This is a genomic window from Halobaculum sp. P14 (assembly GCF_051195155.1).
Classification (GTDB): Archaea; Halobacteriota; Halobacteria; order Halobacteriales; family Haloferacaceae; genus JBNTKA01.
In genome coordinates this window covers 389,150-612,032 of the sequence record NZ_JBNTKB010000001.1, presented here as the reverse complement: position 1 = coordinate 612,032, position 222,883 = coordinate 389,150, and the positions used below count along the sequence as shown (strand labels likewise).

Here is a 222,883-nt window from a genome sequence, read left to right as displayed (position 1 = left end):
GGTCATGGGGACGGCGACCACGTTCGGGAAGGCGTACGAGAAGGCGCTCGACGCCGCCGGCCAGGGGCTCCCGGACGACGGCACCGTCGCGTACGTCTCCGTCGGCGACAGCCTCCCGGCGCCCGGCACCGACGACGCCGCCGACCTGCTCGACGGCTTCGCGGAGTACTACGACGTCGCCGAGCCGGACGACGTGACCGCCGCGCTCCGCGCCGGCGACATCGACCTGCTGCTCTCCGACGAGGTGGACGCGCTCCGCGCGGCCGTCACCGAGGAGGTGCCGTACCTGTCGACGGAGGCCGCCGCCTCCGCCGCGCTCGAAGCGCTCGACCACCGCGAAGACGACCTCGACGTGCTCGCCGTCTCCCGCCGGCCGCGCACCGACGCCGACTGGGGTCGCTGACGGGCTGACCGGCCGACCGGCTGACCGGCCGGTATCGCCGACGCTCCAAGCGACCCGAGTAGACAGCGAGAGGTTTCACCGTCGACACCGCGGCTCCGCTCTTGGGGCGTCGTAACCGGTAAAGAACACACTGCTACGGCGGATTACTCCAGTTTCTGAAGCGCGTCGAAGAAGTTGCCTGACGGGCCGGCGATGCGGACCGGCGGGCTCGTGGTTTCGACGACGACCTCGGTGGGGACGTCGACGGTGTGCGGTTCGCGTCCGTCGCTGATGACGACCGCCCGTTCGGCGTCGGTGAGCGTGACCGACACCGCGTCGTCGGCGTCGACGACGAGCGGCGGCATCCCGCCGCTGGCGCACATCTCGTTGACGACGACGCCGTCGACCGCCGGGTGGACGAGCGGGCCGCGTTCGCTGAGGTTGTAGGCGGTGGAGCCGGTCGGCGTCGCGACGAGGACGCCGTCGGCCCGGCCGCCGGAGTACAGCGAGCCGTCGACGCGGACCTCGAAGCCGACGCCGCCGCCGTGGCCGCGGCGGGCGCCCTGCACCACGATTTCGTTGGCGGCCGGGTTGCTCTCCCAGTCGCCACAGCGGGCGGCGAGCCGCGGCGCCTCCCGGACGGAGAGCGCGTCGGCGCGATACGCCTCCACTTCGTCGAGCACCGCCTCGACGGCGTCGTCCGGCGAGACGGCGTTCAAGAACCCGACTTCGCCGAGGTTCACGCCGAGAATCGGGGTGCCGCCGGCGTTGCGCGCCGTGAACAGGAAGGTGCCGTCGCCGCCGATGGAGACGACGAGGTCGCAGTCGTCGAAGGTCGACACCGGCGTCCCGTCGCCGTCGTCTCCGAGCGCCGAAGCGGTCTCCTCGTCGACGGAGACGGCGACGTCCACCGACTCCAGCCGGTCGCGGATGTCCGCGGCGAGGTACGCCGCCCGGTCGTTCCCCCGCTGTGCGACGATGCCGACGTTCATGCTCCGCGGTTCGCCCGCCCCCCGGAAAAGCCCGCCGACAGCGGCCGGCCGAAGCGACGCGGACCGCGAGCGTCGGCCGTCGCGGGGCGCCGACCGGACGCCGGGGGAACATTCATGGCTGCCGGGGCCCCACCGCCTCACATGAACGACCGCCCGGCCCGTCACCGGACGGCCACGCGGCGGGAGGGTCAGCCGTGAGTGACGACGACGAGGACTGGTTCGAGCGCGCACTCCGCGAGGAGGAATCCGCGGAGAGCGAGGCTGAAACCGAGGAGACGGAAGCCGAGGCCGAAGAGACGGAAGCCGAAACTGAGGGAACAGAAGCCGGAGCGGAAGCGGAGTCGGAAGCGGAACAGCCTGAGCCGACTGGCGAGTCCGGCGGCGGACCAACCGGCGAGTCCGGCGGCGGTTTCGGCGAGCCATCGGAGTCGGGCGAAGCGGAGCGGTCGGAGCAGCCCCCGGGTGACGCGGAGGAGTTCGGCGGCGAAGCCACGGAGTCCGACCCGTTCGGCGGGTCGTTCGCGGACGCGATGGACGAGGCGCCGTCGCCCGGCGGCGGCTTCGAGGAGTCGGGCGGCGGCGGATTCGGCGGCGACGAGTTCGGTAGCGGCAGCGGCGGCGACGAATTCGGCGGAGGCGGCGGAAGCGGTGGCTTCGGCGACTTCGGCGGTGGGTCGGGAGAATCAGGCGGGTTCGGTGAGTTCGGCGGCGGTGGTGGAGGCGGAGGCGGCGGATTCGGTGACTTCGGGGGCGGTGGAGACGAGTTCGGCGGATTCGGCGGCGGCGGTGGCGGCACCGACTTCGACGAGGAGGAGTTCGAGTCCGAAATCGACCGCATCGACGTCGGCATCGAAGGGCTCGACGAGATGATTCTCGGCGGCGTCCCGCAGCGCTCGCTGATGACCGTCATCGGGAGCGCCGGCACCGGGAAGACGACGTTCGGCCTCCAGTTCCTGAACCAGGCGCTGAAAAACGACGGGAAGGGCGTCTACATCACGCTGGAGGAGTCCCGCGACGCCATCATCTCGACCGCCGAGGAGAAGGGGTGGCCGTACCGGAAGTACCACGACGACGGCGACCTCGTCGTCGTCGCGATGGACCCCATCGAGATGGCGAACTCGCTCGACTCGCTGCGGGACGACATCTCGCGGCTCGTCGACGAGTTCGGCGCCGACAGGCTCGTGCTGGACTCCGTGTCGCTGCTGGAGATGATGTACGACAGGCCGTCGAAGCGCCGCTCGGAGGTGTTCGACTTCGCGCGGTCGCTGAAGCAGGCGGGGGTCACGACGATGCTCACCTCCGAGGCCAGCGAGGACAACGCCTACGCCTCCCGGCACGGCATCGTCGAGTACCTCACGGACGCCGTCTTCATCCTCCAGTACGTCCGGCCGTCGGACTTCCGGGAGACGCGGCTCGCCGTCGAAATCCAGAAGATTCGGGACGCGAACCACAGCCGCGAGACGAAGCCGTACGAAATCACGAACGACGGCATCTCCGTCTACCGGCAGGCCAACATCTTCTGAGGCGGCCGCGGCGATTCCGTCTCCGTTACTGCTGCCGCAGGACGACCGCGCCGAGCACCGCGAGCGCGCCGACGAGCGCTGCGAGCGCCAGCTCCGGCGTGTCGACCGGTCCGCCGAGCCGGCCGCCGCGCTCTTCGACGACCATCGTCAGCACCGCCGAGGTGTCGTAAGCGTGCGCGTAGCTGTCGCCGTACAGCACCGCCTGTAGCCCGTGCGTCCCGGGCGTGGAGGCGTCGAGCCGCTGGGTCACTGTGACGGATTCGCCGGGTTCGAGCCGCTCCTCCCGGAGATTGAACGTCTCAGTTTCGTTGTTCGGCGACGCGGTCTTCAGCACGACCGTCGCGTTCGCCGCGACGTCGCCGCGGTTCTCCACGGTGACGTTCAGCGTCGCCGACTCCCCGCTGACGAGCCGGTCGGTCGACAGCGACACGTCGGCGAAACACAGTTTCTTCGCGCCGTCGGCCGCACAGTCAGTCCCGGCCGCGCCGACCGCCGGGCCGACCGCCACCGCCGCGACGAGCAACACCACGAACACTCCCGCTGCACCGCTCCGAACTCCCATACGCCGGCGCGGCGTCCGCCGCCCGTAAACCCTCGGGTCCGGCTATCGCCGATGAAAAACAGGGGCGTCGGAGACGCGGCGAACCGGTGGGCGGCCGGCTCAGTCGTCGCTCGTCGCGGCCGCGTCGGCCGAACCGCCGGCGTCGGCGAGCGTCGTCTCCTCGACCGGGTCGAACTCGCCGAAGTGCGCGATTTCGTCGACCGGGCGACGGTACTTCCGGGGGTTCTCGAGGTCGTCGGCGTCCTCGGCCGGGTAGCCGAGCGTGACGACCAGCACCGGCTCGTAGCCGTCGGGGACGTCGAACTCGTCGACGAGCGCGTCCGCGTCGAAGCCGCCGACCGGGCAGGACGCCACCCCCTGGTTCCACGCGGCGTTCATCAGCGACATCGCGGCGAGCGCCGACGACCGGGTGGTCCAGACGCGGCGCTCCGCCTCGGGCAGGTCGGCCATGCCGTCGGCCGTGTCGACGAGGTACTCCTTCGTCTCCTCGTCCGGGATGTAGTCTTTCGCCAGCCAGTCACCGAAGACGGCGTCGGCGTGCGCGGACGGGTCGAGGTTCCCGAACACGACGACGGCCGCCGACGCGTCGGTGACGTGCTCCTGGTCGTTCGCCGCCTCGCGGAGCCGCTCGCGGTTCTCGTCGGACTGCACGACGAGGAACTCCCACGGCTGCAGATTGAAACTCGACGGCGCGTACCGCGCCTGCCCGATGATGTCTTCGAGCGTCTCGCGGTCGACCGCTTCGTCGCTGTACTGGTGAACGGAGCGTCGGGACGTGACGACTTCTTCGAAGTCCATGGACGGACTACCCGCTCCAGCGGTTTGAGGGGACAGAACCCGGCGGACGGTTCGCCCACCCGGTTGTTTAACCGGGGCCCCGGCACGAATACTTGGGCGTTCCGGGAGATGACGCCGACGTAACCCGGTTACTTCGACGTCCCGAGTCGGTGTGTCACGACGCCGGTGGTCGGCGGGGAGCGGGCCGCTGCGGGGCGAATCAGCGCGCGACCGTCACCGGGACGGGCGCCGACCGGACGATTTCCTCCGCGACGCTGCCGAGCACGATGCGAGAAATCCCCTTCCGGCCGTGGCTCCCGACGACGACGTGGTCGACGTCGTGCTCTTCTGCGTACTCGACGACCGCCTGCGCGGGCCGGCCGACCGTCGTGTCCGTCTCCACGTCGCGGTCGACCAGGTCGGCGGCGTCTTCGAGCAGCCCTTCCGCGCGGGCCTTCGCGCCCTCGAACCACTCCTCGGCGCCGCTGGGGACGCCGGTGGTCGTCGAGTAGCCCGCCTCGGCGGGGTTGATGACGTTCACGAGCACGAGCGTCGCCTCGGGCCACTCCTCGGCCGCGAACCGCAGCGCCGTCGCTGACTGGTCGGAGCCGTCGACGGCGACGAGGATTCGGTCCATGCGACGCCGTACAGTGCCGCCCGGCAAAAACCCCTGTCACGGACCGCCGGCTCAGTCGCCGTGCCGGGTGACGCACACCGGGAGGCCGGTGACTTCGACCGGCTCGGAGTTGTCCGGCGAGTACACCACCATCTGCCCCTTCTCCATGTACGGCACTTTCTCGGCGAGCGACGGCGGGATGTTGACGGAGCTGATGGCGTCCTCGTCGCCGAGGTTCAACACGAGCCGCGTGTTCACCTGCTTGAACACGGCGTCCGCGACGTCCTGCGGGTCCTGCGTGATCAAGAACAGCCCGAGCCGCTCCTTCCGGCCCTGCTTGGCCGCCTCCGTGAACGTCTGAATTACCTTCCGCGCCTGGACGTTGTCGGCCGCCGCCAGGAAGTTGTGCGCCTCGTCCATCCCGAGCACCAGCGGCGTCTCGTCGACGCGCGCGCTGTTCGGGTCGTTCGACAGCTTGTCGTCGACGAGCATCGCGGAGACGGCGAGCACGAACATCTCCTTCGCCCGCGACGACGACAGGTGGTACGTCGGAATCACGGTGAGGCCGCCGGGCCGGACCAGCGTCGTGTCGAGGTCCGTAATCGGCTTCGCGTCCTGGTCGAAGATGCCCGACGGGATGCTGCGGACGCGGCGCTTCACGGCGTCGAACGTCGCCTCGTGCACCCGGCCGGACTCGTCCAGTTCCTCTTTGAGCGCCGGGTCGTCGAGGAACGACAGGAACTGCTGGTAGGTGCCGCCGTCGTAGTTCCGGAAGAACCGGTTGAGCAGCCTGGTGAGCGCCGGGTACTGGTTCTCGTTCAGCGACGCGCCGGCGACGAGCCACGGCATGTCGTAGTCGTCGACGATGCTGAACGGCACGGTGAACGCCACCTGCTCGGCCCGGTGACCCGTCCCGGGGTAGCTGACGCCGGCCTCCTTCGGTACCAGCGCCACGGTGTCGTCGTGGCCGCCGTGGGAGATGCCTTCGCGTTCGAGGCGGCGCTGCCAGTCCGCGTCGACCGCGTCGTTGTCGTCGTGCATCTGCGCGTACTCGTCCTGCGGGTCGAACATGACGACGCCGGCGTTGGCGTCGCGGCCGTCGTCCATCTCGTACGTCCGGTCGAGGTACTGCCGCAGCACGTTCTTCGCGGCGTGCGTCTTCCCGGAGCCGGTGCCGCCGGCGACGAGCGTGTGCCGGAACACCAGCGGGTCACCGTCGGCGTAGTCGTCTTTCAGCCGGTAGTCCACCGTCGCCGGCTCCGCGGCGGTCCGCACCGTCTCCCCGCCGACCGACAGGTGCCCGAGGAAGACGCCGTCCTCCGGAATCGCGAGGCCGGTCTTGATCTGCTCGGCGTCGGTGGCCTGCTGGACGAGCGCGCCCGGCTTCGGCACCCGGTCGACCATCCGCCGCTTCAGTTCTGCCTCGTCTCCGTCGCCGTCGGAGAACAGCACCGCCACCGGGTCGAGTTCGGCGACGAACTTGTAGTCCGCCTCGGTGAAGCCGTCGCGGCCGCCCTGCATCCGCCGCCGCGCCGTCAACTCGGTCGCGTCGTCCGTCTGGAACTCCTGGGCGTACTCCAGCGCCGTGATGCGCGCGAACAGCGTCTCGCCGTCCGGATACGGCACCAGCAGGTACGTCCCGATGCGGACCTCCTCGCGGTTGCCGGCGGTGACGAACGCCTGCAGGCTCGTCTCGTCGCCGTCCTCGGAGACGCGGAGCCCCTGCGCCACCGAAATCGTCCCGAGCGCCTCCGCAGTCCCGGCGTCGGCGGCCGCCATCGCGAACTGCGCGAAGCCGCTGTCCGGGTCGCCGTCACCGCCGGCGACACTGTCGTCGCCGGCGGCGTCGACGCCCGCGGCGCGGTCGCCGCCCCCGCCGACCGAGCCGTCCGAGTCCGCGGCGCCGCCGCCGGAAGCGTCCCCCGCGCTCCCGGACCCGCCTGCGTTCCCGGAGTCGCCGGAGCCGGAGCCGCCGAACTCCTCGAAGTCGCCGAGGTCGGAGTCGCCGAAGTCGGTCATGTCCGCGTCCACGGCAGCAGCCCGTAAAAACGTCTTCCTCCGCCGGCGCCCTGTCGGTTTCGTCGACGCCGACCGGGCGCCGACTCGGCGCTCACCCCACCGCGACGATGCGCGACCGAGCGAATTAGGGGGCGGGGGCGGCGACGGTCTCGGTATGGCCCGAGCCCCGCCGGAGCCGTGGATGACGCTGCTGGCCGGCGCGGCGATACTGCTCGTCGGCTACCTCATCAAGTACCGCGGCTGGACGTCGCTCGTCGCCGGCGTCGGATTCGCGGACGGCGCGTCGTCGCCCGCCGTCGCGGCCTACGCCGGGAACGTCACGCTCGTCGCCGGCGGCTTCGTGATTCTCGTCGGCGCCGTGCAGGCGCTCGGGCTGCTCCACCTGGTCCCCGGCTGGCTGCAGGCCGTGGCGTTCGTCGCCGCCGTCGTCGTCGTGACGCCGCGACTCGGCGTGCGGCCGGCGACGGACTGACGGCGGACTGACGACGACTCCTCGACGCCCGGGACGGAAATCAGGACGGCCGGCGCCCTGTCAGTCGGCGCCAAGACCGAACTTGGTGGCGTCTTCGCCGAGCGACGCGGTCGTCACTGCGGAGACGCCGACGGTGGCGAACAGGCCGAGCAGCATGCACCACAGCCGGATGTCCCACGTCAGGTAGGTGCCGGCGACGACGCTCGGCAGGAACACGTGGACCAGGTAGACCGCCTGGCTGAGGAGGATGCCGGCGAGGACGCCGGCGCGGGTCGTTCCGGCCCAGTACAGCGACACGAGCACGGGGAGCGCGAGCTGGGCGTAGCCGCCGAAGGCGGTGCCGCCGAGCGTCACGAGGAAGCCGAGTCCGGTTCCCTGCCCGGCGACCAGCGAGGCGAGCAGCGTCAGCGTCGCGAACGCGGCGACGCCGACCCGCGCCACCCAGCCTTCGCGGCTGTCCGAGGCGTCCGGTGCGACGAACGGCCGGTAGAGGTCGCGGGTGAAGTACGACGACCCGGACAGCAGCATCGAGTCGGACGACGACATCATCGCGGCCATCGCGCCGGCGATGACGAGCGCCGCGAACCACGTCGGCGTGTACTGCGTGAGCAGCGCCGGCAGGACGTTGCTGCCGGACGCGACGTCGACGCCGAGGCCGGCGGCCCACGACCCGAGCAGGAACGCCGGGACGAACAGCAGCAGCACCAGCACCGGCCACAGCGCGAACGACCGCTTCAGCGTCGCCTCGTCGTTCGCGACGAAGAACCGCTGGTTCACCTGCGGGAACATGGCGACGCCGAACGCGATGGCGACCGCCTGCGCGATCATCCACTGCGGCGAGTAGAGGCCGCCGCCGAGCGCGAGGAACTCGGGGTTGTTGGCGGCGAGCGCGTCGGAGACGGCGCCGTAGCCGCCGGCGGCCGACAGCACCCACGCGACGGCGAGCCAGACGACGCCGAGCATGAACACGCCCTGCAGCGTGTCGGTCCACGCGACGCCGCGCATCCCGGAGAGGACGACGTACGCGACCATGAACACCGTGATGAACGCGGCGCCGCCCCAGTACGGGACCGCGCCGTCGGTGAGGCCGACGATGGCCTGCCCGGCGCCGACCTGCTGGAGCATCACGTACGGGAACAGCCACAGCAGGCTGACGCCGGCGACGGTGCCGCGCAGCAGCGTGGAGCCGAACCGGTCGCCGAGCATCTCGCCGAGCGTCACGTAGCCGTACTCCCGGCCGACGAGCCACTGCTTGTAGCCGATGACGTACCACAGCACCGCGAACAGCAGGCCGTCCATCGTCCCCATCACGAGAATCCACTCGGGGCCGGACTTGTACGCGAGGTTCGGGCCGCCGAAGAACGTGAACGCCGACAGCAGCGTCGCGAACGTCGTGAACAGCAGGACGCCGGTGCCGACCGAGCGGTTCGCGAGGTAGTAGTCCTCGGCGGTCCGGTCGGTGAGCCGGTAGGCGACGAGCCCGATGGCGAGCGCGACGACGAGGTAGCCGGCGATGATGCCGAGCGACAGCGCCGCGTCAGCCACGCCGGATCACCTCCGCGTCGATGCCGCGGTCCCACGCGCCCCTCGTGAAGCCGTAGAAGACGACTGAGGCGAGCGCGAGCCAGCCGACGTGCCACCACAGCCACACCGGGAGTCCGGCGACGGTCGTCGAGTCGCGCCACATGAACCACGGAATCGCGAACGCCACCAGCACCGCCATGGCGATAACCCACAGGAAGTCGGTTCGGTTTCGGGGCATGACCGAACTGTTGATACCAATATTACGTAAAGATTGTCCAATCGCCGAGAATCGCCACCGCTGAAGATATATTCTCTTCATAGGTGGTCGTGGGTGGCTCACGGCGAACAGTCCCTCGGCCGGGCAATCTTCGCCCAGCCGGCAGTTTCGACTCGACGGCGTCGCCCGCCCGGACTCGGCAGCGCCGGAGACGGCCGGACGATAGCCGCGTTTTTGTCGCGGCGCGCCGACAGTCCAGCCATGAGTCTGGAGGCCGCCGTGGCGGTCCCGTTCCGCGGGGCCGGCACAGACCGGATGGGTGAAGGCGAGTTCGTCGTGGCGCTGTCGCTCGACCGCGACTGGTTCTCGCCGGACCAGGCGAAGCGGCTCATCGACGTCGCCGCCGGCCGCGGCCTCATCGAGCAGCGCGACGGCGACCTCGTCGCCGACTTCGACCCGGCGGAGGTGCACGTCCCGGAGGACTTCCGGCCGAGCGAGGACGTGCTCCACGAGCAGTCCACGTTCGAGAAGGCCGTCGACGCGCTCGTCGCGTCCGGCGTGGAGAAGCGCGAGGCGGTCGCGGCCGCCAACGAGCGGCAGCGCGAGGCCGGCGTCACCCTCGAAGCCGCCGCGGTGCTGGTCGCCCGCGAACGCGGCGTCGACGTCGACGGCATCGCCGCCGAAGCGCGCGAGTCGCTGCTCGCGGAGGGCGAGTGATGGTCGACGACCGCACCACCGACGGCGTCCGCATCGCGCAACTGCTCGCCTCGGAGCTCTCCGGCGAAATCGGTCGGCTCGCCGGCGTCACCGTCACCGACGCGAACCCGGACGTCGAACCAACGACCGACGGCGCCCGGGCCTACAGCGTCCGCGACGGCGAGGTCGACGGCGACGAACGCCTCCTCGCCGAGGTGTTCGTCCACCCGGACCGCGTCCGCGTCGAGTTCGTCGCGGCGCCCGACGTCGCGGCGAACGCCGGCGAGGACGCCGGGCTCCGCGTCCGGCCGAAAGCCACCGAGCCGCCGCGGACCATCGTGTTCGTCGAAGACGGCGCCGAGGCGAAGCGCGTCGTCGACGTGTTCGACGCCGTCGTCCGCGAGTGACCGCCCGTCGCCCCGCGGACCGCACGGTTTTTGCGGCGCGGCCGCGGTGAGTCGACCGTGACGCTGGACCCGGTTCACGTCGACACCATCGCGTATCTCGCCTCCTCCATCGCGGACGGCGTCGACGACGCGGACCACGACGACCTGGCTGGGACGGTGTGGCGCGACTGGCTCGACCCGCTTCGCGAGGAGGGCCGCCCGGTCGTCGAGCCCGTCGGTGACCACGAGCTCCGCCGGGCCGCCGTCGAGGACGCGGCGCTGGCGGAGCGGCCGTTCGAGACGAGCCACGGCGTCGACTCCGGGACGCTCAATCCGACGTCGTTCAAGAACGGGCTCGTGCTGGACGTGGCCCACGCCGCGATGGGGTCGGAGCCGACCGATCTCGACTTACACCGCGGCCGCAGCGTCGTCGTCACGGTGCACGCCAACGACGCCACCGTCTACTTCCCGGACGTCACCGACGACTGGTCGCGGTACGACGACGGCCACAGCGAGCGCCGCGTCCTGAAGGTGCCGCGGACGCGGCGGTTCGCCGACGAGACGGTGCACGAACTGGCGCTGTCGCTCGCCGAGTCCCACCACGCGCTCCAGCACGTCCACCTCGTCGACGACCTGCTGGTGCTCGACGGGCCGCTGTACCCGAAGCGCCTGCTGAACTGGGCGACCCGCGACCAGGAACTCCGCGAGGTCGCCTACGGCGACACGGTCGCGGAGGCCGTCGAGAACTACGTCAGGCTGGTGGAGGCGTGCATCGACCGCGGCGTCCCGCTCGTCGGCTTCGTGAAGAACCCGACGACGGGCTACGTCACCCGGACGCTCGACGCGAAGGGCGTGGACGCGCCGTGGCCGGACGACACCGCGATGTTCACGCGGCTGCTCGAGCGCCGCGCGGACGGCGAGCGGGACACGGACGCGGTGACGTTCACGTCCTGGCTGTACAGCCGCGGCGGCTCCGACGAGCCGATGTCGGCCGACGGCGACGCGCTCGGCGTCGACCGCGACCGCGACCCGGCGCTGTACGAACTGACGTTCATGCTGGTGTACGAACCGCGCGAGGACGTCCTGTTCAAGGTGGAGGCGCCGGCCGCGTTCACCGAGGACGACGCGGTCCGCGACGCGCTCACCCAGCAGGTCGTCTCGGAGGTCGCCGCCGAGCAGGGGCCGCCCGCCGCGGTCCGGAAGGCCGACGAACTGGCCCGCATCGGCGTCGGCGAGAAGCAGTCGCTCCGCCGGAAGTTCGAAGACCGGTTCGGCGCCGAGCACCTCCGCACCTACGACGACGTCCGCTGGGCCGACGACGAGTAACGAGGTCGCCGCGGGCACCGACACGCCGAGGTCGGGGTCGACGCGCCACGTCGGCGAGGTGACGCTAGCTCTGTGACCGCGCCGCGCCGGCGACGTTGCTTCCGTCGGCCGCGTCGGCGACGCGGCGGCGACCCGTCTACGCCGGCTCCTCTTTCACGACGTCGACGTCGACGTCCGCTTCCGGGACGCCGACGCGCGCGAACTGCGTCCGGATGTGTTCTTTCGCGGCCGCGACGGCCTGGTCGCGCGTGTCGAAGCCGCGCGGCATCGGCGACTCGAACGCCACCCGAATCGTCTCGCCGTCCACGGTCAACTCGGACCCGCCGCTCTCCACCTGGTAGAACTCGTCGCAGACCCAGACGTACGGCGCGTCCTCGTCCGGCGCGCCCTTGAACGACGGCGCCTCCTCGCCGCGCTCGTACACCGTCCCGGTGAGCGCGGTTCCGCCCCCGCGCCCCCGAACCTGTAACATGCACCGGAGTACGCGGCCGACGCGGAAAAGTCGTCCCCCGCGACGCCATTCCGGTGGATTCGCGGTCGCGGCGTCGCGGTTGCCGTGCGCGGCTGGCCTCCGTGCTGCTGCACCGCCGCCGCGACGCGGCGGCCCGCTCTCACTGCTCCGTCTCCTCGCTCTTCTCCGTGGTTTCGAACGTCTCCGGCGGCGAGACGAGGCCCCAGGCGGCGCCCGCCGAGTGCGCCGCGGTGACGAACGGGTAGAGGAGGAACACCGGGAGGGTTCGGAGCGCCGGGCCGTCGTAGTACCGCCAGCCGCGCCACACCCAGACGAGCGAGAACACGAACAGCGCCTGCGCGAGCAGGTGAAACGCGAATCGGCCGGGGAGACCCTCGGGGACCGCTCTGCTGAACAGCAGGAGGAACGGCGTCACGGGGCTGAACGCCCACGAGACGTTCCGGAGCGTGTCGAGCGCGCGGTACCACCGCGTGAGGTACTGCTCCTCCCGGAGCGTCCCGACGAACCACCGCCGGCGCTGCGCCAGCATCGCCCGCACCGACGGCGGCGCCTGGTTCCGGAACTTCGTCTCCATGACTTCGAGGCTCGCGCCCCGCCGCGCGGCGTGCCACGCGAACACCGTGTCCTCGATGAGCGTGTCGTAGTTCCACGTCACCTCGTCCTCGACGGACCGCCGAATCGCGACGCCGCCGCCCCAGACGTACAGCGGGACGCCGAGCTTCTCGAAGCCGCGCTGCTCCGTCTGGTACCCCATCCGGAGCACCTCAGCCCAGTACGTCAGGTACGACCCGGTGTACATCGGCCACTCGCGGAACTGGACGATGTCCGCGTCGGGGAGCCCGTCGAACTCCGTCACCAGCGTGTCCTCGTCCAGGAACAGGACGTACTCCCTGTCGCACGGGACCGCTCTGCGCGCCCACTCCAGCGCCCGGCCCTTCCGGGTCGCCTCGCAGTCGAACTCGTCGGGGACGACGTGGACCTCCGCGCCGTCGACGTCCATCGGCTCCTCGGCGACGACGTGTCTGTCGTCGAGTCGCTCCGGGAGCGCGTCCACGGTGTTCTGCACGACGCTCTCGGCGGACACGGTGAGGATACGCACCTGCACCGCGTCCGCGTCGTGTTCGAGCGGCGCCGGGTCGGCCTGCCGTCCGCAGTACGCCTCGTACGCCCAGATACCGGTCGGGACGACGTAGACGGCGACGAACCCCCACAGCGACACGTAGACGTAGGTCAGCAGGTGCCCCCTGAACGGGACGCGGGCGAGATAGCCGAACACCGACAGCACCGCGACGGTGAACGCCGCGATAATCAGCGCCGCGACGATTCGCTCCGTCGAAAAGGCGTACTCCGTGTCCCACGACACCGGGCCGGGGAAGCGGTCCCGGTCGGGCGTCGGAACCGCCTCCCGCAGCCGGGCCGTCGAGAAGTCCCACCACCACTCCGGGGTGAGCCCGGACTCGCCTTCGGAGGCCGCCGCGGATTCTGACTCCGTGTCCATCGTGATTCAGCGGCTGAGCCGTCCGGTCACCGAGGCGGGTACGTGTGGCGGAGCACCGTCGTTCCGGCGTCGTCCTCGACGAGAACCGTGTCGCCGTCGTTGTTCCAGACCGGGGAGTCGACGCCCCAGTAGAGGTCGTTTTCGTCCCACTGGCCGTCGCCCGTGTGCAGCCGGAAGCGGTCGCCGGCGTTCAGCGTGAAGCCGTCCGGCAGGTGGAACTGCCAGCCCTCCGCGTCCGCGACCGTGTAGCCGGTCAGGTCGAGCGCGGCGTCCCCGTCGTTCGCGAACTCGACGTACTCCGCAGCGAGGTTCTTCCTGTCGCCGCCCGCCGGGTTCACGTTCAGGTCGGTGACGACGAGCGGGACGTCGGAGTCGGCGTTGTTGAATCCGCCCGGCTGGACCGCGTCCTTCCCGCGGAACCACGTGTACGAGCCGAGTTTCCCGGTGAGGAAGCCGTACGCGGAGTCGAGCGTGAAGTTCGCCGCCTTCGTCTTGTACTCCAGATACAGCGTCCCGTTCTGCCGGTAGTACTTCTGCGGGGTCGCGCCGTTCCCGCCGGCGAGGTGGCTTCGCGACCCGAAGTACACCGACTTGTTGCCGGGGTCGACGTCGCTCGGCGCCACCCACTCGGACGAGTCGGCGCCGCTCGGCGGGGACGTCACGGCGACCGTGATGCGCCGTTTCGCGTACGGGTCGAACTCGTTCGGGTCCGTCCCCGGCATGATTTCGACGTTCGCCCGCTTCACCGACCGCCTGTCTCCGGCCGGCCGAATCTTCACGGGCTTCCCCGGGTAGAGGTCGAAACTCGACGTGTTCCCGGGATCGCCGGCGACGAACCGCCACGAGTCCACGCCGCGCAGCGTCTTCGGCGTCACTTTGATTTTTCCGCCGTCCGCGACGCCCCAGAACGCGCCGCCGTCCGTCTCGCCGGCGCTCCACTCCCACTTCACTTTCGCGTTGCCGCCGTCCCACCTCTCGAAGTCGTCGTCGACGGCGGCGGCGTCGTCGCGGACCGCCCACTCGCCGCTCGACCGCGACAGCCCGGAGAACGTGAACAGCGCCGTGCCGCCCGTCTCGGCCGTCGGGGCGCCGTGCAGGAAGACGAGCGACGACCCGACCGGCCCGTCGTAGACGAACAGCCGCGAGGCCGCCGGGTCGTCGATGACGTCGACCGCGGGGCTCGCCGTCCCCGACGACTGCTGGTACCCGTAGAACTGCTCGACGGTCCGGTCCTGGTACGACAGCGGGTCGACTTCCCAGTGGAGTTTCCCCTGCTCGACGAGGTAGCGCCGCTCCGTCGACGACCCGGTGAGCGCCGAGTAGGCTGCGGTCCCACCGACCGCCGCCGTCGTGAGGCCGCCGGCACCCAGCAGGACTCCTCGCCGTGACAGCGACGAGTCCTCGGTCGACGCCGAATCAGACCCTTCGGACATTGAGATACCACAGTGTCGACGGAGAACACTGAAAAGAAACACGGCCGTTCGTGTCCGGACACTGACCGTGGCGAACGGGGCTCGTTCGCCGCCACGAGCCGTCTCGATTCGCTGCGGGTCGGGCGGATTGGTGCGGCTGCGTCGTCCGAACCCGGATAATGCAGACAAAACGTATTAGAAAACAAGAACGACTGGTCGGCGCTCCTCTCTACTGGCAGAAATGACCGGGTGTTCGTCTCCATCCCGCGCGCTGCAGGCGCGGTGAGGGCGCGGACGTCGCCGCCGAACGGCGGAATCGGGTGCGGCGGTGGCACGGCACCCTTTTCTCGCCCCGGCGGGAAGCGGGAGGCATGGAGACGCACGTCGTCCCGGTCGGCTTCGACTACGACCGGCTCATCGCGCCGCTGGTCCGCGACCAGTTCGACGTGGACCGCGTCGTGCTGCTGGAGGGCGCGGTGGGGAGCGAATCGAACGTCGAGTACTCGCGGACGCTCGCGAAGAAACTGGAGACGGACTTCCGGAACCTGCTCGGCGCCGAAACCGAGCGCGTCACGGTCGCCGACGTGTACGACTACGACGCCGCCTTCGAGCAGGCGTACGACCTCATCAACGCCGAACTCGACGCCGGCGCCGAGGTGTGGGTGAACGTCTCGGCGATGCCGCGGCCCGTGTCGTTCGCGTTCGCCACCGCCGCCCACTCCATCACGCTGGAGCGGCAGGAGGACCGCGACCGCATCCACACCTACTACACGGCGCCCGAGAAGTACCTCGAAACCGAACTCGCGGAGGAACTCCGCGCGTCCCGCGACCTGCTCGCGGACGTCCTCGCCGACGACGCCGTCGACGACGACCGCGTCGAACGCCGCCTCGACGCCGCCACCGGCCTGCTGGAGGAGTTCGACGAGCGCGGCGTCACCATCGGCGCGAAGGAGATCGACGGCAGCCACATCGTCGAACTCCCGGTCGCGTCCTTCTCGAACGTCAAGCCGTTCGAGGAGGTCATCCTGTTCAAGCTCGGCGAGGACGGCGAGTTCGAGTCCGTCTCGGAGCTCGCGAAGGCGCTCGCCGCCGAACTGAACGAGGAGTACACCGACTCGTTCCGCTCGAAGGTCATCTACAACGTCGACCGGCTCGGCCCCGGCGGCAAAGGGTACGTCGAACAGGAGTCACACGGCAAGTCCTACCGGACGCGGCTGTCGCGCATCGGCGAACTCTGGGTCCGCGCGCACGCCGACGGCGACGGGCAGCGGCCGGACTGACGCCGCGGCCGCTCGGCCCCCGGCCGGGGCGGGCGTCCGCCGGTCAGAAGTCGAGGCCGCGCGGCGCGGCGGACGGCGCGAGCGGCGGCTTCGGGAGCCGCGGCGGCACCGTCGGGTCGTTGTAGGCGGCGGGCGCGACGTCGTTCGGGCCGTCCGGGTAGAACAGCGACGCCAGCGTGTGCAGGTGGCTGCGGCCGACGCCGAGTTCGAACTGGCCGCCGCCGTACAGCGACACGTCGCGGTCCGCGGCCCACTCCAGCGTGTCGAACAGCGACTCCACGGACCCGAACCGCGACGGCTTCACGTTCAGCCACGACGGCTCGAACGGCAGGTCCTCGACGCTCTCGACGCCCGTAATCGGGTAGTCCCACGAGACGCGGTGCTCCTCGCCGTCGAACAGCGGCCGCGTCTCCTCGGTGAGCCCCGGGTCTTCGATGACGGCGTCGGGGAACGAGTCGAGCAGCGACCCGTAGTAGTCCGCGCCCGGCTCGACGGAGACGTCGCCGTCGTCGCGGTCGTACAGCGCCTTGAAATCCAGGATGCGGACGCGGTCGGCGGGCAGGGCCGCCACGACGTCGTCGGTCCACTCCCGCGTCGGGTCGAGCTTGAACTCCAGCCCCGGGACGCGGTCGGTCAGCGCCTCGACCCGGTCGGTCGACGGCGGCGTTCCGAGCCGCGTCGACGCCACGAACCGGACCGGGTCGCGGTCGCGGCCCAGCACGGCGCCGAGGTGCGTGTCGGACTGCCGGAGCGCCAAATCGAGCGCCGCCGACTCCACCGCCCAGCGCCGGTAGTGCCGCGCGGTCGGCCGCTCCGGCTGCTTCGTCGGGAACAGGTCGAGGTCGTCGAGCCGCGACGAGAACTCGCCGAACGTCCAGTCGCCGGCGAACGCGCCGCTGAAATCCACCGCCACCGTCGGCGCGCCGGCGTCGGGGTCGTCGAACAGCGCGTCGTGGTCCGCCGGCTCGTAACAGACGTCCTCGCCGCGGCCGAGTTCGCCGCCGCCCCGCAGCCGGAACGTCGTCGTCACGCGCTCGAACCCCGACGACGTGTCGCGGCAGCGACGCCGGAGCGACACCGAATCGATGGTCAGCGGCAGGTCGGCCACGGCCTCGAACAGGCTCATCGTTCGCCGTGACGGCCCCGACCGGCTTAGTAGTCAGGTCGAACCGGGCGGACGCGGAGTCGCACGACCGGCGGCGACGCCGGCGACGCCGACGGACGATCGCTCGCCGCCGTCCGAATCAGGGTCGATGCGGCGGCTGCGAGTCAGCCGTCGACGTGGCCGCGTTCGAGCAGTTTGACGCGCGTGGTGAGCGCGAGGAACGTCGCGAGCAGCGTCAGGACGACGGCGCCGACGGCGGCGTACTGGTGGGCGGGCCACGGGTGAGTGTACCAGCCGGTGACGGCGTCGACGACCTGCGGCGGCACCGTCGTGTGGTGCGGCGTCCCGACCACCGGGACGAAGTAGTCGACGACGTCGTTGACGCCGTACCACAGTACCGCGACGGCGACGGCGCGCACCGGGAAGTCGGTGATACGGTGGAGCACGAACGCCTCGACGACCATCGCGAGGTGCGAGCAGTACAGGAACAGGTACATCGGCCAGCCGACGCCGATGAAGCCGTCGAAGAACACCGACAGCGTGTACGGCGTCCACAGCCCGAGCTTCAGGCAGCCGAAGAACGCCAGCGCCGACCAGTACGGGCTCGGCCGGTCCAGGTACCACAGCCCGAAGGCGACGCCGATGAACAGCGTCGCGACCGGCGAGTCCGGGACGAACGCCCACATCGCCGGCGGCTCCGCGGCGAACTGCCAGACGACGGCCGGCTCGGAGAACGGGTGGAAGCCGTAGTACCAGAAGCCGAAGGCGGTGCCGACGAGGTTGACGAGCGCGACGACCGGCGCCAGCCGCAGCCCGAGGTCTTCGATGGCGGCGGGCAGCGGCGCGACGTACCGCGGCAGGTCGCGGCGGCTCGGCAGGTCCGGGTCCGTGAGGTGGTCGACGATGGCGGACATGCGCGGTTCGCGTGTCGGTTCGTCGCCGACGGTATAGCCGTGGCGGTGCCGGCCGCGCCGCCCGTACCGGCCGCGTCGACGCGGCTGTCCCGTCGACGCCCGCGGCGCCGTTCGCTCGCCGTCGACCGACGCACTCCCCGCGGCTCGCCCGGCTTCGCGGACCGGCACCGATTAAGCCGCGCCAGTGTGAACGCCGACGCAGACCCGCCGTGTCCCGCTCACCGCCGAACCCCGTCCCGGAGTCGCTCGCGGAGTTCTACCTGACGACGCCGTTCACGCTGGCGCTGCTGCTCGTCGGGAACGCGCTCGCGTTCCTCGTCGGCGTCCGCTACTACCTCGCGACGATGCCGGCGGTGCCGGCGCTGCTCTGGCCGCTGTACGGCGACTCGCCGACGGCGCTCGCGCTCGGCACGCTCGTCCTCGCCGCCGTGGTGCCGTTCGTCGGCTACCGGCTGGAGTCGGTGCCGACGAACCGGATTCTCGCCGCGCTGTCCACGCTCGCGGTCGTCTGGCTGGTGAAGATGGGCGTCTGGACGTTCGTCGCGCTGAACGTCCCGCTCGTCCGCCCGGACCTCCCGGTCGACCTCTACGTCGGCTTCGACCGCGATTCGCTGTGGGCGTACTGGGGGATTCTGGCGACCCACGCCGCGTTCGTCGCGGAGGCGCTGCTGCTCGCGCGCGTCGGCCGGACGAGCAGGCGGCTGCTCGTCGGCGCCGCCGCGCTCGCGCTCGCGAACGACCTGTTCGACTACGGCTTCCTCCTCGGCCTGCCGCTCTCCGGGCACCCGCCGGTCCGGTACGACCCGGGGCTGTTGCTCGGCGTCGCGTCCGTTGGAACGACCGTGCTCGCCGTCGCGGTCGCGGCCGCCGTCCTGCCGCGGAGCCGCCCGGATTCGGCCGACCAGTCGACGGACGGCGCCGCCGACCCCTGAGCCGCCCTGACGAACGCCTTTTGTCCTTCCGGCGCTCACTTCCGGTGTCCATGGATTCCGCGGTGCTCCTCGACCTCCTCGGCAACGAGAACCGCCGGCGCATCCTCCGGCTGCTCTCGCGCAAGCCCTGTTACGTCACGGAGATCTCGGAGTACCTCGGCGTCTCGCCGAAGGCCGTCATCGACCACCTCCGGAAACTGGAGGACGCCGGCCTCATCGAGAGCCACACCGACGACCGCCGACGGAAGTACTTCCACATCGCCCAGGACGTCCGGCTGGAAGTGAACGTCTCCCGGCACGGCTTCGGCACGAAGTCGGCCTACCCGGCGAACCCGAGCCTCGACATCTCGGGGCGGTGCCCGCACGTCCGCATCGACATCGACCTGCCGGACGCACACGTCGACGGCGCGGAACGAAACGGCGCAGCCGGCGCCGACGTCGAGGCCGACGCGGCCGCCGCCGACGTCGAGGCCGACGCGGTTGCCGGCGCCGACGCTGACGCAGACAGCGACGCGGCCCCGACCGACGACGCGGCTCCCGGTGGCGCCGCGGCCGACGGTACCGCAGCGGACGGTGCCGGAGCCGCGGACGCCGGGGCCGCGGACGCCGACGCGGCGGTGGAGGCCGGCGCCGCTCCGCCCGACGGCGCCGGCGGCGACCACGACGTCGGCGACCTCGCCGCTGAGTTCGAGCGGCTCCAGCAGCTCGAAAACGAGGTGTCGCTGGCGCAGCGCTGGGTGCACGGCCGCATGACGGCGCTGCTCGACCGGCTGAACGACCGGCTCGGCGTCGACGCCGACTCCCGGTTCTTCGCGCAACTGCTCAGCGCGGTGGATTCGACGGACGGGACGGTCCGCGCCATCGCCGGCGAGGTCAGCGCGGACCGCGGCACCATCGAAGAGGGGCTGCAGCAGCTCCGCGAGTCCGGCATGGTCGAACGCGACGGCGACCGCTGGGTCGTCGCGTAACCCGATTCGACGCTTCTCGCGGTTCGACGCCGCTCGTACCCGCCGGTCCGTCGCCGCGTCGCTCCGACTCAGACGTCGCGCGTGAGGCCGTCGCGGAGGTCGCGGCCGAAGTAGTAGCCCGCGACCGACAGGACCAGCCCGACGCCGACGCCGACGCCGGCGATGGGGACGCCGTAGTCCGCGAGGAGGTTCGTGCCGACGAGGACGCCGCCGACCGACAGCGTGCCGAGCAGGAACGCCGAGACGGCGGCGAGCGTCCCGGCGAACGCGGTTTCGAGGTAGGCGCGCCGACTCCTGACGAGCCCGAGCGCGAAACACGCCGCGAACAGCCCGACGTACCGGGTGAGTCCGCCGACGAGCGGCACGGCGCCGCCGACGAGCAGCCCCGCTGCGGCGACGACGAACGTCAGCAGCAGGCCGCGGAGCGTCACCGGCGACCGGCCCGACCCGACCGGCAGCCGACCGCGGAGCGACGGCACGCCGAACCGCGAGGAGCCGTCGGCACCGGCGTCGGGGCCGGCGTCGCCGGTCGCGTCCGCACCGCCGTCCGCGTCGTCGACGCGGTCCGCGTCGGCGTCCGCGTCCGGCTCCGCGCCGGCGACGTCGCGCTCGGCGAGCTCCTGCAGTTCGTCGACGCTCCGTGTCATGGCCGACGGTGCGGCGGCGACGCCAATGGGTCTTTCCCCGGCAGCGACGCCCGAGCGTGCTCGGACAAAGGCAGTTTCAAGTCCGGCGGCGCCGCTACCGTGAGGTAATGACACCGAGCCCCGGCGACCGCGTCCGCGTGGAGCGGAGCGGCGTCACGGACGAGGGCGTGCTGATGCCCTCGTCGGACGAAGCGCACCTGGTCGTGAAACTCGAAGGCGGCTACAACGTCGGCGTCGACCGCGAGGAGGCGACCGTCGAGGTGCTGGAGCGCGGCGCCCACGACGTCGACGAGGCGGGCGAGGAGGGCGGCGACGGCTCAGAAATCGAGTTCGACGAGGACCTGCCGACGGTGGCGCTCATCTCGACGGGCGGCACCATCGCGTCGACCGTCGACTACCGGACCGGCGCGGTGACGGCGCAGTTCGACGCCGAGGACGTGCTGCGGGCGGTGCCGGACCTCGCCGGCCGCGCGAACTACCGCGGTCGCGTCGTCGCGAACATGCTCTCGGAGAACATGGAGCCGTCGGTGTGGGTCGACCTCGCGGCGGCCGTCGCCGACGAGATCGAACGCGGCGCCGACGGCGTCGTCGTGATGCACGGCACCGACACGATGCAGTTCTCCGCGTCGGCGCTGTCGTTCATGCTGGACACGCCGGTTCCGGTCGTGTTCACCGGGAGCCAGCGCTCCGCCGACCGGCCGTCGTCGGACAACGTCATGAACGCGGTGTGCGCCGTCGAAGCCGCGAAGGCCGACTGCGCGGAGGTCATGGTCTGCATGCACGGGTCGCCGTCGGACGACTACTGCGCGCTCCACCGCGGGACGCGCGTCCGGAAGAACCACACGTCGCGCCGCGACGCCTTCGAGACCGTCGGCGCCGAGCCGCTCGGCCGCGTCGACTACGGCGTCGACGACACCGCGGTGTCGTTCGCGGACAAGCCCCGCCGGAGCCGCGGCGACGCCGACCTCGCCGTGGCCGCCGACCTGAACGAGGACGTGGAGCTGGTGAAGTTCACGCCCGGCATGGACCCGGCGGCGTGGGACTACCTCGACGGCGCCGACGGCGTCGTCATCGAAGGGACGGGGCTCGGCCACGTCCACACCGACCTGATTCCGCGCGTCGAGTCGCTCGTCGACGCCGGCACCACGGTGGCGATGACGAGCCAGTGCATCGAGGGCCGCGTCTGCGACCGCGTCTACGACACCGGCCGCGACCTGCTCGACGCCGGCGTCGTCGAGGCCGGCGACACGCTCCCCGGGACGGCGAAGGTGAAGCTGATGTGGGCGCTGGCGAACGCCGACGACCCGGCGGACGCGATGGGGCGCGACCTCGCCGGCGAACTCACCGAGGAGTCGCGTCCGTGGACATGACGGGCGGCGACCGGCTGCGGACGGACGGGGGCGCCGACCTGACGGTTCGGCAGGCGCGCGCCGCCGACGCCGACGCGGTCGCGGCGTTCACGCAGGACACGTGGAGCGAGCAGGGCGCCAGCGACTACCTCCCGGACGTGTTCCCGCACTGGGTGGAGTCGGACGGCCCGGACCAGCGGACGTTCGTCGTCGACGTGGACGACGGCGCGGACGTCGCCGGCGTCCTGCAGGGCGTCATGCTGAGCGACACGGAGGCGTGGGCGCAGGGGATGCGCGTCAACCCCGACTACCGCGGCCGCGGCCTCGGCACGAAACTCACCCGCGCCGTCTTCCGGTGGGCGCGCGACCGCGGCGCCGTCGTCTGCCGGAACATGGTGTTCTCGTGGAACGTCGCCGGCCTCGGCACCAGCCGCGCCGGCGGCTTCCGCCCCGGCGTCGAGTTCCGGTGGGCGACCCCGGAGCCGGACGGCGACGCGGAGCCGACGCTCACCGTCGAGGGCGACGCCGCCGCGGCGGACGCCGCGTGGGCGTTCTGGCAGCGAAGCGACGCCCGCACCGAACTCGACGGCCTCGTCATGGACGACGAGGAGACGTGGGCGTGCTCGGAGCTGCGCCGCGAACAGCTCCGCGAAGCGGCCGCCGCCGACCGGCTGTTCACGGTCGTCGACGGCGGCACCCGCGGCTTCACGTACCGCAGCTACACCACCGAGCGCGACACGGACGACGACGGCGGCACGGAAACCCTCGGCGTCTACGGCGTCGCCGCCTGGGACGACGTGGAGACCGCGCGGGCGCTGTACCGCGCCGTCGCCCGCGACGCCGCCGCCGAAGGCATCGACAGCGTCCGGGTGCTCATCCCGGAGTCCGTCCGCTGGGTGTCCGACACCGCCGCCACCCGCACCGGCGTCTCCGACGAACCCGACTTCCTGCTCACCGCCGACCTCACCGACGACGCCCTCTTCTGACCACGGCGTCGACTCCCGTCCTTCCGCCGCCGACCGCCCGTCCTTCCGCCGACGACGGCCGTCCGTCCAGCGTTCGGGCGGGACTGAAAGGGGCCGAGCGGTCGCGCGGCGAGACCCCGCAAGCACCGCAGCCGCCGAGCGAAGCGAGGCGGCGAGGCGCGCAGCGCGGGGCGCAGCCCGCGAGCGCGAGGGGGCTTTCGCGGTCGTCGCCGCGGTCGTTCCCGTAGCCGTCGGAGCAGTCGGCGGAGTAGTCATCAGGGCGGTCGTTCCAGCAGCCATCGCAGTTCCGCACTCCCCGACGCAATCCCAGTCGCGGCTTCCAGGTCTCGGAACGCCGCAGCGTTCGCCGGTTCGGCGGCGGGCCGCGAGGCGCCCGGTTTTTACGGTGGTTCGCCGTAGCGGTGGACGTGACCCGTTTCGACGCCGACACGCCGGCGGACCGCCGAAAGCTGTTCGCGGACGCCGTCACCGCCCACCGGAACCGCGGCAGCCAGTTCCTCACCGTGGAGGCCGAGCCGCCGCGGGAGACGCTCGAATTCGGCGAGTCGACCGAGGACGGAGCGGACGCCGAGAACGCCGACGGCGACGCCGACGAGGACGCGGACGAGGAGCCGGCGGTGCCGCCGTGGGTGCAGTTCGCGGAGAAGACGTTCAACCTCGACTGCACCGACGAGGAGCTCGACCGGCTGCACGCGCTGCTCGACGACTACCCGGAGTTCCGCGTCGACGCCCGGGAGTCGCCGGAGGAGGCGGAGGGGACGAACGTCCGGATTTCGGCGCGGTCGGACGCGAACCGGCTCGCCGACTTCCTCGACCACGTGTTCACCGACGTGTACGACCGCGACGAGGACTACCGGGCGTGGGTGACGCAGATTTAGGCGGCCGCGGCGCCGAGAGTCGGCGTCCGGAACCGAAACGGGAAACGGGGCCGGAACCGGTCTCGGCTCGGCCGTTTCAGTCGCGGCCGACGAGGACGTACAGCGCGATGGCGGCGGCGACGCCGACGAGCCACGCGAACAGGCCGCCGGCCAGCGTCACGATCGCCCAGAGCGTCGCGTCGTCGTTGCCGCGGGCCTGCGCGTCCTGATACACCCAGTAGGCGGCGCCGACCGGGATGAGCACACCGAGAATCCCGAACAGCAGGAAGATGATGATGAGCTCTGGGCCGCCGGGGATACCGCCGAACAGTGGGAGGGCTGGAATCACGAGCGGTCGGTCTCGCCCCGCCGACGTGTGCTTTTCGGTGCCGTGTTCTCGCCGGTGACCGGTCCATTCTCTCGGTTGTCTCCTTCCCTCTCGGTTCGCCACTCCCGATTCGCCGAGTCGGCGTCGCCGTTGCCGTCGCTGCCCCTGTCGGCGTCGCCGTCGTCGACTCCGGGGCCCGTCCGCCGCGTTCGGCTCGGAATCGCGCCGCTTTCAGCACGCCTTTATTCGTGGCTGCGGACGCTCCGCGTATGGCCGACTACCGAATTCTGCTGCTCGGGCCGCCGGGCGCCGGGAAGGGGACGCAGAGCAAGCGACTCGCCGACGAGTACGACCTCGACCACATCACGACCGGCGACGCGCTCCGCGAGAACAAGGAGATGGAGACGGAGTACGGGACGCCCGCCGAGTACATGGACGCCGGCGAACTCGTCCCGGACCCGGTCGTCAACGAAATCGTCGTCGCGGCGCTCGAAGACGCCGACGGCTTCGTGCTCGACGGCTACCCGCGCAACCTCGACCAGGCCGAGTTCCTCTCTGAGGAGACCGACCTGGACTACGTCGTCTTCCTGGACGTCCCGGAGGACGAACTGGTCGACCGGCTCACCGGCCGCCGCGTCTGCCCGGAGTGCGGCGCGAACTACCACGTCGAGTTCGACCAGCCGGCGGAGGAGGGCGTCTGCGACGAGTGCGGCGCCGACCTCGTTCAGCGCGACGACGACACCGAAGAGACCGTCCGCGAACGACTCCGCGTCTACCGGGAGAACACCGAGCCGGTCGTCGAGCACTACCGCGACGAGGGCGCGCTCGTCGAGGTGTCCGGCGAGGGCACCCCGGACGACGTCTTCGACCGGATTCAGGACGTCGTCGAGAACTGACCCGGCGGTTCCGAGAGTCGGGCGTCCCCGGCTGGCTGTGGGTCGGCGCTGCGACCGGCCGCGGCTCGGCGCCGGGCCGATTGCTAAACCTTCTTACGGGCCGACCGCCTAGCCCGCCGTAATGGCACGTATCGAAGCGCGCGTCCGGGATCTCGCGTCGGAGCCCGAGATGCGCGACGCGATCGAGACCGTCCTGGAGCGCGCCGAGGACGGCGAAGTCAAGTGGACGGACGTCCGCGAGGACGTCTCCAGCGGCGCGTGGGGCCGGCTCATCGAGCGCGGCATCCTCGAGGACGGCGAGGCCGGCTTCCGGCTCGCCGACCGGGACGCCATCGAGTCCGGGCTGGAGTCGCCGGACGACGACCTCGGCGGCAGCAACGTCGAAATCCCGGACAAGGAGGGCGCGTCGTGGAGCGTCTACGACAAGGCCGCCGCGGCCGTGACGGTGCTGTTCTTCATCGGCTACACCGTCACCGCCGTCCGGAACGTCATCGGCTCGGCGATGGACGTCGTTCTCGGGCCGCTCCAGGAGGCGCTGCCGTTCTACGCGGTCATCATGGTCATCGCGACCATCACGGGGCTGTACTCGACGCTGCTCCGCGGGAACCTCATGGACATGGAGCGGATGGGCGCCTACCAGGAGCGCATGCAGGACATCCAGGAGCGCCGGAAAGCCGCGAAGGAGCGCGGCGACGACGACGCGCTCGACCGCATCCAGGAGGAGCAGATGGAGGCGATGGGCGACCAGCTCGGCATGTTCAAAGAGCAGTTCCGGCCGATGGTGTGGATCATGGTCATCACCATCCCGGCGTTCCTCTGGATGTACTGGAAGATCGGGCTGCGCGGCGGCGAGGCGCACGGCGAGTTCTCGCAGGTGGTGCTGCCGCTCGCCGGCACCGTCAGCTGGACCGACGGCGTGTTCATCATGCCGGCGTGGATCATCTGGTACTTCCTCTGCTCGATGGCGTTCAACCAGATCATCCAGAAGGCGCTCGACATCCAGATGTCGCCGTCGACGTCGTAACCGCGGACGCGACGACGTATCCGCGGACGCGATTTTCGGGCGGTCCGCCCTCCGGCCGGGTTCGGCGCGCGCACGTCGCCCCCTGTTTTATGCGGAGCCGGCGCCTACGACGGTTCCATGCGAGAGCCTCGCGTCCCCGAGTCGCTCGCCGGCACCGACGTCGTCGTGGTCGGCGGCGGCTTCGGCGGGCTCGCGACGAGCTGTTACCTGGCAGACGCCGGCGCCGACGTCACCGTGCTTGAGAAGAACGAGCAGCTCGGCGGCCGCGCGTCGGTGCTGGAGGCCGACGGCTTCCGGTTCGACATGGGGCCGTCGTGGTACCTGATGCCGGACGTCTTCGAGACGTTCTTCGGGCACTTCGACCGCGCCGTCGACGACTACTACGCGCTGGAGCAGCTCGACCCGCACTACCGCGTCTTCTTCAAGGACGGCGACAGCGTCGAACTCGGCCCGGACCTGGCGGCGAACAAGGCGACGTTCGAGGGGTACGAGCCGGGCGCCGGCGCCGCGCTGGAGGAGTACCTCGCGAAGTCCCGGGAGAACTACGAGGTCGGGATGCGCCACTTCGTCTACGAGCGCCGCGACCGCTTCCGCGACTTCGTCGACCCGGCGGTGCTGCGGCACGCCCGCGGCCTGTCGCTGCTCGGGACGATGCAAGAGCACGTCGAGGAGTACTTCGACCACCCGAAGCTCCAGCAGCTGATGCAGTACACGCTGGTGTTCCTCGGCGGGTCGCCGCACAACACGCCGGCGCTGTACAACCTGATGAGCCACGTCGACTTCAACCTCGGCGTCCACTACCCGGAGGGCGGCATCGGCTCCGTCGTCGACGGCATCGCCGAACTCGGCCGCGAACTCGGCGTCGAGTTCGTCACCGACGCCGCCGTCACGGGCATCGAGGGGCGGCGCGGCGGCTTCGCGGTCGACGTCGCCGGCGGCGACCGCTACCTCGCCGACCGCGTCGTCAGCGACGCCGACTACGCCTACACGGAGCAGGAGCTGCTGCCGCCCGAAAAGCGGCAGTACGACGCGGACTACTGGGAGAGCCGGACGTACGCGCCGTCGGCGTTCCTGCTGTACCTCGGCGTCGAGGGCGACCTCTCGGAGCTCGCTCACCACACGCTGGTGCTGCCGACCGACTGGGACGACCACTTCGCCGAAATCTTCGACGACCCGGCGTGGCCCGACGACCCGGCGTACTACGTCTGCGCGCCGTCGAAAACGGACGACAGCGTCGCGCCCGACGGCCACAGCGCGCTGTTCGTGCTCGTCCCCATCGCCGCCGGGCTGGACGACACGCCCGAGCGCCGCGACGCCTACCGCGACCAGGTGCTCGACGACGTCGCCGCCAACACCGGCGTCGACCTCCGCGACCGCATCGTGTTCGAAGAGCGGTTCGCGGTCGACGACTTCGCCGACCGGTACAACGCGACGCGCGGGTCGGCGCTCGGACTGGCGCACACCCTCCGGCAGACCGCGCCGCTCCGGCCGAGCCACCGGTCGTCCGCGGTCGACGGGCTCTACTTCACCGGGTCGTACACGTCGCCCGGAATCGGCGTCCCGATGTGTCTCATCAGCGGCCTGCTCACAGCCGAACTGCTCGCCGAGGACTGACGACTCCCTGACTGACCAGCCCATGTCTCGACTCACCGCCGCGGGCGTCGCCGGCCGACTCGGCTACCTGCTTCGGCTGTCGCGGCCGCGGTTCTGGCTGTACCTCGCCGGCCCGGTGCTCGTCGGCGTCGCCTACGGCGCCCCGACGGTCCCGGCGCTCGTCGGCGCGCTGCCGGCCGCGCTGTTCGCCTACTTCCTGCTGCCGGCGAACCTGCTGCTGTACGGCGTCAACGACGTGTTCGACCGCGACGTCGACGCCGCGAACCCGGAGAAGAAAGGCGAGGACGCCCCGGAGGTGCGGTACGACGGCGGCGCGCTGGTACCGGCCGTCGTCGTCGCCGCGGCGGCGCTGTCGGCGCCGCTGCTCGTCGCGTCGCCGCCGGCGGCCCGGCCGTACCTCGTCGGCTTCCTCGCGCTCGGCGTCGCGTACTCGGCGCCGCCGCTGCGGCTGAAGACGTCGCCGCCGCTCGACTCCGTCTCGAACGGCCTGTACGTGCTGCCCGGCGCGGCCGCCTACGCCGCCGTCGCCGGTCACCATCCGCCGCTGGCAGCGCTCGCCGGCGGCTGGCTGTGGGCGATGGGGATGCACACGTTCTCGGCGGCGCCCGACATCGAACCGGACCGCGCGGCCGGCATCCGGACGACCGCGACCGTGCTCGGCGAGGCGTGGACGCTGCGGTACTGCGCGGCGTGCTGGCTGCTCGCAGCCGCCGCGTTCGCCGCGGTCCACCCGCTGCTCGCCGCGCCACTCGCCCTCTACCCGCTGCTCGTCGCCGCGATTCGGCTCGGCGGCGTCGCCGTCGACCGGGCGTACTGGTGGTTCCCCGCGGTCAACACCGCCGTCGGCGCCGCGCTCACCGTCGGCGGACTCGCCCGGCTCGTCCCGCCGGAGGCGGTGCTGCCGTGACCGACGCCGCGTCCCGACTCGGCCGGCTGCGCGGACTCGCGGACCGGCTCCCCGAGTCGCGGCGCGACGCGGAGGCGGCGCTCGACGACCTGGTGCGCGACAACCGGTTCACCATCGCCGTCGTGTTCCCGCTGGTCGGCGCCGCAATGCTGCTCGCGTCTGCGACCGTGCCGGCGGTGCCGGACTGGCTCGCGTTCAACGGCTGGCTCGTCCTGTTCGGCACCGCCGTGATGCGGCTCCCGCTCGTCGCCGGCGTCGCGCCGCTGACGGACCGCCGGGCCGCCGCCGGCGTCGCGCTGCTGTCGCTGTACGCGTACGGAATCGAGTACGTCGGCGTCCACACCGGCTGGCCGTACGGCGAGTTCGTCTACGGCGTCGCGCTCGGCCCGACCGTCGCCGGCGTCCCGCTCGGCCTCCCGGTGTTCTTCGTGCCACTCGTCGTCAACGCCTACCTGCTGTGCCTGCTGCTGCTCGGCGGGCGCGCCGCCCACGGCCCGACGCGGCTCGCCGCCGTCGTCGGCCTCGTCGTCCTGCTCGACGTCGTGCTCGACCCGGCGGCCGTCGCGCTCGAATTCTGGACGTACCCCGGGGTCGGAGCCGACGCCGCGGCGACGGAAGCAGCGGCCGGCGCAGGAGCGGCGGGCGCAGCGGGGCTCGTCGACCGGGTGTTCGGCGGCGCGCTCGGCGCGTTCAGCGGCGGCGGCTTCTACGGCGTCCCGGCGTCCAACTTCGCCGGCTGGGTGCTGTCCGCGACCGTCTCCGTCGGCATCCTCGACCGGTCGTTCGACCGCGCCGCGCTGACCGCGCGGCTCGCCGACTGCGAGTTCATGCTCGACGACATGGTGAGCTTCGTGCTGCTGTGGGGCGCCGTCAACGCCGTCTTCGCCAACTGGGTCGCCGTCGCGGTCGCGGCCGGCATCGGCGCCGGCCTCGTCGCCGCCGACCGGTTCGACGCCGCGCTGTTCACACAGCCGTTCCGCCGCGGGTAAGGGAAGTCGCGCGCCGCGTCGACCGCTCCGACGCCGACCGCTCCGTCACCGCGGACCGCTCCGACGCCGCGGATGCCGCCTCGGTCGCCGACGGTCGCGGTCAGCGCGCCGGCGACGTGTCGCTGTGCCGGGCGTCGGCCTGCGCGCGGTCGCCGTACGGCACGCAGCTCACCGACCGGAACACGGCCTCCGGGTCTTTCGTCCGAATCCACGCCCACCACGTCCGGGCGAGCAGCACCGTCTTCCGCATCGCGCCGAGCTGCGGCGTCGCCGTGAGCGTGTCGTAGCCGCGGCGCCGAACGAGCCGGTGGTGTTCGGCGTACAGGACGGCCGAGAGCAGCACCGCGAACCGGCAGTCGGCCGGCAGGTACTGGATGCCGGCGACGCCCTCCTTGTACAGCTCCTCGGCGCGCTGCGTCTCGTGACGAATCGCCGCGGCGACGTCGTCGTCGAACTCGAACCGACGCAGCTGGTCTGCGGTGACGCCGTAGCGGTCGAGCGTCTCTTCGGGCAGGTAGACGCGGTCGCGCTCGACGATGTCCTCGCGGACGTCGCGGACGAAGTTGGTGAGCTGGAACGCCTCGCCGAGCGCCGTCGCGTGCGTCCGCGCCTGCTCGGGCAGCTCCGGGTCCATCACGGCCGTCATCATCCGGCCGACCGCGGCGGCGGAGCCGTCCATGTACGCCTCCAGTTCGTCGTACGTCTCGTAGCGGTCCGTCTCGATGTCCGACAGCATCGCGTCCACGAAGACGTCGACGTCCTCGTCGGCGATGCCGTACTCCTCGCGGACCGCCGAGAACGCCGACACCACCGGGTCGACGTCGGTGCTGGTGGCGCCGGCGGCAGCGTCGACGCCGGCGACGTCGCCGCCGTCGTCGTCGTCGTCGGCAGCGGCGCTCGGGTCCTCCGGTGGCCCCGACGAATCGGCCGAATCTGCTGCGTCAGCCAGGTCCGCGGCGTCAGTCTCGGCCGATTCGTCGGCGTCGGTCCGGCCGAGCGCCACGTCGCGGAGGCGTTCCAGTCGGGCGCGCTGTTCGGCCGGCGGCGCCGGGTCGGGGTCGTCGACGACCTCGTCGGCGACCCGGAAGAACGCGTACAGGACGTACGTCGGGTGCCGGATTCGTTCGGGGAGGAGGCGGGTGGCGAAGTGGAAGGTCCTCCCGGTGCGCTGCTGGATTCGTTTGCTGCGGGCGAGCTGTTCGTCGGCTACCATGACCACGTCGAGGCGACCTCGAATCGGGCGGTCCGGTTCCCTCCACGCATTTGAGTAGAACCTGAGACGGCGTCCAGAACCATAACAGTTGGTGACGGCTCCGCGGCGCGCGCACCACCACGGCTCGCCTCGGCAGAACGGGCCGGCGGGTCAGTAGAACGTGTCGGCGCAGTCGAACACGACGCCGTGCTCCGGGCAGACGTACTTGCAGTGCCGGTGATTCATCGACGCGCCGCAGTACGGGCACGGCCGCGTCCGCTTCACCGTCTCGGCCGCCTCGGCGTCGCCGCCGGCGTCGGCACCGTCGGCGTCGCTGGCGTCGTCGACGCCGCGGTCAGCGTCACCGGCGTCCCCGCTGCGCTCCCGGTCGCTCATACCGGCGTTCGCGTCGCCGCCGCCAAAGCAGTTCGGGTCCGCCCGGACCGGCCGTCTCGGCGTCGACCCGGGATTCCACAAGCGACTTAGCGCCCGGTCGCCGACTCGGTGACATGATCGCTATCGTCGGTGGCGGCATCGCGGGGCTGTCCGCCGCCTACCGGCTCCGCCAGCGCGGCCACGACGTCCGCGTGTTCGAGGCCGGCGGCGACGACGCCCTCGGCGGCCTCGCGCGCACCTACGACACCGCCGGCGACGACGTCGAACAGTTCTACCACCACCTCTCGAAGTCCGAACAGACCATCGTCGACCTCGCCGAGGAACTCGGCGTCGGCGACGCCGTCGAGTGGCGCGTCGGCAAGAACGCCTACTACGTCGACGGTACCGTCTACCCGATGGACACGCCGTGGGAGATTCTGGCGTTCCCGCACTGGAGCCTCTACGACAAGTTCCGGCTCGCGATGCTGACGCTCGACGTCGACGTCCGCGGCGGCGTCCCGTCGTTCGACACCTACGAGCGGCTCGAGGACTTCGAACACCAGTCCGCCGTCGAGTTCGCGAAAGCGCACACCACCGAGAACGTCTACGACACCTTCTTCGACCCGCTGCTCGACGCGAAGTTCGGCGACCGGAAGCACGACGTGTCGGCGGCGTGGCTGCTCGGCCGCATCAAGTTCCGCGGCGAACGCGACCTGCTCCGCGGCGAAATCCTCGGCTACTTCGACGGCAGTTTCAGCGTCCTCGTGGACGCGCTCGTCGACGCCGTCGGCCGCGACAACGTCGAGACGAACGCCCCCGTCACCGACGTCGGCGTCGAGGACGGCGCCGTCGCGTCGGTCACGGTCGACGGCGACGACGGCCCGCGGACCGAACCGGTCGACGACGTCGTCGTCACGACGATGCCGAACGTCCTGGAGGACCTCACCGGCTACCCCTGCGACATCGACTTCCAGGCCGCCGTCTGCGCCGTCGTCACGCTGGACGACCAGCTCACCGACACGTACTGGCTGAACGTCGCCGACGACGCCCCGTTCGGCGCGCTCATCGAACACACGAACTTCGTGCCGCCGGAGCGCTACGGCGGCGACCACCTGCTGTACCTCGCGAGCTACGTCCAGAGCGACGACGAGTGGCTGTGGGCCGCTGACGACGACGAAATCCGGACCCGGTGGCTCGCCGGCGTCGAGGACCTGTTCCCGTCGTTCGACCGGGGCGACGTCACCGACTTCCGGCTGGCGCGCGCCCCGCGCGCCGCCCCGATTTACGAGCAGGGCTACCTCGACATGGTGGTGCCGTACGACCTCGGCGACGACGTCGCCGACGGCCTCTACTACGCCGGCATGGCGTCGGAGGCGCAGTACCCCGAACGCAGCCTCAACGGCGGCGTCCTCGCCGGCTACGAGTGCGCCGACCGCATCGCCGAGCGCCGCGAGTGACGGCTCGGCTCCGCCGGAGCCGGCCGCGCTGACGGACGCGAAACGCCCGGAAACAAGCCGCGGCTCCACTTCCGCCCGGCGCCGACCCGTGACACCGAGCGGTAGCGACCCGGAGCCGGCGGTTCGCCGCCGAAGCCGCGGTTTCACTTCCGCTCCGTGCGTGGCTCGCGGTTAAGCGCGTCCCGGCGGAAGCGTGTCGCATGCACGGCCCAGAGCCGATTCGGGACGACGGCGCCGACGGGGCACAGCTCGACCAGCCGACGCTCGACGACGGCGTGACGCTGCTCCGGCCGCCCGACGCGCGGTCGACCGCGCTGCACCGCCTCGTCGTCGACGCGCTCGCGGACGCCGACCGGGCGGGCGGCCCGGCGTACTGGGTCGACGCCCGCAACGCCGCCGTCTCGCACGCGCTGTACCGGCTGGCGCCCGCCGACCGGGCGCTCCGCGGGCTGCAGGTCGCGCGGGCGTTCACGGCGTACCAGCACCTCGAACTGGTCCGGACGCTCGCGCGGCGCGCCCGGCCCGGCACGCGGCTCGTCGTCGCGCCGAACGTCGCGTCGCTGTACCGCGACGGCGACGTCCCGGACGGCGAAGCCGACCGGCTGCTCCGCGCCGCGCTCGCGACGCTGTCCGAACTCGGGGACGCGCTGGACTGCCCGGTGGTGGTCTCCGCCACCGGCGACGACGACCACGCCGACCGCGTCGCCGACGCCGCCGACCGCGTCGTCGACTGCGAGCGGACCGCCCTCGGCCTGACGTACGACGCGCCCGGGTTCGACGTCGACGGCTACCACCGCGGCGACCACTGGCAGACCACCATCCCGTACTGGGTCGACCTGTGCGGTCGGCTTGAGCCGGTCGATCCGCGGCTCACCGCGGAGGTGCCGGCGTGACCCGCGTGACACGCGTCGCTCCCGCTCCCCAACTCGCTGTCGACGTCGCCGGCGTCGTCGCTGTCCTCGTCGGCGTCGTCGCCGCAGCCGGAGGTGGGCGCTGATGGGACGGACGAACCCGACGTACCGGCGGTTCCTCGAATCGTACGAGCAGGACTGGTCGACGTTCCGGCGGGCGCTGCGCGCACAGCACCGCGACGACTTCGACCGGCTGTTCGAGCGCGCGGCCGAGCACGCCGCGGCCGCCGGGATGCAGAACCCGACGGACCCGACTGAGGCGCTGCTCGTGTCGCTGCTCGTCGCGCACGAAACCGAGATTCGGCGGCTCCGCGCGCGGCTGGACAGCGTCGAGGGCGGCGACGCGGCGGCCGGTGCGGCGGCCGACGCGACTGACGCGGCGGCTGACGCGACGGCCGACCGGCCCGCGGACGAATGACCGTCTCGCTGGAGTTCGTCGACGGCGACGTCGTCGAGTGGCGCCGCGGCGACGCGGGCGTCGAGCGGCGGCGCGTCACGGACTACGAACCGGCGCTGTTCGTCGACGGCCCCGACGACACACTCGACCGGCTCGCGGACTGGCTCGCCGGCGACGACCGCGTCACGGAGACCGGGTTCGCGGAGCGGTTCCCGTCGCTGCACGACCGCGAGCCGAGCCGGATGCTCCGCGTCACGGCCGCGGACGCACGGGCGGTCCGACCGGTCGCGCGCCGCGTCCGCCGGGAGTTCGAGACGGCGACTGCGGCCCCCGGGACGCTCCGGCTGTTCGACGTCGACCTCGACCCGGGGTTCCGGTACTGCCTCGACACCGGCACCGACCCGGCGCCGACGCGCGACCCCCGGACGCTCCGCGTCGACCTGCCGACCGACGCGCTCGCCGGCGGCGACGTCTCCGCGCTCCGCGTCGACGGCGACGACGCGGGCGACACCGAAACCGAGGCGGTCGAGACGCTCGCCGCGCGGCTCGCCGCGGTCGACCCGGACGCGCTGGTGCTGTCGAGCGCGGACGTCGTCCCGACGGTTTCGGCGCGCGCGGACGCCGTCGACGTCCCGTTCCGGTGGGGCCGGGAAACCCCGGCGGACCGCGGCTGGCGGCGGCTCGCCGGCGAGAACACGTACCACAGCTACGGCCGCGTCGGGCACTCGCCGGCGCGGTACGCCGTCCCCGGCCGAGCGGTTCTCGACCGCTCGAACAGCTTCCTGTGGGGGAAAGCCGGGCTGGACGGCCTGCTGTACCTCGTGGCGCGCTCCGGGCGGCCGCTGCAGGAGGCGGGCCGCGCCAGCATCGGCGGCATCCTGACGTCGATGCAGATTCGGCACGCCCGCGCCCGCGACGTGCCGGCGCCGTGGCGGCCGTGGGAGGCCGAGCAGTTCAAGCCGCTGTCGACGCTGCACGACGCCGACCGCGGCGGCGCCACGCTCGCGCCGACCGTCGGCTACCACGAGAACGTCGTCGAACTCGACTTCGCGTCGCTGTACCCCGAACTCATCCGGCAGCACAACCTCAGCGCCGAGACCGTCCGCTGCGGCTGCTGTGACGGCGACGACGTCCCCGGGCTCGGCTACAGCGTCTGCGACCGCGAAGGGTTCCTGCCGGGCGTCCTCGCCCGCCTGCTCGACGACCGGGCGCGCTGCAAGCGCCGGGCCGCCGACGGCGACGACGCCGCCGGCCGCGTCGCCGACGCCATCAAGTGGGTGCTGGTGTCCTGCTTCGGCTACCAGGGCTACCGGAACGCGAAGTTCGGCGTCATCGAGTGCCACGAAGCCATCAACGCGTTCGCCCGCGAGGCGCTGCTCGACGCCAAGGACGCCTTCGAACGCGGCGGCTGGTCCGTGCTGCACGCCATCGTCGACAGCGTCTGGATTCGGGCCGACGGCGACGACCCCGCCGACCCCGCGTCGCTCGCGGCGGCCGCGACGGACGCCGCGTCGGTGCCGCTGGAGCACGAAGCCGACTACGACTGGGTGTGTTTCGTGCCGAAGCGCGGCTCGCAGACCGGCGCGCTCACACGCTACTTCGGTCGGCGCAGCGACGGCGGCTTCCGCGTCCGCGGCATCGAGTGCCGGCAGCGCAGCACGCCCGCGTTCGTCGCGGACGCCCAGCGCGACCTCCTCCGGGCGTTCGACGCCGACCGGACGCCGGAGGCGGTCTGCGACCGGCTCGCCGGGCAGCTCCGCCGGCTCCGCCGCGGCGACGTCGACCTGTCGCGGCTCGTCGTCGACGCCCGCGCGTCGAAGTCCGTCGACGAGTACAACCGCGAGACGCTCACCGCGGCGGCGCTGGAGCGGTACGCCGACGCCGGCGTCGACCGCGCCGCCGGCCAGTCGGTCGCGTACGTCGTCACCGACGACGACGCCCGCGGCCGCGGCCGCGTCCGACTCCCGTTCGAGGACCCGGACCGCTACGACGCCGACTACTACCGCCGCCGACTGCTCCGCGCCGCCGAGAGCGTCGTCTCGCCGGTCGGCTGGGACCGCGACCGCATCGAACGGTTCCTCGCCGGCAGCCGCGACGCGACGCTGTCGGCGTTCTGAACGCGGCGACCGGGAGAACCGAGAGAATCTGCGGCGGCGTCAGTCGGCGTTCGCTTCGTCCTCGTCGACGCCGGGGGCGTCCGTCACGGAGACGTCGTCCGGCTCCTCGGCGCCGCCGGTCGTCAGTTCGCCGTCGCCGTCGACGACGTAGGCGTCGTCCGCGAAGCCGGCGACGGCGTTCTCGAACTCCCCTTCGGCCATCGCGTCAGGCGTCGCCGGCGCGTCAGCGACGCCGCCGTCGGGGGCGAACTCGCCGAGCGGGTCGTCGATGGTGACGCCGTGGTCGGCGAAGAACTCCTCGTAGCGCCGGTAGTGCGCCTCCAGTTCGTCGGCCGGGAACTCCATCATCTCCGCCCAGCCGTGGTTGAAGAAGTCGAAGTTCGCCTGGATGTGCGTGATTTCGCGCGCCTCCGCCTCCGGGTACCCCTCGTCGAGCGCCGCGAGGTAGGCGTCCATGGTGGCGTCGAAGAAGTCGTCGAGGTGGTCGCGCCGCTCCTCGCGGTGCGCCTCGTCGGCGCGGCCGAGGAAGACGTCGGTGTGCAGCCCCACGAGTCGGTCGTGGACGACGTTGCCGACGACCGGCGTCGTCAGTGCCTGCTTCGCGGCCCAGTGACGGACGTTCTGCCGGAGCTTCATCGACGGAAACGTGTCGTTCCAGCGGCTTAAGCGGTGGCCATGCGGCGGCGACGCGGCGGCGACGAGGACAGCGACGCGCCGATCCGAGCGCGCCGGACGCCGGGCGTGTGACCGGGTGACGTGGCTCCTGCGTCGATAGCAACCCACATTAACCCCGAATCCTAACCGGTCGGGTATGAGCCAGTCGTTCGTCATCATCGGCGACGGAATCGCGGGGAGCTCCGCCGCCGAAACCCTCCGCGAGGAGGAACCGGACGCCGACATCACGGTCATCACGGACGAGGGCGAAGCCCTCTACAACCGCATCCTCATCAAGGAGTACGCGAAGGGGAAGCTCCCCGAAGCGCCCATCTCCATCCACCAGGAGGGCTGGTACGAGGAGCGCGACATCGACCTCGAACTGAACACGCTCGTCGTCGACATCCGGACGGACGACCACGAAGTCGAGACACACGAGGGCGACGTCTACGACTACGACAAGCTCCTGCTCGCCATCGGCGGCACCCCGCAGCAGCTCCCCGTCGACGGCTCCGACGCCGACGGCGTCCACCACTTCTGGACGTTCCAGGACGCCCGCCGCATCAAGGAGTCCGCCGACGACGCGGACGACGCGGTCATCGTCGGCGCCGGCCTGCTCGGCATCGACTTCGCCGCCATCTGCGGCGCGCAGGGCGTCTCCGGGAAGTACCTGATGCGCGGCAACAGCTGGTGGCGCTACGCGCTCTCGGAGGAGGGCGCCGAACTGATGCACGAGGCGATGCGCGAACGCGGCGTCGAGCCGGTGTTCGACTCCGGCGTCGACCACTTCGAAGTCGACGACGACGGCCACGTCGAAGCCGCCGTCGACCCGAACGGCGACCGCTACGAGGCCGACTTCGCCGGCGTCGCCATCGGCCTGAACCTCAACACGGAACTCGTCGAAGGAACCGACATCGAGACGGACGACGGCATCGTCGTCGACGAGTACATGCGGACGAACGACGAGGACGTGTTCGCCGCCGGCGACATCACCCGGTTTTACGACGTCATCCTCGGCGAACAGGCGCAGAACGGCGCGTGGGGCAGCGCGAAAGAGCAGGGCACCATCGCCGCCAAGAACATGCTCGACTACGGCTCCGAGCAGTTCGAGTGGGTGTCGTCGTACTCCATCACGCACTTCGACTTCCCGTTCCTGTCGTTCGGCCACCCGACGCTCGGCGACGACGAGGTCATGAAGAAGTTCGGCGACGACGAGTGGCGCCGCCTCGCGCTCAAGGACGGCAAAATCGTCGGCGGCGTCCTCATCGGGAACCTCGCGCCGCAGTCCGCGTACAAGTCGCTGATGCGCGAGCAGGTGGACGTCTCCGGGCAGAAGGACGTCCTGATGAAAGAGGGGTTCTCCGTCGACGACCTCGAAACCGAGGCCGCCGCGGAGTAACGCCGCACGTCGACGTTCGAACCCGAACCGTTCCGACCGCCGAACCCGAATCGCCTCGACCACCGAACCCGAACCGCTTTCTCGCCGTTTCTCGAATTTCGCTGAAGAGTACGGCCGTTTCACCGCGTCATCCCCTCGCCGCCGACCGGTTCACTGCGCGTCGTCAGAGCCGCACGCCGCCGAACTGCTCTGCCATTTGACTGTTCCCCACACTGCACCAACATTTAAGGCGTATCATGTTGTATGGTAACTCGTGGCACGACACGGTCCGACCCTGACGCTCCGACCCGCCGAGGCCGTCCCCGAGAAGGCGACCGTCCGGCACGTCGACCAGCTTTCCGAGGGCGAACTCGAAGCCGTCGCCGACATGGCGGACGGCGAGAAGCGACGCACACCGGGGCTTCAGCCGGGTGACGTCGTCGTGTTCACGTCGTACTATCGCGTGGTGGCCGCGGAGCGCGGCGGAGTCGACTCCACGGTCGCCGGGACGGCGGCGGACGGCGGCTCCCCCGTCCGCGGCCGGCGTTGAGTCGACCCGGCGCCGAGTCCGTCACGCGCTGCCGGTGTCCGTGGTCGCAGCCGCCGGCCCACCACGGCGGCGCCGCTCCGCGGTGATTCTCGCGCGGCCGCGCCGTCGGACCCGCTGACCCCCGGCGCCGCCTGCGCGTTCCAATCGACACCGTTTTCGGCGGCGTTCGCGGAACGGGTAGTATGGACGGCGGCGGTTCCACAGACATGACGCTCGCGTTCGAACTCGAGGCGCTGAAAGCGCTCGCCGACCCGAACGCGGTGTTCAACGACGCCCGCAGTTGGACCGAGTACGTCGGCGTCGTCTCCGAGAAGCCGACGTACGTCGTCACGAACTTCACCCGGAAGCACCGCGTCCGCCAGGACTTCTTCTCCGGGCCGCGCGGCGTCGCCGAGTCGCTGGAGAACGTCAAACAGCAGTTCGACACCGACCGGCACGTGTTCGTCGGCACCTCCGAGGAGGACCGCGCGGTCGCCGAGGAGACCGGCTGGGAGTACCTCCCGCTCGAGCAGGCCGCCGAGGCGGCCGGCTGGGAGCGCGCCGAACCGGAGCCGGAGTCGGACCCGTTCGAGGACGACGACGGCCGCGACGACTGGCCCTGACGGCTCGCCGGTCGCCGCGACTCACCTACCGCACCGCGTCGCCACCGCTGCCACCGCGTCGCCAGCGCGTCACTCCGCGTCGACGCCGCGTCGCCGCCACGCCCGAAGTCCGCCCGCGACAACCGGACGGTTCTGCCTGTACGGTCGAGCCGGCCTGACATCTTCGTGTTTCGAAAGCACTAATCGCCGGCTTCCCCTGTAGCGTTGTACGAAATGAGTCATCAGCTGCCGGACGTGCAGGCGAGCCGGCCGGACGTCACCGTCGGGCTGAGTCAGGTCGGCGTGACCGGCGTCGAGAAGCTCGTGAAAATCGACCGCGGCGACGACCGCCCGTGGGTGTTCATGGCCGAGTTCTCCGTGTTCGTCGACCTGCCCGGCGAACGCAAAGGCATCGACATGAGCCGGAACATGGAGGTCATCGACGAGGTGCTCGAAGCCGCCGTCGGCGAGGAGGCGTACCGCATCGAGGACGTCTGCGGCGACGCCGCCGACCGGCTCATCCGGAAGCACGACTACACGTCGACCGCCGAGGTCAGCATGACCGCGGAGTTCGTGACGAAGGAGAACACGCCGGCGTCCGACCGCGAAACCCAGAGCACCGCGACCGTCATCGCGTCGGCGGTCGCCACCGAGGACGGCACCCGCGAGGAGATCGGCGCCGAAGTCACCGGGATGACGGTGTGTCCGTGCTCGCAGGGCATGTCGGAGTCGCGGGCCCGCGACAAGCTCGAAGAACTCGGCGTCGACGACGACACCGTCGAGGAGTTCCTCGACGAGGTGCCCCAGCCCGGCCACAGCCAGCGCGGCCACGCGACGCTGACGTTCACGGCGGACGGGACGCCGGACGTCGACCTGCTCGACGTCATCGACGTCGCCCGCGACGCGATGAGCGCCCGCATCTACAACTACGCCAAGCGCCCCGACGAGGACCACATGACGTACCAGGCGCACATGGACGCGAAGTTCGTCGAGGACTGCGTCCGGTCGCTCGCCGAGGACGTCGTCGACGAGTTCGACCACCTCGACGACGACGTCGTCGTCCGCATGAAGCAGTCGAACGACGAGTCCATCCACCAGCACAACGCGCACGCCGAACGCGACATCCGGCTCGGCCAACTGCGGGACGAACTCGCTTGACTCGACAGCAGCCGCCCGACGGCGACCCCGCCGCCTGTTTCGCCGCCGGGCGAAGGTATATGTGAACACGCCGCATGGATCTTCTCGGATCGCCATGCAACCGTGCCAGAACTGTCAGACGGTCATCGACGAGTACACCCTGGACAAACAACTCGAGTCGCTGCGCGACCTGACGGTCGACGACTTCAACGTCTGTGCGGACTGCGTGACAATCGCCGCCGACGCGTGCGTGGAGTGCGGCGGTGCAGTGTACGTTCCTCGGAAGGCGTCCGCCACGCCGGACTACTGCCCGGCGTGCCGGTCTGACCTCATCGAGCGGACGGGCAACGACCCCGGCTGGCACTGCGACGCCATCTCGACTTGACCTCGGCGGCGGGGCCGGTGCAGTCGCCCGCGACGACTGCACACCGACCGCGACTGCGCTTCGTTACGGGAACGCCAGCGGAGACGCCTCCTCCCACCGAGCGCGGAACGTCTCGTGGGCGTCGGCGGCGAACTCCGGGTCCTTCAGGTCTATCATCGCGAACGACTCGTCCGGGTCGACCGGGCTCGGTACCTCCATGCAGACCTCGGCGTCGTCGACGAGCGTGAACGTCCCGCGGACGCCGGCGGCGGTCCGCGCCTCGAACGACGGGTGGTCCGCCATCCGCTCGGTGTACCGGCGGCCGACGCTCCGCGGCAGCGTCGACGGCAGGTCCTCCGAGAGCAGCACCGACACGTCGACGCCGCGTTCGAGCGCGACCTCCAGTTCCTCGACGATTCGGTCGCCGATTTCGCCGATGTCCAGCCCCGACGCCGGGACCGACGCGATCATGACGACGCGGTCGTCCGCCGCGGCGAGCCGTTCGAGCAGCAGGTCCGCGGTGTCCTCGGCGCCGACGGCGGCGGTCCAGAACTGCTCTTCGACCGGGGTCGCCGCGTCGAGTTCCCGGGTGAGTTCCGCGACGATCTCCTCGTACTGGTCGGCCTTCTCCGCGAGTTCGCGCTTCTTCTCGTCGAGCAGCCGGTCGAGCGCCGCGTCCGGTTCGACGCCGACGTAGCGCTTCGGGCGGCTGGCCGCCTGGCTCCGGGCGAGCCGGTGGCGTTCGAGGCTGTTGAGCACGTCGTAAATCCGGCCCATCGGGACGCCGCTCGCCTCCGACAACTCCTTCGCGGTTGCCGGGGCGACGTCCAGGAGCGCGCGGTACGTGCGAGCCTCGTACTCGGAGAGCCCGAGGTCACGGAGGTCTGCCATAGTTCTGCATGCGGACCGCGAAGTAAAAACGCTCCGCCAGTTTATCGGGTCGGCCGGTCGCCGACCGCGCCGGCTACTCGGTCGCCGCGGCGACCTGCCGCATCAGTTCGTCCGGAGAGTCCGCGGGGGCGGCGTCGCGGCCGCGGAGCGTCGCCGCACCGTCCGGCGCGCGGTCGCTCGCCGGCACCACGACCTTCTCGTGGTCGGCGACGCGGAGCGCCGCCCGGTGGAGGTCTGAGCCGGCGGGGGCGCCGACGTCGACGACGAGCGGCCGGCGGGTGAGCCGCGCCGCGACGGCGCCGAACCCGGCGACCTGCGCGCCCATCCGCTCGGTGGCGCCCGCGAACGCCCCGACGGCCTCCCGTGCGCGCTCCCGGTAGTCGTCGTCGCCGGTGAGCGCCGCCAGGTCGACGAGCGCGTCCGCGAACTCGACGGAGCCGTCGATGGGGCGGAGCGGCCGGTCGAGCAGGCCGGCGCCGGTCGCCGGGCCGTCGCGGAACGCCGCCTCGTCGCCGAGGACGTCGACTGCGCGGTCCGCGACGCGGCGCGCCGTCCCGAGCCCCTCACCGAGCGTCTGCTCGGCGGCGCAGAACGCCGTCGTGACGCGCGCCGCGTCCGCGAGCAGGTCGGATTCGGCGCCGTCCGCCTCACTCGCCGCGTCCGCGCTGCCCGTCGTCCCCGCTTCGCCTGCCGTCTCCGCGGCGTCGCGGTCGCCGTCGCGGTCCCGGAAGTGGACGACTCGGCCGTCGTCGACGAGGTCGTCGCGGAGGAACGACAGCGCGTCCTCGGCGGACGTCCGGGCGTCGTCGTCGTCGGTGTACGCGTACAGCGTGAGCAGCGCGTCGGCCGCGAGCGCGTTGCCGCCGGCGTAGCCCGTCAGGTCGACGCGGTCGCCGTCCGGCCCGACGCTGCCGCCGAACGCGAACCCGGACCACAGCGACTCGCGCAGGAAGCCGTGGATGCCGTCGGCGACGTCGCGGTACGTCTCGTCGCCGGTGTGGAGGTAGGCGTTCGCGAACGCCCGGAGCGCGCCGGCGTTGTCCGCGAGCAGTTTCTCGCGCGCCGGGTCCGACCAGTCGCGGGCGGCGGCGTACCGGAACACGCCGCCGTCGTCGTCGACGAGGTTCCGGTTCACCGCGTCGAGCGTCTGCGTCGCCATGTAGCGGTCGCGCTTCAGCGCGAACTCGACGGTGCGCGGCATCGGGAACTTCGCGTCGTCGCCCCACCCGGCGAACTCCGAGTCCCACTGCGACTCCAGTTGGCCGGCGAGGTGCTCTTCGATGTAGTCGCCGACCGGGCCGTCGGGGGTGTCGTTGCCGGCGAGCGCCCGCGGCACCCGGCCGGCCTCGGCGCCCTTCGCGTCCCACGTCTCCCGGACGCGGTCCAGAATCCTCCGGAAGCCGTCCGGCGCGAGATACGTCGCCCCGGAGATGAGGTCGCCGCTCGGCGTCGTGAACACGGTCGACGGGAAGCCGCCCATGTTGTACCGTTCGCGGACCCGCGGCCGCCGGTCGACGTCGACCCGGATCGGCAGGAAGCCGTCGTTGACGTTCGCCGCGATGCGCGGCTCACCGAACGTCTCGGCCGCCATCTCGTGGCAGTCGTCACACCACGTCGCCGTCAAGAACAGCAGGACGGGCTTCCCGTCGCGCTCCGCCTCGTCGAACGCGGCGGCGCCCCACTCGCGCCACTCGACGCGCGTCTCGTCGGTCATACGCCGAATCCGGGGTGGACGAGGGTAAAGTCGGCGTTTACGGCCGACCTCGCGGCAGCCCCGGGCCGCGGCCGCAGGCCGCCCGGGAGACGGCCTCCAAAAGGGCTATACGGCGGCCTCGGGTATCCCGACTATGCGCATCCGCGCCCGGTACGTCATCGCGGCGCTCCTGCTGATTCCGCTGGCCGACATCCTGCTGCTGCTCTGGCTCGCGACCACCGTCATCACGCCCGTCCAGACGGTCGCGGTCGTCGTGCTCACCGGACTCGTCGGGATGCTGCTCGTCCGTGCCGAAGGCAGACACACGCTCCGCAAACTGGAACGGAAACTCGCCACCGGCGACATCCCGACCCAGGAACTGCTCGACGGCGCACTCCTCATCGCCGCCGGCGCGTTCCTGCTGACCCCCGGCGTCGTCACCGACGCCATCGGCTTCCTGCTCGCGCTCCCGCCGACGCGCTACCCCGTCCGGCGCGTCCTCGAGACGTACGTGCTGAAACCGTACCTCGACCGGAAAACCGACGGCTTCGCCACCGGCGCCGTCTGGACGGCCGGCTTCCCGAACGACGGCTCCGACTCCGGCGGCGGTCCGGGCGGCTCCGGCGGTTTCGGCCCCGGCGGCTTCGGACCGAGCGACGACGGTGACTCCGGCGGCTTCGGCCCGGCCGACACCGGTGGTGCCTCCGGAGACGGCGACGACGTCGTCGACGTCGACCCCGAACACTACTCCGTCGACAGCGACGACTCAGACAGTGAGAACGCATGACGTGACGGTGGTGCCGAACGGAAACGCTTAAACAAGTCCCCCCGCAACTCATGATTGCGCTCACCTGGGCCAATAGCTCAGTCAGGTTGAGCGCTCGGCTGATAACCGGGAGGTCCGCGGTTCAAATCCGCGTTGGCCCATCCAAAAGTAATCCGGTGCTTTGCCGGATTGAATTGGGCCGTTGGCTCCCCAGCCACCCAATTTCGACGTTCTAACGATTCTGAGACGGTAGTCCGTCGTCTTGTCCGGGAATACTTCTTGGTACCCCCCGAAGCCGTCGGGTGGTTCGTCTTAGCCGAAACGGGGTGTTAGCCGAGGACGACGAACAGGACGAACAGCAGTCCGAGCGCCGCGAACAGCACGAGGACTCCCTTGATGGCGCCTGTGGCTCCGAAGTCGCTGCCGGGTCGTCGGCCGCCGCCGCGGAGTCCGCCCATATATCGGGGGCCGTCCGTGTCCGGCAAAACTGTGGCGGCTCGGCGCCGGCGCTGTCTCGGTCGGGGACGCAAAACGGGTTGGGTGGGCTCGGGCTGGGATGGGAGTCCGTCCGTCGGGCAAACGGACGGGGTGGCCCGAGCCGAAGCGACGCCCGACTCCGGGCGAGGGCCAGGCGTCGGCGGCGATATGGACGGCTGCTACAAATAACTGTGGTGAAAGTTCCGGGCGCGTCGGTGCGAACAGTTCCGTCTCCGGAACAGCGGCGGGCCCGCGAGGGCGAACGCGGCGGGGCGGTACGCTTCAGAACCCTTCGCGGAGGTGTGGCGGCGGGTCGGCTGCCGGGAACGCCTTGTCGAGCGCGGCGAGCGCGTCGTCGTCCGCGTCGAGGTCGCCGAGCGTCGCGAGGCGGTCGGCGGCGTGTGAGCCGACGACGAGCCGGGAGAGCGCTCCGATTCCGAGCGTGGCGTCCGGCGAGCCGTCGGTTCGGCCGCAGTCGGCGTCGCCGTCGGCGACGCTGAGGCGGAACGCGTCGTCGTTCCACGGGCAGCCGCCGTCGGTGACGTCGAGCGCGACGTCGACGTCGGCGCCGTCGGGGTAGTCGACGGCGGTCAGTGCGGCGGGGACGTCGACGACGCGGAGCATCGCGCCCGGCTTGACGGTGGTGTCCGCCGCGGCGGGGTCGTCGAGCAGGTCGAACAGCCAGTCGGTCGCGTTGCCGCCGAGCCGAACCCGGTCGACCTGCGAGTCGTGCGTCCAGCAGAACCGCAGCAGGTGGCCGCGCGCCGCCGCGTCGACCGCGGCGTGTTCGCGGACGGCGAGCGTCCGGTCGCCGTCGTCCTCGTCGACGGCGTAGACGACGTAGCCGCGGAGGTCGCCGTCGCGCTCCCAGCCGTACACGAACGGGTCGGACTCCCACGACTGGAAGACGCGGCAGCGCCACCAGTCTTCGGTGCGGTCGAACGCGAGCGGCTCGGTTGCCGCCGCGTCGTAGACGGCGTCCAGTCGCTCCCAGTCGTCGGGGCGGAGCCGGACGAACTCGCCGGCCGGCTTCGGCGCGGCCGCCGACAGCGCGTCCACGTCGACCGTGGTCCGGCTGTACGCCGAGACGCGGGCGTACCCCATCCGGGCGTAGAACTCGTATTTGAACGGCCACAGCGCCGCGAACGCGACGCCGCCGTCCCGGAGCTCCTCGTGGAGCGCGCCGAGCATCTCGCGGACCAGGCCGCTCCGCCGGTGTTCGGGCGGCGACGCGACCGCGGAGACGCCGCCGACGTCGTGGACGTCGCCGCGGAGCCGCATCGAGAAGTCGTGGTAGCCGCAGGCGACGCCGAGGTCGTCGGCGTCGAGATCGGCGGTCGGTGTCGCGTCGTCGACGCCGTAGAGCCCGCGCCGGTGGAACCCCTCGGGACGGTCCGGGCCGTCGCGGTCGGGGTCGGGGCCGCGTTCGGGGGCGAACGCGTACGCGAGCAGCCGGTCGTACGCGTCGACGTGGTCGTCGGGGACGGGTCGGTAGTCCATACCGCCGGGTGATTTCGCCGCACCAAAGCCCTTGTGTCACCGTGTTTCGACGCACCGAACGGGAAGCCGCGGCCGTCGCCGGTGGAACCGCGGGATTCACTTGACTGCAACACCGAGTCGACGTATGGCCGACACCGACGGATTCAGCCGGCACGTGACGCGCGACCGGCTGCTGCTCGCGCTGGTGCTGCTCGTCGGCATCGCCGGCACCGGCATCGTCCGCCGCCAACTCGGCGTCCTGGGGTACAACTGGCTCGGCCGGCTCGTCTTCATCTTCGGCTACGGCGGCACCGTGTTCGTCGTCTGGTACGGCTGGATTCGGCCGCTCGACCTCACCGGACCGGACGGCGGCACCGACCTCTACGCTGACGGCGACCGCTCAGAGGACCGCCCGGGGGACCGCGTGGACGAGAGCGAATGACCGCGATTCGGGGCCGGCCCGGCGCGGCTCGACCGCGGCGGGGCGCTCGCACTCGAACGGAATAACGGAACGTTAATGCGGGCCCCGGAGCCACGGTGAGATACGAATGCTCCCGCTCCAGGTCATCGACAGCTTCCTGCTCGATTACAACGTCGGGCAGGCGCTCCTGCTCGGGCTCATCCTCACGACGGTCGCCACGCTGCCGGTGTCGCGGAAGGCGCTCGCGCTCAACACGGTCCTGTTCGGCGTGCTGTTCCTGTTGACGCCGCAGACGCTCGTGCCGACGCACTACCTGTTCCTCGGCATCCTGCTCATCGTCGTCGGCCCGCTCGTGTACGTCACCGCCAGGGACTGACCAGACCGACCGTCGACGCCCCACCGGCCGCCGGCCGGCGGAGCGACGCGGCTCGACTCGTGCGGGCCGCCCAGCCGGGCGCCCGGCGCGTCACCGCCGGCCGATCCGTCGGATTGCCCCGCCGGCATCGCGTCGAACGCCACGCTTTTCTCGGCAGCAGTCCACCGACGGGGCATGGTTACCGCTCGCGCACCGGCGACAAGTGCGAACCTCGGGAGCGGCTTCGACACGTTCGGCGTCGCCCTCGCGAACCCGGCGGACGTCGTCACGGTCGAGCGAGCGGCGACGACATCCATCGAGGTGACCGGCGCGGGCGCACAGTACATCCCGACCGATCCGGCGGACAACGTCGTCGGCGCGGTCGCCGATGCGCTCGACGCGCCGGCACACATCCGCATCGACAAGGGCGTCCGGCCGTCGTCCGGGCTCGGCTCCTCTGCGGCGTCCGCCGCCGCCGCGGCCGTCGCGCTGAACGAACTGTACGACCGGGGGCGGAGCCGGAAGGAGCTCGTCCCGGCGGCCGCCGAAGGCGAAGCCGTCGTCTCCGGCGTCGCCCACGCGGACAACGTCGCGCCGTCGCTGCTCGGCGGCTTCACGGTCGTCACCGACGACGGCGTCACCGCGCTCGACGCGGACCTGCGGCTCGTCGCCTGCCTCCCGGAGGTCGCGGTGTCGACGCGGGACGCCCGCGGCGTCGTCCCGGACTCCGTCTCCATGGACGACCACGTCGAGACGGTCGGGAACGCCGCGACGCTGGTCGCCGGGGTCTGCCGGTCGAACCCCGACCTGGTCGGCCGCGGCATGGACGACCCGGTCGTGACGCCGGCGCGGGCGTCGCTCATCACCGGCTACGACGACGTCCGCGACGCCGCCTTCGACGCCGGCGCGACCGGCGTCACCGTGAGCGGCGCCGGGCCGTCCGTCCTCGCCGTCTGCCGCCACGGGACGCAGCGGGACGTCGCGGCCGCGATGGTCGACGCCTTCGCGGACGCCGGCGTCGGCGCTCGCGCCTACCAGAGCGAAGTCGGCGACGGAGCCACGGTGCTGTAACTCCGTAGCGGTATCCGACGAGGCTGCAGCTGCCGCTACTGCGACTCCTGTGTGCCGTCGATGACGCGAGCGACGACGCGTTCGCGGACCTCCGGCTCCGGAATCGTACAGGCGTCCTTCTGCCCGAACACCTGGTAGCGGTGCTCCGCGACGGCGTCGTACAGCCGGTCGCGGACGCCGCGCGGCACGTACCGGGCGACTCGGAGGAGCCGCCACGGGAACTCCAGGTCGCGCGCGACCCGGAGTACGGCGTCGGACTTCCGATACGCGCCGCTGCCGTCGACCACCACGAACGACTCGAACTCTTCGGTCGGCAGGCCGTGCCGTTCGAGCAGCGCCTGGCCGACCGGCGACGTGAGCGGCGCGAACCGGAAGACGCCGGCGTCGTCGTGCCGGACGATGAACCGGATGCCGGCGTGACAGAGGTTGCAGACGCCGTCGAACAACACGACCGGGTGTTCGGCCGGGTCGACGCCAGCCAGCGGGTCGTCGCCGTCGCTGGCGGTGCTGGCCGCGGCTGCGTCGCCGCCGCCGGCGGCGCCGTCCGGCCCCTCGTCTCCGTCACCGCCGTCGTCTCCTTCGCCGGCTTCGTCGGCGTCGCTCATCACCGGCGGTACGTCGCGGAGCGGCATCAACGCGGCGGCAGCGCCGAAGGGGTGGTGCTGGCAGGCGACACGGACCGGCGGCTCCGCGGGGCGCCGTGTCGCACAGCCGCGTACCGCCCCGCGGTGACGGTTACGTCACGGGGCGACTGCGTCGGTATCCGATAAAAAAGTCCGTGCGTCAGTTCCTCGTCCACGACGCGGCTCGGCGTCGACGCGGATGGCGATGGTGCTCTCGACGTCGGCGGCGACGTTCGCCGTTCAGACGCCGCGGCCCTGCAGTTTCTCCTCTTCGCGCATCGTCTCGTTCGCCTGCCCCTTCATGCCCTTGCCGAGGTCCTTCGAGATCTCCTTGAGGGTCTCGGGGTCGTCGTAGTTGTTGACGGCGTTGACGATGGCCGACCCCATCTTGACGGGGTCCTCCGCGCCGAAGATGCCGGAGCCGACGAAGATGCCGTCACAGCCGTGCTGCATCATCAGGGCGGCGTCGGCGGGCGTCGCGATGCCGCCGGCGGCGAAGTTCACGACCGGGAGCCGGCCCATCTCCGCGGTCTCGTGGACGAGGTCGCGCGGCGCCTCGTTCTCGCGGGCCCACTCGTCGCGCTCCTCGAAGTTCATGCCGGAGAGCATGCGGATGGAGCGCTGAATGTTGCGCTGGTGGGTGACCGCCTGGTTGACGTCGCCGGTGCCGGCTTCGCCTTTCGTCCGAATCATCGCGGCGCCCTCGTCGATGCGGCGGAGCGCCTCGCCGAGGTTGCGGGCGCCGCAGACGAACGGCGACGTGAACTCGCGCTTGTCGATGTGGTAGCGCTCGTCGGCGGTCGTCAGCACCTCGGACTCGTCGATCATGTCGGCGCCGGTGGCTTCGAGAATCTGCGCCTCGGCGGTGTGGCCGATGCGGCACTTCCCCATCACCGGAATCGACACTTCGTCGATGATGCCTTCGAGCTTCCCGGGGTCGGCCATCCTGGCGACGCCGCCGCGCTTCCGGATGTCGGCCGGAACCGCCTCCAGCGACATCACGGCGACCGCGCCGGCGTCCTCCGCCATGCGCGCCTGCTCGCGGTCGACGACGTCCATGATGACGCCGCCCTTCTGCATCCGTGCGAAGCCGCGTTTCACGAGGTCCGTGCCGCGTCGGAGCTCCTCGAGGTCCGTCTCGGTCATGGTTCAGCTTGCGCCCCGACCCACTTAACCGGTGTCCTTCCCCCGACGCGCCTGCCGCAATCGGCCGCCGGCGCCCCGACGACGCGCTTCGGCTGCGTCGCCGTCGCGGCTCACAGCGGCGCGTCGATGGCCTGGCTCACGCGCCGGGAGAGCTGCGGGAGCCGCGTCTCGACCAGCGCCGGGAGCTTCCCGGGGACGTCGTCGCGGTTCCGCTCCAGGACCGACGCGACGGTCACGAGCCGCTTCCGGAGCGCCCGGAGCCGCCGGTTCGCGGCGTCCGCGTTCCCGTTCGCGGCGGCCGCCTGCGCCCGCGTCGCCGCCACGGCCGCCGCCTCCAGCGCCCGAAGCAGCACGAGCAGGCCGCCGGCCTGGAGCGCGTCGGCGTCGTCCAGCAGTCCGTCGTCCGTCCCGGTCGCCGTCCCCGTCGACCCGGTCGCCGTCTCGGTCTGCGTGGCCGTCGGCGTCGCCGTTGCCGTCTGCGTCTCCGACCCGTCACCGCCGAGGCTGTCGTCGATTCCGTCTTCGACGGTGCCGGCCGCGGTTTCGACGCTGTCGGCCGCGTCGCCGACGCCGTCGGTCGTCGTCGCGGTTCCGTCGCCGGAGCCGCCGGTCGCGTTCCCGACGCCGCCGGTCACGCCGTCGACGGCGTCTCCGACCGAGCCGGCGGCGTCGTCTGTCGCCGTCGACGTCGCGTTCAGAATCTCCCCGACGGCCTTCCCGGCGGTCTCGGCGGTGTCGTCTGCGACCTCGACCGCGTCGACGCCGTCGGCGTCGCCGTCCTCGAACGCCTTCGCCTGCGCGAACGTCTCCGTCAGGTACGTCGTGAGGAAGTCGGTCAGCGACGCCTTCCCGGTCCGCGGCTCCGGTATCGTCGCGGTCGACTGGTCGGCCGCGGGGTTGACGCGGTAGGCGCCGCTGACGCCGTCGGCGTCCTCGATTTCGGCGGTGTAGGCGCCTTCGCGGTGCACGTAGACGCCGAAGCGGTCCTCGCCGGGCGGCTCGCCGGCGTAGACTGCTCCGGCGAAGTCGTCCTCGACGGCGAGGGACGCGACCGTCGGCGCGTCGTCGCCGCTGGCGTCCACGCGGAGCTTCACGGCGTCCTCGTTCGGCGTCACGACGACCTCCCCGCGGTCGCCGACGCCGGCGGCGGTGTCGCTGTCGCCGTCGTGGCTGAACCGCTGGCTGTGCGGCGCGACGCCGGCGGCGTTCACGGTGAGCCGGTGGTCGCCCGACGGGACGCCGCGGAGCGCCACGACGCCGTTGAACGTCGGTGCCGCGGTCGGGTCGGACTCCAGCAGCGCTACGCCCTCGTTCGTCGCCGCCGACGTTGTCACGCCGTTCGACCCGGGCGCGTCGTCGGTGCCGGTCGCCTCTCTGAGCACCGCCACCACGGCGTCGACCGGGCCGTCGACGTCGACGTCGAACCGGCTGGCGAGCGCGCTGCGGTGGTCCGGGTCGGTGACGTCCGCGAGCGGGTTCGTGAACCGCGGCTGCGACTGCGGCACGTCGGTCGACGTGAGGTGGGAGGCGACGGCGTTCTCGGCGAACCGCGGAACCGCGAACTCGAAACTGAGCTGCGGCCCGACGAGTTCGTCGACGTCGACGTCGCTCATCGGGGCCAGCGCGTACGTGTGGTCGACCGCGGCCGCGTCGGTGCCGCTCCGGCCCTCGTAGGCGAACTGCACGTCGGCCGACCGCGTCGGCAGGTCCGCCGGCGGCGACGGCAGCGACGCGTACTCCCGCACCGTCAGCTCCGGCGGCACGAAGTGCTCCCGCTCGACGTTCGGGAGCTTCGGGTGGTCGAACAGCGGCGCGCCGTCGAGCTCCGGCAGCGAGAACGGCAGCCCGAACCCTTCGTCGCGCGGCAGCCCGTACGCCGCCGGCAGGTCCAGCTTCGACAGCAGGCCGTTGTTGATGTCGGCGATGTCGCCGTCGACCGGGAGCCGTTCGAAGGCGTTCCGCGTCTCGTTGACGCCGAGCGCCGACGAGTGCGACCCGACCTCCGCGATGACCGACGCGCGGTCGGTCGCCGGGTCGAGGAACTCGTTGTTCGGCACCTTCCGGGCGTGCGCCGACGCGACGAACAGCACCGGCTCCCCGGTCACGTCGTCGCCGTCGCCGCCGTCGGTGTCGACGAACACGTGCAGCACCTCCCAGTCGTGCCAGTGGAAGTTCACGGAGAACTGGTCGAACACGGAGTAACACCAGAACTGCACCGCGGCCAGCGACGACTCGGTGTACCGCCGGACGTTGTAGAACACGGTCGGCGCCGGGGGCGCGCCGTTCGCTTCGAACTCGGCGACGTAGCCGTCGAGCGCGTCGAAGCCGTCCACGACCCGGTCGCCGTCCCGGTCAGTCGCGTACCGACGCGGGTCGGTCGGGAACCACTGCTCGGCGGCGCCGAAGAACAGGTCGGGCGCGTACGCCTCGGCGAGTCGACGCGCCCGCTCCTCGCCGACGGACTCGGTCGAGGGGGCGTCGCCGTCGCCGAACAGGCCGCTGCAGCCGGCGACGCCCGCTGAGCCGGCGGCCGCGGCGCCGGCGAGCAGGTCGCGCCGTGTGAACTCGGGCATGGTCGAAGTTGGTCGGTGTTCCGCCCCCGGACTGATTATTCCGTCGCCCTTCCCATCGATTGATTGAACTGTTCGGGCGCGGAGGCGGTGTGGGAGCCGATGTGGGAGTCGACGCGGGGTCGGTGTCAGAGCCGACGCGGGGCCGGTGTGAGAGTCGGGGAGCCGACGCGGCCGACGCCGGACCGGGGTGCGCCGGTGGCGGAACCGACGGAGTGATTTGGCGGGCGGCGGACGGGACAGGTATGAAGGCGGCGCTCGTCATCCTCGACGGCTGGGGGCTCGGCGACCACGACAGACGCGACGCGGTCGCGGCGGCGGAGACGCCGAACTTCGACCGGCTCCGCGGCGCCGGCGCGTTCGGCACGCTCACCGCGTACGGCCGCGACGTCGGCCTCCCGGACGACCAGATGGGGAACTCGGAGGTCGGCCACGTCAACATCGGCGCCGGCCGCACCGTCTACCAGGAGTACACCCGCATCAACGACGCCATCGACGCCGGCGAGTTCGCCGACAACGACGCCATCAGCCGCGCGTTCGACCACGCCGCCGACACCGGCGGCCGCGTCCACTTCCTCGGGCTGGTCAGCGACGGCGGCGTCCACTCGGACCAGCGGCACCTCCACGCGCTCATCGAGGCCGCCGCGGACCGCGGCGTCGACGCCGTCACCCACGCGTTCACCGACGGCCGCGACACCGCGCCGCAGTCCGGCGAGCGGTTCCTCCGCGACCTCGAAGCCGCCGTCGACGAACACGGCACCGGCGACGTCGCCACCGTCTCCGGCCGCTACTACGCGATGGACCGCGACCAGAACTGGGAGCGCACCGAACTCGCGTACGTCGCCATCGTGAACCGCGAGGCACCCCACGAAGCCGACTCCGCCGTCGACGCGGTGACGGACAGCTACGACCGCGGCGACACCGACGAGTTCGTCGAGCCGACGCTCGTCGACGACCGCCCGGCGCTGACCGACGGCGACAGCGCCGTCTTCTTCAACTTCCGGTCGGACCGCGCCCGCCAGCTCACTCGGCTCCTCGCCGACATCCGCCCGGAGGACTGGGCGGCCGAGGGCGTCGAGACGGCGCCGCCGGACGTCGAACTCGTCACGATGACGGAGTACGACGCGACGTTCGACCTGCCGGTCGCGTTCCCGCCCCACCAGCCGGAGGACACGCTCGGGGAGGTGCTCGCGGCGGCCGGCCTGACACAGCTGCGCGTCGCCGAGTCCGAGAAGTACGCGCACGTCACCTACTTCCTGAACGGCGGCCGCGAAGTCGAGTTCGACGGCGAGAAGCGCCGCATCGTCGAGAGCCCGGACGTCCCGACGTACGACGAGACGCCGGAGATGAGCGCCGCCGAGGTCACCGACACGGCGCTCGCGGCCATCGACGCCGACAACCCGGACGTGCTCGTGTTGAACTACGCGAACCCGGACATGGTCGGCCACACCGGCGACTTCGACGCGGCGGTCGCCGCAGTCGAGGCCGTCGACCGCGAACTCGGCCGGCTCGCCGACGCCGTCCGCGGCGCCGGCGGCCACCTGCTCGTCACCGCCGACCACGGCAACGCCGACGACATGGGGACCGCGAAGGACCCGCACACGGCTCACACCTTCGCGCCCGTCCCGTTCGTCTACGTCGCCCCGGACGGCACCGCCGGCGGCCGCAGCGTCCGCTCCGGCGGGTCGCTCGTCGACATCGCGCCGACGCTGCTCGAACTCGTCGGCGTCGACGAGCCGGACGCCATGACCGGCGAGTCGCTGCTTTTGGACGACCGGACGCTGTGAAGTGAGAACCGGAACGGGCCGCCCGCGGTCGGCGTCGACGCAGTCGGTGTCGCCGCGGTCGACGTTGCTGCGGCGGCGACGCAGCCGCCTGGGCTGGCTCAGACGGCGCTGAGCTGTTCTGCGGTGAGCACGCGGACCGACGCCGGGCGTTTCACGTAGTCGCCCTCGGTCGCGCAGACGACCTGTGAGACGCCGCGCTGGGCGGCGACGTCCAGCACCTTCTGTGTCAGTTCGCCGTCGACGACCAGCGCGAACGGCGCCTCGTCGGCGTCGCTGACCGCGTCGAACGCCTCGGCGGCCGGCACCTCGGCGAGCACGCCGTAGTCCGCGTCGAGCAGCCGCGCCCGGTTCGACTCCGCGTCGACGACCTCCCGGACGTGTTCCCGAAGCGTCGACGGCCCGGCCGTCGACTCGGCGGACGCTTCGCTCGACTGAGTGGATTCGGCGGATTCGGCTGACTCGGCCGACTCCGTCTTCGAACCCCGGCGCTGTTCCGACGCAGCGGCGGTGGCTGCGGCGCCGTTCGCGGCGGCCTCAGCGGCGGCGTCCGTGGTCGGCTCGGCGGCTTTCGTCGCGGAATCGGCTGATTCAGACGACTCGGACGGTTCGGCCGGCGCGGTGCGGCCAGTCGTGACGGCGACCGACCGGTCGATTCCGGGCGTCGCGTCCGCACCCTCGCCGGCGTCGTCGGCTGCGTCGCCGTCCGCGTCCGCGTCCGAGTCCGCGTCCGGGTCCGCGTCGCGGTCGGCGGAGCCGATGCGTTCGTCGGCCGGGGACGAGCCGCCGAGGTCGACGGCGTCGAGCGGCATCTTCTCGCGGAGCGCCGCCATCACTTCGTGCCGCGCCAGGTCCTCGACGGAGCGGCCCGAGGGCGCGAACGCGACGTAGTCGACGTCGCCGACCTGCGCGAGTTCGCGCAGGATGAGTTCGCCGCCGCGGTCGCCGTCGAGGAACGCCGTGACGGTGCGCTCGCCGGTGAGGTCGGCGACGGCGTCGGGGACGTTCGTCCCCTCGACGGCGACGCCGTTCTTGATGCCGTACCGGAGCAGCGTCAACACGTCCGAGCGCCCCTCGACGACGATGACGGCGTCCGAGTCGCGGACGCGCGCCCCCGCGGGGAGCCCCTCGTACTCGTCGATGCGGTCGACGCGGTGGGCCTCGCGGACCTCGTCGAGGATCTCCTTCGAGTCCATGACGGACTCGTCGAACGAGTCGTTGAGCAGCTCCTTCGCGCGGTCGACGACCTCGCGGCGCTGGGCGGCCCGCATGTCCTCGATGTCGGTCACTTCGACGCGGGCCTCACACGGCCCGACGCGGGTGATGGCTTCGAGGCTCGCCGCCAGAATCGACGTCTCCACCTTGTCGAGTCCGGAGGCGATGGTGAGCCGCCCGAAGCTCTGGCCGTTCTCGGAGTCGACGTCGACGTCGATGCGGCCGACCTTCGAGCGCTGCTGGAGGTCGCGGAGGTCCAGTTCGTCGCCGAGCAGTCCTTCCGTCTGTCCGAACACCGCGCCGACGACGTCGCTGCGCTCGACGACGCCGTCCGCGGTGATGCGTGCGTGAATCAGGTATTTGGCTGAGTCGTCCATGTGAAATCCCCTCGTCGGGGTGTGATGATGGTGAGGTGATGGTGACGGGAGTCACCGTCTGCTATATAAGGCGTCGGCGACGCAAATACCTATCGTACCGCCGGGTGGACGAACGGGCAGTTCCTGCGGCCGGGCGAAAGACACATCGACCCCTGCGGCAACTGACAGGCGTGAACGAAGCCGGCCTCACGTCGCTCCTCGACCAGGAGACGATGGCCGACCGCGTCGCCGCCGGCGCCCCCGACTGGGTGGTCCGGCACTTCGAGACGTTCACCGGTGCGCTCACCGGCGAACGAAACGGAACGCCGTTCCCCTGTCACTTCGGTACCAACGCCGTCCAGCGCGGCGACCTGCTGTACACCGCCGTCCCCTCGCTCACCGACCCGGACGCGCTGTTCGGCCTCCGCGACGCGCTTCTGGAGTACCTCGACGTCTACGAGGACCACGCTGACCTCGCGCCGCTCGTCGTCTTCTTCGCGCCGCCGGACGACGTGGCGTCGCTCACCGAGGCGGACTGGCACGAAGCGATGTGGCACGTCCTCCAGTTCCTCCACGTCAACGATCCGGAGCCGTGGCCCGACGACATCCCGACCGACCCCGACGACCCGTACTTCGAGTTCTGCTTCGGCGGCGAACCGCTGTTCCCGACCTGCCGCGCACCGTTCTACGAGGAGCGGAAGAGCCGGTACTGCCCGGTCAGCCTCGAAACCACCTTCCAGCCGCGCTCCGTCTTCGACGGCCTGACGCACGACACCGAAGCCGGCCAGCACGCCCGCGACGCCATCCAGGATCGACTCGGCGACTACGACGGCGTCTGCCCGCACGCGGACCTCGGCGACTGGGGCGTCGACGGCGACCGCGAGTGGCGCCAGTACCTGTTTTCGGCCGACGAGTCGCAGTTCCCCGACGAGTGTCCGCTCACGGTGACGCCGGAGGTCACGGCGCTCGACGGCGACGAGCCACCGGCCGCGGGAGCCGACTGATGCCGGACCCCCTCCCCGCGCTGCTGTTCGTGGACTTCCAGACCGGCTTCGACGACCCGGGCTGGGGCGACCGGAACAACCCGGACGCCGAGGCGAACGCGCGGCGGCTGCTCGCGGAGTGGCGCGACCGCGGCGGCGACGTCGTCCACGTCCGACACGACTCGACGGAGCCGGATTCGCCGCTGCGCGCCGACCGCGACGGCTTCGCGTTCAAGCCGGGCCTGCGCCCCGTCGACGGCGAACCGAGCCTCGTGAAACGAGTGAACTCGGCGTTCGTCGGGACGGACCTCGAATCCCTGCTCCGCGACGCCGGCCACGACGCGGTCGTCGTCGCCGGGCTCACCACGGACCACTGCGTCTCCACGACGACCCGGATGGCGGAGAACCTCGGCTTCGTCCCGACCGTCGTCGCCGACGCCACGGCGACGCATCCCCGCGAGTACGACGGCGAAACGTTCGACCCGGAGACGGTTCACCGGACCGCGCTCGCACACCTCCGCGGCGAGTTCGCCGCCGTCCGCGACACCGACGGCGTGCTCTCGTCGCTCCCGGACCGCGCCGGCGACGCGGATTCCGCTGTCGACGCGGACGCCACCGGCGGCGAGGACTAGGCGAGGTCGTCGACGAGTCGGCGGAGCGACGCGAGGTCGAACTGTCCCGGGGCGGTCGCGTCCGCGGCGTCGACCGGAGCGTAGCCGATGCGGGAGCCGTACACCGGCGCGACGGCCCGGGTGTGCTTGCCGGCGTCGCCCATCGCCATCGTCGCGACGCGGTCGCCGCGGGCGGTGGCGCGGTGCGTCGCCGCGAGGACGTCGAGGGCGTCGCCGCGGTCGTGCGCCGTCACCGCCAGTTTCCCGACGTCGCCGGCGGCCGCCGCGGCGCGGAGCAGCGCGTCGAGCGTCCGCGGCGCCGGCGTCCCGTCGAAGTCGTGGACCGACGCGACGACGGCGGCGTCGTTCGCCCGCGCGGCCGCCACCAGTTCCGCCGGGTCGACGTCGTTGGTCCCCGCCGGGCGGCCGCGGAGCGTCGCCAGTTCCACGTCGACCGCCTCGACGGCGTCGTGTTCGACGGCCTCGGCGAGCGCGTCGAGTCGGCTGTACGGCGCGGACTCGCCGCCCTCCCACCGCGGCCGGTTCGTCACGAGCAGCGGCAGCTCCCCGTCGTAGCCGGCGAGCGCGTCGAGCGGCTCTGCCGCGAGGTCCATCCGGAACTCGACGCAGTCCGCGTCGTCGCGGGCGGCCGGCTCCGCCGCGAGGTCGTCGGTGGCGGCCGCCAGCGTGAACGAGTCGCAGTCCATAGGCGTCGTTCCACGTGCCGCCTCAAAACTGGCTCGGCGTCGCCAACGCTGACGGGGCGGAGAAACGGACCGGAGAACGCCGTTCGGTGGTGCGTCGAGGCCGAGCCACGGGACGCGGCTACGCAGCTACTCGACGACGTAACTGCGTGACTGCGCGACTACGCGACGAGGCCTTCTTCGGCTTCGAGCAGCTCGTGGTAGCGGTTCCGGATGGTGACCTCGGAGATGTCCGCGACCTCCGAGACCGCCGCCTGCGTCGTCTTCTCGTTCGTGAGTAGCGCGGCGGCGTAGACGGCGGCGGCCGCGAGCCCGACCGGCGACTTGCCGGAGTGGACGCCCTGCTCTTTCGCGTTCCGGAGGAGCTGTTTGGCGCGCATCTCCGACTCGTCGGAGAGGTCGAGCGAGGAGGCGAACCGCGGGACGTACTGCTCGGGGTCCGCGGGCTTCACCTCCAGTTTCAGTTCGCGGACGACGTAGCGGTACGTCCGCGCGACCTCGTCTTTGCTGACGCGGGAGACGTCGGCGATCTCGTCGAGGCTCCGCGGGACGCCCGCCATCCGGGCGGCGGCGTACGTACACGCCGTCGAGACGCCCTCGATGGAGCGGCCCGGCAGGAGGTCCTCGTCGAGCGCGCGGCGGTAGATGACGGAGGCGGTCTCGCGGACGTTGTCCGGGAGGCCGAGCGCGGACGCCATCCGGTCGATTTCGCCGAGCGCCTGCTTCAGGTTCCGCTCTTTCGAGTCGCGCGTCCGGAACCGCTCGTTCCACTTGCGGAGCCGCCGCATCTTCTGACGCTGGCGGGAGCCGAGCGACCGGCCGTAGGCGTCCTGGTCGCGCCAGTCGATGTTGGTCGACAGCCCCTTGTCGTGCATCGTGTTCGTGGTCGGGGCGCCGACCCGGCTCTTTTTGTCCTTCTCGGCGGCGTCGAACGCGCGCCACTCGGGGCCGCGGTCGACGGAGTCCTCCTCGACGACGAGCCCGCAGTCCGCGCAGACGGTTTCGCCGTGCTCCTCGTCCTGGATGACGTGGCCGCCGCACTCGGGACAGCTCAGCCCCTCGTCGGCCTCCGTCTCCTGTTCGGTCTGCTGTTCGTCCGTTCGTTCTCGGTTCGCTGCTGGGTGTCGGGTGTGTGTTCTCTCGCTCATCGTGGGGCGGGTGCTCCCTGGGTGGCCGCGAAAAAAGCCCAGGTCAGTCTGTACCCCACAGAGATGGGAGAAAGCCTTAAATTAAACGGTGTTGGGCGGAGCGGCCTCCACGCCGTCACCGGGTCACGGAACCGTCCGACGGCACCTATTTGTGTGAGGCTGTACCAGACGTAACCGACGGATGCAGAAGAACCCTGCGGCAGCGGCGTCCCGCGTCGCCTCGCTCGCACCGAGCGCCACGGCGACCCTCCGCGCCATCGGCGCGGCGGACGCGCTCGTCGGCGTCACCCACCACTGCGACGTCGACGCGGGCGGTCACAGCGGCGTCGACGCGGGCGACGCCGCCGCCCGTGACGACGACGCCCTCGACGCTGAAACCCACGGCGACCCCGACTCCGAACCCGAAATCGTCGGCGGCTGGCCGAACCCGGACCTCGACCGCGTCGCCGCGCTCGACCCGGACGCCGTCCTGACGTGCGACCCGCTGCAGCGTGACACCGCCGAGGCGCTCCGCGAGCGCGGCCTCCCGGTTCACCACGTCGAACCGACGCGGCTCCCGGCCGTGTTCGACGCCATCGAAGCCGTCGGCGCCGCGGTCGGCCGCCCCGACGCCGCCGCTGCCGTCGCCGCCGACTGTCGCCGCCGCGTCGACCGCGTCCGCGAGGCCGTCCCCGACGACCCCGAGGAGCGCCCGGTGGTCTACTGCGAGGAGTGGAGCGACCCGCCGATGGCCGCCGGGAACTGGGTCCCGGACGCCGTCGAGGCCGCCGGCGGCCTGTCCCCGTTCGTCGACGCCGGCGACCGGAGCCGCGAGGTGGACGAACAGGAGGTGCTCGACGCCGACCCGGCGTACGGCGTCATCCACGTCTGCGGCCGCGGGGCGCAGTCCGACCCGGCGACGTTCGACGAACGCGGCTGGGACGTCGACGCCGAGGTCCACGTCGTCGACGACACGCTCTTGAACCAGCCGAGCCCGCGGCTCGTCGACGGCATCGAGGAACTGGCGCGCATCCTCCACGGCGTCGACCCCGACGGCGTCGACCCGAACGTCGACGATTGCGACGGCTGACCGCTCGCCGCCGATTCCGTCCGGGACCGCAAGGGACTCGTCGCCGCCGACGCATCACCGCCTATGCGAATCGGTGTCGGCTCCGGGAACCCGGTGAAGCGAGACGCGACGGTGCAGGCCGTCGAGGCTGCCGACGACGACGTTTCGGCGGCCGCGACCGTCGAAGCGTGCCCGGTCCCGTCGGGCGTATCAGAACAGCCGACCGGCCACGGCGAGACCCGCCGCGGCGCCCGCAACCGCGCCGAAGCTGTGGTCGAAGAGGAGTACGACGTCGGCGTCGGCATCGAAGGCGGCGTCGCCGAATACGCGGGCGTCGGCGGCGACGCGGGCGGCGGTGCCGACCGGCGGGGCGCCGACGCGCCGCTGTTCCTCGTGATGTGGGCGGCGGTCACCGACGGCGACCGCTGGGGCGACGGCGCCGGGCCGAGCCTCGTCCTCCCGGCCGGAATCGCGGACCGGGTCCGCGGCGGCGAGGAACTCGGCCCGGTGATGGACGACGTGCTCGGCGAGTCCGACGTCGCGAAGAACCAGGGCGCCGCCGGCGCGCTCACCGGCGGCCGGGTCGACCGCGCGGACGCGCTCGCCGCGGCCGTCTCCGGCGCCCTCGGCCCGTTCGTCACCGACCTGTACGACGACTAGCGCGACCGGCCGTCCGCCACACGCCGACCGCGACGAACCGACCGCGACGCGCCGACCGGGTTCGTCGTTCTCCTCCCTGTCGCCCAGGTCGCCTCCGACGCCTCAGTCGTCGCCCGACGGCTCGATTTCGGCGGCGTCGACGTCCTCGTCGAACTCCTCGGTTTCGTCGACGGCGGCGGTGAGCGAGACGTTCAGGCCGAGCATCGACGCGACGCCGCCGACGACCGTCACGGCGTTCTTGACGGCGTGGTCGAGGACGGCTGCGGCGAACGCGACGGGCGCGGCGACGCCGCCGAGCGCGACGACGAACGCCGTGAACGCGGCCTCGTACAGGCCGATTCCGCCGGGCGTGAGCGGCAGCACCTTCGCGAGGTTGCCGACGGAGACGGCGAAGAAGCCGACGGCGACGAGCTGCACCGTGCTCATGGCGGTGGCGGCGTCGGGGAACGCGGCGAGCACGAGCAGCGCGGTGACGACGTCGAGCGTCCAGACGGCGACGCTGGCGCCGCCGACGCGGAGGAACGAGCCGCGGCGGCCGGCGACGGTCTGGACGCCGGCGACGAACTCCTCGACGACGCCGACGACGTAGTCGACGTACGAGTCCGAGGAGAACCGGGAGACGACGTCGCGGACGAAGTTCCGGTCCGTGCGGGCGGAGGCGACGATGACCAGCAGGCCGACCGCGGCGGCGACGCCGACCGCGGCGGCGACCCGGACCGCGGTGCGGACCGCGCCGGGGGTCACGACGCCGCCGCCAGCGACGTTCCCGGAGACCGCGGCCGCGAGGTCGCCGGCGCCGCCGGTGACGAGCACCCCGACGAGCACGGCGCCGGCCATCCCGGTGATGGTGAGCAGGTCGAACACCCGTTCGGCGGCGAGCGACGCGAACCCTGTCGGGTACGGGATGCCGCGGCGCGCCTTCACGACGTACGCGCGGACCGCGTCGCCGGCGCGCGCCGGGAACACGAGGTTCCCGGTCTGGCTGATGAAGACGGCGCCGGTGAGGAACACGGCGGACTCGCGGTAGCCGAGCTCCGAGAGGATGTCGCGGTACCGGAGTCCGCGGAGCGGCCACGAGACGGCGTACACGACCGCCGCCGCCGCGACCAGCGTCAGGTCGGCGTCGCGGAACGCCGCGAGCACGTCCGACGGGTCGAGATACAGCGTCATCAGCGCGAGCGCGACGAGCGTCAGCGCGATGCCGGCGCCGACGGTGCGCCGCCGCGTGATGCGCGGCGACACCGACAGCTGCCACCACAGCCGCAGAATCTGGCTGCCCATCCCGAAGACGTCGCGGACGAGGTCGACCTTCGAGTCGCCCTTCGGCGTCCAGTCGACCGCGAACTCCTCGACGTCGAGGCCGCTGCGCTGGGCGCGCACCAGCAGTTCGGTGTCCCAGAACCAGTGGTCGTCTTCGACGTCGTCTTTCAGCTGCTCGAACGCCTCGCGAGACAGCGCCTTGAAGCCGCACTGGTGGTCGCGCAGGTCGGACCGCAGCACGGTCCGCACGAGGAGGTTGTAGCCGCGCGACGGGACGCCGCGTTTCGCGGGGCGGTCGGCGACGTTCTCCGGCATCCACCGCGACCCGGTGGCGACGTCCGCGCCGCCGCGGATCCGGTCCACCAGCTCCTCCAGGTGTTTCATATCGGTCGCGAGGTCCGTGTCGAAGTAGACCAGCACGTCGCCGGCGGCCCGCTCGAACGCGAACTCCAGCGCGCCGCCGCGGCCGAGCCGCCGGTCGCTGTGGAAGTGCTTGACGCGGCTGTCCTCGGCGGCCAGGCGGTCCGCGATTTCGGGCGTCCGGTCTTCGCAGCCGTCCTCGGCGACGATGACCTCGAAGTCGTCGTCCGCGAGGAACGACGACAGCGTCTCGACGGTCCGCCGAACCGTCTCCTCGATGGTGGCCTCCTCGTTGTACGCCGGCAGGACGACGCTGACCGAGACGGCGTCGGCTGCCGTCTCGGACCCGTTGACCCCCGCGGCGCCCGTTGCCGCGTCGGACCCACTGACTCCGGTGGGGTCGTCGTCCTCGCCGCGCGTCCGACTCATTAGCCCAAACAGGCCGTCCGCCGCGTAAGTACCTTCTGTCATCGGGCAGTCGCCGTACTCCACGGACGCCCGGAGGCGACGCGGCGTGTTTGACGACTGTACCCCCGCGGGACCCCCAGCCTCGCCCTACGCCGACGAACACCGCGAGAACCGCCGGACGGCGCCGTGTTAACTCGGTGTACCAAACCCCCTATATCGGTGCGAAGCCTCCGGACGAGTATGAGCGCCACCGGAGTTTCGGACGTCGTCGACGCGGACGCGGCAGACGCAGCGGTCGACGCCGCGGCGAACCTGAACGACAAGCAGGTCCGCATCCTCGGCTACCTCCGCGACAACGTCGGCCAGCAGACGTACTTCAAGTCCCGGCTCATCGCCGAGGACCTCGGCATGACCGCGAAGGAGGTCGGCGCGAACATGACTGCCATCTGCGAGAGCGACGTCGACGTCGACGTCGAAAAGTGGGGGTACAGCTCCGGCACCACGTGGATGGTGACGGCGTGAGCCGCTACCGGTCGTAGCTGATGAACTGCGCGGCGTCGTCCGCGAACGCCACGGCGTCAGCGCCGAACGAGTCCGCATAGCGCACGACCAGCGAAATCACGGTCTCCGGCTGTACGACCCGGTAGCCGTCGTTGCGGTCGAGCAGCCCCGCCGCGTCCAGTTCGCCGACGTAGTTCGAGACGGTCGCCCGCGACACGTCGAGCGCGCGCGCCACGTCGGCGCCGGAGGCCGACGGGTCGCGGAGCAGTTCGAGCAGCAGGCCGCGGGCGGTGTCGCGGCGGAGGTAGCCGAGCGCGCGCTTCTCGAAGCCCGTGAACCGGTCGGCCGGGTAGAACCGCCGGTAGTCGCCGTCCTTGAACGACGACACCTCGCCGTCGGACTCCAGCCGCCGGAGGTGGTGTTGGGCCTCGCCGGTCCCGAGTTTCAGGTCGTCGCGGAGCTTCGAGAAGTGCGCGCCGGGCGTCGTCGAGAGGTAGCCGCGGATGGCGTCCCTGACCGCCGAGTCGTCCCCGTCGTCGGCGGCGGCCCGGCCGCTCGCCACCAGCGGCGTCGCCGCACCGAGCGCCGCGAACCGGCGGAGCGTCGCGCGCTTGTCCGCGTCCACCTCGCGTGTCACAGCCTCACGTAGCGATGTGCGAGAGAAAAGGGTTCCGTTCACGCGACCCGCCGAACCGCGGAGGCCCGGCGTCAGCCCTACTCCGTCTCGGTTTCCGTCTCCGCGTCGTCGTCGCCGCCGGTGCTGCCGTCGACGACCTCGTCGGCTGACTTGATGTCGCGTTTGTCCTCGGCGTCCGCGCTCGCGATGACCTCGTCGGCGGACTTGATGTCCTCCGTGATGTCGCCAGACTTCACGGCCTCGGCCTCCTGTTCGAGCTGCTCGGTGTCCATCTCGGCCGCCTCGTCTATCTGGCCGAGAATCTCCTCGATGTCGTCGAGCCCGAGCATCTCGCGGGTCTCCTCGTCGAACTCCAGCGAGTCGAGCCCCTCGGACTCCTGGACGTCGCTGCCGGTGAGCTGCTTGCCGTACCGGCCGACGAGGCTGGTGAGCTCCTGGGGCAGCACGAACGTCGTGGACTCGCCGTGCCCGATGCTTTCGAGCGTCTCCATCCCCTTCTCGATGATGGCGCGCTCACCCATCGACTCGGCGGACTTCGCGCGCAGCACCGTCGAAATCGCGTCGCCCTGCGCCTCCAGAATCTGGCTCTGCTTTTCACCCTGCGCGCGGATGATGTTCGACTGCTTCTCCCCTTCGGCGGACTCGACGGCGGAGCGGCGCTCCCCCTGCGCCTCCAGAATCATGGCGCGGCGGCGGCGCTCCGCTGACGTCTGCTGCTCCATCGCCTGCTGGACGTCCTGGCTCGGATTGACCTCCCGGACCTCGACGCTCTCCACGCGAATCCCCCACTCGTCCGTCGGCTCGTCGAGCTCCTTCCGGATGCGGGCGTTGATCTCCTGGCGCTTGTTCAGCGTGTCGTCGAGCTCCATGTCGCCGAGCACCGCGCGCAGCGTCGTCTGCGCGAGGTTCGACACCGCGGTCTTGTAGTCTTCGACCTCCAGGAACGCCTTCTTCGCGTCCATCACCTTGATGTAGACGACGGCGTCGGCCGTCACCGGCGAGTTGTCGCGGGTGATGGCCTCCTGCCGCGGCACGTCGAGCGTCTGCGTCCGCATGTCGAACGTGTACGTCCGCGAGACGAACGGCGGCACGATGTTGATGCCCGGTTCGAGCAGCTTCCGGTACTCGCCGAACACCGTCAGCGCCTTCTTCTCGTAGGCGTCGACGATGACGATTGCCTGATACACCGCGACGATGACCACCAGCAGGAACAGCAGTCCGACCAGCGCCGCCCCGAGTTCGGCGGCCTGGAGTGGTACGGGAACCATGCGTACGACGTTCGGCGCTCACGGCTTAAGCGTTCGGTCGGTGATAGGAAGCGTCCGGGCGCCGGCGGCTACTCGCGCTCCAGTTCCCGCTCCGCGCCGGCGTCGTTGTGCGCCGCGCTGTCGCTGTCCGCGTCGGCGTTGCTGTCCGCGTCAGTGTCGTTCTCTGCGTCGGCGTCGCCCTCCGCGTCGGAGTCACGGTCGCCGTCGCGTTCCTCGTCGCGGCGGCTTCGTTCCCGTGCGAGTTCGCGGTCGATGTCGTCGACGCCGCCGGCGAGCGACTCCACGGTGACGACGTTGCCGCCGCCGGGGTCGACGACCATCACCTCCTCGCCCTCCGGGATTTCGCCGTCGACGCTGCGGGCGGAGTAGTACGGGCTGAAGCCGCCGTCGTCGAGTTTCACCTGGCCGCCGGTCGGCGTGACGGTCTCGGTGACCCGGCCGGTCGCTCCCCGCAGCGACCCCGAATCCGACGTCTGCGCCTGCCCCTTCCCGCCGTAGACGTCGAGTTCGCGGTAGCCGTAGAAGGCGAGCGCGCCGAACACGAGCACCAGCAGGCCGAGCACGAACGGCCCGGCGACCGGGCCGAGCAGCAGCCCGACGAGGCCGGCGGCGAGCAGCGCGACGCCGACGACGACGAGGTGTGCGCCCGGCGCCAGCGCCTCCAGGATAGAGACGACGAGTCCGGCGGCGACGAGGAGCAGCGGCAGCGTTTCGGGGCCGAGCGGGCCGCTCTGCAGCAGCGTTCCGGCGACGGCGGCGAGCGGCGACTGGTCAGCCATACCCGGCGTTGGGGGGACCGGCTACAAAAGCGTGGCCGACGCGAACAGCAGCAGCGTGCCGAGCACGCCGACCGCGACGAACACGGCGTTTTCCGCGCTGATGGACTCCGGCTCTATCGGCTCCGGCTCCCGGCCGACGATGCCGTTCTCGTCGACGTCTTCCACCGAGAACCGCCAGTCGCCGTCGTCGTCGCGGTCGTCGCGGCGTTCACTCATGGCAGAGTCTTGCGCGGCGACCGGTAAAGACGTGTCGGGGAGCGGAACCGAGGGGCTGCACGGCGGTCGGGAGGTGTGCGGCGGGTGGCCGCGCGGCGGTCGGGCGACGGCGGCTCCGTCTGCCTGGCTGGCGGTTCAGCGTTTCCGGGCGGCGGTCGTCACGTCGCCCTCGTAGACGACGCCGCGCTCGGCGTCGAGCGTGACGACGGTTCCGTCGGTGAGGTCGTCCGGAAGCGGGGCGCCCGACACCATCGGGACGCCGACTTCGCGGGCGACGACGGCGGGGTAGCCGGTCATGCCGCTGCGGGCGTCGACGATGCCGCCGAGGTTCGACGTGTCGCCGCGGAACTCGGCGTCGAAGCCGCTCGGGAGGTAGGCGATGCCGCCGGCCGGGAACTCCGTGAGGTCGCCGTCGTCGACGCGGACGAGCGGACCGGCCGCGCGGCCGCCAACGACGTGCCGGCCGGTCGCGACGGTATCGGCGGCGACGTGGAGTTTCAGCGTGTTCGTCGTGTTCGTCCCCTCCAGTTCCGTCATCATGCCGGAGAGCACGACGAGCGTGTCGCCGGAGTCGGCGGCGCCGGTTTCGAGCGCAGCGGAGACGGCGTTGTCCATCACCTGCTCCATGCCAGCGGCGTAGTCGGCGTACACCGACTGGACGCCCCACGACAGCGCGAGCTGCCGGCGGACCCGGTCGCTCGGCGTCGTCGCGACGACCGGGACGGCCGGCCGGAACTTCGCGGTCTTCCGCGCCGTGTAGCCGGATTCGCTGGCGGCGACGACCGCGGCGGCGTCGGTGTCGCGGGCGAGGTAGCGCGCAGAGCGGGCGAGCGCCTCGGTCCGGGAGTCCTCGTCGGCGAACGGGACGCGGCTCTCGCGGGTCTCGTCGTACTCGTCGCTGTTCTCGACCTGCCGGACGATGCGGTCCATCGTCTCGACGACGCGGACCGGGTGGTCACCGACCGCGGTTTCCCCGGAGAGCATGACGGCGTCCGTCCCGTCGAGCACCGCGTTCGCGACGTCCGAGGCCTCCGCGCGGGTCGGGCGTCGGGCGCGCACCATCGAGTCGAGCATCTCGGTCGCCGTGATGACGGGCGTCCCGGTCTCGACGCAGGTCCGGATGATGCGTTTTTGAATCATCGGGACGTCCTCCAGCGGGCACTCGACGCCGAGGTCGCCGCGGGCGACCATGACGCCGTAGGCGGCGTCGACGATGCCGTCGAGGTTCTCGACGGCGCCGGCGCGCTCGATTTTCGCGACGATGGGGATGTCGCCGGCGTCGCGCGCCTCCAGCGCGTCCGCGACGGCGTAGACGTCCTCGGCGTCCCGGACGAACGACGCGGCGACGAAGTCGACGTGTTTCTCGGCGGCGAGGTCGAGTTCGGCCTCGTCGGCGTCCGTGATGGTGTCGAGGCCGAGGTCGACGCCGGGGACGTTGACGCCCTTCCGGGAGCCGAGTTCGCCGCCGGAGTTGACGTGCGCGACGACGCCGTCGTCGGTGACTTCTCGGACGGTGGCTTCGATGCGGCCGTCGTCGAGCAGCACGGTGTCACCGGGGCCCGCGGCGTCGATGGCGTGGCTGACGCCGACGCGGTCCGGCGTGGCGGTGTCGGCCTCGACGAAGACGACCTCGGAGTCGGTTTCGAGCCGGATCGGCTCGTCGATTTCGGCGGTGCGGACCTCCGGCCCCTGCAGGTCGAGCATCGCGGCCAGCGGGCGGTCCGAGGCGTCGTCGACGGCGCTGATGCGGTCGATGACGTCGCCGCGGTGGTCGGTGTCGCCGTGGCTGGCGTTCAACCGCGCGACGGACATGCCGGCGTCGGCCAGCGACCGAATCGCGTCGCGGTCGTCGGAGGCGGGGCCGAGCGTACAGACGATTTTCGCTCGTCGCATTCTTGGCGGGACCTTCCCGCCGCGCCGCCTTAAAGGTGCGACGACTGGACTCGGAACCGAGTGAATCGCGGAGCGTCGAGGAACCCGGCCCGGTTACTTCTCGATGATGGACTCCTCGACGGCTTCGCCGAAGTGGCGCGCGACGTCCTCGTAGTAGACGAGCACCTCGTCGCCTTCGGCGAGGTCGGTGACGGCCTTCCGGCCCGTCTCGGTGGCGACTTTCACGGTTTCGGCGTTCTGGATGAGCGTCTCGATGCGGTCGACGCCGTCGTCGGTTTCGACTTCGGCCTGCACCCGGAACATCGGGCGCTTCTCGATTTTCACGCGGCCGACGATGGCCTCGCGGGTCTTCCCGTTCGTGTCGGCGACCTGGACCTCGTCGCCGGACTGGAGCTCCGAGAGGTACTTGGTGCCGCCGTCGGGGGTGCGGACGTAGGCGTGGACGGCGCCGGCGTTCACGCGGAACGGCCGGGAGGCGACGTACGGCGAGTCCGCGGTTTCGGCGTGCACGAAGAACAGGCCGCGGCTCATCGACCCGACCAGCATCCCTTCGTCGTGGTCCATGATGCTGCCGGTGTCGACGCAGACGCGGTCGGCGGAGCCGGTCCGTTCGACGGCGGTGACGGTGGCGTACCGAAGGTCGAGCGTCTCGCGTTCGGCCTCGTCGCGGACGTTGACGGTCGACCGGATTTCGTCGGGGTCGTCGGTGTCCAGCAGGACGCCTTCGGCGCCGTGTTCGAGCGTCTCGAAGGCGGTGCGGGCCTCCTCGGCGGAGGTGACGCCGGCGATGAGCGTGGTGTCCTCGCCGATGCGGGCGATGAGGTTCTCCAGCGGGATTATCTGCCAGTTCTCGCCGACCGTGATGAGGAAGTCGGCGTCGCGGGCGGCCTCCTCGGCGAACGCCTCGTAGTCCTCGTCGAAGATGCGGACGTACGCGCCCTGCGCGCGGTTGTCGTCGCGGCGGAGCGTCGTCAGGTCAGCGGAGCCGGAGAAGTCGGAGGGGAGGTCGACGGTGCCGTCGCCTTCGCCGTCCTTCCCGACGATGTAGGCGTCGGCGGTGGCGTCGTCGCCGGGTTCGCCGTCTTCCGCTTCGCCGATGACGTCGACGTCGGCGTCGGAGCGGAACGCCGCGACGTTGACGTCGCCGAGTTCGCGGACCTTCGCGACGTCGCGCTCGTCGACGAGCACCCAGTCGACGCCGGCTTCGAGGCCGGCGGTGATTCGTCGCTTTCGCTGCTCCCAGTCGCCTACGCCGTCGTCGGCACGAAGCCAGACGCTCCGCTTTCCTGTCATTGTGCCACCTCACACGTGGTGTGCGCTTCAAGTTGGCGGATACGTCAACGCCGCGCGGTAGTGGTGCGGCCGCGGTGCTGCGGCGGTGCTGCGGCGGCTTACAGCACCTGCCAGCCGCCGTCGACGTACAGCATCGCGCCGGTGACGTAGCCGGCGTCGTCGCTGGCGAGGAACAGCGTCGGCCCGGCGATGTCTTCGGGGAGGCCGGCGCGGTCGAGCGGCACCGGCTTGATGAAGTCGCCTTCGCGGGCGCCTTCGATGGCGCCTTCGGTCCAGCCCTCGAAGAACTCGGTCGCGATTTGGCCGGGCGCGACGGCGTTCACGCGGATGTCGTACTCGGCGAGTTCGAGGGCGGCGCCGCGGGTCAGCATTCGGATGGCGCCTTTCGAGGCGTCGTAGTGCACCTGGTCGTGTTGGGCGTGGCTGGAGCTGATGGAGGCGATGTTGACGATGGACCCGGGCTGGTTCCGTTCGACCATGTCGCGGGCGGCGGCCTGCAGCGCCGTGAAGTAGCCGCGGACGTTCACCGACAGCAGCCGGTCGAGTTCGTCCGGCTCCAGTTCCAGCAGCGGCTCGGAGAAGTAGATGGCGGCGTTGTTGACGAGGACGTCGACGCCGCCGAACTCGCGGGCGCCGCGGACGACGGACTCGACCTGTTCGGGGTCGGAGACGTCGGTTTCGACGAACTCGGCGCGGCCGCCGGCCGCCTCGATGCGTTCGTGCGTCGGCGTCGTCTCGTTTTCGTCTTTCGGCGTCTCGCGCTCGTCGGCGTTCACGACGACGGCGCCGGCGTCGCCGAACCGCTCCGCGATTGCGCGGCCGATGCCGGAGCTGCCGCCGGTCACGACGACCGTCTCGTCCGTGAAGTCGTACGTCGCGTCTCCCATGGCTGGCGCTGCGACCGCGCGGCTGAAACGGTTGGTGGCCGCCGTCGCCGGCCGCCCGGTCCGCGACGCGCCTCGCCCTCCCCAGCCGACTCCCTCGGCGCTCTGCGCCTCGGTCGCCCCTCGCGCGCTCGCGGCCGCGACGCAGCACGGCCGCCGCGCGCCGAACCGGCTTCCTCGGGTCGTTGTCGTCGCTGTGGAGTTAGCGTCGTCGTCGCTGTGGAGTTAGCGTCGTCGTCGCTGTGGAGTTAGCGTGGTTGTTGCTCTCGGAGTTTGCGTCGTCGTTGTTGTCGCGGTCGGGGTCGGCGTCGCGTTCGAGAAGAGCGCCGGGGTCGTCGCGGCGGGCTTAGAGGCCGGCGAGGTGGAGTGCGTCTTCGGCGTCGGCGTCGTCGTGGACGACGGCGGAGACGGCGCGGGCGATGGCTTCGGGGTCGTCGTGCTGGAAGATGCTGCGGCCCATCGAGACGCCTGCGGCGCCGGCGTCCATCGCGCCGCGGACGTCTTCGAGCGTCCGCCGGTCGCCCGACGGGGACCCGCCGGCGATGATGACGGGGAGCCGCGTCGCCTCGACGACGTGCCGGAAGCTGTCCGCGTCGCCGGAGTAGGCGGTTTTCACGACGTCGGCGCCGCACTCCTCGGCGATGCGGACGGCGTGGCCGAGGTACTCGGCGTCGTGTTCGGGGTCGTCGCCCTCGAGGTTCTCGCCGCGGGCGTACGCCATCGCCATCGTCGGGACGCCGTAGTCGCCGGCGTCCTCGGTGAGCTGGGAGAGCTGTTCGAGCTGCTTCGGCTCGTAGGCGGAGCCGACGTTGATGTGCATCGAGACGGCGTCGGCGCCGGCGCGCAGCGCGCCCTTCACGGTGCCGGTCATCCGTTTGTCGTTGGAGTCCGGGCCGACGACCGTGGAGCCGTTCAGGTGGACGACGTAGCCGGCGCCGTTCAGGTTCGGGTGGACGCGCGGCGCGACGCCCTTCTGGGTGAGGACGGCGTCGGCGCCGCCGCGGGTGACGGCGTCGACGGTGCTTTCGAGGTCTTTCAGCCCGGTTACGGGGCCGAGCGTGACGCCGTGGTCCATCGGGACCATGAGGATGCGGTCGTCTGTGGAGATGCGGTCGAGTCGAGCGGCGAGTCCTGCGTGTTCCATGAGTGTGTGGGAGTCTGCCAAGGGCGTGGAAAGCGTTTGCGGACGATTCAGTTTGAAGAGCGTTCCGGTGCCGGCTGTCGTCGCTCGTAGCCGCGCACCGCGCCCGCCTTCAGTTCGCGTGCCAGTTCCTCCAGCCGGTCGGCCACCTCGTCGACGGGCAGGTCGGATTCGACGCCCTCCGCGACGATGTCGACGAGCGCGGAGCCGACGATGACGCCGTCGGCGCCGGCTTCGACGACCTCGGCGGCCTGCTCGCCGGAGGCGATGCCGAACCCGACCGCCTTCGGCAGGTCGACGTCCGACAGCCGGTCGAGCGACGCCGCGGTCCGGTCGGAGACGGACGACTGCGCGCCGGTGACGCCGAGCCGCGCCTGCACGTACAGGTAGCCGGAGGCGACCTCGACGAGGCGGTCCAGCCGGTCGCCCTCGGTGGTCGGCGCGACGATGGAGACGAGGTCGAGACCGAACTCGTCGCAGGCGTCCCGCAGCGGCCCGGCCTCCTCGGCGGGGAGGTCCGGGACGACGAACCCGGAGAGCCCGACGTCCGCCGCCTTCTCGACGAACGGCCGCGGCCCGGTGTCGTCGCCGGCCGCGTCGCCGGCCGTCTCCCCGTCCGCGTCGCCGGCTGCGTCCGGCGGCCGGTACTGGTAGATGAGGTTGTAGTACGTCATGCAGACGAGCGGCACGTCGACGTCGAGGTCCTCGACGAACTCGAAGAACCGGTCGGGCGTCATGCCGGCTTCGAGCGACCGGACGACGGCCTCCTGAATCGTCGGGCCCTCCGCGATGGGCTCGGAGAACGGCAGCCCCAGTTCGATGACGTCGGCGCCGCCGCGTTCGAGCGCCTCGACGTACTCCAGCGACGACTCGTAGTCCGGGTCGCCGACGGCGAGGTACGGGATGAACGCGGGGCCGTCGGCGAACGCCTCGGCGAGGTTGCTCATAGCCCACCCTCGAACATGCTCATGTCCGGCGCGTTCGGGATGTCGCGTTCGGCGGTCTCTTCGATGACGGCTTCGAGGTCCTTGTCGCCGCGGCCGGACACCGTGACGACCACGAGGTCGCCGAGTTCGTCGCCGCGCTCGTGGAGGTGAGCCAGCGCGTGCGCGCTTTCGAGCGCCGGAATGATGCCTTCCTCCTGGCTGAGCCGGTGGAACGCTTCGAGCGCCGCGTCGTCGTCGACGGTCGCGGTCGTGACGCGGCCCTCGTCGACGAGGTGGGCGAGCTCCGGGCCGACGCCGGCGTAGTCGAGTCCCGACGACACCGAGTGCGACTCGACGATCTGGCCGGCGGCGTCCTGCAGCAGCTTCGTCCGGGCGCCGTGCAGCACGCCCTCCGAGCCGGTCGACAGCGACGCGGAGTGCGGCGCGACGCCGGCCTCCTCGTCGACGTCGAGCGAGGCGCCGCCGGCTTCGACCGCGACGAGGTCGACGTCGTCGTCGGGGACGTAGCCGTGGAACGACCCCATCGTGTTCGACCCGCCGCCGGCGCAGGCGACGACCGAGTCAGGGAGCCGGTCCGCGTGCTGCTGAATCTGCCGCCGGGACTCCTCGGAGATGAGCGCCTGGAAGTCCCGGACCATCCGCGGGAACGGGTGCGGGCCGACGACGGAGCCGATGACGTAGTGGGTGTCCTCGACGTTCGTCGCCCAGTCGCGCATCGTCTCCGAGATGGCCTCCTTCAGCGTGCCGCGCCCCGTCGACACCGGGTTCACGTCGGCGCCGTTGATCTTCATCCGGAAGACGTTCGGGCGCTGCCGATTGATGTCGCGTTCGCCCATGTACACCTCGCAGGGCACGTCGAGGTGGGCGGCCGCCATCGCCGTCGCGGTGCCGTGCTGGCCGGCGCCGGTCTCCGCGATGACGCGGTCTTTCCCCATGTACTTCGCGAGCAGCACCTGCCCGAGCGCGTTGTTCAGTTTGTGCGCGCCGCCGTGAACGAGGTCTTCGCGCTTCAGGTACACCTCGGTGCCGTACCGTTCGGAGAGCCGCTCCGCGCGCTGGAGCGGCGTCGGCCGGCCGCCGAAGTCCGCGATGCGGCGCCGGAACTCGTCCATGAAGCCGTCCTCGTTGTTGAGGACGTAGCGCTCGTAGGCGTCCGTCAGCTCCTCGATCGCCGGCATCAGCGCCTCCGGGACGTATTGGCCGCCGTACTCCCCGAACTTTCCGTCGCCGGCGCGGACGCGGTCGCCGCCGCGGTCCGGGTCGCTGACGTCGTCGCTGCTCATGACTGTGTCTCCTGTTCCGCGGCGGTAAAGCGTCGGGTGTTCGCGCGAACGTCACCGGCTCCGTCGGCGTCGGCGTCGGCGTCGGCGTCGGCGTCGGGAGCCATGATTGCGGAGCCGATGAGGAGCGCGTCGGCGCCGGCGCGCCGCATCCGCCGGGCGTCGGCCGGCGACGTGATACCGGACTCCGCGACGAGCGTGACGTCGTCGGGGACCTCCGGGGCGACCGTCTCGAACGTCCCGAGGTTCACCTCCAGTTCGGCGAGGTCGCGGTTGTTCACGCCGACGAGGTCCGCGCCGGCGTCCAGCGCCGCCGCCAGTTCGGCGTCGTCGTGGACCTCGACGAGCGGCTGGAAGCCGCGGTCTTCGGCGGCCGCGACCAGGTCGGCGAGGTCGTCGCCGACGAACCGGGCGATGAGCAGGACGGCGTCCGCGGCGACGGCGTCGAGCTGGGCCTCGCGCACGACGAAGTCCTTCCGCAGCACCGGGACGTCGACGGCGTCGCGCACCCGTTCGAGCGTCCCGGTGGCGCCGCCGAAGTACTCCGGCTCCGTCAGGACGGAGAGCGCGGCGGCGCCGCCGGCCACCATCTCCTCGGCGAGTTCGACCGGGTCGTCCTCGCGGACGCCGTCGGTGGTCGGGCTGGTCGGCTTGATTTCGGCGATGACCGGGACGCGGCCGTCGGCTTCGGCCTCGTCGAACGCCGCCGGGAGCGATTCGGCGTCGACCGAGACCCGCCCGTCGCCGCCGTCGCGCGCCTCGGCGGCGTCGAGGATGGAGCGCACCGCGGGCGCCAACTCCTCACGTGATGTGTTCATCCGTGTTCATTGATGGTCACTTCCGTACAAAAGAGTTGCGTCGCCGGTGGCCGCGGTCGCCGCCGCCGAGTACCGCAGTTTGAAGCGTTCGGCGGGCGACCGTCCAGCCATGACCGACGCACTGGGCGGCGACTCGGGCGTCTACGCGCGTCGCTCCGAGCGGCTCGGCCGCGTCGTCGAGGTGGGCGTGGCGAGCGGCCGCGTCCTGTCCGTCTCGTTCCCCGACGACCTCCCCGAGGACGCCGAGCGGGAGCACGAACTGCTGGACCGGCTGTTCGACTACTTCGACGGCGCCGAGGACGACTTCGACGACGTGCCGCTCGCCATCACCGTGCCGACGGCGCAGCGGAACGTCCTCGACGCGCTCCAGTCGGTGCCGTACGGCGACACCGTCTCGCTCGGCCTGCTGGTCCGGATGACGACCGGGCTGGACCACGAGGACGACGCCGACCGCGAGACCGCACGGGAGGCGCTCCGCGAGAACCCCGTGCCCGTGTTCGTCCCCGACCACCGCGTCAGCGACGCGGAGGGAGCAACGCCGCCGGACGTCGCGGCGACGCTGCGCGACGTCGAATCGGAGCCGTAGCAGCGGGCGCGGCCGGGTCGCCGGCTGGTGCCGGCTCAGGCGCTGTCGGCGCGGACGAGGAAGTAGACGACCGCGAGCGCGAACAGCGCTTCGCCCGCGGTTTCGAGCGCGCCGACGCCGACGCGGACGCCGCCGAGTTTGCCGGCGCCGGCCAGCAGGAACAGCGCCGCGTTGCCGAGTGCTCCGGGCTCCGTCGGCCGGGTGTGGCGCCACATGGTGCGCTGGCTCGCGACGATGCCGACCGCGAGCATCGCACAGCCCGCGAGGAACGCCGTCGAGTAGGTGCCGAGGTACCAGCCGCGCGCGCCGACGCCGACGACCGCCGCCGCGAGGACGCCGGCGCCGACGGACGGGACGGTCACGCCGCTCGTCGAACGAGTCGCCATACCGTCCCGTCGGGCGGTTACCGCCCTAAGCGTGACGGGAAATCGCACGACGGGCGTCTGACGACCGTCGACTCGCTGCCAGTTTCCGGCGGGACACCGGTGCCCTCGCTCCGCCCTCGGCTACTCGCCCGGGGCGAGCGCTTCGTGCACCACGAACTCGGCGGCGTTGACGACGTAGTGAGCGACCGCGACGGCGAACAGGCTCCCGGTGGCGACGTAGGCCGCGCCGAGCGCGACGCCGAGCAGCCCGGTGACGACGATGCCGGCGCGGCCCTGCGCCCCGTGGCCGGCCGCGAACGCCGCCGCGGACCCGGCGACGAGCAGCCACGTCGGGACGCCGAACCCGGCCGACAGCGCGCCGACGAGCACGGCGCGGAACAGGAACTCCTCGAAGACGGCGACCGACGGCAGCACGACGAGCAGCAGCGCCGCCCAGCCGACGGCGCGCTCCGGCGTCATCGCCGCCCGAAGCGACTCGTCCGGCCGAACCCCGAACCGGGTCGCGACCCGGCCGGCGACCTCGTTGCCGGCGGCCAGCGCCGCGCCGACGGCGACGCCGACGAGAAGCAGTTCCGGCGAGGCGACCGGTGAAAGCCCGAGCGCCGACGGCGGAACGGCGGTCCACCACGCCGCCGCGGCGACGACGCTCCCGAACAGCCCGTTCGAGACGACGACGTTCGCGTACACCGCGGCCGTCGAGAGCGCGCCGACCCCGGCTCGGCTGGCGCCTGGCGTCGTCGACGGCGCCGCGTCCGCCTGCTCGCTTCGCTCCACTGACTCCGCGGGCTCCGTCGAGCCCGCGGATTCCGGCTGCCGGTCGTCGTTGCCAGCACCCCACACCCACTCGTCCGCCGCGAACCCCGACGCCGCCTCGGCGTCGTCGCTGTGTCCCTCGGCGTCGTGGCCGCTCTGGTCGAACCGGTCGGTGTCGACGTCGCGGCCGCTGTTCGGTGCTCTCAGGAGGTCGGCGGAGCGTCGCGTGAGAACGAGGAGGACCGCGAGGACGACGCCCACGACCGCCGCGAACGTCGTCCAGTCGGTCACGCGTCTGCGCTACTGCGGGCTCGGGTTCGACGCGCCCGGGCCGGTTTCGCCGGGTTCGCTGGCCTTCTCCAGCGCCGACCCGGTGATGCTCTTCAGGCGGTCGACGAGCGAGTCCTTCTCGGGTTCGCCTTCGAGCGCGATGTCGAGCACCTCGCTGATGTGCGACACCGGGATGATTTCGACCATCTCCTTGTACTCGTCTTCGATCATCACGTCCTGCTCGTTGGCGGCCGGGATGATGACGCGGTCACAGCCCGCCTTCGCGGCGGCCTCGATCTTGTGGGTGACGCCGCCGACCGGGAGCACGTCGCCGCGGACCGACAGCGAGCCGGTCATCGCGAGGCTCTGGTCGACGCCGACGTTCTCCAGCGCGGAGATGACGGCGGTCGCGACCGTGATGGACGCGGAGTCGCCGTCGACGCCCTGCTGGCCGGTCTGGACGAACTGGATGTGGATGTCCTTCTCGGAGATGTTCTCGTCGGAGAACTTCTTGATGATGGCGGAGACGTTCTGCACGGCCTCCTCCGCGATCTCCTGGAGCTGCCCCGTCGCGATGATTTCGCCGGGGCCCTGACTCGGTGTCACTTCGGCCATGACGGGCAGCATGATGCCGGAGTCCTCGCCCATGACGGCGAGCCCGTTCACGCGGCCGACCTCGTACCCCTCGGACACCTGGAGTTCGTAGTCCTTGCGGCGCTCGATGAAGTCGTCCGCGAGCTGCTGTTCGATGGACCGGCTGCGGCCCTTCGCCTGTAGCACGTGCTCGCGGGTCGTCCGCTCGGCGTCCTCGCCGCGGGCGATGTCGCCCGAGACGCGGACCAGCCCGCCGAGGTTCCGGAGCTTCAGCGTGAGGTGGCCCTTCCGGCCGGCGCGGCGACGAGCCTCGAGGATGACCTCCTCGATGGCGTCGCGGTCGAACTCGGGGAGCCGGCCGTCCTTCGCGACCTCCTGGGCCACGAAGCGCGCGTACTTCCGGCGCATCTCCGGGGTATCCTCGATGGTGTCGTCCATGTACACCTCGTAGCCGTACCCCTTGATGCGCGAGCGCAGCGCCGGGTGCATGTTCTCCATCGCGTCGAGGTTGCCGGCGGCGACCATGACGAAGTCCGTCGGCACCGGCTCGGTCTGCACCATCGCGCCCGAGGAGCGCTCGGACTGGCCGGTGATGGAGAACGCGCCCTCCTGGATCGCGGTCATCAGCTTCTGCTGGGACCGGATGTCGAGGGTGTTGATCTCGTCGATGAACAGCACGCCCTTGTTCGCCTTGTGGATGGCGCCGGCCTCGACGCGGTCGTGGCTCGGCGTCTCCATCCCGCCGGACTGGAACGGGTCGTGCCGGACGTCGCCGAGCAGCGCACCGGCGTGCGCGCCCGTCGCGTCCTCGAACGGCGCCGACGTGACGTCGGCGTTGTTCACCAGCAGGTTCGGAATCATCGCGTCCGAGCCGCGGGAACTGTACCGCACGGCGAGGTAGATGACGCCGGCGGCGAGAATGCCGAGCAGCACGTTCCCGACGACCAAGAACGCGTAGCCGACGACGGCGAGGATGATGATCCACATCAGGAAGGTCCGCATCTGGTTGCGCTTGCGGGCCTCCTCCCGGTGGGCTTCGACGATCTGTTCGCCCTTCCCGGACGGGACGGTCCGGACCTTCGGGTTGTTGCCGTCGTCCGGGTTGTGGTACACCAGGACGTCCTGGAGTTCCTCCGGCGGCAGCAGTTCGGCCATCGCCTTCGCCAGCATCGACTTCCCGGTCCCCGGCGAGCCGATCATCATGACGTGGCGGCGCTGCTTCGCCGCCTTCATCACGACGTCGCGGGCGTGTTCCTGCCCGATCACCTGGTCGACGAGCCGCTCGGGCACGTCGATGTCGCCGGTCGAGCCGATCTGGAGGCCGCCGAGGAGGTCGTCTTCTGCGGCCTCCTCGTCGATTTCGGCGTCGATTTCAACGTCACTCCCGAGGTCTTCGATGGCGGCGTCCTGCTCAGACGGGTCGTTCGACGTCCCGACGGAGGAATCGCCCGCGGCACCGTTGGACCCGGGGTCGTCGACGACGGGGACGTCGTCGACCTGGTCCCCGTCGCGACTGTCGTTGCGGTCGTTGCTCATAGAATCGTTGCTACCGAATCCGACGGCCCGTGAACTGATATACTTTCTCCCCCCGTGTCGACGCCGTACCCGAGCGTGGACGGCTGAATCAGCCGGTCTCGCGGCCGACCGGCCCCGGTGAGACGACTCGCCGGGCTTATAAACGACGGCCGCGAACCGGCTGCGTAATGCGGGGGTTCTACATCGGGCGGTTCCAGCCGTACCACAACGGCCACCACCACATGGTGGAGGAGATCGCCGACGACGTCGACGAGCTGGTGCTCGGCATCGGCTCCGCCGGCGACAGCCACACGCAGCGAAACCCGTTCACGGCCGGCGAACGCATCATGATGGTGACGAAGTCAGTCGCGCAGTTCGACCTGCCGACGTACGTCGTCCCCATCGAGGACCTCGAACGGAACTCGGTCTGGGTGAGCCACGTCCAGTCGATGTGCCCCGAGTTCGACGTCGCCTACTCGAACAACCCCCTCGTGGTCCAGCTGTTCAACGAAGCCGGCGTCGAAGTCCGGTCGTCGCCGATGTTCCGCCGCGACGTCCTGGAGGGCAGCGAGCTCCGCGACCGCATGATTCACGGCGGCGGCTGGGAGACGCTGGTCCCCGACGAGGTCGTCGAGGTCGTCGAGGAGGTCGGCGGCGTCGAACGCATCCGGCGGGTCGCCTCCTCGGACGCCAACGGCACCGAGTCGTACACCGGCGAGCAGTCCACGCTCGACGCGGAGTAGCCGCGGAGCCGCCGAAGCGGAGCGCGGCGCGGTGACCCCGAGAGGCGGCGGTGCGGAGCGCCGCGTGGCCCGGCGTCAAAGCACGATTCTCGCGACGGCTGCTTCCCCGGTCAGCAGCGCGTTGTACGCGACGGTGAGCGTGACGCCGACGCAGAACAGCGCCGCCGGGACCGGCAGCGCGGAGCCGGCCAACCGAATCACGGCTTGGCCGGCGAGCAGCGTGCCGAGCGTCGACGCGACGTGGACGGTGGAGACGACGGCGAGCGGCCGGTCGCTCACGTCCGTCTCGCCGAGCAGGCCGTCGAACGCGACCGCGGCCAGCACGGCGAACCCACAGACTGCGCCGCCGACGAACCCGACGACGCCGAGGACCGACGGCACGCCGAACGCCCGGATGGCGAGCGCGCCGACGCCCCACGTCGTCAGCGAGTAGCCGTACGCCTCCGATTCGGCGGCGAGTTTCCGCGCGAGCCGTCGTCGCGGTGCGTCGGCGGGCATCCGTCCGGTCGATTAGAGCATTCCGCGGACGTCGTTTTCGATCATCTCGACCTCCTCCTGGAGCAGTTCGCGCTCGAAGTACAGCAGCTCGACGCCGATGACGAACACGCCGAGCACGCACACCATCACGAACGTCTCGAACTCCGCGTCGTACAGGTGATACAGCATCACCGGGACGAAGCCGACGGAGCCGACGGTGCCGACGAGCGGCGGCACCGGGTTGACGTGGTCGACGTCGCGGTGCCGGACGGCGAGCGCGCTCATGCCGCCGAACACGACGATGAACGAGACGGACGCGAAGCTCGTGATGGCGTCGAGGCTCCCCCACGCCGTCAGCAGCGCCGTCACGCCGCCGAGCGCGAGCAGCGTCCGCTCGGGGACGCCGTCGGCGCCGCCGTCGCCGATTCGGTCGGGGAGCAGGTCGCGCGACAGCAGCCCCTTCGCGAAGTGCCCCGCCGAGAACAGCGTGGCGTTGATGGCGGAGCCGGTCGACAGCAGCGCGGACAGCGAGATGACAATGGCGGCGGTGCCGCCGAGGCCGAGCGGCGACGCCATCGTCGCGGCCGCGTTCTTCAGCGCCGTGTGCGGGTGGTGTGCGAGCGCCGTCGGCGCGAGGTTGTACGTCGCGACCGCGACGACGACGTAGATGGCGACGGCGACGGGAATCGAGATGTACACCGCCTTCCTGATGGTGTCGACCGGGTCGGCGATGGTCTCCTGGTCGTAAAACAGGAGCTGCCACCCCTGGAAGGCGACGAAGGAGACGCCGGCCGCCATCACCGGCCCGAACGACGTGAGGTTCGACAGGCCCATGTGCACCGGGTCGGGCGACGCCGTGAGCGCGTACGCGATGCCGCCGACGCCGAACGCGACGAGCACCGCGATCTTTCCGACGACGAGGACGTTCTCTGTCGTCCCGGTGGCGCGAGCCCCGAGCAGGTTCAGCGCGACGAAGCCGACGACCGCCGCCACGGAGATGACGGGGCGCAGCGGGAGGCCCGCGGCGGACTCGGGGACGCCGGGGAGCGTCGTCGCGAACTCCGCGAACGCGAACGCGTACATCGCCATCGAGCCGACGTAGCCGAACAGCAGCGTCCAGCCGACGACGCCGGCGAGCGTCGTGTTCCCGGTGAAACACTGGACGAACGAGACGGAGCCGCCGCGCTGGTCCTTCTCCTCGTCCATCACGCGGTTCAGCACGATGTACGAGTAGCCCGCACACAGCGCGACGACGCCGGCGAGCACGAACGCGAACCACGTCGCCGCGCCGGTGATGCGGGTGACGACGCCGAGGACGGCGTAGATGCCGCCGCCGATCATGCCGCCCAGCGCGATGGAGACGCTCTCCGTGAGGCCGAGGTGCTCACCGTCGGGCATACGACGAGTCAGTAGTGGTCGCCGTCAGAAAAGACGTGTGGCCCAGAAAAGGTCAGGACGGCTGCGGGCAAGCCGCCCGGTCCGCGCCGCCCCAGTCTTCCCCACGCCGTCCGGGTCCGCTCCGATCCGTCCCGCTTTGCCCGTCTCGTAGCGCGCGGTTCTCAGTTCGCCTTCGCCGCGATGACGTCGTCGATGCGGAGAATCATCGTCGCGGCCTCGGTCGCGGATTCGAGCGCCTCGCGCTTCACCGCCGCGGGGTCGTAGACGCCGGCCGCGGCCGGGTCGTCGATGCGGCCGACGCCGGTGTCGACGAGGACGCCGGCGGTGCCGTCGGCGTCGAACATCGCGCGGAGGTCGACCAGCGCGTCGATGGGGTCCATGCCGGCGTTCGCGGCGAGCGTCCGCGGCAGCGCGTCCACGGCGTCGGCGAACGCCTCGACGGCGAGCGCCTTCCGGCCGGTGACGGCGTTCGCGCCGTCCCGCACCCGGTCGGACACCGCGACTTCGACGGCGCCGGCGCCCGGAACCACGTCGCCCTCCTCGTAGGCGGCGGTCACGACGCCGAGCGCGTCGTCGATGGCGCGCTCCAGTTCGTCGACGACGTGGTCGGTGCCGCCGCGGACGAACAGCGTCACGGTCCGGGAGTCGTCGCTGCCGGAGAGGAACGTCAGGTCGTCGCCGCCGACGGCCTCGACGCGCACCTCGCCGGCCGTCCCGAGGTCGCTCGCCTCCAGGTCCGCGACGGCCCCGAGCCGCTTCGCGCCGGTCGCGCGAGCGAACGCGCGGGCCTCGGACTTCGAGACGTTCGAGAACGCCAGGATTCCCTCGTCGGCGAGGTGAGCCGCGACGCGGTCTTCGATCTTCTTCGAGCAGACCACGACGTCGGCGCCGGCGTCGGCGATGCCGCGGGCGATTGCGCGCCGCTCGTCGTCTTCGGCCTGCAGCGCGGCGTCGAGCTGGTCGACGGACGTGATGGTGTACTCGGAGTCGACGTCGCCGGTGCGGACGTCGAGTTTCACGTCGAGGACGGCGACCGATGCGTCGGTGACGGTCCGCGGCATGTTCCCGTTCACCGGCTCCTTCTCCAGGATGACGCCGGGGACGACGGACGTCGACGCGGCCGACGCGCCGGTCTTGGTGAACACGCGGACGTCGTCGCGGTCGACGCGGCCGTCGCGGGCGACCTGCAGCACCGCCTCGACGACGAGGTCGGCGAGCCGGTCGGCGGTGAGGTCGCCGGTGCCTTTCCCGGTCATCGCGGACTCGGCGACGGCCCGCAGCATCGTCTCGTCGACGTCGCCGTCGACGGTCATGCCGTCGACCGCGTCGAGCGCGAGCCGCAGCGCCTCGTAGTACCCTTCGACGATTGCCGTCGGGTGGACGTCGTCGGCGAGCAGGTCCTCGGCGCGCGCGAGCAGCTGGCCGGCGAGCACCGCGGCCGTCGTCGTCCCGTCGCCGACTTCGGCCTCCTGCGTCTCGGCGACCTCGACGAGCATCTGCGCCGCCGGGTGCTCGATGTCCATCTCCGTCAGGATGGTCGCGCCGTCGTTCGTGACGACGACGTCGCCGGTGGAGTCGACCAGCATCTTGTCCATGCCGCGCGGCCCGAGCGTGGTTCGCACGGCGTTCGCGACCGCGCGGCCCGCCGCGATGTTCGACTGCTGGGCGTCGCCGCCGCGGGTCCGCTGGCTGCCCTCCGCGAGAATGTACAGTGGTTGCTGGTGAATGTACGCCATGATACTCGAAGACCAGTATGGATGCGGTTCTATATGAAGATATCGAGAAACTTGGCGCGGAATTAGCAGGGCAGCGTGGCGGCAGCGTCCGGTGTCCTGTCTCCGCTCGCTGATGGTCGTCCGCGTGCAGCCACGCGACGGCCACCTATTTATGTGAACGTGCCGAAACATCCAGCCGTAGATGCCCTCCGTTCAGCCCTTCATCGACCGGCTCCCGCCCGTGTGGCGATACGCCGCCGTCGGCGGCGTGGTCGGCGCCGCGCTGACCGTCGCGCAGAACTGGCAGTGGTGGGCCAGTTCCGACTTCTCCGCCGACATGGTCGTGGTCGGCGGGGTCGTCGCCGGCTACCTCGCGAAGCGAAGCGCGGCCGACGTGAACGCCGACCGCGCGGGGTTCCTCGCCGGCCTCGTCGCGGGCGTCCCCGGCTACGTCTGGCTGTTCCCGGCGCTGCTGGAGGCCGCTGCGAGCTTCACCGGCGGCGGCGTGGCGCTGGCGGTCACCGCCGCGTTCTTCCTGCCGTTCAGCGTCGCCGTCCTCGCCATCACGGCCACGGCCGGACTGCTCGGCAGCATGGTCGGCGGCTGGCTCGCCGGGAAACTCGGCGCTCGCCGGGACGTCGCTGCGGGGAACTGACGGCGTTCCGCGGCGTCGACGCCGGCTTCGGCCTCGAACTCGACGCGGCCGCGTCGCGGGTCGCCGGCGGTGCCGCTCCGGTCGCGGGACCGCACGGTTTTAGCCGCTCGACCGTCCACGTCACAGTATGACCGCGCCGGACCCCGCAGACCTCTCCGTGACCATCGTCGACGGCTACGTCGACGAGCCGGCGCACTTCGGCGTCCCGCCGTACATCTCGACGTATCCGCGGTTCACGGCGGGCGCCATCGTCGACGCCGGCGTCCCGGAGTCGCAGGTGACGTACCACACCATCGACGAACTCCGCGACGACCGGCGGAAGTGGGGCGACGTCGCCGACGCCGACCTCGTGGTGTACGTCGGCGGCATGACCGTCCCCGGGAAGTACGTCGGCGGCACGCCGGCCGAACCCGACGAGGTGCGCGAACTCGCGTGGACCGCCGACGGCGTCACGCTGCTCGGCGGCCCCGTCCGGTTCGGCGTCGGCGACGAGAACGCCGGCGCACAGGAGATGGAGCGCGACGACCTCGACTACGACTTCGTGTCGATGGGCGACGTCGAAGCCGCCGCGCACGACCTCATCGAGAGCGGCCTCGAAGGCTTCGGGAACCGCATCCGCGACTACGACGAGGTGGCGCGCTGGAGCGGCATGGGCGCGTTCGTCGTCGAACAGCACCCGAACCACCCGGACTACCTCATCGCGGAACTGGAGACGTCACGCGGCTGCGCGTACCGCTGTTCGTTCTGCACGGAGCCGCTGTACGGCGACCCGGACTTCCGGACCGCGCCCGACGTCGTCTCCGAGGTCGACGCGCTCTCTGACTACGGCGTGAAGCACTTCCGGCTCGGCCGGCAGGCCGACATCCTCGCGTTCGGCGGCGACGGCGAGGCGCCGAACCCGGACGCGCTCCGACAGCTGTACGGCGGCATCCGCGACGTCGCGCCGGGGCTGGAGACGCTCCACCTCGACAACATGAACCCCGTGACCATCACGGACTACCCGGAGGCGTCGAAGGAGGCCATCCGGGTCATCGCCGAGCACAACACGCCCGGCGACACCGCCGCGTTCGGCCTCGAATCCGCCGACCCGGAGGTCCGCGAGCAGAACAACCTCCTCGTGAGCGCCGAAGAGTGCCTGGAGGCCGTCCGCGTCGTCAACGAGGCCGCCGGGTGGCGCCCCGGCGAGTCCCGCGGCGACGCGCCGACGTTCGGCGACGACGCCGCCCGCCGCCTCCCGAAACTGCTCCCCGGCATCAACCTCGTCCACGGACTGGAGGGCGAAACCGAGGCGACGTTCGAGCACAACAAGCAGTTCCTGCAGGACGTCCTCGACGAGGGGCTGTTGGTCCGCCGCGTCAACATCCGGCAGGTGATGGCGTTCGAGGGCACCGAGATGGCGGACACCGGCGCCGAACTCGCCCGCGACCACAAAAAGCAGTTCCAGCGGTACAAACGCGAGGTGCGCGAGCAGTTCGACCGGCCGATGCTGGAGCGCGTCATGCCGCCCGGCACCGTCCTCCCCGACGTCCACCTCGAATACCACGAGGACGGCACGACGTTCGGCCGCCAGCTCGGCACCTACCCGATTCTCGTCGGCATCCCCGGCAAGCGCGAACTCGGCCGCAGCGTCGACGTCGCGGTCGTCGACTGGGGCTACCGCTCGGTGACGGCCGTCCCGTACCCGCTCGACGTGAACGGCGCGTCGATGACCGAACTCGCGGCCATCCCGGGCGTCGGCGACAGCACCGCCGGCGACCTCGTCGTGAACCGGCCGTACGCCGACGCGCAGGAGGCCTCCGCCGTCGCCGACGTGGACCTCTCCCGGTTCGCCGAAACCGACATCCCCGGCGTCGACGACGCCGTCGAATCGTCGGGCCGCGCCGACTGAGATGCACGTCGACCAGTTCTCCGTCCCCGTCGACACGCGCGCGCCGACCGGGCAGACGAACGCGTACGTCGTCGTCGGCCCCGCCGCCGACCGGGACAGACACTCGGCCGCCGGCGACGCCGACAGCGCCGCGGAGACGGAGACGCTGCTCGTCGACCCGGCGGCGCGGACCGACACGCTCGACACCGTCGTCCGCGAGAAGGGCGTCGACCACGTCGCCGTCACCCACGCCCACCCGGACCACGTCGGCGCCGTCGCCGACTACGCCCGCGAGTCCGGCGCCACGGTGTGGGCGCGCCGCGGCCGCGAGGACCGCTTCCGCGACGCCGCCGGCGTCGCCCCCGACCGGACGTTCGCGGAAGGCGACCGGGTCGGCCCGGCGACGGTACTGGACACGCCGGGGCACGCCCCGGACCACGTCTGTTTCGCCGTCGCGAACCGAATCCTCTGCGGCGACGTCGCCGTCGCGGACGGCAGCGTCGCGGTCGCCGCGCCGGAGGGCCGCCTGCGCGCCTACCTGACCGCGCTCCGCCGACTCCACGCCCGCAACCCCGCCGCGCTGTACCCGGGCCACGGGCCGCGCATCGACGACGCGCAGGTGACGTGCGCCCGGCTCATCCGGCACCGCCTCGACCGCGAAGCGTCCGTGCTCGACGCCGTCCGCGCCGGCGCGACGGACCCGGACGCCGTCGTCGACGCCGCCTACGACGCGGACCTCACGGGCGTCCGCAACCTCGCGCGCGCCACCGCCGTCGCGCACATCGAGAAACTCGCGTGGGACGGCCTGGTGGAGTGGGACGCGGCCGCCGAGCGCGTCACGCCGCGCTGAGCGCCTGCGCCGTTCGGGTCGCGCTCGCCGTCGCTACCTGATCTCCGACAGCGGCACGAACGCGTCGGCGTCCGCGGAGAGCCAGTGGGTCATGAGGACGTGCTCGTCGACGTCGGACGGGTGGACGGTGCAGCGGTCCGGCTCGCCGTCGTGTCTCACCAGCGTCGCACGCAGCCCGGAGGGCGCGGCGAACCGCGGGTCGGCGGTGCGAAGCCGCTCGTCCGAATCAGCGTCGGAGTCGGTGGAAGCCGACATCGACTGTCGCTCGCCCCGCCGCCGCCTTAACCGTCGCTAAGACCAGTCCGGGCGGCTCCCCGGGACTATTGAGCCGTCCGGAGGCTCATGGACTGGCACGGCTGCGGGCGCGGCCCCGGTCCGCGCACCCGACGACGTTTTGGGCGCGGCAGCCCGACTCGGGGACGTGAAGCCACTCGAAGCGGAGCTCGACCGCGCCCGCGACCTCGACGTCGACGCGCTCGCGGACGCCATCGAAACCATCGGCTTCGAGTGCACCCGCTGTGGCGCCTGCTGCAAGAGCGAATCCGGCTGCGGCGCCGACGACGCGGACGAAGAGCCGCACACGGCGACCGTGTTCCCCGACGAAGTCCGGACGCTCCAGTCCGCCGCCGACACCGACGACTACGACTGGCGGGACGTCGCCCGGCCGATGCCGTACGGGCTCACCGAAGGCCCGGACGGCCCGGAGGGCGAGACGTTCGAGTGGGCGCTCCAGACCGACGACTGCGGCGACTGCGTCTTCTACGAGGAGGGCGACGACGACTACTCCGGGGCCTGCGCGGTCCACGAGGACCGGCCGCTCATCTGTCAGACCTACCCGTTCAGCGTCGACCTCGGCGGCACCAGTCAGCCGATGGGCGAGGCGGTCGACGAGGAAGGGATGGTTCGCGCGCACGAGTGCGAAGGCCTCGGCCGCGACATCGACCGGGCGGACGCCGTCGACCTCGCAGAGGCCCTGAAGGCCCGCGCCGTCCGCGAACTCGAAGAGGCGATTTCGGTCCGCGACGCCTTCGAACCGGTCGAAACCGACACCGGAGAGGTCGTCGTCCACGACTCGGAGGGCGCGAAGCGCCCCGACGGAACGCCCGTCGACGACTGAACTCTCGGCCGGCCGTACCGCCGGCCCCGCGCCGCCGAACTCGGCGGTAGGTATTTGTCACCGCAGTCGGACGAACCGTGTGGAGGTCTATATACCGTGGAAATCTCGGACGAACTCCTCTGTCTGTTCAGCGCTGAAGTCCGCGAAGACGGGGACCGATACGTGGTGGAGGTGCCGCGCCGCGAGGTCGAAACAGGGAGCGTCGACGCCGGCGACGTCTACCGGGTCGCGCTCATCTCCCGCTCCGCTGCGGAGGACGGCGCCGAATCATCCGACGAACGCGTCAGCGACGGCCCGCAGCCGCCGGTCGAACCCGGCGAGGTCCGCTACGTCGAAATCGAGGACATCGGCAAGCAGGGTGACGGTATCGCCCGCGTCGAGCGCGGCTACGTCATCATCGTCCCCGGCGCCGAAATCGACGAGCGCGTGAAAATCGAGATTACCGAAGTCAAGTCGAACTTCGCCGTCGGCGAAATCATCGACGAGGACGTCTAGGCCGGGCGACCCCGGCGTCGATGTCCTCGCCTGCACCGCGCCGGTGAGCGGTGCGCGGGGCCCGTCGGCGCGGACTCGTCGGTGCCGGGCGGTTCGAGTCGCGAAACGGACAGCGGTGTCGCGGCGGCCCGCTACACTTCGGCGGTCCAGTACGACACCGAGGAGAACCGGCCGCCGACCGGGTTGTCGACGATGGCCTGGTCGGCCGACCAGATCGGGTCGGCGACCGCGTTCGGCACTTTCCGGTAGAAGCCGTACGGGAGCAGGAAGTCGTGGCTGTGCTCGCGGAGGTGGAGGCCGGCGTCCTCGACGAGGCGTTCGACGCCGCTGCGGGAGTAGAGCCGCGACCCCATCGGGAGCGCCCAGTTGTAGAGGACGCGGAGCGACGTGTCGTCGAACGTGTCGAAGAACACGGTCCGCTTGGAGACGCGCGCCATCTCCGCGAGGAACTTCGCGGGGGTGTCGGCGAGGTGGAAAAAGCGCATCGCGAACACCGCGTCGAAGTGGTCGTCGGGGAACGGAAGCCGGGCGGCGTCGCCGCGCATGAACTCGATTGTGTCGGCGACGTCGGCCTGCCGGGCCTTCCGGCGGCCCTGTTCGAGCATCGCGTTCGAGATGTCGAGGCCGACGATGTCCGCGCCGCGCTCGGCGAGCATCACGGTGAACCGACCGGTCCCGCAGGCGATTTCGAGCACGCGCTCGCCGTCCACCGGCCCGATGGCGTCGAGAACCGCCTCTTTCTCCCGGCGGTCGATGAGCCGTCCGCCCTTCGAGAACCGCTTGGCGTCGTACTCCTCGGCCACCGAGTCGGCCTGGTACCACTCCTGCCCTTTCACGCTATCACGGCGTCCTCGCCGGAGTGGTAAAACCGCACCGATTGCGTCGCTCGGTCTGCGACGACGCGGCCGTCGTAGCCCCTGCGCCCGAAGATAACTGCTGAACGACACTTCCCATCGACTCGCGACGGACAGCACCGCTGACCCCCGTGGTGCGGCCGCGGTTCGACCCGAACGACCCATATAAGTGAGTATAAGGAGTATGGACGGTTTGAACCCGTATTGAGATAACCTTTACCACAGGGTGGCGATACTGACGGAATATGAGCACCAGTGCAGCAGACCCGGAGGCAGCCGACCCCCTTTCAGAGACGGAGTACCGCGACCGCCTACGCGACCTCCCGCCGAGCGCGAAACTCGTCGCGAAAGTCCTCGAAGGCGACGCCCCACTCTCGCAGGGCCAGCTCGCCGAGGAGTCGCTGCTCCCCGACCGGACGGTCCGCTACGCCCTGAACCGCCTCGAAGAGTGCGACCTCGTCGGCTCGCGCTACTCGTTCAAGGACGCCCGCAAGCAGGTCTACTTCCTGAACACGTAACCGGCGTCGCCGCCCGTCGACGCCCACGGCTGGTCCCTCCGCGACGGAACCGCGGCTCGACGCCGCGCCCGTCTGTTCTCGGTTCGGTTCCGAATCCAATCCACCCATTTAAGTCTCGGAGTCGCTACCGTTGGGTATGGAGTTCACGGTGGTCGTCCCGACCCTGAACGGCCGGGACAGGCTCGCGGCGAGCCTCGACTCGCTCGCCGCGCACGCGCCCGACGCGGAGGTGGTCGTCGTCAACGGCCCCTCCGCCGACGGCACCACCGGGATGGTCAGGGAGCGAGACGACGTCGACGTCCTCGTCGAGATTTCGGCGCGGAACGTCAACGTCGCGCGGAACGCCGGCGTCGACGTCGCCGGCAACGACGTCCTCGCGTTCGTCGGCTACGACCACCGCGTCGAGGAAGGGTGGCTGGACGCCGCCCGCGACGAACTCGCCGCCGGCGCCGACGTCGTCACCGGGCCGCTGCGGCAGACCGTCCGCGGCGGCGCCACCACCGAGGAGCCGGAACGCCGCCGCATCGCCGACCGCGACGTCACCTACTTCACCGGCCGCAACGTCGTGTTCCGGCGGCGCGTCGTCGACCGGCTCGACGGCTTCGACGAGTACCTCGAGACGGGCGGCGCCCGCGACGCCGCCCACCGGCTCGCCGCGATGGACGTCGACGTGACGTGGGCCGCCGACGTCGCGGTCAGACGCGACGCGGACGCGCAGGCGGACGGCGGCCGCGACGACACCGACCTCCGCTGGAAGTACCGCTCGCTCGCCTACCGCCTCGCGAAGAACTACGGCGCCCGCCCGACCGTGTTCCGTCGGCTGCTCGCGCACGCCGGCGGCGGCGCGGCCGACGAACTGCGGGCGGTCCTGACCGGCGACACGACGCCGACGTCGTGGGTCGGCGCCGGCCGCGACGTCGTCGCGGGGCTGGCGACCGGCCTCTCCGACGGACTGGTCGCGCGCGCCAAAGATCGGTCGACGACGCGGAACCCCCACGGCGTCTCCGACCGCGCCGACCGCGCCGTCGCGAAGTACGACCGGCGGTAAGCCGGCCGCTGCGCCGCTGTTCCTCCGGCTGCTCTCGTCCCTCTCGCCCGACTCGCTGCGCTTCTGAGCCGCTGCTCGGTCGAGTCGCTACTCGTCGGCGCCGGGGGCGAGTCCCGGGAAGACGCGGGACGGGTTCGCGGAGAACGCTCGGCTCATCAGGTCCTCGGGGACGTCGAGCGTCAGCAGCTCCATGACGCCGACGTCGGGGTGGGTGTCGGGGGCGCCCGACCCGAACAGGACGCGGTCCGGGTGTTCGAGCAGCCCCTGTTCGAGCACGTCGCGGTACCGGACGAACGACGTGTCGAGGTACAGGTCGTCGTAGTCGTCGAGCAGCGCGAGCGCGTCCGTCATCAGGTCGCGGTTCAGCGGGTAGCCGCCGAAGCTGCTGAGCACAACCGGGAAGCCGTACTCCAGCACCGTGTCGGCGGCGGCGGCCGGCGGGAACGACTCGCCGGCGTGGACCAGCAGCGGCGCGCCGGCGTCGTCGACCTGCTCCAGGACGGCTTCGGTCGGCAGGCCGTCCATGCCGGGGTCGAGCACGAAGCCGTGGAACCGGTCGTCGTAGGCGTACTGCTCGACGTCCCCCGGCTCGGTGTGGTGGCTCGCGGGGGACGCCGTGAGGTTCCGGAGCCGAGAGACCGGGGTGTCGCCGGGGTCGCGCGGCCCGTTCAGCCGCGCCACCGCGCAGAACGGCCGGTCGACGGAGAGGCGGGCGACGGCGTTGTTCGCGCGGAGGTAGCCCTCGCCGGCGGGACGCGGCCCCGGCGAGACGGCCGCCCGGACCACGCCGGCCTGATGCATCTCCCGCTGGAGCCGTTCGGGCGACACCTCCCGGCCGCGTGCCGCCACGGCGCCCTCGTCGGGGTCGAGTCGAGCGTGGACGTCGACGACCCGGAACTCGTGCTCCAGTTCCAGCATTCGTCTTCTGTGTGGATGTGGGGTGTCTTAGATGTTGCAGAAAGCGCCGTGGCCGTCGCGGTCCGCCCCACGCCGTTTATTGTGGCCGACGCCGTACCGTCTGGTATGCCCGCCACGAAGGAAGTCAAGTGCACCAGCGACGACTGCGAACTCGACATGTTCGAGAACCACTACACCTACGACATCGCCGACGACCACTCCGTCTCGGACCTGTCGTGTCCGCTCTGCGGCGGGACGGACTGCCTCGAAGAGATCGAGCTATGAGCCAGCGCGGCGTCGACGTGGCCGGCCTGAGAGCCGTCGGCGAGTCGGCGGTCAGCGCCGTCCTCGACCGCGTCGGCCGCGGCGTCTCCGCGGTCCAAGAGCGGACGCCGCTCCCGTACGACGTCCTTGAGTCCGACGACGCGTACCTCGTCGTGTTCGACGCGCCCGGCGCGACGAGCAGCGACGTCCAGGTCCGGTTCCGCGACGGCGCCGTCGAGGTGCGCGTCGACCGGTTCCGCGACCCGCACGACGGCTTCGAGATGCGGTTCCCCGGCCGCGGGCTCTCGCTCGACGGCCGCGCGGAACTCCCGCCGGGCGCCGCCGTCGACCCGGGCGGCGCCGCTTCGACGCTCACCGGACGCGGCACGCTCCGCGTCAGACTCCCGAAAACCGAGGCGGACCGCGAACACGCCGTCGAAATCACCGACGTCGACGCGGACGCCGAGACGGCGGATGCGGCCGCCGCCGCGGACGCTGACGCCGAGACGAACGGCGCGGACGAGGAGACGCTGGAGGAAGATGACCCGGACGAAGACGGAGATGACCCCGGACGCGGCGCGGGCGCGGGAAGCGCGGACCGCTAGTCCGACGCCTCTCGGCGCTCCTCGACGACCATCCCTTCTCGAATCTCGAACTCCCGGTCGCCGTCGAACCGGGTCGGGTCGAACGACGCCGGACCGTCGCGTTCGCCGAGCACCTGCTCGGCGACGAGTTCGCCGGTCGCCGGCGCGCGCATGAACCCGTGGCCCTGCCAGCCGGCGGCGACGTAGACGCCGTCGGCGACCGCGCCGACCAGCGGGTCGCCGTCCGGAGTCGCGGTACAGAGGCCGGCCCAGGCGCGCTCCGGGGCGGCGTCGTAGTCGGCGCGGTGCCGCAGGACCTCGCGGGTGTCCGCGACGAACCAGTCGTCGCCGTCGCGGTCCCAGTCGTCCGGGTCGGCCTCCTCGGGCACGGTGCCGTCGCCGCCGAGCAGGCCGTCGGGGTGCGGCCGGAAGTAGACGCCGGCGGTGGCGTCGTAGCACATCGGGCCGTCGTAGCCGTCGGCGCCGACGAGCGCCTGTACCCGGTACGGTTTCAGCGGGAGCGCGACGCCGGCCTCCCCGAGCAGCGCCGCGGTGTGCGCGCCGGCGGCGACGACGACGGCGTCGAACGGCCGCGTCGCGGCCGCGTCGCCGCCGCTGCCCGTCCCCGAAACCGTGACCGCCGGCGGCGACGTCGACACCGACACCGCCGCGTTCAAGCGGAGTTCGGCGCCGGCGTCGACCGCCTTCCGGGCGACCAGTTCGACGTAGCTCGCCGGGTCGGTCCAGCCCGCGTTCGACGCGACGGCCGCGGCTGCGACGTCGTCGGTGCGGAGCGCCGGGAACCGCCGGCCGAGTTCCGCGCCGGAGACGGTGTCGACGTCGCGGCCGTGCTGACGCATCCGGGCCGCCGCGGCGTCGATGGCCTCCGCGCGGGCGTCGTCGCCGTCGCGCGCGAGCATCACGTACGGGCACTCGCGGAGCCTGAAGCCGCCGTCCCCGGAGAACGACCGGAACCGCTCCATCGACCGCGCGCCGAGTTCGGCGTCGACGTCCTCGGCGTAGGCGTCGTACAGCACGCCGGCGGCCCGGCCGGACGACGCGGCAGCGACGCGGTCGCCGCGCTCGAACACGGTGACGTCCGCGCCGCGTGCCGCGAGGTCGTAGGCGGCGGTGACGCCGACCGCGCCGGCGCCGACGACCGCGACCCGTTCGGGGCTCACCGGTGGGGCTCCGGCATGAGCGCGTCGAACGGCCGGGACGCCAGCCAGTCGACGAGCGCGTCGAGTTCGTCGGTCGCCTGCTCGTACAGCCTCCGGCCCTTCTCGGCGTCGCCGCGCGTCGGCTCGCCGACCGCGCCGGACTCGGAGAAGTCCGCGGTGTCGAAGCCGACCGACGCCCCGTGGACGCGCTTCCCCCACGACTCGGCGGCGCCGGCCTCCGCGTCCGCCAGTTTCGCCTCCCGGACGAGGTCGGCGGCGACGTACGACACCATGCTGGTCTCCATCGCGTCCGCGTGCCCGATGCCGGACTGGTCGAACAGCTCCTCGTCGAGGCCGCCGAGGCTCGACCACCAGTCCCACGGCGCGACGAACGCGACCCGGTCGCCGCGGATGCGACGAGCGGCGCGCTGGAGCGCGTCGGTGTTCCCGCCGTGGCCGTTACACACCACCAGTTTCCGGACGCCGTGGGAGGCGACCGCCGCCAGAATCTCGCCGACGTAGTCCTCGAACGTCTCCGGTTCGGCCCACAGCGTCCCGTCGAACTGGCGGTGGTGCGCCGACACGCCGACCGGCACCGTCGGCAGCACCACGACGTCGTCGCGGTCGACGCCGCGCGCCACCGCCTCCGCCGCGATGAAGTCCGTGCCGAGCGGGAGCGCCGGGCCGTGCTGCTCTACCGACCCCGTCGGGAGGACGGCGACCTCGACGTCGTCGTCGAACAGGTCGCCCGCTTCCGCCGTCGTCTGCTCGTGCAGGAGTCGCATACGTCGCGTTCGCGCCGCCGAGACCTTAGCCGATTGGGTCCCAGCGCACCGAACGTAGGCACTCCTCGGAAACGGATTCGTCGTACTCGCCTGCCGACTCCGTCTGAATAAGCGCGTCTGGAGCCGAGTCGCGGCCGCGGTCGGCGTCGCAGTGGCGGTCGGCGTTGCCGTCGCGGTCGGCGTCGCAGTGGCGGTCGGCGTTGCCGTCGCAGTTCCAGTCGCGGTCGGCGTCGCAGTTCCAGTCGCGGTCGGCGTCGCAGTTCCAGTCGCGGTCGACGTCAGCGCGCCGCCGCGTCGGTCAGCGGAACGTCTCGACACCGGCGGCCGGGTAGCCGACGACGGTGTCGACGCCGACGTCCTTCAGGGCGGCGACGCGGTCGCCGACCGTGTCGGGGTCGCCGACGAGCGCGTAGTCGCGCACCGCCTTCGAGAGCACGTCGCGGGCGCGGCCGTCGGCCGACGAGTCGGTCGCGGCGCCGTCGGGCAGCGCGTCCCGCACCGGCTTCCGTCGGGCGGCGTAGTCGCCGACCGCGTCGAGCACGTCGTCCTCGTCGTCGGTCGGGACCGTCGGCGCGTACACCGCGATTCGGCCGTCGTAGCCCGCCGCGCGGAGGCCGCGGACGTCGCGTTCGGTGGTCCGCGAGAGCAGTTCGTACTGGACGCCGCCGGCGGCGAGCGCGAGCCGCTCGACGCCCTCGGTGCCGACCCACGGCTCACCGTCAGGGTCGGCGGCGGCGACGGCGTCCATCGCGTCGCCGAGCCGCGGCGCGACCGCGCGGCGCCGCTCCGTCTCGCTCAGGTACGCCGGGTGGCCGGCGACGAGCACGCGCCCGACCGACGCCGGGACCCGTCGGCTCAGCGAGTCGTCGCCGCGCGGGTCGAAGCCGTCGGCGCGCACCGGAGTCGCCAGTCGGACGTCGCGGTCGGCTGCCAGCTCCGCCAGCAGGTCGAACGACGGCAGCTCGTCGCGGCCCTCGTAGTCGACGCAGACGAGGCCGAACGGCAGGTCGGCGGCGACCGACACGTCACACTCGGTCGGCTTCAGCGCCACGCCGTCCAGCCCGGTCCGGGCGGCGACGCTCCCCTCCGGCGCCCGGCGTTCGAGGGCTCCCGCCGCGTCGTCGGCCGCGTCGACCCGGCTGTCGCCGTGGCCGTCGGCGTCGGCGTCGTCGGCGTCGCTGTCGGCGTCGGTCTCGGCTCTGGTCGTCGCGTCGGCGTCGTCGGCGTCGGTGAGTGCAGTCATCGGTGGGGAACGTCGTCGCTGGCGGTGATGGAAGTCGATTCGGAGCGGTCGCTGAACGCAGAACGGATTTCAGTGCGGTCGCGGAACGCGACCAATCGCCTGTGCGGCCATACACGTCGAAAGCGGCCAGTCCCGGATAAGCGTGGTGCTCCCGTCAGAATCGACTCGTTCGGCGGCTACACCGGGTAGTCGGCGTCGGGGTCGACGACGCGGTCCGGCTCCGCCGGCGCCTCCCAGTCCGTCGTGAGTTCGAGAAGCTGCACCAGCATCCGACCGGTCGCGCCCCAGACGGTGTAGCCGTCGACGTGGAAGAAGTGGAGTCGGACCGCGCCGTGGTGCGGGTGGTCGCGGCGCTCGGACTCGTAGTTCGACAGGTCGGTGAGGTCCGCCACCGACAGCACCGCGATCTCCGCGACTTCCGCGTCCGACGGCTCGTACTCGCGGTCCGGAACGGTCCCGACGAACGGCGTCACGACGTACTCCGAGACGGTCGGCAGGTCGTCGAGCCGGCCGACGACCGACGCCTCAGCGGGCCGCAGCCCGATCTCCTCCTCGGCCTCCCGGAGCGCCGTCGCCTCCAGGCTGTCGTCGACGGACTCCGCGCCGCCGCCCGGGAAGCTCATCTGCCCCGGGTGGTTCCCGAGGTGGTCCGCGCGCTTCGTGAACAGGATGTGCGGTTCGCCGTCCCGCTCCAGGACCGGTGCGAGCACGGCTGCGCGCCGCTCGGCGTCCGCGACCGTCACCGGCGCGTGGTCGCTGACCCCGGCGAGGTTCATGTCGGCTGTCGGCGCGGACCGGCCTTCAACTGTGCGGTCCGCGCCAATCGTGGCCGCGGTCGTCGCTGCGCTGCCCCGTGCCGCCGTCCGCGTCACCACGCCGCGGGCTCTCGTGACTGCCCCACGTCACTGTCGGTCGCTCGGATACGGGTCAGTCGTCGACGTCGACGTCGACGTCGTCGGCGTCGGCGCGGGCGGCCGCGGCGACCTCCGCGGGCGTCAGGTCCGTCTCCGACCAGGCGGGGAGCCGGTCGTCGTCGCCGGGCGGCGCGATGGCGTCGGCGTACGTCTCCACCTGGTCGCGCTCGCCGGCGCGGTCGAACTCCAGGCCGTTGAACGCGGCGTCAGTGGCGTACGACCGAATGAACGACGCGGCGGTTTCTCGGTAGCGCGCCGGCAGCGTGTCGTACGCCGGGTCGACGCCGCGCTCCTCCACGGCGCGCAACAGCGCCGCCCCGACCGACCGGCTCATGTCCGAGAGCCCGGTCGGCCCGGAGACCGCGCGGTGGTCGTGCTCGTAGCTCCCGAGGTCGACCTGCGCGGCGCCGTCGAAGCCGACCGCCTCGAAGGCGTCCGCGAGCGTCCCGACCTCCAGCCCCCACGTCGGCTGGACGCGCAGCGACGCCACCACGTCGCTCGTCGCGGCGAACTCGCCGGCGAGCGCGTACCGGAACGCGCCGAGGAACTCCAACAGCGGCTCGTCGTGGGCGTCGCGGAGCGCCCTGACAAGCGGCGCGTAAAACAGCCTGAACAGCCGGCCGTACAGCCGGTCGTTCTCGACGCGGGCGTAGTACCCCTTCGAGAACGAGAAGTCGTGCGCCAGCGGGAACAGGAGCCGCTGGACGTACCGCCGCGAGTACGAGGTCGTGTCGGCGTCGTGCAGCACGACGAACTCCTCGTCGAGCGCGCGGCCGAGCGCGAGCCAGACGTCGCGGCCCTTCCCGCGCTCGCCGGAGATTCCGGCCTCCGCGAGCAGGTCGGCGACGCGCGGGCCGTCACACCACAGCACTTCGAGCGTCAGGTCGAAGCCGTCGAGCCACTCGCGGAACGCCGGGACGCGTTCGGCGGACGCCCGCAGCGGCACGACGACGCGCGCCGGGTTCAGCGCCTCCAGTTCCGAGAGCACCCGCTCGGCGGCGAGGCCCGCGTACTCGCGCTCCGTCATCGGCACGACCACGGCCGCGCGGTCCGTCGGCGCCGACGGCGCCGCGTCGCCGAGGTCGTGGAGCGTCGTCACGCGCTCTTGGACGTACTCCATCACCTCCCGGTCGGGGCCTCCCCGGTAAATAATCGGGTGCTCGACGGCGACGCCCCGAGATAAACTGCGAGAAACTCCCCGGGAGTTCCACGACCCATAAGTACTGAACGAACGTTCAATCGATAGATACTGTTCAGTATGACCAGCCAGGCACACACGACGCGGGGACGATGAGCCGGTTCGACGCAGTCGTTTCCGCCATCACAGACCACAGCCGAGCGGCCATCGCGGTCATGCTCGTCCTCACGATAGCCATCGGGGCGGGCGCGCCGATGGTCGAGCGGTCCTCCTCGCTCGACCAGTTCCAGACCGACTCGGTCGAGTCGCAGAAACTCGACTACATCGAGGCGAACTTCTCCACCGGCGCGGCGAACACGACGTCCGCGCAGATAATCATCCGCGACGAGAACGTCCTCGACAAGGAGTCGCTGCTCGAGAGCCTCAGATACCAGCGGGCGCTCCGGCAGAACCAGACCGTCAGCGAGACGCTGACGAACGAGACGCCGACCGTCGGCGTCGCCAACATCCTCGCCACCGCGGCGATCACGCAGGAGGCGGGTCGCGACCTGCAGACGACCGCCGCGAAGGTCCAGCGGCTCAACGCCACCGTGACGGCTGAGCGGGCCGCCATCCAGAACCGGAGCGACGCGCTCAACGCCACCGCCGAGGACCTCCGGGCGGCGCTGACGTACCTCCGGCAGAACCCGGACGCCAGCGTCCGCACGCAGTTCGACCAGGTGCGCGCGAACACGACGGTCACGCTCAACGAGTCGGACTACGCGACGTTCGAGCGCGCGGCCGAACAGCTCAGAGGCGCCTCCACGCAGGCCGAAGCCGAGCAGGCGTACACGCTCGGCACGCGCGGCGTGCTCTCCGAGGAGTACGCCGCGGTGCAAGAGCGCGCCGCCGCGCTGCGCGAGAAGGTCGACCGGCTCCAGCGGCTCGCCGAGGAACTCGAAGCCGACCGCGCCGCGTTCCGGAACGCCTCGGAGGCGACGCTCGCCGAGCAGATCGACCAGATACGGTCGATGAACGCCTCCGAGATCGACAGCACCATCACGGCCGTCCTCGGGTCCGGCGACGGCTCCGGCAGTTCCGCGGCCAGTTCGGCGGCGCTCGCGTTCATGCCGACGAGCTACGACCCCGGCGCGACCGAAGCGAACGCGACGATGCTGCTCGTCACGCAGGTGAGCGACGGCGGCGGCACCGGCGGTGCCTCCGCCTCCGAGCCGGTCATCGACGCGCAGCTCGCGATGCAGGACATCGCCCGCGACCGCGACACCGGCCACGAGTACATGGTGTTCGGCGCCGGCATCATCAGCCACGAGCTCACGTCGTCGATGACCGACAGCCTCCTCATCGTCGGGCCGCTCGCCGTCCTGTTCGTGCTCGTCGCGCTCGCCGTCGCCTACCGCGACCCGCTCGACATCATCCTCGGCCTGCTCGGCATCGGCGCCGTGCTGGTGTGGACGTTCGGGTTCATGGGCTGGGCCGACATCGACTTCAACCAGATCTTCATCGCGGTCCCGGTGCTGCTCATCGGGCTCAGCATCGACTACGCCATCCACATCTTCATGCGGCACCGCGAGGAGCGCACCGCCGCCGAATCCGTCGAGGACGCCCCGAGCGACCCGCGCGGCTCCATGCGGGTCGCGCTCGCCGGCGTCGGCATCGCGCTCGTCTGGGTGACGGCGACCACCGTCATCGGGTTCCTGTCGAACCTCACCAGCCCGGTGCCGCCGATTCGGGACTTCGGCGTCGTCAGCTCCGTCGGCATCGTCGCGGCGCTGCTCGTCTTCGGCGTCCTCGTCCCGGCGCTCAAGGTCGAATTCGACGAGTTCCTCGAAGCGCGCGGCGTCGACCGGACGCTGCAGGCGTTCGGCACCGGCGGCGGCGCGTTCTCGCGCGTCCTCCGCGTCGGCGCCGTCGGCGCGAAGAAGGCGCCGTACCTGGTGCTCATCGTCGCGGTGCTGCTCAGCGCCGGCGGCGCCTACGGCGCGACGCAGGTCGACACCTCGTTCAGCCAGTCGGACTTCCTCGCCGAGGACCCGCCGGGCTGGATGGAGGACCTCCCCGAGCCGTTCGCGCCCAGCGAGTACAGCGCGAAGGAGAACCTCCAGTACGTCAACGAGCACTTCATCCGGGAGGACTCACAGGCGCAGATCCTGATCGAGGGCGACGTGACCGCGCCCGGGATGCTCGAACGCATCGAGTCGGCGCACGACCTCGCCGCCGAAAAGCGCGTCACGCAGGAACTCCCGAACGGCGAACCGGACATCACGAGCCCGGTCAGCGTCATCAGACAGGTGGCCGCGCAGAACGAGTCGTTCAACAGCACCGTCGCCGCGGCCGACACCGACGGCGACGGCATCCCCGACCGGAACCTCGAACGGGTCTACGACCGGCTGTACGAGGTCGCCCCCGAGCAGGCCGAAAGCGTCATCTACCGGAACGACGGCGAGTACGTCGCCGCCCGCATGGTCATCTCGGTGGAGGGCGGCGCCTCCGGCGACGCCGTCACGACGCAGATGCGCGACGTCGCCGAGTCGCTCGAAGGCGACGACGTCACCGTCACCGCGACGGGCAGCGCCATCCTGAACCAGATCGTTCAGGACGAACTGCTCGAAACGGTGGTGAACAGCCTCATCATCACGCTCGTCGCGACGTTCCTGTTCTTGATGGTCGCCTACCGGCTCGCGAACGGCAGCGCGACCCTCGGCGCCGTGACGCTGCTCCCCGTCGCGTTCAGCGTCGCCTGGATTCTCGGGACGATGTACCTCATGGACATCCCGTTCAACGTCCTCACGGGGATGATCACGAGCCTCACGGTCGGGCTCGGCGTCGCCTACAGCATCCACCTCTCCGAGCGGTACACCCAGGAACTCGAACGCACCAGGGACGTCTGGACGGCGATGCACCGCGCGGTCACCGGCACCGGCGGCGCGCTGCTCGGCTCCGCCGCGACGACCGTCGGCGGCTTCGGCGTGCTCGTGTTCGCCATCCTCCCGCCGCTCCAGCAGTTCGGCGTCATCACCGGGCTGACCATCATCTACGCGTTCCTCGCGTCGGTACTGGTCCTCCCGAGCCTCCTGGTCATCTGGACCCGATTCGCCGGCCCCGACTGGGCGGCCGAAGCCGTCGCCAACGACGACGGCCCCGGCGGTTCCGGCGGCTCCGGCGGCGCTGACGAGGCAGGCGGCGACGCCGGCCCGGACGGCTCCGACGTCGCTGCCGAAGCCGTCGCGGCGCCGTCGACGGCCGACGCCATCGAACCCGACGCGCACACGGCTGAACCGGCGGCCGCCGAAGACGAGTTCGCCGAGGCGGACTTCGTGCCGGCGGCCGTCGTCGACGCCGACGCCCGGGTCGTCCGGGTCGTGGACCGCGAGTACGTCGCGCCCGGCGACGACGTGCAGGTGACGGTCCGCGCGAGCGGCGTCGCGGACCGCGTCGTCCTCCACGAGGAGTTCGACGGCGACGTCGCGCTCGACGAAGCGACCCCCGAACCGGTCGACGTGGTCGAACGCGACGGCGAACTGTACGTCGCCTGGGACGCCACGGACGGGGTCGCGCTCCAGTACGACGCGGCGGTTCCCGCCGACGCCGACGACGGCGCGTCGTTCGGCTTCGACGGCGCGCTGATGGCCGCGGACGGCGACCGCCCGGTCGGCGGCGCCGACGCCGTCTCCGTCGTCGAAGACCTGTTCGAGCGGGTGCTCGCCGCCGGCACCGTCACGGACGACGACCTCCGTGGCGCCCGCGAGCGCTTCGAGGACGGCGCCATCAGCGACGCGCAGTTCGAACGCATCCACCGCGCCTGGATCCGCGGCGACCAGCGCACCACCGACGAACTCCCCGCCGGCGACGACAACTGACCGGCTGGACGCGCCGCCGGCACACCCGCCCGCCGCACTCCCCGCTGCATTCGGCCCTCCCCGCAACGCAGTCCGACCCGGCCGCTGCCGAGACGTGGAATTATGCCCGATGCGCCCCAACGACCGGCAATGAATCGGCAGCAAATCCTCGCGCTCGTGCTGGTGGGGCTGATGCTGTTCTCGTCGTTCGCCTACGCGATTTCGGTGCTCTGACTCCATGACCCAGCACACGGCGACGCGGCGGCGGCTGCTCCGGGCGGTCAGCGTCGGCGCCGCCGCGGGGCTCGCCGGCTGCGGCGGCGCGACCGCCCCGCGGCGAACCTCGGAGTCTCCCGGCGACGAACCCCCAAAATCCGGGACAGACGAACCGGGTGGCGGCCAGCCGGTGGAGACCGTCGGCCTCGACACCGTCGTGGACGGGCTCCGCGCGCCGCTCGCCGTCGCGTTCGCGCCGGACGCAGACCGTCGGTACGTCGCCGAACAGCACGGAATCATCCACACGCACGGCCCCGACGGCCGCCGCGACGAGCCGTTCTTGGACCTCCGGGACACCGTTATCGCCGGCGGCGAAACAGGGCTGCTCGGCGTCGCGCTCCACCCGTCGTTCGCCGACAACCGACGCGTGTTCGTCCGGTACAGCGCGCCGCGCCGGCCCGGCACGCCGTCGACGTACAGCCACACGTTCGTGCTCTCCGAGTTCCGCGCCACCGCCGACGGCCGCCGCGTCGTCCGCGACTCCGAGCGCACCGTCCTGGAGATTCCCGAACCGCAGTCCAACCACAACGCCGGCGACCTCGCGTTCGGCCCGGACGGACTCCTCTACGTCCCCGTCGGCGACGGCGGCGCCGGCGGCGACCGCGGCACCGGCCACGCCGACGACTGGTACGGCGGCGTCGACGGCGGCAACGGCCAGGAGGTCACCGAGAACCTCCTCGGCAGCCTCCTCCGAATCGACGTCGACAGCCGCGACGGCGGCCGACCGTACGGAGTCCCGGACGACAACCCGCTCGTCGGCCGCGACGGCCGCGACGAACACTACGCCTGGGGGTTCCGGAACCCGTGGCGCGTCTCGTTCGACGGCGACGACCTCTACGCCGCCGACGTTGGACAGAACCGCTACGAGGAGGTCAACCTCGTCGAGCGCGGCGGCAACTACGGCTGGAACGTCAGAGAAGGGACGCACTGCTACGGCGCCGACAGCTGCCCCGCCCGGACGCCGCCGAGCGTCCGCGGCGGCGAACCGCTCCGCGACCCCGTCGTCGAGTACCCGCACTCCGGCGGCGCCGTCAGCGGCGTCTCCGTCATCGGCGGCCACGTCTACCGCGGCGACGCCATCCCCGGGCTCCGAGGCACCTACGTGTTCGGCGACCTCGACGCCGACGGCCGGCTCTTCGCCGCGACTCCTCCGGCCGACGGCGACGGTCTCTGGCCGACCCGCGTCGTCGACGTCGCCGACGAAGACGCCGCGAAACTCGGCCGCATCCTCTCGTTCGGCCGAGACGCCGCCGGCGAACTGTACGTCCTCGGGACCGGCACGAACGGCGGCGGCGTCCACCGGCTCGTCCCCGCCGACGGCGAGTGAGACGTGTCTCCTCGACGTTCCTCGCAGAGATATCTCTCGCTCACTTGCGTTCGCGAGAAGATAGTCCCGGGCGGATTCGAACCGCCGTCGAAGGCTGTCTTCCGCGCCGGTCGGAGCCGGGCGCGTCCAAAGGCCCTCATGATTGGCCACTACACCACGGGACTGCGTCGCGTCTGTCGGTACTCGCTCGTCGCCCTAAGCCGTTCCGGAACCGCGCGGGCTACGCGCGGCGGATGTCGAAGCTGCCGCAGTCGGGGCACTGCTGGCGGTTCGCGTCGAACGTCGCCTCGCAGCGCTGACACTGGAAGGAGAGTGCGTCCTCGTCGTCTCGCCCGACGAGTCGCTTGAGCCGTCTGGTGACGTCCGACGCCATTGTGGATGGACCGTGGCGGCCACCGGACTTAACAGCGACGGCTCGGTTCGAGCCGCGAAAACGCGGGACTGCGCCGGTTCGCCCCCGAAGCGTCGGCGGCGTCGTGCGGTCGTCGGAGCGGCGGACCGCGGTCAGTCCGCGATGTTCTCCTGCTCGCGGTCCTGCTCCGGAGTCGGCGGGTCGAGGTACTTGCAGGCGTCCGCCTCCGCGTCGAAGCAGTCCGGGCACTCGTCCGACCGGTCGATGATGGTGTCGAGCCGCTCGGCGACCGTGTCGTCGATGACGGCCTCCAGCGACCGCGCCTCCGCGCGGAACTCCTCGACTTCGAGGACGTTCGCGAGGAACCGCTCGATGATGCAGTAGTTCGACAGCGCCTCGCGGGCGCGGACGATGCCGTCGTCGCTGAGCGAGACGCCCTTGTACTTCTCGTGTTCGGCGAGCCCGCGCTCTTCGAGCTTCCCGATCATCTCGTTGGCGGACGCCGGGCTGACGTCGAGCGCGTCGGCGACGGAGCCGGTCGAGGCGGGGCCGTCTTCGGCTTCCTGTACGAGGTAGATCGCTTTGAGGTACTGGTCTGCCGTGTTCATGTCAGGCTCTCCGCTCCATGATCTCCGTCACTTCTTCGACGCCCTCCGCCTCCTCCTCGCGGATGCCGCGCAGCGTCGCGAGCACCGCGTCGCGGTCGATGGAGAACTCGGAGTCGCTGCCTTCGATTGCGTCGATGAGGTCGTCGTAGAACTTGTACGCCGTCTCCTCGTTGCACAGCTGGTCGTACAGCACGCCGTCGAAGTCGTCCGGCTTCGTCTGGCCGTACTGGGCTTCGACGAGCGTCTCGATTTCGTCGTACGACACCGACTCCGCGTCGAGCTGCGCGATGAGGTCTTCGAGCCGCTCGCGGTGGTCGGCGGACTCCTCGGCCGCCTCGTCGAGCAGCGCCTCGATCTCCGGGTCGAGCTCCTCGTCGAGCGCCCGGTAGTGGTGGTGCGCGCGGGCCTCGACGACCTCCTCCAGGACGACCCCGATCTGGAGGAGCCGGGCGAGCTGGTGGTCGGAGGCGACGCGCTGACCGACGCTCACGCTTCCCCACCTCCGGCGTCGTCGGACGCGGCGGCGCCGAACGCGGCCGCCGGCTGATTCGTGGACGATACGTGTCCCATTGTCCCCGTTTCAGGGGGAGAGCGACTTAAACCCGACCCTTCGGCCACCGACTCAGAACAGCGTGTCGTACTCGTCGGGGAGCTGCCCCTGAACCGCGGACCGCTTGAACGCGCTGATCTCCATCTCCAGCGCGTCGACCGCCGCCTGCGCCCGGTTGTGCGCCGTCTCCGTGTCGACGCCGAGCCGGTCGGCGACCCGGTCGCAGAACTCGTCGACGCCGAACGGCTGCGCCGACTCGGTGTCCCAGTCGATGACCCACGTCTCCATCTCGTCGGGGAGCTGTCCGGCGACGTCTTTCGCCTCCTCGCGGGAGATGCGTTCGCCGAGCACTTCGAGCGTCGCGCGCAGCGTCGCCTCAGCGGTGTCGTCGTCGTCGACGCTGGACTCCCGCTGCACCTTGACGATCGCGCCATCGAGCGACATGTTCGTCGGAGCCGACGACCGCCGCACATCTGTATTTAGTGGCCGTGGACGCCCCGCGGACCGGGTCGACGTGGCCGTGGACAGCCCGGAGCCGGTCCGCCGCCGACCCGCATCATCAACGCTCAAGCCGGTCGGTCTCCAAGCGTCGGTAATGGCTGCCCGACGCGACCGGTTCTCGCTCGCCGCCGTCGTCTTCGCCGTCATGCTGGCGCAGACGTTCGTCTACCCCGGCGTCGACCTGCTCGCCGCCGAACTCGGCGGGGAGGGCGTGGCGGCGCCGACGCTGTTCCTCGCCGCGGAGTTCGCTGCGTTCGTCGTCTTCGCCGGGCTGTGGGGCGCCGCGAGCGACAAGGTCGGACGCCGCCGTCCGCTCATCGTCGTCGCGGCCGCCGGCGGCGCCGTCGGCTACCTGCTGCTCGCCGAACTGCCGCGGTACGGCCTGACGTTCGGGGGCGCGCTCGTCCTCCGGGCGCTGCAGGGCGGGATGACGGTCGGCGCGTTCTCGCTCGCCGTCTCCGCGCTCGCGGACCTCGGCGGCGGCAACGGCCGGAACATGGGCGCTGCGGGCATCGCTATCGGCGCCGGCACCGCGTTCGGCGCGCCCGTCGGCGGACAGCTGTTCTCCGTCGGGACGTTCCTGCCGCTGTACGCCGCCGCCGCGCTGCTCGGCGTCGCCGCCGTCGTCGCCGCGACCGCACCGGACAACGCGCCCGACGGCGGCGCCGACCGGGGGCTCGCCGCGCTCGTCTCCGGGCTCCGCCGCCACACGGACCTCGCGGTGCCGTACGCGTTCGGCTTCGTCGACCGGCTCACCGCCGGCTTCTTCGCGCTCGTCGGGACGCTGTACTTCCGCGAGGCGTTCCACCTCGGCCCCGCCGCGACCGGGCTGCTGCTCGCCGCGTTCTTCGCGCCGTTCGCGCTGCTGCAGTACCCGTTCGGCGTGCTCTCGGACCGCGTCGGCCGCGTCGTCCCCGTGGCGGCCGGCTCCGCGCTGTACGGCGTCGCCGTCCTCGGCGTCGGCCTCGCGCCGTCGGTGCCACTCGTCGCGGTCGGCATGGTCGTCGTCGGCGTCCTCGGCGCGCTGATGGCGCCCGCCACGATGGCACTGGTCGTCGACCTCGTCGGCGACGACGAACGCGGCGTCGCCGTCGCCGGCTTCAACGCCGCCGGCAGCCTCGGCTTCCTCGCCGGGTCGCTCGTCGGCGGCGCCGTCGCCTCCCGCTACGGCTACCTCGCCGCCTTCGGCGTCGCCGGCGGCCTCGAACTGCTGCTCGCCGCCGCGACGCTCCCCGCGCTCCTCCGACTCCGCCGGACCGGCGGCTCCGCCGCCGTCTTCGACTCCAGCACGGACTGACCAGCCTCACCGAAGAATCAGGCCCCGGGTGCCGTCGACGCGGCAACGGCTCGCAGACGCGCTATCGGCGGTGGCGTCGACGGCGAAGAAAAATCGGTTCGCGGAGTCCGCGAAAATTCGCGGCCGGTTACCGGAGCCGCGCCGCGATGAGAGACTCGATGTCCTCGCGGAGTTCGTCGACTTCGACCTCCTCGAGCACCGGGACGAAAAAGCCCTTGACGAGCATGTCGCGGGCCTGCTGCTCCGAGATGGACCGGGAGGTCATGTAGAACAGGTCCTCCTGGTCGACCTGGCCGACGGTCGCGGAGTGGCTCGCCTCGGTGTCGTGGTTCTTGATGATGAGCTTCGGCGACGCGTCCGCCTCGGAGTCGTCCGACAGCATCAGCGTGTTCTCGCGCTGGTAGCTGGAGGTGTCCCAGGCGTCGCGGCCGACGTCCTGGACGCCCTCGTACACCGAGCGCGCCTCGTCGTCGAGGACGCCGCGGGTGACGAGGTCCGCCGTGGTGTGTTCGGCGTTGTGCCAGACGCGGGCGTTGACGTCGAAGTGCTGGTCCTCGTGGCCGAAGAACGCGCCGACGATCTTCGACTCCGAGGAGTCGCCGTTCAGCTCCGTCTCGATGTCCGAGCGGGTGAGCCGCGAGCCGATGTTCCCCTCGATCCAGTTGACGGTCGCGTACGTCGCGGCGTCGCCGCGCTTCAGCGTGAAGTCGTACACGTCGTCGTCGAGGTTCTGCAGCGACCCGTACTGGACGTAGCTGTTCTCGCCGGCGTCGACCTCGACGAGGTTGCTGAAGTAGCGGTCCCCGTCGACGTCGCCGTCGCCGTTCTCGATGCGTTCGAGGATGGTGACGGAGGCGTTGTCCTCCGTGACGACGAGGGTGTGGCTGAACAGCGACCGGCTGTTCATCTCGGCTTTCACCTTCACGTCCTCGGCGTCGACGCCCTCCGGGACGTAGATGAACGTCCCGGTGGTGAACAGCGCCGTCGACAGCGCCGTCAGGTAGTTCGTGTCCGCCGAGACGACGGAGCCGAACTTCTTCTCCAGCAGCCCGGAGTGCTCGTCGAGCGCGTCCGCGAAGCTGAGCACCTCGGCGCCCTCGGCGCTGACGCGCTCGGTCTCGTCGCTCTGGTTCAGCGGGTCGACCAGCGCTTCGAACTCGAGGTCTTCGAGGTTCGTCCAGCGGCGGCCCGGCGTCTCGATGACGTCCGGCAGGTCGAGGTCGTCGAGCAGCCGGAACGCTTCGAGGCGTCGCTCGAGCAGCCACTGCGGCTCGTCTCGTTCCTCCGAGATGGTGTGGATGGTGTCCTCGGAGATGCTGAGCGGTACCTGCGTGCTCATCCGAGCGACCCCTCCATTTCGAGTTCGACGAGGCGGTTCAGTTCGACCGCGTACTCGATGGGCAGCTCCTCCGTGATGGGCTCGATGAACCCGGAGACGATCATCTGCTTCGCGTCGTCGTCGTCGAGGCCGCGCGACTGGAGGTAGAACACGTCCTCGTCGCCGATTTTCCCGACGGTCGCCTCGTGGGCGACGTCGACGGTGGACTCGTTGATCTCCATGTACGGCATCGTGTCCGACGTCGACTCGTTGTCGAACATCAGCGCGTCACACTCGACGGACGTCGACGACCCTTCGGCGCCGTCGGCGATGTGGACGAGGCCGCGGTAGTTCGTGCGGCCGCCGTCCTTGCTGATGGACTTCGACTCGATGGTCGACTTCGTGTCCGGGGCGTTGTGGTACACCTTCGCGCCGGTGTCGATGTTCTGCCCCTCGCCGGCGAACGCGATGGTGATGTGGTTGTCGGAGGCGCCGCGGCCCTTCAGAATCGACGACGGGTACAGCATCGTCGCCTTCGACCCCATGGAGCCCGAAATCCACTCCATCCGGCCGTTCTTCTCGACGAGCGCGCGCTTCGTGTTGAGGTTGTACGTGTTCTTCGACCAGTTCTGCACGGTCGAGTACTGGACGTGCGCGTCCTCGCCGACGAACACTTCGACGCCGCCGGAGTGGAGGTTGAACGCCGAGTACTTCGGCGCCGAGCAGCCCTCGATGTAGTGGACCTCGGAGCCCTCCTCGGCGACGATGAGCGTGTGCTCGAACTGCCCCATCCCCTCGGAGTTCATCCGGAAGTACGCCTGCACCGGCATCTCGACCGTGACGTCCTCGGGGACGTACACGAACGAGCCGCCGGACCAGACGGCGCCGTGCAGCGCCGCGAACTTGTTGTCGCTCGGCGGTACGCACGTCGTCATGAAGTGCTCGCGGACGATGTCTTCGTGCTCCTGAACGGCCTCGTCCATGTTGCAGAAGACGACGCCCTTCTCCTCCCAGCGCTCCTGCATGTTCTGGTAGACGACTTCGGACTCGTACTGGGCGCCGACGCCGGAGAGCGCGTTCTTCTCGGCCTCCGGGATGCCCAGTTTGTCGAACGTGTCCTTGATGTCGTCGGGGAGGTCGGTCCAGTCGTCGACGCCGCCGCGCGTCTCGACGTCCGGCCGGATGTACGGGACGATTTCGTCCACGTCGACCTCGGTGAGGTCGGGCTGGCCGGGCCAGTCGGTCGGCATCGGCATCGCGTGGTACTGTTCGAGCGCGCGGAGGCGCCGTTCGAGCATCCAGTCGGGCTCGTCTTTGTCCTCGGAGATGGCGCGAATCGTCTCCTCGGTCAGGCCCTTCTCCGTCTGGAACGCCGACTTCTCGTCCTTCTTGAAGTCGAACCGGTCCTCGGTGTCTGTCTCTTTTAGGTGGTCTTGATCCGAACTCATATGTGTGCGTTACGTGGTAATTGCGTCGCGGTACGTATCAGGCTGTTCAGTAACCACGGACGGTTACGCGGCCTCGTACACTTCCTCGCGGACCCAGTCGTACCCCTTGTCTTCGAGCTCCGCGGCGAGCTCCGCGCCGCCGCTCTTGACGACCTTGCCGTCCAGCATGACGTGGACGTGGTCAGGCTCGACGTAGTCGAGGATGCGCTGGTAGTGCGTAATCTGGAGGACGCCGGTGCCCTGCTCGTCGCGCAGCGCGTTGATGCCGTCGGAGACGTCCTGCAGCCGGTCGATGTCCAGCCCGGAGTCGATCTCGTCGAGCACCGCGATGGACGGCTCGAGGATGGCCGCCTGCAGCACCTCGTTCTGCTTCTTCTCGCCGCCGGAGAACCCGGCGTTGAGGTAGCGGGACGCGAACTTCTCGTCCATGTCGAGCAGCTCCATCTTCTCTTTGAGGAGCTGCTGGAACTCGGCGACGCCGACTTCGCCTTCCTCGACGTCGCCCTCCATCGGCGAGGTCTCGTAGCCGGCGTCGTCCTCGTCGGCCTCGTCGGCCTCCTCGTCTTCGAACAGTTCTTCGCGCTCTTCGAGTTTCGCGTTCAGCGCCTGCCGGAGGAAGTTCGTCATCGTGACGCCCTCGATCTCCGCCGGGTACTGGAACGCGAGGAAGATGCCGAGCGCGGCGCGCTCGTTCGGTTCGAGGTCGAGCAGGTCCCACGTGTAGTCCTCGTCGTCGAGGTCGGCGTCGACGTCGGCGACGTCGTCCTCGTCGAGTTCGAGGACGACTTCGCCGTCCGTGACGGCGTACGCCGGGTGGCCGGCGATGACCTTCGCGGTCGTCGACTTCCCGGAGCCGTTCGGCCCCATCAGCGCGTGGATTTCGCCGCTGCGGACCTCGAGGTCGACGCCTCGCAGGATCTGTTCGCCCGTCTCCGCGACCTCCGCCTGGAGGTTGTTCAGTTTGAGTGTCGCCATTATGGTCTCCTCGTGTGTGTGGAGTGGCGGTTTCGACGCATAATGGTTTCGCATCAGCCGCCATGTGGTTCGTCACCACGAAAAATTCGTTTCTAAATCGGAAACTCGGGTGGGGGGAGTCGGACAGCTCGACGCTCGCTACATGAAGCTGCCGAGGCCGGTCTGCTCCTGGCCGGTCTTCACTTCGTCCCACGACATCCCGAGCGCCTCGATGATGCGCGAAATCGGCCCCTTCAGCGTTTTGTCCAGCATCTCGTCCCAGTCGACGTCGAACTCCTCCGGTATCTGGTCTGCGTACTCGAAGCAGATGACGTCAGGGTCGCGCTTGAACTCGCCGTACAGCGGGTCGGTCTGCGGGTCCAGTCCGCGCTCGTTCTCCATGCGCTCGAAGAAGTCCGGGTGGACCTTGTCGAGGTAGAGCCGCTTCGGCTTCGACCCGCGCTGGAAGTTCGTGCCGAGCAGCATGTTCGCGTACTTCGCGCCGCGGACCTGCGCCGTGTCAGTGTCGTAGTTTTCGAGGCGCTTGCCGATGCCGCCCGGAATCCCGATGTCTTCGAGGTCGGCGTCGCCGTTCAGGAACGACTGAATCTCGTCGTGCAGGTACTCCTTGACGTCCTCGGTGTCCCGGCCGTGAACGATCATCTCGATGACGCGCTTTTGGACCCGCTTGGTCACCGGCGCGATGTCCGACCGCTTGTACTCGAACCCCGTGATGTCGATGTCGTCGACGTCCTTCCCTTCCTTCCAGACGATGTGGCCGGCGTAGCGCTTCTTCTTCCCGGCCTGGAAGAACCGGCGGTACAGCTTCTCGAACTCGATCTGGAACCGGTGCTCCTCGGCGTCGAGTTCGTCGAGCGCGAAGTCGTCGTATCGGCCGTTGATGTGCGCCTCGATGTCGAACGACTGCTCGATCGCCTCTTCCGTCGAGACGTCGCCGCCGAGTTCCAGCATCACGGAGTCCGTGTCGCCGTAGGCGACCTCGTGGCCGATTTCGTTCGCGGCCTCCTCGGTGAACTCGATGACGCGGCGCCCCATCGCGGTGATCGCGGCGGCGTTCTCCTTGTCGTACAGCCGGAACCGGTCCCAGCCGGAGACGCCGTACAGCGAGTTCATGATGACCTTCACGGCGGCCTGCTGCTGGTCGTACTGGTCGTACTCGTCGGAGTCCGGGTCGTACTGGTCGCGGGTCTCCTTCAGCCGTTCGCGCTCCGTGAGCAGCTCGTCGACCATCTCGCGCATCATGCCGTCGGGCTCCTTCCGGAACCGCGTCCCGTTCGGCGCCCGGTACGTCTCGCCGTCGTACGACTCGGGGTCGTCGACGATGGTCTCCGGGGAGGCGTTGATGGTCACCATGCACATCGGGTACAGCGACTTCAGGTCGAGCACGGTGACGTTCTCGCGGACACCGGTGAGCGGCTCGAAGACGGCGCCGCCCTCGAACTCCTCGCTCTCCTGTTGGCCCTTCGTCGGCAGCACGAACTCGCCGTACGCCTCGTGGAGCACGTACATGTCGACGGCGTCGCCGGGCGTCGGGGCGTCTTCGATCTGGCAGCCGACGATCTTCCGGGACTCGTTCCAGAACGCCACGATGTCCTGTTTCCGGTCGATTTCGACGCACAGCTCGACGTCCCGGAGGTTGTACTCGAGCAGCCGCTCGGGCTCTTGCTCCCACAGGTCGCCGATGTCGCCGGTGTACCGCTCCTTGCCGACGTCGAGTTCGAGTTCGCCGACGGCGTCCAGCCGGTACGACTCGAGTTCGGAGAACTGCCGGCGCTGGTAGGCGTACAGCAGGTCGAAGACGACGCGGCCCTTCACGTCCGGGCCGCCCCAGCCGCTCCGCCACGTCTCGCCGACCCGCGACAGGCGGTCCGGCGACAGGTCGTAGTCGCTCTTCCCGTCGAGCAGTTCACAGCGGTCGAGGAAGTACGGCGCGTCGAAGTCCTCGAAGTTCCAGCCCGTGAGCAGGTCCGGGTCGGTGTCGTCGAGGTAGTCGATGAAGGCGTCGAGCATCGCGTCCTCCTCGTCGAAGCTCTCGACGCGGACGTCGGGGCTCTCCCGGAGCGCGTCGTACCGGTCGAGCGCGGCGGGGGCGTCGACGCCGCCGACCGGCGCGTCGTACAGCCAGACGACGTACTCGTCGCGGTAGGAGTCGTGGCTGGTGAGACAGACGATGGACTCCTCGCCGTCCTCCGGGAAGCCGTTCCGGTCGTCGACCTCGATGTCGAAGGTGTTGACGCGGAGCGACGCCTCGACGTCGCACGGTTCGAGGTGGCCGGGGAACACCTGGAGCGAGCCGTCGTCGAGGCGGCGCTCCTCGACGCGGATGCCGGAGGAGACGTCGTTGTCGATGAGGAACCGGTTCGGGAACAGGATGTCGGCCTCGTACGTCCGGTCGAAGTCGTCGCGGATGGAGCCGACGTCACGCGGCGTGCGCGCGATGACTTTCGTCACCGGCTCGCCGCGGATGCTCTCGAAGCGGTCGGCGTCGTCGTCGCCGTGCGGCCGGTCGCGGGTGTCGACGACGACGTCGTACTCGTCGACGAGGTCGCGCGACTCGACGTCGGCGGTGGGGACGTAGAAGTACGGCTCCAGGCCGAGCACGCGGACGTGTTCGGCTTCGTCGTCCGCGGTGCGGCCGAAGACGTGGACGACGGGGTACTCGTCGGCGCCGCTGCCTTCGACGGTGTAGTCGACGGAGGTCACCATCAGTTCGACGGTGCCGTCGGCGTCCGGCACCCGGAGGTCCTGCGCGTCGACGACGTCGCTCACGTGGACGGCGTCGCCGCCGGCGACGTACGCCGCTTCCTCGTCGGGCCGGCCGCCGTCCCCGTCGGCGGCCGAGCCGTCGGCGAAGTCCGTGAGGCTCGCGTTGGTCATACGCCGCGTTGGCTGTTCGCGGTGAAAAAGCCACCCTTCCGGGTGGCCGAATCCGCCTCAGACGTGGCCGCTTCCGGAGCCACCGGACTCCGCTGACGCCGCGGACGCGCCGCGGACGGCGATGTCCGCCGCGACGGAAAGGCATATACCGTGTTACAGTCTACCATGGGCTGGATATGACCCACGCATCCGACTCCCTTTCGGAGGAGCCGAGCGCCGAACGGTCGGACGAGGCCGTCGAGACGGTCGAGGCGTACGAGGACGACGGTCGAACCGTCCTGTACGACGCCGAGAATCCGCTCGCGTGGGTGGAGACGACGCGCGCCGTCACACTCGCGGACCTGGCGTAACGACGTCGCCGCGGTGGGGCCGGACTCGGACGAACGGGCCCGGGCAAGGTCAGACCAGACCAGCCAGACTCGACCGGACCGCCACCGACGGCGTCGCCCCGTGAACAAACCCTTTTCACCTCGATTCGCCAACGACGAGGCGTGCTGGACGAGGACGACTCCGGAGAGCCGCCGGCGTTCGACGTCGAGGAGCGCTGGGGAAACCCGGAGGAAGACCTCGCCCCCGAAACCGAGACGCCGGAGGTCAGAAACCCCGCCGACGGCCTCCCGGACCCCGCCGACGTCGACCAGGCGGTTCAGTCGGCGTTCTGGGCCGCCGTCGTCTACGCGAACGTCGCGCTGTTCGGCGTCGCGCTCGGCGCCATGCTCGTCGGATTCCGCGGCGACTGGGCGGCCGGCGGCGCCGCAATCCTCGTCGGACTGCTCGCCGCCGGCCGCGTCTACCAGACCTACCGGGCGTTCCGCGACCGCGACGATGCCGAGAACGGCGACGACGTCGCGGAAGACTCTGACGGGGAGAACCCCGCGGACGCCGACGAGGATGACGCCGCCAGCCGGACTGACGGCGGCCGCCCCGCTTCCCGTCGCTGACTCACCGACACGGCTTTCGGTGCCCGCGCCGTTTCCCCGCGTATGCAGACGGTTCGCCACGAGGACGGAACGCGGTACCTGCTCGTGAAGCGGAGCGACGAGTCGAGCCTCGTGCGCGACCCCGCGACGGGCGACGAGCGGTACGTGCCGAACGACGACCTGGACGCGGTCGACGAGTCGCCGCTGGCCGCGTCCGCAGGCGGCCTCCCGGACGACGTCCGCCGCGCCGTCCTGGCGTGCCGAGACGACCGGGCGCTCGGCCTGCTGGTCGAGTTCGTCGACCGCGGACCGCTCGCCGTCCGCACGCTGCTTGACTCGTACGGCCTCTGCGAGTCGGACCTCCACGGCGTCCTCTCGGAGTTCCGCGCAGCCGGCCTGCTCGAACAGACGACGGTGGCCGGCGAGCGCGGCTACGCCCCGACCGACGCCGCCAGCGACGCCGTCGACAGGCTCCGCGGCTGATTCTGCGGCCTCGAATCCGCCGGCTCCTCAGTCGTCCGCGGCTTCGTCCGCCGCCAGTACCGCGGCGGCCCTGTCGTCCGCGTGCTCGACGGTCGACCGGTTCGACGTCGGGTTCTTCTCCACCCGGACGAGGTCGTCGGCGGCCTCGACGAGTTCCTCGTCGTGGCTCACGATGATTATCTGGCGGACGCCGAAGCCGCGCATCTCCTCCACCAGGTCGACGAGCCGGGAGACGTGCCCCCGGTCCAGGAACACGGTCGGCTCGTCGAGGATGAGCGGCGGGGTCGGCGCCGCGCCCTCGATTCCCTCTGCGAGCAGCCGGTAGATGGCGCAGCGCAGCGACAGATTGAACAGGGCGCGCTCGCCGCCGGAGAGCTGCTCGGGGTCGAGCGGTTCGCCGTCCTTCTGGTACACCGTGAGTTCGTACTCGCCGTCCAGTTCGATGTGCGAGTAGGCGTCGTTCGCGTACACCAGCTCGAACGTCTCGTTCAGCATCCGTTCGAGGCTCTCGACGTTCCGGCGGCGGAGCTCCGCGCGGAGGTCGCCGTACATCGCCTCCAGCTCTTCGGCCTCCTCGTGAACCGACTCGAGGGCTTCCACCCGCTTCGCGAGTTCCTCGCGGCGCTCTCGGAGCGACTCGAGCTCCTCGATGTCCTGGGTGACCGCGCCGATGTCGCTCTGGAGTTCCGTCCGCCGGTCGCGGAGCGATTCGAGCGTCTCCGTCACCTGCTCGATGTACGTCTCGGCGTTCGAGAGCTGTTCGCGCGCCGTCTCGATGCGGTCCTCGTCGAAGCCGTCGCGGAGCTCGTCGCGCCGCTGCCGCTTCTCAGCCAGCCGGTCGCGCCGCTCGTCGTTCAGTTCGGCGAGGGTGTCGCGGCGCTCGGCGAGCCGGTCGATTTCGTCGGTCGCGTCCTCGATCTCCTCGCGGACGGATTCGACGCGGTCGACCGCGTCGTGTGCCGCGTCGACCCCGTCGAGGTCCGCCTCGATTTCTTCGACGCGCTCGCGCTGTTCGGCGGCCTGCTCCGCTTTCTCCGATGCGACCTCGCGTTTTTCGGCGGCGTCTGACTCCAGGTCGTCGGCGTCCGCCCGGAGCGACTCGGCCTCGTCGCGCCGCTCGCCGATTTCGGCGCGCTTCTCCTCGACTGCGGATTCGAGGAACTCCCGACGCTCTTCGAGCGTGTCGAGTTCTGATTCGGCCTCGACGAGCGTCTCGGCGCGGCTCAGCGCCTCGTCCAGTTCGTCTTCGCGCTCCCGGAGCGACGCCAGTTCGGCTTCGAGCTCCGACACCCGTTCGCGGTCCTCCTCGAGCGTGTCGACGTGCGGCGAGTCCTCGACCGGCTGGCCGCACTCCGGGCACTTCCCGGCGTCGAGCAGTTCCTCGGCCTCCTCGACGACGGTTCGCGCGGTGTTCAGCTCCGACGTCGTCTCGGTGAGCGCCTCCTGCAGGTCGGCGAGCTCGGACTGGAGCTCCTCGCGGTGGGCCGCCGCCTCCCCGACGTCGACCGGGGCGTCTTCGAACGTCGCTTCCAGGTCGGCGCGGCGCTCCGACAGTTCGCTCAGCGACTCCTCCCGCTCCGCCACCGCTTCGGCCGCCTCTTCGGCGGCGGCTTCGAGGTCGTCGGCGCGGCTGCGTTTCTCCTCGGCGCGCGTCTCCGCCTCGTCGGCGCGTTCGCGGAGTCGGTCCGCCTGGTTCTCGAAGGCGGTCGCGTCGTCCCGCGCCTCGTCGCGTTCCTCGCGGAGGTCGGCCTGCCGGTCGTCGAGCGCGTCGCGTCGGGCCGCGACCGACTCCGGGTCGGCGTCGTCGAGCGCCGTCTCCGCCAGCCGGGCGTCGAGCGTCTCCTCCAGGTCGGCGACGTCGTCGCGGAGCGAGCCGATTCGGTCCGCGAGCGCTTCCCGCTCCGTCTCGGACTCGCGGATGGTCTCCTCCAGGTCGTCGATGTCGGCCTCGACGTCTTCGAGTTCGGCGCGCCGCTCCTCGTACTCGTCGAGCACCGTCCGCGCCTCGTCGCGCGTCGCCTCGGCTTTCTCCCGCTGCTGTTCGTAGTTCTCGATGCTCTCGTCGAGCTCGTTCAGCTCGGTCTGAAGCCCGTTCAGCCGCTCGTGGAGGTTCCGGTCGGCTTTCTCGCTGATCTGGTCGTCGAGGCCGTCGAGCGCGCCGCGCTTTTCGGACAGGACGTCCTCGACGCCGAGGCGGGCGTTCCCGGCGCGCTCGCGGTACTCTTCGAGCCGGCCGAGCTGCAGCAGGTCGTCGATCATGTCCTGCCTGTCGGACGGCGTCGCGTTGATGAGCTTGTTCACCTCGCCCTGCCGGACGTACGCGCAGTTCACGAACGCCTCGGCGTCCATCCGGAGCAGGTCCGTGACGAACTGCCGGACGTCGGTGGCGCCGTCGCGAGCCACGTCGCCGTCGACCGACTCCAGGGTGCAGGTCGTCGTCTGAATCTGTTCGCCGTACCGCTTCAGTTCGCGGGCGACGTGGTAGGACTCGCCGTCGTGCGTGAACCACAGTTCGACCTCGGTCTCGTCGGCGCCGTTCGTCACGACGCCCTCCAGCGTCCCGTCGAGCGCCTTCGACCCGTACAGCGCGAAGAAACACGCCTCCAGCAGCGACGACTTCCCGGAGCCGTTCAGCCCGTGAATCACCGTGACGCCCTCGCCGAGCTGGAGGTCGGTGTCGGCGTAGGGCTTGAAGTTCCGGAGCCGAATCCGGTCGAACCTCACAGCGAATCACCCAGCGTGAGCTGCGAGTCGTCGTCCGCGTCCGAGTCCGCAGGCGCGTCCGGGTCGTCTGAGCCATCCGGATTGTCAGCCACATCCGGCTCCTCGTCGGCCCTGTCCGTTTCCTCGTCGTCGGCAGTCGTCGCCGCGGCGAGGAACGAGTCCAGCGTCTCGCCCTCCGCGTCGCTCGCGCTGTCGCCGCCGGCGTCCCCGTCGGTGTCAGCGTCGTCCAGCCGCTGTTGAATCCGCCGTTTCACGTCGTCTCTGACGTTCGCGTCGGCGGTTTCGCCGCGGACGACGTCGTCGATGTCGCGGGCGACCGTCGACAGGCCGAGTTCCGAGACGCGTTCGCGGACCGCGGCGTCCGGGTCGGCGAAGTTCACGGACACGTCGGTGTCGGCCTCGACTTCGCGTCGGTCTTTCACGCGGGCGATGAGCGCGCCGCGCTCGGCCGCGAACTCCTCGACGGCGGCGGGGGCGACCGGGTCACCGTCGCCCGTGATTTCGACGATGACGACCGCGTCGTCGACGTCGTGTTCGCGGACGCGGTCGCGGACGCGGTCGACGCCCTCGGACGGCCCGAGTTCGGCGTCGATGAACACGAACGGCCGCGTGTCGAGCGCGCGCCGCCGGATGTCGACCGCGTCGCCGTCGCGGTCCGCGTCGAACGTGACGATGTTGTAGCCGCGGCCGTCGCGTTCGGTCGCTGACGCCCGCTCGGTCGACCCGCAGTACGTCACCCAGGTCCCCCGCACCTCGGCGGTTCCGGGTGCGTGGTTGTCGCCGAGCAGCACCGCGTCGAAGTCGACCGACGACTCCGTCAGCACGGTTTCGGTGTCCCAGTTCGCGTGGGCGAACGGCTCGAACAGGCCGTGGCTGACGAGCGCCGCGGTGTCCGCCGCCGCGGGCGGCGACGCGAAGTCGTACTCCAGCCGGTCCCGGCGGGACTCGGGGACGTGGTCGAGCCCGTAGAACGCGGTGTCGCCGACGACGACGGGGTCTGCGTCGAGCCGCGTCGCGAGGCCGAGCGACTCGAACAGGTCGAGCCACTGGCCGCCGCGCGTGGACTCGTGGTTGCCGACGACGGCGAGGAACGGGACGCCCGCATCGTCGAGTCGGCGGAGCGCGGAGAGCGTGCCGAGCAGGTCCGGGAGGTCGGGCCGGCGGTCGTGGAACAGGTCGCCGGCGTGAACCACTGCGTCGACGTCCTCGTCGACCGCGTCGGCGACGACGGCCTCGAAGGCGTCGAGGAAGTCCTGTCGGCGCTCCGGCGAGTGGTACTGCCGGTACCCGATGTGGGTGTCGCCGGTGTGGATGACCCGCGTCATGAGGTGTTGTCCGTCCATACTTCGCCGCCCGGCTTAAGCCCCTCGCGACCGCGGTGAAAGTGGTCTCCGGCGGCGGCCCGGTACGCCTCGACCGCCGCCAGAACGGCGCGGCAGCGCTCGGCCGTCCCGTCGGCGTTCCGCGCCTCGGCTGCGCGTTCTGCATCGCGGAGCCTGCAGAATCCGCCGTCGTCCGCGAACGCCGCAGCCGCCCGAACGTCGTCCAGCGCGGCTTCGGCGTCCGAAAGGAGCACGTCTGCGTCTGCCGGTCCGACGCGGTCTCCGTCCCGGCCGGCCCCGGCCTGCGCGTTGGCGCCGACTGCGAGCGCACGGAGCGCGTCTTTGAGTACCCGAACGGACGGCTGTTCTCCCCCGCGGCCCCGGCTTCCCCCGCAGTCAGTACGTCCCGCAGAGTCACCGCCGGCGCTGCGTTCCTCGTCGTTTTCGCGTCTCCCCGACGCTGGCGCCATGCCCTGCCCTGTCCTCGTCATCGCTGATAAACGCTCGCCGGGGAGCGGTCGACGGACGTCCTCGCCCGAGCGGTCGGCGGTGTGTCGCTCCGCCGGACCGAACCCCTAAAGTCGGGCGACACCGTCGCTCCGATATCATGACGACGACGTTCGGGAGTGCGAGCGCGGCCCCCGGGGAGTTGGACACGGGGCGGCTCGACGTCGGCGAGACCCGGGACGGCACGACCATCGGGCTCCCGGTCGCGGTGCTGAACGGCGCCGAAGACGGCAAGACGCTGTACGTGCAGGCGGTGAGCGACGGCGACGAACTGAACGGGCTCGGGGTCGTCAACCAGTTCGTCCCGCAGGTCGACCCGCAGGAGCTCGCCGGCACTATCCTCGTGACCGGCATCGTGAACTACCACGCCTTCCAGGTCGCAGAGCACCGCAACCCCATCGACGACACGAAGATGAACCGGGCGTACCCCGGCGACCCGAACGGCACCTCCAGCGAGCGCATCGCCGCCGCGACGTTCGACGCCGCCGAACGCGCCGACCTCATCGTCGACCTCCACCAGGGCTCCACGTCCCGAATGATAAACGAGGTCCGGGTTCGCTGCGGTCCGCACCACCGGATTCACCGCGAGTGTCTCGAACTCGCGAAGGCGTTCGGCGTCGGCCACGTCCTCGACCAGAAGGGCCCGGACGGCCAGCTCGCCCGCGCCGCCCCGGACGAGGGCATCCCGACCATCGACCCCGAACTCGGCGGCGCCGTCGGCTGGGACGACGAGAGCATCCGGCTCGGCGTCGAAGGCATGTTCCGCGTCCTCCGCTACTACGACTTCCTGCCCGGCGACGTCGACACCGACCTCCAGACGCGCGCCTCCGGCTTCGACCAGTACGGCTCGCCGACCGGCGGGCTCGTCACGTTCCAGCAGGAACTCGGCGCCAGCGTCAGCCGCGGCGACACGCTGTTCGAAGTCACCGACACCTTCGGCACCCTCAAGAGCCGCATCACCGCCGACAACGACGGCGTCTTCTGGCGCCGCCGCCGCCTCCCGCAGGTCGCCACCGGAGAGTACGTCTGCTCCGTCGGCACCGACATCGACGAGTTCTGACGCTCCGAGCCGACTCCCCGCTGCGTCCGCAACCGTCACCTACTGGTGTCGCCGTCGCGGGAACTGAACCATGACTACCTCGTCGCCGTCGCCGCCGCCGCTCCGGTGCGGCTCCTGCGGCGCCACCTACGCGGACCGCTGGCGCTGCGAGTGCGGGCACCCGCTCGACTACGCCGAACAGCCGCTCCCCGACCGCGCCGCGCCCGACCCGGCGTCGTTCGACGCCCGGGACGGCCTCTGGTCGTTCGCTGAGTTCATCCCGGAGTCGCCCGCGGTGACGCTCGGCGAGGGAATGACGCCGCTCGTCGACGCCCCCGCGTGGGACGCGCAGTTCAAACTGGAGTACGTGTTCCCGTCGGGGTCGTTCAAGGACCGCGGCGCGACGACGATGCTGTCGCGCGCGGCCGCGCTCGGCGTCGACACCGTCGTCGAGGACTCGTCGGGGAACGCCGGCGCCGCCGTCGCGACGTACGCCGCCCGCGCCGGCATCGACGCCGAAATCTACGTCCCGGCGTCCGTGAAAGAGGCGAAACTGGCGGCGATTCGGCGCGCCGGCGCGGCGACGGTCGAGACGGAGGGGCCCCGGCAGGCGACGACGGACGCCTGCGTCGCGGCGGTCGAAGCCGGCGCCGGCTGGTACGCGAGCCACGCGTGGAACCCGGCTTTCTTCGCCGGGACGGCGACGTTCGCCTACGAGACGGCGCTCCAGCGCGACTGGGACGCCCCGGACGCCGTCGTCTTGCCGCTCGGACACGGCACGCTGTTCCTCGGCGTGTACCGCGGCTTCCGCGCGCTGCAGCAGGCAGGCTGGACCGATTCGGTTCCGCGGCTGCTCGGCGTGCAGGCCGCCGGGGCCGCCCCGATAGTCGAGGCGCTCCACGGCGAGGCGGCGGCCGCCGGCGAGAACGACGCCGCCGACGGAATCCAGATCGCCGAGCCGGTCCGGAAACGGCAGATTCTGGACGCCGTCGACGACACCGACGGCGACGCAATCGCGCTCGGCGCCGACGCCGTCGACGCGGCCCTCGACGACCTCCACGCCGCCGGGTTCTACACGGAATCGACCTCCGCCGTCGCCCCCGCGGCCCTGTCGGTGTACCGCGACCGCGACGTCCTCGGCCCCGACGACGACGTCGTCGTCCCGCTGACCGGAAGCGGACTCAAACGCTGACTCTCCGCGACCGCTCTCTCACCGGTCGTTTTCAGGCTTCGTCTTCGACGGCACCTGGGCGGGTCGGCGCGATGGAAAACGGCTTTTCGCTGCCGCCCGAACCGTCGGCCGTGCTCACGGTTCCCGGCGACTACTGTCCGCTGTGCGGCGCCGAACTCGGCCGCGTCGACGTCGAAGGCCGGCGGCGACGGTACTGCGCCGCCTGCGACCGCGTCGTCTGGCAGAACAGCCGGCCCGTCGCCGGCGCGTTCGTCGTCGACGGCGACGAACTGCTGCTGGTGGAGCGCGCGACGGAGCCGGACTTCGGGACGTGGGGCGTCCCCGGCGGCAACATCGAGTTCGACGAGCCGCCGGCGGTCGGCGCGGCCCGCGAACTGGTCGAGGAGGCCGGCGTCCGCGTCGACCCGGAGGAGTTGACGCTGTTCCGCACCGACCACGCCGTCCGGGACGGGCGCGGCGTTCTCGCGCTCCGGTACGTCGTCGACCGCGCGGACGTCGTCGGCGACCCGGTTCCGGGCGCGGAGGTGACGGACGCCCGGTTCGACTCGCCGTCGTGGTTCGAAGCCACCGACCGCGGCGTCGCGAGCCTCGACGCGGACGCGATTCGGGAGGCCAGCGGCTACTTCGACTGACCGGCGCGTCGAAGCCGCGGCGGACTCAGCGTTCGGGGTGCGTCGGCGCGTCGAAGCCGCCGCGGACCAGCGGCTTCGCGACGTGTCTGCGGGCGCACGGCGGCACCTCGTACCAGCCCGGTTCGAGGTCGCGGTCCAGCGGCCGGTCGACCTTGCCGTCCGCGTCGGTGCCGCAGTCGCGGCACCGGTACCCCTGATTCCGGCCGGCCGACTCCATCGACCGGCCGCAGCCGGGGCACTCCGGGACGACGGGCTCGGTGTCGACGAGGTCGCGCACCGCGAACTTCTCCAGTTTCAGCGTCCCGTCGGTCACCTCGCCGCACACTGTGAGTTCGTCGCCGACGCGGAGCGCCCGGACGCGGTCGCGGAACCGCTTCGTCGGCTCGAACGCCGCGCAGTCCAGCGTCGCCGCCGCGTCGCCGTCGCTGTCGCCGTCGCCGGTGCTGTGGTCGTCGCTGTCGCCGTCGCCGGTGCTGTGGTCGTCGCTGTCGCCGTCGCCGGTGCTGTGGTCGTCGCTGTCGCCGTCGCCGGTGCTGTGGTCGTCGCTGTCGCCGTCGCCGGTGCTGTGGTCGTCGCTGTCGCCGTCGCCGGTGCTGTGGTCGTCGCTGTCGCCGTCGCCGTGGTCGTCGCAGACACTTTCGTCGACCGGTTCGACGGAGAAGAACACGTGGCCGCCGCGTCGAGTCTCCGGTGCGGCGGCGACTTCGCAGTCGACGCGGTAGGCGTGGCCGTCGCGGACGGCGGCGAGGGAGGCGTCGCGGAGGTGGGCGTCCGTGCCCTGATTCGTTCGGAACAGCGCGGCGCGGTCGACGCGCTCGGAGTCGATTCCGTCGGCGACGCGCCGGACCGCTTCCGGGTCGTCGCCGCGGACGCCGTACAGAATCGGGCCGGGCGCGCTCGGGACGCAGACGGCCTCGCCCTCCGCCCGGTCGACGGTGTCCCACGCCGCCGGGTACGCCTCGTCGGCGGCGCGAAACACGGAGTCGGCGTCGACGTCGCGGGGCGTGCCGCACCGGTCGAATTCGCGGTAACTGACGTGTTCGACGGTCCAGTCGTCGAACGCGCGGTCGGCGCCGACGGCGGCCAGCGCCCCGATTCGGCCGCGCCCGCCGGCCCAGCCGCGGTGGGCGAAGCCGGCGGACTCCGCGAGCGCGACCGCGTCGTCGAGGTCGTGGAAGTCCCGGACGGCGCCCCGCGAGAACTCGGCGACCGCGGCCGGGACGTCCGCCGGGCCGCGGTCGGCAACGACGACGCCGGGGCTGGTCTCCGGGTCGTCGTCGACGGCGTACGTCTCGACGAGGTCAGCGGCGAGTTCGAGCGCCCGGTCGGCGTTGACGTCGGCGTGGACCGCGAGCGCGGCGTTCCCGCGGGTCTTGTGCTCCACGGCGGGGTTCAGCCGCACGAGCAGCAGGTCCCGGACGGCGCCGCCCTCGCGGTCGATGGCCTCGGCGAGCAGCGCGGCGAGGTACGTGCTGCACATGCCGTCGCTGCGGGAGTCGGTGTCGTCGAGGCCGATGACGGTCACGGACGAACCGAGGCGGCGGACGGAATTGGGTGTTTCGCGTCGCGCCGACCGCCGAACGGCGAGCGCTGACCCGACCGCATCGCGTCGGCCGCGAACCCTCGACAGAGCGCCTGACGGCGGCCGCTCCCGTCCGCTCTGCCCGGCACAACCCATATATGTTGGGGACGGCTTACAGTCGAACATGTCTCGGAAGGCGGTCATCGAGAACGTCACCGCGATGCTCGCGGACGTGGACTTCCTCGTCAGCGAGCGGTGCGCGGTCCGCCCCAAGAGCTTCGACCTCGCCGCGCGGCGCGGCGAGGACACGCTGCTGCTGAAAGTGCTCGGCAACGTCGACGCCTTCGACGGCCCGACCGGCGCCGAGATGCGTCGACTCGGCAACTACCTCTCCGCGACGCCGATGGTCGTCGGGCTCCGCACCCGCGACGAGGACCTGAAGCCGGGCGTCGTCTACTTCCGGCACGGCGTCCCGGCGATTCACCCCGACACGCTGTACGACCTCGTCGTCGAGGAGGTGCCGCCGCTCATCTACGCCGCCCCGGGCGGCCTCTACGTCAACATCGACGGCGACCTCGTCGGCGACGAGCGCCGCGAACGCGGCTGGAGCCTCGGCCAGCTCGCCGACGAACTCGGCGTCTCCCGGCGCACCGTCGCGAAGTACGAGGACGGCATGAACGCCTCCGTCGAGGTCGCCGTCCAGCTCGAAGAGCTGTTCGACCGCCCGTTCTCGGACCCGGTGAACGTCATGGAGGGCGCCGAGGAGGTCCGCGACGCCGACCCGACGCCGGAGCCGCCGGCGGCCGACCCGGACGACGAACACGTCCACGCCGTCCTCTCGCGCGCCGGCTTCCTCGTCCACCCGACCCAGCGCGCCCCGTTCAAGGCGGTCAGCGAGGACGCCGACCGGTCGCAGGTCGAGTTCACGCTGCTCACCGGCCACTCCGCGTTCACGAAGACCGCGGCGAAGCGCGCCAAACTGATGGCGTCGCTCGGCCGCGTCACCCGAACCCGCGCGGTCTACTTCACCGAGGAGCGCAGCAAGCGCGACTCCGTCGACGGCACCGCCATCGTCTCCATCGACGAACTCGCCGACAGCGACGACCCGGACCGCATCCGCGAGCTCATCCGCGAACGCAGCGACGAACCGCAGGAAGCGTAACGGACGAAAGACTCGGCTCCGGTCGGCGCGGACGCGTTCCCGGCTGATAGAGCAGCGGCCATCTGCTGTTGACGCGCAGAAAGCATTTACGCGGAACGACGAAGCGTCAGTGTGATGCCCTCCAGACGCGCGTATCTCGCGGCTCTCGCAGCCGCGGGTACCGCCGGCTGCATCGGCGGCTCGGCCGGTTCGACGACCGGGGCACCGACGGACCATGGTTCGGCCGGGTCGAGGACGGCTTCGCGTCCCGCAGTGACCGTCGAGGCGGCGGCCGTTCAGTACGCCTACCGCCACATCGAGAACGTCGACTGGAACGGGATTCGGTCGGCAGACGGCCAGTTCGTGTTCGTGACCGTCGACGCCACCGACGCGGAGCAGCCGCCGAATCGAGACGCGTTCAGGCTCGTCACCGCTGACGACGTCTACGAGCCGGCGGACATCAGAGACACAGCCCCGGTCGGCCTCGACGTACCGGGAGGGCCGTACACGCCCGAACAGGAGAACGAGGAACCGACCGGGTGGCTCGCGTTCAGTGTGCCGGCCCGACTGGACACGGAGCCGTCGCTCCGACTCGACGCCGAGAACAACTCCTGGAAGCGGAGACTCGACACCGAGAAGGCGACGGCGCCGCCGCCCGCGTGGGACTGGACCGCAAGCGCACCCGAGACGGTCCGACCGGGCGAGCGGTTCACGATCACCGTGACCGCCGACAACGTCGGCGACGGCCCCGGGACCTTCCGCGGCGCCGTGAATTTCTCGTTCCCCCTCTATCGGCCGGAGGGGTTCGACATCGTGCTCGACTCGGGCGAGTCCGGCGAGGCGACTATCTCGGCGAGTAGTACGCACGCCGACCCGGGAATGGAACTGGAATACGGCGTCCGGACGCCTGCGGGAGAGTCGACGGTGACCGTCGCCGTGGGGGCCGAGTCGGCCACCACCGGGAGTCCGAACTGAGTTCCGGTTCCCACGAACGCCGAGCTGCTGGGCTGATTCGGGACGCTGCCCTTCGAAAATGAGTGGCCGCTGTCGGCGGGCCGCACCTGTCGTCGACGTGGTGGGGCGTCAGGCGCCGGCGTTCGAGCCGTACGTCTCCTCGAGGTACTCGACGATGTCGTCGGACTCCGGCATGCCCTCGACGCCGTGCTCCTCGTCGACGAGGACGGGGACGCCGGTCTGGCCGCTGACCTCCTTCACCTCGGTGCGCTCGTCGTGCGACTGCGGCACCATCACGGAGTCGTATTCGAGGCCGAGCTCCGCGAGCTTGTTCTTCACTTTCGCGCAGTACGGGCAGCCTTCGAGTTCGTAGAGGACGAGGTCTGACATTGCAGCGGGGAGTTGGAGTCGCCCGCTCTTAAACCCGGCCGTGGTGTGCGTCGCCGGCACCGAGTCGTGCGGCCGCCGGGTCACCCGACGGCCGTCGGTGCGTCACGCGGTCGCACGGCCGAGCAAACGTTTTTGTGGTGGTGCCGGACGATGCGGCCGTGTTCCCCGACCGCATCCGCACCGACCGCCTCCGACTGGACCGCCACGACGCCGCCGTCGACCCGCTGACGTTCTACGCGCACGCCGGCGCCGACCAGACCGACAGCATCGACCGGGAGACCGAACACGTGTCGTGGTCGCCGCACGACACCCCGAAGGAGAGCGCCGAGGTCACCGAGCGGTTCGCCGACGGCTGGACCGGCCGCGAGGCCGCGACGTACGCCGTCTTCCCGCGCGACGGCGAGGACGGCGCCGGCGAGTACGCCGGCAACACCGGGCTGCAGGTGGACTGGGACCGCCGGACCGGGACGCTCGGCATCTGGCTCCGCGAGCCGTTCTGGGGGCGCGGCTACTCCGGCGAACGCGCGATCGCGCTCGCCGACCTCGCCTTCCGCCGCCTCGACCTCGACCTGCTCGCCGTCGAGGCGTACCCGGCGAACGACCAGTCGGTCCGCGCCATCGAGAAGTACGTCGACCGCCTCGGCGGCCGCGAAGCGGGCGTCTTCCGCAACAGAATCGCGGACGCCGACGGCGACCCGCGCGACGTCCGCCGGTACTCGGTCAGCCGCGACGAGTACGAAGACGCCGTCGACGCCGGAGCCACCGGCGACGAGGCAGGAGGCGGTGACGTCGACGGCTGGCCGCACGCCGCGTTCGTCGACGCCGTCGCCTTCGAGGCGTAGCCGGGCGCCGCTCGCGCGCTACTCGGCCGGCTCCGAGTCGCGTGCGCCCTTCGCGGTCCGAGACACCGCGGCGTCGTCGCGGCCGGCGTCCCGAATCGCGTCGCGGAGCTCGTAGTCGCTGCCGCCGACGACGTCGCCGCCCTTCAGGACGACCGCCGGGTCGTTCAGCGTCGCGAGGTCGTCGGTCGGATCCGCCCTGCACAGCACGACGTCGGCGTACGTCCCCGGTTCCAGCGTGCCCTGGTCGTCGAGGCCGACGACGTCGGCGGCGGTCTCGGTCATGGCGACGATGGCGTCCAGCGGCGACATGCCGTACTCGGCCATGAACTCGGCTTCGGCGGCGTTCGCGCCGTGCATGTTGAACGGCGTGCCGGCGTCGGTGCCGCCGGCGACGCGCACGCCCGCCTCGACCGCCCGGCCGAACGACTCGATGTGGCGCTCGTAGACGTGCTCGGTCTTCCGCTGGACGTCCGCGGTGGCGGCGTCCATGTTCCGGACGATGTGGTAGGGCGCCGACAGCGTCGGCACCAGCGTCGTCTCGGTTTCGAGCAGCAGGTCGACGGCTTCGTCGTCGAGGAACGTCCCGTGTTCGACGGTGTCGACGCCGGCCCGCACCGCGGCCTTCACGCCGGCGGCGCCGTGGGCGTGCGTCGCGGCGTGCATCCCGCGGCGGTGCGCCTCGTCGACGAGCGCGTCCAGTTCGTCGTCGGTCAGTGCCACCGCGTCCGGGTCGGTGCCGGGCGTCGTCACCCCGCCGGTCACCATGAACTTGATGAAGTCGGCACCCTGCTTGGACTGCTCGCGGACCGCCTTCCGGGCGTCGACCGGGCCCGTGATTTCGCGGCCGAGGTGGTGGCCGTGGCCGCCGGTCGCGGTAATCGACCGGCAGTTCGCCGCCATCCGCGGGCCGGGGACGTCGCCGGCGTCGATGCGGTCGCGGAGCCGGACGTCGACGTCGCGTGCGCCCATCGCGCGGACGCCGGTGACGCCGGCCTCCAGCGTCCGCCGGGCGTTCCGCGCCTCCACCAGCGCCAGTTCGGCGTCGCTCATCCCGACGACGTCGTCGACGGTTCGCTCGCCCGACAACGAGAAGTGGACGTGCGCGTCGACCAGCCCCGGAACCGCGGCTACCTCGGGGAGCGACACGACCGATTCGTCGCCGTCGGCGGTCAGGTCGCCGACCGCGGCGATGCGGCCGTCCGACACGCGGAGGTCGCCCGTGCGGACGCCGTCGCCGTCGACCAGCGTGAGATCGCAGAGAAGCACGTCCCGGTGTCCGTCCGGCCCGCAAAAGACGATTTCGGCTCGTTGGATTCGCCCGCTGCGGCCAGAAAAGATACGGTGCCTGCCGCCAGAGAGTCCCGTCGTGAGTCAGACAGCCTCTCGGTCCCCGACAGACGACGTCCCGTTCGGCGTCGGCGCCGTCGCCGGCGTCGCCGCGTACGCCCTCGGCTACCTGGTCACGTACCTCTGGCAGTCCGGCGCGGTCCGCGAACAACTCAACGCCTTCAACTTCCTCGCGGAACTGCTCGGCGGCGACCCGATTCCGGTGTGGAAAGGCGTCGGCTGGTACTTCTACAACGCCCACTTCGTCGACGTGCTCGTCCCCGGACTCGGCGGCGCCCGAACGGCGAACTTCATCGCGAGCGCCGACGGCGGGAACATCGCGCTGCTGTACGCCGTCCCGCCGGTGCTGCTGCTGCTCGCCGGCGCCGCCGCGGGCGCGCTCTCGGACGCCGACGTGCCGAGCGACGGCGCGGTCGCCGGCCTCTCGGTCGTCCCGGCGTACTTCGTCTTCGCGGCGGCGGGGACGTTCCTGTTCGCGTACGGCGTCGGCGACGCGGGCAGCGTCCACCCGGACTACGTCACCGGCGTCCTGCTGGCCGGCGTCGTCTACCCGGCCGTCTTCGGCGGCGTCGGCGGCGCGGCCGCGTCGCTGTTCGAGTAGGCCTACAGCGGCCGCGCCACCATCTCGCCCCAGTGCGTGAAGCCGAACCGCTCGTAGAACGCCGCCGCGCGCTCGTTCTCCCGGTCGACGTCCAGCACCATCCGGTCGAGCGGCAGGTCCTGCGCCCGGGCGGTGCCGAGCGCAGACGCCAGCAGCGCGTCGGCGACGCCGGTGCCGCGCGCGTCGGGCGCGACGAAAATCTCGTTCAGCACCGCCGCGTCCCAGACGAACGACAGCGACTCCGGCAGCACGAACACGTAGCCGACGAGCGAATCGCCGTCGTCCGCGACGGCGACGCAGCCGCCGTTCTCGTCGACGCAGCGACCCACCCAGTCCAGCCAGCGCCGCCGGTAGTCGTCGGTGAGTTTCGCCTCGTACTGCGCCGCCTTCTCGTCGCCGCCGGTGCCGGCGCCCAGCCCGGTTTCGAAGCCGCACTTGAGGTCCCACAGCGCCGCGGCGTCGCCGTCGCGGTACGGACGCACGGTCACGCCGTCCGGGGCGGCGTCGTCGACCGGGTCAGCGGCGTCGCCCCCTGGCTCTGTCGAGTCTGTCGAGTCGGTCGGCATGGGTGCGTCGTCGCCCGCGCCGGTGATGAACGCCCGGGTCGCGGTCGTCGTCGCTGGTGGCAGTCGCTCGCCGCTTTCGCCCGCCGTGTCGCGGCCGAAAGACGGCGGTCGCTGTCGGTGCTGTCAGCGCGCCGCGCGGCGCCCGCGGACCGTCAGGACGGCGGCGCTCACCGCGACCAGCAGCAGCTGCCAGCCGCTCCAGACCACCGGGAACACCCGCTCGACGGACCGCTTTTCGTCGCCCGGCGTCGGGTCGACGCCGGTCCTGTAGTGCAGCGTCTCGGTCGTCCGCACCCGCTCGGGCGTCAGGTCGACGAACGTCTGGACGACGCCGCGGGTGCTCGACAGCGACAGCTTGCCGTTCAGCGTGTAGAACTGATCGTGAATCGGCCAGAACAGGTTCACGCCGTTCGTCACGTAGTCCAGGCCGACGCCCGCGACGGCGAACGCCGCAAGCGCCGTCCACGCGACGGCCGGGCCGCGGGCGCCGTACCGCGCGTACAGCACGGACACCTCCCGGACGCGCGTGTCGTACAGCAGCACCGCGGCGGCGGCGACCGGCAGCAGGGCGTTGTGGCCGAGCGACCGGTGGGCCCCCACGACAACGGTCGAAAAGAACGCGTCGAGGTCCGGGACCGCGGCGGCGACGAGCACCGCCGCGACCGCGCCGCGCGTGAAGTCGTCGTCGCGCAGCAGCGCCGCCGCCAGCAGCCCCGCGAACGCGACGTGAACCAGCGTCGACGGCATCGCCACCGACTCCGCCGCCGGAACGGATGTACGTTTCGCCGACCCGCCCGCTGCTCGCCGCGCCGGCGGCCTGCCACCGCGCCGGCGACGCGGAGCGCGTCGCCGGTCGGCTCCGACACCCTTATCGCGCCGTCACCGTTCCGTTCAGCCATGACCACGGGGGACGACCCGGGGGCGCCGCGCGCCGAACTGGCGCGCCGCATCGCCGGCGAAATCACGCTGTCGGACGACCCCGGCGCGACGCTCCGGAAGTGGCGGACCGACTTCAGCGTCTCGCAGACCGAACTCGCAGAGCGGATGGACGTCTCGTCGTCGGTCGTCTCCGACTACGAGAGCGGCCGACGGGAGTCGCCCGGCATCGGCCTCGTCTCCCGCGTCGTCGAGGGGCTGCTCGACATCGACGAGTCCCGCGGCGGCACCCGCATCCGCCAGTACGCCCGCGTCGTCTCCGCCGGCTTCGAGTCCGACATCGTCCGCGACATCCGCGAGTACCCGACGGCGGTGCCGACCAGCCGGGTCTACGACGCGCTCGACGCCACCGAAATCGTCGCCGGCGAGCGCGACACCGTCAACGGCCACACCGTCATCAACTCCATCCAGGCCATCACGTCGCTCTCCAGCGAGGAGTTCTACCGGCTGTACGGCCAGTCCACCGACCGCGCGCTCGTGTTCACCGGCGTCACCCGCGGCGAGTCGCCGCTCGTCGCGCTCCGCGTCGTCACGCCCACCCCGAACGCCGTCATCCTCCACGGCCTCGACGAGGAGGCGCTGTGGGACCACGCCGGCGCGCTCGCCGACGTCGACGGCTTCTCGCTCGCCGTCTCTACCGCGCCGCTCGAGGAGGCGCTCGACGAACTCCGGCGCATCTGACCGGGTCCGCGGCCGCCGCGGCCGCCCGGCCCGACGGGTCCACGCAGCACCGATTCCGCGACACGTCGACTCTCGGCCGCCTCGCCGCCGCTGTTTTCCGCGTCCGCACGGAACACGGACCCGATGGGGAGCGACGGAGACGACCGTTCGGACAACGCCGAAATCCCGGGTGGCTCTGCGGACGCCGCCGGACCCGAGGACGACGGAGCCGACCGCGACGTCGACGCGGTGCTGGACGCGCTCGGCAACGAACACACCAGAGCCGTCCTCGCGGCCGCGGGCGACGGCCCGGTGGACGCCGACGACATCGCCGAGACGTGCGACGCGTCGCTCCCGACGGTGTACCGGCGGCTCGACGACCTCTGCGACCTCGGGCTGGTCGACGAACGCCGCCGCGTCGACGACGACGGCACTCACTACCAGACCTACGAGGCCACCGTCGACCACCTCCGCGTCGACGTGGCGGACGGCGCGCTCGGACTCGACGCCCGCTGACGGCCGCACGAGTGCCGAGTCGGGAATCCGAAAGAAGAGGGTTGAGAACTCCGAAGCCGGCGGCTTCTGGCGCGCTGCGCTCGGCGGACCGTTAGCGGTGGTCCTCGACGAACTCCACGACGCGTTCGGCGCCGACGAAGCCGTCGACGAGCCGCCCGACCTCCTCCGGTTCGCCGTCGTCGGCGCGGAACAGCAGCAGCGCCGGGACCGACGTGATGTCGTGGTCGCCGACCAGCGACGGGTCGTCCTGCGGATTCACCGTCAACACCGGGACGTCGGCGGCGCGGGAGACGACGCCGAGCACCGGCTCCATGCTCTGACACAGCGTACAGCCCTTCGTGTAGAACTCCACCAGCACGAGGTCGGCGTCGTCGCAGGCGGCTCCGAGTTCGTCGGGGAACGCTCGGGCGTCGACGTCTCGCGGCGGCCGCGCGGAGACAGCGTCGGATTCGCTCACACCGACGCTGACGCGGCGTGCGGTGAAAGCGGTTGCACGGTCGTGTGCTGTCGGCGCACCGGCGTCTCGCGGTGCGGGACGCGAAAAGCGCGGCGTCGTCGCGGTCGCGGTGCGGCTACTCGACGTAGTCGTACTTCCGTTCGTTCATGCGGCCCCAGCCGGTGTGGACGAACTCGCCGTCGGGCTGCGTGAACTCCTCGATTTCGGCGTCGAGGTCGTGGTTGTGCGCGTCGTGCACCGTCTCGTACTCGTCGAAGTCGAGGTCGTACCGCCGGTCGAGCTGGTCGTCGATGCTGAGCGCGGACACCTCGTCGGCCCAGCCGTCCCGGACGGTTTCGGCGTGGATTTCGGCCTGCGCGCCGGAGCCGTACGAGCCGACGAGCAGTTTCTTCCCGGTCATGTCGACGCCCTGCTCGGCGGCGTGTTTGAGGGAGGCGGCGCGGGCGACGTGGACGGAGCCGGTGTACCAGTTACCGACGCGGCGGGCGAGCCCGAGCGTCGGCTCGATGGTCTCGCCGTACCAGTCGCGGTAGCGGTCGGTGCGTTTCAGTTCGTCCATGTAGTCGCGGATGGCGTCCTCGTAGGCGTCCCAGGAGTCGTACTCGGACTCGCGGGGCTGCCGGCCGATTTCGGCTTCGAGGTCGTCTTCGATGTCGGTGCCGCGAATCATGTGTCGGTAGCCGAGCAGCCCCGCCTTCCGGACCATGCCGGGGAACGGCGTGTGGAACGGGATGAACTCGAAGTCGTCCGGGTGGGTGTCCCACGCGACCGACTCGAAGTCCTCCAGCGCCTCCCGCATCCGCGCGAGGTACACCTGCATCGACCGCTTGCCGTCGACGGACGGGAACTGCTGGTTCGGCTTCAGGAAGTCCGTCTCGTCGGCGGAGCCGTACCCCTGCTCGGTCGACAGTTCGACGACCGAGGGGTCCTCGTCGATGAGCATCGCCACCGCGCCGGCGCCCTGCGTCGCCTCGCCGGGGTCGCCGCGGGCGTACAGCGCCGTGTCGGTCGCGATGACGAGCGCCGCGCGGCCGCGGTTCCGCCCCGCCCGAATCCAGTTGTACGCGTCGTCGATGGACTGCGTGCCGGCGACGCACGCGAACTTCCGTTCGCCCTTGTTCGCGTGGTGGAAGTCGCCGTCGTACACCTGTTCGAGACACCCGGCGATGTACGTCGACACCGGCTTCGAGTTGTCGAAGGCGGACTCGGTCGCGACGTCGATGCGGCCGATGTCGTCCGGCGAGAGGTCGCGGCGGTCCATCAGCCGCTTGGCCGCGTTCGCCCCCATCGTCACGATGTCCTCGTAGGTGTCAGGGAACGACGACGTCTCCAGCCCGAGCCCCTTCGTGTACTTCTCGGGGTCCTCGCCTTTCGCCGGCGCGAACGTGTTCGGGAGGTCGAGCTGCAGCTTCCCGGTCCAGATTTCGATGGCGTCGATGCCGACGGCTGTCATGGCCCGCGCTTCGGGGAACGGGCTTATGGGTCTGTCGATGAGTGATACGTCAACTGTCGTACCTGCGTCAGTTCGGCGACACCGTTCCGACCGTCGCGCTCCCGCTGACCGTGATGTCGTCGGGGCTGTAGACGAGCACTTTCGCGTTGCCGTTCCCGCGTCTGATCACCGCTCCGTCGACCGAGAGCGTCGCGGAACTGGTGGAGAGCTCTGCATCGAAGCTGCTGTACTGGTCTCCGACGAGTTCGGCGTTCGTGAGGGTCATATCCCCGTTCGATATCAGGTCCAGATCGGCGTTGCTCCCGGACGACACGTCGAGTTCGGCCCCGGACGCGTCGAGCGGTCCTCCGTTTGCACCGAGGCGAAGCAGTCCGGTCACGGTTATTTCGGCGTCTTCCGCCGAGACCGTCCCGGTCGCAGTGACGTCGAAACTCCGGCCGTTGCCGCCGGTGTTGTCGATGGTGGCGCCGTCGAGCGAGACCTCGCCAGCACTGGCGGTGACCGAAATCGACGCCGCGGACCGAATCGTTCCGCCGCTCACATCCACGCTGTCACCGTTCAGGGTGACCTGCGCTCCAGTTGCGTCTGTGGTGTCGATGGTTCCGGCGACCCGGACGGCACCGTTTTCGGCCTGGAGTGTCGTCGCGCCGTAGTCCTGCACAGTCATCGTCGCACCCGACTCGACTGTGATCGACGCCGCCTGGATGTCGAAGCCGTTTGCGGTCACGTCTCGCTCGACGACCAGATCCACGTTCGTATTCTGGAAGTCCTGAAGGTCGGAGTCCGTGTAGGTGGTTTCGCCGTCGTCGTAGACGCCGTTCTCGTTGGCGTCGTTGAACGCCACCGCGCCGGACGGAAGCGGCTCACCGCCGTCGCCGCCCACGACACGGACGGGCAGGGAATCACCGCCTCCACCGGCTGTGGCGTACACGACGGCTTCGCCGGTGGCGAACGAGAGTTGCACAGTAGTGCGACCGTCAGCGGCCGTGACGCCGGTCGAACTGGCGCCGGAGAACGCCGCAACGGAGGCGTTCGTCGTACTGAAATCGACCGAGGCCCCGTCCACGGGCTGACCGTCCTCGCTGGTCGCTCTGACCGTTACGTCGATCGGCGAACTGACGACGGAGGCGTTGATCACGAGCGTGCCGTCGGGTGCGACCGTCACTCCGGACGGCTCCTTGATCCGGTCCGTGTCCCAGACCAACGAGTACGTCGCGTCCCCCGCCGTGCTCCCCCCGTCAGTCACTGTCACGGAGACGTTCGCGTCCGCGGCGGTCGAGGCGTCGAACCCGGAGCCGGTGACGTCGCCGTAGCTGAACTGGAGGGTCACCGAACCGACGTCGGTCGCGCGGTATTCGAACGTCGCGTACCCATCGTTATCGGTCCTCACTGTCTCTGAGACGAACGATCCTGGGCCGTTCGCGAGGCCGTTCACTTGCGTGTTGGTCACCGGGTTACCGTACTTGTCGCGGACCTCGACGACGACCTCGCGAACCGATCCGGGGTCAGCAGCGCCCGGTGCCCGGACGACGTCGACGTACGCCGGCTCGTTCGTCGCAGCGACGTCGCGACCGACGCCGACCGCCGCGACGCCGAGCGAGTAGTCTCGGCTCGCGTTCAGGTGGATGCGGACGCGGTCTGCACCGACCTGAGTTATCTCCGTGACCCAGCCGGCGGCGAGTTCGTCGTCGAGGAGTTTGTTCGACCACGTGGTCGCCGACAGCGTCGTCGGAACGACGATCGTGAGGTTTCCTGAGACGGTTTCGCGTCTGTCGATCGTGCTCACCGCGGACGGATCGACCGAGACCAGCTGTACGCCGTTTCGCGAGAGCGTTCCGTTGACGGTGACGAGCGTGATTTTGTCGCCGTCGACGACCGTCGGCTCGTCGAGTACCAGCGACTGCTCGCCGAAATCATTGACGACCGCAGTCGACTCATAGCGGGTCACCGGCGCCTCGCGGTACTCGTTGTACTGCGGCTGGTAGACGACGAACTTCGACGAGAAGTTCCGTCCGCCCGTCCAGTAGTCGTTCGCCTCGCCGCCCGTAGTCGAGAGAACCGTCACGTTGCTGAGCGAGAGACTGCCGCCCGGCTCGGTGCGAAGCGACCCGCTTGCCGGTGGGGGGTTGACGAAGAACGTCCGGGTCGGGTAGCGCGTCCCGAGTTTCACCGTTGCCGGGGGTGCGCTCCCGGCCCGACCGGTCGCGTCGATACTGTTTCCGAGCCGGACAATGTCGTTTTGCACCGCCTGGCTGTGACGGAACTCGACCTCCTCGTTCTGCTGCGGGACGACCGTCGCCTGGTACATCGACATCGCGACGACGAGAAACCCGAACAGGATGACGGCGCCGATCTGCACGGACTGCGCGCGGTCGTCGTCGAGGAGGCGCATACCAGTTTCTCCGGGGCGGCTCTGAAAAGCGTGCCGCCCGACTCAGTCTTCCTCTTCGACGACTTCGGGGTCCGACATCGCCGACTGCAGCGAGTCGAGCCCGTTCACCCACTCCGAGACGAGGCCGTACTCGAGGTCCTCGACGACGTCCATCGGGAGTTCGGCGCCGTCGATGATTTTGGTGCCGGCCTGCACGAGGTAGCCGAGCGCCGCGTCGACGTCGTCGTTCTGCTCGGCGTCGGCGGCGGCGCGGACGTACTCCTCGACGGAGCCCTCGTCGGCGGCGCCGCCGACGACGTACTCCTCTGCGGCGTAGAACACGCAGACCAGGCTGGTCTGGACGCCGTCGATGAGCATCGCCTTCTCCTCGCTTTCGAACTCCGGCTCGGAGAGCACCACGTCGCGGATGTCGGCGAGTTCCTGGGTCGCGCGGTCCTCGTCGATGCGGCCGTCGTCGTACGCCGCGACGACCTTCGCGATGGCGATGGCGGTGTCGTCCTGCAGATTGAGAAGCAGGCGCGCGGACTCTTCCTCTTCGGGGTCGAGGTCCTCCTCCCGCACTCTGTCGAGCCAGTTCTGCCACCGGTCTTCGGTGTAGAACGTTTCCTCGGATTCGCTCATACACCAATCGTCCGGGGCTGCATTGATATGCCTTCCGTATCCCTGGATTTCCGGTGAAACGCCGGGAGAACCGCGAGAGGGCGGCAGCAGGCGCGGCGCGGAGCCGCGTCAGTCGAGCGTCGCGACGGTGTCGATACCGTACACAGTCGCCGGTGTTTCCACGTGCGCGAGCGCCACGGCGTCGTCGTACCCCTCCTCCAGGAGCCACCGGACGCGACGCGGCACCGTCTTCGGCCCCATGACGGCGCCGGGCCGGTCGGGGTCGTCGACGTAGTCGGTCTCCATCAAGAACGGGTCGCCGCGTTCGGCGGCGGTCACCAGCCAGTCCTTCTCGCACATCACGCTCGGCGTCGGCCCGACGAGCGACCCGCTCGCGTAGTGTTTCACGACGCGCTCGGCCGGCATCCCGGCGTCCGCCGCCCACGACGCCACCTCGGTCAGGTCGTCCGTCGTCTCCGTGTGCAGCTGGACCGCGCAGTCGAGGTCGGCGCCGAGTTCGAACGCGTGCCGCATCACGTCGTTCGACGCCGCCCACACCGCGTCGTCGACGTCGTAGTGCGGCCGCCCGGACTTCAGCGCGAGCGCCCGGCCGTCGGCGACGTACTCCGCGGCGACGTCGAGGCCGCCGCACATCAGTTCACGCGCCTCCTCGGGCGCGAAGCCCCGGTCGTCCACCAGCCGCGAAATCAGCCCGGGGTGGACGCCGAGCACCGGCCACGCCCGGCCGCGGAGCAGCTCCGTCGCCTCGGCCACGACGGAGATGGTCTCCTCGAAGACGGCGCGGAAGTCCGCCGGCTCGTCCGCCTCCACGCCGAGGTGCCACGACGGCTTGTTCACGACCAGCAGGTGCGTCCCGCCGAGCCGCGCGAAGTCCTCCACCGCGTCCATGCCGCGGGCGTGCGCCGGGTCGAGATGCAGGTGGTCGTCCAGCACCGGCGTCCCGAGGTCCTCGCTCATCACCCGGCCGTCGTTGTCCGCGCCGCATAACGATGCGGGCTATCGAGCGGCCGCCTGCCCGACCATCGAACGGCCGCCCACCGCGTCGCCGCGAGCCGGGTGACGCGGCCGCGTCGTCGCGAGTCGGATGACGAGGGATTGAAGCCCGGGCGTGCGGTGTCGCCGGTATGGTCGACATCGACGACCGCGAGTCCCGACTGGACCGGTTCCTCGCGGCCGAGGGGTACGAGGCGGCGTGGTTCGCGCGGCCGAACAGCTTCGCGTGGGCGACCGGCGGCCAGAACTGGGTGGACGCCTCCGCCGACGTCGGCGACGCCGCGGTCGGCTACCTCGGCGACGGCGAGTGGACGGTCGTGACGAACAACGTCGAGGCCGAACGCATCGCCGCGGAGGAACTGCCGGCGGCGCTGTCGATGTCCGTGGTCGCGGACGACTGGTACGAGGCGTCGCTCGCGGAGTCGGTGGCGGCGCGGTCGCCGACGCCCGCGGCCGCCGACTTCGACGTGCCCGGACTGGAGTCGGTCGACCCGACGCGGCTCCGCCTCCGCCTCGGCGACGACGACCTGGAGCAGTACCGCGCGCTCGGCGAGGAGGTCGCACTCGCCGTCGAGACCGTCTGTCGGGAACTCGAACCCGGCGACACCGAACACGAGGTCGCCGCGGCGCTCCGAATCTCGCTCGCGTCCCGCAACATCGACGTCCCGGTCGCGCTCGTCGGCGGATCGGAGCGCGCCCCGGAGTACCGCCACCCGACGCCGACCGACGCGGCGCTCGGCGACTACGCCGTCGTCATCGTCACCGCTCGGCGCGCCGGCCTGCACGCCTCCTGCACCCGGACCGTCGCGTTCGACCCGCCGGAGTGGCTGGAGGCGCGGCACCGCGCCGCACAGCGAGTCGAGACCCGAGCCGTCGCGGCGACGCAGGAGGCCGCCCGAGCCACGGCAGCGGACGACGACCGCGAGGGGACGGCCGGCGACGTGTTCGCGGCGATTCAGGAGGCGTACGCCGACGCCGGCTTCGACGGCGAGTGGCGCCACCACCACCAGGGCGGCGCGACCGGCTACGCGGGCCGGGAGTGGTTCGCGACGCCGGACAGTGACGCGCCGGTCGCACCGGAGGCAGCCTACGCCTGGAACCCGACGGTACAGGGGGCGAAAAGCGAGGACACGGTGTACGTGGACACCGACGACGTCGAGGTGCTGACGGACTCGGGGCGGTGGCCGACCGAGACGGTGGAGGCCGGCGGCCTCACGCTCGAACGTCCCGACGTGCTGTCGAAGTAAGGGGAACCTTCATGTCCCGTTAGTGAATCGTGGCCGATATGTCCTGGCACGCAATCGACGCTGTCGATGACGCCATCGACGCGTCCAAAGGGTTCCTGTTCCCGTTTTCGCTCGGGCGCTGGGCCCGATTAGCCCTCCTCACGCTCCTGCTCGGCGGCGGCGGTGTCGGCTTCCAGCAGGTCTTCCGCATCCCGCAGTTCGTGAGCCAGTACGGTTCCGAAACCACCACCAGCGCGACGTCGCTGCTCTCCGGCGGCCCCGCGGCCGGATTCGGCGCCGCCGCAGCCCTCCCGCTGCCCTCGGTGCTCGGTCAGGCGCCCGGCCTCCACGAGTTCCTCCCGGCTGCAGTCGGCATCCTCGGGCTCGTGTTCCTCGCGCTGCTGCTCCTGCTCGTCGTCGTGCTCGTCGTCGCCGTGCCGGTGCTCGAATTCGTGTACGTCGACGCGATTCGGCGGGACGAGGTCCGCATCCTCTCGCCGTTCCGGCGCTTCTTCTGGAAGGGAATCCGGCTGCTCCTGTTCCAGCTCGGCGTCACGGTCCTGTTCGCGATTCCGGTCGTCGTCGTCGCCGGCGTCGTCCTGGCCGGCTACGTGTCGGTCGACTCGCTCGGCGTCGGCGCCCTCGTCGCGCTCGCCGTGGTCGCGGTGCTGTACTTCCTGCTGTTCGTGTTCGTCAACCGGGTCACGCGGGAGTTCGTCGTCCCCGCGATGCTCGTCGACGACTCGGGCGTCATCGCCGGCTGGCGGAACGTCTGGCCGCTGCTGCGCGGCCAGCCGAAACAGACCGTCGTGTACGTCCTCATGCACTTCTTCGTCGGAATCGGCGTCAGCATCGGCCGCGGCATCGCCGCGCTGGTCGGGCTCATCGCGGTCGCCATCGTCAGCGCGGTCGTCGGCCTCGCCACCGCCGCCGTCGTCGGCACGACTGACCTCGGCGTCAGCGCCGGCCTGCTCGCCGGCTTCGGCGTCGGCGTCCTGCTGTACCTCGTGTTCGTCGCCGCGCCGCTGTCCGTCCTCGCCGTGACGTACCTGCGCACCTACGAACTCGCGACGCTCGCGGGCTTCGACGACCACTACGACCTCCTGACTCCGTACCGCGAAGACGACGACGCCGGCGACGCGGGTGAAGCCGGCAGCGGACCGGGCGACGGAGACGGCGGCAGCGGACCCAGCGCGGTCGCCGACCGCGGCGCGAGCGACGGAGCCGGAGTCGGTTCGGCGTCCGACGCGTCTCTCGGAGACGAGTCCGTATCCGCCGACGAATCCCCGGACGGCTCGGCGCCCCCTCGGGACTCCGATGAGTTCGGCGACTTCGTACCGGCCACTTCGGACGCCGACGAGTCCGGAGATGCCGACACCGACGCCGACGAGTCCGCAAACGCCGAGTCCATCGACGACGCCGCGGACGAGTCCGCCGGAGCCGACTCCTCCGGCGACGACGAGGACGCAACGTAGCCCATCGTCGCTGAGGCGGCGTGCGGCCGGAACGCCCGTCGACGAGCGCGTCTCCGTCCCGGACGAGTCGGGAGCGGACGACTCGGGGCCGTCCCCGCCGCGCTCGGTAGCTTTTTCCATCACCCCACCGGTTCCTCCGCCATGGGACTGGACGACGACGCACGGGAGTACCACCGGGAGGAGCCGCCCGGGAAGATCGAGATTTCGACGACCAAGCCGACGAACACGCAGCGGGACCTCTCGCTCGCGTACTCGCCGGGCGTCGCGGCGCCGTGTCGCGACATCGCCGCAGACCCCGGCGACGCATACGAGTACACCGCGAAGGGGAACCTCGTCGGCGTCGTCTCGAACGGCTCGGCGGTCCTCGGCCTCGGCGACATCGGCGCGCAGGCGTCGAAGCCGGTGATGGAAGGGAAAGGCGTCCTGTTCAAGCGGTTCGCCGACATCGACGTGTTCGACGTCGAACTCGACGAGTACGATCCGGACGAGATCGTCCGGACCGTCTCGTCGATGGAGCCGACGTTCGGCGGCGTCAACCTCGAGGACATCAAGGCGCCCGAGTGCTTCGAGATCGAGTCGCGGCTCCGCGAGGAGATGGACGTCCCGGTGTTCCACGACGACCAGCACGGCACCGCAATCATCTCCGGCGCCGCGCTGCTCAACGCCGCCGACGTCGTCGGCAAGGAGCTCGCCGACCTCGACATCGTCTTCTCCGGCGCCGGCGCGTCCGCCATCGCCACGGCGCGCTTTTACGTGTCGCTCGGCGCGGACGAGGACAACATCACGATGTGCGACTCCAGCGGCATCATCACGGAGGAGCGCGCCGAGTCCGGCGACGTCAACGAGTTCAAGCGGGAGTTCGCGCGCGACGTCCCCGGCGGCGACCTCGCCGACGCGATGGAGGGCGCAGACGTGTTCGTCGGCCTCTCCGTCGGCGGCATCGTCAGCAAGGAGATGGTCCGGTCGATGGCGGACGACCCGGTCATCTTCGCGATGGCGAACCCCGACCCGGAAATCGCCTACGAGGACGCGAAGGCCGCCCGCGACGACACCGTCATCATGGCGACCGGCCGCTCGGACTACCCGAACCAGGTGAACAACGTCCTCGGCTTCCCGTTCATCTTCCGCGGCGCGCTCGACGCCCGCGCGACCGACATCAACGAGGAGATGAAACGCGCCGCCGCGGAGGCGCTCGCGGACCTCGCCCGGCAGGACGTCCCGGACGCCGTCGTGAAGGCGTACGGCGACCAGCCGCTGCAGTTCGGCCCGGACTACGTCATTCCGAAGCCGCTCGACCCGCGCGTCCTCTTCCAGGTCGCGCCGGCGGTCGCGCAGGCCGCGATGGACTCCGGCGTCGCCCGCCGCGACATCGACGTCGACGAGTACACAGAGCGGCTCGAAGCGCGCCTCGGCAAGAGCCGCGAGATGATGCGCGTCGTCCTCAACAAGGCGCGGTCGGACCCGAAGACGGTCGCGCTCGCGGAGGGGACGGACGAGAAGATGATTCGCGCCGCCTACCAGATGCGCGAGCAGGGCATCGCCGACCCGGTGCTGCTCGGCGACCGCGACGACATCGCGGCGACGACCGCGGAACTCGGTCTCGACTTCGACCCGGAGGTCGTCGACCCCGAGGAGGACGAGAAGGCCGACGAGTACGCCGACCGGCTGTACGAACTGCGCAAGCGGAAAGGCATCACGCGATCTGAAGCCGGCGAACTCGTCTCGCGCGACACGAACTTCTTCGGCTCCGTCATGGTCGAGGAGGACGACGCGGACGCGCTGTTGACCGGGCTCACGCACCACTACCCGAGCGCGCTCCGTCCGCCGCTGCAGGTCATCGGCACCCACGAGGACGCCGAGTACGTCGCCGGCGTCTACATGCTGACGTTCAAGAACCGCGTCGTGTTCTGCGCGGACACCACGGTGAACCAGCAGCCCGACGAGGAGGTGCTCGCCGAGGTGACGAAACACACCGCCGAACTCGCCCGCCGGTTCAACGTCGAGCCGCGCGCCGCGATGCTGTCGTACTCCAACTTCGGCTCCGTCGACAACCCCGGGACGGCGAAGCCGCGCCGCGCCGTCGAGATGCTGCACGACGACCCGGACGTCGACTTCCCGGTCGACGGCGAGATGCAGGCTGACACCGCCGTCGTCGAGGACATCCTGGAGGACACCTACGAGTTCGCGGACCTCGACGGCCCCGCGAACGTCCTGGTGTTCCCGAACCTCGAAGCCGGGAACATCGGCTACAAGCTGCTCCAGCGGCTCGGCGGCGCGGAGGCCATCGGGCCGATGCTCGTCGGCATGGACAAGCCGGTGCACGTGATGCAGCGCGGCGACGAAGTGAAGGACATCGTCAACCTCGCCGGCGTCGCCGTCGTCGACGCACAGCAGGAGTAGCTCGCCCGCTCGCCGGTCGGCGAACGTGACGCCGACCCTTCATTTCTCCACCCCCAGACTGAGACAATCTGATAATCGGGAGCGCGGATTTATATTCAGCCGTCACGCGCGCTCCGACGAGGACACCCGAATCCGTCGGCCGGCCGACCACACGTCCGGTCGACGACGAGGGGGTCAGAGGCACACATGGACTTCAAACAACTCTTCACGGACGACCGCGCCGTCTCGCCGGTCATCGGCGTCATCCTGATGGTCGCCATCACGGTGATTCTGGCCGCCGTCATCGGCACGTTCGTCCTCGGTCTCGGCAACAACCTACAGACGAGCCCGCCGCAGGCATCGTTCGGCTTCGACTACACGGAGGTCGGTGGGGACTACAACGTCACCGCGACCCACCAGGGCGGCGCGACGCTGACCACGGATAACAGCAAGTCGGTCAATCTCACCGCAGCGGACACCAGTTACGTCACAGTTGCGCCCTTCTCGGTCTCGGGAAGCGGCGTCTCGGCCGGCAGCACCGCGGAAATCGGGAACGTCTCGGGGAACACCGACGTCCGCGTCATCTGGACGTCGTCGGACGGCCAGACGTCGCAGTCGCTCGCGACGGGCAAGACGCCGTCCTGACGCCGCACCGCCGTCTCGATTCTTTCGGTTCCCGAACCGGAGCCGCGGCTGTCTAGTTCGTTGACGTTTCCCGGTCGCTTGCGGCCGCTGATGAGTCTCGACCCAAGTTTATAAGTCTCCGTCCCTCCACGGACAGGGTATGTCTGGGAATGACACGACGAGACGACGCTTCCTGACAGCGGCGGGAACCGCGGGTGCAGCGGCTCTCGCTGGCTGTTCCGGGAACACGGACTCGACGCCGACGTCCACCGACGGCTCCGGCGGTGACACGCCGACGGCGACGCCGGAGCCGCAGACCACGACGGAGCTGCCGGAGCCGTCGACGCGCGAGGGCTACCTGCAGCGCGCGAACCGGCACTGCCACACGCAGGCGCCGTGGACGTTCCTGCACCGGCAGTACTCCGTGTACGGCCTCTCGAACGACATCAACTGGAAGCCCCGGCGCGACGAGCGCGTCGACGCGTACGCCATCGAGCCGGCGACGGACAGCGGCGACAGCGCGACGATGACGCAAACCGCGATGGACTCCGGGCTCGACCCGCAGGACCACCGCGAGACGCCGACGGACAACATCGTCCTGCAGGCGTACGAAGGGCTGCTCGAACGCGACGCGGAAGGGAAAATCATCTCGGTGCTCGCCACCGACTACCAGCGGCTCGGCGAGACGACCGTGCAGTTCACGGTCCGCGACAACGTCTCGTTCCACAGCGGCGACTCGCTGACGCCTGAGGACGTCGCCTACTCCATCAACCGCATCGTCAAGGAGAGCGTCGGCATCGCGTCGCCGCAGGCCGACCAGCTCGTCGGCGTCGCCGGCGCCGCGGTCCAGTCCAGCGGCGAGCGCACGGTGAAGGTGAACCTCACCGGCCTGAACCCCATCGTGTTCCAGTCGTTCGCGACGTACTGCGACATCATGAACAAGTCGTGGGTGACGAACCACGACAACGCGTACATCAACCAGAACATGGAGGGGACCGGCCCGTTCAAGCTCGCGAACTACGAGCAGGGCGTCAAGGTCGAGTACACCCGGAACGACGACTACTGGCAGGAGCCCGCGGCGCTGTCGACGTTCACCATCAACGCGGCGGCGGAGTCGTCGACGCGCGTGAACAAGCTGCTCGGCGGCGAGTCCGACATCGTCGTCAACGTCCCGCCGCAGGAGGTCGGCCGCGTCAACAACAACGAAGGCACGAAGGTGTCCGCGGTGCCGTCCACCCGCGTCATCTTCAACGCGATGCGGTACGACGTCGAGCCGTTCGACGACCCCAAGTTCCGCCGCGCCGTCAACTACGCCGTCGACCTCGACTCCATCATCAAGAACGTCCTGCAGACGTTCGGTGACGCGACGGGGCAGCCGACGCTCGAAGGCTTCTTCGGCTACAACGGCGACCTCGACCCGTACCCGCAGGACAAGGCGAAAGCGGAGGCGCTCGTCGAGGAGTCCGGCTACGCCGGCGCCGAAATCGAGCTGGTGACGCCCATCGGCCGCTACCTGAAAGACGTCGAAATCGCGCAGGCCGTCGCCGCGCAGGTCGACGAGCTGTCGAACGTCTCCGCGAGCGCGAAGCAGGTGGAGTTCTCGACGCTCGTGAGTCAGGTGACCACGGGGAACATCGAGGACAAACCGCATTGGTACCTGCTCGGCTGGGGGAACGCCACGTTCGACGCCATCCAGACGATTCAGCCGCTCCTCGCGAGCGACGGGTCGCTGACGTCGTACAAGAACGACGAGCTCGACCGGCTTCTGAACAAGGCGCAGAGCCTGCCGAGCCAGCCTAACTAGTCGGCCATGGCGTACGGTCGATTTCTTTTGAAACGGGCAGCGCAGGGTATCGGCGTCGTCTGGGGAGTCGTGACTGTCGTGTTCATGCTGCGGTTCATCACGCCGGGCAGCCCCATCGACACGGTGGCGCCGCTGGACGCGAGCCAGGAGACGAGACGGCAGATCGCGCGTGAACTCGGACTGCACAAGCCGCTGTACGTGCAGTACCTCGACTACATCTGGGACCTGCTCCACGGCGACATGGGCTACTCGTACATCTCGGACATCTCGGCGGCCTCGCAGGTGTTCAGCAAGCTCCCGGCGACGGTGGAGCTCGCCGTCGCCGCCAGCATCGTCGCCATCGTCCTGTCGATTCCGCTCGGCGTCATCTCCGCGACGCGGCGCCACCAGCCGGCGGACTACGCGGCGACGACGTTCTCGCTGCTCGGCATCTCGACGCCGAACTTCTGGCTCGGAATCATGCTGGTCTTGATATTCGCGGTGCACTTCAACATCTTCCCGACGAGCGGCCGGGCGTACAGCTTCATGCAGTCGGTCGCAGCCATCACCGGACCGGCGCCGTTCTTCGAGGTCGCGCACGCCTGGCTCGCGTCGCTGGTGTTGCCGGCGATAACGCTCGGCACGTACTTCACCGCGCTCATCACGCGGCTCGTCCGCTCGGAGATGCTCGACGAACTCGGACAGGAGTACGTCCGCGCGACGCGAGCGAAAGGGCTGCCGGAGACGCTGGTGCGGTACAAGCACGTGCTTCGGAACAGCCTCGTCCCCGTCATCACGGTGCTCGGCCTGCAGCTCGGCACGCTCATCGGCGGCGCGGTCATCACCGAGGCCGTGTTCTCGTGGCCCGGACTCGGCACCGCGGTGCTGAACGCCATCAACGCCCGCGACTGGCCGATACTGCAGGGCAGTCTCATCGTCATCGGCGTCAGCTTCGTCGTCGTCAACATCGCCGTCGACGCGCTGTACGCTTACCTGGACCCGCGGGTGGCCGTATGAACCTCGGACCGCTCTCAATCTCGCCGCGCACCGTCCGGAACCTCCGGCGGGAGCTCCGCTCCAGCGGCCTCGCGAAGCTCGGCGTCGTGCTGGTGCTGCTGGTGGTGCTCGTCGCGGTGTTCGCGCCGTTCATCGCTCCGCACAACCCGAAGACGCAGAACCTGGACCGGTCGCAGCTGCCGCCGCTCGGCTTCACCGAGACGACTCAGCAGACGACGACGAAGGTCGTCAACGGCTCCGTCCAGGTCGTCAACGAGACCGTGACGGTGAACGCCACGGCGAAGTACCCGCTCGGCACGAACTCGCTCGGGCAGGGCGTCCTCTCCCGCGCGATTTACGGGGCGCGGACGTCGCTGCTCGTCGGGCTGTTCGGCTGCGTGCTCGCCGCGGTGCTCGGCGTCAGCGTCGGGCTCGTCGCCGGCTACTACCGCGGCCGCGTCGACGACGCGCTGATGCGTGTCGCCGACGTGTCGTTGGCGTTCCCGTCGCTCGTGCTCGCCATCGCGCTCATCGGGCTGTTCAGCCGCTTCCAGGCGGACGTCGCCTACTCCATCCCGGACCCGTTCGTCACGTCCGGGCTGGCCGGCGCGTTCCGCGAGGCCGTCGGCTTACCGACGCCGATGCCCGAGGCGGTGACGCTGCCGACGGTCGTCATCCTCGTCGTCGGCTTCGTCAACTGGGTGTGGTTCGCGCGCATCGCGCGCGGCGAAGCGCTCAGCGTCCGCGAGGAGGAGTACGTGAAGGCGGCGCGCGCGCTCGGCGCGAAGGACGCACGGGTCATCCTCCGGCACGTGCTGCCGAACGCCATCACGCCGATTCTGGTGCTGGCGACGCTGCAGGTCGCCTCCATCATCCTGCTCGAGTCCTCGCTGTCGTTCCTCGGGTTCTCCGGGACGACGCTCAGCTGGGGCTTCGACATCGCGCAGGGCCGCGCGTACCTGTCGTCGTCGTGGTGGATGGCGACGGTGCCGGGGCTCGCAATCGTGCTGTCGGTCATCGGCATCAACCTCGTCGGTGACTGGCTCCGGGACGCCCTCGACCCCGGTATCGAAGGCGAGGGAGGTATGTGATGAGTGACGCTGCTCAGACCGGCGCGCCAGCCGGTCACGACGACGACGTGTTGCGCGTCCGCGACCTCTCCACGCGCTTTTTCACCGAGGAGGGGCAGGTGAACGCCGTCGAGTCCGTCGACTTCGACGTCCGCGACGGCGAAGTGTTCGGCATCGTCGGCGAGTCCGGCTCCGGGAAGTCCGTGACGGCGCTGTCCGTCATCGACCTCGTGGAGTCGCCCGGCCGCGTCACCGACGGCGAAGTGTGGTACCGCGACGCCGACCTCGCGGAGTCGTTCGCCGACCGCGTCCCCGACGCCGTCGACGGCGACTTCGTCGACGTCCTGCGGCTCCCCAAGGCCGCGCGGCGCTCGCTCCGCGGCCCGTCGTTCTCGATGATCTTCCAGGACCCGATGTCGTCGCTGAACCCGTCGGTGACGGTCGGCGAACAGATCGCCGAGGCCGTCGAGGTGCAGCGGCGCGCCTCCGCGAACCCGCGCAGCACGCGCTCGCGGACGCAGGGGTACGGGCTCGGGAAGCTCCTCGCGGACTCGCTGCTACCGAACCGGTCGTTCGCGTCCAGCGCGAGCCACGAACGCGCCGTCGAACTGCTCGACCAGGTCGGCATCCCCGACCCGGCGGAGCGCGCAGAAGAGTACCCCCACCAGTTCAGCGGCGGGATGCTTCAGCGCGCCATGATCGCGCAGGCGCTCGCCGGCGAACCGGACGTCCTCATCGCGGACGAACCCACCACCGCGCTCGACGTCACGATTCAGGCGCAGATCCTGAATCTGCTGCGCGACCTCCAGGAGGAGGAGGACATGTCGGTCGTCATGATCACGCACGACCTCGGCGTCATCGCGCGGATGTGCAACCGCGTCGGCGTCATGTACGCCGGCCAGATCGTCGAACGCGGCACGCTCGACGACGTGTTCGAGTCGCCGGTGCACCCGTACACCGAGGGGCTGCTCGGCTCCATCCCGGACCTCGACGACCCGGCGTCGCGGCTCGAACCCATCGAGGGGAACGTCCCGTCGCTGCTCGACGAGGAGATGGGCGACCGCTGCTACTTCGCCGACCGCTGCCCGAAGGCGATGCACGACTGTCTCACGCCGATTCCGGAGTACGACGTCGACGACGAAGACCACACCGCTCGGTGCGTCCTCGTCGAACAGGAGTACGACCCGCAGGACGCGCTCGGCGACGACTACTTCGGCGACGCGTCCGGCGACGCAGCGAACGACGCCGCAGGCGACTCGGACGACGCTGCCGCCGGAGCCGACGAGGAGGTGACCGCCGATGACTGACGCGACACCGCAGACCGACGACGCGACCGACGGACAGACCGGCACCGACACGGGCGCCGAACTCGGCGCAGACACCGGGTCGAGCAGCGGCGACGGGCCGCTGTTGCAGGTCCGGAACCTGAAGAAGTACTACTACGAGGGCGACACGCTGTTCAACAGGCTGCTCGGCGGCGAGCCGACCAGCATCAAAGCGGTCGACGGCGTCGACCTCGACGTGGAGAAAGGCGAGACGCTCGGCATCGTCGGCGAGTCGGGCTGCGGCAAGTCGACGACCGGCGAGACGCTGCTGCGGCTCCGCGAGGCCACGGAGGGAACCGTCGAGTTCGACGGCGACGACGTCATGGAGATGAGCGACGCCGAACTCCGGCAGTTCCGCCGCCGCGCGCAGGTCGTCTTCCAGGACCCGTTCAGCAGCCTCGACCCGCGGATGACGGTCGGTGACATCGTCACCGAGGGGCTGAAAATTCACGGGCTCCCCGAGGAGCTCCCCGAAGACGACGACCGGTCGAAGCGGGAGTGGCGCCGCGACCGCGCCGGTGAACTGCTCGAACGCGTCGGGCTGTCCGCCGGCCAGGTCGACCGGTACCCCCACGAGTTCAGCGGCGGACAGCGTCAGCGCGTCGGCATCGCCCGCGCGCTCGCGCTCGACCCCGAGTTCGTGGTGCTCGACGAGCCGGTGTCCGCGCTCGACGTCTCCGTGCAGGCGCAGATTCTGAACCTGCTCGACGACCTCCAGGAGGAGTTCGGGCTGACGTACCTGTTCATCGCGCACGACCTCTCGGTCGTCCGGCACATCTGCGACCGCGTCGCCGTGATGTACCTCGGCGAAGTCGTGGAGACCGCCGACACCGACGAGCTGTTCGAGGAGCCGAAACACCCGTACACGCAGGCGCTTCTGGAGTCGGTGCCGCGCGCCGACGTCTCCGAGCACGGCCGCCGCGTCGACCCGCTGCCCGGCGACGTTCCGTCGCCGCGGAATCCGCCGTCCGGCTGTCACTTCCGGACGCGGTGCCCCGAGGTGATTCAGCCCGTCACCGTCGACATTCCGCAGTCGCAGTTCCGGTCCATCATGGACCTCCGCGACCGGCTCGAACGCGGCGAGTTCGACGCCGACACCGTCCGGGAGACGCTCGTCGAGGACGGCGACCACGACGTCGACGCCGACGCGGACGACAGCGTCGCGTTCAAGCGCGTCGTCCGCGAGGAGTTCGGGCTCGACGGCGTCTCCGGCGCCGCCATGGACACCGTCGAGGACGCGCTCGAAATCCTGGCGAACGGCCGGGAAGACGAGGCCGCAGAGCGGCTCGCCGACGCGTTCGAGTCGCCCTGCGAAACCGAAGAGCCGACGCTTGGCGGCGGCGACCACCCGGTCGCCTGCCACCTGTACGACGAGGACGTCGGCGGCGACGTCGACGCCTCCCCGGGCGACATCGGGCCAGCGATGGGCGCCGTCCAGCAGGTCGGCGCCGCCCCCGACGACGTCGACGTCCCGGTCGGCGACGACGCCGCCGAACCGGAGAACCTCGACGTGCCCGAAGCCGATGACCGACGCGGCTCCGACGACGACGAATCCGGCGCGTAGCCCCGGTACATCGCCTCCTCGGCGCCGGTTCTGCTGGCTGCCCGGAACCGTAACGCTCACCGTCCGGCGCCGGGAATCGGCGGTGTGACTCGGTACCGGAATCTCTCGCTGTTCCTGCTGCTCGCCGCCGTGTGGGGCTCCGCGTTCATGGCCATCAAGGCCGGGCTCGGAACGCCCACCGCGCCCGGCGGCTTCTTCCACACGCCCGTGCTGTTCGCGGCGATTCGCTACGACGTGGCGGGCGTCGTCATGCTCGCGTACGCCGTCGTCGTCGTCGACGACCCCCTGCCGCGCGGCCGCGACCAGTGGCTCACCGTCGCGGTCGGCGCCGTCCTCCTCATCGCCGCGTACCACGCGCTGCTGTTCATCGGCGAAACCGACCCGGCGGTCACCTCTGCGGCCGCCGCGGTCATCGTCTCGCTGTCGCCGGTGCTCACCACCGGGTTCGCGCGGGCGTTCCTCCCGGGGGAGTCGCTGACGGCCGCCGGCGTCGCCGGGACGCTGCTCGGCCTCGTCGGCGTCGCGGTGCTGTCGAACCCCGACCCGGGGAACCTGCTCGGTGGCGGCGTCGTCGCGAAACTCCTCGTGTTCGGCGCGGCCGCCGCGTTCGCGCTCGGCTCCGTGCTCACCCGCCGAATCGACAGCGACCTCGACATCGAGCCGATGGAGGCGTGGTCGATGCTGCTCGGCGCGCTCATCATGCACGTCGCCGGCTACGCCCGCGGCGAACGGCTCGCCGAAATCGCGTGGACGCCGGAGGCGCTCGCCGCGCTCGCGTACCTCTCGCTGGCGGCGTCCGCGCTCGGCTTCCTCGTCTACTTCGACCTGCTCGACCGGCTCGGCCCCGTCGAAATCAACCTCGTCAGCTACGTCGCCCCCGTGTTCGCGGCGCTCGCCGGCTGGCTGTTCCTCGCCGAGACGCCGACCGTCGCGACCGTCGTCGGCTTCGCGCTCATCTTCGGCGGCTTCCTCCTGCTGAAACGCGACGCCATCCGCGCCGAAGTGAGCCGTCTCGGCGCCACCCGCGCCGACTGACCGCTCCCTGCCCGGTCACGCCCGGCGCCACGCGGCGGACTCCGTATTCGCACGCCGGTCGCCGCCCAGTTTCGATGGTGTTCGTCGAACGCGAGACAAAAAATCACGCGGCTCGATAAACTGTCTCGGGCAGACTGCGGAGTCCGTGAAACGGGGCGCCGCGCCGACAGGTACCTGTGAACGGTTCGAAACGAGCCGAACGCTCACGCGGCTATATGGTGTCGACCGTCCATGGACTACCCACACCGACGATGACTCCCTCCAGCTTCCCAACGGTGCTCGCCCGCTGCAAGTCAGCCCTCCCTCACGCGTCCCCGAAGACGACGCTGCGCGCCGCCGGCTTCTACGCCGCAATCGCCCTGCCGCTGCTCTACATGCCCGTCCTGGTCTCCGGGCTCGACACGGCCGAACTGGCGACGCTCGGCGCGCTGCTCGCCGTGAACGCGACGGCGCTCCTGCTCGGACACGGCTACGACGCGGACCACTGACCCGAAACGACCGTCGCTGAGGCGATACAGCACGGTGCTTCGCGCTCAGAACCGTAGCGACGTGCACCTCGACCAGAACGAACCGAATCGCTATGCAACTCGAGACCCTCGTGGAAAATTAGTGGGTTGGGGCAGATTTGAACTGCCGGCCTCCTCCATGTCAAGGAGGTGTCATAACCAGACTAGACCACCAACCCTCGGGCGTGCTTCTGCAACCAATCGTATCGCGGGTACACAATTGAAGCTTTCGAATCGGCGACGCACCGCCACGCCGTCCCACGCTTTCAGCGGCGGCCGCTGAGCGGCCTATCCGCCGCTGACCGGCGGGAACAGCGCGAGTTCGTCGCCGTCACCCACCGGTTCGTCGAGGGCGTCGTCGCCGACCGGGTCGCCGTTGCACAGCAGATTGATGTGCTCGCGGAGCTCCCCGTCGTCGGTCAGGACGCGGTCGGCGAGCCCCGGATGCGCCTCCAGAAGCGCGTCCAGGGCGTCGCCCACCGTCTCGGCGTCGTCGTCGACCTCCGGCTCGCTCCCCCCGGCGGCCTCCGCGAGGTCGGCGAACAGCTTCCAGCGCATACGAGTTCGTCGCCCGCCTGCACTCAAGAGGATTGCGCCCCGACGAGCGCCGCCTCCGCCGGCGACGACGCACCCGCCTCCGCCCCGTCGAGGGCTGTCGGCCGCGGTCCGGTCACCGCCCGGACTCGGGCGACTCCGTCCCGCCGTCCGTATTCCCGGCTCCGGCGAGTCGCTCCACTTCGCGCAGCGATTCGGGGCGCGCCACGACGTACAGCGTCTCGCCCGCGCCAAGCATGCGCTTCCGCGGCGGAATCGCCTCCACGGTCCCGTCCGCCGGTTTCACCGCGACGACGGCGCCGGGGACCTCGCTCACTGCCGCGCCCGCCAGCGCGCTCCCCGACTGCAGCGTCACCACGGCCATCGTCTCGTCGGCCGCCCGGAGCAGCGACGCGAACTCGCGGTCGGCGCGCGGCTCCGCCGGCAGCGTCAGCAGCCGGAACTCGCGGTCCGCGTTCAGCGCCGGCGCGTCGGCCTCGTCGACCGCGAGCGTCACCACGTCGCCGGCCGACGCTCGCACCTCCGCGGTCGCGACCCGCGTCGCTTCCGGCGAGGCTTCGGGCTCGTGTTCTGGCGTGGATTCAGGCTCGTGTTCCGTGGGGGATTCCGGCGTCGAGGCGGCTTCCGGCTCGGCCTCGGCCGGCCCGACCGGCGAATTCGAGGTCGTCGGCTGCTGCGACGCCGACTCGGTCTGCTCGGCCGGTTCTGCGGGCTCCGGTGCCGCCCAGACCTGGACGACGTCGCCGGGGCTCACTCCGTTCGGCGGGTCGGCGCGGACCGCGACGGCGCACGTCCCTGGGCCGAGCGTCGGCCCGATTCCGGCGACGCGCATCCCGACCGCGAGGTAGGAGACGTCGCCGTCCTCGAACTCCACGTCGACGTGGCTGACGCCGTACTCCTCTTTGAGTCGCGTCACGAACCGGTCCCGGAACTCCGGGTCGCTGAGTCGCCGCGGGAACACCAGCGTCGTCCCGGCGAGCCGCTCTTTCGTCGCGTCGTCGACCGGGTCGTGTCCCTCCATGTCGTCGATTTCGTCCGGGAGCCGCACCGCCCTCACGCGGCCGAGCGTCCGGACGTACCGGCTCACGTCGCCCTCGACGCGCTCGGCGCCGGCGACCGCGGCGACGTTCACGAACAGACGGTCCCCGATTCGGCGGCCGACCGGCGCGGCGGCGGCCGCGACCGCGAGGCTGAGCACGTTCTGCACGACGGTTCTGGTCGCGAACGGGTCCGCCGTCCCCGGGATGCCGCCGATGAGCTGCCCGAACAGCGCGCCCGTGTTCAACACCACGGCGACCGAGCCGACGCCGAGCATCGTCGTCAGGCCGCGCGGCACGGCCTCCCGGACGTACCACCGGTAGACCGCGGCAGCGACGAGCGCCACCAGCAGCGAGCCGAGTGCGAACCCGGCGAACATCGCGACCCACCCGGGAGCCGTCACCGGAGCCTGCGCGAACACCGGGCGCAGCGCGGCCGCGTCGGCGGGCGTCACGCCGCCACCTCCGAGCCGAACCGGTCGAGTTCCTCGCGCGTCCCGACGACGATGAGGTCGTCGCCCGCGGCGACGCCGACGTCGCCGCTCGGCGCGATCTGCCACCGGTCGTCCGACTGAACCGCGAGCACCGCGACCTTGTACTCGTCGCGCACCGCCGCCTCCCGCAGCGTCTTCCCGTCGAGTCGGCCGCCGCTGCGCGCCGTGATTCGGCGGAACCGCTTGTTCGCGCGCCGGAGCAGCGACACCAGTTCGAACTCTCGCTGCGTGCCGCGCGACCGGACCGTCAGTCGCTCGACGTCGGCACCGAGGAGCGTCGACGCGTCGCGTCGGTCGACCGCGACCGTGACCCGGCCCGACCCGCCGGTGGTCGTCGGCGACGTCGGTGCCGGGGCCGCCGGCGCCGCCCCCGCTCCGCTGTCCGCCGACGTCGTCGGCGCCGACGCCGGCGCGTCAGCCTTCTTCGCGGCGTCTGACTTCGCGGCGACCACCGTCCCGGCGAACTCGCCGACGTCGGTGACGACGCCGACTTCGTCGCCGCGCGCCATCCCGGTCGGCAGCAGCGCGGGCAGCGACACGGCGCGCTTCCCGGACGGCACCCGCCGCGAGATGTTGCCGACCGGCGGCGCGGCGCTCACCGTCGCCTTTGCCCGCTCGTCCAGCCGAACCGAGACGTCGTCGAGGTCGTACTCGGCGCGAAGCCGGTCTTCGACGGCCGTCTCGAGTTCCGGCAGCGGCAGGTCCGCCGGGAACGTGTCGGTGAACTCACGGAGTTCGGCGCGGAGGTCGGCGGGCAGCGGCGGATACCCCTCCAGGTCCGCGACGTCGCCCGCGACGCTCACTCGGACCTCGCCGCGCGCGCCGGCCAGTTCGACGACGTCGGCGGACAGCGTCCGCTCGGTCAGCGACCGAAGCGACAGCCGCTTCGGCATCGACGCTCCCATCGCGTCGCCCTTCGCGTGCGCGTACAGCGACAGCATCAACACGACGATGATGCCGACCAGGAGCGTCGCCGAATCGCGGACCGTCGGGTCGTTCAGCGCCAGCAGCCCGCCGTTGACGCCGGCGATGGCGAGCGCGAGGACGACGACACCGAATCCGGGGATGGAGACGCTCGTGAAGTACTTGAACAGGAAGCCGAGCCCCCACGCGACCAGCGCCGGGACGATACCGGTGAGCAGGCCGAGGTACACCCCGAGGAGCACCTGCACCGGGAACGACGGAGTAGCCATACCCGGACGCTCCGCGGCCACGCCCAAATTGATACCGGCACCGCCGTCGCCTGCCGCCTCCACCGCCGCGGCGCCGGTCAGCCGGCTCCGGGGGTCGGCACGTCGGCGTCGCCGGGCAAGGCTGACGGTTAAGTGCACCCACGCGGTGTATCCGACGATGACAGAGTGGCGGGAACGGCTCGGTGGGCGTGCGGCTGTGTGGCTGACGTCGGCGGTGGCGGTACTGTCGGTGGTCGTCGGCATCGCCGGCATCGCCGGCGTGAACGGCCCGCAGGCGACGATTCCGTTCGCGTCGATGCTGCCGGAGCAGGCGTCGGTCGTCGCCGGGTTCACCGGGGCGTTCACCGGGTTCCTGCTGCTGGTCGCGTCCCACGGGCTGCGTCGCGGCTTCCGCGCCGCGTGGCTCGGGTCGCTCGTGTTGCTTCCGCTGACCGGGCTGCAGGGAGTCGTGCAGTCCACGTACCTCGGCGTCCTGCTCGCCGTGCTCTCCGTGGCGTCGCTGCTCGTGCTCGCGGCGAACCGCGGCCTGTTCCAGCGCGAACTCGACCTGACGCCGACGCAGTGGGCCGCGGTCGCCGGCCTCGTCGGGTCGCTCGGCTACAGTACCGCCGGCGCGTACGCGCTCAACGACCAGTTCACCAACCTCAACACGCTCACCGACGCCGTCTACTTCTCGGTCGTCACGGCGTCGACGGTCGGCTACGGCGACGTGACGCCGACGTCGATGCTCGCGAAGTGGTTCGCGATGTCGGCGCTCGTGTTGAACGTCGCCGCCTTCGCAGTCGCGCTCGGCGTCCTGTTCACCCCCGCCATCGAAGCCCGCCTCACGACCGCACTCGGACGCATGACAGACAGCAACCTCGACCTCCTCGAAAACCACGTCCTCGTGCTCGGCCACGGGGAACTCACGGAACCGCTCATCGAAGAACTCGCGGCCGCCGGCGTCGACTTCCTCATCATCACGCCCGACGAGACCGTCGCCCGCCAGCTCGGCGAACACGACATCGACGTGTTCACCGCGAACCCCTCCGACGAGGAGCCGCTGCGCCGCGCGCACATCGAGTCCGCGCGCGCCGTCGTCGCCGCCACGAACAACGACGCCGAAGACGCGCTCGCCATCCTCACCGCCCGCGAACTCAACCCCGACGTCCCCATCGTCGCGGCGTCGACCGACCGCGAGAACGTCGACAAGCTCCGCCGCGCCGGCGCCGACACCGTCATCTCGCCGGCCTCCATCGGCGGCCACCTCCTCGTCGAGTCTGCGCTGCAGAAGAGCGACTCCGAGGCGGTCGCCCGCGAAATCCTCGAAGAGACCGGCGAGACGGAGCCCGAACCGGTCCCGGAATCGGCGTCCGCTGAAGCGACGCGGCCGGCCGAGTCGACGACGGAATCTGAACCGGACTCCGAGTCGGAGTCCGACGAGCAATCAGGTGACGACGCGGCCTGAACCGCGGGCGCGGCGGCGGCTCAGACCGGGTCGCCGAACGCGTACATCGTGTTCTGCCCGGTGACCTCGACGGTGACGAAGTCGCCGGGCTCGACGCCGCGCTCGGCGGCGTTCTGCACGATTATCTGGCGGTAGGCGCCGTCGCGGCACTTCACGGAGTCGGCGGTGCCCTCCTCGACGACGAGCACGTCGCGGGTCGTCCCGACGAGCTCCTCGTAGGCCTCGCCGACGATGTCGCGTTTCACCTCGCTCATCTCCTTCGACCGCTCCTTCTTCACGGTGCCGCCGAGCCCCTTCATGTCGGCGGCGTCGGTGCCGGGGCGCTTGGAGAACCGGGTGACGTTCACCTTCTCCGGGCGGACCTCCCGGAGCAGCGCCATCGACTGGGCGTGGTCGTGGTCGGTTTCGGTCGGGAAGCCGACGATGAAGTCGGTCGACAGCGTCCAGTGGTCGAGCCGGTCGTCGAACGTCTCGACGACGTCGAGGAACTTGTCGACGCGGTGCTGGCGACGCATGTCTTCGAGGACGTCGTCGCTGCCGGACTGCACCGGGAGGTGGATGAAGTTGTACAGCTTCTCGTTGCGCGCGAACACGTCGACGAGGTCGTCGGCGATGCCGTGGACGCCGCCGGGGTTCGCCATCCCGAGCCGGACCCGGAACTCGCCGTCGATGTCGCAGATGCGGTCGAGCAGCTCCGGGAGCTTCCGTTCGCCGTCGTCCCAGCCGTACACGCCGGTGTCCTGGCCGGTGACGCGGATTTCGGAGGCGCCGGCGTGGACGAGCGCGCGCGCCTTCTCGACGTTCTCTTCGACCGGCGGCGAGTCGATGCGGCCGGTCGCGAACTTCGTGATGCAGTACGAGCAGTTGCTCATGCAGCCGCGGGCGATGGGGAGAATCCCGACTTCGCCGTCCAGAATCGGGTCGGTGCCGTCGGACGGCGTCGGGCACTCGCCGTTCAGCACCGCGTTCGGGACGTCCTCCCAGTGGAGAATCCGGGCGTCGACGCCGGCGTCGCGGAACTCCTCGCCCTGCGCGAGCGCCATGCAGCCGGTGACGATGAGGTCTGCGGTCTCGGATTCGAGCTCCTCGGCGCGGCGCAGCATGTTGCGCTCGGTCTTCTCGACGACCGTGCAGGTGTTGAGGATGGCCACGTCGGCGTCGGCCGGCCCGTCGGCGGGGCGGTGTCCGCCGTCCCGGAGGCGCCGCTCGATTTCGCGGCTCTCACCCCGGTTCGACGTGCAGCCGTACGTCTCGATGTGGTACGTCGCCATTCGGTTACCGGGAGTTACGGCCGTGAGTGGATAAGGGGTACGGTCCGGCCGCCTCGACGCGGCGACGGCCCGCCCGAACAGGTCACTCCGCGTGAACGTTCGAACCCCAACGGATTAGTTCTCGGTGACGAATCCTCATTTGAATGCCCTCCCGACGCGACGTCCTGGCCGGTCTCTCCGCGGCGGGTGCCGCCGGACTCGCCGGCTGCTCGGGGGGCTCGTTCTCGCCGGGCCGCGACGGGTCGACGGAGTGGCCGGTGCCGGGGTACAACGTCCGCGGGACGAACTACGCGCGGAACGCCGCGGCGCCGCGGACGAAGCCGAGCGAGCGCTGGTCCGCGAAAACCGGGCTGGCAGTCGGGAGAATCGTGGTGGCGGACGGCGCCGTGCTGGTGCCGGCCGCCGACGCGCTGTACGCGTTCGACGTCCGCAGCGGCGACGAGCGGTGGCGGGTGCCGCTGAAGCCGTACGGCGTCGCCGTCGCGGACGGCGTCGCGTTCGTGACGCTGCGGGACGAACCGGCGGTGGTGGCGCTCGCGACCGCGGACGGCAGCGAGCAGTGGCGAACCGAGACCGCCGGGCAGTTCGGGTCCGCGCCGCTCCCGGCGCCGACCAGCGACGTCGTCTTCGCCGGCGACACGACCGGCCGCGTGACGGCGCTCTCCCGGCAGGAGGGCGCGCGCCGCTGGTCGTTCGACGCCTTCACCGGCGTCTACTCGCTGGCCGCCCGGGGCGAGCGGCTGTACGTCGGCACGACCGGCGGAACGGCGTACGAACTGCACGCCTCCGGCGACGCCGTCACGCCGGTGTGGCGCCGGAAGATTCCGGGGACGGTCCGCGGACTCGCGGTCCAGAACGACTCGGTGTACGTCGGCGCGTTCGGCGGCGGCTTCCTGCGGCTGTTCGACGGGGCGCACGCCGGCCGGACCGCGTGGCACGCGCCGGACGCGCCGACCGTCACCGACGCCGTCGTGTTCACCGGCGAGTCGGTGCTCGGCGCTGACGGCGGCGGCGTCGCCGCCTACGACGCGGACTCCGGCTCCGAGCGGTGGCGCTGGTCGGCCGACGGGTCGTCCGCCGCCTCCGCGCCCGCGGCGGCCGGCGACACGCTGTACGTCGGCGTCGACGGACGGCTCCGGGCGTTCGAACTCGGCGGCGGCACCGGCGTCGGCCCGTACCGGTTCGGCGCGCAGCGCTGGTCGTACGACGTGCTGCCGCGCTGCGTCGCCGTCGCGGACGGCGCCGTGTTCGCCGCCGCCGACGACGTCCACGGCTCGCCGGGCGTCGTCGCGCTCGAATAGCCCGCAGGGAAGTCGTCGACTCGTCGTCCGCCGCGGTCGACCCGTCAGTAGTCGCCGTCCGCCGACGCGTCCGCGCCGTCGTCCGCGTCAGCGTCGCCGGCTGCGTCCGGGTTCCGCTCGGCGTCCGGGTGGCCGGTGACGATCGCGACGCCGCTCGACGCCCCGATTCGCTCCGCGCCGGCTTCGAGCATCGCGACGGCGTCGTCGTAGCTGCCGACGCCGCCGCTCGCTTTCACGGGCAGGTACTCGCTCATCAGTTCGACGTCCTCCACGGTCGCGCCGCCGTCGGCGAACCCGGTCGACGTCTTCACGAAGTCCGCGTCGGCGTCGCGGGCCGCCTCGCAGGCGCGGCGCTTCTCCTCCGCGGTGAGCAGCGCCGTCTCGATGATGACTTTCACCGGCACCGGGACCGCGGCGACGACCTCCGCGACGTCTTCGCGGACGGCGTCGTACTCGCCGGCTTTCAGCCGACCGACGTTCAACACCACGTCGAGTTCGTCGGCGCCGTCGCTCCACGCCCCCTCGGCCTCGCCGCGCTTCGCCGCGGTGGCGTTCTGGCCGTGCGGGAACCCGACGACCGTCGCGACCGTGACGTCCGGCGCGTACTCGGCGGCGTCGGCGACGTAACACGGCGGGATGCAGGCGTTCATGCCGTACTCGGCGGCGTCGTCGAGGACGCCCACGACGTCGCCCCACGTGGTCGTCGGGCCGAGCACGGTGTGGTCGATGGTCGCCGCGAACGCCGAAAACGAGAGCGAGCGGGGGTCGCTGAAGTCGGTCATGCGCGACTCCACGGCGGCGCGGACGGAAAAGGTGTCGAGTGGCGAACTCGCGGACGCCGGGCCGCCGCGAAGCCGACGCCGGGCCGTCGCCGGGCGGCCGCCGAGCCGACGCCGGGTCGCCGCCGAGCCGACGCCGGGTCGCCGCCGGGCCGGAGCAGGCCGCGCCGGTCGGCCCGGTTCCCGAACCGTTTTGGCCGCGGCAGCCGCGAAGTCGTGTATGACTGCTGCGGCGGACCTCGTCGTGACGAACGCCGAAATCCACACGCTCGGCGACCCCGACGAGACGCACGAGGCGATGGCGGTCCGCGACGGCCGCGTCGTCAGGCTCGGGTCGACGTACGACGTCGAGTTCCTCGCCGGCGTCGACACCGACACCGTCGACGCCGACGGCCGCGTCGTCCTGCCGGGGTTCATCGACGCCCACACGCACCTGCTGATGACGGGCCGGTCGCTCGTCCACGCGGACCTCTCGGCCGCCGACGACGCCGACGAGGCCGTCGACCTGCTCTGCGACCGCGCCGCCGAACTCGGCGACGACGAGTGGGTGCTCGGCTTCGGCTACGACGAGACCACGTGGACGGACGGCCGGCGGCTCACCCGCGACGACCTCGACGCCGTGTCGGAGACGGCGCCCGTGGTCGCGTTCCGCGAGGACCTCCACGTCGCGTCCGTCAACGGCGTCGTCCTGGACCGCTTCGGCGACGACCTCCCCCCGGCGGACGTCGAAACCGAGGCGGGCGACCCGACCGGCGTCCTCGTCGAGTCCGCCGTCGACCCGATTTACGAGGCCATCGAGCCGGACGCCGACGAGGCCCGCGAACTGCTGACGGCGGCACAGCGGCACGCGAACGAGCGCGGTGTCACCGCCGTCCACGACATGGTCCGGAAGTCGAAGGCGCCCGAGGTGTACCGCGGCCTCGACCTGGACGGCGACCTGTCCGTCCGGGTCCGGCTGAACTACTGGGCGGACCACCTCGACTCGCTCGTCGACGCCGGCCTCCGCACGAACCACGGCAGCGACATGGTCCGTGTCGGCGGCATCAAGTCGTACACCGACGGCTCGCTCGGCGGCCACACCGCGAAGCTCTCCGAGCCGTACGCCGACGCCCCGGACGAGACCGGTCAGTGGGTCGTCTCGCCCGACGAAGTCGCGGACCTCGTCGCCCGCGCCGACGACGCCGGCTTCCAGGTGACGCTGCACGCCATCGGCGACGCCGCCGTCGACGCGGCGCTCGACGCCTACGCCGCCACCGACACTCCCGGCGAGATGCGCCACCGCGTCGAGCACGCCGAACTGTCGAGCGACGACGCAATCGACCGGTTCGCCGACCTCGGCGTCGTCGCGTCGATGCAGCCGAACTTCCACAAGTGGGGGTTCGACGGCGGCCTCTACGACGCGCGGCTCGGCGACCGGCGCACCGACGCGAACCGGCTCCCCGCGTACCTCGACGCCGGCGCGCCGCTCGCGTTCGGCTCCGACTGCATGCCGCTTGACCCGCTTCTCGGCGTCCACTACGCCGTCAACGCCCCCTCGGACGGCCAGTCGCTCGGCGTCACCGAGGCGCTCCGCGCCTACACCGCCGGCGCCGCCTACGCCGGCTTCGACGAGGACAGGCTCGGGACGCTCGAACCGGGCAAGCGCGCCGACTTCGTCGCGCTCGACGGCTCGCCGTGGGACCGGCCCGACCGCATCGACGACGTCGACGTCGCGCTCACCGCCGTCGACGGCGACGTCGTCTACGACGGCCGGGCCTGACCGCCGCGGACGAGTGCTCGAAAGCGCGGTCACGTCGCGATGAGAACCACCGCTGCGGCGCCGAACGCGATGCCGATCGCCTTCTGCGCCGTGACTCCTTCGCCCAGAACCACGATTCCGAGCAGCGCGCCGCCGACGAGGAGCATCCCGAATATCGGCACGACGACGCTGACGGGGCCGGTCGAGAGCGCTCGGAAGTAGCCGACGACGGCGCCGGCGAGACAGATTCCCGCCGCGACCGCGAATACGGCGGACCGGTTCGTCAGCGACGGAACCGCCCCGTCGCCGAAGAGCGCGGCCAGGGCGGTCGCTCCGACGGCGAGCGTACCGACCGCGATCGGCATCACGGTGAACGCCGGCAGTTCCCTGAGCGCGATTTTGATGAACAGGAAGGCGAACGAGTAGCAGGCCATCGCGAGCAGCGACCACGACACGTAGTTCACGGACGGCTCCCCTCCGCGTCGAGTCCCGTCGGCTCTCGCCGGCGCGTCATCCGTTCACACACCTGGCTGAATACGCAAAAACTCTCCGCCGGTCGGCCGGGAACTCTGCCCTCCTCCTCGGCCCACCGCCGGCGTCGCTCAGGCGTCGAGCGCGGCGGTCCGGTCGTCGCCGGCGGCGTCGGGGTCGGCGTCCTCCGTCACCTCGACGTCGAGCACCGAGAGCGTCTCGTCGAGCGTCACGGACAGCACGTCGCCGTCACACGGGATGTCGAGTCGGACCGTCACGGGGTCGGCGCTTTCGACCGTCGTCCGCTCGTCGCTGACACACCAGTCGTGCGTCCAGAACGGCTGGGTCGTCAGGTCGACGCCGCGGTCCGCGTGGAACGTCAACACCGCCGCGGTGTCGAGGAGGTTCAGGCCGACGGCCGAGGTGAGCCGGTTGTCACAGCGGCCGCAGACGTGCCGGACCGCGACCTCCTGGCCGGGCAGTTCCGTGTCGGCGTCGAGTTCGGTCCGCATCTGCCCCATGCACTCGGGGCAGACGCCGTCGGCCGCGAGGCAGTAGTGGTGGCGCACGTGGTGGTGGAACGCGTCGAGGAACTCCGCGGGCCGCCGGCCGTCCAGTCCGCCCGGCGGGAACGAGTAGTGGACGTGCTGCCGGCCGCAGTCGCCGCAGTCGATGGTGAGCCGCTCCTCCGCGTAGGTCGCGCGCAGCGGCCCGCCGCAGGCGTAGCAGTCGCCGGGCGCGTCCACCGGCCCGACCTCCGCGCGGCCCGTGAAGGTGCCGGCGAACACCGACCGGACGACCTTCCAGCCGGGCGTCCGGAACACGTAGCCGTCGTCGGTCTTCCGGACGAAGTGGTCGAGCAGCTGCTTCAGGTGGTAGTTGAAGTGCGCGCTGTCGTCGATGTCGACCCGGTCGTACAGCGCCGAGAAGGGGACCGGCGCGTCCGACTCGCGCTCGACGGTCTCCTCGTGGAGCGCCTGCAGAATCTCGATGCGCGTCTCGTTGCCGAGCAGCGCGAACGCCTCCGCGGGCGCCAGGTCCGCGTCAGCGACGTGGTCGGGGAGGTCGTCCTCCGCGGGGGTGCTCATGGATACCTCGGTGTTTCGGCGCCGATACCAAAACGGTTCGGGCGCCGCCACAAACGTATTGGTCTGCGGCGCCGCTACACGGCGGCGTGGTCCCTACGCGACTGACGCGCCGCGGCGCGCTCGCGCTCGCCGGCGGCGCACTGACGACCGGCTGTCTCGACGCCGCGCCGACCAGCGGCGACGCCGACCGGTCCGGAATCGGCGGGACTCCGGGCGGCTCGCCGGCCGCACCGGCGGACTGGCCGATGCTCGGCCACGGCCCGGCCCACACCGGCGCGAACCCGGCGCACGCCGGCGGCGAACCGACGAGTCGCCGGCGACGCGCCGTCGACGGCCCGCTGACGACGCCGACCGTGGTCGGCGAGACGGCGTACGTGACGCGCGGCGCGCCGGCCGGCGACGGGCCGCAGGCGACGGTCGAGGCGTACGCGCTCGGCTCCGGCGCCCGTCGCTGGTCGCTCCTGCTGACCCGCGACGGCGACCCGGTCCGGTTCACCTACGCCGCGCCGAACTCCGACCGCAGACCGGTGTACCACGGCGGCCGGCTGTACGTCGCGGTCGACGACCGCGTCGCCGTCGTCGACCCCGGCGGCCCCGAACTGCGCGGGACCACGGAGTCGGTGGATGCGCTGCCGCTCACCGAGCCGCCGACCGTCGCGGACGCCGGCGTGTTCGCCGGCGGCCCGTCCGGGCTGGCCGCGTTCGACCACGGCGGCGCCCTCCGCTGGACGCTCCCGCGGTCGCCAGACGAGGACAGTTGGCAGCCGGCGCTCGACCGGGGCGCCCGCGTCGCCGCCGTCGGCGACGACGCGGTGTACGTGTCGACCGGCGCGGCGCTCCGCGCGCTCGATCCGGCCGACGGGACGCGGCTGTGGCTGCACGAACCGGACGACCCGTCGGCGACGTCGGTCGTCCTCGCCGGTGACGCGCTGGTCCGCGCCGGCTTCCACGGCGTCGAAGCCGTCGGCCGCGACGGCAGTCGGCGGTGGCTCGCGGAGTGGCCGGGGAACGCGGTCGTTCGGCCGGCGGTCGCGGACGGAACGGTGTACGTCGCCGGGCTCACCGGGCACGTCGCCGCCTACGACCTCGACGGCGCCGGCGAGCGGCTGTGGCACCGGAGTCTCCCGCCCGAGCGGTTCGCGCAGGGGACCGTCCCGGCCGTCTCCGACGGCGGACTCCACGTGCTCCGCGTCGACGCCGACGCCGGAACCGTCCGCGTCTACGGGCTGAACCGGGACGACGGGTCGACCGCGTGGACGACCGAGCACGCCGGGACGCGCGCCCGCGGCGTCGTTCCGGCGTCCGGCCGCTACGTGTTCACCACGGAGACGACGCCGCCGGAGCAGCGCGAGTCGTCGACGGTCGGCGCCGGGCAGGACACGACCGGTCGGCTGTGGGTGTCGACGCCGCCGTCGGCGTAGCCGGGGGCCGGGGCGACGCGGCGACCCGCGGCGTCACAGGCCGGCCGGACCGGGTCGGCCAACCGGAAGTAGTTAATCGCGGCGCCCGGACGGTTCGGGCATGAGCGACGCCGAGACACTCGCCGAGCGAGTGCGGGAGGGCGACCTCCGCCTGTACGAACTCGAAGACCACGCCGACGCCGACACCGCCGCGGCGGCCCGACGGCTGCTCGTCGAATCGCACAGCGGCGCCGACCTGTCGACGACCGGCGACTACGCCTTCCCGGCCGAAGCGGCGGCGTCGAACGTCGAGAACATGCTCGGCGCCGTCCAGATTCCCGTCGGCGTCGTCGGCCCGGTCGAGGTCGACGGCGGCGCCGTCTCCGGCGAGCACTACCTGCCGATGGCGACGACCGAGGGCGCGCTGCTCGCGTCCGTCAACCGCGGCTGCGCCGCGCTGAACGCCGCCGGCGGCGCCGGCGCGCGCGTCCTGAAAAACCGGATGACGCGCGCCCCCGCCTTCCGCGTCGCCGACGTCGCCGAGGCCGAGGCGCTCGCGTCGTGGGTCCGCGACAACACCGACGCGCTCCGCGCGGCCGCCGAGGAGACGACGAGCCACGGCGAACTCCGCGAAGTCACGCCGTACGTCGTCGGCAACAACGTCTACCTCCGGTTCGGCTACGACACCAAGGACGCGATGGGGATGAACATGGCGACCATCGCGACCGAGGCGGCCTGCGACGTCGTCGAGGCGGAGACCGCGGCGTCGCTCGTCGCGCTCTCCGGCAACCTCTGTACGGACAAAAAGCCCGCCGCCGTCAACGCCGTCGAGGGCCGCGGCCGCACCGTCGCCGCCGACGTCACCGTCCCGGGCGACGTCGTCGAGGACACCCTGAAAACGTCGCCCGCGGCGGTCGCCGAGGTGAACACGCGGAAGAACCTCGTCGGCTCCGCGAAGGCCGGCGCGCTCGGCTTCAACGCCCACGTCGCCAACGCGGTCGCCGCGATGTTCCTCGCGACCGGCCAGGACCCCGCGCAGGTCGTCGAGGGCGCGAACGCCATCACGACCGCGGAAGAGCGCGACGGCGACCTCTACGTGTCGGTGACGCTCGCCTCGCTCGAAGTCGGGACGGTCGGCGGCGGCACCAAACTCCCGACGCAGTCGGAGGCGCTCGACGTACTCGGCGTCCGCGGCGGCGGCGACCCCGCCGGCAGCAACGCCGACGCGCTCGCGGAAACCGTCGCGGTCGCCGCGCTCGCCGGCGAACTGTCGCTGCTCTCCGCGCTCGCCTCCCGGAACCTCTCGTCGGCGCACGCCAGCCTCGGCCGATAACCGCCGCGTCGCCCGGTTCGGAGCCGTTCGCGCCGGGCCGCGGCTACCGGTCGAGCGCCGCGCGCAGCAGCCGCCCTGTGGCCCTGCGGAGTCGGAGCGGGTCGCCCCAGAGGTGCGCGGCGAGCGGGAACTGGAACGCGGCGGCGACGAAGAAGAACGCGCCGAGCCGCGGGTCGACGTAGTGCCACGCGGCGACGCCGGCGCTCCCCTCCCACACCAGAATCGCGTAGGCGGCGCCGCCGTGGAGCGTGCAGAGCACGCCGAGAAGCGCCAGGAACGTCGCGGCGAACAGCAGCGCCCGGTAGTCCGGCCCGGCCGCCGCGCTCGTCGCCTCCGCGGCGCTCCCCGTCAGCGCGGCGACCGCCGCTCCGCCGACCGCGTCGGCCGACGGGACCGCGACGTCGACGACCATGACTCACCGATGTTCACTGTCTGCGATAAGTCCACCGGGCCGGATTTCAGGACGAATTCTGCGGGGCGCGCTGCGCCGTTTCCGGCGCCATTTTTCGGCGTCGCCGCCCGACCGCTCCGCTCACAGCAGCCGGTATTCGCCGCCCGTCTCCGTGGCTTCGCCGCGTCGCGTCAGCCGGTTGAGCAGGTCGCGCGCCGCCGACGCCGGGACGCCGCGGTCGGTCGCGTAGTCCACGACGTCGTCCTCGTCGACCGGGCCGTCCCGCAGCGCGTCGCGCACGATTTCGTCCCGCGGCTTCGACCGGCCGCCGCCGGTGTCGCCCGCCGCGGACACCTCGTCCGCGTCGATCCCCGACCCTTCGAGGTACTCGCGGTCGTCGATACCCGCCTCTTCGGCCTCCCGCTCCAGCTGTTCGACCGTGCCGGCGCGGTCGAACGCCTCCCGCTCGCCGCGCTTCTCCGCGAGCAGCCGCGCGCGCGCCTGCGCCGCCTCCGACCGGTCGTCCGACTCGAAAAAGCGCCGGAGCTTCCGCGCCTCGTGGGTCGCCCCGCACCGCGGACACGTCGCCGAATCCTGCGCGTCCGGGTCCGACAGCAGCCAGTAGGTCCCGCAGTCCGTACAGCCGACCACCGCGTACATGGCTGTCGCTTCTGCGGCTCCGGGTTTGAACGTTCGCCTCTCCGAACCGGGTCCCGGATGACCGGCCTCCGACCGGCCGGCCGCTGAGCGACGAAGCGACCGCTCGTCGACGCGGTCCGAAAAAGCGTGGAGAGAAGCGCTGCGGGTCGCGGACTGCGGGTCGCGGTCTGCGAGCCGCGGGTCCGGCTTACGCGAGGTCGTAGATGCGGTCGACGACTTCCTCGGCGAACTCGGAGGTGGCGAGCTTCTCGCCGCCCTCGATCTGCCGTTCGAGGTCGTAGGTGACGCGGCCGGAGGAAATCTGCTGTTCGACGGCGTCGCGGACGAGGTCCGCGGCGTCGTTCCAGCCGAGGTAGTCGAGCATTTCGCGGCCCGAGAGAATCATCGCGGTCGGGTTCACCTTGTCCTCGCCGGCGTACTTCGGCGCGGAGCCGTGTACCGGTTCGGCGAGCGCCTTCCCGTCGCCGTAGTTGATGCCGGGCGCGATGCCGAGCCCGCCGATCTGGGCGCCGGCCGCGTCGGACAGGTAGTCGCCGTTCAGGTTCATCGTCGCGATGACGGAGTAGTCCGACGTCCGGGTGAGCAGCTGCTGGAGCATGTTGTCGGCGATGCGGTCTTTCACGACGACCGTGCCGTCGGGCTGCTCGCCGTCGTACTCGTCCCACAGTTCGTCCTCGGTGATGACGTCCTCGCCGTACTCCTCTTCGGCGACCTCGTAGCCCCAGTCGCGGAACGCGCCCTCGGTGAACTTCATGATGTTCCCCTTGTGGACGAGCGTCACCGAGTCGCGGCCGTTGTCGACGGCGTAGTCGATGGCCTGCCGGATGAGGCGCTTCGAGCCGAACTCCGTGATGGGCTTGACGCCGATGCCGACCGGGCCGTCGTGGATGACGTCGTCTTCGCCCATCTCGTCTTCGACGAACTCCTTGACCTGCTGGACCTCGTCGGTTCCGGCCTCCCACTCGATGCCGGCGTAGACGTCCTCGGTGTTCTCGCGGAACGTCACCATGTCCATCTCGCCGGGGTTCTTCACCGGCGACGGGACGCCGTCGAGGTGGTACGTCGGCCGGACGTTCGCGTACAGGTCGAGCGTCTTCCGGAGCGCGACGTTGAGCGACCGGAAGCCGGCGCCGACCGGCGTCGTCAGCGGGCCCTTGATGGCGACGCGGTGCTCTCGGATGGCGTCGACCGTCTCCTCGGGGAGGTTCTCGTCGTACTTCTCGCGGGCGGATTCGCCGGCGAACACCCGCATCCACGCGATGGAGCGGCCGGTCGCGTCGGCGGCGGCGTCCAGTACCTTCTGGGCGGCCGGCCCGACGTCGGTCCCGATTCCGTCCCCGTGAATGATGGGGATGATGGGGTTGTCCGGGACGGACAGCTCGCCGGTTTCCTCGTCGGCGACCGAAATCTTCTCCCCGTCGGCGGGGAGCTCGGCGATGTCGTAGCTCATAGACGTGCGTGCAGATTCCGAAGCGCCCGTAAAATGCCTGCCGTTCTCCGTCTCCGAGGCGGATTCCGCGGCGTTCCGGATGGTACCACCGGATGGCGGCGTCGACGCCGGCGGCGCCGCCCGGCGATTTCGGACGCGGTCGGGTCGCCCGCCGCGGACACCGCGCGCTGCGCCCACCGCGCCGCGCAGCATCGCACGGCAGCGCGCGGCACCGCGCGCCGCGCCGCGTCGCTCACCGATTCCCGGACGCTTTTCTCGTCCACCGGCGGTAGTCGTGGTATGCGCGTCATCTGCCACGGCGGCGCCGGCGGCGCCCCGGACGAACCGAAGCCCCGACAGGCGGTGCTGGACGACGCCGCCTCGACCGGCGCAGCGGAGTCGGACGCCGTCGACGCGGCCGTCTCGGCCGTCGAGGTGCTGGAGGAGTCACCGCGGTTCAACGCCGGCGTCGGCGGCGCGGTGCAGTCGGACGGCGTCGTCCGCACGGACGCCGGCCTGATGACCAGCGACCGGGACGCCGGCGCCGTCGCGTCGATGACCGGCGTCGCCAACGCCGCCGCGGCCGCGCGGGTCGTCATGGCGGAGACGCCGCACGTCCTCGTCGTCGGCGACCACGCCGAGGCGCTCGCCGCCGACTACGGCGTCGACACGGACCGCGACCTGCTCACCGACGAGAGCCGCGAACGGTTCGCGGACGAGGAGCCGCCGGACGGCGGCCCCGCCGACCACCTCGCGTGGCTCCGCGAGCGATTCGGCGGCCACGACACCGTCGGCGCCGTCGCGTACGACCCGGACGCCGACGAGTACGCCGCCTGCACGTCCACCGGCGGCCGCTTCTTCGCGCTCGCCGGCCGCGTCGGCGACGTCCCGCAGATCGGCTCGGGGTTCTTCGCCGCGCCCGCCGGCGGCGCCTCCGCGACCGGCGCCGGCGAGGACATCGCGAAAGCCACGCTCAGCCGGCGCGCCGTCCGCCACCTCGAAGCCGGACTCGACGCGCAGGCCGCCGCGGACCGCGCGCTCGACGAGTTCGGCGAGCTCACCGGCTCGGACGCCGGCGTCATCGTGCTCGGCGACGGCGACGCGGGCAGCGCGTACAACACCGACGGGATGCAGACGAGCGTCGCGACGTCCCGCTGACGAGCGGCGGAAGCGGAAGAAGGAGCCGGGTCAGGCGCCGGAGACCGCGAACAGAATCGCGTTGTGGACGCCGGGTCCGAGTCCGACGGCGGTGACGCCGGCGAGCAGCAGGTACCCCTCGGTCGGTTCGTCCTCGACGACCGGCGCGACCGCAGCGACGACCGCGGCGGCGACGACGAGTTTCACGGCGACGAACAGCCACCCGGCGCCGAGCGCCTCGGCCGTCGGGAGGCCGGCGGCGAACTCGATGATGAGCCGTGACAGCGGCGTGCGTTCGCCGTAGCCGAGCAGGTCGACGCCGACGGCCGTCGTGACGCCGTCCACCGCGTGCGCCGTGACCGCGAGCGCGCCGACCGCGCCCGTCGCGGCCGACTCGGCGTGGACGCGGAACAGCACCGCGGCGGCGACGACGCCGAGCACCGCGCCGCCGACGACGCCGAGCAGCGGGAGCCACGGCGTGAGTGTCCCGTGCGTCGCGCCGTACGCGATCGCGCGCGCGACGACGCCGCCGGCGGCGACGACGCCGACTGCGCCGAGGAGCCGGGCGGCCGCCTCGGCCGAGGTCGTCGAGCGAAGCGCCGCAAGCCACGTCGCGCCGGCGACCGCTGCGGTCGTCAGGTACGCGGACGGCGTCCCGAACAGCGGCGCCGCCGACGCGGGCAGCGCGCCGAGGACGTACAGGGCGTGTCCGGCGGCGCCCGCGACCATCCACGGAACCGCCGCGAGCACCTGCGCCGCGCCGAACGCGGGCCGACGCTCACGGAGCGCGTACCCGACGCCGGCGAGCGAAACCGCGAGCGCGACCAGGTAGGGCAGCGGCGGCAGCCCGAACCCTTCGGGGAGAATCGCCATGTGTCGGTCGCTCGCGCGGCGCCGTGAAAGCGTTGCGGTGCGCGGCGCGGCCGCGGCTCCCCCCGAAGTCGCCACGTCCGCTCGCGAGGAATCGTCAGTCGCCGCCGTCCGGCCTCGCGTCCGGTTCGGCGTTCGCGCTGGAGCCCTCGCCCCCGGCCGCGTGGCGGTCGCTCGCCACCTCGGGGATGTTCGGGTCGCGGTTCGGGTTCCGGCCGAGCGCCGCGCCGCGGAGGCCGCGGTCGTCGAGCTGCTCGTCGAGGACGTTGTCGAGGCGGTTTACGTTCGTCGTCGTCATGTCGTACTGGTCGAGCAGCCGCCGGAACGTCTCGTCGGACTTCATCGAAAGCTCCCGGTACCGGTCGTACAGCTCCGTCATCCGGTCGGCGTCGAGTCCGGCGACGTACTCGTCGTCGTGGAGGCCGAGGTAGCGCCGGCGCTCCTCGGCGACGACGTGGTTGACGACGACGAGCGCGACCTTCTCGATGGCGCGCTGGCTCCCGAACGCCGTCAGGTCGAGGCCGTCCATGACGCCGAGGACGCGGTCGCGCTGCCACGGCGTGAGGTCGAGCGTGTCGCAGATGGCCTGCGTGATGCGGAGCCGGTCGAGCCGGTGTGCGCGCTCGGCGTGCCCCTCGGTCGCCGGGTGGCGCTCCTCGTGAAGCCGACGGACTCGCTCGGAAACGTCGGCGTCGCCGCCGCGGGGCCGGCCGATGCGCGTCGCACTCGGCGTGACGACGTCCCAGCGGCGGAGCGTCGTGTCCCGCCGGGCCTCCGCGCGGCCGAGCGACCCCGCGCCCGGCCGGCGGTCGACGCGGCGCTCGGCGGCCCCGGCGTCGTCGGCGTCGACCCAGCCGACGCCGGCGCCGTCCGCGGCTGTCGCCGAGGCGTTCGCGGACGCCGCTGCGTCGCCGTCAGTCACGTCCCGTGGCTGGGTCGGCCTGACTGATGAACCTCACGCTCACCGCGTCGGCTCGGCAGCGGACGCCGCGCTTGAGCGGAAGGAACCCGGAGCGGGCGGTCACGGAGCGGTCACGCGGGGAGTCGGCCGGCGCGCCGCAGGCCGCCGAGCACGACGACGAGCGCGAGGACGACGACGGCGCCGGTCGCGTAGATGACGTCGTAGGCGACGCCGGCGTCGTGGAGCACGCCGACGGCGGAGGAGCCGCCGGCCTGCACGAACATCATGCCGGCCGAGTAGACGGCGTAGGCTGACGCGCGCGTCTCGTCGGGCAGCGTGTCCAGCAGGTACGTGTCCATCGCGGGGAACAGCGAGTGGATGACGTAGCCGAGCACCGCGGAGACGACGACGACCTGGACGACGCCGGAGGCGGCGACGAGCGCGGCGAGCGACGCGGCGAAGGCGGCGAGGATGGCGAGCATGTACGGGACGTGCGGGAACCGGTCCGCGAGCCGGCCGGAGATGAGGAACGCCGGGACGCCGGCGGCGAAGATGACCGTGAGGAGGTTCCGCGCCACCGTCGGGTCGAGGTCCTTCCCGGCTTCGGCGGCGACGTACAGCTCGTAGAAGTTGAAGACGCCCTGCCAGACGAACCCCGTGATGCCGAGGATAACGACGCCGGTGGCGATGGTGGGCCACTCCCGGCGCGCGGCGCCGAACAGGTCGCGGTCGCTTCCGCCGGCATCGGGCAGGTCAGTCGACCGGGCCGCGAGGAACACGAGCAGCGTCACTGTCGCGGCGGCGACGGCGATGGCGACGAAGACGGCGCGCCAGCCGCTGACCAGTCGTAGCTGGAGCGTCAGCGTGACCGTGACGAACGGCGCGGCGACCACGGCTGCGAGCTGGCTCGCGGTGCCGTGGACGCCGACGATGCGGCCGACGCGGTTCGGGAACAGTTCGGAGACGAGCGGGTTCCCGGAGACGAAGTAGGCGCCGGAGGCGAGCCCCATGCCGACCGCGGCGACCATCAGCATCGCGACGGAGGTCGCGCTCGCCGCGAACGCCGCCGCCAGCGTCAGGACGGCGCCGGAGCCCAAGACGACGTGGTGACGCGGCACCTTCGTGAGGAGCCAGCCGACCGGGAGCCGCGGCACCGCGCTGCCGACCCAGACGAGCGTGACGAGGATGCCGGCGGTCCCCTCCGTGATGGTGAACACGCTGATGAACTCCGACAGCAGCGGCGCGAACACGACCCTCGCCATGTTGACGAGGAAGACGGCGCCGCAGAGCGTGCCGAACAGGCGGCTGCGAGACACAGCCGGCGGTTCGGAGCGCGCCGAGTCAAACGTTCCGGCTCGCCGCCGCCGCGACCCGTCCGCCGGACGACCGCGGGGCCGAGCCGGCGCCGTCGCCTGCAACGCCGTCTTTTTCCCGGTGCCCGACAGACGTGTCCCCATGAAGTCGACGCGAAAGGGGCTGCGCGACGGCGACCTGGAGAAGGACAACTACGAGCGGCTCGTCTGCGCCGACTGCGGAAAGTCCCTGAAGACCGAGAACCCGCCGGACGAAGTGTACACGATTCGCCGCTGCCCCGAGTGCGGCGCCGAGTACAAGGAGCTTCGCTGACCGACGAACGAACAGACCGCACCGCCCGGTCCCCGCGCCGCGTCACAGCCTCGACCGCTTCTCTCTGACACCCGTCCAGCAGTATCGGCTCCGCTTAACGCAGACGCCAGTCGTCAGGCGCGGCTTCGGGTCGCTACTCGAACACGTCGTCGAACGCGCCGGCGCCGAGCGGGTCGAAGGTGCCGGCGGCGACGTTTTCGCGGACGTGCTCGACGCTGCTGGCTCCGACGAGCGCGGCGGTGACGGCGGGTGCGGAGCGCGCGAAGTTGATGGCGCGCTGGGCCGTCGTGTCGCCGGACAGTTCGGCTTCGACGTCCCGCGGCAGCGACGCGGCGAGTTCGCCCTGTCCGAGCGCGGCGGCGGCGAACACGGAGAGGCCTTCGCGGTGGCAGAACTCCAGCGCCGACACCGTCTCGTCGCCGTGGCTGTGCGCGTCGACCGTGAACGCGTCCGCCATCGCGACGTTGAACGGCAGCTGCACGGCGGCGAGGCCGTGGTCGTCGACGCCGACGGCGTCCGCGGCGGCCGCCGCGCGGTCGAGGACGACGCCGAGGTCGAGGTGGCTGTCGTCGCCCGGCGGGACGCGGAACGCCGACCAGGTGGCGACGCCGTACCGGCCGACGTCGCCGGCGGCGCGGCGGCGCTCCAGCGTCTCGAAGGCGGCCTGTAGCTGGTCGTACACGTCGGCTCGGCTGCGCGCTTCGAGCTGCGTCTCGGGGTTGTGGACGTAGTACAGGTCGACGGCGTCGACGCCGATGCGGTCGAGCGACCGGTCGAGCATCGCGTCCACGTAGCCCGGTGCGATACAGTGGCTGCCGCGCGCGAGCGCCGCCGGGTCGACGACGCCGGTGTCGATGAACTCCCGGCGGACGTACGCGGCGGGGTCCTCGGGGCGGTCGCCGTCGAACGGCAGGAAGCCGGCTTTCGACGCGACGACGACGGAGTCGCGCGCCGCGTCGCTCTCGCGGAGCGCCTCGCCGACGACGCGCTCGCTCCGGCCGCAGCGGTAGTTGCTGGCGGTGTCGACGAGGTTCACGCCGCTGTCGAGCGCGAGCCGAACCGCGTCGCGGTAGTCGTCGTCGACGGCGGCGGTCGGGTCGCCGAGGTACGTGCCGACGCCGACGCTGGAGACGACGCCCGGCCCGAACCGACGGAAGTACGTCCGGCCGAATCGGCCGCCGAAGCGGTCGCGGTACCCCCACGTGCCGCGCGAAGTCGCCATGGTCGGTGTCGGCGCCGTCCGCTCAAAAAGGGCGTGCTCCGTGGCTTGTGCCCGCCGGCCGCGCTACACTTCCCCCGACATCGCCTCGAACAGGCGGTCGACGAGGTCGTCGCCGCGGGGCGCGGTGACCTCGGCCGTCCCGTCGGCCTGCACCGACGGCGGGATCTGGCCGCCGCCCATCCGCGCGTGGCCGCCGGCGGACGCCGACGGGATGTCGTCGACGGCGGCGCCGAGCGCGCGGCCCATGTGGACGCGGTCGTCGCGCGACCGTCCCGACAGGTGGATGGTGCCGTCCTTGTCGCCGAGTACGACGACCGCGGTGACGCCTTCCAGCCCGACGAGTTCGTCTGCGGCCTGCGGAATCGCGTCCGCGCTGGAGACGGCGCCGACGTCGCTGACCGCGAACGACCCGCGGAGCTCTCGGCCGGCGATGGCGCGCGCTTTCACCTCCAGCGTCTCGGTGCTCACCTCCGGGTCCGCGATGCGTTCGAGGCGGTCCTCGTCGACGCCGCCGTGGAGGTAGCCCGCGGCGGCGAAGTCGGCGGCGGACGCGCCGCGCGTCAGCCGGTTCGTGTCCGAGAGAATCCCGTACAGCAGCCCGGTAGCGACCCGCGTCGGGAGCGCCAGCCCGGACACCTCCGTGTCGTGCGCCTCCGGCGGCACCGGGGTCGCGCCGACCTCCTCGAAGTACTCGGCGACGATGCTGGCGCAGGCGCCGTAGTCGGTGCGGACGTCCGTGAACAGTTCGCCGCTCCCCTCGCCGGGGTGGTGGTCGACGACGGCGAACGGGAGCACGCCGTCCGCGCCGGCGAAGCCGCGCGGCTCGTTGTGGTCGACCAGCACGACCGACTCCGCGGCGAGTTCGGAGACGTGGTCGATTCGGTCCAGGTCGACGTCCAGTACGGTTCGGAACGCCCGGTTCTCCTGGCGCCGAATCTGCCCGGCGAACTGGACGGTCGCGTCGGTGTCGACGGACGCGGCGAGTTCGGCGACGCCGAGCCCGCTCGCCATCGCGTCGGCGTCCGGGTTCGGGTGGAGCAGCACCGAGACGGCGTCCTGCTCGGCGAGCGCGTCCCGAAGCCGTTCGCCGTGCGTCCGGCCGAGCCGGCGGACCAGCAGCGCCGCGACCACCAGGGCGACGACGCCGACGCCGACGGCCGCCGCGAGTTCGGGGTTCGCGGCGAGTCGGTCGGCGAGTCGCTGGAGAGCCCCGCCCCCGAGTTGCAGCATGTCCGAGGCGAGAACCCCCCGGCACAAGAAAGTAACAGACGGTTTATTCCGCGGACTGCGCCGGGTCGACTCCGACGAGTCGCCGACGGCTCCGCGGCGCCCGGCGGCGATGACGCGCCGCGCTCCGCCTCCTCGGCCGCGGCGGACTTCGTCGCCCGGTCACTCGCCGCGGTAGGCGTCGACGGCCGCGCGGTAGCCCTCGCGGAACGTCGGGTACGCGAACTCGTAGCCGAGCGCGCGAAGCCGGTCGTTGCTGCAGCGTTTGCTGGTCAGAATCCGGCGTTCTGCGGCCGCCGAGAGACCGTCGTCCTCGAGACGCTCCGCCTTCGTCTGCTTGTCCGGGCGAGCCACGCCGCACTCGTCGGCGAGCCAGTCCGCGAACGACCACTTGTCGACCGGCTCGTCGTCGACGACGAGAACCGTCTCGCCGCGCGCGACGTCCTCGGTGAGCAGGAAGCGCACCGAGCCGGCGGCGTCGTCGCGGTGCACCATGTTCAGGTAGCCGGCGGTGACCGGGCCGTCCAGGTAGCGATGCAGCCGGTACCGGTCGGGGCCGTACAGCCCCGCGAACCGCGCGACGGTCCCGTCGATGCCGTGGTCGGCGGCGACGTCCGTGGCGACCCGTTCGGCCTCGGCGAGCACCGCGGTCTTCTCCGTCGTCGGGTCGAGCGGCGTCTCCTCGTCGACCCAGTCGCCGCCGTGGTCGCCGTACACGCCGGTGCTCGACGTGTACACGAGCCTGTCGGGCACGTCGTCGCGGCCGCCGTACTCCCAGATGACGTTCCGGAGCCCCTCGACGTACACGCGCTTCGCCGCGTCGGCGCCGCGGCCGCCCGAACTCGCCGCGAACACGACGGCGTCGGCGTCCGGGAGCGCCGCGAGCGACTCCGGGTCGGTCGCGTCAGCGCGGACCGCGGAGACGGAGCCGTCTGCGGACGCCTCGTCCGCGTCGCGCACCGCGGCGAGCCCGTCGTCCGAGCGCCGGACGCCGGTCACGTCGTGGCCGGCGGCGGCGAGCTGCCTGGCGAGCGCTACGCCGACGTAACCGCAGCCGACGACGACGACACGCATCAGCGGTCGGCGCGCTCTGCGATGAGCGCCTGTATCGCCGCCAGTTCACCCAGCGTCAGCCGCGTGCGGCCTTCGAGCGCCTGCTGTACCTCCTGACCGGTGAGGTCCGGGTCGATGTTCGCGGCGATGGTGTCCACGTCGAGGATCGCCGTCACCATCTCCATCATCAGGTGGTCGCGGACCTCGTACGCGAGGTCCTCCGCCGGCACGCCCTCCGACGCCGACAGCACCGCGGCGGCGTCTGCGAGCCGCACATCCGATACGTCGCCGGCGGCGATGGCGTCGACCACGGCGTCGTCGACGCCGGTCTCGGCGACGAGCGTCTCCGCGCCGTGTTCGTCGACGACCGCGCCGAGCCGGTCGGCGTACGCGGACAGCAACTCCGCCGGCGTCGACCCAGCAGGGTCGGACACTGCCTCGTGAAGCATACCTCTACTCGCCGGTGCGCGCGGAAAACCGTTGCTCCTCGCGCCGTCCGTCCGTTCACCCACCCACGTTGCTGTTCGCCGGACAGGCGGCCGTCGCCGTCGGCGACGGACAGGGCCAGCCGGCGGACCGCTCGTCGGCGTTGCCGTCGACGTCGCCGACGCCGCTCTTCCCGGCGGGGACGACGACGAACACCGCGGTTCGAGTCCGGAACGAGACGCGCTCGGCGCGTCCGAGTCGTTCCGCGTCGCCGTCGCCGTCGACGTCGAGCGCGGCGACCGAGCCGTCCCGGACGTATCGGGCGCCGGCACCCGAGCCGAGCGGGCCGCCGGTGGACGCGGTGACGCTGAACCGCGGATAGACGCCGCGAACCTCGACGTCCCACACGTTCACGGTCGCGTACCAGTACCCCGGGATCGGCGCGACCGGCAGCCCGGCGAGCACACCGGCGAACGTCTCGTTGACGTAGCGCTCTCTCACCGCCGCCACGCCCCGCTCGCCAGCCTTCCTGACGGCGGCGGCGACCAGCGCGTGTCTGACCGATCGGGTTTCGGTGACTGTCGCGTTCGTCATTCCGCGCGGGACCGCGACTCGGCGACTCGTCACTTCGTCCGCGACGACGACCCGGAGAGCGACGGCGAGCCGGTCCGACTCGACGCCGGAAAGAGCCTCATCCTCGGCGGCCGCGGCCGCAACGACGTTCGCGTACGAGCCGTTCGTCGCGGCGACGGCGCGGACGCCGACGGCGGGCCACCGGTGCTTCGTCGCCTCGACGGCCGCCCGCCGCTCCGACCGGGTGAGTTGCGTGCGACGGCGAAGCACCGCGTCCGCCCGGTCGTCGACGCCTCGCATCGACTCCGTGACGGCGACGAGGAGCGCGTCGCGGTGCCGGCGGAGCGTCCGGTTCGGCGCCGCGGCGAGCGTCCGGTTCGCCGACCGCAGCGCGCGGGCGCCGACGCGGAACCGCGCCGTCCGGCGAGCCGGAAACACCGCCGACGCGACGGTGTCCGAAGCGTCCCCCGTCGGCAGCGTGAACACGTTCGTGTTGCGCGCGGCGAGCGGGTGGACGGTCGTTCCGGGCGTGACGCTGGATGCCTGTGCCGCGTCGACCGCGGTGAGCGTCAGATAGCCCGGGTCACCGTGCGGCGTCAAGACGACCGGTCGGTCGAGCCACCGGCCCGCCGGCCGGGGAGCCGGCGCAGTCGCGTCGGCCGCGGTGCGGCTGAGCGCGGCGAGTCTGCCCGCCGCGTCGACGTCGACACCGGCGTCGCGCAGCACTGACCGAAAGGCCCCGTTTCGGTCGGCGGCGGTCGCGCTCCGCTGGTCGAGGGCTTCGACGACGGCGTCGAGATAGGCGGCCCGTGCGGCGACGCGGGCCCGGTCCGCTGCCCCGTCGTACGTCGCGGGCGCGTCCAGTAGTTCGGTGCGGCGAGCGCGGAGGGCCGCGGCGAGTTCGGCGGCGGCGTTCGCACGGCCGGCTGCGAGCTCCGACCGCGACACGGTCGTCGTCACGGCTCGGACCCGGTCGCGAAGCCGCGCTACGTCACGGTACACCCAGTCGCGGAGGCTGGCGGGCCGACTCCCCTGAACCGTCGCGGTCGTCGTGCTGGCACCTCGGCGGGTCGCTCGCTTCGCGAGCCGGTCGACCGCCGCGCTACTCGGCGCGAACCGGTCTCTGGCGCGGCGCTCGATGTCAGCGAGGTTCGGTCCGTCGAGCGCGCCGCCGGCACGGAACACGGGCGACGTCGTTCGGGATGGCCCGGGAACCGACGGCCGATACGTGCCTCGAACCGTGACGCGGACTCGGTAGCGGTCGGTCCAGTCCCCGCGGGTGGTTCTCGTCGCGGAGCCGTTGCTCCACGTTCTGACCACCACGTGGTCGACGACGACGGACCGGTCGGCGGCCAGAAACGACGCGGGGTCGGAGGCGTCGCTCGCGGCGTCGCGGTCGACCACCGCGGCCGAGCGGTGGCGCTGTTCGCCGACGAGCGTCCAGTTCGCTCCCGGGTCGTCGGGAGTCGGACGTACGCCGCGGGTGGCGCTGACGACCCGGACGCGACGCGTCACCTCGGCCCGGTAGGACGCCGCCAACACCTCGTCGAACCGGCCTTCGAGCAGGGTCACGAACGCGGTGTCGGCGGTGCGGTTCACGCCGACGGTGAACGAGTCCGGCACGGAAGCGCCGTCGGCGGACCCGTTCACGGAGGCGAACCGGGCTCCGACGCCCGAATCCGGTTGCCGTGCGGCGTCGCTCACGCTGAGGACCGTGTCCGTCCAGCCCGCTTGCCGGGTCCGCGATGCCGCGAGGAGGTCCGTTGCGCCGACTCGCGCGGTCGCTCGGAGCAGCGCGGCACGGCCGTCGGGGTCCGCCCGCCCGAACGCGGCTCGCTGTGCGCGGAGCGCCGCGGCGTTCGTCGACAGCTCGACGTGGCGGTTCGAGAGGACGTTCTCGACCGGAGCGCCGCCCCACTGCGCGAGGCCGCGCGCCTCGGCGACAGCAGTGAGTCGCCAGGTGAGCGCCCGACCCAATCCCGGACGGAACGGGTCCGCGTTCAGCCGCCGCTCGTACCGCTGTACCCGCTGATGCATCGCCAGCACCGGGACGCCGACAGTGACGGTGTACGTCTCCCGGTCAGTCGCGACGACGCGGCCGTTCCGATGCGCGGTCAGGCTGACGTTCCGCACCGTGACGCGAAGCCCGGTCCCGTTGTTCACGCCGTCGACGGAGACCCGTTCGATAGCAATCCGGACGTCGGCGGGGCCTTCGAGCCGCGGAAGCGACGCGGTGACGTCGACGCCCCCGGTACGCACCGACACCTGTTCGAGTGCGTCCGCGGCACGGACGGCAATTCGGAGCCGGAGCGCGTCACGGAACGGCTGTTCGGGGTCGAGTGCCGCACCAACCGCGGTCTCGGACGGATCAGTCACCGGCGTTCGGGCGGCCGCACGGGCCGCCCGCGCGGCGGCGACTCTGAGCGCGGGCCTGACAGCCGATTCCGCGCGGTCCACGGCGTCGTCGACCGACCGGTCCTCCGTCACCGGCCCGGCGACGGCGAGCGTGTGGCCGTAGGTGACGCTGCCGAGCAGCAGCACGACGCCGACGAGCGCGAACGGGACGCGTCCCCGGCGGTCGGAGCCGAGGGTCACGCGGACCACGTCCTGACGACGATGACGACGCGGCGGTCGCTGACGGCCGTCGTTTCCGCGCCGCCGCGTTCCCCGCCGGCTCTCCCGGCTGCTGGGACGGTGAACCGGGCGGCGTGAACCGCCCCGACGGGCGGCGGGTCAGCGCCGACGACGATGCCGGGTGTCGGCGTCGCCGCGGCTCCGCCGGGGACCGGCTCCCGAACGAGAATCTGCGTTCGCGCGCCGACCGCCTCGGCGACCGCGCCGCGGACTGCACGCCGGAACCCGGCTCGTTCATCGACCCGATTTCCGTTCGCGGTAGACGCCGACCGCGCTAAGGCCGCCGCAAGGAGTTCAGCGAGCGTTCCGTGGGCAGTTCGATTCGAACCAGTCAGTCCGTCACCGCTCGCTGTCTGCCTGCTGCCGCCGCTATCCGGCTGGTATTTCACGGTGGCTGTGCTCGCTGCGAGCAGTTGGACGGTGGCCCCTGCCCGGCTGTCCGCACCGGCAGCGACCGTCCCCGTCGCTGCGCCGGCGTCGGCGCCGACGAGAGTGACCGCGGCCGCGCTCACGAGGAGGAGACAGAGCGAAACGTCGACCGCAGTGCTCGTCACGACCACACCTCCACGCGGAGCGTCCCGGGGTCGACGCGGCCCGGAGCGACGCCGACAGAAACCGTTCGCTCCGCCGTTTCGGCGCCGGGCGGAGCCGCCGGACCGACGCGCCAGACGCGGTCTGCGGCCCGGAGCGTGACGCGAACGCGAGCGTCGACCTGAATCGCCTCCGTCGCTGTGTCGAGCGCGTCCGGGCCGACGACGCCGCCGTCCGCGAGCCGCTCGTAGAGCCTGGTGAGCGTCGGTGTCGCTCGGTCCCGCTGCGTCGACGGTGCCGTGTCGGCGAGGACGACGGCGTACGCGCTCACTCCGAGCACGACGGCGAGCGTCGCACCGAGCGCCACGGTCGGTTCTGCGACCGCGCGGGCGTCACTCGACATGGACGAGCGTCACCTCCGTGTCGCCCCAGGCGACGTGCGCGACGAACAGCGTCGCCGTCGGTCCTCCGGCCGACGCTGAACTCCAGGAGACCGCGTCGGCAGCGCGGTCACCGGTTCGGGACGTTCGAACCGCATCTGCGAACGCCGCGGAGGAGCCGAACGCGGCGGACGGGGGTTCACCGCGTGCGACCGAGACGAGTTGGTCGTGGCTCCCGGCGGCGACGACCGAGTCGAACGCGAACGGTGCGTGCGCCACGCCGGCGTCAGACCGCAGCACGACGCCGCGCGGCCCGACCGTGGCCCGGTCGGCTGCGAGCCGAACCTCCGCGGCGGCCGGTGGCTCCGCGGCGGCGACGCGGTCGACGACGTTCGCTGCGGCCGTCGCATCCGGCGGCGGCGCAGTCGGAAGACCGAACGCGGTGCCGAGCGCGGCCGTCGCGACCGCGGCGACGCCGAGCCACGCGTACAGCGAGTCGACGGGTGTGTCGAGCATACCCCGCGGTGGCCTCGTTCCCGTATTTGAATCTACGCAGCCCGCGGAAGCGCCGGCGAGCCGACGGGGTTCGGTGGCGCTCGACGCCGCGGACGCTCAGACGACGAGTGCGGCGGCGACGTAGCCGACGAGGAACGCCCCGGTCGCACAGAGGAGCGCCTCGCCGACGCGGACGCCGACGGTCGCGCGGTCGAGGCCGCGGTCGACGCCGACGGCGAGCGTCGTCAGCGTCGCCGCCATGAGCAGGACGTAGACGCCGACTGCGGGCCCGAGCGTGGATATCGGGAGCGCGCCGGCGCCGACGGCGACCGACGAGTCGACGCCGCCGCGCCCTGCACTGGCGGTGACGGCGGCGGTCGATGCGGCTCCGGCGGCGTCGACGGCGGAGAGTCGGGCCGCGAGGGCGACGGAGGCGCCGCCGACGAGCGGCCCGAACACGGCCGCGGTGTCCCGGAGCGTCCCGGTGACGTCCGCGAGGTCGCGCCGGGCGGCGCGCTCGTGTTCGTGCAGTTCGTCGAGGCGCTCGGCGTGCGAGACCAGCGCAGCCCCGGCCGGTCGACCCTCGCGGGCCGCGACCGACAGCAGCGTTCCGGCGGCTCGCAGCCGTCGACCCGTCGCGGCGGCGAACGGCCCTCCGTCCCCGACGAACGCCGCTCGGACGTCGACGCCGAGCGCCCGTCGACGCCGAGCCGCGTCCGCGAACGCGTCGCCGACCGGTCCTGTGAGCGCCGCGCTCACGTCCTCGACGGCCGTTTCGACCGACGCACCGTCGGCGACTCGCCGCCCGACGAGCGCCAGCGCGTCCGGGAGTCCGCGCTGGACGGCGGCGACCTCGTCGCGGACCGCTTTCACGGGGCGGAACCAGACGACTGCGGCCGTACCGACACCGACGCCGACGGCGACCACCGGCGCCGCCCACGGCGCGGCTACCGCCGACGCGAGCGCGGCGCTCACCGCCGCACTCCCGGCGCCCACGCCGACTGAGCCGACGGCGCGGCGACGCGGCGACGGAAGGCCCGGGTGCGTGGCTGCGACCGACGGAACGGGGAACGCGACCGGCCGCGCGAGCAGCAACTTCGCGCCGGCGACCACGAGCGCCGCAGGGAGTACCACGTCGTACACCGCGACGAACGCGCCGGCCGTGACGGGCACTCCCGCGGCCGCTGCGGCCGGGAGCACGCCGACGAGCGCCAGCGGCAGGAGCACCCCGAACGCGTACAGCCCGGTGACGGGTGCCCGAAGCTCCCGCGCGAACGATGCCGCCGAATCTCGGAGTTCGGCGTCGACGGCGGCGGTCGCTCGGTCGAGCAAGCGCTTCCTGTGGTCGGACGGCGCGTGCGCGGCCGCGACGACGAGCGACGCCGCCCTGTCGAGCGCCGGGAACCAGGGCGCCCACTCGGCGGCGAACGAGTCGAGCCCCGACTCCGGTGTCGTCGCCGCTCGCGTGACGGCGCCCGACAGACTCCGGGCGAGCGGCCCCGCCGTCGACTCCGCGGCGAACCGGACTGCGCGCTCCGGAACCGGCCGAAGCCGCATCCCGAGCACGAGCGCGCTGACCAACTCCGACGCGGCGCCGACCGCCCGCGTCCGGCGAACCGCCGCCAGCAGGACCGGCGCACGGTGAACAGCGTGTGCCGCCGCGAGTCCGGCGGCGAGAGCGACCGGCGGTACGGCGAGACGCGGGAAGCCTCCGGCGAGGAACAGCCCCGCGGCGACCGCGGGAGCGAGGACGACGCAGAGACCGTACCCGGCTCGAACGACTGTTTCTGCGTCCACCTGCTCGTCTCCATCGAGCGCGTTGAGCGACCGGACGAGTTCGTCGCTCGCCGCAGGCCGAAACGGATAGCACCGGGCGAACAGCCGGACGGCCGCGACCGCGGCGGCAGCAGCATCACCGCTCCGAGTCCGGCTCACGGCTCTCCGAGCCCCGAAGCCACCGCGGCCCGTCCGGTTCGGCCGTCGTCCGCGAGCGCCTGAATCCTCTCGGCCGATTCGTTCAGCGCGTCCCTGACGTCACGGTACGTCTCGTCGGGCGCCGCGAGCCCGGCGAGCAGCGCGCTGTCGCCGCGGTCGATGACGCCCGTGTCGGCAGCATCTCCGTCTCGGCCGGCCGCTGCGCCGCCGGGGTCGGCGTCGCCGCGCGAGAACAGCGAGACGAACCGGCTGTCCGCGGCCGCGCCGGTTCCGGTGGCTCGCACCTCTTCGACGGCGTCGAGCCGGTGGTCGGCGCCGAGCGTCGCGACGAAGTCGGTCGCGGCGAACGACGACGCCGGAACCCCGAGGTCGGAGACGACGCGTTCGCGGACCGCCGCGGCGCCGGTGCCGTGAATCGTGCCGAGGACGGCGTCCGCGGCGGCGCCGACCCGCATCGCCTCGTACAGCGCCCGCGCCTCCGCGCCCCTGACCTCGCCGACGACGAGCGCGCCGTCGCCGAGGCGCAGCGCGGCCCGGACGGCGTCGGTCGGTGTCAACGCAGCGTCGCCGTCGGTCCCGACCCGGAGCGACTGGACGTCGCGTCCGGCGTCGCACATCGCGGCGACGGGGAGTTCCGGCGTGTCTTCGACGACGATCGTCCGGGCCGCCGGCGGAATCGCCCAGCAGCACGCGGCGAGCGTCGTCGTCTTCCCGGCGCCGCGCGGACCGGCGACGAGTCCGGCGGCGCCGCGTTCGGCCGCCAGCCACAGCAACGCGGCGGCGCGAGCCGGGAGCGACCCGGCGGCGACGAGTCGCGGAAGCGTCCACGGCTCGTCGTCGCGTCGGCGGAACGCGAACCCAGGGCCGTCGCTCGCCGGCGCGGTGACGCCGGCCACGCGAACCGCTCCGGCTGCGGAGCCGCCACCGGCGTCGCTGAACCGGTCGCTGATTGTGGGGAGAGCGGCGTCCGTCGTCGGCGCCGCGCGCGAGAACGACCGGCCGCTCGCCGCACGGACTCGGGAGGCGAGCGTCTCCGCCTCCGCCGCCGTCAGCCTGACGTTCGTCGTCATCGCCTCCCCCGCGACGACGACCCGAACCGGCGCCGAATCGACCGGCGCCGTCAGGTACGCGTCCGTCAGCCTATCGTCCGCGAACAGGTCCTCGAAGACGCCGATTCCGCGGGTGTGTTTCGCGAGAACCGCCGTGAGCGTCTCGACCGGGACGGCCGCGTCGCGGTCCTCAGCGGCAGCCCGGACCGCACGGCCGGCAACGCGGACGCCGTCACTTCCGTGTCCCTGGACGCCGCTTCCGTCGCTGCTGACAGTTCCGTCGGCGAGCGCACCGTAGGCGTCGGTCAGCGTCGACAGCGCGGCGGCATCGAGCCCGGAACTGGGCGGCGTCACGTGGTAGTGCGGCCGAACGCGCCCCGCGTCGTTCGCGTCGTTCACGTCGTAGATGCGGACGGTGGCGCCGGTGTCGAGCACGGTGCGGTCGCGGAGCGTCGACGCCGCGGGCGGTTCCGCGGCGGCGCGGCCGAGCGCGACCGCGGGGGCGGTCGTCGCTCGGAGCGCGTCGTCGTAGCCGGCCGCATCGGCCGCGCACGCTGCCAGCCCGGTTTCGGCCGCGAGCCGGTTCACCGGTCCGGCTCGACCGGTCGCTTCACGCGCGACGGCGAGCGGATCACGGCGTGCGCGGTCGGCGAGTTCGGGGTCGTGGAAGGCCGCCGCGTCGACGAAGCGGCCCGCGGCGAGCAGAAGCGCGGCGGCCCGCCCGTCGTAGACACGGTCGACGCCGGCGTCGTGAACGCGGACGAGGTCTGCGTCGCGGGCCGCCAGCGCACTGACCACCGACGCTCGGCAGCCCGGCGACGTCGCCAAGTCGCCGCCGCGTGGACAGGCCGCGGCGTCGACGTGGAGCGTCACCCGTTCGCCGCCCGCGCCGGCGCCGTCCACCAGGCTGACCGTACAGCGACAGGCCGAGTCGGTGGCGGAGTCGCCAGCGCCGCCGGTGTCGGAGCCGACGTACCGTCGGAGCGTCTCTGAGAGCCGCATGGGCGCGGTGGTCCCGTTCCAGTACTTGAACTCTCGGACGCGGAGACGACGACTCGCCGGCTGCTTCCTACTCGGTGTGTCACTTCGAGCGTCAGCAGATGAGCACCCGGTTCAGTGAGCACCAGCGCTCCGCCACCATCGCCAGTCATCGCTCCACCGTCACTCTCCGCCGTCACTCCACCGCCACCCCCCGCTGTTACTCCCTCGACGGCCATCGGTGTGGACAGCCGGCGCGTGACGGTCGGACCGCGCCCGACGGCGTACCTGACGGTCGCTCGGCGACCGGGACACAGCGCGACGAACCGAACCGGAGCGGCAACCAGCGACCGGGCCGGGAGTCGGAGGCCGACCGTGCGGCGAGCGCCGCGCCGACCGGCGTCGACCGCGGATTCCGCGGACAGCAGGTCGGCCGCGGCACGGTCCAGTCGAACAGTCGCCCGGTCGAGTTCCGCGGCTGTTCGTTCGGCGCTGACGGACTCGATGACCGGGAGCGACGCCGCGAGGAGTGCCGCGGTGACGGCGACCGCGAGGACGACGCGAATCACAGCGCGTCGCGGAGCCGAGCGGCGAGGCCGTCGCGGCGCTCGCCGGAGACGCCCGGGTCGTCCGAGCCGCGCTCTCCGGTATCTGTGCCGGCCGCTTCGGCGAGGTCCGCGTCGTCGACGGCGTCGGCTCCGGTGGCGTCTGTCAGCCGCTCCGCCGTCGCGAGCGCGAGGTCCGCGCGGCGTTCGACGTCCCGGTTCACCGCGCGGACTGCGCCGACGTAGCCGCGGAGCGCCTGAACCGCGGCCTCCAGTTCCGTGACGCGGTCGGCCAGCCCGGCGGCCTCGGCTTCGACGGCGTCGAGCCGTTCTGCGGTGGCGGCCGAGTCGAGGAGGTCGTCGGGTGCCGCTTCGCCCGAGAGCGTTCGCTCCACGGCGGACAGCCGGGCGTCGAGGGCCGCGTGGTCGGCGCGGCGGTCGACGTCGGTGTGGCTGTTCTCGGCCCCCGCCGGAACGGATTCGGGCGCGTCGTCGCAGTCGGGTGTGGGCATGCCCCGGGGTGGCTCCGTCATCGCACCTAAAGTTCCGGGACGCATCCGTGGGAAGATTCAAGCACGGTGACGCGGAATTACGCGGTATGAAGACGGTCCTCATCGGGGTCGGACAGGCCGGCGGGAAGGTGACGTCCGCGCTGGTCGACTTCGACCGCGAAATGGGGTTCGGTGCAGTGAAGGGCGCGCTCGCCGTGAACAGCGCGACCGCCGACCTCCAGTCCCTCCAACTCGACACGGTGCTCGTCGGCCAAGACCGCGTGAGCGGCCACGGCGTCGGCGGCGACAACGAACTCGGAGCCGAAGTGATGCAGGCTGACGTCGGCGAAGTCATGTCGGCGCTCGACGGCCGCATCACCGCCGAGGCCGAAGCCATCTTCGTCGTCGCCGGGCTCGGCGGCGGCACCGGCTCCGGCGGCGCGCCCGTACTCGCGAGAGAACTCAAGCGGGTGTACAGCGTCCCGGTGTACGCGCTCGCAATCCTCCCCGGGAAGAGCGAAGGCGCGATGTACCAGGTGAACGCCGGCCGGTCGCTGAAGACGCTGGCGCGCGAAGCCGACTCGACCATCCTCATCGACAACGACGCCTGGCACTCCTCCGGCGAGAGCCTCGAAGAGGGGTTCGACTCCATCAACCAGAGCATCGCGCGGCGCGTCGGCCTCGTGCTCGCGGCCGGCGAAGCCGTCGAGGGCGTCGGCGAGTCCGTCGTCGACACCTCCGAGGTCATCAACACGCTCCGCTCGGGCAGCATCGCGGCGCTCGGCTACGCCGTCGCCGACGCCAGCGACGACCCCGACGCGAACATCAACGTCGTGACCAGCGTCGCCCGGAACGCGCTGCTCACCGGGACGAGCCTCCCGGACGCGACGAAGGCCGAGGCGGCGCTGCTCGTCCTCGCAGGGAAGCCCGACCGCATCTCGCGGAAAGGCGCGGAGCGCGCGCGGAAGTGGCTCGAAGAGGAGACCGGGAGTATGGAGGTCCGCGGCGGCGACTTCCCGTTGGACTCCGAGCGGCTCGCCGCGCTCGTCGTCCTCGGCGGCGTCGAGCGCTCCGGCCGCGTCCAGGAGTTCCTCCAGCGCGCGAAGGAGGCACAGGAGCGCGACGAGGAGCCGAGCGACGACGGCGACAAACTGTTCCAGAACGACGAACTCGACAATCTGCTGTGACCGCCGCGAGCGGGCGGCAGTCCGCCGCGTTCGCGGCCGCGGCGCCGTAACAGTTCAGTCGCCCGCGGCGGTTCCGCGCCCGGTTGGACAGCCATAAGTGCCGCCGATACCGAGGTCCGCTGATGACTCGCGCCCCCGACTGGCTCAGCTTCCGTCGGTACGCGGCGTTCACCGCGGGGATGACGCTCACCCTCGTGATGCTCGGCATCTACACGGCCGCGACCGGGTCCGGGCTGGCCTGCGCACAGCAGTGGCCGCTCTGCGACGGCGGCGTCCTCCCGCAGACGATTCCGTCGTTCATCGAGTGGTTCCACCGGCTCTGGGCGATGATCACCGGCTTCCTGATTCTCGGCGTCGCCGCCTGGGCGTGGCGCGCCGGCCGGTCCGCGCGCGAGCGCTGGGCCGCGACCGTCGCGCTGGTGCTCACGCCGCTGCAGGCGATTTTCGGCGCCATCACCGTGACGCTCAACGGGGCGCTTCCGGGCGGCTACTCCGCGCCGATTCACGCCGCGCACTTCGTCACCGGATTCGGCATCTTCGCCGGACTGGCGTACGCGGCGCTGCTCGCGTACGAACGCGACCGCGCCTACACCCGCAGTCTGCTCTCACGGACGCGCGGCGCGCTCGGCGTCGCGTTCGCCGGGCTGCTCGCCGGCGTCCTGTTCTCGCGGCTCCCGCCACTGCTCGCCTACCGGCCGTGGGCGCAGGCCGCCTTCTTCGGCGTGTCGCTCGCGGCGTTCGCCGCGCTCGTCGGCGCGACGCGGTGGCTCGGCGCCGACGGCCACCGGAAACTCCGCGTCGCCACCGCGGCCGCCGCGGCGCTGCTGTTCGTCGGGATGCTGCTCGGCCGCGACCTCGTCTACTACACCGAGACGGTTCGGCTCGTGAACGGCGTCGTCGTCGCCGCCGCCGTCCTCCTGACCGCGGCGGCGCTGTGGACGCTCCGCGGCGCCGACGACGCCGAGTCGGTCGAACGGCTCGGGTCGACGCAGAACTGAGCCGCCCCGGAAAGCCCGACGGAACTCTCGGTTCGCCGCGTTCCGCTGCACGTTCTTGTTCATCAGTGCAGTTCTGCGAGCAGAGACCACCGAAGGCGACTTATATACGTTCGCGTAATAGAGGGATGTCATGGAGAGACGTACGTATCTCAAGTCGACCGGAACCGCTGCGGCAGCGCTCGCGATGGCGGGCTGTCTCGGCGGCGGCGGCAGCGGCAGCAAAACCATCAGTATCGGCTCGGACATCCCGTATCCGCCGTTCGAGTACATGGAGAACGGCGAGCCCGCCGGCTTCGACCCGGCCATCGCGCAGGCCGTGTTCACGGACCAGCTCGGCTACGAGTACTCGTTCAAGGACACCAGCTTCGACGGCATCATCCAGGCGCTGAACAACGGGAACTTCCGCGTCATCATGTCCGCGATGACCATCACGGAAGAGCGCGCCGAAAAGGTCGACTTCTCGGACCCGTACTTCACGGCGTACCAGACCATCGCGGTGCTGCAGAACTCCAGCATCGACGAGAAGTCGGACCTGAAGGGGAAGGCGGTCGGCGTCCAGAAGGGGACGACCGGCGCCGGCGCCGCGGAGGGGCTCAAAGAGGAGCTCGGCGGCGACCTCACCATCAAGCGGTTCGACACCATCGCGTCGGCGTTCAACGCGCTGTTGAACAACCAGGTGTCCGCGGTCATCAACGACAACACCGTCAGCGCCGAGTACGTCAGCAAGAACGACGACGAACTCCGGTTCGTCGAGGGCGACGGCGCCGCCGTCGAAGCCGGCCGCGAGGCCCCGCCGTACCTCACGCTCACCATCGAGGACTACGGCATCGCGTTCCGGAAGGACGACGACGAGCTCCGCAAGGAGGTCAACGACGCGCTCGCGACGATCAAGGAGAACGGGACGTACGACGACATCTACTCGGAGTACTTCGCCGGGTAACTCACGTCGATGGGAACCAGCTACCCTGACGCCGAGGCTGCCGACGACGGCGGACAGCAGTTCGCTTCCGACGAGGCGCTCCGTCGGCTCAGCATGCTGGTCGCCGGGATCGTGACGCTGCTCGTTCTGGCGTTCCTGGCCATCCTCTTTTTCGGCCGGTACATCATCGGCGAGCAGTTCGTCGACTACGCGCTGCTGCAGAAACTCGTCACGCCGCCGTCGGGCTACTACACCGCCTTCTTCAACGTCATCGGCGTCGTCGTCGTGTCGGCTATCACGTCCGTCACCGCCGGCGTGTTCGTCGGGCTCGGCCGCGTCTCGAAGACGCCGTTCACGGCGCGCATCAGCCGGGCGTACGTCGAGTTCTTCCGCGGCACGCCGCTGCTGTTCCAGCTCATCGCGGTGTTCTACGGGATTCCGGCGCTGTTCGGAACCGGCAACTTCCCGATATCGAACTTCGCGTGGCCCGCCGCCGTCATCGGACTGACGCTGAACCACGCCGCCTACACCGGCGAAGCCATCCGGGGCGGCATCGAGTCGATTCCGGAGGGCCAGATGGAGGCGGCGCGGTCGCTCGGCATGGGCTACGTCCAGTCGATGCGCGAGGTCATCCTGCCGCAGGCGTGGCGGAACGCCGTGCCGGCTGTCGGCAACGACATGATCATCCTTGTGAAGGACACGTCGCTTCTGACCGTCATCGCGTTCCCGGAACTCATCAGCCAGTGGCAGTACACGTACTCCGACACGTTCGACCCGTGGACGCCGCTGGTCGTCGTCGGCGCGCTCTACCTGCTCATCACGGTGCCGCTGTCGTCCATCGTCCAGCGCGCCGGTGAACTCACCAGCCCCGGCCGGAGGGGTGAGTGACCGTGAGCGACGAAACCGCCGCGGACGACGTCGACGCCGGGGTCACGGCCGGAGCCGACTCGGCGCTCGGCGAAGACGTGTCGGGGAAGCCGTCCCGGACCGGCGAGACGCTGCTCGAATTCGACAGCGTCGACAAGTACTTCGGCGACACTCACGTCCTGAAGGATATCGACCTCGAAATCGACGAGCAGGAGGTCGGCGTCGTCATCGGGCCGTCCGGCTCCGGGAAGTCGACGCTGCTCCGCTGTACGAATCGGCTCGAAGAGATTCAGTCGGGCGAAATCCGGCTGGACGGCACGCCGATTACGGACCCGGACGCCGACATCAATCGGCTCCGGCAGCGCATCGGCATGGTGTTCCAGTCGTTCAATCTGTTCCCGCACCTGACGGCGCTGGAGAACGTCGCGCTCGCGCCGAAGAAGGTGAAGGGCGTCCCGAAGGCGGAGGCGCACGACGACGCACACCGGCTGCTCGAACGCGTCGGCCTCGCGAAGCAGACCGACCAGTACCCGGCGGAGCTGTCCGGCGGGCAACAGCAGCGCGTCGCCATCGCCCGGGCGCTCGCGATGGACCCGCAGGTGATGCTGTTCGACGAGGTCACGTCCGCGCTCGACCCGGAACTGGTCGGCGAAGTGCTGGAAGTGATGCGCGACCTCGCCGACGAGGGGATGACGATGATGGTCGTCACCCACGAGATGGGGTTCGCCCGCGAGGTCGCCGACTCCGTCACGCTGATGGCGGACGGCGAAATCGTCGAGCGGACGCCGCCCGAGCAGTTCTTCGAGGAGCCGACGACCCAGCGCGGCCGGCAGTTCCTCTCGAAGCTGCTGTAGCCGGCCGCCCCTGCGACCACCCTGCTTTTTACGTCGCCGCGCGCACCTCAGTCCGTGCCGAGCAGACGACGCGTCGTCCGCGCGGCGGCGGCCGGACTCGCCGGGGTCGCCGGCTGCGGCCGGTCGCTCCGCGCGAACGACGTCCCCGGCGGGCTGAAGCTCGTGAACCGCCGGACCGAACAGGTCTCCGTGGTCGTCAGGGCCGCGTTGCAGCCGGAGTCGACGCCGGCGTCGCCGACACCGACGCCCGAGGGCGGTCCGTCTCCGCTGTCCGGCGACGAGGTGACGGTGTCCGGCCGGTTCGTGCTGCCCGCGTCGTCGACGCGGTTCTCCCCCGGCTTCTTCGAGCACGCCGGCCGGTACGTCGTCGAGGTGACGTGGAGCGGGCAGCGCGAACGCGAGGAAATCGAGCTGTACCGGACGGTCGGCGGCGGCGTCGGCGTCGACACCGTCGTCGTCCGCGTCGACGACGCGGGCCTGTCGGTGTCGGTGACGCACGTCGACTGAGCCGAACGTCCCTCCCCGCAGAACAGTTCTGTCCCGCTCGTGAGCCGGCCGGCCGGCGGACTCAGAACGTCAGAACCTCGACGCCTTCGGTCTCGTAACGAGTCATCGCGGCGAGCCGGTCTGACACCTCGTCGAGGCCGACCTCGCGGCCGACGAGGCTCGCCGGGTCGAGGTCGCCGGCCTCGATGAGCCCGAGCAGTTCGTCGTAGCGGGTCGGCGGCATACCGCGCGCGCCGACGAAGTCGAGTTCCCAGCGCGTCATCACGTCGGTCGGCAGGCTCACCTCGCCCTGCTCAGCGTCCGTCGTCAGCCCGACCTGGACGTGGGTGCCGCGGACGCGCAGACAGTCGACGGAGTTCCGGCAGGTCTCCGCGCGGCCGAGCGCGTCCATCGACACGTCGGCGCCGCCGCCGGTGACCGACTCGATTTCGTCCGGGACCGCCGCGTCGCGGCCGTCGATGGTCACGTCGGCGCCGGCGTCGCGGGCCCGGTCGAGCGCGTCCGTGGAGACGTCGACCGCCGCGACGCGCGCGCCGAGCGCGTCGGCGATGTGGACCGCCGAGAGCCCGACGCCGCCGCAGCCGTGCACCGCGACCCAGTCGCCGCCGTCGACGTCCGCGCGGTGTGCGAGCGCGTGGAACGCCGTCATGAACCGGCAGCCGAGCGCCGCCACGTCCCGCGGCGCGACGCCCTCCGGGAGCGGCATCGCGTTGTAGTCCGCGTGCGGCACGTGCATCTGCTCGGCGAACGCGCCCGGCACCTCGCGTTCGAAGCCGAGCGCCAGCCCGTCGGTGCAGGTGTTCCCGTGGCCGTTCAGGCACTCGCCGCAGGCGCCGCAGCCGAGGTTGAACGGCACGGCCACGCGGTCGCCCTCGCGGACCGACTCCACCCGGTTTCCGACGGCGACGACGGTCCCCGCCGGTTCGTGCCCGAGGACGAAATCGGTCGGCGCCTGGTCGTCCGCCCACTCGCCGTGACCCATCCACGCGTGCCAGTCCGACCGGCAGATTCCGCACGCCTCGACGTCCACGACGACGCCGTGGGGCGCACACTCCGGCGCCGGCACGTCGGTCACGTCCAGCGGCTCGCCGTACTCGCGGAGGACAGCAGCGTTCATGCCCGCCGGTTCGGAGGACTGACGCAAAAAGCAGTGTGTCCCTCCCCCGACTGGACCGGGCGGCGGCGGGACCGCGACGCGACTTTTTCGTTGCTGACGCGGAGGCGGCTACATGAAGTCGGTGAGGCCGGACTGGTCGTCGTCCTCGTCTGCGGCCTCCGGGTCGGCGTCGCCGGCGTCGGCAGCGTCGGCATCGGGAGTCTCGGCGGCGCGTTCACCGCCGGCTCCGGAGCCAGCGGACCCGGCGTCCGCGAGCGTCGCCTGGTCCGCGCCGTCGTCGTCGCCGTCGGCTGACTCGGCGGTCGTCGGGACGCCGGCGAACGCGCCGCCGGAGTGCTCCTCCATGCGCTCCGCGCGGAGTTCCTCGGCGTCCTCGACGATGGACTCCACCTTGTTCGTCGTCTCGCCGGAACCGGTGACGAACGAGACGTGCTCGGCGTCGAGGTCGTAGGCGGCCGCCATCAGCACCGTCAGTTCCCGCGGCTTGCAGTGGTGGGTCATCTCGGCGAGGAACGGCAGCACGTCGCGGCGCGCCGTCGCCATCGAGAAGCCGCCGCGCGTCGCGATCTTCCGGACGACGTCGTCGGCGGCGTTCGACGACGAGTGGTAGAACTGCGGCCGCCCCCACCGGGTCCACCCGCCCTTCGTTTCGTCGCGCTCGGCGGCGACGCCGGCCGAGAGGTTGTCGCCGGCGTACCGCCAGTACGAGTAGTTCTGGCTCGCGCGCACGCGGCCCAGCCAGACGTCGGCGTCCGCGAGGTGTTCGTACGCGCGGACCGCCTCCGATGGCTCGTACACCTTCAGCATGTTGTCCTCGATCCACTTCGTCAGGTCGTCCGGGGTCTCGTCGACGTCGTAACTCGACTGCAGCGCCTCCCGCGCGGAGTCGCCCTCCTTCAACACGAGGTCGAGGAACGGGAAGATCCCCATCGACGTGTCCCTGCCGCCGGTGACGACGTCCTCCTCGGTGAGCCGGTCTTTCCCCTCGGCGACGGCCTGCAGGTCGTTGACGGCGCCGCGGAGGTCGCCGGCGTTCCGCTCGGCGATGTGTTCGAGCGCGTCCTCGTCGAACTCGACGTCCTCCTTCCTGCAGATGTCGCGTAGCACCGGGACGATGCTGCGCTTGCCGACGTCGCGGAACTCGATTTCCCGTGTGGCGTTCCGGAGCCCGCGGCTCATGTCGTAGTAGTCGTTCGCGATGAGGACGACGGGCTGGCCGGCGCTCTTCACGAGCGACGTGATGGCGCCGGCGCCGCCACGGTCGTAGTTCCCGTGGATGTTGTCGGCCTCGTCCAGGATGACGAGCTGTCGGCCGCCGGTGTCGTCGGCGCCGCTCGCGCCGCCAAGCGTCTCGTTGTTGGCGGCGCGGCCCGCGAACCGCTCGATGACGTCCGCGGTCCGCTGGTCGGAGGCGTTCAGCTCGACCGTCTCCCAGCCCTCGTCGGCGGCGAGCGCGTGCGCCGCTGACGTCTTCCCGACGCCGGGGCTGCCGTGCAGCACCACGGCCTCCCGGTGGTCGTCCCACGTGTCCGCCCACTCGCGGAACTGCTCGACAGCCTTGTCGTTCCCCCGGAGTTCCGACAGCGACCGCGGCCGGTATTTTTCCGTCCAGTCGACCATGCTCAGTTAGTTTCTGGTGGGTCGCGTTCGCGCTTAGTGGTTCCGACTCGACCCGTCTCACTGACCAGTTCGCGCGGCTGTGCCAGCGTCGCCGAACCGGAACTAGAACCGGAGGCTGAATCGGACTCGGAGTCAGATTCTGAACCAGACCTGCGAGGATAGCGCGCGTTGGCCAGCGGCGGTCGGATGGCGAAGTCGCCGGGTGGCGAGGCGGTCAGATGGCGAGCGTGTAGAGCCGCTTCCGGGCGTCGGAGAAGGAGAACCGGGAGTCGACGGCGCCCACCTCTTCGAGCCGCGACAGCGCGTAGCGGACGGTCCGCGGCGGCAGCAGCGTCTCCTCGGCGAGCTGGCTCTGGGTCAGCGTGTCTTCGTACTCCAGCACCTTCGCGACCAGTTTCGCGCTCGGCGGAAGCTCCTGAACGGCGTCCCAGCCGTCGGCCGATACGTCGCCGCTCCCGGCGGAGTCAACGTCGGATGTGCTCATGCGTACATCAACACAACGCATACCGGGTGATAATACTTACTATCCCAAATAATTACCTTTGGTAATCCTTCCGTCGGCGCCGAACGGGGGGTCCGCCACCCGAAGCCTCTTATCGACGTCCGCCTTAGAACCGCCGATGACCGACACCGTTGACGACGTCGACATGCCCTACGAAGAGGACTCGGCGTCGCAGCAGGAGAAAATCGAGGCACTGCAGGAGCGCCTCGACGTCCTCGAATCCCAGAACGAGGAGATGCGCGACAAGCTCCTGGACGCGAACGCGGAGAACAACAAGTACCAGCAGAAGCTGGAGCGGCTCACCCACGAGAACAAGAAGCTCAAGCAGTCGCCGCTGTTCGTCGCCACGGTGCAAGAGCTCACCGACGACGGCGTCGTGATCAAACAGCACGGCAACAACCAGGAGGCGCTGACCGAAGTCACCGACGGGATGCGCGACGACCTGGAGCCGGACGACCGCGTCGCCGTCAACAACTCCCTCTCCGTCGTGAAGAAACTGGAGAAGGAGACGGACGTCCGCGCCCGCGTCATGCAGGTCGACCACTCGCCGGACGTCACCTACGAGGACATCGGCGGGCTGGACGAGCAGATGAACGAGGTGCGCGAAACCGTCGAACTCCCGATGGAGAACCCCGAGATGTTCTCCGACGTCGGGATTCAGCCGCCGAGCGGCGTGCTGCTGCACGGGCCGCCGGGCACCGGGAAGACGATGCTGGCGAAGGCCGTCGCGAACGAGACGGACGCGACGTTCATCAAGATGGCCGGCTCGGAACTCGTCCACAAGTTCATCGGCGAGGGCGCGAAGCTCGTCCGCGACCTGTTCGAGGTCGCCCGCGAGAACGAGCCCGCCGTCCTGTTCATCGACGAGATCGACGCCATCGCCTCCAAGCGCACGGACTCGAAGACGTCCGGCGACGCCGAGGTGCAGCGCACCATGATGCAGCTGCTCTCGGAGATGGACGGCTTCGACGAACGCGGCGAGGTCCGCATCATCGCGGCGACGAACCGGTTCGACATGCTCGACCCGGCAATCCTGCGCCCCGGCCGGTTCGACCGGCTCATCGAGGTGCCGAAGCCCGACGCCGCCGGCCGCGAACTCATCTTCCAGATCCACACGCGCGACATGAACGTCGCCGACGACGTCGACTTCGCGGAGCTCGCCGCGATGGCCGACGACGCCTCCGGCGCGGACGTGAAGGCAATCTGCACCGAGGCCGGCATGTTCGCCATCCGCGAGGACCGCACCGAAATCACGATGGCGGACTTCCGCGGCGCCTGGCAGAAAATCACCGAGAGCAGCGAGACCGACGCCGGCGACGACTCGCTCGCGTTCGCGTAACGCCACCGGCACCGCGTTCGGCCGCACCGGCCGCCGACCGCGCCGACCCGCTTTTACTGAAACCGAACCGTCGAGCCGCAGCACGCGACGCGGACTACCTGCGTCGCTACCGCAGGCTCACCGGCCGGTCGGCCGCTGTACTGGCTGTGCGACAGACTCACAGGCTGAACAGGGCGAACGGGACGGCGAACAGCAGCACCGTCATCACGGCGAGGATGACGGCGTAGCCGGCCGCGGTCGCGGCCGCGGCGCGGAACGACGCGTGAATCTCGGGCATACCGGGTCGTTCGCCGGCCGGGACAAAACCGTTGCGCCGCGTCGCCGCGTCGCCGTGGCCTCGCGTCCCGGCGGACATCCGAACTGTTGAAGCGCTGCCGACCGGACTGTCGACGCATGGGAACGATGCTCGACTCGCGCGAAGCGCAGGCTGTCGAGGTGCTCGACCGGCTGTACGACGAGTACCCGGACACCGACATCTCGCTGGAGTTCGAGACCAAACTGGAGCTGCTCGTCGCGGTCGTGCTGTCGGCGCAGTGCACCGACGAGCGCGTGAACGAGACGACCGAGGAGCTGTTCGAGAAGTACCGGTCCGCCGCGGACTACGCCACCGCCGACGAGGAGGAGCTCGCCGACGACATCTACGGCATCACCTACCACAACAGCAAGGCCGGCTACCTGAAAGGCATCGGCGAGACGCTCGTCGAAGAGCACGACGGCGAGGTGCCGGACACGATGTCCGCGCTGACCGACCTGCCGGGCGTCGGCCGGAAGACCGCGAACGTCGTGTTGCAGCACGCGCACGACATCAACGAAGGTATCGTCGTGGACACGCACGTCCAGCGGCTCTCGCGTCGCCTCGGCCTCACCGAGGAGGAGCAGCCGAACAAAATCGAGCAGGACCTCGTGGACGTCGTCCCCGAGGACGACTGGCGGATGTTCACGCACCTGCTCATCAGCCACGGCCGCGAGGTCTGCACGGCGCGCAACCCCGACTGCGACGACTGCGAACTCGCGGACATCTGCCCGTCCGAACGCGGCGACAGCGACGTCGACCTCGCCAGCGGCGAACAGTGGTGACCGAGCAGTGACGGGAGACCGGACGCCGCGGTTCCGTCAGGCGACGTACAGCAGGTAGTACCGGTACAGCCCGACGAGGTAGGCGAGTATCCAGACGGCGGTGTAGCCGAACACGCCGATGCGGAGCCGGCCGCGCCACGCGCCCATGTTCTCGTGCAGGTCGTTCAGGTCGACCTCGGCGGCGTCGACGTCGGAGTCGTACAGGTCCGCGGCGCGCTTCACCTGGACGATGCGAACGATGCCGGTCAGCCCGAACACGAGCAGCGCGTACGCCTGCAGGCCGAGGAACGCGTGGACCATCGCGAGCCCGCTGACCTGCGTGAGCAGCCGCGGCGCCATCCACGTCACGACCGGCACCGTGGTGAGCACGAGCCCCGGGACGATGTACGACAGGTGGTGGACGAGCAGGTCCCACGTCACGTTCTCCTGCTCGCGGTCGATCATCAGCCACGCGCCGTAGACGTAGAACGGAAAGCTCGCGGTCACCAGCAGGGCCGCCACCGTCCCGAGCGTCCGCGGTTCGACCATCGGCGACGGTTCGGACCCGTCGAGGGTAAGCCCACCGACCCGCGTCCGACGCACAGACGGTCGCGCGTGAGCCCCGGTCGGAAGGCGTTTACCCGTCGGATGGCTACGTCGTGGCGATGACGGACACGTCCGCGTCCGCCGACGACGCCGAAGGGGACGACGGTGCCGCGCCGGCGGACCGCGCGCCGGCCGACCCGGCCACGGCGGACGACCCGGAGCTCGACGCGCTCCGCGCCGAGGTCGAAGAGAAGTACGACTTCGACAACTTCGGCCCGGCGGACATGCGGGAGATGACCGGAGAGGAGTGGGAGGCGGCGTTCGACCCGGACAGCTGGATTACGGGCGTGGACCTGCTGGACCGCGTCGAGAAGGACCTCCAGAACCGCATCGCGAGCAGGGAAGTGTTCGCCGTTCTCGACCGGCGCCGGGACCCGCCGTCGGTCGTCGCCTACAGCGACGAGGGGTGGGCGGTGGTGTACGACGACGGCAGCGTGGAGGGCGAAGGGACGGTGCTGCGCGACGTGAAGCCGACGGTGGCGCTCTGCTCGATGGAGTCGTACGACGTCGCGGAGCCGCCGGAGGCGTACGAGCTCCCGACGCCCGACGAGGTCGAGGGCGGTACCGGCGAGTTCGGGAACCTGATGATGCAGCTCGTCGCCGGCTCACAGGTCCTCGTCGGGCTCGGCATCGGCGTGGTGTGGCTGTTCACCGACCTGTTCCCGTCGCCGCCGGGCGGCAGAGCGAACGTGTTCATCCCGGTGGCGGCGGCCTTCTTCGTCCTCATCGGCGTGTTCCTGTTCGCCGTCGTCGCGAACGCGCGGCTCTCAGACCGGTTCCGCGCCGAGGAGTACCGCGACCGCCTGCGGGCCGCTGGCATCACTGACGACGGCGGCGAGCAGTTCGCGGCGTTCGAGCAGGTCGTCTCCGAGGCGCTCGCGGACGCGCGGGCGGACGCCGACAGCGGCGCCGAAGCCGGGTCGGAAAACCCGGACGGCCCGGGTGGCGCTGACGCCGAAAACGGCCGGTAGCGGGGGAAGAAACGGCGGTACGGCACCGAGGCGAGGTCGGTGGCTTTATGCGCAGCGAATCCCGACGTGTGAACACCGATGAAGAGGCGGGACTTTATGCGACAGGCCGGGGGGGCGACGGCCGCCCTGGGGGCAGGCGCCTCCGCGACGGCCGGCACCGCCGCCGCCCAGGAAGGTGGGGGCGGCCAGAAGCCGGACTTCGGCGGCTGGCTGGACGGCGCCAAAGGAGGGACGTACAAGGACCTCCGTGGCTCCTCAGAAGTGACCATCGAGGTCGGCGGAGCCAACGGACTGGCGTTCCTCCCGACCGGCGTCTGGATCGACACGGGAACCACCGTCACGTTCGAATGGGTCTCCGGCGGTCACAACGTGCTGTTCGAATCCCAGCCGTCCGACGCGTCGGTGTCCGGACACGAACCCCTGGAGAGCGAGGGGTTCTCGTTCAGCATCACCTTCGACACCGGCGGCATCTACAAGTACTACTGCGACCCGCACCGGGCGATGGGGATGGTCGGCGGCATCGCCGTCGGCTCCGGCGTCCCGACCGTCGCGACCGGCGGCGGCGGCCCGAAAGAACTCCACGAACTGGGCGTCCCGATTCAGGCGCACTGGGTCGGCGCGGCCACGATTCTCGGGATGATAGTCACGCTCGTGTTCAGCTTCTACGTGCTGAAATACGGCGAATCACCACACACGGGGACGGGGAGATAACATGTCGAGTAGTGGCTCCACCTACGGCGACATCCACCGGTACGAACCGGCGCGTGAGAGCACGGCGGCGACGCTCGCCATCGTGCTGCTCACCGCGATCGAAATCATCTTCGTGTTCCTGTTCACCTACGGCCTCGTCTCCGGCTGGGGGCTGTCTCCCGACGGGAACATGTTCCTCGGCGGGATGCTCGCGGTCGTGTTCATCGACCTCTCGTTCATCCTGCTCCTGTACCGCAAGGAGTTCCTGCCGGACGTCACCATCGTCAAGAAGCGGCGCCGGAAGTGGGAGGACCTGTACGTCCGCGGCGAGGACGTCGACGGCACGGAGGTAGAGGCCAGCCCCTGGGAGCAAGTGAAACGCGCCATCTACCCGTACTACAAGCGGTGATACAATGAGTCTCGAACAAAAAGACGACCACGACCACAAACGCTGGCTGGAGAGCAAAGACCTCTCGCCGGTCGAGACGACGTTCCTCACGGCGCTCATCTGGCTCGACAAGCGGCTTCGCATCGTCGACTACCTGGAGCTGCTCGAAACGATGTACTACCGGGTCAACCTCCAGATGCCGAAGTCGCACACCGAACAGTACGACCTGGACAACAAGTTCTGGTACTGGTACCCGCTGTACTCGCTCGGGTTCTTCTCGACGCTCGCGTACCTCGTCGCCGCCGTCTCCGGGACGCTACTCGGATTCTACTACACGCCGGCGGTCGGCGCAGGCGGCGCCGGCGAGGCGTCGCTGGCGTACAGCCAGATCGCGTTCATCATGCAGGACCTCCAGTTCGGGTTCATGCTCCGCAGCATCCACCGGTGGTCCGCGCAGGTGATGACCGCAGCCGTGTTCTTGCACATGCTGCGCGTCTACTTCACGGGCGCGTACAAGGAGCCGCGCGAACTGAACTGGCTGCTCGGCATCGTGCTCATCTCGCTGACCATGGTGTTCGGGTACACCGGCTACCTGCTGCCGTGGGACCAGCTGAGCTACTGGGCCGGCCAGATCGGCGTCGAGATGGCGCTGTCCATCCCGCTCATCGGCGAGTGGGTCGCACAGCTCCTGTTCGGCGGCTACTCGCTGAGCCAGGCGACACTGATGCGAATGTACATCCTGCACGTGTTCCTGCTGCCGTTCGTGGTGACGACGCTCATCGCCATCCACATCGGCATCGTCTGGGTGCAGGGCATCGCGGAGCCGCACTGATACCATGACTGACAACGACACTTCCACGGAAGCGAAAACGGACGGCGGAACGGGTATCGTGGCGCCGGACGACGAGACTCCGACGTGGCGCGAGCGGAAGGAGCGTTCACAGGGGCTGTCCCGGCTGACGTACGAGTACTTCGAGCGGGCGCGCCGCGAAGACGAGGACCTGCGGCGGGAATCCGACTACGTGGAGCGGGACGTGCTGGCGTTCCCGACGTGGCCGCACGAGATCGTGCGGAACCTCGCGCTGACGAGCTTCTTCGTCGGCATGATCCTGTTTTTGGCGTCGACGATGCCGCCGCACATCGCCGACCCGGCGAACCCGAACGTGACGCCGTCGATCATCCTGCCCGACTGGTACCTCTACTGGTCGTTCGGCCTGCTGAAGCTCGGCCCGCTCAACCCCGAACTCGCCATCCTCGGCGGGAAGAAGCTGATGGCGGACCGGACGTACGGCGTCCTCGCGAACGTCGTCGTGGTGAGCTTCATCGCCATCGTCCCGTTCGTGAACAAGGGGAGCGCGCGCCGCCCCGTCGAGCAGCCGTTCTGGGCCGCCGTCGGAATCACCGGCGTCACGTTCGCGCTCACCATCTCGATGCTGTCCGTCAAGAACCTGATGCCGATGAACGTCCACCTGCTGTTCGACCTGACGTTCCTCGTGCCGCCGATCGCCGGCTGCGTCGCGTACGCGGTGCTGAAGACGATGCGCGAGGGCTACATGTACGACCTCAACCGTCGGTACTACCGGCTCCGGCCGCCGAAGTAGCGCCCGCGGACTCTTCGACTGCGCCGACGACCTGCTGTTTTCAGTTTCCACGTGCTTCCCGTCGCGAGCGGCGCGCTTCCTCGCCGCCACCGAGCCAGCACCGGCAGGTCCGGTGGCGTCGGTCCGCAGGACAGTTGTAGCAGCGGCCCCGAGTGCCGGTATGAGCGACGGGACCGGTGACGACGCGGCACGCGCGGGCGGCGCGGGCGACGCCGACGCGGCCGAGTCCGCGGCGTTGACGGAGGCGGCCGACGAACAGTCGGAGGAATCACCCGGCGACGTGGCGGCTCCGTCGGTTCGCGGCGGCGACGGCAGGAGCCGCGAGGTCGTCGTTCCGCTGGCGCTGTACAAGCGCGTGACGACGTACGCCACGCTGGTCGCCGTCGCCTGCGTCGTCGCGGGGTTCGTGCTGCTCGACGCGGCGACGCTGCAGGTGTCGACGGTCCGGAACCTCGTGGTGGCCGCGCTCGGCTGGCTCGGCGTGCAGCCGCCGAGCGGCGTCCTCTCGGGCGTCTTCGCCGTGTTCGGCCTCGCGTCGATTCTGTTCGGCGCCGCCGTGTACGTGCTCGGCTCGCGGTTCCGGGCGGGGGGAATGGGAAACGCTCAAGAAGACACCGACGAACAGTCGAATAATGGCTGACGAGTTCATCAAGGGTCTCGGCCTGTTCACGGGGGGCGGACTCGCGTGGATGGTGCTCGCGGGATGGTACCGGACGGAGTCGTTCGAGAGCTCCCACCAGCTCATCGCGGCGCCGCCAGAGCCGGCGACGGTGTTCGACGCGATCGGCATCTTCCTCAACTACGTGTTCTTCTGGACCGCCATCCTGGGGGCGCTCACGTTCTGGGTGCTCATCCCGGCCGCCCGCGAGCTCAGCGACGCGCTCGGCGACGCCGACGCGGCCTGAGCCGCCCGCACAACTCCGCTCGCTGCCCGACCGAGCCGACGCGTGATTCGGCTCGGCGCCGCCTCCGCGCGCTGCCGCTGACGCTCCCATGAATCGGAAGACTGCGGTGCGACGCGTCGGGCTCGTCCTGCTCGTCGCGAACGTCCTGCTCGCGCTCGCGAAGGCCGCCGTCTGGTCCGCGACGGGGAGCCTCGCGCTCGGCTCGGAGGCGGTGAACTCGTTCGCGGACACGGCGTACTCGTTCGTCGTCCTCGCGGGGCTGTACCTGACGACGCAGCCGCCGGACTTCGAGCATCCGCACGGCCACGAACGCATCGAGCCGTTCGTGTCGCTGTTCGTCGCGGTCGGCGTGTTCGCCGCCGGCGCCGGCGTCCTGTACACGGCGACGCAGGCCGCGCTCCGCGGCGGAACCACGACGCCGGTCAACAGCCCGCTCGCCGTCGGCGTCCTCGTCGCCGCGGGCGCCGTGAAACTCCTGCTGTACCGGTACTGCCGCCGCGTCGGCGAGCGCCGGGAGTCGCCGGCGCTGGTCGCGACCGCGCTCGATAACCGCAACGACACGCTGACCGCGGCCGCCGCCATCGTCGGCGTGGTCGGGTCGGCCGCCGGCTACCCGATTCTCGACCCGCTCGCCGCCGGCGTCGTCTCGCTCGGCATCCTCTACACCGGCTACGAAATCGTCCGGGACAACGTCGCCTACCTCGTCGGCGCCGCACCGCCGCCCGAGCTCCGCGAGGACATCCTCACGCGCGCGCTCGAACACCCGCAGGTGCGCGGCGCCCACGACGTCGTCGCTCACTACGTCGGCCCCGAGGTCGACGTCAGCCTCCACATCGAAGTCGAGGGCGACCTGTCGCTGTTCGAGGCGCACGACATCGAATCGTCCGTCGTCCAGCGCATCCGGGACATCCCGGCCGTCGACGACGTGTTCGTCCACGTCGACCCGAAGGAGCTCGGCGAGTGGAAAGAGGACGACGACGCCCGCGTCGCCGCGGCCGAATCAGAGCCGGACTCCGAGGGAGGGTCCGCCGACGCCGCGGACGCCGGTCAGTAGAACGTGAGCCGTGAGTCGTCGCCGTCTCTGTCGCCCGCCTGAACCGTCACGGCTCCGTCGCCGTCGACGGCCCGCTCGTCGGGGTCGCCGCCGGCGATTCTGTCGGCGTGGCGCGCCGCGGCGGCGAGCGCGTCCCGGAGGACCGCTCGGTCGGAGTCCGCGTTCGGGACTGCGGCGACGGCGACGCGGTCGCCGGCTGTCCGGTCGCGTTCGTACACGACGAGCGCCTGCTCGCCGGCCGCGCCGGCCGGCGTGACGAGCAGGTCGCGGCCGTACTCCTCGTGGCGGAGCGTGACTGCGTCGGCCGGCAGGGCGTCGCCGAACTGCACCACCTCGACGCCGACGCGCCAGCCGCCCGGGACGACCGCGTCGACCGGAAGTTCGTGGAGGACGTCGCGCAGCGTCCGCGCTGTCGCCACGTCGTCCAGGTCCGTGCGGCGCCGGTCGTCGCGTGGCAGTCCCTCCATGCCTGTTGGTTCGGCGGCGACCACCATCAAAATGTCGGCTAACCCAAACGAACCGTCGCTGCCGCCTCGCCCGGGGCCGCGCCGTCAGTTCCCGCCGATTCGGTCGCGGCCGAACCGGCCGACGTCGGCGCGGTCGACGACGGCGACGTCGCAGTCGAGGTCGCGGACCTTCTCGAACGTCGGCGGCGAGAGGACCCGGGACGCCGGCGACCGGTCCCGGGAGGAGCCGAGCATCACGAGGTCGTACGCGTCGGCGTTCGCCTCGATGAACTGGAGGACGTCAGAGCGCGCGACCCTGGTCTCGACGGGGCCGTCGACCGTCTCGACGACGTCCGCGAGCCGTTCTTCGGCGCGCCGGCGCTCAACCTCGCGGTCGATGCAGGTGCACACCGAGACGCTGCCGCTTCGCCCGGCGAGCCTCGTCGCGAAGTCGACCATGGCGTGCGCCGAGTCGCCGGGGCGGGCAACCGGGACGAGCACGCGACGCCACCGCTCGCGGTCCGTGGACGGCCTGAACGCCACGGCGTCGACCGGGAACCTGAACACGCTCCTGACGAACTCCGAGAGCAGCCCGCGGTCCTCCTCGTACTGGGTCACCACGAGGTCGCAGTTCGTCGCCGTCACCGTCTCTCGGACGGACTGCAGCGGGTCGCCCGACGTCACGACCGTCTCGCACGGGATGCCGACCCGGGTCCGAATCGTCGACGCGAGCCGGTCGAGCCGCTCGGCCGCTTCGACCGCCGCGGACTCGACTTCCGGGTCGTCGATGTCGGAGAAGCCGCCATCGTCGGGCGCTATCGGCGTCGGGCTGCCGAGCGCGGAGTGTTCCGCCTCGGCGACCCGTTCGTCGCTGACGACGTCGAGCAGCACCACCTTTCCCGCCTCGTGTGCGGCGGCGAGCCGCGCGCCGAACAGCGCGGTCCGCCGCGGGTCGTCGCCGCGGACCGGGACCAGGACGTGGTCGTCCGCGCGCATCGTGCCGTACAGCAGTTCGGCGCGCTGCTGGTAGAACTGCCGGCGCCACACCGCGAACGCGGCGGCGACGATGACGCTGCCGGCGAAGATGAAGCCGACGTACAGCGCCGGCCGTTCGGGCGCCGCGAGCACCAGCAGCGCCGACGAGAACGCCGACGGCTCCTCGACGCCGAACCCCCAGGTGACGACGCCGGCCAGCAGGATGGAGAACGCGGCCGCCGTCGGCGTCACCAGCACCTCGCCGCCGCCGTCGAACAGGAGCGCCTCGATGCGGAGCGCCGCCCAGCCGCAGGCCGCGCCGGCGGTGAGCCCCGCGACGAACCGGACCGGCTCCGAGTACTCGCCCTCCGGGTTCGCGAACAGCGTGTAGGTGCCGGAGGCGAGCGGCGGGAACAGCAGGAACGAGAACCGCTGAACCACGTTCGACAGCTCCGTGACGACCGCGATCAGCAGCGGCACGAACAGCAGCACCGACAGGTGAACGAGGTTGTCGGTGTTCTCGACCCAGCGGGCGAACGCGGCGAGTTCGCGCCGCTCGACTCGGCGGAGCCGCCGGGCGGCGTCGGTGAGGGCGTCGACGAGCCGGTCGAACATGGCGGTGGGTCGGTGCTACAGCCGGGTGACGGTGTCGAGCGCGATGGAGATGGCGCGGCCGACGTTGTTCTTCGCCTTCTCCGGGAGCTCCTCGTCGGAGTCGGCGCCCTTCTGGGTGCCCTCGACGAGGTTTCCGTCGGCGGTGCAGATGGCGCCGGCGCGCATGCCGCGGCGCCGCGCCAGCGAGAACACGGCCGCCGCCTCCATCTCGATGGCGAGCAGCTCGGCCTCCTCCCAGTCTTCGACGTACGCGTCCGACTCGTTGTAGAAGGCGTCGTCGGAGACGATAGGGCCGACCTGCACGGTCTCGTCGCGCGCCTCCGCCGAGTCGACGAGCGCCGTCAGGGTCTCGTAGTCCGGGACGGCCGGATACGTCTCCGACTCGTACCGCTTCGACGTCCCCTCTTCCTTGGCGGCGCCGGTCGCGACCACCATGTCGCCGATCTCGATGTCGGTCTGGAGCGCGCCGCAGGTGCCGACGCGGATGACGGTGTCGACGCCGACGGTGTGCAGCTCCTCGACGGCGATGGCGGCCGACGGGCAGCCGATTCCGGTCGAACAGATGGTGAGTTCACAGCCCTCGTACTCGGCGTTGACGATGCGGTACTCGCGGTTCTCCGAGACCAGTTCCGCGTCGTCGCACTGGTCGGCGATGCGGTCGACGCGGTCGGGGTTCCCCGGGATGAGCGCGATGTCGTGGACGTCGCCCTCCTCGACGAGGAGATGCGGCTGTTTTGCCATACCGGAGCGTCCGCCGGTCGAGGCAAAAAGCCCGCGGAAGCGACGGCGCCGACCGGGCTACGATTCGCCGCTGTCAGTGTACACTTCCTCGAGGTCGACCTCCGGGTCGCGTCCCGGTTCGCCGCGGGACGGCCGGCCGTCGGGGTCCGGCGCAGACTCCCGGGCCCGTTCGGCGAGCCGCTCGTGGGTGTCGAGCGTCGGGCCGTCCTCGACCGGTTCGAGCTGGACGTAGCTCCCGTCCGAGCGCATCAGCCACCGCCGACGGTTGTCGGTCAGCATGGACGCCAACACGGTCTCCAGTTCCGCGCGGATCGCCGGGTCGTCGACGGGCGCGACCGCTTCGACCCGCCGGTCGAGGTTTCGCGTCATCCAGTCTGCCGACCCGACGAAGTACGCCGCGTCACGCTCGCCGCCCTGCTCGTTCTCGCCGTTGGCGAAGTAGTAGATGCGGGAGTGTTCGAGGAATCGCCCGACGACGCTGTGCACGCGGACGCTCTCGGACAGCCCCTCGACTCCGGGGCGAAGCCGACAGATCCCGCGCACCAGCAAATCGATTTCGACGCCAGCACGGGCGGCCCGGTACAGTTCACGGACGATTTCGGGGTCTTCGAGCGCGTTCATCTTCGCGACGATTCGGGCGTCGCCGCCGGCGCGGGCGACCGTCGCTTCGTTGCTGATCAGTTCGGTGACCCGCGAGCGGAGGTTCTCCGGCGCGACGAGCAGCCGGTCGTACTCGCGGTTGCGGGCGTGAGTCGTAAAGGAGTTAAACAGGTTCACCAGGTCGCCGCCGATGGCCTCGTCGGCGGTGACCAGCCCGAGATCGACGTAGCCTTTCGCCGTCTCGGAGTGGTAGTTCCCGGTACCGACGTGCGAGTACGTCGCCACGTCGCCGTCCTCCTCCCGGACGACGAGTGCGACCTTCGAGTGCGTCTTCAGCCCGATGGTGCCGTAGGCGACGTGAATCCCCTCCTCCTCGAGCCGCTTCACCCACCGGAGGTTGTTCTCCTCATCGAAGCGCGCCTTCAGCTCCACCATCACCGCGACCTGCTTGCCGTTCTTCGCGGCGTCGATCAGGCTCCCGATTACCTTCGAGTCCGGCGCGGTGCGGTAGATTGCCGCCTTGATCGCGAGCACGTCCGGGTCGTGAGCGGCCGCGTCGAGGAACGTCTGCACGGTGCCGCTGAACGAGTGGTACGGATGGTGGAGGAGTACGTCGTCGCGGCGCAGCTCCGCGAACAGGTCGTCGGGGCGGTCGGCGTCGATCCCCTCGAACCGCGGGTGTCGCTGCGGCGTCCACGGCTCCAGTTTCTGGTCAGACCGGTCGAGATCGACGACGGCGTCGAACCCATCGAGCGCGAGCGGTTCCGGTCGCACGAACACCTCTCGCTCGCTCACGTCGAGGTGTTCCACGAGCAGGTCGCGCACCTCCGCCGGCATGTCGTCGGCAATCTCCAGCCGGACGACCGTCGCGAAGCGCCGCTGGCGGAGCACGTCCTCGATCATCTCGATGAGGCCCTCGGCGACCTCCTCGTTTCGGCGCACCTCGGCGTTCCGGGTCACCCGGAACGTCGAGGAGTGACACACTTCGGTGTCCGGAAACAGGTCGTCGAGGTTCGCCTCGATGAGCCGCTCCAGTGGGAGGAATCGGTTCGTCTCCGTGTCCGTCGACGCCGCCGCTTCGGCCGTCTGCGTTCCACCGGGGTTCGCGCAGACCGCATCGACGGGGACGAGCCGCGGCCGGTTCTGCGGCACCTTGATCCGCGAGAACCGTTCTTCACCGTCGTCGTCGCGGGTCAACACGGCGACCGACAGCGAGAGGTTCGAAATGAAGGGGAACGGGTGGGCAGGGTCGAACGTCAGCGGCGTCAGCGTCGGCATCACCTGCCGCTCGAAGTGCTCCGACAGCCGGTCGCGCTCGCGGGACGTCAGGTCCCCCCACGACTCTATCTCGATGCCGGCCTCGCGCAGCGCCGGCTCGACCGACTCCGCGAAACACCGCGACTGCCGCTCGAATATCTCGCGGGCGTGTTCGAGAACCGCCTCCCACTGCTCACGCGGCGTGCGTCCGTCGGGCGTGGTCTCCGTGACGCCTGCGGCGAGCTGCTGTTTCAGGCCGCCGACGCGTTTCATGAAGAACTCGTCCATGTTCTTCGTCGTGATTCCGAGGAACCGAAGCCGGTGGAGGACCGGGTTTCGGTCGTCCTCGGCCTCGTGGAGCACGCGTCGCTGAAACGCGAGTTCGCTCAGCTCACGGCTGAGCTGGAAGCGCTCATCGTCGACCGACGCGTCCGTCGCCGACGGGACCTGGCCGCTCGCGATCGCCGGCGTCTCCGCACCGTACTGCGCCCACGGAACCGGGCATTCGGCGGTGCCGTCGTCGTCTCCGGGCGACCATCTCTGGTCGGCCTCGCCGAGCGACAGGACGGAGGGCCCGTCGGATGGCCTCGCTGCCAACGGGTCCACGGAGTCGACGGGCTCTTTCGACGAGTCGGCACCGTGTCCATCGGGGTCGTCGGAGTCGGCCACGGGGGTCGAGCTGTCGTCCATCTGTTCGTTGGTACAGAGAGAAACCCGACGGCTGGTAAGTGTTCCTGTCAGTTTGCTATTCACTCATCCGTACTTGTCCATTCCACTATGTAGCACTCCCCACGTCTGATAGCGATTTCACCGCACCAGTCGGACTGACGGGAAATCTCTCCGATACAGAATCAGCGGCGAAATCGGGTCATCGACGGGAACTCCTGTTGGCCGCGTGAGCAATCATCCTGCGACGGTCGCGGCGGTCAGTCAGACTCGCTTCCGGTCGTCATCGACTGTTCGCCGCCGTCCATCGCCGTTGTGAACGGAGGGTTCAGGACTTTTCGGTCCGCGCGCTCCTCGGCGGACCCGTTCGGAGCGACCGAGCGGAACCGGTCGGCCCGCCAGTCGTAGGCGGTGAGGTCGCCGCCGTACACGCAGCCGGTGTCGAGTCCGACCGCGAACTCGCGGACGACCGGGCGGGCGAGCACCGTGTGGCCGAAAAAGACGCGCTGGGGGCCGCCGTACTCCTCCCACCAGTACGGGCGGTCGCCGTAGCTCCCGCCGGGAACGAGCGACCGGGTGGTCTGGAGGTCGTCGATCCCGTGCTCGTCGAGGGGGACGCGCGGGTCGACGCCGCCGTGGACTACCAGCGTACCCGGCGTGCCACCCGAACCCGGCCACGAAATCGCGACGGGGAGCGAGGCGATCCAGTCGAGGTCGTCGTCCGTCAATTCGGGGAGTCGCTTCTCGCCGCGCAGCAGCTTCTCCTCGTTGTTGCCGCGGACGGTCAGGAGGTTGTCGGCCGCGCGGACGCGGTCGACGACGGCCTTGCTGTCCGGTCCCTTCCGGACGAGGTCGCCGACGAACACCACGAGGTCATCGTCGGTTACGTCCAGCGCGTCGAGCAGCCGGTCCACCTCCCCGTCGCAGCCGTGCACGTCGCCCACGACGTGGACGTCCTCCCACTCGGAGACGTCGACCCGTCTGTGGTGCGGTTCGACGTCCCGGCCGAATCGCGGTACACTCATCGGTCAATACGACGCCCCCATCCCGTAAAAACGTCGCCGAATAGTGGTACTGTGAGACCCGTAGACACGGGGTCTCCTTCTCGCGGAGGTCGCTGGCTTCCCGCCGCTTCACTCGCTGACTGGGTCGCACCAGCGGCCGAGTCGACTCACGGCTCCCGCCGACTCCTCTCGCTGCCTAACACCGACGACCGCGCAGGTAGCGCAATCCCTTTCCCGCGTTCAGTCGAACGACCGAGTATGAGCGCGCTCGACGAGGACGTTCTGGCGAAGTACCGCGAAGCCGGCGACGTGCTGACGACGGTGATGGCGGAGGCCCGCGAGAAAATCGAGCCGGGCGTCACGCACCTGGAAGTCGCCGAGTTCGCGGAGGACCGCATCCGTGAGGAGGGCGCCGGCATCGCCTTCCCCGTCAACATCTCCGTCGACGAGGAGGCCAGCCACGCGACGCCCGGCCGCGACGACGACGCGGAGTTCGGCGAGGACGTCGTCTGTCTCGACGTCGGCGTCCACGTCGACGGCTACATCGCCGACGCGGCCACGACGGTCGACCTCGCCGGCGAAGTCGAACTGAAGGAGGCCGCCGAGGAGGCGCTGGAGGCCGCCGTCGACGCCGCCGGCCCGGGCGTCCCGGTCGGCGAAATCGGCGCCGAAATCGAGGACGTCATCGAGGCGTACGGCTACACGCCCGTCTACAACCTCTCCGGGCACGGCGTCGAGCGGTTCGACGCGCACACCGGCCCGAACGTCCCGAATCGCGGCGTCGACCGGTCGGTGGAACTGGAGCCGGGGCAGGTCGTCGCCATCGAGCCGTTCGCGACCGACGGCCGCGGCAAGGTCGGCGAGGGCAGCGAGGAGGAGATCTTCGAGTTGACGAACGACCGGTCGGTGCGGAACCGCGCGGCGCGGCAGGCACTCGAAGAGATCCGGGAGCTCGACGGCCTGCCGTTCGCGGCGCGGTGGCTCTCGTCGTCGCGCGCCGAGATGGCGCTGCGCCGCCTGAAGACGAACGGCGTCGTCAAGGGCTACCCGGTACTCAAAGAAGCGGACGGGACACTTGTCTCGCAGGCCGAGCACACGCTCGTCGTCACCGAAGACGGCGTCGAAGTAACCACCGCCGGCCTGTTCGAGTAACGGCGGCCCGCGGCTCGGCGGACGGCCGCCGACTCGACGGCCGGGTCAGTGGAACTGCATGGGCGCCCCTGAGGCTGCGCCGCTCCGGTGCTCCCGAGCGGGTCGCAGGCTCAGGCGTTGTTCATCCGCGTCGCCGACTCTGCACCGCACTCGTTGCAGGTGACGACGCGGTACGGCTCACGGGAGAACGCGCTGTTCTCCTCTTTGTCGCTCTCGGTGCGGATTTCCACCCGCACGTCGTGAGCCGTCTCTCCGCCGCACTGCGAACACGATTCGTGAACGCTCTGGGGGTCGGAGGGTTGAGTCGCCATGCACCACGGGGTACACCGGATTCCTGCTTAAAGATAGGAGGTGACACAAAAAGGTTTGGGTGGCTGCGCACAGCCGCTATTTCAGCGCTGCGAAGATGCGTGGGGCTGGCAGTTCCCGACCGGCCCGGCTGGCTCCCGACGGCCGGTCGAAACGGCCGCCGGCGTCCAGCGTGGTGATTCGGCGGGCAGTCCGAACGCGAAGCCACACCGACCAACACATTTAGGGCGGCCTAATCGTAACCGTCGATGTGTCGACTCCAGCGGACTGCCCGGCGTCGTCGAACGAACCAGAAATGTTTTAGGCAAGCCTAAAAATTGGTCTGTATGGAGAGAGAAACCGGGACGCTCCGCACGCTGACCGCAGTTGCGTTCGCCGCATTACTCGTAGTGCCCACCGGGGCCGTCGCGTTCGCTCCCGGAGAACCGGTCGTCGGAGGCAGTTCGGCGACACAGCTCAACACCGAACGGGCGGCCCAGACGACCGCGAGCACGTCCGAAGACGTCGCGTTCGTCCGCACGATTGAAGAGATGAAGGGGCACCTCGCTGTGTCGCGCCAGTACGCGAAAGCGGGGAATACGAAGCTCGCCATCCTCCACGCCGGCCACCCACACCGGGAGTACTGGACGGCCGTCAACGCGACGCTCCGTGAGGCGAATGCGACGCTGGCGGCGGAACTCGAGGCCGCGCTTCTCGCCGCGCCGAACCACGCACGCAACGACTCCGCGAGCGAGTACGCGACCTACCTCAACGAGACGGTGTTCGACATGCTCGACCGCGCCAAGCGCGCCGTCGTCGGCGACCGGGTGGAGAACGCGACGTTCAACGCGAAGGTCTCGCGCGACCTCCTCCAGCGTGCAGTGCAGGAGTACGGGGAGGGTGTCGCCGCGAACGGAACCGTCGTCAATCGGATGGAGTACGACGACGCCCGTGGCTTCGTCATCCGCGCCGAGTCGCTGTACGCGAACCACGTCCGTGCGACGCTGTCCGAACACGCCCGCGCGGAACTCGACGAGATGTTTGAGACGCTCCACAGCGCTATCGGCGACTCGAAGGCTCCGAGCGACGTGAAAAGCATCACGAACGGAATCGCCGCCGAATACAGCGAGTATACCGGAATCGATGCCGAGACGAACGGGTCGGGGGTCGAAAAAGTCGTAGCTGAAATAACGGAACACCTCCACGAGGCGGTCGAAGCCTACGCGAACGGGAACGAGGCGAAGGCCAAGCAGATCATTCGGCAGACCTACCTCTCCTACTTCGAGGGGCTCGAGGGCGAACTCATCGAGAAGCGCCCCGAACTGGTCGAGGAACTCGAAGCCGACTTCAACGAGGACCTCCCGGGCCTCATCGAACGAAACGCCTCCGTGAGCAAGGTCCGCAGCGAGGTCGAGTCGATGGAGAAGAAACTCGCCGAAGTCGAGACAGTACTGTCGACCGAAAGCGAGAAAACCATCAGTCTCGGCAACGAAACCGAGACAGCCACGACGACGCAGTCGGCAGCGACGACCGAGTCAGAGACCACCACGACCACCTCCACGCCCGGATTCGGCGTCGGCGTCACGCTCTGTGCACTCGCCGGCGCGTTCCTCGCGCTACGCCGACGCTCGAACTGACGACATCGATACTCATGACCTCCGACCGGACATCCCGACTCACAGACCGTCGCACGTTCATCGCGGGCACCGTAGGAACCGCCAGCCTGCTCGCCGGCTGTAGCGGCATTTCGGGGTCGTCACGGAGTGGGACGACCGACGACCCGGTAGTCGAGACCGGAACCGCGTCGACGCGGACCCCGGAAGGCGGAGCCCCCTCTATCGACGACCTGCCGGATCTCGAGGGCGACCTCACGGTCTACCTGGGGCGCGGCGAAGGCGGCGCGTACAGCGACCTCGTCTCGTACCTCGAAGACACTCGCTACGAGGACTTCTCGGTCACGCTCAAGCGCGGTCCGTCGTCGGGGCTGGCGAACACGATTCTCACGGAGGCCGCCAACGGCGAATCACCCGCCGACGTGTTCTGGTCTATCGACGCTGCGTCGCTCGCTCTCGTCGCTCGAAACGGCCTCGCGGCGACACTTCCCGCCGACCTCACAGGTATCGTCGCCGGGAAGTTCCGCGACTCGAAGCGCCGCTGGGTCGGCCTCACCGGCCGCGCACGTGCAATCCCGTACAACACGGACAGACTGACCGCTGACGATATCCCTGCCTCAGTCTTCGACATCCCGGGCAAGAAGCGATTTCAGGACGCGCTGGGCTGGGCACCCTCTTACGGGTCGTTTCAGGCGTTCGTTACGGCGATGCGGCACCTCGAAGGCGACAGCCGCACCCGCCAGTGGCTCAACGGCGTTCAGGAAACCGGCGTCAAGTCGTATCCGGGCGAATTCGGCGTCACGTACGACGTCGCACAAGGAACCGTGAGCGCCGGATTCGCAAATCACTACTACGCCCTCCGGTTGAAGCAAGCGAACCCAGACGCGCCTGTCGACCTCGCGTTCACGCACGGCGGGCCGGGCGCGCTCATCAACGTCGCCGGCGCGCTCGTTTTACGGTCGAGCGACCGGTTCGACCTCGCGACGAACTTCGTCCGCCACTTCCTCACCAGGGAGGTTCAGCGGTACCTGGTCGAACACGTCTACTCGTACCCGCTCGCTTCCGGCGTCGCACCGCCGGACGGCGGCGATATCGAACTCCCGTCGATCGCCGAACTCGACCCGCCGGACATCGATCTTGCAGCACTCGGTAACGTCAAAGAAACTATCAGACTCCTGCGCGACACCGGCGTCCTCTGAGAGATGAGCGAGAGCCAGCGAGACGGTGACGGCGTCAGCCCGCTCCACGGACCCGGAGAGACGATTCGCCGCGTCCGGGACCGGGGCGCACCGCCGCTCGCGCTGCTCGCCGCCGGCGTCGTCGTTGCACTCGCCGTACTCGCACCCGTCGGCTGGCTGGTCGTCCGTGCACTCGAAGTCCCGAGGCCACGGGCGATCCATCTGCTCACCAGCAGGTCGACGCTCACCGTCCTCGTAAACAGTATCGGTCTCGTCGCAGCCGTCACGGCCGCATCCACCGCGCTCGGCGTCCCGCTCGCCGTCGCCACCGCCCGCACCGACCTCCCGTTCTCGCGATTCTGGACGGTCGCCCTGGCGCTGCCGCTGGTGGTACCGAGCTACCTCGGCGCGTTCGCGTACGTCGCCGCGTTCGGACCGAACGGGACGCTCGCCGACGCCCTTGCCCCGCTCGGCGTCGTCGGTCTCCCGTCCATCTACGGCTTCCCCGGAGCGACGTTCGTCCTCACGCTGTACGTCTACCCCTACGTCTTCCTCGGGACGCGCGCCGCGCTGCTCACGATGGACGCCTCGCTCGTGGAGGCAGCGCGGACGCTCGGGGACTCGCCGGTCGCCGCGTTCCGCCGCGTCACGCTCCCGCAGATACTCCCCGGCATCACTGCCGGTGCACTCCTCGTCGCGCTGTACGCTCTCAGCGACTTCGGCACTCCGGCGATCATGCACGTCGACGTCTTCACCCGCGTCATCTACGTCGAGTACTCCTACTCTCGGGACACCGCTGCGCTCCTCTCCGTGCAGCTCTTGTTCGTCACGGCGGTCGTCCTCCTGCTGGAGTCGCGCGTCTCCGGAACGGACGGCTCCGGCTACGCGACCGGACAGGTCCGTTCGGCGAGTCGCCTCCAGCTGGGGTGGCTGAAAGCCCCAGTCCTCCTTACCTGCGCGGCCGTCGTCGCGCTCGCGCTCCTCGTGCCGCTCGGCGTCTTCACGCAGTGGTTCTTCCGGGACGTTCCTGCCTACGGCGGCGGTTTCTCCTTGGAGTACGCGTGGAACTCGGTCTACGCCGCCGCACTCACCGCCGGCGTCGCCGTGGTCGCGGCCGTCCCCGTCGGATATCTCTCCGGCCGCTACGCGGACTCGCGGCTCGCGCGGCTCCTCGAACGCGTCACCTACGCGGGCTACGCCGTCCCCGGAATCGTCATCGCGCTCGCGCTCGTCTACGTCGGTGTGCGTTACGTCCGCGGGCTCTACCAGACGCTCCCGCTACTCGTCTTCGCGTACGTCGTGCGGTTCCTGCCCCAGGCGGTCGGCACGACGCGGTCGAGCGTCGTGCAGGTCGACCGCCGCCTCGTGGAGGCGGCGCGGACGCTCGGGGACTCGTCGGTCGCGGCGTTTCGGCGCGTCACGCTTCCGCTCATCCTTCCGGGCGTCTCCGCGGGCGCGGCGCTCGTCTTCCTGACGACGATGAAGGAGTTACCCGCGACGCTGCTGCTTCAACCGGCGAACTTTCGAACGCTCGTGACCTACATCTGGACGGCCCGTGAGTCCGGGTTCTACGGCCGCATCGCCGTCCCGGCACTCATACTGCTCGGAGTTTCCGCGCTCTCGATGGTCGTCATCCTCACACGTGAACGCACACAGCGATAAAATGACCGACACACATCTCGAACCGGAGGACGAACACGCAGAGAACGCGGCAGGCGAACCCTGGCGCGACGCTGAAATTCCCGACGAGGACGTCGCCCTCGAAACTGACCGCGTGAGCAAGCACTACGGTAGCGAAACCGCGGTGGAGAACCTCTCACTCCGGGTTCGCGAGGGGGAACTGCTCACCATCCTCGGCCCGTCGGGATGCGGGAAGACGACGACGCTTCGCCTGCTCGCCGGGCTGGAAGCGCCCTCCGAAGGAACGGTTCACATCGAGGGGCGGCGCGTCGCGGACGCCGACGCTGCCAGGCCACCGAACGAGCGGAACGTCGGACTCGTGTTCCAGGACTTCGCGCTGTTCCCCCACCTTTCGGTCGCGGAGAACGTCGCCTACGGGATCGCGGACGCGAGCGACGAGGCGCAGGCCGGCCGCGTCGAGGAACTTCTCGATCTGGTCGACCTGGTGGGCTTCGAAGAACGGGACCCGAGTGAGCTCTCCGGAGGGCAGCAGCAGCGCGTGGCGCTCGCTCGCGCGCTCGCTCCCGAACCTGACGTGTTGCTGCTCGACGAGCCGTTCTCGAGTCTCGACGTCCGGCTCCGCGTGGAGATGCGCGAGGAGCTCAAACGGATTCTGTCGGCTGCGGGGGTCACCGCGGTCTCCGTCACGCACGACCAGGAGGAGGCGTTGAGCCTCTCTGACCGGGTCGCAGTGATGCACGACGGCCAGCTCGAGCAGGTCGGCCCGCCCGAGGCCGTCTTCGAGAACCCCGAGTCGCGGTTCGTCGCGTCCTTCCTCGGACACGCCGGTTTCCTCTCCGGAAACATCGGCGAGGAAACGGTAGAGACGCAGGTCGGCCCGATACCGCGAACGCAACTCACCGGGACCGTGGAGCCGTACGTCGGCGCCATGGTCGACGTCCTCGTCCGCCCCGACGACGTCGCACTCGCCCCGGCGGTCGGGGAGCCGGACGGCTTCGTCACCCGCAGGCAGTACACCGGCCCGTCGTTCGTCTACGACGTCGAGTTAGCGAACGGGGACCGAGTTCGGTGTCGACAGAACCACACGGAGAGCTACCCGGTCGGGTCGGGCGTCGACCTGGAGCTGGTCGCTGACCACGCGCTCGCGTGGTACCCGACGCAGTCGTAACCGCGTTGACGGATTGTCGCTCCAGCTGTCTGCATCGACAGTTCACTATTCGTCCGCGATGAAATCCCGTAAATCTAGTGTGAAAGTATCAGAACTCGGTTTTGGGGCGCTGAACCCTTATGCGGGGTGTGTGTCGGCTTCTGCATGGCACACGCGATTCGGGGGAGTCAGTCGGGCCGTTCGATCATCGACCGCGTCCGGCGGAAGCTAGCGACGTTCGTCAGGTACACGCCCAGCGGAGATACGATTCCGGCCGAGCGGTGGCGCTCCCGTCACCGAAAAATCCTGGTGTCGCTCGTGGCGCACGTGCCGCTGCTGTTGGCACTCGGGCTGTACGAGGGCACCGAGTCGGCGGTCACCGGCGCGACAATTCCGGCGACTCCGACGTGGCTCGTCGTCGGGGAACTCGGAATCGTCGTCGCGCTCGCCGCCCTCGCCGCGTGGTCGCGGCCGAGCAGGCGAACGCGGACCGCGCTCGCGTCCGTCGGGCTGATGACGACGTCGACGCTGCTCGTGCAGTTCTCGGGCGGCTACATCGAGGCGCACTTCCACTTCTTCGTCGTCATGGCGGTCATCGCCGTCTACGAGGACTGGCTCCCGTTCGCCATCGGCCTCGGCTACGTCGCGACCGGCCACGTCGTCTTCAGCATGATCGACCCGACGAACGTCTACAACCACCCGGCCGCCATCAACTACCCGTGGGCGTGGGCGGGCATTCACGCCGCGTTCATCCTCGCGCTCTCCGGGGCGCTGATGTCGAACTGGTACTCCATCGAGAAGTCCCGCGAGGAGTCCGAACAGCGGCTCCAGCAGGTCGCCGCGCAGACCGAAGAGATTCAGGACGTCGAGGAGGCCGTCGAGCAGGCGGAGGCGCGGCGGCAGGAGGTCGAACAGCTGAACGCGCACCTCGAATCGAAGGCGGACGACTACAGCGGGGCGATGGCGCGGGCCGCCGCCGGCGAACTGACGGTGCGGCTCGACGCGGAGAGCGACTCGGCGGCGATGACGCAGATCGCGACCGCGTGCAACGAGATGCTCGACGAGATCGAGTCGGCGATGGCGGACATCCAGGTGTTCGCCGACGAGGTCGCCGCCGCGAGCGACGCGACGACCGGCGGCGTCGACGAGGCAGAACGGGCCGCCGAGTCCGTGAACGCCGCCACGGAAGCCATCGCGGCGAGCGCCGACGAGCAGCGCGGCATGCTCGAGGAGGTGGCGAGCGAGATGAACAACCTCTCGGCGACCATCGAGGAGGTCGCCTCGTCGGCCCAGACCGTCGCCGACACCTCCGAGACGACCGCCGAAGTTGCGGACGCCGGCGAGTCCACCGCGGAGGACGCCATCGACCGGATGGCCGACGTCCAGGACGCCATCGATTCGACCGTCGACAACGTCCAGTCGCTCGAATCCCAGATGGACGAAATCGGCGACATCGTCGACCTCATCAGCGACATCGCCGAGCAGACGAACATGCTCGCGCTCAACGCCAACATCGAGGCGGCGCGCGCCGGCGCGAGCGGCGGCGCGGGGAGCAGCGGCGGCTTCGCGGTCGTCGCGGACGAAGTGAAACAGCTCGCCGAGGAGACGCAGGACGCCGCCGCCGACATCGAGTCGCTCATCACGGACACCCAACGGCAGACAGCGGAGACGGTCAGCGGCGTTCGGGCCGCCCAAGCGGACATCGAAGCCGGCGCGGACGCGGTCACGGACGCCGCGGCGGCGCTCTCTGAGGTCGCCGACAACGCCCGGGAGACGAACCAGGGAATCCAGGAGATCAACCGCGCGACCGACGACCAGGCGGCGAGCACCGAAGAGGCCGTCGCGATGATCGAACCGGTCACGGAGATCAGCAGGACCACGGCGACGGACGCCGCGGAGGTTTCGGAGACGGCCGCCGACCAGGTGTCGACGATGTCGGCGGTGAGCGACGAAGCCGAGTCGGTCGCGGTGCGCGCCGAGAAACTCGAACGGCTCCTCGGGGCGTTCGACGTCGGCGGCGTCGACGCGACGGCCAGCGGCGCCGACGCATCCGCCGGGCGGGCGAACGCGGCGATGCACGACGGCGGCTCCCCCGAATAGCCGCTCCACGCCGGGGTCGGCGGCGGAGCGGAGCCGACAGCAGACCGCCGAAAGCGTCGGGGTTCAAGGGACGGGGCCGCGACGACCCGGGTATGGAACAGGTGTTCGCCCCGTGGCGCATCGACTGGGTCGAGCGCGACGACCGGAACGAGGACATCGACGGCTGCCCGTTCTGCGTGCTGCCGGGCCGCGACGACGACCGGGCGTCCCGCATCGTCGCGCGGTCGCCGCGGACGTTCGTGCTGCTCAACAACTACCCGTACAACCCGGGGCACGCGATGGTGATTCCGCGGGTCCACGAGGGGGACTACGCGGCGCTCGAGGAGGCGACGCTGCTGGAGCACGCCCGGATGAAACAGCGCACCTTCGCGGCGCTCCGCGAGGCGCTCGACCCCGACGGCTTCAACGCCGGCATGAACCACGGCGGGTCGGCCGCCGGCGGGTCAATCGGCGACCACGTCCACACGCACGTCGTGCCGCGGTGGGACGGCGACACGAACTTCATGGCGGTCGTCGGCGACACGAAAGTCATCGTCGAGGCGCTCGACGACACCTGGGAGCGCGTCCGCGAGGCCTTCGCGGCGCTCGACGGCGCGTCCGTCGACGGCGACGACGCCGCACCGCGGTTCGACGGCGCGTGACGGTGCGTAACGGCGCGTGACAGCGGCCACGAACTTTACCCGGCGGCCGGGCGGATTTCCGTCCGTTCGGCCACAGCCATGACACGAAACCTGGTCAGTCTGACGCGGGACGGAGCGGCGTTCGACTCCGACGAGGACGTCGAAGCCACCATCGACGCGACGCTTTCGGCGCTCGGCGCCAGCATCTCGACCGGGGAGAAACGGGACGTCGCCGAGTTCCTCCCCGGGCGGTTCGCGGACGCGTTCCTGTCGAGCGGCACGGCGGAGCCGGAGCCGCTGCCGTACGACGAGTTCCTCGGCCGGGTCGCCGACGACCTCGACGTCACCGAAGAGCGCGCAGAGCGCCGCGTCCGAGCGGTGATGGCGGCGCTCGCGCAGGTCGTCGGGGAGCCGGAGCTGGGCGACGCTCGGGCGCAGCTTCCGCCGGAGTACGGCCGCGCGTTCGAGACGGCCGGCGGACTCACCGACGAGTCGTTCGGCGCCGCCGTCGCCGACGCCACCGACCTCTCCGAGCCGGAGTCGTCGGCTGCGGCGCGCGCGACGCTCGAAACGCTCAGCGAGCGGCTCACCCGCGGCGAGAGCGAGGACCTCGCACACTACCTCCGCGGCGCGGCGAACCGGTGGATTCTGTCCGGCGACGCCGACGCCGAGGCGTTCCCGCCCGAGGAGTTCGTGAGCCGGGTCGCCGCCCGCGCCGAGGTCGACGAGGACCGCGCCCGCGAGTACGTCGACGCGGTCGCGACCACGCTGGCCGGCGTCGTTCCGGACCGGGAACTCGAGCGGGCCGCCGCACAGCTCCCGGACTCGTACGACGCGCTGCTCGCGCCCGCGACGACGGTGTAGCCGGGACGGTGTAGTCGGCCGCGTAGCCGGTCCGGGCTCGTCGAGATAATCGCTCGTTTCGGGGGTTTCAGTCCGCCCTGACTGCCCGGAACGACCGGGCGTTCTCGAACATGGCGTCGTTGTTGAACAGGACGTAGACGGTTTCGTGGTCGTCGCGGAGGTCGCTGACGGCGTCGTCGAGTTCGCGGAGCTCCGACCGGTCGTAGTCGTACTCGTAGTCGTACCGGTCCTCGTTCAGTCCGTGCAGCCGGAGGTACGCGGTCGGGTGGCTCGACACCGGGTCGTCGCGGAGCGGGTCGACGACGTGGACGAGGTCGAGGTCGTCACAGACGTCGGCGACGCGCCCCGGTTGGTCGTGCCAGTCGCCCCGCGGCTCCCACGCCACCGTCAGCTCGCCGCGGTCGACGTCGCCGAGGAACTCCCGCATCGCCGCCTCGTGGTCCGCGGAGGCGCCGAAGCTCGGCGGCGTCTGCAAGAGCACCACCGGAGCGTCCAGCGCGTCGGCGCGGGCGGCTGTACGGTCCCACGCCGCCTCTACGGAGTCGGTCGGTCGGAGTCCGCCGACCTCGTCGCTGTCGAGCGCGTCGTCCGCCTCGACGTCGTCGCGCTCGCCGTTCCAGGTGGGACTCGCCCACTCGTGGGTCAGCGCCTGCCACCCCTTGACGGCGAACTCGAATCCGTCGACGGCCTCCCGGCGCCACCGCTCCGCCGTCGACACCTGCGGCAGCGAGTAGAACGTCGTGTTCAGTTCGACGAGGTCGAACGCCGGGTCGTCGGAGTACGCGTGCAGCTTGCTCTCGTACTCCGACTTCCACCCCTCCGGCGGCTCGTACCACCGGTAGCCGCAGGTGCCGATTCGGACGGAGTCGCCTATCGGCTCAGCGGCCCGTCTCGGGTCGCTCCTCCTCGTTCGGCGCGTCCGCCGCCTCCGCCTCGTGGTACCGCTGTTCGTCGTCAGTGTGGAGCTTCTGGCGCGTCTCGTGTTTCTGCTCGTACAGCCGCTCCTCCCACGCCAGCAGCTGCTCGTCGACGCCCTGCTCGGTCTCCGGCATCGACTCGAACTCCTCGCGCAGCAGCTCGCGGCACAGCGTCTGCACTGACTCCTCGGTGGAGTCGTCGACGTCCATCGTCTCGACGCTGTCCGCGCCGTACGCGGCGTTCGCGAGCGCGTTCCGGTTCAGCCTGCCGACCCGGTCGACCACCTGCAGCGCGAGGTCGTCGGGCGACTCCGGCGGGAACCCCGATTCCGACAGCAGGAAGTGGTCCGCCGGCGAGTCGAGCGCGGAGTTGCCGAGGTCCGACGGCGACGCCGGCTCCCATCGTTCCGTCGTCGTTCCGTCGAACTCGGGCTCGTGGAGTTCGTACGACATGGGTGCGGGTGTGAACTGGTGTCGTCGTCCGGAAAAGTCTACTCGCCAAGCCGGGCTCGGCGGGTCGGGCCGCCCGCGGACGCGCGCGTCCGTTCGTGTCGGCAATAGAAACAAGACCTTAGTAGGTTTCGAACTGAGTACAGGTGTGAAACAGCGTGGGCTTACGGATTCCCCTCTCGTGCACGCGGAGAACGTCGGGGGAATCGACGAGACGGATGTGGAACTCGCGCCCGGCGTGAACGTCCTGCACGGCCGGAACGCGACGAACCGGACGTCGTTCCTGCAGGCGCTCATGGCCGCCATGGGCAGCGACCGCGTCTCGCTGAAAGGCGACGCCGACGAGGGCCGCGTCCGGCTCGACGTCGACGGCGAAACGTACACCCGGACGCTCACCAGGACCGGCGACACCGTCGCGTTCGGCGGCGACCCGTACTTCGACGACCCGACGCTCGCCGACCTGTTCGCGTTCCTGCTCGAAGACAACCCTGCGCGGCGCGCCGTCGCGATGGGCGGCGACCTCCGCGAACTCATCATGGAGCCGGTCGACACCGCCTCCATCCAGGCCGACATCGACCGGCTCGAAGCCGAAAAACGCGAGGTCGAAGCGGAGCTCGACGACCTCGACACGCTCAAACAGCGGCTCCCGACGCTCGAACAGCGCCGCACCGACCTCCAAGACGACATCGAGCAGAAACGCGACGCGCTCACCGAGCTGGAGGCGGAAATCGACGAGGCGGACGCCGACCTCGACGAGACCCGCGACAGCCGGTCGGACCTGGAAGCGACGCTCGAGGAACTCCGCGACGTCCGGTCGACGCTCGAAGAGGTCCGGTTCGACATCGAAACCGAAAAAGAGAGCCTGGAGTCGCTGCGGTCGGAAAAGCGGGAGACGGAGGCCGACCTCGACGACGTCGACGCGGTGGACGAGTCGCGGCTCGACGAGATCGAAGCGGAGATCGCGGAGCTGCGCGAGCAGAAGCAGTCGCTGGACTCGCGGACCTCCGAGCTGCAGAACATCATCCGGTTCAACGAAGACCGGCTCGAAGACGCCGCCGACGGCGGCCTCGACCTCGGTGCGGACGGCGACTCGGCGGAGACGGGCGCGCCGACGGACAAGCTGCTGTCCGACGAGTCGGTGACGTGCTGGACGTGCGGCAGCGACGTCGAGCGGGACGCCATCGAGGCGACGATCGACCGGCTGAAAGAGAGTCGGTCGGAGCTGCTGAGCGACCGGCGCGAGCTCGACGACCGGATTTCCGCGTTGAACGACGAGCGCGCGGACATCACCGACCGGCGGGACCGGCGGGACCGGCTGGAGCGGTCGCTCGAACAGACCACCCAGGAGATCGAGCGGCGCGAAGACCGGCTGGCCGACCTGAAAGAGCGGCGGGAGTCGCTGAAAGCGGAGGTCGAGCAGCTGGAGACGGAGGTGGCGGAGCTGGAAAACGAGACGTACGAGGACATTCTGGAGCTGCACCGGGAGGCGAACGAGGTGGAGTTCGAGATCGGCCGGCTGGAGGACGACCTGGCGTCGGTGGAGTCGGAAATCGAGGAGGTGGAGTCGGAGCTCGGCCGCGAGGAGGAGCTGCAGTCGCGCCGAGAGGAGATCAGCGAGGAGTTGGTGGAGCTGCGGACGCGGATCGACCGGATCGAAGAGGAGGCGGTCGAGGAGTTCAACGACCACATGTCGTCGGTGCTGGAGATTCTGGACTACGAGAACCTCGACCGGATCTGGCTGGAGCGCGTCGAGACGGAGGTGCGGGAGGGGCGGCGGAAGGTGTCGAAGACGGAGTTCGAACTGCACATCGTGCGGCGGACGCGGTCGGGGACGGCGTACGAGGACCGCGTGGAGCACCTGAGCGAGTCCGAGCGGGAAGTGACGGGGCTGGTGTTCGCGCTGGCCGGCTATCTG

At 70.9% G+C, this 222,883-nt stretch carries 214 protein-coding genes, 3 tRNA genes and 3 pseudogenes (2 of these 220 cut by a window edge); 107 read left to right on the top strand and 113 right to left on the bottom strand.

The features are described 5' to 3' along the window. Window positions 1–403 carry the final stretch of a carbamoyl-phosphate synthase large subunit gene (gene carB / locus ACQUS7_RS03100; protein ID WP_435144520.1) on the top strand. It extends 2,828 nt beyond the left edge of the window, so 403 of the gene's 3,231 nt are visible here — the last part of the coding sequence; its start codon lies off the left edge, out of view; the stop codon is at window positions 401–403. Between the two features lie 143 nt (window positions 404–546). Here carB and ACQUS7_RS03095 read toward each other — a convergent pair whose 3' ends face one another. After that, window positions 547–1,374: an NAD(+)/NADH kinase gene (locus ACQUS7_RS03095; protein WP_435127793.1), complete on the bottom strand. Its 828-nt coding sequence runs from the start codon at window positions 1,372–1,374 to the stop codon at window positions 547–549. 194 nt (window positions 1,375–1,568) lie between these two features. Between ACQUS7_RS03095 and ACQUS7_RS03090 the strand changes: the two genes are divergently transcribed. Next, window positions 1,569–2,897 (top strand): KaiC domain-containing protein, encoded by a 1,329-nt coding sequence (locus ACQUS7_RS03090; RefSeq protein ID WP_435144517.1) that lies wholly within the window; start codon window positions 1,569–1,571, stop codon window positions 2,895–2,897. Window positions 2,898–2,922: 25 nt separating this feature from the next. Here ACQUS7_RS03090 and ACQUS7_RS03085 read toward each other — a convergent pair whose 3' ends face one another. The 4 genes from ACQUS7_RS03085 to ACQUS7_RS03070 all read right to left on the bottom strand — a co-directional run bounded on the left by ACQUS7_RS03085 (window position 2,923) and on the right by ACQUS7_RS03070 (window position 6,871). After that, window positions 2,923–3,459 carry a CARDB domain-containing protein gene (locus tag ACQUS7_RS03085; protein ID WP_435144515.1) on the bottom strand — a complete coding sequence of 179 codons (537 nt, stop codon included), beginning with the start codon at window positions 3,457–3,459 and terminating at the stop codon, window positions 2,923–2,925. Between the two features lie 99 nt (window positions 3,460–3,558). Then, window positions 3,559–4,257, bottom strand: a complete 699-nt coding sequence (locus ACQUS7_RS03080) for a nitroreductase family protein (protein ID WP_435127799.1) — start codon at window positions 4,255–4,257, stop codon at window positions 3,559–3,561. 199 nt (window positions 4,258–4,456) lie between these two features. Then, window positions 4,457–4,873, bottom strand: a complete 417-nt coding sequence (locus tag ACQUS7_RS03075) for a universal stress protein (RefSeq protein WP_435144511.1) — start codon at window positions 4,871–4,873, stop codon at window positions 4,457–4,459. Between the two features lie 51 nt (window positions 4,874–4,924). Then, a complete protein-coding gene (locus tag ACQUS7_RS03070) occupies window positions 4,925–6,871 on the bottom strand; it encodes an ATP-binding protein (RefSeq protein WP_435144509.1) in 1,947 nt (648 codons plus the stop codon). A 154-nt stretch (window positions 6,872–7,025) separates the two neighbouring features. Here ACQUS7_RS03070 and ACQUS7_RS03065 point away from each other — a divergent pair, with 154 nt between their 5' ends. After that, window positions 7,026–7,343: a hypothetical protein gene (locus tag ACQUS7_RS03065; protein WP_435127805.1), complete on the top strand. Its 318-nt coding sequence runs from the start codon at window positions 7,026–7,028 to the stop codon at window positions 7,341–7,343. A gap of 60 nt (window positions 7,344–7,403) precedes the next feature. On the opposite strand, the gene ACQUS7_RS03060 is transcribed toward ACQUS7_RS03065, so the two are convergent. Further along, window positions 7,404–8,888, bottom strand: coding sequence for a sodium:solute symporter family protein (locus ACQUS7_RS03060; RefSeq protein ID WP_435127807.1), 1,485 nt, complete (start codon window positions 8,886–8,888; stop codon window positions 7,404–7,406). After that, entirely contained in the window at window positions 8,881–9,105 is a 225-nt protein-coding gene (locus tag ACQUS7_RS03055) for a DUF3311 domain-containing protein (protein ID WP_435127809.1), read from the bottom strand. Before ACQUS7_RS03055 ends, ACQUS7_RS03060 begins: the two co-directional genes overlap by 8 nt. Window positions 9,106–9,345: 240 nt before the next feature. Between ACQUS7_RS03055 and ACQUS7_RS03050 the strand changes: the two genes are divergently transcribed. From ACQUS7_RS03050 to ACQUS7_RS03040, 3 genes are read left to right on the top strand one after another with little or no spacing between them, the layout of a single operon-like run. Next, window positions 9,346–9,801 carry a DUF2240 family protein gene (locus ACQUS7_RS03050; RefSeq protein ID WP_435127811.1) on the top strand — a complete coding sequence of 152 codons (456 nt, stop codon included), beginning with the start codon at window positions 9,346–9,348 and terminating at the stop codon, window positions 9,799–9,801. Further along, window positions 9,801–10,187: a hypothetical protein gene (locus ACQUS7_RS03045; RefSeq protein ID WP_435127813.1), complete on the top strand. Its 387-nt coding sequence runs from the start codon at window positions 9,801–9,803 to the stop codon at window positions 10,185–10,187. The genes ACQUS7_RS03050 and ACQUS7_RS03045 overlap by 1 nt, the downstream gene beginning before the upstream one ends. Window positions 10,188–10,244: 57 nt before the next feature. Continuing rightward, entirely contained in the window at window positions 10,245–11,492 is a 1,248-nt protein-coding gene (locus ACQUS7_RS03040; RefSeq protein WP_435144502.1) for a DNA double-strand break repair nuclease NurA, read from the top strand. A 136-nt stretch (window positions 11,493–11,628) separates the two neighbouring features. On the opposite strand, the gene ACQUS7_RS03035 is transcribed toward ACQUS7_RS03040, so the two are convergent. The 3 genes from ACQUS7_RS03035 to ACQUS7_RS03025 all read right to left on the bottom strand — a co-directional run bounded on the left by ACQUS7_RS03035 (window position 11,629) and on the right by ACQUS7_RS03025 (window position 14,895). After that, on the bottom strand, window positions 11,629–11,964 hold the full coding sequence (locus tag ACQUS7_RS03035; RefSeq protein ID WP_435127817.1) for a DUF7113 family protein: 336 nt from the start codon (window positions 11,962–11,964) through the stop codon (window positions 11,629–11,631). Between the two features lie 139 nt (window positions 11,965–12,103). Beyond that, window positions 12,104–13,462 (bottom strand): glycosyltransferase family 2 protein, encoded by a 1,359-nt coding sequence (locus tag ACQUS7_RS03030; RefSeq protein ID WP_435127819.1) that lies wholly within the window; start codon window positions 13,460–13,462, stop codon window positions 12,104–12,106. 26 nt (window positions 13,463–13,488) lie between these two features. Continuing rightward, on the bottom strand, window positions 13,489–14,895 hold the full coding sequence (locus ACQUS7_RS03025; protein WP_435127821.1) for a lamin tail domain-containing protein: 1,407 nt from the start codon (window positions 14,893–14,895) through the stop codon (window positions 13,489–13,491). A 350-nt stretch (window positions 14,896–15,245) separates the two neighbouring features. Here ACQUS7_RS03025 and ACQUS7_RS03020 point away from each other — a divergent pair, with 350 nt between their 5' ends. Then, a complete protein-coding gene (locus ACQUS7_RS03020) occupies window positions 15,246–16,154 on the top strand; it encodes an HFX_2341 family transcriptional regulator (RefSeq protein ID WP_435127823.1) in 909 nt (302 codons plus the stop codon). A 43-nt stretch (window positions 16,155–16,197) separates the two neighbouring features. On the opposite strand, the gene ACQUS7_RS03015 is transcribed toward ACQUS7_RS03020, so the two are convergent. Then, window positions 16,198–17,280, bottom strand: a complete 1,083-nt coding sequence (locus ACQUS7_RS03015; RefSeq protein WP_435127824.1) for a hypothetical protein — start codon at window positions 17,278–17,280, stop codon at window positions 16,198–16,200. Between the two features lie 143 nt (window positions 17,281–17,423). Further along, window positions 17,424–18,173: a DUF1405 domain-containing protein gene (locus ACQUS7_RS03010; protein ID WP_435144497.1), complete on the bottom strand. Its 750-nt coding sequence runs from the start codon at window positions 18,171–18,173 to the stop codon at window positions 17,424–17,426. 209 nt (window positions 18,174–18,382) lie between these two features. Here ACQUS7_RS03010 and ACQUS7_RS03005 point away from each other — a divergent pair, with 209 nt between their 5' ends. The 3 genes and pseudogenes from ACQUS7_RS03005 (at window position 18,383) to ACQUS7_RS02995 (ending at window position 20,073) form a co-directional block, all read left to right on the top strand. Next, window positions 18,383–19,105 (top strand): DUF1405 domain-containing protein, encoded by a 723-nt coding sequence (locus ACQUS7_RS03005; RefSeq protein WP_435144494.1) that lies wholly within the window; start codon window positions 18,383–18,385, stop codon window positions 19,103–19,105. 50 nt (window positions 19,106–19,155) lie between these two features. Next, window positions 19,156–19,488, top strand: a pseudogene (locus ACQUS7_RS03000) (ArsR/SmtB family transcription factor); the annotation flags it as partial. A gap of 234 nt (window positions 19,489–19,722) precedes the next feature. Further along, window positions 19,723–20,073, top strand: coding sequence for a hypothetical protein (locus tag ACQUS7_RS02995; protein WP_435145234.1), 351 nt, complete (start codon window positions 19,723–19,725; stop codon window positions 20,071–20,073). Window positions 20,074–20,141: 68 nt separating this feature from the next. Here ACQUS7_RS02995 and ACQUS7_RS02990 read toward each other — a convergent pair whose 3' ends face one another. Further along, window positions 20,142–20,720: a hypothetical protein gene (locus ACQUS7_RS02990; protein ID WP_435127829.1), complete on the bottom strand. Its 579-nt coding sequence runs from the start codon at window positions 20,718–20,720 to the stop codon at window positions 20,142–20,144. 107 nt (window positions 20,721–20,827) lie between these two features. Between ACQUS7_RS02990 and gatD the strand changes: the two genes are divergently transcribed. The 3 genes from gatD to ACQUS7_RS02975 all read left to right on the top strand — a co-directional run bounded on the left by gatD (window position 20,828) and on the right by ACQUS7_RS02975 (window position 23,933). Next, the gene (gene gatD / locus ACQUS7_RS02985) at window positions 20,828–22,090 is read left to right on the top strand and encodes a Glu-tRNA(Gln) amidotransferase subunit GatD (protein ID WP_435144491.1); all 1,263 of its coding nucleotides are present in this window, start codon (window positions 20,828–20,830) and stop codon (window positions 22,088–22,090) included. Beyond that, complete coding sequence (locus tag ACQUS7_RS02980; protein ID WP_435145232.1) at window positions 22,087–23,055, top strand: GNAT family N-acetyltransferase; 969 nt, start codon at window positions 22,087–22,089, stop codon at window positions 23,053–23,055. Before gatD ends, ACQUS7_RS02980 begins: the two co-directional genes overlap by 4 nt. A gap of 407 nt (window positions 23,056–23,462) precedes the next feature. Continuing rightward, complete coding sequence (locus tag ACQUS7_RS02975; RefSeq protein ID WP_435144488.1) at window positions 23,463–23,933, top strand: hypothetical protein; 471 nt, start codon at window positions 23,463–23,465, stop codon at window positions 23,931–23,933. A 76-nt stretch (window positions 23,934–24,009) separates the two neighbouring features. On the opposite strand, the gene ACQUS7_RS02970 is transcribed toward ACQUS7_RS02975, so the two are convergent. Next, entirely contained in the window at window positions 24,010–24,261 is a 252-nt protein-coding gene (locus ACQUS7_RS02970; RefSeq protein ID WP_435144485.1) for a PLDc N-terminal domain-containing protein, read from the bottom strand. Between the two features lie 248 nt (window positions 24,262–24,509). Between ACQUS7_RS02970 and ACQUS7_RS02965 the strand changes: the two genes are divergently transcribed. The 5 genes from ACQUS7_RS02965 (at window position 24,510) to ACQUS7_RS02945 (ending at window position 29,670) form a co-directional block, all read left to right on the top strand. Continuing rightward, window positions 24,510–25,136, top strand: a complete 627-nt coding sequence (locus tag ACQUS7_RS02965; RefSeq protein ID WP_435144483.1) for an adenylate kinase — start codon at window positions 24,510–24,512, stop codon at window positions 25,134–25,136. A 121-nt stretch (window positions 25,137–25,257) separates the two neighbouring features. Then, window positions 25,258–26,160: a DUF106 domain-containing protein gene (locus tag ACQUS7_RS02960; protein ID WP_435144480.1), complete on the top strand. Its 903-nt coding sequence runs from the start codon at window positions 25,258–25,260 to the stop codon at window positions 26,158–26,160. Window positions 26,161–26,277: 117 nt separating this feature from the next. After that, window positions 26,278–27,774 (top strand): phytoene desaturase family protein, encoded by a 1,497-nt coding sequence (locus ACQUS7_RS02955; protein ID WP_435144477.1) that lies wholly within the window; start codon window positions 26,278–26,280, stop codon window positions 27,772–27,774. Between the two features lie 22 nt (window positions 27,775–27,796). After that, window positions 27,797–28,681 carry a prenyltransferase gene (locus tag ACQUS7_RS02950; protein WP_435144474.1) on the top strand — a complete coding sequence of 295 codons (885 nt, stop codon included), beginning with the start codon at window positions 27,797–27,799 and terminating at the stop codon, window positions 28,679–28,681. Beyond that, entirely contained in the window at window positions 28,678–29,670 is a 993-nt protein-coding gene (locus tag ACQUS7_RS02945) for a carotenoid biosynthesis protein (protein WP_435144471.1), read from the top strand. Before ACQUS7_RS02950 ends, ACQUS7_RS02945 begins: the two co-directional genes overlap by 4 nt. Window positions 29,671–29,770: 100 nt before the next feature. Here the strand turns inward: ACQUS7_RS02945 and ACQUS7_RS02940 are convergent, their stop codons facing one another. Together ACQUS7_RS02940 and ACQUS7_RS02935 are read right to left on the bottom strand one after the other, a co-directional pair. Further along, window positions 29,771–30,883 carry a phytoene/squalene synthase family protein gene (locus tag ACQUS7_RS02940; protein ID WP_435145229.1) on the bottom strand — a complete coding sequence of 371 codons (1,113 nt, stop codon included), beginning with the start codon at window positions 30,881–30,883 and terminating at the stop codon, window positions 29,771–29,773. A gap of 150 nt (window positions 30,884–31,033) precedes the next feature. Next, window positions 31,034–31,147, bottom strand: a complete 114-nt coding sequence (locus tag ACQUS7_RS02935) for an HVO_2523 family zinc finger protein (RefSeq protein WP_435128176.1) — start codon at window positions 31,145–31,147, stop codon at window positions 31,034–31,036. A 224-nt stretch (window positions 31,148–31,371) separates the two neighbouring features. Between ACQUS7_RS02935 and ACQUS7_RS02930 the strand changes: the two genes are divergently transcribed. From ACQUS7_RS02930 to ACQUS7_RS02915, 4 genes are all read left to right on the top strand, one after another. Beyond that, the gene (locus ACQUS7_RS02930) at window positions 31,372–32,694 is read left to right on the top strand and encodes an NAD(P)/FAD-dependent oxidoreductase (RefSeq protein WP_435127843.1); all 1,323 of its coding nucleotides are present in this window, start codon (window positions 31,372–31,374) and stop codon (window positions 32,692–32,694) included. A gap of 200 nt (window positions 32,695–32,894) precedes the next feature. Next, entirely contained in the window at window positions 32,895–33,587 is a 693-nt protein-coding gene (locus ACQUS7_RS02925) for a hypothetical protein (protein ID WP_435144468.1), read from the top strand. 103 nt (window positions 33,588–33,690) lie between these two features. Next, window positions 33,691–34,023, top strand: a complete 333-nt coding sequence (locus ACQUS7_RS02920; RefSeq protein WP_435127847.1) for a hypothetical protein — start codon at window positions 33,691–33,693, stop codon at window positions 34,021–34,023. After that, window positions 34,020–36,119, top strand: a complete 2,100-nt coding sequence (locus ACQUS7_RS02915; RefSeq protein WP_435144466.1) for a type B DNA-directed DNA polymerase — start codon at window positions 34,020–34,022, stop codon at window positions 36,117–36,119. Before ACQUS7_RS02920 ends, ACQUS7_RS02915 begins: the two co-directional genes overlap by 4 nt. Window positions 36,120–36,158: 39 nt before the next feature. Here the strand turns inward: ACQUS7_RS02915 and ACQUS7_RS02910 are convergent, their stop codons facing one another. Beyond that, window positions 36,159–36,755 (bottom strand): DUF6149 family protein, encoded by a 597-nt coding sequence (locus ACQUS7_RS02910; RefSeq protein WP_435144463.1) that lies wholly within the window; start codon window positions 36,753–36,755, stop codon window positions 36,159–36,161. Between the two features lie 175 nt (window positions 36,756–36,930). On the opposite strand from ACQUS7_RS02910, the gene ACQUS7_RS02905 reads away from it, so the two are divergent. From ACQUS7_RS02905 to ACQUS7_RS02885, 5 genes are all read left to right on the top strand, one after another. After that, window positions 36,931–38,172, top strand: a complete 1,242-nt coding sequence (locus ACQUS7_RS02905; protein ID WP_435144460.1) for an NAD(P)/FAD-dependent oxidoreductase — start codon at window positions 36,931–36,933, stop codon at window positions 38,170–38,172. A 253-nt stretch (window positions 38,173–38,425) separates the two neighbouring features. After that, window positions 38,426–38,701, top strand: coding sequence for a hypothetical protein (locus tag ACQUS7_RS02900; RefSeq protein ID WP_435127855.1), 276 nt, complete (start codon window positions 38,426–38,428; stop codon window positions 38,699–38,701). A 182-nt stretch (window positions 38,702–38,883) separates the two neighbouring features. Then, complete coding sequence (locus ACQUS7_RS02895) at window positions 38,884–39,303, top strand: DUF7124 domain-containing protein (protein WP_435127857.1); 420 nt, start codon at window positions 38,884–38,886, stop codon at window positions 39,301–39,303. 213 nt (window positions 39,304–39,516) lie between these two features. Next, complete coding sequence (gene mptA / locus ACQUS7_RS02890; protein ID WP_435144455.1) at window positions 39,517–40,440, top strand: GTP cyclohydrolase MptA; 924 nt, start codon at window positions 39,517–39,519, stop codon at window positions 40,438–40,440. A gap of 94 nt (window positions 40,441–40,534) precedes the next feature. Further along, entirely contained in the window at window positions 40,535–40,804 is a 270-nt protein-coding gene (locus ACQUS7_RS02885; RefSeq protein WP_435144452.1) for a DUF7571 family protein, read from the top strand. Between the two features lie 63 nt (window positions 40,805–40,867). Here the strand turns inward: ACQUS7_RS02885 and ACQUS7_RS02880 are convergent, their stop codons facing one another. Both ACQUS7_RS02880 and ACQUS7_RS02875 read right to left on the bottom strand, forming a co-directional pair. Next, window positions 40,868–41,674 carry a TrmB family transcriptional regulator gene (locus tag ACQUS7_RS02880; protein WP_435127861.1) on the bottom strand — a complete coding sequence of 269 codons (807 nt, stop codon included), beginning with the start codon at window positions 41,672–41,674 and terminating at the stop codon, window positions 40,868–40,870. A gap of 73 nt (window positions 41,675–41,747) precedes the next feature. Continuing rightward, a complete protein-coding gene (locus tag ACQUS7_RS02875) occupies window positions 41,748–43,388 on the bottom strand; it encodes a DUF255 domain-containing protein (RefSeq protein WP_435144448.1) in 1,641 nt (546 codons plus the stop codon). A 139-nt stretch (window positions 43,389–43,527) separates the two neighbouring features. Between ACQUS7_RS02875 and ACQUS7_RS02870 the strand changes: the two genes are divergently transcribed. Both ACQUS7_RS02870 and ACQUS7_RS02865 read left to right on the top strand, forming a co-directional pair. Beyond that, a complete protein-coding gene (locus ACQUS7_RS02870) occupies window positions 43,528–44,154 on the top strand; it encodes an FxsA family protein (RefSeq protein WP_435145226.1) in 627 nt (208 codons plus the stop codon). A 66-nt stretch (window positions 44,155–44,220) separates the two neighbouring features. Then, a tRNA-Ile gene (locus ACQUS7_RS02865) sits at window positions 44,221–44,294 on the top strand. 168 nt (window positions 44,295–44,462) lie between these two features. Here the strand turns inward: ACQUS7_RS02865 and ACQUS7_RS02860 are convergent. Both ACQUS7_RS02860 and ACQUS7_RS02855 read right to left on the bottom strand, forming a co-directional pair. Then, window positions 44,463–44,591, bottom strand: a complete 129-nt coding sequence (locus ACQUS7_RS02860) for a hypothetical protein (RefSeq protein ID WP_435127865.1) — start codon at window positions 44,589–44,591, stop codon at window positions 44,463–44,465. 301 nt (window positions 44,592–44,892) lie between these two features. Continuing rightward, window positions 44,893–46,110, bottom strand: coding sequence for a GNAT family N-acetyltransferase (locus tag ACQUS7_RS02855; protein WP_435144445.1), 1,218 nt, complete (start codon window positions 46,108–46,110; stop codon window positions 44,893–44,895). A 124-nt stretch (window positions 46,111–46,234) separates the two neighbouring features. Here ACQUS7_RS02855 and ACQUS7_RS02850 point away from each other — a divergent pair, with 124 nt between their 5' ends. The 3 genes from ACQUS7_RS02850 to ACQUS7_RS02840 all read left to right on the top strand — a co-directional run bounded on the left by ACQUS7_RS02850 (window position 46,235) and on the right by ACQUS7_RS02840 (window position 47,936). After that, window positions 46,235–46,531 (top strand): hypothetical protein, encoded by a 297-nt coding sequence (locus ACQUS7_RS02850; RefSeq protein WP_435127869.1) that lies wholly within the window; start codon window positions 46,235–46,237, stop codon window positions 46,529–46,531. 106 nt (window positions 46,532–46,637) lie between these two features. Continuing rightward, window positions 46,638–46,886: a hypothetical protein gene (locus tag ACQUS7_RS02845; RefSeq protein ID WP_435144443.1), complete on the top strand. Its 249-nt coding sequence runs from the start codon at window positions 46,638–46,640 to the stop codon at window positions 46,884–46,886. A 174-nt stretch (window positions 46,887–47,060) separates the two neighbouring features. Further along, complete coding sequence (locus ACQUS7_RS02840; protein ID WP_435127873.1) at window positions 47,061–47,936, top strand: homoserine kinase; 876 nt, start codon at window positions 47,061–47,063, stop codon at window positions 47,934–47,936. Window positions 47,937–47,971: 35 nt separating this feature from the next. Here ACQUS7_RS02840 and ACQUS7_RS02835 read toward each other — a convergent pair whose 3' ends face one another. The 3 genes from ACQUS7_RS02835 to ACQUS7_RS02825 form a co-directional block, all read right to left on the bottom strand. Continuing rightward, window positions 47,972–48,541 carry a thiol-disulfide oxidoreductase DCC family protein gene (locus ACQUS7_RS02835; protein ID WP_435144440.1) on the bottom strand — a complete coding sequence of 190 codons (570 nt, stop codon included), beginning with the start codon at window positions 48,539–48,541 and terminating at the stop codon, window positions 47,972–47,974. 258 nt (window positions 48,542–48,799) lie between these two features. Then, complete coding sequence (pdxS, locus tag ACQUS7_RS02830; RefSeq protein WP_435144437.1) at window positions 48,800–49,705, bottom strand: pyridoxal 5'-phosphate synthase lyase subunit PdxS; 906 nt, start codon at window positions 49,703–49,705, stop codon at window positions 48,800–48,802. Between the two features lie 110 nt (window positions 49,706–49,815). Next, window positions 49,816–52,278: a hypothetical protein gene (locus tag ACQUS7_RS02825; RefSeq protein WP_435144434.1), complete on the bottom strand. Its 2,463-nt coding sequence runs from the start codon at window positions 52,276–52,278 to the stop codon at window positions 49,816–49,818. Window positions 52,279–52,520: 242 nt separating this feature from the next. On the opposite strand from ACQUS7_RS02825, the gene gpmI reads away from it, so the two are divergent. Then, the gene (gpmI, locus tag ACQUS7_RS02820; protein WP_435144432.1) at window positions 52,521–54,062 is read left to right on the top strand and encodes a 2,3-bisphosphoglycerate-independent phosphoglycerate mutase; all 1,542 of its coding nucleotides are present in this window, start codon (window positions 52,521–52,523) and stop codon (window positions 54,060–54,062) included. A 98-nt stretch (window positions 54,063–54,160) separates the two neighbouring features. On the opposite strand, the gene dnaG is transcribed toward gpmI, so the two are convergent. Continuing rightward, the gene (dnaG, locus tag ACQUS7_RS02815) at window positions 54,161–55,651 is read right to left on the bottom strand and encodes a DNA primase DnaG (protein ID WP_435144430.1); all 1,491 of its coding nucleotides are present in this window, start codon (window positions 55,649–55,651) and stop codon (window positions 54,161–54,163) included. A gap of 170 nt (window positions 55,652–55,821) precedes the next feature. Between dnaG and ACQUS7_RS02810 the strand changes: the two genes are divergently transcribed. Both ACQUS7_RS02810 and ACQUS7_RS02805 read left to right on the top strand, forming a co-directional pair. Further along, window positions 55,822–56,634, top strand: a complete 813-nt coding sequence (locus ACQUS7_RS02810) for a YqcI/YcgG family protein (RefSeq protein ID WP_435144427.1) — start codon at window positions 55,822–55,824, stop codon at window positions 56,632–56,634. After that, window positions 56,634–57,245 (top strand): cysteine hydrolase family protein, encoded by a 612-nt coding sequence (locus tag ACQUS7_RS02805; RefSeq protein WP_435144425.1) that lies wholly within the window; start codon window positions 56,634–56,636, stop codon window positions 57,243–57,245. The genes ACQUS7_RS02810 and ACQUS7_RS02805 overlap by 1 nt, the downstream gene beginning before the upstream one ends. Here the strand turns inward: ACQUS7_RS02805 and ACQUS7_RS02800 are convergent. Next, the gene (locus ACQUS7_RS02800; protein WP_435144422.1) at window positions 57,242–57,931 is read right to left on the bottom strand and encodes a type I 3-dehydroquinate dehydratase; all 690 of its coding nucleotides are present in this window, start codon (window positions 57,929–57,931) and stop codon (window positions 57,242–57,244) included. The two genes, ACQUS7_RS02805 and ACQUS7_RS02800, sit on opposite strands and share 4 nt — an antisense overlap. A 158-nt stretch (window positions 57,932–58,089) precedes the next feature. Next, the gene (locus tag ACQUS7_RS02795; protein WP_435144420.1) at window positions 58,090–59,076 is read right to left on the bottom strand and encodes a transcription initiation factor IIB; all 987 of its coding nucleotides are present in this window, start codon (window positions 59,074–59,076) and stop codon (window positions 58,090–58,092) included. Window positions 59,077–59,257: 181 nt separating this feature from the next. On the opposite strand from ACQUS7_RS02795, the gene ACQUS7_RS02790 reads away from it, so the two are divergent. Together ACQUS7_RS02790 and ACQUS7_RS02785 are read left to right on the top strand one after the other, a co-directional pair. After that, a complete protein-coding gene (locus ACQUS7_RS02790; protein ID WP_435144417.1) occupies window positions 59,258–60,145 on the top strand; it encodes an ABC transporter substrate-binding protein in 888 nt (295 codons plus the stop codon). A gap of 63 nt (window positions 60,146–60,208) precedes the next feature. Continuing rightward, window positions 60,209–60,784 (top strand): DUF84 family protein, encoded by a 576-nt coding sequence (locus ACQUS7_RS02785; protein ID WP_435144414.1) that lies wholly within the window; start codon window positions 60,209–60,211, stop codon window positions 60,782–60,784. A gap of 102 nt (window positions 60,785–60,886) precedes the next feature. Here ACQUS7_RS02785 and ACQUS7_RS02780 read toward each other — a convergent pair whose 3' ends face one another. Then, a complete protein-coding gene (locus tag ACQUS7_RS02780) occupies window positions 60,887–62,833 on the bottom strand; it encodes a flippase-like domain-containing protein (RefSeq protein ID WP_435144412.1) in 1,947 nt (648 codons plus the stop codon). Between the two features lie 219 nt (window positions 62,834–63,052). On the opposite strand from ACQUS7_RS02780, the gene ACQUS7_RS02775 reads away from it, so the two are divergent. After that, the gene (locus tag ACQUS7_RS02775; RefSeq protein WP_435144409.1) at window positions 63,053–63,334 is read left to right on the top strand and encodes a DUF7123 family protein; all 282 of its coding nucleotides are present in this window, start codon (window positions 63,053–63,055) and stop codon (window positions 63,332–63,334) included. 4 nt (window positions 63,335–63,338) lie between these two features. On the opposite strand, the gene ACQUS7_RS02770 is transcribed toward ACQUS7_RS02775, so the two are convergent. The 11 genes from ACQUS7_RS02770 to trpC all read right to left on the bottom strand — a co-directional run bounded on the left by ACQUS7_RS02770 (window position 63,339) and on the right by trpC (window position 74,469). Further along, window positions 63,339–63,950, bottom strand: coding sequence for a winged helix-turn-helix transcriptional regulator (locus ACQUS7_RS02770; protein WP_435127901.1), 612 nt, complete (start codon window positions 63,948–63,950; stop codon window positions 63,339–63,341). A gap of 77 nt (window positions 63,951–64,027) precedes the next feature. Then, on the bottom strand, window positions 64,028–65,218 hold the full coding sequence (locus ACQUS7_RS02765) for an SPFH domain-containing protein (RefSeq protein WP_435127903.1): 1,191 nt from the start codon (window positions 65,216–65,218) through the stop codon (window positions 64,028–64,030). A gap of 68 nt (window positions 65,219–65,286) precedes the next feature. After that, window positions 65,287–65,997: an NfeD family protein gene (locus ACQUS7_RS02760; RefSeq protein WP_435144405.1), complete on the bottom strand. Its 711-nt coding sequence runs from the start codon at window positions 65,995–65,997 to the stop codon at window positions 65,287–65,289. 21 nt (window positions 65,998–66,018) lie between these two features. Next, window positions 66,019–66,213, bottom strand: coding sequence for a DUF7312 domain-containing protein (locus ACQUS7_RS02755; protein WP_435144402.1), 195 nt, complete (start codon window positions 66,211–66,213; stop codon window positions 66,019–66,021). Between the two features lie 135 nt (window positions 66,214–66,348). Then, window positions 66,349–68,106 (bottom strand): pyruvate kinase, encoded by a 1,758-nt coding sequence (pyk, locus tag ACQUS7_RS02750; RefSeq protein ID WP_435144400.1) that lies wholly within the window; start codon window positions 68,104–68,106, stop codon window positions 66,349–66,351. Between the two features lie 93 nt (window positions 68,107–68,199). Further along, complete coding sequence (locus ACQUS7_RS02745) at window positions 68,200–69,399, bottom strand: 3-dehydroquinate synthase II (RefSeq protein ID WP_435144398.1); 1,200 nt, start codon at window positions 69,397–69,399, stop codon at window positions 68,200–68,202. Between the two features lie 98 nt (window positions 69,400–69,497). Further along, window positions 69,498–70,286, bottom strand: coding sequence for an SDR family NAD(P)-dependent oxidoreductase (locus ACQUS7_RS02740; RefSeq protein WP_435144396.1), 789 nt, complete (start codon window positions 70,284–70,286; stop codon window positions 69,498–69,500). Between the two features lie 343 nt (window positions 70,287–70,629). Next, the gene (locus ACQUS7_RS02735) at window positions 70,630–71,427 is read right to left on the bottom strand and encodes a 2-amino-3,7-dideoxy-D-threo-hept-6-ulosonate synthase (protein ID WP_435144393.1); all 798 of its coding nucleotides are present in this window, start codon (window positions 71,425–71,427) and stop codon (window positions 70,630–70,632) included. A 47-nt stretch (window positions 71,428–71,474) separates the two neighbouring features. Beyond that, the gene (trpA, locus tag ACQUS7_RS02730) at window positions 71,475–72,371 is read right to left on the bottom strand and encodes a tryptophan synthase subunit alpha (protein ID WP_435144390.1); all 897 of its coding nucleotides are present in this window, start codon (window positions 72,369–72,371) and stop codon (window positions 71,475–71,477) included. Then, a complete protein-coding gene (gene trpB / locus ACQUS7_RS02725; protein ID WP_435144386.1) occupies window positions 72,368–73,654 on the bottom strand; it encodes a tryptophan synthase subunit beta in 1,287 nt (428 codons plus the stop codon). The genes trpA and trpB overlap by 4 nt, the downstream gene beginning before the upstream one ends. After that, window positions 73,651–74,469, bottom strand: a complete 819-nt coding sequence (gene trpC / locus ACQUS7_RS02720; RefSeq protein ID WP_435144383.1) for an indole-3-glycerol phosphate synthase — start codon at window positions 74,467–74,469, stop codon at window positions 73,651–73,653. Before trpC ends, trpB begins: the two co-directional genes overlap by 4 nt. Window positions 74,470–74,578: 109 nt before the next feature. On the opposite strand from trpC, the gene ACQUS7_RS02715 reads away from it, so the two are divergent. Next, entirely contained in the window at window positions 74,579–75,055 is a 477-nt protein-coding gene (locus ACQUS7_RS02715; protein ID WP_435127923.1) for an MGMT family protein, read from the top strand. Window positions 75,056–75,090: 35 nt separating this feature from the next. Here the strand turns inward: ACQUS7_RS02715 and ACQUS7_RS02710 are convergent, their stop codons facing one another. From ACQUS7_RS02710 to lonB, 3 genes are all read right to left on the bottom strand, one after another. Then, the gene (locus ACQUS7_RS02710) at window positions 75,091–75,441 is read right to left on the bottom strand and encodes a hypothetical protein (protein ID WP_435144380.1); all 351 of its coding nucleotides are present in this window, start codon (window positions 75,439–75,441) and stop codon (window positions 75,091–75,093) included. 120 nt (window positions 75,442–75,561) lie between these two features. Continuing rightward, a complete protein-coding gene (locus ACQUS7_RS02705) occupies window positions 75,562–76,485 on the bottom strand; it encodes a CPBP family intramembrane glutamic endopeptidase (RefSeq protein WP_435144377.1) in 924 nt (307 codons plus the stop codon). Between the two features lie 9 nt (window positions 76,486–76,494). After that, entirely contained in the window at window positions 76,495–78,594 is a 2,100-nt protein-coding gene (lonB, locus tag ACQUS7_RS02700) for an ATP-dependent protease LonB (protein ID WP_435127928.1), read from the bottom strand. A gap of 167 nt (window positions 78,595–78,761) precedes the next feature. On the opposite strand from lonB, the gene ACQUS7_RS02695 reads away from it, so the two are divergent. After that, entirely contained in the window at window positions 78,762–79,316 is a 555-nt protein-coding gene (locus tag ACQUS7_RS02695; protein WP_435127930.1) for a nicotinamide-nucleotide adenylyltransferase, read from the top strand. A 75-nt stretch (window positions 79,317–79,391) separates the two neighbouring features. On the opposite strand, the gene ACQUS7_RS02690 is transcribed toward ACQUS7_RS02695, so the two are convergent. The 3 genes from ACQUS7_RS02690 to thsA form a co-directional block, all read right to left on the bottom strand. Continuing rightward, window positions 79,392–79,814 carry a hypothetical protein gene (locus ACQUS7_RS02690; protein ID WP_435127932.1) on the bottom strand — a complete coding sequence of 141 codons (423 nt, stop codon included), beginning with the start codon at window positions 79,812–79,814 and terminating at the stop codon, window positions 79,392–79,394. Between the two features lie 12 nt (window positions 79,815–79,826). Then, window positions 79,827–81,191, bottom strand: coding sequence for an APC family permease (locus ACQUS7_RS02685; RefSeq protein WP_435127933.1), 1,365 nt, complete (start codon window positions 81,189–81,191; stop codon window positions 79,827–79,829). A 161-nt stretch (window positions 81,192–81,352) separates the two neighbouring features. Further along, window positions 81,353–82,927, bottom strand: coding sequence for a thermosome subunit alpha (gene thsA, locus ACQUS7_RS02680; protein WP_435127935.1), 1,575 nt, complete (start codon window positions 82,925–82,927; stop codon window positions 81,353–81,355). A 181-nt stretch (window positions 82,928–83,108) separates the two neighbouring features. Between thsA and ACQUS7_RS02675 the strand changes: the two genes are divergently transcribed. The 3 genes from ACQUS7_RS02675 (at window position 83,109) to ACQUS7_RS02665 (ending at window position 86,278) form a co-directional block, all read left to right on the top strand. Beyond that, window positions 83,109–83,561 carry a DUF5518 domain-containing protein gene (locus ACQUS7_RS02675; RefSeq protein WP_435144371.1) on the top strand — a complete coding sequence of 151 codons (453 nt, stop codon included), beginning with the start codon at window positions 83,109–83,111 and terminating at the stop codon, window positions 83,559–83,561. A 127-nt stretch (window positions 83,562–83,688) separates the two neighbouring features. Then, window positions 83,689–85,449 carry a radical SAM protein gene (locus ACQUS7_RS02670; protein WP_435144369.1) on the top strand — a complete coding sequence of 587 codons (1,761 nt, stop codon included), beginning with the start codon at window positions 83,689–83,691 and terminating at the stop codon, window positions 85,447–85,449. Between the two features lies 1 nt (window position 85,450). Beyond that, window positions 85,451–86,278: an MBL fold metallo-hydrolase gene (locus ACQUS7_RS02665; RefSeq protein WP_435144366.1), complete on the top strand. Its 828-nt coding sequence runs from the start codon at window positions 85,451–85,453 to the stop codon at window positions 86,276–86,278. A gap of 33 nt (window positions 86,279–86,311) precedes the next feature. Here the strand turns inward: ACQUS7_RS02665 and ACQUS7_RS02660 are convergent, their stop codons facing one another. Then, window positions 86,312–86,533 (bottom strand): DUF7511 domain-containing protein, encoded by a 222-nt coding sequence (locus tag ACQUS7_RS02660; RefSeq protein WP_435127943.1) that lies wholly within the window; start codon window positions 86,531–86,533, stop codon window positions 86,312–86,314. A gap of 166 nt (window positions 86,534–86,699) precedes the next feature. On the opposite strand from ACQUS7_RS02660, the gene ACQUS7_RS02655 reads away from it, so the two are divergent. Further along, window positions 86,700–87,395, top strand: coding sequence for a YkgJ family cysteine cluster protein (locus ACQUS7_RS02655; protein ID WP_435144363.1), 696 nt, complete (start codon window positions 86,700–86,702; stop codon window positions 87,393–87,395). A 96-nt stretch (window positions 87,396–87,491) separates the two neighbouring features. Continuing rightward, window positions 87,492–87,890: a TRAM domain-containing protein gene (locus ACQUS7_RS02650; RefSeq protein ID WP_435127946.1), complete on the top strand. Its 399-nt coding sequence runs from the start codon at window positions 87,492–87,494 to the stop codon at window positions 87,888–87,890. 131 nt (window positions 87,891–88,021) lie between these two features. Here the strand turns inward: ACQUS7_RS02650 and ACQUS7_RS02645 are convergent, their stop codons facing one another. Next, a complete protein-coding gene (locus ACQUS7_RS02645) occupies window positions 88,022–88,726 on the bottom strand; it encodes a class I SAM-dependent methyltransferase (RefSeq protein WP_435144359.1) in 705 nt (234 codons plus the stop codon). Between the two features lie 263 nt (window positions 88,727–88,989). Here ACQUS7_RS02645 and ACQUS7_RS02640 point away from each other — a divergent pair, with 263 nt between their 5' ends. Together ACQUS7_RS02640 and ACQUS7_RS02635 are read left to right on the top strand one after the other, a co-directional pair. Next, window positions 88,990–89,262: a MarR family transcriptional regulator gene (locus ACQUS7_RS02640; RefSeq protein ID WP_435127950.1), complete on the top strand. Its 273-nt coding sequence runs from the start codon at window positions 88,990–88,992 to the stop codon at window positions 89,260–89,262. Window positions 89,263–89,398: 136 nt separating this feature from the next. Then, a complete protein-coding gene (locus ACQUS7_RS02635) occupies window positions 89,399–90,310 on the top strand; it encodes a glycosyltransferase family 2 protein (RefSeq protein WP_435127952.1) in 912 nt (303 codons plus the stop codon). Window positions 90,311–90,397: 87 nt separating this feature from the next. On the opposite strand, the gene ACQUS7_RS02630 is transcribed toward ACQUS7_RS02635, so the two are convergent. Next, a complete protein-coding gene (locus ACQUS7_RS02630) occupies window positions 90,398–91,228 on the bottom strand; it encodes an amidohydrolase family protein (protein WP_435127954.1) in 831 nt (276 codons plus the stop codon). Between the two features lie 105 nt (window positions 91,229–91,333). Between ACQUS7_RS02630 and ACQUS7_RS02625 the strand changes: the two genes are divergently transcribed. Then, window positions 91,334–91,492: a DUF7559 family protein gene (locus tag ACQUS7_RS02625; protein WP_435127956.1), complete on the top strand. Its 159-nt coding sequence runs from the start codon at window positions 91,334–91,336 to the stop codon at window positions 91,490–91,492. Next, the gene (locus ACQUS7_RS02620) at window positions 91,489–92,076 is read left to right on the top strand and encodes an Hsp20/alpha crystallin family protein (RefSeq protein ID WP_435144353.1); all 588 of its coding nucleotides are present in this window, start codon (window positions 91,489–91,491) and stop codon (window positions 92,074–92,076) included. The genes ACQUS7_RS02625 and ACQUS7_RS02620 overlap by 4 nt, the downstream gene beginning before the upstream one ends. Here the strand turns inward: ACQUS7_RS02620 and ACQUS7_RS02615 are convergent. The 5 genes from ACQUS7_RS02615 to ACQUS7_RS02595 all read right to left on the bottom strand — a co-directional run bounded on the left by ACQUS7_RS02615 (window position 92,073) and on the right by ACQUS7_RS02595 (window position 97,277). Beyond that, window positions 92,073–93,236, bottom strand: coding sequence for an NAD(P)/FAD-dependent oxidoreductase (locus tag ACQUS7_RS02615; protein WP_435144350.1), 1,164 nt, complete (start codon window positions 93,234–93,236; stop codon window positions 92,073–92,075). The genes ACQUS7_RS02620 and ACQUS7_RS02615 overlap by 4 nt on opposite strands. Next, window positions 93,233–94,000, bottom strand: coding sequence for a creatininase family protein (locus ACQUS7_RS02610; protein ID WP_435144347.1), 768 nt, complete (start codon window positions 93,998–94,000; stop codon window positions 93,233–93,235). The genes ACQUS7_RS02615 and ACQUS7_RS02610 overlap by 4 nt, the downstream gene beginning before the upstream one ends. A 298-nt stretch (window positions 94,001–94,298) precedes the next feature. Beyond that, window positions 94,299–95,243, bottom strand: coding sequence for a DUF7388 family protein (locus ACQUS7_RS02605; RefSeq protein WP_435144344.1), 945 nt, complete (start codon window positions 95,241–95,243; stop codon window positions 94,299–94,301). Window positions 95,244–95,419: 176 nt separating this feature from the next. Then, complete coding sequence (locus ACQUS7_RS02600) at window positions 95,420–96,019, bottom strand: NUDIX hydrolase (RefSeq protein WP_435127966.1); 600 nt, start codon at window positions 96,017–96,019, stop codon at window positions 95,420–95,422. Window positions 96,020–96,170: 151 nt separating this feature from the next. Beyond that, the gene (locus tag ACQUS7_RS02595; protein ID WP_435144341.1) at window positions 96,171–97,277 is read right to left on the bottom strand and encodes a glycosyl transferase family 2; all 1,107 of its coding nucleotides are present in this window, start codon (window positions 97,275–97,277) and stop codon (window positions 96,171–96,173) included. A 170-nt stretch (window positions 97,278–97,447) separates the two neighbouring features. On the opposite strand from ACQUS7_RS02595, the gene ACQUS7_RS02590 reads away from it, so the two are divergent. Further along, window positions 97,448–101,152, top strand: coding sequence for an MMPL family transporter (locus ACQUS7_RS02590; RefSeq protein WP_435144338.1), 3,705 nt, complete (start codon window positions 97,448–97,450; stop codon window positions 101,150–101,152). 217 nt (window positions 101,153–101,369) lie between these two features. After that, window positions 101,370–102,734 carry a PQQ-dependent sugar dehydrogenase gene (locus tag ACQUS7_RS02585; RefSeq protein ID WP_435144335.1) on the top strand — a complete coding sequence of 455 codons (1,365 nt, stop codon included), beginning with the start codon at window positions 101,370–101,372 and terminating at the stop codon, window positions 102,732–102,734. 61 nt (window positions 102,735–102,795) lie between these two features. Here ACQUS7_RS02585 and ACQUS7_RS02580 read toward each other — a convergent pair. From ACQUS7_RS02580 to ACQUS7_RS02560, 5 genes are all read right to left on the bottom strand, one after another. After that, a tRNA-Gln gene (locus ACQUS7_RS02580) sits at window positions 102,796–102,898 on the bottom strand. Between the two features lie 56 nt (window positions 102,899–102,954). Further along, entirely contained in the window at window positions 102,955–103,107 is a 153-nt protein-coding gene (locus tag ACQUS7_RS02575) for a hypothetical protein (RefSeq protein WP_435127974.1), read from the bottom strand. 131 nt (window positions 103,108–103,238) lie between these two features. Next, window positions 103,239–103,694, bottom strand: a complete 456-nt coding sequence (locus ACQUS7_RS02570) for a metal-dependent transcriptional regulator (protein ID WP_435127976.1) — start codon at window positions 103,692–103,694, stop codon at window positions 103,239–103,241. Between the two features lies 1 nt (window position 103,695). Beyond that, on the bottom strand, window positions 103,696–104,184 hold the full coding sequence (locus ACQUS7_RS02565; protein WP_435144331.1) for a ferritin family protein: 489 nt from the start codon (window positions 104,182–104,184) through the stop codon (window positions 103,696–103,698). Window positions 104,185–104,316: 132 nt separating this feature from the next. Beyond that, complete coding sequence (locus ACQUS7_RS02560) at window positions 104,317–104,688, bottom strand: DUF2267 domain-containing protein (RefSeq protein ID WP_435144328.1); 372 nt, start codon at window positions 104,686–104,688, stop codon at window positions 104,317–104,319. Between the two features lie 151 nt (window positions 104,689–104,839). Between ACQUS7_RS02560 and ACQUS7_RS02555 the strand changes: the two genes are divergently transcribed. After that, window positions 104,840–106,042, top strand: a complete 1,203-nt coding sequence (locus ACQUS7_RS02555) for an MFS transporter (protein WP_435144325.1) — start codon at window positions 104,840–104,842, stop codon at window positions 106,040–106,042. Between the two features lie 127 nt (window positions 106,043–106,169). On the opposite strand, the gene sufD is transcribed toward ACQUS7_RS02555, so the two are convergent. From sufD to ACQUS7_RS02535, 4 genes are all read right to left on the bottom strand, one after another. Next, a complete protein-coding gene (gene sufD / locus ACQUS7_RS02550) occupies window positions 106,170–107,381 on the bottom strand; it encodes a Fe-S cluster assembly protein SufD (RefSeq protein WP_435144322.1) in 1,212 nt (403 codons plus the stop codon). After that, the gene (gene sufB, locus ACQUS7_RS02545) at window positions 107,378–108,808 is read right to left on the bottom strand and encodes a Fe-S cluster assembly protein SufB (protein ID WP_435127986.1); all 1,431 of its coding nucleotides are present in this window, start codon (window positions 108,806–108,808) and stop codon (window positions 107,378–107,380) included. The genes sufD and sufB overlap by 4 nt, the downstream gene beginning before the upstream one ends. A 63-nt stretch (window positions 108,809–108,871) precedes the next feature. Next, window positions 108,872–109,783, bottom strand: coding sequence for an ABC transporter ATP-binding protein (locus tag ACQUS7_RS02540; RefSeq protein WP_435127988.1), 912 nt, complete (start codon window positions 109,781–109,783; stop codon window positions 108,872–108,874). 138 nt (window positions 109,784–109,921) lie between these two features. Then, window positions 109,922–112,660 carry a DNA-directed DNA polymerase gene (locus ACQUS7_RS02535; RefSeq protein WP_435144318.1) on the bottom strand — a complete coding sequence of 913 codons (2,739 nt, stop codon included), beginning with the start codon at window positions 112,658–112,660 and terminating at the stop codon, window positions 109,922–109,924. A gap of 176 nt (window positions 112,661–112,836) precedes the next feature. On the opposite strand from ACQUS7_RS02535, the gene ACQUS7_RS02530 reads away from it, so the two are divergent. The 3 genes from ACQUS7_RS02530 (at window position 112,837) to ACQUS7_RS02520 (ending at window position 114,063) form a co-directional block, all read left to right on the top strand. Next, window positions 112,837–113,010, top strand: coding sequence for a DUF7331 family protein (locus ACQUS7_RS02530; protein ID WP_435127992.1), 174 nt, complete (start codon window positions 112,837–112,839; stop codon window positions 113,008–113,010). Window positions 113,011–113,151: 141 nt separating this feature from the next. Beyond that, on the top strand, window positions 113,152–113,601 hold the full coding sequence (locus ACQUS7_RS02525; protein ID WP_435144316.1) for a DUF7322 domain-containing protein: 450 nt from the start codon (window positions 113,152–113,154) through the stop codon (window positions 113,599–113,601). A gap of 42 nt (window positions 113,602–113,643) precedes the next feature. Next, on the top strand, window positions 113,644–114,063 hold the full coding sequence (locus tag ACQUS7_RS02520) for a DUF7346 family protein (RefSeq protein WP_435127996.1): 420 nt from the start codon (window positions 113,644–113,646) through the stop codon (window positions 114,061–114,063). A gap of 27 nt (window positions 114,064–114,090) precedes the next feature. Here ACQUS7_RS02520 and rad50 read toward each other — a convergent pair whose 3' ends face one another. Genes rad50 through ACQUS7_RS02505 form a run of 3 tightly spaced genes read right to left on the bottom strand, consistent with a single transcriptional unit; the run spans window position 114,091 to window position 118,579 of the window. Next, the gene (gene rad50 / locus ACQUS7_RS02515) at window positions 114,091–116,787 is read right to left on the bottom strand and encodes a DNA double-strand break repair ATPase Rad50 (protein ID WP_435144314.1); all 2,697 of its coding nucleotides are present in this window, start codon (window positions 116,785–116,787) and stop codon (window positions 114,091–114,093) included. After that, window positions 116,784–118,112, bottom strand: a complete 1,329-nt coding sequence (gene mre11, locus ACQUS7_RS02510; protein WP_435145224.1) for a DNA double-strand break repair protein Mre11 — start codon at window positions 118,110–118,112, stop codon at window positions 116,784–116,786. Before mre11 ends, rad50 begins: the two co-directional genes overlap by 4 nt. Beyond that, on the bottom strand, window positions 118,109–118,579 hold the full coding sequence (locus tag ACQUS7_RS02505; protein ID WP_435144312.1) for a hypothetical protein: 471 nt from the start codon (window positions 118,577–118,579) through the stop codon (window positions 118,109–118,111). Before ACQUS7_RS02505 ends, mre11 begins: the two co-directional genes overlap by 4 nt. Before the next feature lie 137 nt (window positions 118,580–118,716). Between ACQUS7_RS02505 and ACQUS7_RS02500 the strand changes: the two genes are divergently transcribed. From ACQUS7_RS02500 to ACQUS7_RS02490, 3 genes are all read left to right on the top strand, one after another. Further along, window positions 118,717–119,676: a succinylglutamate desuccinylase/aspartoacylase family protein gene (locus ACQUS7_RS02500; RefSeq protein WP_435144310.1), complete on the top strand. Its 960-nt coding sequence runs from the start codon at window positions 118,717–118,719 to the stop codon at window positions 119,674–119,676. A 70-nt stretch (window positions 119,677–119,746) separates the two neighbouring features. Then, window positions 119,747–120,847: a pyridoxal-phosphate dependent enzyme gene (locus ACQUS7_RS02495; RefSeq protein WP_435144308.1), complete on the top strand. Its 1,101-nt coding sequence runs from the start codon at window positions 119,747–119,749 to the stop codon at window positions 120,845–120,847. Window positions 120,848–120,957: 110 nt separating this feature from the next. Next, window positions 120,958–121,479, top strand: coding sequence for an NUDIX hydrolase (locus tag ACQUS7_RS02490; protein WP_435128006.1), 522 nt, complete (start codon window positions 120,958–120,960; stop codon window positions 121,477–121,479). A gap of 25 nt (window positions 121,480–121,504) precedes the next feature. Here ACQUS7_RS02490 and ACQUS7_RS02485 read toward each other — a convergent pair whose 3' ends face one another. Then, window positions 121,505–123,004, bottom strand: coding sequence for a TiaS agmantine-binding domain-containing protein (locus ACQUS7_RS02485; RefSeq protein WP_435144304.1), 1,500 nt, complete (start codon window positions 123,002–123,004; stop codon window positions 121,505–121,507). A gap of 181 nt (window positions 123,005–123,185) precedes the next feature. Between ACQUS7_RS02485 and ACQUS7_RS02480 the strand changes: the two genes are divergently transcribed. Together ACQUS7_RS02480 and ACQUS7_RS02475 are read left to right on the top strand one after the other, a co-directional pair. Beyond that, a complete protein-coding gene (locus ACQUS7_RS02480; protein ID WP_435128009.1) occupies window positions 123,186–124,163 on the top strand; it encodes a transcriptional regulator in 978 nt (325 codons plus the stop codon). 252 nt (window positions 124,164–124,415) lie between these two features. Next, complete coding sequence (locus tag ACQUS7_RS02475; protein ID WP_435144302.1) at window positions 124,416–125,117, top strand: hypothetical protein; 702 nt, start codon at window positions 124,416–124,418, stop codon at window positions 125,115–125,117. A 108-nt stretch (window positions 125,118–125,225) separates the two neighbouring features. On the opposite strand, the gene ACQUS7_RS02470 is transcribed toward ACQUS7_RS02475, so the two are convergent. Further along, window positions 125,226–125,486 (bottom strand): glutaredoxin family protein, encoded by a 261-nt coding sequence (locus ACQUS7_RS02470; RefSeq protein ID WP_435128013.1) that lies wholly within the window; start codon window positions 125,484–125,486, stop codon window positions 125,226–125,228. A gap of 158 nt (window positions 125,487–125,644) precedes the next feature. On the opposite strand from ACQUS7_RS02470, the gene ACQUS7_RS02465 reads away from it, so the two are divergent. Beyond that, a complete protein-coding gene (locus ACQUS7_RS02465; protein ID WP_435145222.1) occupies window positions 125,645–126,328 on the top strand; it encodes a GNAT family N-acetyltransferase in 684 nt (227 codons plus the stop codon). Between the two features lie 18 nt (window positions 126,329–126,346). On the opposite strand, the gene ACQUS7_RS02460 is transcribed toward ACQUS7_RS02465, so the two are convergent. Further along, the gene (locus tag ACQUS7_RS02460; protein WP_435144299.1) at window positions 126,347–127,594 is read right to left on the bottom strand and encodes an amidohydrolase family protein; all 1,248 of its coding nucleotides are present in this window, start codon (window positions 127,592–127,594) and stop codon (window positions 126,347–126,349) included. Between the two features lie 100 nt (window positions 127,595–127,694). On the opposite strand from ACQUS7_RS02460, the gene ACQUS7_RS02455 reads away from it, so the two are divergent. Further along, on the top strand, window positions 127,695–128,276 hold the full coding sequence (locus ACQUS7_RS02455; protein ID WP_435128017.1) for a transporter: 582 nt from the start codon (window positions 127,695–127,697) through the stop codon (window positions 128,274–128,276). A gap of 2 nt (window positions 128,277–128,278) precedes the next feature. On the opposite strand, the gene ACQUS7_RS02450 is transcribed toward ACQUS7_RS02455, so the two are convergent. Both ACQUS7_RS02450 and ACQUS7_RS02445 read right to left on the bottom strand, forming a co-directional pair. After that, entirely contained in the window at window positions 128,279–128,842 is a 564-nt protein-coding gene (locus ACQUS7_RS02450; RefSeq protein ID WP_435144296.1) for a GNAT family N-acetyltransferase, read from the bottom strand. Window positions 128,843–128,965: 123 nt separating this feature from the next. Beyond that, on the bottom strand, window positions 128,966–129,589 hold the full coding sequence (locus ACQUS7_RS02445) for a metal-dependent hydrolase (protein ID WP_435144294.1): 624 nt from the start codon (window positions 129,587–129,589) through the stop codon (window positions 128,966–128,968). Window positions 129,590–129,739: 150 nt separating this feature from the next. On the opposite strand from ACQUS7_RS02445, the gene ACQUS7_RS02440 reads away from it, so the two are divergent. Both ACQUS7_RS02440 and ACQUS7_RS02435 read left to right on the top strand, forming a co-directional pair. Beyond that, window positions 129,740–130,459, top strand: a complete 720-nt coding sequence (locus ACQUS7_RS02440) for a helix-turn-helix domain-containing protein (protein ID WP_435128023.1) — start codon at window positions 129,740–129,742, stop codon at window positions 130,457–130,459. Window positions 130,460–130,582: 123 nt separating this feature from the next. Further along, window positions 130,583–130,954, top strand: coding sequence for an ArsR/SmtB family transcription factor (locus ACQUS7_RS02435; protein ID WP_435128025.1), 372 nt, complete (start codon window positions 130,583–130,585; stop codon window positions 130,952–130,954). A gap of 91 nt (window positions 130,955–131,045) precedes the next feature. On the opposite strand, the gene ACQUS7_RS02430 is transcribed toward ACQUS7_RS02435, so the two are convergent. From ACQUS7_RS02430 to ACQUS7_RS02410, 5 genes are all read right to left on the bottom strand, one after another. Next, window positions 131,046–131,411, bottom strand: a complete 366-nt coding sequence (locus ACQUS7_RS02430) for a thioredoxin family protein (RefSeq protein WP_435128027.1) — start codon at window positions 131,409–131,411, stop codon at window positions 131,046–131,048. Window positions 131,412–131,526: 115 nt separating this feature from the next. Then, a complete protein-coding gene (gene hmgB, locus ACQUS7_RS02425) occupies window positions 131,527–132,864 on the bottom strand; it encodes a hydroxymethylglutaryl-CoA synthase (RefSeq protein WP_435144289.1) in 1,338 nt (445 codons plus the stop codon). A 67-nt stretch (window positions 132,865–132,931) separates the two neighbouring features. After that, window positions 132,932–135,256, bottom strand: coding sequence for an Ig-like domain-containing protein (locus ACQUS7_RS02420; protein WP_435144286.1), 2,325 nt, complete (start codon window positions 135,254–135,256; stop codon window positions 132,932–132,934). Between the two features lie 42 nt (window positions 135,257–135,298). Next, complete coding sequence (locus tag ACQUS7_RS02415) at window positions 135,299–135,877, bottom strand: DUF2150 family protein (RefSeq protein WP_435128033.1); 579 nt, start codon at window positions 135,875–135,877, stop codon at window positions 135,299–135,301. A gap of 108 nt (window positions 135,878–135,985) precedes the next feature. Continuing rightward, entirely contained in the window at window positions 135,986–136,834 is an 849-nt protein-coding gene (locus tag ACQUS7_RS02410) for a TatD family hydrolase (RefSeq protein ID WP_435144283.1), read from the bottom strand. Window positions 136,835–137,001: 167 nt separating this feature from the next. Here ACQUS7_RS02410 and ACQUS7_RS02405 point away from each other — a divergent pair, with 167 nt between their 5' ends. The 11 genes from ACQUS7_RS02405 to ACQUS7_RS02355 all read left to right on the top strand — a co-directional run bounded on the left by ACQUS7_RS02405 (window position 137,002) and on the right by ACQUS7_RS02355 (window position 150,835). Next, the gene (locus tag ACQUS7_RS02405) at window positions 137,002–138,117 is read left to right on the top strand and encodes a M24 family metallopeptidase (RefSeq protein WP_435144280.1); all 1,116 of its coding nucleotides are present in this window, start codon (window positions 137,002–137,004) and stop codon (window positions 138,115–138,117) included. Between the two features lie 38 nt (window positions 138,118–138,155). After that, window positions 138,156–139,571 carry a DUF7544 domain-containing protein gene (locus tag ACQUS7_RS02400; protein ID WP_435144277.1) on the top strand — a complete coding sequence of 472 codons (1,416 nt, stop codon included), beginning with the start codon at window positions 138,156–138,158 and terminating at the stop codon, window positions 139,569–139,571. Between the two features lie 141 nt (window positions 139,572–139,712). Then, the gene (locus ACQUS7_RS02395; protein WP_435144275.1) at window positions 139,713–141,971 is read left to right on the top strand and encodes an NADP-dependent malic enzyme; all 2,259 of its coding nucleotides are present in this window, start codon (window positions 139,713–139,715) and stop codon (window positions 141,969–141,971) included. Window positions 141,972–142,157: 186 nt separating this feature from the next. Beyond that, the gene (locus tag ACQUS7_RS02390) at window positions 142,158–142,595 is read left to right on the top strand and encodes a type IV pilin (RefSeq protein ID WP_435144272.1); all 438 of its coding nucleotides are present in this window, start codon (window positions 142,158–142,160) and stop codon (window positions 142,593–142,595) included. Window positions 142,596–142,734: 139 nt separating this feature from the next. Then, window positions 142,735–144,378 (top strand): ABC transporter substrate-binding protein, encoded by a 1,644-nt coding sequence (locus ACQUS7_RS02385; RefSeq protein WP_435144269.1) that lies wholly within the window; start codon window positions 142,735–142,737, stop codon window positions 144,376–144,378. A 6-nt stretch (window positions 144,379–144,384) separates the two neighbouring features. Then, window positions 144,385–145,374, top strand: a complete 990-nt coding sequence (locus ACQUS7_RS02380) for an ABC transporter permease (protein ID WP_435128045.1) — start codon at window positions 144,385–144,387, stop codon at window positions 145,372–145,374. Next, entirely contained in the window at window positions 145,371–146,444 is a 1,074-nt protein-coding gene (locus tag ACQUS7_RS02375; protein WP_435128047.1) for an ABC transporter permease, read from the top strand. The genes ACQUS7_RS02380 and ACQUS7_RS02375 overlap by 4 nt, the downstream gene beginning before the upstream one ends. Beyond that, window positions 146,444–147,730: an ABC transporter ATP-binding protein gene (locus ACQUS7_RS02370; protein WP_435128049.1), complete on the top strand. Its 1,287-nt coding sequence runs from the start codon at window positions 146,444–146,446 to the stop codon at window positions 147,728–147,730. The genes ACQUS7_RS02375 and ACQUS7_RS02370 overlap by 1 nt, the downstream gene beginning before the upstream one ends. Continuing rightward, on the top strand, window positions 147,723–149,312 hold the full coding sequence (locus ACQUS7_RS02365; protein ID WP_435144265.1) for an ABC transporter ATP-binding protein: 1,590 nt from the start codon (window positions 147,723–147,725) through the stop codon (window positions 149,310–149,312). Before ACQUS7_RS02370 ends, ACQUS7_RS02365 begins: the two co-directional genes overlap by 8 nt. An 84-nt stretch (window positions 149,313–149,396) precedes the next feature. Next, a complete protein-coding gene (locus ACQUS7_RS02360) occupies window positions 149,397–150,347 on the top strand; it encodes a DMT family transporter (protein WP_435144262.1) in 951 nt (316 codons plus the stop codon). Window positions 150,348–150,598: 251 nt separating this feature from the next. Beyond that, window positions 150,599–150,835, top strand: coding sequence for a hypothetical protein (locus tag ACQUS7_RS02355; RefSeq protein ID WP_435144260.1), 237 nt, complete (start codon window positions 150,599–150,601; stop codon window positions 150,833–150,835). 122 nt (window positions 150,836–150,957) lie between these two features. On the opposite strand, the gene ACQUS7_RS02350 is transcribed toward ACQUS7_RS02355, so the two are convergent. From ACQUS7_RS02350 to ACQUS7_RS02335, 4 genes are all read right to left on the bottom strand, one after another. Further along, window positions 150,958–151,032, bottom strand: a tRNA-Val gene (locus tag ACQUS7_RS02350). A 109-nt stretch (window positions 151,033–151,141) separates the two neighbouring features. Then, window positions 151,142–151,411 carry a ubiquitin-like small modifier protein 1 gene (locus ACQUS7_RS02345; protein ID WP_435144258.1) on the bottom strand — a complete coding sequence of 90 codons (270 nt, stop codon included), beginning with the start codon at window positions 151,409–151,411 and terminating at the stop codon, window positions 151,142–151,144. A gap of 112 nt (window positions 151,412–151,523) precedes the next feature. Beyond that, window positions 151,524–152,900, bottom strand: coding sequence for a potassium transporter TrkA (locus tag ACQUS7_RS02340; RefSeq protein ID WP_435144255.1), 1,377 nt, complete (start codon window positions 152,898–152,900; stop codon window positions 151,524–151,526). After that, the gene (locus ACQUS7_RS02335) at window positions 152,897–154,132 is read right to left on the bottom strand and encodes a potassium channel family protein (protein ID WP_435144252.1); all 1,236 of its coding nucleotides are present in this window, start codon (window positions 154,130–154,132) and stop codon (window positions 152,897–152,899) included. Before ACQUS7_RS02335 ends, ACQUS7_RS02340 begins: the two co-directional genes overlap by 4 nt. Before the next feature lie 157 nt (window positions 154,133–154,289). Here ACQUS7_RS02335 and ACQUS7_RS02330 point away from each other — a divergent pair, with 157 nt between their 5' ends. Next, a complete protein-coding gene (locus ACQUS7_RS02330; protein ID WP_435144250.1) occupies window positions 154,290–155,579 on the top strand; it encodes an NAD-binding protein in 1,290 nt (429 codons plus the stop codon). Between the two features lie 20 nt (window positions 155,580–155,599). Here ACQUS7_RS02330 and ACQUS7_RS02325 read toward each other — a convergent pair whose 3' ends face one another. Then, window positions 155,600–156,850, bottom strand: coding sequence for a tRNA (N(6)-L-threonylcarbamoyladenosine(37)-C(2))-methylthiotransferase (locus ACQUS7_RS02325; protein WP_435144247.1), 1,251 nt, complete (start codon window positions 156,848–156,850; stop codon window positions 155,600–155,602). Window positions 156,851–156,993: 143 nt separating this feature from the next. Here ACQUS7_RS02325 and ACQUS7_RS02320 point away from each other — a divergent pair, with 143 nt between their 5' ends. Then, window positions 156,994–158,151: a PQQ-binding-like beta-propeller repeat protein gene (locus tag ACQUS7_RS02320; protein ID WP_435144245.1), complete on the top strand. Its 1,158-nt coding sequence runs from the start codon at window positions 156,994–156,996 to the stop codon at window positions 158,149–158,151. 122 nt (window positions 158,152–158,273) lie between these two features. On the opposite strand, the pseudogene deoC reads toward ACQUS7_RS02320, so the two are convergent. Then, a pseudogene (deoC, locus tag ACQUS7_RS02315) lies at window positions 158,274–158,933 on the bottom strand (deoxyribose-phosphate aldolase); the annotation flags it as partial. A 217-nt stretch (window positions 158,934–159,150) separates the two neighbouring features. Here deoC and ACQUS7_RS02310 point away from each other — a divergent pair. Continuing rightward, complete coding sequence (locus tag ACQUS7_RS02310) at window positions 159,151–160,689, top strand: amidohydrolase (protein WP_435144242.1); 1,539 nt, start codon at window positions 159,151–159,153, stop codon at window positions 160,687–160,689. A 29-nt stretch (window positions 160,690–160,718) separates the two neighbouring features. On the opposite strand, the gene ACQUS7_RS02305 is transcribed toward ACQUS7_RS02310, so the two are convergent. Beyond that, the gene (locus ACQUS7_RS02305) at window positions 160,719–161,132 is read right to left on the bottom strand and encodes an EamA family transporter (protein ID WP_435144239.1); all 414 of its coding nucleotides are present in this window, start codon (window positions 161,130–161,132) and stop codon (window positions 160,719–160,721) included. A gap of 138 nt (window positions 161,133–161,270) precedes the next feature. Continuing rightward, window positions 161,271–162,227, bottom strand: a complete 957-nt coding sequence (locus tag ACQUS7_RS02300; RefSeq protein WP_435128070.1) for a winged helix-turn-helix domain-containing protein — start codon at window positions 162,225–162,227, stop codon at window positions 161,271–161,273. A gap of 86 nt (window positions 162,228–162,313) precedes the next feature. Between ACQUS7_RS02300 and ACQUS7_RS02295 the strand changes: the two genes are divergently transcribed. Together ACQUS7_RS02295 and hmgA are read left to right on the top strand one after the other, a co-directional pair. Then, window positions 162,314–163,648, top strand: coding sequence for a PQQ-binding-like beta-propeller repeat protein (locus ACQUS7_RS02295; RefSeq protein ID WP_435144236.1), 1,335 nt, complete (start codon window positions 162,314–162,316; stop codon window positions 163,646–163,648). Window positions 163,649–163,748: 100 nt separating this feature from the next. Then, window positions 163,749–164,960 (top strand): hydroxymethylglutaryl-CoA reductase (NADPH), encoded by a 1,212-nt coding sequence (gene hmgA, locus ACQUS7_RS02290; protein WP_435128074.1) that lies wholly within the window; start codon window positions 163,749–163,751, stop codon window positions 164,958–164,960. Between the two features lie 43 nt (window positions 164,961–165,003). Here hmgA and ACQUS7_RS02285 read toward each other — a convergent pair whose 3' ends face one another. The 3 genes from ACQUS7_RS02285 to icd form a co-directional block, all read right to left on the bottom strand. After that, window positions 165,004–165,372 (bottom strand): hypothetical protein, encoded by a 369-nt coding sequence (locus tag ACQUS7_RS02285; RefSeq protein WP_435128076.1) that lies wholly within the window; start codon window positions 165,370–165,372, stop codon window positions 165,004–165,006. A 120-nt stretch (window positions 165,373–165,492) separates the two neighbouring features. Continuing rightward, window positions 165,493–166,011 carry a DUF5817 domain-containing protein gene (locus ACQUS7_RS02280; RefSeq protein WP_435144232.1) on the bottom strand — a complete coding sequence of 173 codons (519 nt, stop codon included), beginning with the start codon at window positions 166,009–166,011 and terminating at the stop codon, window positions 165,493–165,495. Window positions 166,012–166,198: 187 nt separating this feature from the next. Next, window positions 166,199–167,461 (bottom strand): isocitrate dehydrogenase (NADP(+)), encoded by a 1,263-nt coding sequence (gene icd / locus ACQUS7_RS02275; RefSeq protein WP_435128080.1) that lies wholly within the window; start codon window positions 167,459–167,461, stop codon window positions 166,199–166,201. Between the two features lie 279 nt (window positions 167,462–167,740). Between icd and ACQUS7_RS02270 the strand changes: the two genes are divergently transcribed. Continuing rightward, window positions 167,741–168,598, top strand: a complete 858-nt coding sequence (locus ACQUS7_RS02270) for an isoaspartyl peptidase/L-asparaginase (protein WP_435144229.1) — start codon at window positions 167,741–167,743, stop codon at window positions 168,596–168,598. A 30-nt stretch (window positions 168,599–168,628) separates the two neighbouring features. Here the strand turns inward: ACQUS7_RS02270 and ACQUS7_RS02265 are convergent, their stop codons facing one another. From ACQUS7_RS02265 to ACQUS7_RS02255, 3 genes are all read right to left on the bottom strand, one after another. After that, window positions 168,629–169,450: a DUF63 family protein gene (locus ACQUS7_RS02265; protein WP_435144226.1), complete on the bottom strand. Its 822-nt coding sequence runs from the start codon at window positions 169,448–169,450 to the stop codon at window positions 168,629–168,631. Between the two features lie 94 nt (window positions 169,451–169,544). Then, window positions 169,545–170,369 (bottom strand): DNA-directed RNA polymerase subunit epsilon, encoded by an 825-nt coding sequence (locus ACQUS7_RS02260; RefSeq protein WP_435144224.1) that lies wholly within the window; start codon window positions 170,367–170,369, stop codon window positions 169,545–169,547. Window positions 170,370–170,479: 110 nt separating this feature from the next. Beyond that, window positions 170,480–171,664 carry an MFS transporter gene (locus ACQUS7_RS02255; RefSeq protein ID WP_435128087.1) on the bottom strand — a complete coding sequence of 395 codons (1,185 nt, stop codon included), beginning with the start codon at window positions 171,662–171,664 and terminating at the stop codon, window positions 170,480–170,482. A gap of 139 nt (window positions 171,665–171,803) precedes the next feature. Here ACQUS7_RS02255 and ACQUS7_RS02250 point away from each other — a divergent pair, with 139 nt between their 5' ends. Further along, the gene (locus ACQUS7_RS02250) at window positions 171,804–171,974 is read left to right on the top strand and encodes an HVO_0758 family zinc finger protein (protein WP_435128089.1); all 171 of its coding nucleotides are present in this window, start codon (window positions 171,804–171,806) and stop codon (window positions 171,972–171,974) included. Between the two features lie 133 nt (window positions 171,975–172,107). On the opposite strand, the gene ACQUS7_RS02245 is transcribed toward ACQUS7_RS02250, so the two are convergent. The 12 genes and pseudogenes from ACQUS7_RS02245 to ACQUS7_RS02190 form a co-directional block, all read right to left on the bottom strand. Next, complete coding sequence (locus tag ACQUS7_RS02245; protein WP_435144220.1) at window positions 172,108–173,196, bottom strand: aldo/keto reductase; 1,089 nt, start codon at window positions 173,194–173,196, stop codon at window positions 172,108–172,110. 63 nt (window positions 173,197–173,259) lie between these two features. Next, complete coding sequence (locus ACQUS7_RS02240; RefSeq protein ID WP_435144217.1) at window positions 173,260–174,426, bottom strand: DHH family phosphoesterase; 1,167 nt, start codon at window positions 174,424–174,426, stop codon at window positions 173,260–173,262. 159 nt (window positions 174,427–174,585) lie between these two features. Continuing rightward, entirely contained in the window at window positions 174,586–175,497 is a 912-nt protein-coding gene (locus ACQUS7_RS02235; protein ID WP_435144214.1) for an NAD-dependent epimerase/dehydratase family protein, read from the bottom strand. Then, a complete protein-coding gene (locus ACQUS7_RS02230; RefSeq protein ID WP_435128097.1) occupies window positions 175,497–175,925 on the bottom strand; it encodes a DUF5791 family protein in 429 nt (142 codons plus the stop codon). The genes ACQUS7_RS02235 and ACQUS7_RS02230 overlap by 1 nt, the downstream gene beginning before the upstream one ends. Window positions 175,926–175,980: 55 nt before the next feature. Next, window positions 175,981–179,070: a DUF7286 family protein gene (locus tag ACQUS7_RS02225; RefSeq protein ID WP_435144211.1), complete on the bottom strand. Its 3,090-nt coding sequence runs from the start codon at window positions 179,068–179,070 to the stop codon at window positions 175,981–175,983. Next, entirely contained in the window at window positions 179,067–179,663 is a 597-nt protein-coding gene (locus ACQUS7_RS02220; RefSeq protein WP_435144209.1) for a DUF7284 family protein, read from the bottom strand. The genes ACQUS7_RS02225 and ACQUS7_RS02220 overlap by 4 nt, the downstream gene beginning before the upstream one ends. Continuing rightward, entirely contained in the window at window positions 179,660–180,043 is a 384-nt protein-coding gene (locus tag ACQUS7_RS02215; protein ID WP_435144207.1) for a DUF7285 family protein, read from the bottom strand. Before ACQUS7_RS02215 ends, ACQUS7_RS02220 begins: the two co-directional genes overlap by 4 nt. Further along, window positions 180,033–180,536, bottom strand: coding sequence for a DUF7283 family protein (locus tag ACQUS7_RS02210; protein WP_435144204.1), 504 nt, complete (start codon window positions 180,534–180,536; stop codon window positions 180,033–180,035). The genes ACQUS7_RS02215 and ACQUS7_RS02210 overlap by 11 nt, the downstream gene beginning before the upstream one ends. 96 nt (window positions 180,537–180,632) lie before the next feature. Further along, entirely contained in the window at window positions 180,633–182,450 is a 1,818-nt protein-coding gene (locus tag ACQUS7_RS02205) for a type II secretion system protein (protein WP_435144201.1), read from the bottom strand. After that, complete coding sequence (locus ACQUS7_RS02200) at window positions 182,447–184,501, bottom strand: ATPase, T2SS/T4P/T4SS family (protein WP_435144199.1); 2,055 nt, start codon at window positions 184,499–184,501, stop codon at window positions 182,447–182,449. Before ACQUS7_RS02200 ends, ACQUS7_RS02205 begins: the two co-directional genes overlap by 4 nt. Window positions 184,502–184,557: 56 nt before the next feature. Continuing rightward, a pseudogene (locus tag ACQUS7_RS02195) lies at window positions 184,558–185,046 on the bottom strand (DUF7311 family protein); the annotation flags it as partial. Then, complete coding sequence (locus ACQUS7_RS02190) at window positions 185,043–185,534, bottom strand: DUF7310 family coiled-coil domain-containing protein (RefSeq protein ID WP_435144196.1); 492 nt, start codon at window positions 185,532–185,534, stop codon at window positions 185,043–185,045. The gene ACQUS7_RS02190 and the pseudogene ACQUS7_RS02195, both read right to left, overlap by 4 nt. A gap of 86 nt (window positions 185,535–185,620) precedes the next feature. Between ACQUS7_RS02190 and ACQUS7_RS02185 the strand changes: the two genes are divergently transcribed. The 6 genes from ACQUS7_RS02185 to ACQUS7_RS02160 all read left to right on the top strand — a co-directional run bounded on the left by ACQUS7_RS02185 (window position 185,621) and on the right by ACQUS7_RS02160 (window position 190,845). Further along, complete coding sequence (locus tag ACQUS7_RS02185; RefSeq protein WP_435144193.1) at window positions 185,621–186,700, top strand: tubulin/FtsZ family protein; 1,080 nt, start codon at window positions 185,621–185,623, stop codon at window positions 186,698–186,700. A gap of 122 nt (window positions 186,701–186,822) precedes the next feature. Then, window positions 186,823–187,698, top strand: a complete 876-nt coding sequence (locus ACQUS7_RS02180) for a COX15/CtaA family protein (RefSeq protein ID WP_435144190.1) — start codon at window positions 186,823–186,825, stop codon at window positions 187,696–187,698. A gap of 130 nt (window positions 187,699–187,828) precedes the next feature. Further along, on the top strand, window positions 187,829–188,638 hold the full coding sequence (locus tag ACQUS7_RS02175; protein ID WP_435144187.1) for a basic amino acid ABC transporter substrate-binding protein: 810 nt from the start codon (window positions 187,829–187,831) through the stop codon (window positions 188,636–188,638). A gap of 9 nt (window positions 188,639–188,647) precedes the next feature. Then, window positions 188,648–189,505 (top strand): amino acid ABC transporter permease, encoded by an 858-nt coding sequence (locus ACQUS7_RS02170; RefSeq protein WP_435144185.1) that lies wholly within the window; start codon window positions 188,648–188,650, stop codon window positions 189,503–189,505. Between the two features lie 77 nt (window positions 189,506–189,582). Continuing rightward, window positions 189,583–190,338: an amino acid ABC transporter ATP-binding protein gene (locus tag ACQUS7_RS02165; RefSeq protein WP_435145220.1), complete on the top strand. Its 756-nt coding sequence runs from the start codon at window positions 189,583–189,585 to the stop codon at window positions 190,336–190,338. Window positions 190,339–190,392: 54 nt separating this feature from the next. Next, window positions 190,393–190,845: a hypothetical protein gene (locus ACQUS7_RS02160; RefSeq protein ID WP_435144183.1), complete on the top strand. Its 453-nt coding sequence runs from the start codon at window positions 190,393–190,395 to the stop codon at window positions 190,843–190,845. 61 nt (window positions 190,846–190,906) lie between these two features. Here the strand turns inward: ACQUS7_RS02160 and ACQUS7_RS02155 are convergent, their stop codons facing one another. From ACQUS7_RS02155 to ACQUS7_RS02145, 3 genes are all read right to left on the bottom strand, one after another. Next, window positions 190,907–191,962, bottom strand: coding sequence for a zinc-dependent alcohol dehydrogenase family protein (locus ACQUS7_RS02155; RefSeq protein ID WP_435144180.1), 1,056 nt, complete (start codon window positions 191,960–191,962; stop codon window positions 190,907–190,909). A gap of 108 nt (window positions 191,963–192,070) precedes the next feature. Next, a complete protein-coding gene (locus ACQUS7_RS02150) occupies window positions 192,071–193,582 on the bottom strand; it encodes a replication factor C large subunit (protein WP_435144177.1) in 1,512 nt (503 codons plus the stop codon). Window positions 193,583–193,796: 214 nt separating this feature from the next. Next, complete coding sequence (locus ACQUS7_RS02145; RefSeq protein WP_435128124.1) at window positions 193,797–194,066, bottom strand: MarR family transcriptional regulator; 270 nt, start codon at window positions 194,064–194,066, stop codon at window positions 193,797–193,799. Window positions 194,067–194,202: 136 nt separating this feature from the next. Here ACQUS7_RS02145 and pan1 point away from each other — a divergent pair, with 136 nt between their 5' ends. After that, window positions 194,203–195,423, top strand: a complete 1,221-nt coding sequence (gene pan1 / locus ACQUS7_RS02140) for a proteasome-activating nucleotidase Pan1 (RefSeq protein ID WP_435144173.1) — start codon at window positions 194,203–194,205, stop codon at window positions 195,421–195,423. A 393-nt stretch (window positions 195,424–195,816) separates the two neighbouring features. Next, a complete protein-coding gene (gene nth / locus ACQUS7_RS02135; RefSeq protein ID WP_435144170.1) occupies window positions 195,817–196,500 on the top strand; it encodes an endonuclease III in 684 nt (227 codons plus the stop codon). Between the two features lie 36 nt (window positions 196,501–196,536). Here nth and ACQUS7_RS02130 read toward each other — a convergent pair whose 3' ends face one another. Further along, window positions 196,537–197,028, bottom strand: coding sequence for a DUF7321 family protein (locus ACQUS7_RS02130; protein WP_435128130.1), 492 nt, complete (start codon window positions 197,026–197,028; stop codon window positions 196,537–196,539). Between the two features lie 116 nt (window positions 197,029–197,144). Here ACQUS7_RS02130 and ACQUS7_RS02125 point away from each other — a divergent pair, with 116 nt between their 5' ends. From ACQUS7_RS02125 to ACQUS7_RS02090, 8 genes are all read left to right on the top strand, one after another. Then, window positions 197,145–198,056, top strand: a complete 912-nt coding sequence (locus tag ACQUS7_RS02125) for a DUF7319 domain-containing protein (RefSeq protein ID WP_435144167.1) — start codon at window positions 197,145–197,147, stop codon at window positions 198,054–198,056. A gap of 78 nt (window positions 198,057–198,134) precedes the next feature. Then, entirely contained in the window at window positions 198,135–198,767 is a 633-nt protein-coding gene (locus ACQUS7_RS02120; protein ID WP_435128133.1) for a plastocyanin/azurin family copper-binding protein, read from the top strand. Between the two features lies 1 nt (window position 198,768). Continuing rightward, on the top strand, window positions 198,769–199,155 hold the full coding sequence (locus ACQUS7_RS02115; RefSeq protein ID WP_435128134.1) for a DUF7318 family protein: 387 nt from the start codon (window positions 198,769–198,771) through the stop codon (window positions 199,153–199,155). Window positions 199,156–199,159: 4 nt separating this feature from the next. After that, a complete protein-coding gene (locus ACQUS7_RS02110) occupies window positions 199,160–199,966 on the top strand; it encodes a cytochrome b (RefSeq protein ID WP_435128136.1) in 807 nt (268 codons plus the stop codon). A 4-nt stretch (window positions 199,967–199,970) separates the two neighbouring features. After that, the gene (locus ACQUS7_RS02105) at window positions 199,971–200,735 is read left to right on the top strand and encodes a cytochrome bc complex cytochrome b subunit (protein WP_435144163.1); all 765 of its coding nucleotides are present in this window, start codon (window positions 199,971–199,973) and stop codon (window positions 200,733–200,735) included. 160 nt (window positions 200,736–200,895) lie between these two features. Then, complete coding sequence (locus tag ACQUS7_RS02100) at window positions 200,896–201,375, top strand: DUF7315 family membrane protein (protein WP_435144160.1); 480 nt, start codon at window positions 200,896–200,898, stop codon at window positions 201,373–201,375. After that, the gene (locus ACQUS7_RS02095; RefSeq protein WP_435128194.1) at window positions 201,368–201,640 is read left to right on the top strand and encodes a DUF7314 family protein; all 273 of its coding nucleotides are present in this window, start codon (window positions 201,368–201,370) and stop codon (window positions 201,638–201,640) included. The genes ACQUS7_RS02100 and ACQUS7_RS02095 overlap by 8 nt, the downstream gene beginning before the upstream one ends. Window positions 201,641–201,728: 88 nt before the next feature. Then, window positions 201,729–202,694 (top strand): cation diffusion facilitator family transporter, encoded by a 966-nt coding sequence (locus ACQUS7_RS02090; RefSeq protein ID WP_435144157.1) that lies wholly within the window; start codon window positions 201,729–201,731, stop codon window positions 202,692–202,694. Here ACQUS7_RS02090 and ACQUS7_RS02085 read toward each other — a convergent pair. The 5 genes from ACQUS7_RS02085 to ACQUS7_RS02065 form a co-directional block, all read right to left on the bottom strand. Beyond that, a complete protein-coding gene (locus tag ACQUS7_RS02085; protein ID WP_435128197.1) occupies window positions 202,688–203,161 on the bottom strand; it encodes a hypothetical protein in 474 nt (157 codons plus the stop codon). The genes ACQUS7_RS02090 and ACQUS7_RS02085 overlap by 7 nt on opposite strands. An 84-nt stretch (window positions 203,162–203,245) precedes the next feature. Then, complete coding sequence (locus ACQUS7_RS02080) at window positions 203,246–204,730, bottom strand: HPP family protein (protein WP_435144155.1); 1,485 nt, start codon at window positions 204,728–204,730, stop codon at window positions 203,246–203,248. A 15-nt stretch (window positions 204,731–204,745) separates the two neighbouring features. Next, window positions 204,746–205,471 carry a nucleoside phosphorylase gene (locus ACQUS7_RS02075; RefSeq protein ID WP_435144153.1) on the bottom strand — a complete coding sequence of 242 codons (726 nt, stop codon included), beginning with the start codon at window positions 205,469–205,471 and terminating at the stop codon, window positions 204,746–204,748. A 57-nt stretch (window positions 205,472–205,528) separates the two neighbouring features. Further along, window positions 205,529–208,018 (bottom strand): polyphosphate kinase 1, encoded by a 2,490-nt coding sequence (ppk1, locus tag ACQUS7_RS02070; protein ID WP_435144151.1) that lies wholly within the window; start codon window positions 208,016–208,018, stop codon window positions 205,529–205,531. A 236-nt stretch (window positions 208,019–208,254) separates the two neighbouring features. Beyond that, window positions 208,255–209,019, bottom strand: coding sequence for a metallophosphoesterase family protein (locus ACQUS7_RS02065; protein ID WP_435128205.1), 765 nt, complete (start codon window positions 209,017–209,019; stop codon window positions 208,255–208,257). Window positions 209,020–209,256: 237 nt separating this feature from the next. Between ACQUS7_RS02065 and map the strand changes: the two genes are divergently transcribed. Continuing rightward, window positions 209,257–210,150, top strand: coding sequence for a type II methionyl aminopeptidase (gene map / locus ACQUS7_RS02060; protein ID WP_435144148.1), 894 nt, complete (start codon window positions 209,257–209,259; stop codon window positions 210,148–210,150). 110 nt (window positions 210,151–210,260) lie between these two features. Here the strand turns inward: map and ACQUS7_RS02055 are convergent, their stop codons facing one another. Then, a complete protein-coding gene (locus ACQUS7_RS02055) occupies window positions 210,261–210,461 on the bottom strand; it encodes a hypothetical protein (RefSeq protein ID WP_435128208.1) in 201 nt (66 codons plus the stop codon). A 324-nt stretch (window positions 210,462–210,785) separates the two neighbouring features. Between ACQUS7_RS02055 and ACQUS7_RS02050 the strand changes: the two genes are divergently transcribed. From ACQUS7_RS02050 to ACQUS7_RS02020, 7 genes are all read left to right on the top strand, one after another. After that, the gene (locus ACQUS7_RS02050) at window positions 210,786–212,075 is read left to right on the top strand and encodes a PGF-CTERM sorting domain-containing protein (protein WP_435144146.1); all 1,290 of its coding nucleotides are present in this window, start codon (window positions 210,786–210,788) and stop codon (window positions 212,073–212,075) included. 14 nt (window positions 212,076–212,089) lie between these two features. After that, the gene (locus tag ACQUS7_RS02045) at window positions 212,090–213,250 is read left to right on the top strand and encodes an extracellular solute-binding protein (RefSeq protein WP_435144143.1); all 1,161 of its coding nucleotides are present in this window, start codon (window positions 212,090–212,092) and stop codon (window positions 213,248–213,250) included. 3 nt (window positions 213,251–213,253) lie between these two features. After that, a complete protein-coding gene (locus ACQUS7_RS02040; protein ID WP_435144140.1) occupies window positions 213,254–214,891 on the top strand; it encodes an ABC transporter permease in 1,638 nt (545 codons plus the stop codon). Window position 214,892: 1 nt separating this feature from the next. Then, entirely contained in the window at window positions 214,893–216,038 is a 1,146-nt protein-coding gene (locus ACQUS7_RS02035; protein ID WP_435144137.1) for an ABC transporter ATP-binding protein, read from the top strand. Between the two features lie 144 nt (window positions 216,039–216,182). After that, entirely contained in the window at window positions 216,183–218,117 is a 1,935-nt protein-coding gene (locus ACQUS7_RS02030) for a methyl-accepting chemotaxis protein (RefSeq protein WP_435144134.1), read from the top strand. 92 nt (window positions 218,118–218,209) lie between these two features. Beyond that, window positions 218,210–218,758, top strand: coding sequence for an HIT family protein (locus ACQUS7_RS02025; protein WP_435144131.1), 549 nt, complete (start codon window positions 218,210–218,212; stop codon window positions 218,756–218,758). Between the two features lie 78 nt (window positions 218,759–218,836). Beyond that, window positions 218,837–219,601: a DUF2267 domain-containing protein gene (locus tag ACQUS7_RS02020; RefSeq protein ID WP_435144128.1), complete on the top strand. Its 765-nt coding sequence runs from the start codon at window positions 218,837–218,839 to the stop codon at window positions 219,599–219,601. A 67-nt stretch (window positions 219,602–219,668) separates the two neighbouring features. Here the strand turns inward: ACQUS7_RS02020 and ACQUS7_RS02015 are convergent, their stop codons facing one another. Continuing rightward, window positions 219,669–220,391: a DUF72 domain-containing protein gene (locus ACQUS7_RS02015; protein ID WP_435145217.1), complete on the bottom strand. Its 723-nt coding sequence runs from the start codon at window positions 220,389–220,391 to the stop codon at window positions 219,669–219,671. A gap of 88 nt (window positions 220,392–220,479) precedes the next feature. Next, window positions 220,480–220,971 (bottom strand): hypothetical protein, encoded by a 492-nt coding sequence (locus ACQUS7_RS02010; RefSeq protein ID WP_435144125.1) that lies wholly within the window; start codon window positions 220,969–220,971, stop codon window positions 220,480–220,482. Between the two features lie 178 nt (window positions 220,972–221,149). Here ACQUS7_RS02010 and ACQUS7_RS02005 point away from each other — a divergent pair, with 178 nt between their 5' ends. Further along, window positions 221,150–222,883: the 5' portion of an archaea-specific SMC-related protein gene (locus tag ACQUS7_RS02005; protein WP_435144122.1), read on the top strand. 183 nt of this gene lie beyond the right edge of the window; only the first 1,734 of its 1,917 coding nucleotides appear in the window; its start codon is at window positions 221,150–221,152; the stop codon falls past the right edge of the window.

Excerpts from the sequence above, each read along its gene's own strand:
- ACQUS7_RS03095 (WP_435127793.1), bottom strand. The coding sequence starts at position 1,374 with ATGAACGTCGGCATCGTCGCACAGCGGGGGAACGACCGGGCGGCGTAC.
- ACQUS7_RS03085 (WP_435144515.1), bottom strand. The coding sequence starts at position 3,459 with ATGGGAGTTCGGAGCGGTGCAGCGGGAGTGTTCGTGGTGTTGCTCGTC.
- ACQUS7_RS03080 (WP_435127799.1), bottom strand. The coding sequence starts at position 4,257 with ATGGACTTCGAAGAAGTCGTCACGTCCCGACGCTCCGTTCACCAGTAC.
- ACQUS7_RS03075 (WP_435144511.1), bottom strand. The coding sequence starts at position 4,873 with ATGGACCGAATCCTCGTCGCCGTCGACGGCTCCGACCAGTCAGCGACG.
- ACQUS7_RS03070 (WP_435144509.1), bottom strand. The coding sequence starts at position 6,871 with ATGACCGACTTCGGCGACTCCGACCTCGGCGACTTCGAGGAGTTCGGC.
- ACQUS7_RS03065 (WP_435127805.1), top strand. The coding sequence starts at position 7,026 with ATGGCCCGAGCCCCGCCGGAGCCGTGGATGACGCTGCTGGCCGGCGCG.
- ACQUS7_RS03055 (WP_435127809.1), bottom strand. The coding sequence starts at position 9,105 with ATGCCCCGAAACCGAACCGACTTCCTGTGGGTTATCGCCATGGCGGTG.
- ACQUS7_RS03050 (WP_435127811.1), top strand. The coding sequence starts at position 9,346 with ATGAGTCTGGAGGCCGCCGTGGCGGTCCCGTTCCGCGGGGCCGGCACA.
- ACQUS7_RS03045 (WP_435127813.1), top strand. The coding sequence starts at position 9,801 with ATGGTCGACGACCGCACCACCGACGGCGTCCGCATCGCGCAACTGCTC.
- ACQUS7_RS03035 (WP_435127817.1), bottom strand. The coding sequence starts at position 11,964 with ATGTTACAGGTTCGGGGGCGCGGGGGCGGAACCGCGCTCACCGGGACG.
- ACQUS7_RS03030 (WP_435127819.1), bottom strand. The coding sequence starts at position 13,462 with ATGGACACGGAGTCAGAATCCGCGGCGGCCTCCGAAGGCGAGTCCGGG.
- ACQUS7_RS03025 (WP_435127821.1), bottom strand. The coding sequence starts at position 14,895 with ATGTCCGAAGGGTCTGATTCGGCGTCGACCGAGGACTCGTCGCTGTCA.
- ACQUS7_RS03020 (WP_435127823.1), top strand. The coding sequence starts at position 15,246 with ATGGAGACGCACGTCGTCCCGGTCGGCTTCGACTACGACCGGCTCATC.
- ACQUS7_RS03015 (WP_435127824.1), bottom strand. The coding sequence starts at position 17,280 with ATGAGCCTGTTCGAGGCCGTGGCCGACCTGCCGCTGACCATCGATTCG.
- ACQUS7_RS03010 (WP_435144497.1), bottom strand. The coding sequence starts at position 18,173 with ATGTCCGCCATCGTCGACCACCTCACGGACCCGGACCTGCCGAGCCGC.
- ACQUS7_RS02990 (WP_435127829.1), bottom strand. The coding sequence starts at position 20,720 with ATGACACGGAGCGTCGACGAACTGCAGGAGCTCGCCGAGCGCGACGTC.
- gatD (WP_435144491.1), top strand. The coding sequence starts at position 20,828 with ATGACACCGAGCCCCGGCGACCGCGTCCGCGTGGAGCGGAGCGGCGTC.
- ACQUS7_RS02980 (WP_435145232.1), top strand. The coding sequence starts at position 22,087 with ATGACGGGCGGCGACCGGCTGCGGACGGACGGGGGCGCCGACCTGACG.
- ACQUS7_RS02965 (WP_435144483.1), top strand. The coding sequence starts at position 24,510 with ATGGCCGACTACCGAATTCTGCTGCTCGGGCCGCCGGGCGCCGGGAAG.
- ACQUS7_RS02960 (WP_435144480.1), top strand. The coding sequence starts at position 25,258 with ATGGCACGTATCGAAGCGCGCGTCCGGGATCTCGCGTCGGAGCCCGAG.
- ACQUS7_RS02955 (WP_435144477.1), top strand. The coding sequence starts at position 26,278 with ATGCGAGAGCCTCGCGTCCCCGAGTCGCTCGCCGGCACCGACGTCGTC.
- ACQUS7_RS02950 (WP_435144474.1), top strand. The coding sequence starts at position 27,797 with ATGTCTCGACTCACCGCCGCGGGCGTCGCCGGCCGACTCGGCTACCTG.
- ACQUS7_RS02940 (WP_435145229.1), bottom strand. The coding sequence starts at position 30,883 with ATGGTAGCCGACGAACAGCTCGCCCGCAGCAAACGAATCCAGCAGCGC.
- ACQUS7_RS02930 (WP_435127843.1), top strand. The coding sequence starts at position 31,372 with ATGATCGCTATCGTCGGTGGCGGCATCGCGGGGCTGTCCGCCGCCTAC.
- ACQUS7_RS02925 (WP_435144468.1), top strand. The coding sequence starts at position 32,895 with ATGCACGGCCCAGAGCCGATTCGGGACGACGGCGCCGACGGGGCACAG.
- ACQUS7_RS02920 (WP_435127847.1), top strand. The coding sequence starts at position 33,691 with ATGGGACGGACGAACCCGACGTACCGGCGGTTCCTCGAATCGTACGAG.
- ACQUS7_RS02915 (WP_435144466.1), top strand. The coding sequence starts at position 34,020 with ATGACCGTCTCGCTGGAGTTCGTCGACGGCGACGTCGTCGAGTGGCGC.
- ACQUS7_RS02910 (WP_435144463.1), bottom strand. The coding sequence starts at position 36,755 with ATGAAGCTCCGGCAGAACGTCCGTCACTGGGCCGCGAAGCAGGCACTG.
- ACQUS7_RS02905 (WP_435144460.1), top strand. The coding sequence starts at position 36,931 with ATGAGCCAGTCGTTCGTCATCATCGGCGACGGAATCGCGGGGAGCTCC.
- ACQUS7_RS02895 (WP_435127857.1), top strand. The coding sequence starts at position 38,884 with ATGGACGGCGGCGGTTCCACAGACATGACGCTCGCGTTCGAACTCGAG.
- mptA (WP_435144455.1), top strand. The coding sequence starts at position 39,517 with ATGAGTCATCAGCTGCCGGACGTGCAGGCGAGCCGGCCGGACGTCACC.
- ACQUS7_RS02885 (WP_435144452.1), top strand. The coding sequence starts at position 40,535 with ATGCAACCGTGCCAGAACTGTCAGACGGTCATCGACGAGTACACCCTG.
- ACQUS7_RS02880 (WP_435127861.1), bottom strand. The coding sequence starts at position 41,674 with ATGGCAGACCTCCGTGACCTCGGGCTCTCCGAGTACGAGGCTCGCACG.
- ACQUS7_RS02875 (WP_435144448.1), bottom strand. The coding sequence starts at position 43,388 with ATGACCGACGAGACGCGCGTCGAGTGGCGCGAGTGGGGCGCCGCCGCG.
- ACQUS7_RS02860 (WP_435127865.1), bottom strand. The coding sequence starts at position 44,591 with ATGGGCGGACTCCGCGGCGGCGGCCGACGACCCGGCAGCGACTTCGGA.
- ACQUS7_RS02855 (WP_435144445.1), bottom strand. The coding sequence starts at position 46,110 with ATGGACTACCGACCCGTCCCCGACGACCACGTCGACGCGTACGACCGG.
- ACQUS7_RS02850 (WP_435127869.1), top strand. The coding sequence starts at position 46,235 with ATGGCCGACACCGACGGATTCAGCCGGCACGTGACGCGCGACCGGCTG.
- ACQUS7_RS02845 (WP_435144443.1), top strand. The coding sequence starts at position 46,638 with ATGCTCCCGCTCCAGGTCATCGACAGCTTCCTGCTCGATTACAACGTC.
- ACQUS7_RS02840 (WP_435127873.1), top strand. The coding sequence starts at position 47,061 with ATGGTTACCGCTCGCGCACCGGCGACAAGTGCGAACCTCGGGAGCGGC.
- ACQUS7_RS02835 (WP_435144440.1), bottom strand. The coding sequence starts at position 48,541 with ATGAGCGACGCCGACGAAGCCGGCGAAGGAGACGACGGCGGTGACGGA.
- pdxS (WP_435144437.1), bottom strand. The coding sequence starts at position 49,705 with ATGACCGAGACGGACCTCGAGGAGCTCCGACGCGGCACGGACCTCGTG.
- ACQUS7_RS02825 (WP_435144434.1), bottom strand. The coding sequence starts at position 52,278 with ATGCCCGAGTTCACACGGCGCGACCTGCTCGCCGGCGCCGCGGCCGCC.
- gpmI (WP_435144432.1), top strand. The coding sequence starts at position 52,521 with ATGAAGGCGGCGCTCGTCATCCTCGACGGCTGGGGGCTCGGCGACCAC.
- dnaG (WP_435144430.1), bottom strand. The coding sequence starts at position 55,651 with ATGGACGACTCAGCCAAATACCTGATTCACGCACGCATCACCGCGGAC.
- ACQUS7_RS02805 (WP_435144425.1), top strand. The coding sequence starts at position 56,634 with ATGCCGGACCCCCTCCCCGCGCTGCTGTTCGTGGACTTCCAGACCGGC.
- ACQUS7_RS02800 (WP_435144422.1), bottom strand. The coding sequence starts at position 57,931 with ATGGACTGCGACTCGTTCACGCTGGCGGCCGCCACCGACGACCTCGCG.
- ACQUS7_RS02795 (WP_435144420.1), bottom strand. The coding sequence starts at position 59,076 with ATGAGCGAGAGAACACACACCCGACACCCAGCAGCGAACCGAGAACGA.
- ACQUS7_RS02790 (WP_435144417.1), top strand. The coding sequence starts at position 59,258 with ATGCAGAAGAACCCTGCGGCAGCGGCGTCCCGCGTCGCCTCGCTCGCA.
- ACQUS7_RS02785 (WP_435144414.1), top strand. The coding sequence starts at position 60,209 with ATGCGAATCGGTGTCGGCTCCGGGAACCCGGTGAAGCGAGACGCGACG.
- ACQUS7_RS02780 (WP_435144412.1), bottom strand. The coding sequence starts at position 62,833 with ATGAGTCGGACGCGCGGCGAGGACGACGACCCCACCGGAGTCAGTGGG.
- ACQUS7_RS02775 (WP_435144409.1), top strand. The coding sequence starts at position 63,053 with ATGAGCGCCACCGGAGTTTCGGACGTCGTCGACGCGGACGCGGCAGAC.
- ACQUS7_RS02765 (WP_435127903.1), bottom strand. The coding sequence starts at position 65,218 with ATGGTTCCCGTACCACTCCAGGCCGCCGAACTCGGGGCGGCGCTGGTC.
- ACQUS7_RS02760 (WP_435144405.1), bottom strand. The coding sequence starts at position 65,997 with ATGGCTGACCAGTCGCCGCTCGCCGCCGTCGCCGGAACGCTGCTGCAG.
- ACQUS7_RS02755 (WP_435144402.1), bottom strand. The coding sequence starts at position 66,213 with ATGAGTGAACGCCGCGACGACCGCGACGACGACGGCGACTGGCGGTTC.
- pyk (WP_435144400.1), bottom strand. The coding sequence starts at position 68,106 with ATGCGACGAGCGAAAATCGTCTGTACGCTCGGCCCCGCCTCCGACGAC.
- ACQUS7_RS02745 (WP_435144398.1), bottom strand. The coding sequence starts at position 69,399 with ATGACAGGAAAGCGGAGCGTCTGGCTTCGTGCCGACGACGGCGTAGGC.
- ACQUS7_RS02740 (WP_435144396.1), bottom strand. The coding sequence starts at position 70,286 with ATGGGAGACGCGACGTACGACTTCACGGACGAGACGGTCGTCGTGACC.
- ACQUS7_RS02735 (WP_435144393.1), bottom strand. The coding sequence starts at position 71,427 with ATGGAACACGCAGGACTCGCCGCTCGACTCGACCGCATCTCCACAGAC.
- trpA (WP_435144390.1), bottom strand. The coding sequence starts at position 72,371 with ATGAGCAACCTCGCCGAGGCGTTCGCCGACGGCCCCGCGTTCATCCCG.
- trpB (WP_435144386.1), bottom strand. The coding sequence starts at position 73,654 with ATGAGCAGCGACGACGTCAGCGACCCGGACCGCGGCGGCGACCGCGTC.
- trpC (WP_435144383.1), bottom strand. The coding sequence starts at position 74,469 with ATGAACACATCACGTGAGGAGTTGGCGCCCGCGGTGCGCTCCATCCTC.
- ACQUS7_RS02715 (WP_435127923.1), top strand. The coding sequence starts at position 74,579 with ATGACCGACGCACTGGGCGGCGACTCGGGCGTCTACGCGCGTCGCTCC.
- ACQUS7_RS02710 (WP_435144380.1), bottom strand. The coding sequence starts at position 75,441 with ATGGCGACTCGTTCGACGAGCGGCGTGACCGTCCCGTCCGTCGGCGCC.
- lonB (WP_435127928.1), bottom strand. The coding sequence starts at position 78,594 with ATGAGCAACGACCGCAACGACAGTCGCGACGGGGACCAGGTCGACGAC.
- ACQUS7_RS02695 (WP_435127930.1), top strand. The coding sequence starts at position 78,762 with ATGCGGGGGTTCTACATCGGGCGGTTCCAGCCGTACCACAACGGCCAC.
- ACQUS7_RS02690 (WP_435127932.1), bottom strand. The coding sequence starts at position 79,814 with ATGCCCGCCGACGCACCGCGACGACGGCTCGCGCGGAAACTCGCCGCC.
- ACQUS7_RS02685 (WP_435127933.1), bottom strand. The coding sequence starts at position 81,191 with ATGCCCGACGGTGAGCACCTCGGCCTCACGGAGAGCGTCTCCATCGCG.
- thsA (WP_435127935.1), bottom strand. The coding sequence starts at position 82,927 with ATGGCGTACATTCACCAGCAACCACTGTACATTCTCGCGGAGGGCAGC.
- ACQUS7_RS02675 (WP_435144371.1), top strand. The coding sequence starts at position 83,109 with ATGCCCTCCGTTCAGCCCTTCATCGACCGGCTCCCGCCCGTGTGGCGA.
- ACQUS7_RS02670 (WP_435144369.1), top strand. The coding sequence starts at position 83,689 with ATGACCGCGCCGGACCCCGCAGACCTCTCCGTGACCATCGTCGACGGC.
- ACQUS7_RS02665 (WP_435144366.1), top strand. The coding sequence starts at position 85,451 with ATGCACGTCGACCAGTTCTCCGTCCCCGTCGACACGCGCGCGCCGACC.
- ACQUS7_RS02660 (WP_435127943.1), bottom strand. The coding sequence starts at position 86,533 with ATGTCGGCTTCCACCGACTCCGACGCTGATTCGGACGAGCGGCTTCGC.
- ACQUS7_RS02640 (WP_435127950.1), top strand. The coding sequence starts at position 88,990 with ATGAGCACCAGTGCAGCAGACCCGGAGGCAGCCGACCCCCTTTCAGAG.
- ACQUS7_RS02635 (WP_435127952.1), top strand. The coding sequence starts at position 89,399 with ATGGAGTTCACGGTGGTCGTCCCGACCCTGAACGGCCGGGACAGGCTC.
- ACQUS7_RS02630 (WP_435127954.1), bottom strand. The coding sequence starts at position 91,228 with ATGCTGGAACTGGAGCACGAGTTCCGGGTCGTCGACGTCCACGCTCGA.
- ACQUS7_RS02625 (WP_435127956.1), top strand. The coding sequence starts at position 91,334 with ATGCCCGCCACGAAGGAAGTCAAGTGCACCAGCGACGACTGCGAACTC.
- ACQUS7_RS02620 (WP_435144353.1), top strand. The coding sequence starts at position 91,489 with ATGAGCCAGCGCGGCGTCGACGTGGCCGGCCTGAGAGCCGTCGGCGAG.
- ACQUS7_RS02610 (WP_435144347.1), bottom strand. The coding sequence starts at position 94,000 with ATGCGACTCCTGCACGAGCAGACGACGGCGGAAGCGGGCGACCTGTTC.
- ACQUS7_RS02605 (WP_435144344.1), bottom strand. The coding sequence starts at position 95,243 with ATGACTGCACTCACCGACGCCGACGACGCCGACGCGACGACCAGAGCC.
- ACQUS7_RS02600 (WP_435127966.1), bottom strand. The coding sequence starts at position 96,019 with ATGAACCTCGCCGGGGTCAGCGACCACGCGCCGGTGACGGTCGCGGAC.
- ACQUS7_RS02595 (WP_435144341.1), bottom strand. The coding sequence starts at position 97,277 with ATGGAGTACGTCCAAGAGCGCGTGACGACGCTCCACGACCTCGGCGAC.
- ACQUS7_RS02590 (WP_435144338.1), top strand. The coding sequence starts at position 97,448 with ATGAGCCGGTTCGACGCAGTCGTTTCCGCCATCACAGACCACAGCCGA.
- ACQUS7_RS02585 (WP_435144335.1), top strand. The coding sequence starts at position 101,370 with ATGACCCAGCACACGGCGACGCGGCGGCGGCTGCTCCGGGCGGTCAGC.
- ACQUS7_RS02575 (WP_435127974.1), bottom strand. The coding sequence starts at position 103,107 with ATGGCGTCGGACGTCACCAGACGGCTCAAGCGACTCGTCGGGCGAGAC.
- ACQUS7_RS02570 (WP_435127976.1), bottom strand. The coding sequence starts at position 103,694 with ATGAACACGGCAGACCAGTACCTCAAAGCGATCTACCTCGTACAGGAA.
- ACQUS7_RS02560 (WP_435144328.1), bottom strand. The coding sequence starts at position 104,688 with ATGTCGCTCGATGGCGCGATCGTCAAGGTGCAGCGGGAGTCCAGCGTC.
- ACQUS7_RS02555 (WP_435144325.1), top strand. The coding sequence starts at position 104,840 with ATGGCTGCCCGACGCGACCGGTTCTCGCTCGCCGCCGTCGTCTTCGCC.
- sufD (WP_435144322.1), bottom strand. The coding sequence starts at position 107,381 with ATGAGCACGCAGGTACCGCTCAGCATCTCCGAGGACACCATCCACACC.
- sufB (WP_435127986.1), bottom strand. The coding sequence starts at position 108,808 with ATGAGTTCGGATCAAGACCACCTAAAAGAGACAGACACCGAGGACCGG.
- ACQUS7_RS02540 (WP_435127988.1), bottom strand. The coding sequence starts at position 109,783 with ATGGCGACACTCAAACTGAACAACCTCCAGGCGGAGGTCGCGGAGACG.
- ACQUS7_RS02535 (WP_435144318.1), bottom strand. The coding sequence starts at position 112,660 with ATGACCAACGCGAGCCTCACGGACTTCGCCGACGGCTCGGCCGCCGAC.
- ACQUS7_RS02530 (WP_435127992.1), top strand. The coding sequence starts at position 112,837 with ATGACCCACGCATCCGACTCCCTTTCGGAGGAGCCGAGCGCCGAACGG.
- ACQUS7_RS02520 (WP_435127996.1), top strand. The coding sequence starts at position 113,644 with ATGCAGACGGTTCGCCACGAGGACGGAACGCGGTACCTGCTCGTGAAG.
- mre11 (WP_435145224.1), bottom strand. The coding sequence starts at position 118,112 with ATGACGCGGGTCATCCACACCGGCGACACCCACATCGGGTACCGGCAG.
- ACQUS7_RS02505 (WP_435144312.1), bottom strand. The coding sequence starts at position 118,579 with ATGGCGCCAGCGTCGGGGAGACGCGAAAACGACGAGGAACGCAGCGCC.
- ACQUS7_RS02500 (WP_435144310.1), top strand. The coding sequence starts at position 118,717 with ATGACGACGACGTTCGGGAGTGCGAGCGCGGCCCCCGGGGAGTTGGAC.
- ACQUS7_RS02495 (WP_435144308.1), top strand. The coding sequence starts at position 119,747 with ATGACTACCTCGTCGCCGTCGCCGCCGCCGCTCCGGTGCGGCTCCTGC.
- ACQUS7_RS02480 (WP_435128009.1), top strand. The coding sequence starts at position 123,186 with ATGTCTCGGAAGGCGGTCATCGAGAACGTCACCGCGATGCTCGCGGAC.
- ACQUS7_RS02470 (WP_435128013.1), bottom strand. The coding sequence starts at position 125,486 with ATGTCAGACCTCGTCCTCTACGAACTCGAAGGCTGCCCGTACTGCGCG.
- ACQUS7_RS02450 (WP_435144296.1), bottom strand. The coding sequence starts at position 128,842 with ATGCCGACCGACTCGACAGACTCGACAGAGCCAGGGGGCGACGCCGCT.
- ACQUS7_RS02445 (WP_435144294.1), bottom strand. The coding sequence starts at position 129,589 with ATGCCGTCGACGCTGGTTCACGTCGCGTTCGCGGGGCTGCTGGCGGCG.
- ACQUS7_RS02440 (WP_435128023.1), top strand. The coding sequence starts at position 129,740 with ATGACCACGGGGGACGACCCGGGGGCGCCGCGCGCCGAACTGGCGCGC.
- ACQUS7_RS02435 (WP_435128025.1), top strand. The coding sequence starts at position 130,583 with ATGGGGAGCGACGGAGACGACCGTTCGGACAACGCCGAAATCCCGGGT.
- hmgB (WP_435144289.1), bottom strand. The coding sequence starts at position 132,864 with ATGACAGCCGTCGGCATCGACGCCATCGAAATCTGGACCGGGAAGCTG.
- ACQUS7_RS02420 (WP_435144286.1), bottom strand. The coding sequence starts at position 135,256 with ATGCGCCTCCTCGACGACGACCGCGCGCAGTCCGTGCAGATCGGCGCC.
- ACQUS7_RS02415 (WP_435128033.1), bottom strand. The coding sequence starts at position 135,877 with ATGAGCGAATCCGAGGAAACGTTCTACACCGAAGACCGGTGGCAGAAC.
- ACQUS7_RS02410 (WP_435144283.1), bottom strand. The coding sequence starts at position 136,834 with ATGAGCGAGGACCTCGGGACGCCGGTGCTGGACGACCACCTGCATCTC.
- ACQUS7_RS02405 (WP_435144280.1), top strand. The coding sequence starts at position 137,002 with ATGGTCGACATCGACGACCGCGAGTCCCGACTGGACCGGTTCCTCGCG.
- ACQUS7_RS02400 (WP_435144277.1), top strand. The coding sequence starts at position 138,156 with ATGTCCTGGCACGCAATCGACGCTGTCGATGACGCCATCGACGCGTCC.
- ACQUS7_RS02395 (WP_435144275.1), top strand. The coding sequence starts at position 139,713 with ATGGGACTGGACGACGACGCACGGGAGTACCACCGGGAGGAGCCGCCC.
- ACQUS7_RS02390 (WP_435144272.1), top strand. The coding sequence starts at position 142,158 with ATGGACTTCAAACAACTCTTCACGGACGACCGCGCCGTCTCGCCGGTC.
- ACQUS7_RS02385 (WP_435144269.1), top strand. The coding sequence starts at position 142,735 with ATGTCTGGGAATGACACGACGAGACGACGCTTCCTGACAGCGGCGGGA.
- ACQUS7_RS02380 (WP_435128045.1), top strand. The coding sequence starts at position 144,385 with ATGGCGTACGGTCGATTTCTTTTGAAACGGGCAGCGCAGGGTATCGGC.
- ACQUS7_RS02375 (WP_435128047.1), top strand. The coding sequence starts at position 145,371 with ATGAACCTCGGACCGCTCTCAATCTCGCCGCGCACCGTCCGGAACCTC.
- ACQUS7_RS02370 (WP_435128049.1), top strand. The coding sequence starts at position 146,444 with ATGAGTGACGCTGCTCAGACCGGCGCGCCAGCCGGTCACGACGACGAC.
- ACQUS7_RS02365 (WP_435144265.1), top strand. The coding sequence starts at position 147,723 with ATGACTGACGCGACACCGCAGACCGACGACGCGACCGACGGACAGACC.
- ACQUS7_RS02355 (WP_435144260.1), top strand. The coding sequence starts at position 150,599 with ATGACTCCCTCCAGCTTCCCAACGGTGCTCGCCCGCTGCAAGTCAGCC.
- ACQUS7_RS02345 (WP_435144258.1), bottom strand. The coding sequence starts at position 151,411 with ATGCGCTGGAAGCTGTTCGCCGACCTCGCGGAGGCCGCCGGGGGGAGC.
- ACQUS7_RS02335 (WP_435144252.1), bottom strand. The coding sequence starts at position 154,132 with ATGGCTACTCCGTCGTTCCCGGTGCAGGTGCTCCTCGGGGTGTACCTC.
- ACQUS7_RS02330 (WP_435144250.1), top strand. The coding sequence starts at position 154,290 with ATGACAGAGTGGCGGGAACGGCTCGGTGGGCGTGCGGCTGTGTGGCTG.
- ACQUS7_RS02325 (WP_435144247.1), bottom strand. The coding sequence starts at position 156,850 with ATGGCGACGTACCACATCGAGACGTACGGCTGCACGTCGAACCGGGGT.
- ACQUS7_RS02320 (WP_435144245.1), top strand. The coding sequence starts at position 156,994 with ATGCCCTCCCGACGCGACGTCCTGGCCGGTCTCTCCGCGGCGGGTGCC.
- ACQUS7_RS02310 (WP_435144242.1), top strand. The coding sequence starts at position 159,151 with ATGACTGCTGCGGCGGACCTCGTCGTGACGAACGCCGAAATCCACACG.
- ACQUS7_RS02300 (WP_435128070.1), bottom strand. The coding sequence starts at position 162,227 with ATGAGCACCCCCGCGGAGGACGACCTCCCCGACCACGTCGCTGACGCG.
- hmgA (WP_435128074.1), top strand. The coding sequence starts at position 163,749 with ATGAGCGACGCCGAGACACTCGCCGAGCGAGTGCGGGAGGGCGACCTC.
- ACQUS7_RS02285 (WP_435128076.1), bottom strand. The coding sequence starts at position 165,372 with ATGGTCGTCGACGTCGCGGTCCCGTCGGCCGACGCGGTCGGCGGAGCG.
- ACQUS7_RS02280 (WP_435144232.1), bottom strand. The coding sequence starts at position 166,011 with ATGTACGCGGTGGTCGGCTGTACGGACTGCGGGACCTACTGGCTGCTG.
- icd (WP_435128080.1), bottom strand. The coding sequence starts at position 167,461 with ATGAGCTACGACATCGCCGAGCTCCCCGCCGACGGGGAGAAGATTTCG.
- ACQUS7_RS02270 (WP_435144229.1), top strand. The coding sequence starts at position 167,741 with ATGCGCGTCATCTGCCACGGCGGCGCCGGCGGCGCCCCGGACGAACCG.
- ACQUS7_RS02265 (WP_435144226.1), bottom strand. The coding sequence starts at position 169,450 with ATGGCGATTCTCCCCGAAGGGTTCGGGCTGCCGCCGCTGCCCTACCTG.
- ACQUS7_RS02250 (WP_435128089.1), top strand. The coding sequence starts at position 171,804 with ATGAAGTCGACGCGAAAGGGGCTGCGCGACGGCGACCTGGAGAAGGAC.
- ACQUS7_RS02245 (WP_435144220.1), bottom strand. The coding sequence starts at position 173,196 with ATGGCGACTTCGCGCGGCACGTGGGGGTACCGCGACCGCTTCGGCGGC.
- ACQUS7_RS02240 (WP_435144217.1), bottom strand. The coding sequence starts at position 174,426 with ATGCTGCAACTCGGGGGCGGGGCTCTCCAGCGACTCGCCGACCGACTC.
- ACQUS7_RS02235 (WP_435144214.1), bottom strand. The coding sequence starts at position 175,497 with ATGCGTGTCGTCGTCGTCGGCTGCGGTTACGTCGGCGTAGCGCTCGCC.
- ACQUS7_RS02230 (WP_435128097.1), bottom strand. The coding sequence starts at position 175,925 with ATGCTTCACGAGGCAGTGTCCGACCCTGCTGGGTCGACGCCGGCGGAG.
- ACQUS7_RS02215 (WP_435144207.1), bottom strand. The coding sequence starts at position 180,043 with ATGTCGAGTGACGCCCGCGCGGTCGCAGAACCGACCGTGGCGCTCGGT.
- ACQUS7_RS02210 (WP_435144204.1), bottom strand. The coding sequence starts at position 180,536 with ATGCTCGACACACCCGTCGACTCGCTGTACGCGTGGCTCGGCGTCGCC.
- ACQUS7_RS02200 (WP_435144199.1), bottom strand. The coding sequence starts at position 184,501 with ATGCGGCTCTCAGAGACGCTCCGACGGTACGTCGGCTCCGACACCGGC.
- ACQUS7_RS02190 (WP_435144196.1), bottom strand. The coding sequence starts at position 185,534 with ATGCCCACACCCGACTGCGACGACGCGCCCGAATCCGTTCCGGCGGGG.
- ACQUS7_RS02185 (WP_435144193.1), top strand. The coding sequence starts at position 185,621 with ATGAAGACGGTCCTCATCGGGGTCGGACAGGCCGGCGGGAAGGTGACG.
- ACQUS7_RS02180 (WP_435144190.1), top strand. The coding sequence starts at position 186,823 with ATGACTCGCGCCCCCGACTGGCTCAGCTTCCGTCGGTACGCGGCGTTC.
- ACQUS7_RS02175 (WP_435144187.1), top strand. The coding sequence starts at position 187,829 with ATGGAGAGACGTACGTATCTCAAGTCGACCGGAACCGCTGCGGCAGCG.
- ACQUS7_RS02170 (WP_435144185.1), top strand. The coding sequence starts at position 188,648 with ATGGGAACCAGCTACCCTGACGCCGAGGCTGCCGACGACGGCGGACAG.
- ACQUS7_RS02155 (WP_435144180.1), bottom strand. The coding sequence starts at position 191,962 with ATGAACGCTGCTGTCCTCCGCGAGTACGGCGAGCCGCTGGACGTGACC.
- ACQUS7_RS02150 (WP_435144177.1), bottom strand. The coding sequence starts at position 193,582 with ATGGTCGACTGGACGGAAAAATACCGGCCGCGGTCGCTGTCGGAACTC.
- ACQUS7_RS02145 (WP_435128124.1), bottom strand. The coding sequence starts at position 194,066 with ATGAGCACATCCGACGTTGACTCCGCCGGGAGCGGCGACGTATCGGCC.
- pan1 (WP_435144173.1), top strand. The coding sequence starts at position 194,203 with ATGACCGACACCGTTGACGACGTCGACATGCCCTACGAAGAGGACTCG.
- nth (WP_435144170.1), top strand. The coding sequence starts at position 195,817 with ATGGGAACGATGCTCGACTCGCGCGAAGCGCAGGCTGTCGAGGTGCTC.
- ACQUS7_RS02130 (WP_435128130.1), bottom strand. The coding sequence starts at position 197,028 with ATGGTCGAACCGCGGACGCTCGGGACGGTGGCGGCCCTGCTGGTGACC.
- ACQUS7_RS02125 (WP_435144167.1), top strand. The coding sequence starts at position 197,145 with ATGACGGACACGTCCGCGTCCGCCGACGACGCCGAAGGGGACGACGGT.
- ACQUS7_RS02120 (WP_435128133.1), top strand. The coding sequence starts at position 198,135 with ATGAAGAGGCGGGACTTTATGCGACAGGCCGGGGGGGCGACGGCCGCC.
- ACQUS7_RS02115 (WP_435128134.1), top strand. The coding sequence starts at position 198,769 with ATGTCGAGTAGTGGCTCCACCTACGGCGACATCCACCGGTACGAACCG.
- ACQUS7_RS02110 (WP_435128136.1), top strand. The coding sequence starts at position 199,160 with ATGAGTCTCGAACAAAAAGACGACCACGACCACAAACGCTGGCTGGAG.
- ACQUS7_RS02105 (WP_435144163.1), top strand. The coding sequence starts at position 199,971 with ATGACTGACAACGACACTTCCACGGAAGCGAAAACGGACGGCGGAACG.
- ACQUS7_RS02100 (WP_435144160.1), top strand. The coding sequence starts at position 200,896 with ATGAGCGACGGGACCGGTGACGACGCGGCACGCGCGGGCGGCGCGGGC.
- ACQUS7_RS02095 (WP_435128194.1), top strand. The coding sequence starts at position 201,368 with ATGGCTGACGAGTTCATCAAGGGTCTCGGCCTGTTCACGGGGGGCGGA.
- ACQUS7_RS02090 (WP_435144157.1), top strand. The coding sequence starts at position 201,729 with ATGAATCGGAAGACTGCGGTGCGACGCGTCGGGCTCGTCCTGCTCGTC.
- ACQUS7_RS02085 (WP_435128197.1), bottom strand. The coding sequence starts at position 203,161 with ATGGAGGGACTGCCACGCGACGACCGGCGCCGCACGGACCTGGACGAC.
- ACQUS7_RS02080 (WP_435144155.1), bottom strand. The coding sequence starts at position 204,730 with ATGTTCGACCGGCTCGTCGACGCCCTCACCGACGCCGCCCGGCGGCTC.
- ACQUS7_RS02075 (WP_435144153.1), bottom strand. The coding sequence starts at position 205,471 with ATGGCAAAACAGCCGCATCTCCTCGTCGAGGAGGGCGACGTCCACGAC.
- ppk1 (WP_435144151.1), bottom strand. The coding sequence starts at position 208,018 with ATGGACGACAGCTCGACCCCCGTGGCCGACTCCGACGACCCCGATGGA.
- ACQUS7_RS02065 (WP_435128205.1), bottom strand. The coding sequence starts at position 209,019 with ATGAGTGTACCGCGATTCGGCCGGGACGTCGAACCGCACCACAGACGG.
- map (WP_435144148.1), top strand. The coding sequence starts at position 209,257 with ATGAGCGCGCTCGACGAGGACGTTCTGGCGAAGTACCGCGAAGCCGGC.
- ACQUS7_RS02055 (WP_435128208.1), bottom strand. The coding sequence starts at position 210,461 with ATGGCGACTCAACCCTCCGACCCCCAGAGCGTTCACGAATCGTGTTCG.
- ACQUS7_RS02050 (WP_435144146.1), top strand. The coding sequence starts at position 210,786 with ATGGAGAGAGAAACCGGGACGCTCCGCACGCTGACCGCAGTTGCGTTC.
- ACQUS7_RS02045 (WP_435144143.1), top strand. The coding sequence starts at position 212,090 with ATGACCTCCGACCGGACATCCCGACTCACAGACCGTCGCACGTTCATC.
- ACQUS7_RS02040 (WP_435144140.1), top strand. The coding sequence starts at position 213,254 with ATGAGCGAGAGCCAGCGAGACGGTGACGGCGTCAGCCCGCTCCACGGA.
- ACQUS7_RS02035 (WP_435144137.1), top strand. The coding sequence starts at position 214,893 with ATGACCGACACACATCTCGAACCGGAGGACGAACACGCAGAGAACGCG.
- ACQUS7_RS02030 (WP_435144134.1), top strand. The coding sequence starts at position 216,183 with ATGGCACACGCGATTCGGGGGAGTCAGTCGGGCCGTTCGATCATCGAC.
- ACQUS7_RS02025 (WP_435144131.1), top strand. The coding sequence starts at position 218,210 with ATGGAACAGGTGTTCGCCCCGTGGCGCATCGACTGGGTCGAGCGCGAC.
- ACQUS7_RS02020 (WP_435144128.1), top strand. The coding sequence starts at position 218,837 with ATGACACGAAACCTGGTCAGTCTGACGCGGGACGGAGCGGCGTTCGAC.
- ACQUS7_RS02010 (WP_435144125.1), bottom strand. The coding sequence starts at position 220,971 with ATGTCGTACGAACTCCACGAGCCCGAGTTCGACGGAACGACGACGGAA.